The organism is Helicobacter sp. NHP19-012 (assembly GCF_019703325.1).
Taxonomy (GTDB): Bacteria; Campylobacterota; Campylobacteria; order Campylobacterales; family Helicobacteraceae; genus Helicobacter; species Helicobacter gastrofelis.
The window spans coordinates 1,140,936-1,369,661 of the sequence record NZ_AP024819.1 but is presented as its reverse complement, the minus strand read 5'-3'; the positions used below and the strand labels follow the sequence as shown (position 1 = coordinate 1,369,661).

Annotated in this window: 214 protein-coding genes, 7 tRNA genes, 2 rRNA genes and 15 pseudogenes (2 of these 238 running past the window's edge); 126 read left to right on the top strand and 112 right to left on the bottom strand. The window is 47.6% G+C overall.

Annotation, left to right across the window (positions count from 1 at the left end; all coding sequences use genetic code 11):
• The 8 genes and pseudogenes from K6J74_RS08775 to pyrC all read left to right on the top strand — a co-directional run.
• On the top strand, positions 1-1,737 hold the 3' portion of the coding sequence (locus K6J74_RS08775) for a YhdP family protein (protein WP_260321579.1). The gene continues 93 nt to the left of window position 1, outside the view; only the last 1,737 of its 1,830 coding nucleotides appear in the window; the start codon falls outside the window, past its left edge; its stop codon occupies positions 1,735-1,737.
• On the top strand, positions 1,737-2,774 hold the full coding sequence (locus K6J74_RS08770; RefSeq protein WP_260321578.1) for a YhdP family protein: 1,038 nt from the start codon (positions 1,737-1,739) through the stop codon (positions 2,772-2,774). The genes K6J74_RS08775 and K6J74_RS08770 overlap by 1 nt, the downstream gene beginning before the upstream one ends.
• Positions 2,728-2,955, top strand: coding sequence for a FeoA family protein (locus K6J74_RS06980; protein ID WP_221271678.1), 228 nt, complete (start codon positions 2,728-2,730; stop codon positions 2,953-2,955). Before K6J74_RS08770 ends, K6J74_RS06980 begins: the two co-directional genes overlap by 47 nt.
• On the top strand, positions 2,952-3,578 hold the full coding sequence (gene nth / locus K6J74_RS06975; protein ID WP_221271677.1) for an endonuclease III: 627 nt from the start codon (positions 2,952-2,954) through the stop codon (positions 3,576-3,578). The genes K6J74_RS06980 and nth overlap by 4 nt, the downstream gene beginning before the upstream one ends.
• 80 nt (positions 3,579-3,658) lie before the next feature.
• Complete coding sequence (fliN, locus tag K6J74_RS06970) at positions 3,659-4,087, top strand: flagellar motor switch protein FliN (protein ID WP_221271676.1); 429 nt, start codon at positions 3,659-3,661, stop codon at positions 4,085-4,087.
• Positions 4,088-4,089: 2 nt separating this feature from the next.
• Positions 4,090-4,836, top strand: coding sequence for a hypothetical protein (locus K6J74_RS06965; RefSeq protein ID WP_260321577.1), 747 nt, complete (start codon positions 4,090-4,092; stop codon positions 4,834-4,836).
• A 44-nt stretch (positions 4,837-4,880) separates the two neighbouring features.
• Positions 4,881-5,830 (top strand): annotated as a pseudogene (locus K6J74_RS06960) (energy transducer TonB).
• An 8-nt stretch (positions 5,831-5,838) separates the two neighbouring features.
• Positions 5,839-6,846 (top strand): dihydroorotase, encoded by a 1,008-nt coding sequence (gene pyrC / locus K6J74_RS06955; protein ID WP_221271674.1) that lies wholly within the window; start codon positions 5,839-5,841, stop codon positions 6,844-6,846.
• 110 nt (positions 6,847-6,956) lie between these two features.
• Here the strand turns inward: pyrC and K6J74_RS06950 are convergent, their stop codons facing one another.
• From K6J74_RS06950 to K6J74_RS06900, 12 genes are all read right to left on the bottom strand, one after another.
• Positions 6,957-7,796: a hypothetical protein gene (locus K6J74_RS06950; protein ID WP_221271671.1), complete on the bottom strand. Its 840-nt coding sequence runs from the start codon at positions 7,794-7,796 to the stop codon at positions 6,957-6,959.
• A complete protein-coding gene (locus K6J74_RS08765) occupies positions 7,796-8,308 on the bottom strand; it encodes a rod shape-determining protein MreC (protein ID WP_260321576.1) in 513 nt (170 codons plus the stop codon). Before K6J74_RS08765 ends, K6J74_RS06950 begins: the two co-directional genes overlap by 1 nt.
• Positions 8,194-8,658, bottom strand: a complete 465-nt coding sequence (locus K6J74_RS08760; RefSeq protein WP_260321575.1) for a hypothetical protein — start codon at positions 8,656-8,658, stop codon at positions 8,194-8,196. Before K6J74_RS08760 ends, K6J74_RS08765 begins: the two co-directional genes overlap by 115 nt.
• 3 nt (positions 8,659-8,661) lie before the next feature.
• The gene (locus tag K6J74_RS06940; protein ID WP_221271670.1) at positions 8,662-9,699 is read right to left on the bottom strand and encodes a rod shape-determining protein; all 1,038 of its coding nucleotides are present in this window, start codon (positions 9,697-9,699) and stop codon (positions 8,662-8,664) included.
• A gap of 16 nt (positions 9,700-9,715) precedes the next feature.
• On the bottom strand, positions 9,716-11,014 hold the full coding sequence (gene clpX / locus K6J74_RS06935) for an ATP-dependent protease ATP-binding subunit ClpX (protein WP_221271668.1): 1,299 nt from the start codon (positions 11,012-11,014) through the stop codon (positions 9,716-9,718).
• Positions 11,011-11,814, bottom strand: a complete 804-nt coding sequence (gene lpxA, locus K6J74_RS06930; protein WP_221271666.1) for an acyl-ACP--UDP-N-acetylglucosamine O-acyltransferase — start codon at positions 11,812-11,814, stop codon at positions 11,011-11,013. The genes clpX and lpxA overlap by 4 nt, the downstream gene beginning before the upstream one ends.
• Entirely contained in the window at positions 11,811-12,293 is a 483-nt protein-coding gene (gene fabZ, locus K6J74_RS06925) for a 3-hydroxyacyl-ACP dehydratase FabZ (protein WP_221271664.1), read from the bottom strand. The genes lpxA and fabZ overlap by 4 nt, the downstream gene beginning before the upstream one ends.
• An 82-nt stretch (positions 12,294-12,375) precedes the next feature.
• Positions 12,376-12,921 carry a YbhB/YbcL family Raf kinase inhibitor-like protein gene (locus K6J74_RS06920; RefSeq protein WP_221271662.1) on the bottom strand — a complete coding sequence of 182 codons (546 nt, stop codon included), beginning with the start codon at positions 12,919-12,921 and terminating at the stop codon, positions 12,376-12,378.
• 34 nt (positions 12,922-12,955) lie between these two features.
• Entirely contained in the window at positions 12,956-13,909 is a 954-nt protein-coding gene (locus K6J74_RS06915) for an NAD(P)-binding domain-containing protein (RefSeq protein WP_221271660.1), read from the bottom strand.
• The gene (gene ccoS, locus K6J74_RS06910; RefSeq protein WP_221271658.1) at positions 13,902-14,114 is read right to left on the bottom strand and encodes a cbb3-type cytochrome oxidase assembly protein CcoS; all 213 of its coding nucleotides are present in this window, start codon (positions 14,112-14,114) and stop codon (positions 13,902-13,904) included. Before ccoS ends, K6J74_RS06915 begins: the two co-directional genes overlap by 8 nt.
• Positions 14,114-16,705 (bottom strand): alanine--tRNA ligase, encoded by a 2,592-nt coding sequence (alaS, locus tag K6J74_RS06905; protein ID WP_221271656.1) that lies wholly within the window; start codon positions 16,703-16,705, stop codon positions 14,114-14,116. Before alaS ends, ccoS begins: the two co-directional genes overlap by 1 nt.
• Positions 16,706-16,750: 45 nt before the next feature.
• Positions 16,751-17,302, bottom strand: coding sequence for a YceI family protein (locus tag K6J74_RS06900; protein ID WP_221271654.1), 552 nt, complete (start codon positions 17,300-17,302; stop codon positions 16,751-16,753).
• Between the two features lie 107 nt (positions 17,303-17,409).
• Here K6J74_RS06900 and K6J74_RS06895 point away from each other — a divergent pair.
• The 14 genes and pseudogenes from K6J74_RS06895 to K6J74_RS06830 all read left to right on the top strand — a co-directional run bounded on the left by K6J74_RS06895 (position 17,410) and on the right by K6J74_RS06830 (position 30,920).
• Positions 17,410-17,485: transfer RNA gene (locus tag K6J74_RS06895), tRNA-Thr, on the top strand.
• A 3-nt stretch (positions 17,486-17,488) separates the two neighbouring features.
• A tRNA-Tyr gene (locus tag K6J74_RS06890) sits at positions 17,489-17,574 on the top strand.
• Positions 17,575-17,576: 2 nt separating this feature from the next.
• A tRNA-Gly gene (locus tag K6J74_RS06885) sits at positions 17,577-17,653 on the top strand.
• A gap of 14 nt (positions 17,654-17,667) precedes the next feature.
• Positions 17,668-17,742 (top strand) — tRNA-Thr (locus K6J74_RS06880).
• Positions 17,743-17,789: 47 nt separating this feature from the next.
• Positions 17,790-18,988, top strand: a pseudogene (gene tuf / locus K6J74_RS06875) (elongation factor Tu).
• Between the two features lie 8 nt (positions 18,989-18,996).
• Positions 18,997-19,158 carry a 50S ribosomal protein L33 gene (rpmG, locus tag K6J74_RS06870; RefSeq protein WP_015107255.1) on the top strand — a complete coding sequence of 54 codons (162 nt, stop codon included), beginning with the start codon at positions 18,997-18,999 and terminating at the stop codon, positions 19,156-19,158.
• A 19-nt stretch (positions 19,159-19,177) separates the two neighbouring features.
• Positions 19,178-19,253, top strand: a tRNA-Trp gene (locus K6J74_RS06865).
• Positions 19,254-19,276: 23 nt separating this feature from the next.
• Positions 19,277-19,456 carry a preprotein translocase subunit SecE gene (gene secE / locus K6J74_RS06860; RefSeq protein ID WP_104742010.1) on the top strand — a complete coding sequence of 60 codons (180 nt, stop codon included), beginning with the start codon at positions 19,277-19,279 and terminating at the stop codon, positions 19,454-19,456.
• Positions 19,457-19,471: 15 nt separating this feature from the next.
• Positions 19,472-19,999 carry a transcription termination/antitermination protein NusG gene (gene nusG / locus K6J74_RS06855; protein ID WP_221272623.1) on the top strand — a complete coding sequence of 176 codons (528 nt, stop codon included), beginning with the start codon at positions 19,472-19,474 and terminating at the stop codon, positions 19,997-19,999.
• Between the two features lie 9 nt (positions 20,000-20,008).
• Positions 20,009-20,434, top strand: a complete 426-nt coding sequence (gene rplK / locus K6J74_RS06850; RefSeq protein ID WP_104742012.1) for a 50S ribosomal protein L11 — start codon at positions 20,009-20,011, stop codon at positions 20,432-20,434.
• Between the two features lie 2 nt (positions 20,435-20,436).
• On the top strand, positions 20,437-21,138 hold the full coding sequence (gene rplA, locus K6J74_RS06845) for a 50S ribosomal protein L1 (RefSeq protein ID WP_104742013.1): 702 nt from the start codon (positions 20,437-20,439) through the stop codon (positions 21,136-21,138).
• A gap of 80 nt (positions 21,139-21,218) precedes the next feature.
• Entirely contained in the window at positions 21,219-21,701 is a 483-nt protein-coding gene (rplJ, locus tag K6J74_RS06840) for a 50S ribosomal protein L10 (protein WP_221271652.1), read from the top strand.
• A gap of 9 nt (positions 21,702-21,710) precedes the next feature.
• A pseudogene (rplL, locus tag K6J74_RS06835) lies at positions 21,711-22,084 on the top strand (50S ribosomal protein L7/L12).
• 135 nt (positions 22,085-22,219) lie between these two features.
• A pseudogene (locus tag K6J74_RS06830) lies at positions 22,220-30,920 on the top strand (DNA-directed RNA polymerase subunit beta/beta').
• A gap of 292 nt (positions 30,921-31,212) precedes the next feature.
• Here K6J74_RS06830 and lepA read toward each other — a convergent pair.
• Complete coding sequence (gene lepA, locus K6J74_RS06825) at positions 31,213-33,006, bottom strand: translation elongation factor 4 (protein WP_221271642.1); 1,794 nt, start codon at positions 33,004-33,006, stop codon at positions 31,213-31,215.
• Between the two features lie 75 nt (positions 33,007-33,081).
• On the opposite strand from lepA, the gene K6J74_RS06820 reads away from it, so the two are divergent.
• The 7 genes from K6J74_RS06820 to K6J74_RS06790 all read left to right on the top strand — a co-directional run bounded on the left by K6J74_RS06820 (position 33,082) and on the right by K6J74_RS06790 (position 37,031).
• Positions 33,082-33,405 (top strand): hypothetical protein, encoded by a 324-nt coding sequence (locus tag K6J74_RS06820; RefSeq protein ID WP_053830031.1) that lies wholly within the window; start codon positions 33,082-33,084, stop codon positions 33,403-33,405.
• Positions 33,405-34,001 (top strand): 16S rRNA (guanine(966)-N(2))-methyltransferase RsmD, encoded by a 597-nt coding sequence (rsmD, locus tag K6J74_RS06815; RefSeq protein ID WP_221271638.1) that lies wholly within the window; start codon positions 33,405-33,407, stop codon positions 33,999-34,001. Before K6J74_RS06820 ends, rsmD begins: the two co-directional genes overlap by 1 nt.
• Positions 34,002-34,004: 3 nt before the next feature.
• Positions 34,005-34,559, top strand: coding sequence for a flagellar basal body-associated protein FliL (gene fliL / locus K6J74_RS06810; protein ID WP_221271636.1), 555 nt, complete (start codon positions 34,005-34,007; stop codon positions 34,557-34,559).
• Positions 34,556-34,909, top strand: coding sequence for a holo-ACP synthase (gene acpS / locus K6J74_RS06805; protein WP_221271633.1), 354 nt, complete (start codon positions 34,556-34,558; stop codon positions 34,907-34,909). The genes fliL and acpS overlap by 4 nt, the downstream gene beginning before the upstream one ends.
• A gap of 165 nt (positions 34,910-35,074) precedes the next feature.
• Positions 35,075-35,299, top strand: a complete 225-nt coding sequence (locus K6J74_RS06800; RefSeq protein ID WP_221271632.1) for a hypothetical protein — start codon at positions 35,075-35,077, stop codon at positions 35,297-35,299.
• 18 nt (positions 35,300-35,317) lie between these two features.
• Positions 35,318-36,322 carry a DNA adenine methylase gene (locus K6J74_RS06795; protein ID WP_221271630.1) on the top strand — a complete coding sequence of 335 codons (1,005 nt, stop codon included), beginning with the start codon at positions 35,318-35,320 and terminating at the stop codon, positions 36,320-36,322.
• 1 nt (position 36,323) lies between these two features.
• Entirely contained in the window at positions 36,324-37,031 is a 708-nt protein-coding gene (locus K6J74_RS06790; RefSeq protein ID WP_221271628.1) for a TlyA family RNA methyltransferase, read from the top strand.
• Here K6J74_RS06790 and K6J74_RS06785 read toward each other — a convergent pair.
• The 13 genes from K6J74_RS06785 to rplU are packed head-to-tail and all read right to left on the bottom strand — an operon-like array spanning position 37,017 to position 52,127.
• Positions 37,017-38,408 (bottom strand): NAD(P)H-hydrate dehydratase, encoded by a 1,392-nt coding sequence (locus K6J74_RS06785; protein WP_221271627.1) that lies wholly within the window; start codon positions 38,406-38,408, stop codon positions 37,017-37,019. The genes K6J74_RS06790 and K6J74_RS06785 overlap by 15 nt on opposite strands.
• The gene (locus K6J74_RS08755) at positions 38,392-40,422 is read right to left on the bottom strand and encodes a DNA translocase FtsK (protein WP_260321574.1); all 2,031 of its coding nucleotides are present in this window, start codon (positions 40,420-40,422) and stop codon (positions 38,392-38,394) included. The genes K6J74_RS06785 and K6J74_RS08755 overlap by 17 nt, the downstream gene beginning before the upstream one ends.
• Positions 40,388-42,679: a PD-(D/E)XK nuclease family protein gene (locus K6J74_RS06775; protein WP_221271625.1), complete on the bottom strand. Its 2,292-nt coding sequence runs from the start codon at positions 42,677-42,679 to the stop codon at positions 40,388-40,390. The genes K6J74_RS08755 and K6J74_RS06775 overlap by 35 nt, the downstream gene beginning before the upstream one ends.
• A complete protein-coding gene (gene tkt, locus K6J74_RS06770; RefSeq protein WP_221271623.1) occupies positions 42,676-44,589 on the bottom strand; it encodes a transketolase in 1,914 nt (637 codons plus the stop codon). Before tkt ends, K6J74_RS06775 begins: the two co-directional genes overlap by 4 nt.
• A gap of 45 nt (positions 44,590-44,634) precedes the next feature.
• A complete protein-coding gene (locus K6J74_RS06765) occupies positions 44,635-45,507 on the bottom strand; it encodes a bifunctional riboflavin kinase/FAD synthetase (protein WP_221271621.1) in 873 nt (290 codons plus the stop codon).
• Between the two features lie 3 nt (positions 45,508-45,510).
• Complete coding sequence (obgE, locus tag K6J74_RS06760; protein ID WP_221271619.1) at positions 45,511-46,476, bottom strand: GTPase ObgE; 966 nt, start codon at positions 46,474-46,476, stop codon at positions 45,511-45,513.
• A gap of 16 nt (positions 46,477-46,492) precedes the next feature.
• Positions 46,493-47,263, bottom strand: a complete 771-nt coding sequence (locus K6J74_RS06755; protein ID WP_221271618.1) for an ATP-binding cassette domain-containing protein — start codon at positions 47,261-47,263, stop codon at positions 46,493-46,495.
• On the bottom strand, positions 47,257-48,114 hold the full coding sequence (locus K6J74_RS06750) for an ABC transporter ATP-binding protein (RefSeq protein ID WP_260321573.1): 858 nt from the start codon (positions 48,112-48,114) through the stop codon (positions 47,257-47,259). The genes K6J74_RS06755 and K6J74_RS06750 overlap by 7 nt, the downstream gene beginning before the upstream one ends.
• A gap of 1 nt (position 48,115) precedes the next feature.
• Complete coding sequence (locus tag K6J74_RS06745; RefSeq protein ID WP_221271617.1) at positions 48,116-48,970, bottom strand: ABC transporter permease; 855 nt, start codon at positions 48,968-48,970, stop codon at positions 48,116-48,118.
• Positions 48,970-49,974: an ABC transporter permease gene (locus tag K6J74_RS06740; RefSeq protein WP_221271614.1), complete on the bottom strand. Its 1,005-nt coding sequence runs from the start codon at positions 49,972-49,974 to the stop codon at positions 48,970-48,972. The genes K6J74_RS06745 and K6J74_RS06740 overlap by 1 nt, the downstream gene beginning before the upstream one ends.
• Positions 49,975-49,976: 2 nt before the next feature.
• On the bottom strand, positions 49,977-51,539 hold the full coding sequence (locus K6J74_RS06735; RefSeq protein ID WP_221271612.1) for an ABC transporter substrate-binding protein: 1,563 nt from the start codon (positions 51,537-51,539) through the stop codon (positions 49,977-49,979).
• Between the two features lies 1 nt (position 51,540).
• On the bottom strand, positions 51,541-51,801 hold the full coding sequence (gene rpmA, locus K6J74_RS06730; RefSeq protein WP_221271611.1) for a 50S ribosomal protein L27: 261 nt from the start codon (positions 51,799-51,801) through the stop codon (positions 51,541-51,543).
• Between the two features lie 11 nt (positions 51,802-51,812).
• The gene (gene rplU / locus K6J74_RS06725; RefSeq protein ID WP_053827728.1) at positions 51,813-52,127 is read right to left on the bottom strand and encodes a 50S ribosomal protein L21; all 315 of its coding nucleotides are present in this window, start codon (positions 52,125-52,127) and stop codon (positions 51,813-51,815) included.
• Positions 52,128-52,252: 125 nt separating this feature from the next.
• Here rplU and flgL point away from each other — a divergent pair, with 125 nt between their 5' ends.
• Entirely contained in the window at positions 52,253-54,787 is a 2,535-nt protein-coding gene (gene flgL, locus K6J74_RS06720) for a flagellar hook-associated protein FlgL (protein ID WP_221271609.1), read from the top strand.
• 11 nt (positions 54,788-54,798) lie between these two features.
• On the opposite strand, the gene K6J74_RS06715 is transcribed toward flgL, so the two are convergent.
• From K6J74_RS06715 to K6J74_RS06670, 10 genes are all read right to left on the bottom strand, one after another.
• Complete coding sequence (locus K6J74_RS06715) at positions 54,799-56,904, bottom strand: LTA synthase family protein (protein ID WP_221271607.1); 2,106 nt, start codon at positions 56,902-56,904, stop codon at positions 54,799-54,801.
• Positions 56,904-57,659 carry an HpaA family protein gene (locus K6J74_RS06710; RefSeq protein WP_221271606.1) on the bottom strand — a complete coding sequence of 252 codons (756 nt, stop codon included), beginning with the start codon at positions 57,657-57,659 and terminating at the stop codon, positions 56,904-56,906. The genes K6J74_RS06715 and K6J74_RS06710 overlap by 1 nt, the downstream gene beginning before the upstream one ends.
• 68 nt (positions 57,660-57,727) lie before the next feature.
• Positions 57,728-58,198, bottom strand: coding sequence for a cyclic pyranopterin monophosphate synthase MoaC (gene moaC, locus K6J74_RS06705; protein WP_221271605.1), 471 nt, complete (start codon positions 58,196-58,198; stop codon positions 57,728-57,730).
• Positions 58,191-58,718: a molybdopterin adenylyltransferase gene (gene mog, locus K6J74_RS06700; protein WP_221271604.1), complete on the bottom strand. Its 528-nt coding sequence runs from the start codon at positions 58,716-58,718 to the stop codon at positions 58,191-58,193. Before mog ends, moaC begins: the two co-directional genes overlap by 8 nt.
• On the bottom strand, positions 58,715-59,152 hold the full coding sequence (locus K6J74_RS06695; RefSeq protein WP_221271603.1) for a molybdenum cofactor biosynthesis protein MoaE: 438 nt from the start codon (positions 59,150-59,152) through the stop codon (positions 58,715-58,717). Before K6J74_RS06695 ends, mog begins: the two co-directional genes overlap by 4 nt.
• 2 nt (positions 59,153-59,154) lie before the next feature.
• Positions 59,155-59,376 carry a MoaD/ThiS family protein gene (locus K6J74_RS06690; RefSeq protein ID WP_221271602.1) on the bottom strand — a complete coding sequence of 74 codons (222 nt, stop codon included), beginning with the start codon at positions 59,374-59,376 and terminating at the stop codon, positions 59,155-59,157.
• A gap of 10 nt (positions 59,377-59,386) precedes the next feature.
• On the bottom strand, positions 59,387-60,580 hold the full coding sequence (locus K6J74_RS06685) for a molybdopterin molybdotransferase MoeA (RefSeq protein WP_221271601.1): 1,194 nt from the start codon (positions 60,578-60,580) through the stop codon (positions 59,387-59,389).
• Positions 60,580-61,155 (bottom strand): GTP cyclohydrolase II, encoded by a 576-nt coding sequence (gene ribA / locus K6J74_RS06680; protein WP_221271600.1) that lies wholly within the window; start codon positions 61,153-61,155, stop codon positions 60,580-60,582. Before ribA ends, K6J74_RS06685 begins: the two co-directional genes overlap by 1 nt.
• Before the next feature lie 27 nt (positions 61,156-61,182).
• Positions 61,183-61,791, bottom strand: coding sequence for a DUF3943 domain-containing protein (locus tag K6J74_RS06675; protein ID WP_221271599.1), 609 nt, complete (start codon positions 61,789-61,791; stop codon positions 61,183-61,185).
• Positions 61,792-62,763: 972 nt separating this feature from the next.
• Positions 62,764-63,153 (bottom strand): hypothetical protein, encoded by a 390-nt coding sequence (locus tag K6J74_RS06670; RefSeq protein WP_221271598.1) that lies wholly within the window; start codon positions 63,151-63,153, stop codon positions 62,764-62,766.
• A gap of 49 nt (positions 63,154-63,202) precedes the next feature.
• On the opposite strand from K6J74_RS06670, the gene K6J74_RS06665 reads away from it, so the two are divergent.
• The 4 genes and pseudogenes from K6J74_RS06665 to K6J74_RS06650 all read left to right on the top strand — a co-directional run bounded on the left by K6J74_RS06665 (position 63,203) and on the right by K6J74_RS06650 (position 67,960).
• Entirely contained in the window at positions 63,203-63,451 is a 249-nt protein-coding gene (locus K6J74_RS06665; RefSeq protein ID WP_221271597.1) for an RNA-binding S4 domain-containing protein, read from the top strand.
• A gap of 2 nt (positions 63,452-63,453) precedes the next feature.
• Positions 63,454-66,199, top strand: a pseudogene (ileS, locus tag K6J74_RS06660) (isoleucine--tRNA ligase).
• Positions 66,192-66,632 (top strand): preQ(1) synthase, encoded by a 441-nt coding sequence (queF, locus tag K6J74_RS06655; protein ID WP_221271594.1) that lies wholly within the window; start codon positions 66,192-66,194, stop codon positions 66,630-66,632. The pseudogene ileS and the gene queF overlap by 8 nt, the downstream one beginning before the upstream one ends.
• An 89-nt stretch (positions 66,633-66,721) precedes the next feature.
• The gene (locus K6J74_RS06650) at positions 66,722-67,960 is read left to right on the top strand and encodes a DUF2130 domain-containing protein (protein ID WP_221271593.1); all 1,239 of its coding nucleotides are present in this window, start codon (positions 66,722-66,724) and stop codon (positions 67,958-67,960) included.
• A gap of 5 nt (positions 67,961-67,965) precedes the next feature.
• Here K6J74_RS06650 and K6J74_RS06645 read toward each other — a convergent pair whose 3' ends face one another.
• The 3 genes from K6J74_RS06645 to K6J74_RS06635 form a co-directional block, all read right to left on the bottom strand.
• Positions 67,966-68,454, bottom strand: coding sequence for a hypothetical protein (locus K6J74_RS06645; protein ID WP_221271591.1), 489 nt, complete (start codon positions 68,452-68,454; stop codon positions 67,966-67,968).
• A gap of 107 nt (positions 68,455-68,561) precedes the next feature.
• Positions 68,562-68,984, bottom strand: coding sequence for a hypothetical protein (locus K6J74_RS06640; RefSeq protein WP_221271590.1), 423 nt, complete (start codon positions 68,982-68,984; stop codon positions 68,562-68,564).
• A 55-nt stretch (positions 68,985-69,039) separates the two neighbouring features.
• Positions 69,040-70,032: an A/G-specific adenine glycosylase gene (locus tag K6J74_RS06635; RefSeq protein WP_221271588.1), complete on the bottom strand. Its 993-nt coding sequence runs from the start codon at positions 70,030-70,032 to the stop codon at positions 69,040-69,042.
• 127 nt (positions 70,033-70,159) lie between these two features.
• On the opposite strand from K6J74_RS06635, the gene ybeY reads away from it, so the two are divergent.
• Positions 70,160-70,525 carry an rRNA maturation RNase YbeY gene (ybeY, locus tag K6J74_RS06630; RefSeq protein WP_260321729.1) on the top strand — a complete coding sequence of 122 codons (366 nt, stop codon included), beginning with the start codon at positions 70,160-70,162 and terminating at the stop codon, positions 70,523-70,525.
• A gap of 122 nt (positions 70,526-70,647) precedes the next feature.
• Here ybeY and tilS read toward each other — a convergent pair whose 3' ends face one another.
• Positions 70,648-71,493: a tRNA lysidine(34) synthetase TilS gene (tilS, locus tag K6J74_RS06625; protein WP_260321572.1), complete on the bottom strand. Its 846-nt coding sequence runs from the start codon at positions 71,491-71,493 to the stop codon at positions 70,648-70,650.
• 105 nt (positions 71,494-71,598) lie between these two features.
• On the opposite strand from tilS, the gene K6J74_RS06620 reads away from it, so the two are divergent.
• Both K6J74_RS06620 and K6J74_RS06615 read left to right on the top strand, forming a co-directional pair.
• Positions 71,599-72,912, top strand: a complete 1,314-nt coding sequence (locus K6J74_RS06620) for an NCS2 family permease (protein WP_221271584.1) — start codon at positions 71,599-71,601, stop codon at positions 72,910-72,912.
• A 973-nt stretch (positions 72,913-73,885) separates the two neighbouring features.
• Positions 73,886-74,248: a tetratricopeptide repeat protein gene (locus tag K6J74_RS06615; protein ID WP_221271582.1), complete on the top strand. Its 363-nt coding sequence runs from the start codon at positions 73,886-73,888 to the stop codon at positions 74,246-74,248.
• A 542-nt stretch (positions 74,249-74,790) separates the two neighbouring features.
• Here the strand turns inward: K6J74_RS06615 and K6J74_RS06610 are convergent.
• Positions 74,791-76,056 (bottom strand): RNA-guided endonuclease InsQ/TnpB family protein, encoded by a 1,266-nt coding sequence (locus tag K6J74_RS06610; protein WP_221271580.1) that lies wholly within the window; start codon positions 76,054-76,056, stop codon positions 74,791-74,793.
• 69 nt (positions 76,057-76,125) lie between these two features.
• On the opposite strand from K6J74_RS06610, the pseudogene tnpA reads away from it, so the two are divergent.
• The 3 genes and pseudogenes from tnpA (at position 76,126) to K6J74_RS06595 (ending at position 78,134) form a co-directional block, all read left to right on the top strand.
• Positions 76,126-76,553: pseudogene (tnpA, locus tag K6J74_RS06605) on the top strand (IS200/IS605 family transposase).
• Between the two features lie 124 nt (positions 76,554-76,677).
• Positions 76,678-77,181, top strand: a complete 504-nt coding sequence (locus K6J74_RS06600) for a tetratricopeptide repeat protein (RefSeq protein ID WP_221271575.1) — start codon at positions 76,678-76,680, stop codon at positions 77,179-77,181.
• A 182-nt stretch (positions 77,182-77,363) separates the two neighbouring features.
• Positions 77,364-78,134 carry an HpaA family protein gene (locus tag K6J74_RS06595; RefSeq protein WP_221271573.1) on the top strand — a complete coding sequence of 257 codons (771 nt, stop codon included), beginning with the start codon at positions 77,364-77,366 and terminating at the stop codon, positions 78,132-78,134.
• A 238-nt stretch (positions 78,135-78,372) separates the two neighbouring features.
• Here K6J74_RS06595 and K6J74_RS06590 read toward each other — a convergent pair whose 3' ends face one another.
• Together K6J74_RS06590 and K6J74_RS06585 are read right to left on the bottom strand one after the other, a co-directional pair.
• On the bottom strand, positions 78,373-79,023 hold the full coding sequence (locus K6J74_RS06590) for a replication initiation protein (protein ID WP_347709905.1): 651 nt from the start codon (positions 79,021-79,023) through the stop codon (positions 78,373-78,375).
• A complete protein-coding gene (locus K6J74_RS06585) occupies positions 79,001-79,357 on the bottom strand; it encodes a replication initiation protein A (protein WP_221271569.1) in 357 nt (118 codons plus the stop codon). The genes K6J74_RS06590 and K6J74_RS06585 overlap by 23 nt, the downstream gene beginning before the upstream one ends.
• A 1,332-nt stretch (positions 79,358-80,689) precedes the next feature.
• Between K6J74_RS06585 and K6J74_RS06580 the strand changes: the two genes are divergently transcribed.
• Positions 80,690-80,875 (top strand): hypothetical protein, encoded by a 186-nt coding sequence (locus tag K6J74_RS06580; RefSeq protein ID WP_221271568.1) that lies wholly within the window; start codon positions 80,690-80,692, stop codon positions 80,873-80,875.
• A 250-nt stretch (positions 80,876-81,125) separates the two neighbouring features.
• Positions 81,126-81,251 carry a hypothetical protein gene (locus K6J74_RS08745; protein ID WP_260321571.1) on the top strand — a complete coding sequence of 42 codons (126 nt, stop codon included), beginning with the start codon at positions 81,126-81,128 and terminating at the stop codon, positions 81,249-81,251.
• 69 nt (positions 81,252-81,320) lie between these two features.
• On the opposite strand, the gene K6J74_RS06575 is transcribed toward K6J74_RS08745, so the two are convergent.
• The gene (locus tag K6J74_RS06575) at positions 81,321-82,385 is read right to left on the bottom strand and encodes a hypothetical protein (protein ID WP_221271566.1); all 1,065 of its coding nucleotides are present in this window, start codon (positions 82,383-82,385) and stop codon (positions 81,321-81,323) included.
• 475 nt (positions 82,386-82,860) lie between these two features.
• Positions 82,861-83,712 (bottom strand): annotated as a pseudogene (locus K6J74_RS06570) (SIR2 family protein); the annotation flags it as partial.
• Positions 83,713-84,480: 768 nt separating this feature from the next.
• On the opposite strand from K6J74_RS06570, the gene K6J74_RS06565 reads away from it, so the two are divergent.
• A complete protein-coding gene (locus K6J74_RS06565; RefSeq protein WP_221271563.1) occupies positions 84,481-86,328 on the top strand; it encodes a hypothetical protein in 1,848 nt (615 codons plus the stop codon).
• 271 nt (positions 86,329-86,599) lie between these two features.
• On the opposite strand, the pseudogene K6J74_RS06560 reads toward K6J74_RS06565, so the two are convergent.
• The 3 genes and pseudogenes from K6J74_RS06560 to K6J74_RS06550 all read right to left on the bottom strand — a co-directional run bounded on the left by K6J74_RS06560 (position 86,600) and on the right by K6J74_RS06550 (position 88,938).
• Positions 86,600-87,072, bottom strand: a pseudogene (locus K6J74_RS06560) (5-methylcytosine restriction system specificity protein McrC).
• Positions 87,073-87,713: 641 nt separating this feature from the next.
• The gene (locus K6J74_RS06555; RefSeq protein ID WP_221271562.1) at positions 87,714-88,136 is read right to left on the bottom strand and encodes a hypothetical protein; all 423 of its coding nucleotides are present in this window, start codon (positions 88,134-88,136) and stop codon (positions 87,714-87,716) included.
• Positions 88,129-88,938 (bottom strand): 3'-5' exonuclease, encoded by an 810-nt coding sequence (locus K6J74_RS06550; protein ID WP_221271560.1) that lies wholly within the window; start codon positions 88,936-88,938, stop codon positions 88,129-88,131. Before K6J74_RS06550 ends, K6J74_RS06555 begins: the two co-directional genes overlap by 8 nt.
• A 124-nt stretch (positions 88,939-89,062) precedes the next feature.
• Between K6J74_RS06550 and hisS the strand changes: the two genes are divergently transcribed.
• Entirely contained in the window at positions 89,063-90,370 is a 1,308-nt protein-coding gene (gene hisS / locus K6J74_RS06545) for a histidine--tRNA ligase (RefSeq protein WP_221271557.1), read from the top strand.
• Positions 90,370-91,362: an aspartate-semialdehyde dehydrogenase gene (asd, locus tag K6J74_RS06540; protein ID WP_221272620.1), complete on the top strand. Its 993-nt coding sequence runs from the start codon at positions 90,370-90,372 to the stop codon at positions 91,360-91,362. Before hisS ends, asd begins: the two co-directional genes overlap by 1 nt.
• Here asd and K6J74_RS06535 read toward each other — a convergent pair.
• The 5 genes from K6J74_RS06535 to rpsT form a co-directional block, all read right to left on the bottom strand.
• Entirely contained in the window at positions 91,349-91,852 is a 504-nt protein-coding gene (locus K6J74_RS06535; RefSeq protein WP_221271555.1) for a DUF2147 domain-containing protein, read from the bottom strand. The genes asd and K6J74_RS06535 overlap by 14 nt on opposite strands.
• Positions 91,853-91,859: 7 nt before the next feature.
• Entirely contained in the window at positions 91,860-92,354 is a 495-nt protein-coding gene (locus tag K6J74_RS06530; RefSeq protein WP_221271553.1) for a YhcH/YjgK/YiaL family protein, read from the bottom strand.
• A gap of 61 nt (positions 92,355-92,415) precedes the next feature.
• Positions 92,416-93,324, bottom strand: a complete 909-nt coding sequence (locus tag K6J74_RS06525; protein ID WP_221271551.1) for an ACP S-malonyltransferase — start codon at positions 93,322-93,324, stop codon at positions 92,416-92,418.
• 1 nt (position 93,325) lies between these two features.
• The gene (gene prfA / locus K6J74_RS06520) at positions 93,326-94,393 is read right to left on the bottom strand and encodes a peptide chain release factor 1 (RefSeq protein ID WP_221271549.1); all 1,068 of its coding nucleotides are present in this window, start codon (positions 94,391-94,393) and stop codon (positions 93,326-93,328) included.
• Between the two features lie 3 nt (positions 94,394-94,396).
• The gene (gene rpsT / locus K6J74_RS06515; protein ID WP_221271547.1) at positions 94,397-94,672 is read right to left on the bottom strand and encodes a 30S ribosomal protein S20; all 276 of its coding nucleotides are present in this window, start codon (positions 94,670-94,672) and stop codon (positions 94,397-94,399) included.
• A 79-nt stretch (positions 94,673-94,751) separates the two neighbouring features.
• On the opposite strand from rpsT, the gene glmM reads away from it, so the two are divergent.
• The 3 genes from glmM (at position 94,752) to K6J74_RS06500 (ending at position 96,642) form a co-directional block, all read left to right on the top strand.
• On the top strand, positions 94,752-96,086 hold the full coding sequence (gene glmM / locus K6J74_RS06510; RefSeq protein WP_221272619.1) for a phosphoglucosamine mutase: 1,335 nt from the start codon (positions 94,752-94,754) through the stop codon (positions 96,084-96,086).
• Positions 96,083-96,535 carry a signal peptidase II gene (gene lspA / locus K6J74_RS06505; RefSeq protein WP_221271545.1) on the top strand — a complete coding sequence of 151 codons (453 nt, stop codon included), beginning with the start codon at positions 96,083-96,085 and terminating at the stop codon, positions 96,533-96,535. The genes glmM and lspA overlap by 4 nt, the downstream gene beginning before the upstream one ends.
• 31 nt (positions 96,536-96,566) lie before the next feature.
• Positions 96,567-96,642 (top strand) — tRNA-Val (locus K6J74_RS06500).
• A gap of 44 nt (positions 96,643-96,686) precedes the next feature.
• On the opposite strand, the gene K6J74_RS06495 is transcribed toward K6J74_RS06500, so the two are convergent.
• The 9 genes from K6J74_RS06495 to K6J74_RS06470 all read right to left on the bottom strand — a co-directional run bounded on the left by K6J74_RS06495 (position 96,687) and on the right by K6J74_RS06470 (position 102,926).
• A complete protein-coding gene (locus K6J74_RS06495; protein ID WP_221271543.1) occupies positions 96,687-97,721 on the bottom strand; it encodes a glycosyltransferase family 9 protein in 1,035 nt (344 codons plus the stop codon).
• A 37-nt stretch (positions 97,722-97,758) separates the two neighbouring features.
• Entirely contained in the window at positions 97,759-98,139 is a 381-nt protein-coding gene (locus K6J74_RS08740; protein WP_260321569.1) for a Smr/MutS family protein, read from the bottom strand.
• A complete protein-coding gene (locus K6J74_RS08735) occupies positions 98,090-99,514 on the bottom strand; it encodes a MutS-related protein (RefSeq protein WP_260321568.1) in 1,425 nt (474 codons plus the stop codon). Before K6J74_RS08735 ends, K6J74_RS08740 begins: the two co-directional genes overlap by 50 nt.
• On the bottom strand, positions 99,496-99,669 hold the full coding sequence (locus K6J74_RS08730) for a hypothetical protein (protein ID WP_260321567.1): 174 nt from the start codon (positions 99,667-99,669) through the stop codon (positions 99,496-99,498). The genes K6J74_RS08735 and K6J74_RS08730 overlap by 19 nt, the downstream gene beginning before the upstream one ends.
• 131 nt (positions 99,670-99,800) lie before the next feature.
• Entirely contained in the window at positions 99,801-99,962 is a 162-nt protein-coding gene (locus K6J74_RS08725; RefSeq protein ID WP_260321566.1) for a hypothetical protein, read from the bottom strand.
• A complete protein-coding gene (locus K6J74_RS06485) occupies positions 99,959-100,300 on the bottom strand; it encodes a hypothetical protein (RefSeq protein ID WP_221271541.1) in 342 nt (113 codons plus the stop codon). Before K6J74_RS06485 ends, K6J74_RS08725 begins: the two co-directional genes overlap by 4 nt.
• On the bottom strand, positions 100,297-101,631 hold the full coding sequence (murC, locus tag K6J74_RS06480; protein ID WP_221271539.1) for a UDP-N-acetylmuramate--L-alanine ligase: 1,335 nt from the start codon (positions 101,629-101,631) through the stop codon (positions 100,297-100,299). The genes K6J74_RS06485 and murC overlap by 4 nt, the downstream gene beginning before the upstream one ends.
• Positions 101,625-102,746 (bottom strand): succinyldiaminopimelate transaminase, encoded by a 1,122-nt coding sequence (locus K6J74_RS06475; protein ID WP_221271537.1) that lies wholly within the window; start codon positions 102,744-102,746, stop codon positions 101,625-101,627. The genes murC and K6J74_RS06475 overlap by 7 nt, the downstream gene beginning before the upstream one ends.
• A gap of 36 nt (positions 102,747-102,782) precedes the next feature.
• The gene (locus K6J74_RS06470; RefSeq protein ID WP_221271536.1) at positions 102,783-102,926 is read right to left on the bottom strand and encodes a hypothetical protein; all 144 of its coding nucleotides are present in this window, start codon (positions 102,924-102,926) and stop codon (positions 102,783-102,785) included.
• Between K6J74_RS06470 and K6J74_RS06465 the strand changes: the two genes are divergently transcribed.
• Positions 102,909-103,361 (top strand): hypothetical protein, encoded by a 453-nt coding sequence (locus K6J74_RS06465; RefSeq protein ID WP_260321565.1) that lies wholly within the window; start codon positions 102,909-102,911, stop codon positions 103,359-103,361. The two genes, K6J74_RS06470 and K6J74_RS06465, sit on opposite strands and share 18 nt — an antisense overlap.
• A complete protein-coding gene (locus tag K6J74_RS06460) occupies positions 103,339-104,592 on the top strand; it encodes an excinuclease ABC subunit UvrC (RefSeq protein WP_221271534.1) in 1,254 nt (417 codons plus the stop codon). Before K6J74_RS06465 ends, K6J74_RS06460 begins: the two co-directional genes overlap by 23 nt.
• A gap of 3 nt (positions 104,593-104,595) precedes the next feature.
• On the opposite strand, the gene rbp is transcribed toward K6J74_RS06460, so the two are convergent.
• The 3 genes from rbp to secA form a co-directional block, all read right to left on the bottom strand.
• Complete coding sequence (gene rbp, locus K6J74_RS06455; protein WP_053825701.1) at positions 104,596-104,841, bottom strand: RNA-binding regulator; 246 nt, start codon at positions 104,839-104,841, stop codon at positions 104,596-104,598.
• 86 nt (positions 104,842-104,927) lie between these two features.
• Positions 104,928-106,160, bottom strand: a complete 1,233-nt coding sequence (locus tag K6J74_RS06450; RefSeq protein ID WP_221271532.1) for an ABC transporter permease — start codon at positions 106,158-106,160, stop codon at positions 104,928-104,930.
• A complete protein-coding gene (gene secA, locus K6J74_RS06445; protein ID WP_221272617.1) occupies positions 106,153-108,741 on the bottom strand; it encodes a preprotein translocase subunit SecA in 2,589 nt (862 codons plus the stop codon). The genes K6J74_RS06450 and secA overlap by 8 nt, the downstream gene beginning before the upstream one ends.
• Before the next feature lie 93 nt (positions 108,742-108,834).
• On the opposite strand from secA, the gene lolA reads away from it, so the two are divergent.
• Positions 108,835-109,353, top strand: a complete 519-nt coding sequence (gene lolA / locus K6J74_RS06440) for a LolA-like outer membrane lipoprotein chaperone (RefSeq protein WP_221271530.1) — start codon at positions 108,835-108,837, stop codon at positions 109,351-109,353.
• 14 nt (positions 109,354-109,367) lie between these two features.
• Positions 109,368-110,474 carry a UDP-4-amino-4,6-dideoxy-N-acetyl-beta-L-altrosamine transaminase gene (pseC, locus tag K6J74_RS06435; protein ID WP_221272616.1) on the top strand — a complete coding sequence of 369 codons (1,107 nt, stop codon included), beginning with the start codon at positions 109,368-109,370 and terminating at the stop codon, positions 110,472-110,474.
• Positions 110,475-110,492: 18 nt separating this feature from the next.
• Here the strand turns inward: pseC and K6J74_RS06430 are convergent, their stop codons facing one another.
• The gene (locus tag K6J74_RS06430) at positions 110,493-110,699 is read right to left on the bottom strand and encodes a hypothetical protein (RefSeq protein ID WP_221271528.1); all 207 of its coding nucleotides are present in this window, start codon (positions 110,697-110,699) and stop codon (positions 110,493-110,495) included.
• A gap of 11 nt (positions 110,700-110,710) precedes the next feature.
• Between K6J74_RS06430 and K6J74_RS06425 the strand changes: the two genes are divergently transcribed.
• Positions 110,711-111,214: a hypothetical protein gene (locus tag K6J74_RS06425; RefSeq protein WP_221271525.1), complete on the top strand. Its 504-nt coding sequence runs from the start codon at positions 110,711-110,713 to the stop codon at positions 111,212-111,214.
• A 5-nt stretch (positions 111,215-111,219) separates the two neighbouring features.
• Here the strand turns inward: K6J74_RS06425 and K6J74_RS06420 are convergent, their stop codons facing one another.
• From K6J74_RS06420 to gltS, 5 genes are read right to left on the bottom strand one after another with little or no spacing between them, the layout of a single operon-like run.
• Complete coding sequence (locus K6J74_RS06420) at positions 111,220-113,328, bottom strand: heavy metal translocating P-type ATPase (RefSeq protein WP_260321564.1); 2,109 nt, start codon at positions 113,326-113,328, stop codon at positions 111,220-111,222.
• Positions 113,276-113,596 (bottom strand): heavy metal translocating P-type ATPase metal-binding domain-containing protein, encoded by a 321-nt coding sequence (locus K6J74_RS08720; protein WP_260321563.1) that lies wholly within the window; start codon positions 113,594-113,596, stop codon positions 113,276-113,278. The genes K6J74_RS06420 and K6J74_RS08720 overlap by 53 nt, the downstream gene beginning before the upstream one ends.
• A complete protein-coding gene (locus K6J74_RS06415; RefSeq protein ID WP_221271523.1) occupies positions 113,589-114,296 on the bottom strand; it encodes a tRNA1(Val) (adenine(37)-N6)-methyltransferase in 708 nt (235 codons plus the stop codon). The genes K6J74_RS08720 and K6J74_RS06415 overlap by 8 nt, the downstream gene beginning before the upstream one ends.
• Positions 114,293-115,297, bottom strand: coding sequence for a bifunctional diaminohydroxyphosphoribosylaminopyrimidine deaminase/5-amino-6-(5-phosphoribosylamino)uracil reductase RibD (gene ribD / locus K6J74_RS06410; protein WP_260321562.1), 1,005 nt, complete (start codon positions 115,295-115,297; stop codon positions 114,293-114,295). The genes K6J74_RS06415 and ribD overlap by 4 nt, the downstream gene beginning before the upstream one ends.
• Before the next feature lie 18 nt (positions 115,298-115,315).
• Positions 115,316-116,560, bottom strand: a complete 1,245-nt coding sequence (gene gltS, locus K6J74_RS06405; RefSeq protein ID WP_221271520.1) for a sodium/glutamate symporter — start codon at positions 116,558-116,560, stop codon at positions 115,316-115,318.
• An 87-nt stretch (positions 116,561-116,647) separates the two neighbouring features.
• Between gltS and K6J74_RS06400 the strand changes: the two genes are divergently transcribed.
• The 7 genes and pseudogenes from K6J74_RS06400 (at position 116,648) to yedE (ending at position 123,684) form a co-directional block, all read left to right on the top strand.
• Complete coding sequence (locus K6J74_RS06400) at positions 116,648-117,859, top strand: saccharopine dehydrogenase family protein (protein ID WP_221271519.1); 1,212 nt, start codon at positions 116,648-116,650, stop codon at positions 117,857-117,859.
• 53 nt (positions 117,860-117,912) lie between these two features.
• Positions 117,913-118,593: pseudogene (locus K6J74_RS09040) on the top strand (DNA methyltransferase).
• 52 nt (positions 118,594-118,645) lie between these two features.
• Positions 118,646-118,768, top strand: coding sequence for a hypothetical protein (locus K6J74_RS08705; RefSeq protein WP_260321559.1), 123 nt, complete (start codon positions 118,646-118,648; stop codon positions 118,766-118,768).
• Between the two features lie 3 nt (positions 118,769-118,771).
• Positions 118,772-119,218, top strand: a complete 447-nt coding sequence (locus tag K6J74_RS06390) for an ATP-binding protein (RefSeq protein WP_221271518.1) — start codon at positions 118,772-118,774, stop codon at positions 119,216-119,218.
• The gene (locus K6J74_RS06385) at positions 119,196-120,725 is read left to right on the top strand and encodes a hypothetical protein (RefSeq protein ID WP_221271517.1); all 1,530 of its coding nucleotides are present in this window, start codon (positions 119,196-119,198) and stop codon (positions 120,723-120,725) included. The genes K6J74_RS06390 and K6J74_RS06385 overlap by 23 nt, the downstream gene beginning before the upstream one ends.
• On the top strand, positions 120,713-122,362 hold the full coding sequence (locus tag K6J74_RS06380) for a LeoA/HP0731 family dynamin-like GTPase (protein WP_221271516.1): 1,650 nt from the start codon (positions 120,713-120,715) through the stop codon (positions 122,360-122,362). Before K6J74_RS06385 ends, K6J74_RS06380 begins: the two co-directional genes overlap by 13 nt.
• Positions 122,363-122,523: 161 nt before the next feature.
• The gene (yedE, locus tag K6J74_RS06375; RefSeq protein ID WP_221271515.1) at positions 122,524-123,684 is read left to right on the top strand and encodes a selenium metabolism membrane protein YedE/FdhT; all 1,161 of its coding nucleotides are present in this window, start codon (positions 122,524-122,526) and stop codon (positions 123,682-123,684) included.
• On the opposite strand, the gene K6J74_RS06370 is transcribed toward yedE, so the two are convergent.
• Positions 123,614-124,396 carry a hypothetical protein gene (locus K6J74_RS06370; RefSeq protein WP_221271514.1) on the bottom strand — a complete coding sequence of 261 codons (783 nt, stop codon included), beginning with the start codon at positions 124,394-124,396 and terminating at the stop codon, positions 123,614-123,616. The two genes, yedE and K6J74_RS06370, sit on opposite strands and share 71 nt — an antisense overlap.
• Positions 124,397-124,665: 269 nt before the next feature.
• Here K6J74_RS06370 and gltX (K6J74_RS06365) point away from each other — a divergent pair, with 269 nt between their 5' ends.
• From gltX (K6J74_RS06365) to murA, 6 genes and pseudogenes are all read left to right on the top strand, one after another.
• Positions 124,666-126,003, top strand: a complete 1,338-nt coding sequence (gene gltX / locus K6J74_RS06365; RefSeq protein WP_221271513.1) for a glutamate--tRNA ligase — start codon at positions 124,666-124,668, stop codon at positions 126,001-126,003.
• Positions 125,993-126,286, top strand: coding sequence for a YggT family protein (locus tag K6J74_RS06360; protein ID WP_221271512.1), 294 nt, complete (start codon positions 125,993-125,995; stop codon positions 126,284-126,286). Before gltX (K6J74_RS06365) ends, K6J74_RS06360 begins: the two co-directional genes overlap by 11 nt.
• A gap of 2 nt (positions 126,287-126,288) precedes the next feature.
• Entirely contained in the window at positions 126,289-127,935 is a 1,647-nt protein-coding gene (locus K6J74_RS06355; RefSeq protein ID WP_221271511.1) for a lytic transglycosylase domain-containing protein, read from the top strand.
• Complete coding sequence (galU, locus tag K6J74_RS06350; protein WP_221271510.1) at positions 127,932-128,753, top strand: UTP--glucose-1-phosphate uridylyltransferase GalU; 822 nt, start codon at positions 127,932-127,934, stop codon at positions 128,751-128,753. Before K6J74_RS06355 ends, galU begins: the two co-directional genes overlap by 4 nt.
• A 2-nt stretch (positions 128,754-128,755) precedes the next feature.
• Positions 128,756-129,154, top strand: coding sequence for a hypothetical protein (locus K6J74_RS06345; RefSeq protein ID WP_221271509.1), 399 nt, complete (start codon positions 128,756-128,758; stop codon positions 129,152-129,154).
• Position 129,155: 1 nt separating this feature from the next.
• Positions 129,156-130,453, top strand: a pseudogene (murA, locus tag K6J74_RS06340) (UDP-N-acetylglucosamine 1-carboxyvinyltransferase).
• Positions 130,454-130,576: 123 nt separating this feature from the next.
• On the opposite strand, the gene rny reads toward murA, so the two are convergent.
• Together rny and K6J74_RS06330 are read right to left on the bottom strand one after the other, a co-directional pair.
• A complete protein-coding gene (gene rny, locus K6J74_RS06335) occupies positions 130,577-132,142 on the bottom strand; it encodes a ribonuclease Y (protein WP_260321558.1) in 1,566 nt (521 codons plus the stop codon).
• Entirely contained in the window at positions 132,063-132,596 is a 534-nt protein-coding gene (locus tag K6J74_RS06330; protein WP_488592935.1) for a 5-formyltetrahydrofolate cyclo-ligase, read from the bottom strand. The genes rny and K6J74_RS06330 overlap by 80 nt, the downstream gene beginning before the upstream one ends.
• Positions 132,597-132,879: 283 nt before the next feature.
• On the opposite strand from K6J74_RS06330, the gene greA reads away from it, so the two are divergent.
• Genes greA through gmhA form a run of 10 tightly spaced genes read left to right on the top strand, consistent with a single transcriptional unit; the run spans position 132,880 to position 140,399 of the window.
• Positions 132,880-133,371, top strand: coding sequence for a transcription elongation factor GreA (gene greA / locus K6J74_RS06325; protein ID WP_221271508.1), 492 nt, complete (start codon positions 132,880-132,882; stop codon positions 133,369-133,371).
• Positions 133,358-133,789 (top strand): dUTP diphosphatase, encoded by a 432-nt coding sequence (gene dut, locus K6J74_RS06320; protein WP_221271507.1) that lies wholly within the window; start codon positions 133,358-133,360, stop codon positions 133,787-133,789. Before greA ends, dut begins: the two co-directional genes overlap by 14 nt.
• Positions 133,789-134,400 (top strand): hypothetical protein, encoded by a 612-nt coding sequence (locus K6J74_RS06315; RefSeq protein WP_221271504.1) that lies wholly within the window; start codon positions 133,789-133,791, stop codon positions 134,398-134,400. The genes dut and K6J74_RS06315 overlap by 1 nt, the downstream gene beginning before the upstream one ends.
• The gene (locus K6J74_RS06310) at positions 134,400-135,605 is read left to right on the top strand and encodes a PQQ-like beta-propeller repeat protein (RefSeq protein WP_221271502.1); all 1,206 of its coding nucleotides are present in this window, start codon (positions 134,400-134,402) and stop codon (positions 135,603-135,605) included. The genes K6J74_RS06315 and K6J74_RS06310 overlap by 1 nt, the downstream gene beginning before the upstream one ends.
• Entirely contained in the window at positions 135,602-136,228 is a 627-nt protein-coding gene (locus K6J74_RS06305) for a type III pantothenate kinase (protein WP_221271500.1), read from the top strand. Before K6J74_RS06310 ends, K6J74_RS06305 begins: the two co-directional genes overlap by 4 nt.
• On the top strand, positions 136,228-136,914 hold the full coding sequence (locus tag K6J74_RS06300; RefSeq protein WP_221271498.1) for a sulfite exporter TauE/SafE family protein: 687 nt from the start codon (positions 136,228-136,230) through the stop codon (positions 136,912-136,914). The genes K6J74_RS06305 and K6J74_RS06300 overlap by 1 nt, the downstream gene beginning before the upstream one ends.
• The gene (locus K6J74_RS06295; protein ID WP_221271496.1) at positions 136,911-137,450 is read left to right on the top strand and encodes a D-glycero-alpha-D-manno-heptose-1,7-bisphosphate 7-phosphatase; all 540 of its coding nucleotides are present in this window, start codon (positions 136,911-136,913) and stop codon (positions 137,448-137,450) included. Before K6J74_RS06300 ends, K6J74_RS06295 begins: the two co-directional genes overlap by 4 nt.
• A complete protein-coding gene (gene rfaD / locus K6J74_RS06290; protein ID WP_221272613.1) occupies positions 137,426-138,397 on the top strand; it encodes an ADP-glyceromanno-heptose 6-epimerase in 972 nt (323 codons plus the stop codon). The genes K6J74_RS06295 and rfaD overlap by 25 nt, the downstream gene beginning before the upstream one ends.
• Entirely contained in the window at positions 138,391-139,818 is a 1,428-nt protein-coding gene (gene rfaE1 / locus K6J74_RS06285; protein WP_221271495.1) for a D-glycero-beta-D-manno-heptose-7-phosphate kinase, read from the top strand. Before rfaD ends, rfaE1 begins: the two co-directional genes overlap by 7 nt.
• A gap of 8 nt (positions 139,819-139,826) precedes the next feature.
• On the top strand, positions 139,827-140,399 hold the full coding sequence (gmhA, locus tag K6J74_RS06280; RefSeq protein ID WP_221271493.1) for a D-sedoheptulose 7-phosphate isomerase: 573 nt from the start codon (positions 139,827-139,829) through the stop codon (positions 140,397-140,399).
• 1 nt (position 140,400) lies between these two features.
• On the opposite strand, the gene K6J74_RS06275 is transcribed toward gmhA, so the two are convergent.
• The 3 genes from K6J74_RS06275 to K6J74_RS08700 form a co-directional block, all read right to left on the bottom strand.
• The gene (locus K6J74_RS06275) at positions 140,401-140,622 is read right to left on the bottom strand and encodes a hypothetical protein (RefSeq protein WP_221271491.1); all 222 of its coding nucleotides are present in this window, start codon (positions 140,620-140,622) and stop codon (positions 140,401-140,403) included.
• A gap of 5 nt (positions 140,623-140,627) precedes the next feature.
• Positions 140,628-141,308, bottom strand: a complete 681-nt coding sequence (locus K6J74_RS06270; protein WP_221271489.1) for a F0F1 ATP synthase subunit A — start codon at positions 141,306-141,308, stop codon at positions 140,628-140,630.
• A 249-nt stretch (positions 141,309-141,557) separates the two neighbouring features.
• The gene (locus K6J74_RS08700; RefSeq protein WP_260321557.1) at positions 141,558-143,627 is read right to left on the bottom strand and encodes an outer membrane protein; all 2,070 of its coding nucleotides are present in this window, start codon (positions 143,625-143,627) and stop codon (positions 141,558-141,560) included.
• Between the two features lie 404 nt (positions 143,628-144,031).
• On the opposite strand from K6J74_RS08700, the gene K6J74_RS06260 reads away from it, so the two are divergent.
• Entirely contained in the window at positions 144,032-144,292 is a 261-nt protein-coding gene (locus K6J74_RS06260; RefSeq protein WP_221271487.1) for a hypothetical protein, read from the top strand.
• On the opposite strand, the gene glmU is transcribed toward K6J74_RS06260, so the two are convergent.
• Entirely contained in the window at positions 144,279-145,589 is a 1,311-nt protein-coding gene (gene glmU / locus K6J74_RS06255) for a bifunctional UDP-N-acetylglucosamine diphosphorylase/glucosamine-1-phosphate N-acetyltransferase GlmU (RefSeq protein ID WP_221271485.1), read from the bottom strand. The two genes, K6J74_RS06260 and glmU, sit on opposite strands and share 14 nt — an antisense overlap.
• A 75-nt stretch (positions 145,590-145,664) precedes the next feature.
• Here glmU and fliP point away from each other — a divergent pair, with 75 nt between their 5' ends.
• Entirely contained in the window at positions 145,665-146,417 is a 753-nt protein-coding gene (fliP, locus tag K6J74_RS06250) for a flagellar type III secretion system pore protein FliP (RefSeq protein ID WP_221271482.1), read from the top strand.
• Here the strand turns inward: fliP and K6J74_RS06245 are convergent.
• The 3 genes from K6J74_RS06245 to K6J74_RS06235 are packed head-to-tail and all read right to left on the bottom strand — an operon-like array spanning position 146,401 to position 148,329.
• Positions 146,401-146,853 carry a DUF4149 domain-containing protein gene (locus K6J74_RS06245; RefSeq protein ID WP_221271480.1) on the bottom strand — a complete coding sequence of 151 codons (453 nt, stop codon included), beginning with the start codon at positions 146,851-146,853 and terminating at the stop codon, positions 146,401-146,403. The two genes, fliP and K6J74_RS06245, sit on opposite strands and share 17 nt — an antisense overlap.
• Positions 146,853-147,503 (bottom strand): outer membrane protein, encoded by a 651-nt coding sequence (locus tag K6J74_RS06240; protein WP_082333525.1) that lies wholly within the window; start codon positions 147,501-147,503, stop codon positions 146,853-146,855. The genes K6J74_RS06245 and K6J74_RS06240 overlap by 1 nt, the downstream gene beginning before the upstream one ends.
• 10 nt (positions 147,504-147,513) lie before the next feature.
• The gene (locus K6J74_RS06235) at positions 147,514-148,329 is read right to left on the bottom strand and encodes a flagellar hook-basal body protein (RefSeq protein WP_221271478.1); all 816 of its coding nucleotides are present in this window, start codon (positions 148,327-148,329) and stop codon (positions 147,514-147,516) included.
• Positions 148,330-148,391: 62 nt separating this feature from the next.
• Here K6J74_RS06235 and K6J74_RS06230 point away from each other — a divergent pair, with 62 nt between their 5' ends.
• Together K6J74_RS06230 and K6J74_RS06225 are read left to right on the top strand one after the other, a co-directional pair.
• A complete protein-coding gene (locus K6J74_RS06230) occupies positions 148,392-148,967 on the top strand; it encodes a DedA family protein (protein WP_221271476.1) in 576 nt (191 codons plus the stop codon).
• Between the two features lie 57 nt (positions 148,968-149,024).
• Positions 149,025-149,195: a hypothetical protein gene (locus tag K6J74_RS06225; RefSeq protein WP_221271474.1), complete on the top strand. Its 171-nt coding sequence runs from the start codon at positions 149,025-149,027 to the stop codon at positions 149,193-149,195.
• A 28-nt stretch (positions 149,196-149,223) separates the two neighbouring features.
• On the opposite strand, the gene K6J74_RS06220 is transcribed toward K6J74_RS06225, so the two are convergent.
• From K6J74_RS06220 to prfB, 6 genes are all read right to left on the bottom strand, one after another.
• Positions 149,224-149,703: a hypothetical protein gene (locus tag K6J74_RS06220; RefSeq protein ID WP_221271471.1), complete on the bottom strand. Its 480-nt coding sequence runs from the start codon at positions 149,701-149,703 to the stop codon at positions 149,224-149,226.
• Between the two features lie 109 nt (positions 149,704-149,812).
• On the bottom strand, positions 149,813-151,591 hold the full coding sequence (locus tag K6J74_RS06215; RefSeq protein ID WP_221271469.1) for a hypothetical protein: 1,779 nt from the start codon (positions 151,589-151,591) through the stop codon (positions 149,813-149,815).
• Positions 151,592-151,748: 157 nt separating this feature from the next.
• A complete protein-coding gene (locus K6J74_RS06210) occupies positions 151,749-152,429 on the bottom strand; it encodes a hypothetical protein (RefSeq protein WP_221272611.1) in 681 nt (226 codons plus the stop codon).
• Between the two features lie 88 nt (positions 152,430-152,517).
• Positions 152,518-153,798 carry a peptidase U32 family protein gene (locus tag K6J74_RS06205; RefSeq protein ID WP_221272610.1) on the bottom strand — a complete coding sequence of 427 codons (1,281 nt, stop codon included), beginning with the start codon at positions 153,796-153,798 and terminating at the stop codon, positions 152,518-152,520.
• Positions 153,795-154,520, bottom strand: a complete 726-nt coding sequence (gene cheZ / locus K6J74_RS06200) for a protein phosphatase CheZ (RefSeq protein ID WP_221271467.1) — start codon at positions 154,518-154,520, stop codon at positions 153,795-153,797. The genes K6J74_RS06205 and cheZ overlap by 4 nt, the downstream gene beginning before the upstream one ends.
• Positions 154,521-154,574: 54 nt before the next feature.
• A protein-coding gene (gene prfB / locus K6J74_RS06195; protein ID WP_221271465.1) for a peptide chain release factor 2 occupies positions 154,575-155,668 on the bottom strand; the annotation gives its coding sequence in 2 pieces (ribosomal slippage) (positions 154,575-155,263 and positions 155,263-155,668; 1,095 coding nt in all).
• A gap of 81 nt (positions 155,669-155,749) precedes the next feature.
• On the opposite strand from prfB, the gene gdhA reads away from it, so the two are divergent.
• On the top strand, positions 155,750-157,096 hold the full coding sequence (gene gdhA / locus K6J74_RS06190) for an NADP-specific glutamate dehydrogenase (RefSeq protein ID WP_221271463.1): 1,347 nt from the start codon (positions 155,750-155,752) through the stop codon (positions 157,094-157,096).
• A gap of 43 nt (positions 157,097-157,139) precedes the next feature.
• On the opposite strand, the gene K6J74_RS06185 is transcribed toward gdhA, so the two are convergent.
• Positions 157,140-157,216 (bottom strand) — tRNA-Arg (locus tag K6J74_RS06185).
• Positions 157,217-157,316: 100 nt separating this feature from the next.
• Between K6J74_RS06185 and rpsU the strand changes: the two genes are divergently transcribed.
• The 11 genes from rpsU (at position 157,317) to K6J74_RS06135 (ending at position 164,337) form a co-directional block, all read left to right on the top strand.
• A complete protein-coding gene (gene rpsU / locus K6J74_RS06180; protein WP_053825483.1) occupies positions 157,317-157,529 on the top strand; it encodes a 30S ribosomal protein S21 in 213 nt (70 codons plus the stop codon).
• A gap of 9 nt (positions 157,530-157,538) precedes the next feature.
• Complete coding sequence (gene fabG / locus K6J74_RS06175) at positions 157,539-158,297, top strand: 3-oxoacyl-ACP reductase FabG (protein WP_221271461.1); 759 nt, start codon at positions 157,539-157,541, stop codon at positions 158,295-158,297.
• Between the two features lie 200 nt (positions 158,298-158,497).
• On the top strand, positions 158,498-158,734 hold the full coding sequence (acpP, locus tag K6J74_RS06170) for an acyl carrier protein (RefSeq protein ID WP_221271458.1): 237 nt from the start codon (positions 158,498-158,500) through the stop codon (positions 158,732-158,734).
• Between the two features lie 59 nt (positions 158,735-158,793).
• A complete protein-coding gene (locus K6J74_RS06165) occupies positions 158,794-160,008 on the top strand; it encodes a beta-ketoacyl-ACP synthase II (protein WP_260321725.1) in 1,215 nt (404 codons plus the stop codon).
• A 13-nt stretch (positions 160,009-160,021) separates the two neighbouring features.
• Positions 160,022-160,945: an acetyl-CoA carboxylase carboxyl transferase subunit alpha gene (accA, locus tag K6J74_RS06160; RefSeq protein WP_221271454.1), complete on the top strand. Its 924-nt coding sequence runs from the start codon at positions 160,022-160,024 to the stop codon at positions 160,943-160,945.
• A gap of 20 nt (positions 160,946-160,965) precedes the next feature.
• Entirely contained in the window at positions 160,966-161,181 is a 216-nt protein-coding gene (locus tag K6J74_RS06155; protein ID WP_221271451.1) for a hypothetical protein, read from the top strand.
• A complete protein-coding gene (locus K6J74_RS06150; protein WP_221271450.1) occupies positions 161,175-161,807 on the top strand; it encodes a sulfatase-like hydrolase/transferase in 633 nt (210 codons plus the stop codon). Before K6J74_RS06155 ends, K6J74_RS06150 begins: the two co-directional genes overlap by 7 nt.
• A complete protein-coding gene (locus K6J74_RS08695) occupies positions 161,785-162,330 on the top strand; it encodes a sulfatase-like hydrolase/transferase (RefSeq protein WP_347709917.1) in 546 nt (181 codons plus the stop codon). Before K6J74_RS06150 ends, K6J74_RS08695 begins: the two co-directional genes overlap by 23 nt.
• Before the next feature lie 47 nt (positions 162,331-162,377).
• Positions 162,378-162,689, top strand: coding sequence for an alkaline phosphatase family protein (locus tag K6J74_RS08690; protein ID WP_260321556.1), 312 nt, complete (start codon positions 162,378-162,380; stop codon positions 162,687-162,689).
• A 194-nt stretch (positions 162,690-162,883) separates the two neighbouring features.
• Entirely contained in the window at positions 162,884-163,825 is a 942-nt protein-coding gene (locus tag K6J74_RS06140) for an exo-alpha-sialidase (protein ID WP_221271448.1), read from the top strand.
• On the top strand, positions 163,825-164,337 hold the full coding sequence (locus K6J74_RS06135) for a hypothetical protein (protein ID WP_221271446.1): 513 nt from the start codon (positions 163,825-163,827) through the stop codon (positions 164,335-164,337). The genes K6J74_RS06140 and K6J74_RS06135 overlap by 1 nt, the downstream gene beginning before the upstream one ends.
• Here K6J74_RS06135 and K6J74_RS06130 read toward each other — a convergent pair.
• The gene (locus K6J74_RS06130) at positions 164,303-165,439 is read right to left on the bottom strand and encodes an NAD(P)-dependent oxidoreductase (protein WP_221271444.1); all 1,137 of its coding nucleotides are present in this window, start codon (positions 165,437-165,439) and stop codon (positions 164,303-164,305) included. The genes K6J74_RS06135 and K6J74_RS06130 overlap by 35 nt on opposite strands.
• Positions 165,433-166,371: an arginase gene (gene rocF, locus K6J74_RS06125; protein ID WP_221271442.1), complete on the bottom strand. Its 939-nt coding sequence runs from the start codon at positions 166,369-166,371 to the stop codon at positions 165,433-165,435. The genes K6J74_RS06130 and rocF overlap by 7 nt, the downstream gene beginning before the upstream one ends.
• Positions 166,372-166,552: 181 nt before the next feature.
• Here rocF and pxpA point away from each other — a divergent pair, with 181 nt between their 5' ends.
• The 5 genes from pxpA to K6J74_RS06100 are packed head-to-tail and all read left to right on the top strand — an operon-like array spanning position 166,553 to position 170,798.
• Complete coding sequence (gene pxpA, locus K6J74_RS06120) at positions 166,553-167,326, top strand: 5-oxoprolinase subunit PxpA (RefSeq protein ID WP_221271440.1); 774 nt, start codon at positions 166,553-166,555, stop codon at positions 167,324-167,326.
• Positions 167,327-167,336: 10 nt separating this feature from the next.
• Entirely contained in the window at positions 167,337-167,570 is a 234-nt protein-coding gene (locus tag K6J74_RS06115) for an acetyl-CoA carboxylase (protein ID WP_221271439.1), read from the top strand.
• Positions 167,571-168,941 carry an acetyl-CoA carboxylase biotin carboxylase subunit gene (locus K6J74_RS06110; RefSeq protein WP_221271437.1) on the top strand — a complete coding sequence of 457 codons (1,371 nt, stop codon included), beginning with the start codon at positions 167,571-167,573 and terminating at the stop codon, positions 168,939-168,941.
• Positions 168,931-169,827 (top strand): 5-oxoprolinase subunit B family protein, encoded by an 897-nt coding sequence (locus K6J74_RS06105; RefSeq protein WP_221271434.1) that lies wholly within the window; start codon positions 168,931-168,933, stop codon positions 169,825-169,827. The genes K6J74_RS06110 and K6J74_RS06105 overlap by 11 nt, the downstream gene beginning before the upstream one ends.
• Positions 169,824-170,798, top strand: a complete 975-nt coding sequence (locus tag K6J74_RS06100) for a 5-oxoprolinase subunit C family protein (RefSeq protein WP_221271432.1) — start codon at positions 169,824-169,826, stop codon at positions 170,796-170,798. Before K6J74_RS06105 ends, K6J74_RS06100 begins: the two co-directional genes overlap by 4 nt.
• On the opposite strand, the gene K6J74_RS06095 is transcribed toward K6J74_RS06100, so the two are convergent.
• From K6J74_RS06095 to K6J74_RS06085, 3 genes are read right to left on the bottom strand one after another with little or no spacing between them, the layout of a single operon-like run.
• Positions 170,790-172,301 (bottom strand): mechanosensitive ion channel domain-containing protein, encoded by a 1,512-nt coding sequence (locus K6J74_RS06095; RefSeq protein WP_221271429.1) that lies wholly within the window; start codon positions 172,299-172,301, stop codon positions 170,790-170,792. The two genes, K6J74_RS06100 and K6J74_RS06095, sit on opposite strands and share 9 nt — an antisense overlap.
• On the bottom strand, positions 172,288-173,313 hold the full coding sequence (gene aroB / locus K6J74_RS06090; RefSeq protein ID WP_221271427.1) for a 3-dehydroquinate synthase: 1,026 nt from the start codon (positions 173,311-173,313) through the stop codon (positions 172,288-172,290). The genes K6J74_RS06095 and aroB overlap by 14 nt, the downstream gene beginning before the upstream one ends.
• 3 nt (positions 173,314-173,316) lie before the next feature.
• Positions 173,317-174,729 carry a COG3400 family protein gene (locus tag K6J74_RS06085; RefSeq protein WP_221271425.1) on the bottom strand — a complete coding sequence of 471 codons (1,413 nt, stop codon included), beginning with the start codon at positions 174,727-174,729 and terminating at the stop codon, positions 173,317-173,319.
• 53 nt (positions 174,730-174,782) lie between these two features.
• Here K6J74_RS06085 and tgt point away from each other — a divergent pair, with 53 nt between their 5' ends.
• Positions 174,783-175,886 (top strand): tRNA guanosine(34) transglycosylase Tgt, encoded by a 1,104-nt coding sequence (gene tgt / locus K6J74_RS06080; RefSeq protein WP_221271423.1) that lies wholly within the window; start codon positions 174,783-174,785, stop codon positions 175,884-175,886.
• Here the strand turns inward: tgt and ftsZ are convergent.
• The 3 genes from ftsZ to K6J74_RS06065 are packed head-to-tail and all read right to left on the bottom strand — an operon-like array spanning position 175,883 to position 179,836.
• Entirely contained in the window at positions 175,883-177,016 is a 1,134-nt protein-coding gene (ftsZ, locus tag K6J74_RS06075) for a cell division protein FtsZ (RefSeq protein WP_221272609.1), read from the bottom strand. The two genes, tgt and ftsZ, sit on opposite strands and share 4 nt — an antisense overlap.
• 16 nt (positions 177,017-177,032) lie before the next feature.
• The gene (gene ftsA, locus K6J74_RS06070) at positions 177,033-178,403 is read right to left on the bottom strand and encodes a cell division protein FtsA (RefSeq protein ID WP_221271421.1); all 1,371 of its coding nucleotides are present in this window, start codon (positions 178,401-178,403) and stop codon (positions 177,033-177,035) included.
• Positions 178,400-179,836 carry a peptidylprolyl isomerase gene (locus tag K6J74_RS06065; RefSeq protein WP_260321555.1) on the bottom strand — a complete coding sequence of 479 codons (1,437 nt, stop codon included), beginning with the start codon at positions 179,834-179,836 and terminating at the stop codon, positions 178,400-178,402. Before K6J74_RS06065 ends, ftsA begins: the two co-directional genes overlap by 4 nt.
• A gap of 129 nt (positions 179,837-179,965) precedes the next feature.
• Between K6J74_RS06065 and K6J74_RS06060 the strand changes: the two genes are divergently transcribed.
• The 8 genes and pseudogenes from K6J74_RS06060 (at position 179,966) to K6J74_RS06025 (ending at position 188,712) form a co-directional block, all read left to right on the top strand.
• A complete protein-coding gene (locus tag K6J74_RS06060) occupies positions 179,966-181,255 on the top strand; it encodes an adenosylmethionine--8-amino-7-oxononanoate transaminase (protein ID WP_221271417.1) in 1,290 nt (429 codons plus the stop codon).
• A gap of 54 nt (positions 181,256-181,309) precedes the next feature.
• Positions 181,310-182,033 (top strand): annotated as a pseudogene (gene pyrH / locus K6J74_RS06055) (UMP kinase).
• 16 nt (positions 182,034-182,049) lie between these two features.
• Positions 182,050-182,265 (top strand): DNA-directed RNA polymerase subunit omega, encoded by a 216-nt coding sequence (locus K6J74_RS06050; RefSeq protein ID WP_221271414.1) that lies wholly within the window; start codon positions 182,050-182,052, stop codon positions 182,263-182,265.
• Positions 182,252-184,573: a RelA/SpoT family protein gene (locus tag K6J74_RS06045; protein WP_221271412.1), complete on the top strand. Its 2,322-nt coding sequence runs from the start codon at positions 182,252-182,254 to the stop codon at positions 184,571-184,573. Before K6J74_RS06050 ends, K6J74_RS06045 begins: the two co-directional genes overlap by 14 nt.
• Before the next feature lie 9 nt (positions 184,574-184,582).
• Positions 184,583-185,785 carry a tyrosine--tRNA ligase gene (gene tyrS / locus K6J74_RS06040; protein WP_221271411.1) on the top strand — a complete coding sequence of 401 codons (1,203 nt, stop codon included), beginning with the start codon at positions 184,583-184,585 and terminating at the stop codon, positions 185,783-185,785.
• 10 nt (positions 185,786-185,795) lie between these two features.
• The gene (locus tag K6J74_RS06035; protein WP_221271409.1) at positions 185,796-186,887 is read left to right on the top strand and encodes a nitronate monooxygenase; all 1,092 of its coding nucleotides are present in this window, start codon (positions 185,796-185,798) and stop codon (positions 186,885-186,887) included.
• A 2-nt stretch (positions 186,888-186,889) separates the two neighbouring features.
• Positions 186,890-187,963: an N-acetylmuramoyl-L-alanine amidase family protein gene (locus tag K6J74_RS06030; protein ID WP_221271406.1), complete on the top strand. Its 1,074-nt coding sequence runs from the start codon at positions 186,890-186,892 to the stop codon at positions 187,961-187,963.
• Positions 187,963-188,712 (top strand): hypothetical protein, encoded by a 750-nt coding sequence (locus tag K6J74_RS06025; RefSeq protein WP_221271405.1) that lies wholly within the window; start codon positions 187,963-187,965, stop codon positions 188,710-188,712. The genes K6J74_RS06030 and K6J74_RS06025 overlap by 1 nt, the downstream gene beginning before the upstream one ends.
• Here K6J74_RS06025 and K6J74_RS06020 read toward each other — a convergent pair.
• On the bottom strand, positions 188,699-189,394 hold the full coding sequence (locus K6J74_RS06020) for an MqnA/MqnD/SBP family protein (protein WP_221271403.1): 696 nt from the start codon (positions 189,392-189,394) through the stop codon (positions 188,699-188,701). The two genes, K6J74_RS06025 and K6J74_RS06020, sit on opposite strands and share 14 nt — an antisense overlap.
• A 114-nt stretch (positions 189,395-189,508) precedes the next feature.
• Here K6J74_RS06020 and acnB point away from each other — a divergent pair, with 114 nt between their 5' ends.
• The 6 genes and pseudogenes from acnB (at position 189,509) to K6J74_RS05990 (ending at position 196,030) form a co-directional block, all read left to right on the top strand.
• Entirely contained in the window at positions 189,509-192,064 is a 2,556-nt protein-coding gene (gene acnB, locus K6J74_RS06015) for a bifunctional aconitate hydratase 2/2-methylisocitrate dehydratase (RefSeq protein WP_221271401.1), read from the top strand.
• Between the two features lie 76 nt (positions 192,065-192,140).
• Positions 192,141-192,800: an amino acid ABC transporter permease gene (locus K6J74_RS06010; protein WP_221271399.1), complete on the top strand. Its 660-nt coding sequence runs from the start codon at positions 192,141-192,143 to the stop codon at positions 192,798-192,800.
• Positions 192,794-193,469: pseudogene (locus K6J74_RS06005) on the top strand (amino acid ABC transporter permease). The gene K6J74_RS06010 and the pseudogene K6J74_RS06005 overlap by 7 nt, the downstream one beginning before the upstream one ends.
• Complete coding sequence (locus K6J74_RS06000; protein WP_221271398.1) at positions 193,470-194,210, top strand: amino acid ABC transporter ATP-binding protein; 741 nt, start codon at positions 193,470-193,472, stop codon at positions 194,208-194,210.
• Positions 194,211-194,303: 93 nt separating this feature from the next.
• The gene (locus tag K6J74_RS05995) at positions 194,304-195,089 is read left to right on the top strand and encodes a cysteine ABC transporter substrate-binding protein (RefSeq protein WP_221272608.1); all 786 of its coding nucleotides are present in this window, start codon (positions 194,304-194,306) and stop codon (positions 195,087-195,089) included.
• Positions 195,086-196,030, top strand: coding sequence for a D-2-hydroxyacid dehydrogenase (locus K6J74_RS05990; RefSeq protein ID WP_221271395.1), 945 nt, complete (start codon positions 195,086-195,088; stop codon positions 196,028-196,030). Before K6J74_RS05995 ends, K6J74_RS05990 begins: the two co-directional genes overlap by 4 nt.
• Here the strand turns inward: K6J74_RS05990 and K6J74_RS05985 are convergent.
• The 3 genes and pseudogenes from K6J74_RS05985 to K6J74_RS05975 all read right to left on the bottom strand — a co-directional run bounded on the left by K6J74_RS05985 (position 196,020) and on the right by K6J74_RS05975 (position 199,750).
• Positions 196,020-197,092 (bottom strand): annotated as a pseudogene (locus tag K6J74_RS05985) (phospholipase A). The gene K6J74_RS05990 and the pseudogene K6J74_RS05985 sit on opposite strands and share 11 nt — an antisense overlap.
• A complete protein-coding gene (locus tag K6J74_RS05980) occupies positions 197,085-198,419 on the bottom strand; it encodes a sodium-dependent transporter (RefSeq protein WP_221271393.1) in 1,335 nt (444 codons plus the stop codon). Before K6J74_RS05980 ends, K6J74_RS05985 begins: the two are co-directional and overlap by 8 nt.
• A 2-nt stretch (positions 198,420-198,421) precedes the next feature.
• A complete protein-coding gene (locus tag K6J74_RS05975; RefSeq protein WP_221271390.1) occupies positions 198,422-199,750 on the bottom strand; it encodes a sodium-dependent transporter in 1,329 nt (442 codons plus the stop codon).
• A 117-nt stretch (positions 199,751-199,867) separates the two neighbouring features.
• On the opposite strand from K6J74_RS05975, the gene K6J74_RS05970 reads away from it, so the two are divergent.
• Positions 199,868-200,242, top strand: coding sequence for a YbgC/FadM family acyl-CoA thioesterase (locus tag K6J74_RS05970; RefSeq protein ID WP_221271388.1), 375 nt, complete (start codon positions 199,868-199,870; stop codon positions 200,240-200,242).
• Positions 200,232-200,483 carry an HP0495 family protein gene (locus tag K6J74_RS05965; RefSeq protein ID WP_221271386.1) on the top strand — a complete coding sequence of 84 codons (252 nt, stop codon included), beginning with the start codon at positions 200,232-200,234 and terminating at the stop codon, positions 200,481-200,483. The genes K6J74_RS05970 and K6J74_RS05965 overlap by 11 nt, the downstream gene beginning before the upstream one ends.
• Here K6J74_RS05965 and K6J74_RS05960 read toward each other — a convergent pair.
• On the bottom strand, positions 200,449-202,155 hold the full coding sequence (locus K6J74_RS05960; protein WP_221271384.1) for a disulfide bond formation protein B: 1,707 nt from the start codon (positions 202,153-202,155) through the stop codon (positions 200,449-200,451). The genes K6J74_RS05965 and K6J74_RS05960 overlap by 35 nt on opposite strands.
• A 140-nt stretch (positions 202,156-202,295) precedes the next feature.
• Between K6J74_RS05960 and K6J74_RS05955 the strand changes: the two genes are divergently transcribed.
• The 5 genes from K6J74_RS05955 to rrf all read left to right on the top strand — a co-directional run bounded on the left by K6J74_RS05955 (position 202,296) and on the right by rrf (position 207,673).
• Positions 202,296-202,847, top strand: coding sequence for a DUF507 family protein (locus K6J74_RS05955; RefSeq protein WP_221271382.1), 552 nt, complete (start codon positions 202,296-202,298; stop codon positions 202,845-202,847).
• Positions 202,844-203,962 (top strand): glutamine-hydrolyzing carbamoyl-phosphate synthase small subunit, encoded by a 1,119-nt coding sequence (carA, locus tag K6J74_RS05950; protein ID WP_221271380.1) that lies wholly within the window; start codon positions 202,844-202,846, stop codon positions 203,960-203,962. The genes K6J74_RS05955 and carA overlap by 4 nt, the downstream gene beginning before the upstream one ends.
• On the top strand, positions 203,955-204,110 hold the full coding sequence (locus K6J74_RS05945; protein ID WP_221271377.1) for a hypothetical protein: 156 nt from the start codon (positions 203,955-203,957) through the stop codon (positions 204,108-204,110). Before carA ends, K6J74_RS05945 begins: the two co-directional genes overlap by 8 nt.
• A gap of 254 nt (positions 204,111-204,364) precedes the next feature.
• Positions 204,365-207,251, top strand: a 23S ribosomal RNA gene (locus tag K6J74_RS05940).
• A 306-nt stretch (positions 207,252-207,557) separates the two neighbouring features.
• Positions 207,558-207,673 (top strand): 5S ribosomal RNA (gene rrf / locus K6J74_RS05935).
• Between the two features lie 184 nt (positions 207,674-207,857).
• On the opposite strand, the gene trpB is transcribed toward rrf, so the two are convergent.
• From trpB to trpD, 3 genes are read right to left on the bottom strand one after another with little or no spacing between them, the layout of a single operon-like run.
• Entirely contained in the window at positions 207,858-209,027 is a 1,170-nt protein-coding gene (gene trpB / locus K6J74_RS05930; RefSeq protein ID WP_430886778.1) for a tryptophan synthase subunit beta, read from the bottom strand.
• 1 nt (position 209,028) lies between these two features.
• The gene (gene trpCF, locus K6J74_RS05925) at positions 209,029-210,384 is read right to left on the bottom strand and encodes a bifunctional indole-3-glycerol-phosphate synthase TrpC/phosphoribosylanthranilate isomerase TrpF (protein WP_221271376.1); all 1,356 of its coding nucleotides are present in this window, start codon (positions 210,382-210,384) and stop codon (positions 209,029-209,031) included.
• Positions 210,377-211,387: an anthranilate phosphoribosyltransferase gene (gene trpD / locus K6J74_RS05920; protein WP_221271374.1), complete on the bottom strand. Its 1,011-nt coding sequence runs from the start codon at positions 211,385-211,387 to the stop codon at positions 210,377-210,379. The genes trpCF and trpD overlap by 8 nt, the downstream gene beginning before the upstream one ends.
• A gap of 548 nt (positions 211,388-211,935) precedes the next feature.
• Here trpD and K6J74_RS09035 point away from each other — a divergent pair.
• Entirely contained in the window at positions 211,936-212,319 is a 384-nt protein-coding gene (locus K6J74_RS09035) for a thiamine phosphate synthase (RefSeq protein ID WP_260321554.1), read from the top strand.
• 363 nt (positions 212,320-212,682) lie between these two features.
• Positions 212,683-214,331 (top strand): annotated as a pseudogene (locus K6J74_RS05910) (L-lactate permease).
• Here K6J74_RS05910 and K6J74_RS05905 read toward each other — a convergent pair.
• A complete protein-coding gene (locus tag K6J74_RS05905; protein ID WP_221271371.1) occupies positions 214,324-215,376 on the bottom strand; it encodes an AI-2E family transporter in 1,053 nt (350 codons plus the stop codon). The pseudogene K6J74_RS05910 and the gene K6J74_RS05905 overlap by 8 nt on opposite strands.
• Before the next feature lie 42 nt (positions 215,377-215,418).
• Here K6J74_RS05905 and dapF point away from each other — a divergent pair, with 42 nt between their 5' ends.
• Positions 215,419-216,195: a diaminopimelate epimerase gene (dapF, locus tag K6J74_RS05900; protein ID WP_221271368.1), complete on the top strand. Its 777-nt coding sequence runs from the start codon at positions 215,419-215,421 to the stop codon at positions 216,193-216,195.
• A gap of 27 nt (positions 216,196-216,222) precedes the next feature.
• Positions 216,223-217,605 carry a glutamate--tRNA ligase gene (gene gltX, locus K6J74_RS05895; protein WP_221271367.1) on the top strand — a complete coding sequence of 461 codons (1,383 nt, stop codon included), beginning with the start codon at positions 216,223-216,225 and terminating at the stop codon, positions 217,603-217,605.
• Here gltX (K6J74_RS05895) and K6J74_RS05890 read toward each other — a convergent pair.
• Positions 217,602-218,924 (bottom strand): hypothetical protein, encoded by a 1,323-nt coding sequence (locus tag K6J74_RS05890; RefSeq protein ID WP_260321553.1) that lies wholly within the window; start codon positions 218,922-218,924, stop codon positions 217,602-217,604. The genes gltX (K6J74_RS05895) and K6J74_RS05890 overlap by 4 nt on opposite strands.
• Before the next feature lie 1,416 nt (positions 218,925-220,340).
• Positions 220,341-220,934: a phosphatase PAP2 family protein gene (locus tag K6J74_RS05885; RefSeq protein ID WP_221271365.1), complete on the bottom strand. Its 594-nt coding sequence runs from the start codon at positions 220,932-220,934 to the stop codon at positions 220,341-220,343.
• Positions 220,935-220,965: 31 nt separating this feature from the next.
• On the opposite strand from K6J74_RS05885, the pseudogene K6J74_RS05880 reads away from it, so the two are divergent.
• From K6J74_RS05880 to pdxA, 3 genes and pseudogenes are all read left to right on the top strand, one after another.
• A pseudogene (locus tag K6J74_RS05880) lies at positions 220,966-221,941 on the top strand (glycosyltransferase family 4 protein).
• Positions 221,932-222,708 (top strand): pyridoxine 5'-phosphate synthase, encoded by a 777-nt coding sequence (locus tag K6J74_RS05875; RefSeq protein WP_221271363.1) that lies wholly within the window; start codon positions 221,932-221,934, stop codon positions 222,706-222,708. The pseudogene K6J74_RS05880 and the gene K6J74_RS05875 overlap by 10 nt, the downstream one beginning before the upstream one ends.
• Positions 222,698-223,621, top strand: coding sequence for a 4-hydroxythreonine-4-phosphate dehydrogenase (gene pdxA, locus K6J74_RS05870; RefSeq protein ID WP_221271361.1), 924 nt, complete (start codon positions 222,698-222,700; stop codon positions 223,619-223,621). The genes K6J74_RS05875 and pdxA overlap by 11 nt, the downstream gene beginning before the upstream one ends.
• Before the next feature lie 2 nt (positions 223,622-223,623).
• Here the strand turns inward: pdxA and K6J74_RS05865 are convergent, their stop codons facing one another.
• The 5 genes in view from K6J74_RS05865 to K6J74_RS05840 are tightly spaced (at most 15 nt apart) and all read right to left on the bottom strand, a layout consistent with a single transcriptional unit that may run on beyond the window.
• A complete protein-coding gene (locus tag K6J74_RS05865) occupies positions 223,624-224,493 on the bottom strand; it encodes a formate dehydrogenase subunit gamma (protein ID WP_053830779.1) in 870 nt (289 codons plus the stop codon).
• 9 nt (positions 224,494-224,502) lie between these two features.
• On the bottom strand, positions 224,503-225,144 hold the full coding sequence (gene fdh3B / locus K6J74_RS05860) for a formate dehydrogenase FDH3 subunit beta (protein WP_053828273.1): 642 nt from the start codon (positions 225,142-225,144) through the stop codon (positions 224,503-224,505).
• Position 225,145: 1 nt separating this feature from the next.
• Positions 225,146-227,953, bottom strand: coding sequence for a formate dehydrogenase subunit alpha (locus tag K6J74_RS05855; RefSeq protein WP_430886777.1), 2,808 nt, complete (start codon positions 227,951-227,953; stop codon positions 225,146-225,148).
• A 15-nt stretch (positions 227,954-227,968) separates the two neighbouring features.
• Positions 227,969-228,211, bottom strand: coding sequence for a hypothetical protein (locus tag K6J74_RS05845; protein WP_221272635.1), 243 nt, complete (start codon positions 228,209-228,211; stop codon positions 227,969-227,971).
• A gap of 8 nt (positions 228,212-228,219) precedes the next feature.
• Positions 228,220-228,726: the 3' portion of a molecular chaperone TorD family protein gene (locus K6J74_RS05840; RefSeq protein WP_221271356.1), read on the bottom strand. The gene runs 96 nt beyond the window's last position; only the last 507 of its 603 coding nucleotides appear in the window; its start codon lies beyond the right edge, outside the window — the gene reads right to left on this strand; it ends in the stop codon at positions 228,220-228,222.

The window sequence follows — 228,726 nt, the reverse complement described above, 5'->3', positions numbered from 1 at the left end:
ATCAAGCACAAGCCAAATAAAAAACCCCCGACCATCGCCGCCATTGTGCGCTACATCCAATACAGCATGTGGGCTATGGATTACTTTGAAAACATCACCATCCAAGAAATAGACATCAAACCCAAAATCAAAGCCCATGTGTTCTTTGATGGACACCGCTACGAATTTGCCTTCCCCGACCTTGTGCGTGGGCAGTTTTACCTTAAAGAACAAGAGGGTCAAGGATTGCACCTAAACATTAATTATTTAGACTCTGACCCCTACCATATACATCTTATAGGGCAGGCGACCTACCTTAAACACACAGAACAATTAAACTTCAGTCTGCAAGTTTCCCCCATCCCCACCCCAAATATTAGACCATCCAAATTAAAAATTTTCGTGCAAGGTTTGACCGACTTTAAATCCGTAGCTCTTAGGCTAAACTCTAACAACATCAAACACTTAGACTTTTTAAAGCCCTACTTCAAGCCCGACAAGCACCAAGCTCTACAAAAATGGCTCTTTAGCAACATCTCCTTTGGTGGCTTTTTCATCAAGGACGCAAAACTCTCCTTAAACTTCAAGGACAAGCACATCTTAAAGAGCTTGCAAAAGAACCTGAGTGTGCAGGCCCTCGTGCAAAACGCCCATGTCATCTACAACTCCAAACTCCCCCCCATTTTGGCTAAAGAAGTGGGGCTAGAGTATAAGGACGGGCAGCTCACCATCACGCCTAAGCACATCAACTACCAACACATGCGCTTAGAGGGCTCGCAGGTGGTGATAAGCCACTTTGGACCTGCATCTAGGCTAGTGGCGAGCATTAAAAACGCCTCAAGCGCCGCCTTTTCTCCTATCAAAGAGATTTTAAAAGCCTACAACATCAACCTACCCCTAAGCCAATTCAAGCCCAATGTCGGGGCGGACATTTTGCTCACCATGCAGTTTGTCCCCCATGCCAAGCCCTTTTTATTCGTGCAAGGCAGCGTAGACATCGCCGCAGGGAGCTTTGCGCTCTATGGCGTGCCCTTAAGTAACCAAAGCGCACAGGTGTTCTTAGACATCAGCCCCACAAGCAAAATTATCTACATCAGCACTGCCCACACCCGCTATCAAAACATGGCCGACACCGACAACCGCATAACCATAGACTTCAGCCACAAGAGCCTCACAAGCCAAGCCATTGTCCATAAAATCCAAGTCAACACCAACCAAGCCATCAACAATAACCCCTTTGAAACAAGGCGCACCATTTTACCCAAAGCCACCTCCGCCGTGCGCCTAAGTTCTTTGCCAAGTTTAATCGCCAAGGGCGTGGATACCCTCGCTTTTAAAAACAAGTTGCACCAAATCATCCAAGCCCAAAACGCTGAGGTCTTTAGTCAAGACATCATCTACGCCACTGAGGACAACCTACCGACCCTGACCTTTGACTTGGACTTCTCCAAAGACAAGCAAACCATTTTTAAAATCAAGGAATTAGAGATCGAGGGGGCAATTTCTCGGGATTATAGCTTGCATTTAAAGAACATCGCCAAACTTGTCCCCATTTCGCCTTTGGCGCACTACTTTGCCATTAAAAGGGGCGCGCTCAAAATCACCACCAAGGACTTAAAGAGTTTTAAGTTCTTTGGAACAAACTTAGACATCGAGTTGCCGCTTTATCGTAACGATGGGCGGCGGTTTAACTCTTTTTCGCTTTTGGGGACTTTTGGGGATAGGGGTTTGGAGTTTTTACTCCAGATGGGGCGGTGATGGGGCGCATTCGGGGGGAGAAAATCATCTTTGTCAATGACATCAATTTCAATGTGGATACTTTTTTAAAAGCCAAAGTGCCCGCCATTAAAGAATTGCTAGCTCCAAGCGCAAATAAGCCCACCAAAGAGCAAATCAAGGATGAAACGATTTTTATCAAGGCAAAGCAACTCTACGAAAAAGAACATAAAATCCCTCCAAACCGCCTAATCATACAGGCTAAAAACGCTGTGGTTACTTTTAAGGGCTTCCCCTTTGCTCTAGAAAATATTTTGGTCAATATGCGCGATGGACGCTTAAAAGCGGATGCGAGCTACCACAACGCTATGGTTGCCTTTGACATGATGCACGGGCAGTTTAGGATCAAGGCAAATAACTTCAGCGGAGACTATCTTAACATGGTCTTACAGACCATCACCACACAAAATCTCATACAAGGCGGGCTGTATAGCCTCATTGGCGGGTATAAGAACAATGTCTTTAGCGGGGAGCTCAGGCTACAAAACACCACAATTAAAAACTTTAAGGTCCTACAAAATATGATCAATTTAATCAACACTATCCCCTCTTTAATCGTGTTTAGAAACCCCAGACTTGGAGCAAATGGGTATGAGATTTCTAAGGGTCGAGTGGTCTTTGGCATTAACCCGGGCTATTTAGGTCTAGAGCATATTCAACTCACGGGCACAACTTTAGATGTGGATGGAAATGGGATTGTGGAGCTCTCCAAGCGCAAAATTGACATGTCTTTAAACATCGCTACCATTAAAGGTTTTGCCAACATCATCAATAAAATCCCCATTTTAAGCTATTTGATCTTAGGTGGAGATGGTAAGATTTCCACACATGTGAGTTTAAGCGGAAGTTTAGATAACCCTAAAGCCAATGTAACTTTAGCAAAAGACATTTTACAAGCTCCCTTTAGGATTTTAAGGCGGATTTTCACGCCTATTGATATTATTGTCGATGAAATTAAAAAAGGAATGCGAAATGAGCCTACTCGAGTGCCAAAAAAACAAACGCTACACCATCCTTGACATCACCACCCCTGATTTGGAGCTAAAAGACCGTCTTTTATCCTTTGGAATTGCTGTAGGAGTGGAATTTGAGCTGTTGCAACACTCCCTTAAAAAAGCCACCTTTAGCATCGCCATTGAACGCGCCCAAGTCGCCCTACGCTCAGGCGAAGCCAAGCACATTTTAGTGCGCCCTCTATGAGTGCGAACACCATTAAGGCTAGGTTGCTCGCCCATTTTGCTAACCCCACCACTGAGCTAGAGTATCAAAACCCCTATGAACTCATCGTGGCGGTGTTGTTGTCGGCGCAATGCACGGATAAAAGGGTGAACGCCACCACCCCTGCCTTTTTTGCCAAATACCCGAGCATTGTAAGCCTAGCTAGAGCTGATATTGCAGAGGTGCAAGAGTGCATTAAAAGCATTTCTTACCCCAACAGCAAGGCAAAGCACCTCGTCAAAATGGCTAACCAAGTCTTAGAAAACTTTCACGGGCAAATCCCACAAACCCAAGCCGAGCTCAAAAGTCTAGCGGGCATTGGGCAAAAGAGTGCAAATGTTATCTTGTCTGTCGCCTTTGGGGCAAATCTCTTAGCCGTAGACACACATGTTTTTAGAGTGGCGCACCGCTTAGGGCTCTCCACCGCCAAGAGCGCAGAGCAGACAGAAGCTGATTTAAGTGCGCTTTTTGTGAACGACTTAAGCTCCCTACACCACGCCTTGATACTCTTTGGACGGCGCATTTGCAAGGCGATTAACCCTAAATGCTCCGCTTGTTTTCTGCAAGAATTTTGCGTGAGTCGGGCAAATTTCAAACCCCGCTAATCAAAATCTAGTATAATGGTATATTTTCTTTTGTAGGTTAAAGTTGGGCGTTGAAAGTGTTAAGATAAGGTGGGATTTTCATGGATAACCAGAACAATAATACTAACAAGGATGGGGGTGGGGTGAGTATCCAATCCAACCCTACCCTAGCCAATTTACCCTCTGTCAATCCCAAGCTCAAAAGGCAACCAACCCTAAACCCTAGGGAATTGGAACTCACGACCTATTTAGAAGAGCTCATCAACGACTACAAGGGTTTGTTAGACATGGAGGTCACTTTTATGGCAGAACTAGGCTCAACTTCTATCCCACTTGGGGAAGTTTTGCGCTTTGAAAGGGGGTCGGTCATCGATTTACAAAAGCCCGCTGGTGAGAGTGTGGATACCTTTGTCAATGGGCGGGTGATTGGCAAGGGCGAAGTCATGGTGTATGAAAAAAACCTAGCTATCCGCTTAAACGAAGTGTTAGACTCCAATGCCATTGTCTACTACATTGCAAAGGATATGTAAACTTGAGAGCCATCATATGCGTTTTTTTTGTTTTAGACATTTTATGGGGGACCTCGCTAAACCAACTCGCACATATACAGGTGACCCCCACTCCTGACCACAAGGGCGTGCTCTTAGAGTTGCTGTTTAGCCAACCACTCCAACAAGTGCCTAAAATCTCGTCCACGCAAACCATTACTTTACAAAATATCTCTCCCTTTGCGCCTAGATTTGAACGCTTCAGCTCTACTATATTGAACCAATTAGAAGTGCATAACCAAAACAACACCCTTTATATTGTGCCTAAGAGCAACACCCTTTTCAAAGTCAATGCCAAATTGTCTCAAGATAAACGCTTTTTACGCCTAGAGTTCGTGTCTTTATTTGCCGACTTAACCCCAGCCCCCATTGCTACACAAGCTACACAGCCCCAAGCCACCCCCACCAAGCCCCTACCTGTCCTCAATAAGCTCCCCGACTTTGAGTGGGAGTATTTGTGGAAAGTGGGCGTGGTGATTGTAGGCTTGTTGTTGGTTTTGTGGTTACTCAAGCGCAAAAGCACCCAAAGGTTCTTATTCCCCAAAGTGGGCTTAGAGCCTAGCATCACTTATGTCAAGCCCTTAGACTCCACACACAAACTCATCACCATAGAAGTGCGCAACCAGCTGTATTTGATTTTACTAAATTCGCACCAAAGCCTAGTTTTAGACAAAATCACCCTAGACTTCCCTAAAAGATCCGTCTTTGCACCAAAAAGAAGCCCTTGTTGAAGAAACCAAGAAACACCTACGGCAATCTAAACTCAAGAGTTCATATGTCTAGGGTTCGCGCACTTGATAAAGAGTTGGAGGATAGACGCTCTGACCGCAATTTCTATATTTCCTTAGTTTTGTCGTGCTTATTGCACCTTTTCATTTGGTGGCTACTGGAGTATGGACAAAAGTTTTTCCACAGACCTAAATTAGTCAAAATCAACCCGAGCAATCTCTTGGTCCTAAAGAGGGGACGCTCGCTTGATCCTACCAAGCACACACAGGGGGCACTAAGACCCTCAAGAGCTGCACCTAAAACCACACCAATGCCTCCCGTAGCCCAAACCCCCCACAACCCCCAAGCCCACCTAGCCCCCCCACTCCACGGGTCAAGCCTAAGCCTAAACCCAGACCTAAACGCACCACACACCGCATCCAAGAACGCCACGCCCACAGACACAAACGCACCCAAGTGGCAAATCGTGAAAGCAAGCACAAAGCCCTTTATCAAGAAGAGAGAGAGGAGAAAAAGCCGGTCAAGAAAAAGCAAGACGACACCTTTAACCCCAATAATCTCTCTTTCTTGCCCTCAGAAGAGACTCCGGCCACCCCCCCACCTAGACAGAGCGACCGCAGTTATGAGAATGATAAAGGTATGGATAGCCAAACTCGCAAGGATATTGATGAACTCTATGGTGAAGAGTTTGGGGACTTAGGCACGGCTGAAAAAAACTTCATCAAGAGTAACCTTAGTGAAATTGGGCGGATCACGCAAAAATACCTAGAATACCCTAGTGCAGCGGGGTATTTGGGGCAGGATGGCGTGGATGCAGTGGAGTTTTATTTACACCCCAATGGCGACATCACGGGTCTAAAAATCATAGAAGCGTCCGGCTATAAACTTTTAGACGACAACACCTTAAAGACCATCACCATCGCCTACAAAGACTACCCACGCCCCACCACCACGACCTTAATCCGTATCCGTGTGCGCTATTTTATCTACCGCTAAGACTCCATATGCAGACCTTCACTTTACATAATCCCTTAGACATGCACCTTCACCTAAGAGAAGGTGATTTATTAAAAGCCGTCTTGCCCTTTAGCGCAACACCCTTTAGTGCGGCGGTGGTGATGCCAAATTTAAGCACGCCCTTAAGCACTCCAGCCCTAGCCCTAGCCTACCAAGCACAAATCACCGCCCTAGCCCCCCACTTCAAGCCTTTAGTGGCTCTGTATTTAAATGAAGAGCTAAGTAAAGAGAGCCTACAATCTGCCAAAGAACAGGGGCTCTTTTTACTCAAACTCTACCCCAAGAACGCCACCACCAACTCCGCACAGGGGGTGAGCGATATTTTAAGCCCCAAAATGCTAGAGATTTTAGACATTGCGCAGGATTTGGGCTTTATTCTATGCGTGCATGCCGAGAGCGTGGGCTTTGTGCTTGAAAGGGAATTTGAGTTTCACCCCGTCATCCACACTTTAGCCAAAACCTTTAACAAACTCACCATAATCTTGGAACATATGAGTGATCGGCGTAGTGTTGCTTTGTTGGAGCAATACCCCAACTTATATGCCACCTTGACCTTGCACCATTTAACCCTAAACTTAGATGCTTTGGCAGGGGGTATGCTCTCCCCCCATTTATTCTGTAAACCCTTGCTTAAGACCCCTAAAGATCAAGTGACCTTGCTAGAGCTTGCCCTAAAAGCCCATAAAAAAGTGTGCTTTGGATCGGACAGCGCCCCGCATTTGCTCGCTACAAAACACACTTGCACTTGTGCGGCAGGGGTGTTTAGTGCGCCCTTACTTCTTAGCGGGCTTTGCACTTTATTTGAAAAACACAACGCTTTAGAGCATTTACAAGATTTTATCAGCACCAACGCCGTGCGTATCTATAGGCTAACGGATCTCCCCGCAAAAACAATCACCCTCCAAAGAACTCCGCCTAATTTGCCAAATGCACTTTTAGATGGACAGCTCATCATTCCCCATTTCATGCCCCTAGAGTGGAGTGTCCTAAAATAGAGATTTTTTAAAAGCAAGACCGTTTTCGATAACTGACTTTCCATGCTTTGAAAGACTCTGCCTTAATAGTGGCAACATTGACCGATTTGTTCTCTTTTAGCCTGAAGACCCTACTTGGCGTGTAAAAAATATTGGCAGCGGTAGAACTTCTCGCCTAGTTTGGGGTCTTCAAGCAGGGCGTGAAGTTTGTCGCCATTGAGGGGCTTGGCGTGGGTGAAGTGGCGCAACAAGTAGCGGTCCTTGGGGCTGGTGATGTCGGGCTTTAAGCGGGCGAAAAATGCGCTTTGTAAAATCTTTTGACGATCTATTTGTGTACTACAACCGATCATAATATCGTGTAAAGCGACTTTGGCTTGGTCGATCGGCTCTATTTGGCTGTAATGTTGGCTTAGCACCACAAAGTAGGCTTTTTGCATGCGTTGGCATTGCTTGGTTTCGCTCGCCTTGATGATTAAATGCGCCCCTAGCTCGTTAAACAGGGCGTTTTTGGCGCAATAATTCAGTAGGGTGTGGTAGGACTCTTGGGTCTTTTTGGGCTCTTTGGCGTAGGCTTCCTTAGTGCTTTTAAGCTCATCCATCACCTGCGTGCGTTGGATTTCAATCCCATTTGGCATGGGCGTGCCTTGGATGTCTTGCGAACTAAGCCCACTTGTTTCGCTGGTTTGGGGTTTTTTAGGCTCTTGGACTTTACCGCCCAATTGTTTTTCTAGATTAGTCTGCTCTTTTTGGGCTTGCTCCTTTGGAGTGTCTAGCATGACAGGGTCTAGGCGGGTATAGTACACGGGCGGGCCATCGTCATCGTCATCGTCAAAGAGGCTTTGGTGGGTCTGTTTGAGGTTGTCCTCATTGTCGCTAGAGAGCCCCGACATGGTGGGCATCATCATAAGGGGCATCATCCCCATACAGCCCATGAACACAAAAACCACAAGACCAAAAAATAAGGGGCGCATTAAGGCACTGCCACAACGATCGCCTCAAAGGGCATGTTTTGGGGGCGTTTGATGTTGAGCAGGGCTTTTTTGTAAAGATAGCGGTTTTCTATACTAGCAACTGTGCCAACATAGATGTTTGGGCTAAAGATATGGTCTAACCCACTAGTAAAAACGGGGTCGCCCACTTTCAGCGTGGCATAAGAAGGCAGAAAATCCACATAGGTTTTAAAGTTTTCGTTCCTCACAAAGCCATAGTAGACCTTTTGTCCGCTCTTTGCCACCACGCTGTAACTCATTTGTTTATCCCCATAGAGTAGACCCACGAAACGCCCGTCCTTTTGGATGATGGTGCCCAACACTTGGTTAAAGGCGACCATGCCTAGAATCTTGTCTTTAGGGTAGGGTTTGTGGATGTCTACAAGCACCCGATAGGGGTTGTCCATGCTGATAAAGCCATAAATGCGTGCGGGGGTGAAGGTGGGGGTGGGCAGAAGGTAGGCGGGGTTGGTGATCTTGGCACTTGGGGGCAAACTTGGGAGTTTGGCATTTTAAGGTTTAGGTTTTCAAGACTTGGCGTGTCTAGGTTGGACTTTTCTAGCTGTTGCAAGTCGTCTAGCTCTAGGGCTAAAGCCTCACTTCTAGCGCTTAAGTTTGCATAGGCAAGTTTTAAATTTTCATAGGCTTTGAGCTGTTTTCTGTTTTCCTCAAGCAAGCGGGCTTGGTTGAAGTGTTTTTGGTAGGCAAAAACTAAATTGTCTTTTGTGGTTAAAACAAAGATGCGGATTTTATCGCTAATAAAACTGCTCGAGCCTTTGATGTTGAGCCAGTAAAGCATCCCAAAAATTGCAATTAAAACTAAAAGGATGCGCCGACTAATCAAAAATTAAATATCCCCTAGAGAGCTGAGTAAATCTAAGTCTTCAATCGCCTTACTCGTGCCTCGTGCCACAGCAAGTAAAGGCTCTTCGCCTACAAACACGGGGAGTTTTACGATATTACTTAGGTATTTGTCCAAGCCTCGAATGAGCGCACCGCCACCTGTTAGCACCACGCCATTTTCCACTAAATCCCTTGCTAAATCTGGCTTGACTTCCTCTAGTACAGACTTCAAGGCATCGCTGATCTCTCTAATTTGCTCTTTAATGGCCTCCCTTACATCTTCGCTACTGAGTTCAATGGTGCTTAAAATCCCACTCACTTGATCCCGTCCGCTCACCTCCATAGTCAAGGGGGGGTTTAGCTCAATGGCTGAACCGATGGCGATTTTGACTTCCTCGCCCGTCCGCTCCCCGATTTGCAGGTTGTAGGTTTTGCGGACATAGTCTACAATGCTTGTATCTAATTTATTGCCCGCCACTCTAACGCTCTTGCTCACCACAAGCCCACCAAGACTAATCACGCCGATCTCGGTCGTGCCCCCCCCAATATCCACAATCAAGCTGCCCTGGGGGTCTTTCACGGGTAGCCCCGCACCGATCGCCGCCGCCATAGGCTCTTCAATCAAAAAAACCTCTCTAGCCCCCGCGCTCATCGCGCTCTCTTTGACTGCCTTGCGCTCCACGCTCGTTAAGCCATAGGGCACGCACACCATGATGCGCGGGCGGATCAAGGATTTGCGCTTATGCGCCTTTTCAATGAAGTAGCGGATCATCTTTTCTGCGATGTTAAAATCCGCGATCACGCCGTCTTTCATGGGGCGGATGGCCTGTACCCCTGTTGGGGTCTTACCGATCATTTCCTTTGCCTCTGCACCCACAGCTAAGATTTCCTCCATGCGGTCATATTTGTTGAGCTTGACCGCCACAATAGAAGGTTCGTTGATGATGATGCCTTGACCCTTCACACTCACCACGGTGTTAGCCGTGCCTAAGTCAATGGCAATATCGTGGGAGAACACACCGATTAATTTATCTAAGATCATACTCTTTCCTTTGGGTTCATGAGGGCATTAAAAGGGGTTTGTTTTTTTTGATAAACAAAGGTTTTTCTTGCTTTAGCACGCACTCTTTGGTGATGATGACTTGGTAATCCTTCAAGGCAGGCAAGTCAAACATGATGTCTAGGCTAAAGCTCTCAATGATCGCCCTTAAGCCCCTTGCGCCCACCTTACGCTTGATCGCTAAATCGGCGATCGCCTCGATCGCTTCGTCCTCAAAAGTGAGCTCCACGCCATCCATTTTAAATAGCTCTTGGTATTGCTTGGTTAAAGCATTTTTAGGCTTTTGCAAGATGTCGATCATCGCCTCTTTGGAAATGGATTTTAAGGTGGAGATCACAGGCAAACGCCCGATGAGTTCAGGGATCAAGCCATAAGAGATCAAGTCCTCGGGCTCGACTAAATGCAAAATATTTTCTAATTGTTCTTTGGTTTTTTTCTCATTGCCAAAGCCTAACACATTGCTGTGGATGCGCCGTTTGATGATGTCAATGATGCCATCAAACGCCCCGCCACAGATGAACAAAATGTTCGTAGTGTCGATCTGCACGAAGTTTTCATTGGGGTGTTTGCGCCCCCCTTTGGGGCTGATATTCACCACTGCCCCCTCAATGATTTTGAGCAGGGCTTGTTGCACGCCCTCGCCCGAAACATCTCTTGTAATGGAGCGGTTCTCAGACAAGCGGGCGATTTTATCGATCTCATCAATGAACACAATCCCCCTTTGTGCCCGCGCCACATCGCCATCGCTGGCTTGCAGCAAGCGGGTTAAAATGTTCTCTACATCCTCGCCCACATACCCTGCCTCGGTGAGGCTCGTGGCATCGCTGATGGCAATGGGAACATTTAAAAAACGCGCCAAAGTCTGCGCCATGAGGGTTTTACCGCTGCCCGTGGGACCCACTAATAAAATATTGGATTTAGAAATCTCCACTTCTTGGCTTAAGGCATCTCTAGTTTCTTGGTAGTTTAGGCGTTTGTAATGGTTATAAACCGCCACGCTTAAGACCCTCTTAGCCTCCTCTTGCCCCACGACATAATTGTCTAGAGCTTCTTTCAAGAGTTTGGGCGAAGCGATGGGGATTAGGGCTTTACTTGGGGTGCTCTCCTCTAGGATGGGCTTTCTCACCTCTAAAAGACCGCCGTGCAATTTAGCGTGGAGTTCTTGGTATATCACTTCCACGCAGTATTCGCAAATGTGTATGTCTTTGCCGGATTTTTTGGACGAAAACACCAAACGGCGGTGGTGGGGCAAAGTGTTTTCGGGTTTGCTGCAAAAACTACAATAACGGGTGTTCACATATCCTCCTGTTCTTTAAGAACCCATGCCTTGATGGCGATCCCTCTTTGGGTTTCTAAAACAAATTCACAAATTTCTCTAGCGTGGGGATTGTTGGGGTATTCCTCTAAAATCTTTTGGGCGTTCTCTCTAATGCTGGTGGTTTCTAAATCAAAGAGCTTTTTATACAGCCTGCTGATAAAATCGATCTCACTGCTTTGCAAGAGCTTACGCATGCGGTGGCGATTAAGCCCTCTAATGAACGCCCGGTTGCCCTCAGCATTGCAATAAGGGGGGACATCTCGCCCTAAAGCGCTCGCCCCAGCGACCATGCACCCCTTGGCGATCCGTGTGAATTGGTGGATCGCCGTGAGCCCTCCAATATTCACATAGTCGGCGATCTCAATGTGCCCGGCAAGGGTTACGCCATTGGCTAAAATGCAATGGTTTCCAATCTTGCAATCGTGGGCGACATGCACATACGCCATTAAAAGGTTGTCGTTGCCAATGATCGTTTGATACCCCCCGCCCTTGGTGCCCGGGTTGATCATGCAATGTTCGCGGATCAAATTGCGCTCCCCGATGATGAGATAGGACTCCTCGCCCTCGTATTTTAAATCTTGCGGAATCGTGCCTAGCACGGCGTAGGGGAAAATGGTGGTGTCTTTTTTAATGGTGGTGTGCCCTAGTAAGGTAACATTGTTGTAGAGTTTCACTCCCGCCTCTAAAACCACATTAGGTCCGATCACGCAAAAATGCCCGACCTCTACGCTTGGGTCGATCTTGGCCCCGGCTTCTATGATGGCAGTGGGGGCGATCATTTATCTTCCTTGCGATCCACGATCATGGCTTTAAGCTCGGCTTCTGCCACGACTTTATCGCCCACCTTAGCCACGCCCCCCACTTGCCAAATCATGCCCTTGTGTTTTTGTTCGCTCAAATGGTAGTGGAGCTGATCGCCGGGGATCACGGGGTTTCTAAACTTCACCCGATCGATGGTCATGAAATACACGATTTTAGTCGCCGCCACTTCTGGGTCTGCCCCAAACAAGCTCACAAAGGCGAGCAAGCCCCCGGCTTGTGCCATGCCCTCCACGATCAACACCCCGGGGTAAATGGGTTTACCCGGGAAGTGCCCCATAAAAACCTCTTCATTATAGGTGATGTTTTTATAGGCATGCACCTCTTTATAAGGCTCCAGGCGCAACACCCGATCCACCAATAAAAACGGATAACGGTGGGGTAAAATTGCGCTGATCATGTGTATGTCTAAATCTAAATGCAATCCTTCTTGCGACATTTCTAACCTCTAAACTAATGAAATCCCCCCATCGTAAAAAGTTGCTATTTTAACACGCCTAAGTTTAAAGCTGTATTAGCCCTTAGTGGCGCATTTTGGGGTATTTAAATTCCACCCGCCCCATGCCTAAAATGTGCCCACGCATGGCATCGTGCAATTCGCCCAAAAAGAAGGGTTTTTTTAGGTCTAAATGCGCCACATCTAGGGCATAGACTTGGATTAAATAGTGGTGGTCTCTATCGGGGGGCATGGGGCCTATGTAGGTGCTGTTTTCTAGGTTAGATTTTTCTTGCTCTGTGGGGCTTAAACCGGAGCGCAAAAACCCCTCGGTCATTGAATTGACCCCTTGGGCGATCTCTTTGTCTTCCAGCGCAGCGTTTTCTTTAAGCTCCGTGCCTTGGATATTCCCCACGACCCAATGGATAAAGGTTTTGCCACACACCCTTGCCGCATCGTGATCGATGAGCTCTAACGCATAACTCTTCGCCCCGCTCACCGCCTCCCACGAGATTTCAGGCGAGAGTTTGGGCAGCCCATTTGTCAAAAACTCTTTAGGCGCGTTGCCCCCAAATTTTAAATCTAAAAACCCTTGTGGGTCCGTATGGATGAAGACTTTAAAAAATTGCATGTTTGCTCCTTGCGTTAAGGTGAAAAATAAGGCACTAAGCCAAACGGCTTTTAAGCACTTGCGCCACATCAAATCCCCCATTTAAGCCAATGCCAATGCTCGCTCCCGACTTGTAGAGAATGTCCCCCACGACGAAAAGGTTTTCAATATTGCTCTCTTGTTCTTGGCTCACCACCGGTAAGTTATTCTCTAACTGGACTTGGCATTTTTTTAAAAACTCCAAAGGGGTCGCTCCACCTATGGCGTATAAAATCCTATCATACACTCCGCTCGTGTTGTCGGCAAAATTCACTTGAATGCGCCCCTCTAAGCCTTCTAAGCCCAAAATATCCACGCCTAATTTGCTTTTTAAATTCCTAGAAAACGCCTCTTCAAGGGCTTTTAAATTCTCCTCATTGACACGGCTAAAGGTGCTTTGGCGGTAGTTTAAGGTCGTGGTGTTTGTGGGGGCTAGGGCGATGGCGTATTCCACCGCCGAATTGCCCCCGCCCACAACCAAAACCTCCTCTTTTTCCTTGCAGTCGTTGATCGTATAGACCACTTGGCGCATGATCTCTACGGGGATTGGGTAGCTGGGGCGGTTAGGCTGTCCCATTTTGCCAATGGCGATCACCACCGCGCGGGCTTTAAAGACCTCATTAGCCGAGCTAGCGACCTCAAAGAGTTCACCCTTTTTTGCTACACTCTCAATATTGGTTTTATAGCGCACGGGGGTTTTATACTCAGCTAGGGCTTTCTCAAAGACCTCTAGGGCCCCCTCTTTATCCGTGTCGCTAAAGGGGATATGCCCCTTAATGTCCACGACCTGTTTACGGTAGTCCTTATCCACCCGTTTATGCGCCTTGTAGTATTTGCGCAACATCCCACAGCACGCCTCGTCCTTTTCACACAGCAAGACATTAGAAATCCCATTAATTTGGCACTCAATGGTAGCAGCGATCCCGCCAGGACCCGCCCCTACAACCAAAACATCATAAACTTCACCCACGCGCTTCCTTTCTCTTAGATTTTTGTGCTTCCTCCTCTTGTTTGGCGATGGCTAAATCCTGTGGGCTGTCATAGAGCAAGCACTCGAGCATTTTTTTCTCATCGTTAAATTGCTTGCCTTTCAAGCCCCATAAAAAAATCAGCAACCCCACAAGCCCTAGCATGAGCGACACAAAGAGCATTAAAAATAGAGTGTTTGTGTGCATTAGGGTTTTAAGACCTCCAACGCTTTTAAATGCAAGGCTTCTTGGATATCTTGCAAGTCTTGGGCGTTAAAATCCCCCCCACAAGACAGCACTAAGGACGCATGGTCTGCCCGTCCTCCGCCCTTGCTCGCATAGCCTAGACTTTGGCTATGTGCCTTTAGAGCCTCTAAAAGGGGGCGCACATCGTGCCCGCCCACAGATTTTAAGACCACCTCCACGCAATTTTTTTGCAAATTGTGGTATTGAAACAATGCTACCACGGGCTCTTGTCGGCTCTTGTATTTCTCTATGAAGGTCAAAAAATGGCTCAAGTGCTCTTTAAGCCCGCTTAGGGTGGCTAAATGAAAGACCTGCCCCTCAATAGGCGTCAAGGTGGGCTCTTTGGGTGGGGTGCTTTTGGGGGCTTGTTCTTTATGTTTTAGAGCTTTTAATAAGTCTTGGGTTTTTAACTGCGTGCGGGCTTGCTTTAAAATGCGCCTTTCACTGGCGATAAACGCATAATACGCTCTGCCACACACCGCCTCAATGCGCCGAACCCCCGCACTCACCCCCGAGCTTTTGACAATGGCAAAGCCCCCGATATTTGCGCTATTTGGCACATGCACGCCCCCACACGCCTCCAAACTCCCCGCAATGTCTACAAGGCGCACCTCGTCTAGGTATTTGTCCTCAAAGAGCATGACAGCCCCGCTCTCTCTTGCCTCATTAGCCCCCACGCTTTTAACGCAAGTGGTCGCTCCCTCGCTGATTTTGGCATTGACAAAGCTTTCGATTTGCTCTAACTCCTCATCGCTCAAGTTGCGGTAAAAGCTAAAGTCAAAGCGCAAGCGGTGGGGCTCAATGTAACTGCCCTTTTGCTGGATTTGGGCGTTTTTGTTCTCTTGTCTGGCACTTTCAGTTAAGATAGTCCGTAGGGCTAAATGCAATAAATGTGTGGCGCTGTGGTGCTTGGCAATCTCAGCCCGATCGCTCACCTTGGCCACCACCCCATCGCCCTCTTTTAAGCTTGCCCCCGGCTCTAACTCGATCAAACTCGCATTGACCCCCCCCACTTTTTGCGTGTCTAGGACTTTAGCTAAAAGCACATGGCTAGGGTCCAACAACACCCCTTTATCGCCGATGGGCCCACCGCCTTGGGGGTAAAAGGGGGTATCTTTAAGCACGATATAGGCGGTGTTGTCCTCTAGCGGATAAAGGGCGACAACTTGGGTTTGCAAGTTTTCTGTGGTGTAGCCGGCAAAGTGGTTGGGCTCTAAATGGCTCAAATCTAATGCCTTCAAGCCGTCCTTGGCGTTGCTTTGTCTAAAACTATGCGCCGAGCGTTGTTTTTGCTCTTGCATGCAGGCTTGGTATTCTTGCATATCCACTTGCAAGTTCAAGCCCCTTAGCATGTCGGCGGTTAAATCCAAAGGGAAACCATAGGTGTCATACAACTTAAACGCCACAGCCCCGCTAAAGGCACTGCCTTTGCACTCGGTGAGCGCTTTTTCGAATAAATGCATGCCCTTATCTAAAGTGGCTAAAAACAACTCTTCCTCTGCCTTGCACTCGGCTTTAATGCTCTCTTGGTGTTCTTTGAGTAGGGGGTAACCCAGCATCAAATCGCAAAAATGCCCCAAAATCTCATAGAAAAAGGGGCTTTCTAAATTCCTGCCCTTGGCTTGTTGCAACAAATAGCCATGCCTTAAAGCCCGCCTTAAAATGCGCCGCAAGACATAACCCCGCCCCGTGTTTTCAAAATACACCCCCATGCCTAGCAAAAACGCCACACTGCGGGCGTGATCGGCTAGCACCCTAAAGGATTCTTTGTGCTTGGCATACTCGAGCCCAAAGCTCTTTTCAATGCACGCCATTAGGGGTTTAAACAGCGAGCTATCAAAGTTGTTTTGCACCCCCTCTAAGAGGGCTTGCACCCTCTCTAAGCCCATGCCAGTGTCGATACAGGGCTTTTCAAGGGGGGTTAAAACACCCTCTTTAGAGCGATCGTATTGCATAAAAACTAAATTCCAAATTTCTAGAAAGCGATCCCCCTCGCCCCCGAAGTAATCCTCTTTGGAGTGAAAATACTTCTCCCCTTGGTCTATGTAAATTTCACTGCAATACCCACAAGGTCCGGTGTCTGCCATTTGCCAAAAATTATCCTTATCGCCCATCGTTTTAATACGATCATGGGGGATAAATTTTTGCCATAGTTTATAGGCTTCTTGGTCTTTTTCGTGCACACTAATGTAAATGCTCTCTTTGTCAAAGCCCAAGTGTTTATGCACGAACTCAAAGGCGTAAGCAATGGCTTCTTCTTTGAAGTAGTCAAAAAACGAGAAATTGCCCAACATCTCAAACAAGGTGTGGTGGCGGTTGGTGTAGCCGACATTTTCTAAGTCGTTGTGTTTGCCCCCCGCACGCATACACAGCTGGGCACTCGTGGCGCGGTTTGTGAAAGGCTTGGTCTTGCCTAAGAAAATGTCTTTAAACTGCACCATGCCCGCATTCGTGAAAAGCAAAGAGGAATCTTGGGGCACTAAACTTGAGCTGGGCACCCACAGATGCCCTAAACCCTCAAAATACCCTAAAAACGCCTTCTTAATCTCCATAGTTGCACTCCCTAAAAGGGGCAATTTTAGCCTAAAAAACTTAAATTAGTGGTGCAACTCCAAATGGATGGCAACTTGGATATTCTCACCCACAAGTTTAGGGGGGGTGTTTTGCCCGATTTTAAAGACTTTGCGCGAAACCACGCCCTGCAACTCTAGCCCATAGACATCCGCCCCGCTCTTGGGGTGTTTAATGGGTCCTGTGAGTTTACCCTCTAGAGTGATTTCTTTCTCTGTGTCTTTAAGTTTTAACATGGCTTCGATTTGCAAGCCCCCATCGCTTTTTTGGCTGATTTTTGTGGCTTTTAAATAGCCCTTGGGGTATTCGTGTGCATCAAAGAAGTTAGCCGAGAGTAAATCTTTGTCTCTTTTGGCGTTTTTGGTGTCGATGCTCTTGATCTCGATCTCGCCATCTAGGGCTTTTAACTGCCCCTTTTCAATGTCCGCAACCCCCTTAAATTGGGAGAAGTCTCCACTAACCTTAGACACCAATAAGTGTGTGGCAGTGAAACCCACGCTAGAGTGGGTGGCATCAATCTTATAAGGAGAGGCCGAGAGCAAGCCGGCTAGGATGAGGCTAAGTGAAAAAAAGCGCATAGTGTTCCTTTGTGTTAAAAATGGGGCTTACTATAACATTATTTGGCCTTAAGCGAGAGGGCTTGACAAGGGGGAGTTAAATTAGCTATAATAGCAGCTTATTTTGCGCTGGCTTAGCTCAATTGGTAGAGCAGCTGCCTTGTAAGCAGCAGGTTGGGGGTTCGATTCCCTTAGCCAGCTCCAGTAGGTGAGATACTCAAGTGGCCAACGAGGGCAGACTGTAAATCTGCTGGCTTTCGCCTTCCGTGGTTCGAATCCACGTCTCACCACCAGTGCGGGAATAGCTCAGTTGGCTAGAGCATCAGCCTTCCAAGCTGAGGGTCGCGGGTTCGAGCCCCGTTTCCCGCTCCAGTGTAGGGGAGAGTGCCCATATAGCTCAGGGGTAGAGCACTTCCTTGGTAAGGAAGAGGTCGGCGGTTCAATCCCGCTTATGGGCTCCAGTTTCCCCCTTAACACATGCTTTAAATTCTATAGAGGAGTTAAGACAATGGCAAAAGCTAAGTTTGAACGAAACAAACCCCATGTCAATGTGGGCACCATCGGGCATGTTGACCATGGTAAAACCACTTTGAGCGCGGCAATCTCTGCGGTGCTTTCTTTAAAAGGTCTAGCCGAATTAAAAGACTACGATAACATCGACAACGCCCCCGAGGAAAAAGAAAGGGGCATCACGATCGCCACTTCTCACATTGAGTATTCCACAGAAAACCGCCACTACGCGCATGTGGATTGCCCCGGACACGCCGACTATGTGAAAAACATGATCACCGGTGCGGCGCAGATGGATGGCGCGATTCTCGTGGTGTCTGCCGCTGATGGCCCCATGCCCCAAACCCGCGAGCATATTTTGCTCGCCCGCCAAGTGGGTGTGCCCTACATTGTGGTGTTCTTAAACAAACAAGACATGGTAGATGATCAAGAGCTCTTGGACTTGGTAGAAATGGAAGTGCGCGAACTTCTAAGCACTTATGAATTCCCCGGGGATGACACCCCCATTGTGGCTGGCTCTGCTTTAAAAGCTTTAGAAGAAGCCAAAGCAGGCAACATCGGCGAGTGGGGTCAAAAAGTGCTCAAACTCATGGAAGAAGTGGATAAGTACATCCCCACCCCTGAGCGCGACATAGAAAAGGCTTTCTTGATGCCTGTAGAAGATGTGTTCTCCATTGCCGGGCGGGGCACCGTGGTGACCGGTCGTATTGAGCGTGGCACTGTGAAACTCCAAGATGAAGTGGAAATTGTGGGCATTAAACCCACCCAAAAACCACTGTGACCGGTGTAGAAATGTTTAGAAAAGAGCTTGAAAAAGGCGAAGCCGGGGACAATGTGGGCGTGCTTTTGCGTGGCACTAAAAAAGAGGAAGTCTTTAGGGGCATGGTGCTTTGCAAACCCGGCTCCATCACCCCCCATAAAAAATTCGAGGGCGAGGTGTATGTACTCTCTAAAGAGGAAGGCGGCCGCCATACGCCTTTCTTCAACGGCTACCGCCCGCAGTTTTATGTCCGCACCACCGATGTGACCGGCTCCATCACTTTGCCCGAGGGCACAGAGATGATCATGCCAGGCGATAACACTAAAATCGTGGTAGAGCTCATCAGCTCTATTGCCCTAGAACTTGGGACAAAATTTGCGATCCGTGAAGGCGGTAAAACCGTGGGCGCGGGTGTGGTTACCAAAATCATCGAGTAGGACACATTGTGAAAGTTAAGGTAGGATTGAAGTGTGCAGATTGTGCTGAGATCAATTACAGCACAACCAAAAATGCCAAGACAAACACGGAAAAACTGGAGCTCAAAAAGTTCTGCCCTAGAGAGAATAAGCACACCATCCACAAGGAAGTGAAGCTTAAAAGCAGCTAGGCAATAGGAGGGGGGTTGTAGGTCAGTAGCTCCAATGGTAGAGCACCGGTCTCCAAAACCGATTGTTGGGGGTTCGAGTCCCTCCTGGCCTGCCAGGGGTGAAATTAAAGTAGGTGGCATGAATAAACTATTAGCGCAGTACAAGTTGACAAAAGAAGAGCTATCAAAGGTGATCTTTCCGCTCAAAGAGCAGATTAGAAACGCTTTGGTGTCCGTACTGATTGTTGTAACGATCATCACGCTGTTTTTGACTTTGATCGATTTTGTTTTGTCGTCTTTTGTTGCGAGCATCCTTTAAGGGGTTAGCGTGGGTATGGAGTGGTATGCGATCCAAACTTATTCAGGCAGCGAGCAGTCCGTGAAAAAAGCCATTGAAAACATGGTGCGTGAAAACAATATCAGCGATCGGGTGCAAGAGATCATCGTGCCTACTGAGGATGTGATCGAGCTGTCTAAAAAGAGCAAGAATAAAGTAACCGAGCGTAGCCTATACCCCGGCTATGTGTTCATTAAAGTGGATTTAGACACCGTGCTTTGGCATAAAATCCAATCTCTGCCCCGTGTGAGCCGTTTTATCGGCGAGAGCAAGAAACCTACGCCTTTAAGCGATGCGGACATCGGCAATATCCTAGAGAAAATGACGAACCGCGCCGCCCCCAAACCCAAGATTTACTACGAAAAAGGCGAAGTGGTGCGCATCATTGAAGGTCCCTTTGCAAACTTCACCGCCACGGTGGAGGAATACGATGTGGAGCACCGCAAGTTGAAACTCAATGTGTCCATCTTTGGGCGCAACACCTTGATCGAAATTTTATATTCTCAAGTGGAAAAAATCATTTAAGGAGAGTGCATGGCAAAGAAAGTTGTCGGGCAGATTAAATTACAAGTCCCCGCCGGTAAGGCAAACCCCAGCCCGCCCATTGGTCCTGCTTTAGGCCAAAGGGGCGTGAATATCATGGAGTTTTGTAAGGCGTTTAATGAGAAAACCAAGGACATGGGAAGCTTTAATATCCCCGTCATCATCACGGTTTATCAAGATAAAAGTTTCACTTTTATCACCAAAAAGCCTCCTGTTACAGACTTGATTAAAAAAGCCAGTGGGGTGGCTAAAGGTTCAGACAACCCCCTAAAAAATAAAGTGGGCAAGCTCACCATGAAGCAAGTGGAAGAAATCGCCCAAACTAAAATGGAAGATCTCAACACCACCACCCTCGAGGCGGCAAAAAAAATCGTCATGGGGAGTGCGCGCAGTATGGGGATTGAGGTAGAAGGATAACTATGGCAAAGCTGGCAAAACGGGTAGAAAAGTTAAACTCTCAGTTTGACAGAGAGAAAGTGTATAGCCTTGAAGAAGGCATTAGCGTAGCAAAGTCTTTAGCGTCTGCGAAATTTGATGAAACCGTGGAAGTGGCTTTGCGTTTGGGCGTGGATCCAAGGCACGCCGATCAAATGGTGCGTGGGGCGGTGGTTTTGCCCCATGGCACGGGTAAAAAAGTGCGTGTGGCGGTCTTTGCCAAAGATGTCAAATTAGATGAGGCGAAAGAAGCCGGGGCCGATGTGGTCGGGGGCGAGGATTTGGCTGAAGAAATTAAAAACGGCAACACGAATTTTGACATGGTGATCGCCACGCCAGACATGATGGCGATCGTGGGTAAAGTGGGGCGTATTTTAGGGCCTAAGGGGCTGATGCCTAATCCAAAAACCGGCACCGTAACAATGGATGTCAAAAAGGCGGTTGGCAACGCTAAAAGCGGACAGGTGAATTTCAGGGTGGATAAAAAGGGCAATTTGCACGCCCCCATTGGCAAGGCGAGTTTCAAACAAGAGCAACTCCAAGATAACATGCTAGAGCTTGTAAGAGCGATTAACCGCTTGAAACCCAGCACTTCTAAGGGCAAGTATATCCGCAACAGCGTGGTGTCCTTGACGATGTCGCCCGGGGTGCGTTTGAATTCTCAAGAACTCATGGATGTGAAATAGTTTATCTTTAACTGAAGAAACAAGGGCTTTAGGGCTTAATCGCTTTGCGCCTTGTGGAAGTTAGTTGGAAAGGAGGAAACATGCATAAAGAACAAAAACAAGAGCTGGTTTCTAAGCTCACCGATGCCTTTAGCCAAATGCAAGCCCTTGTGGTGTGCGATTACAAGGGTTTGCAAGTGCAGCATTTAGAAAAGTTGCGTAACGCCGCGAGAGTGCAGGGCATCAGCGTCCAAGTGATTAAAAACACCCTTGCGTCTTTGGCACTAAAAGGGGCGAATCTAGAGCCCTTAGAACTCAAAGAAACCAATGTCTTCATTTGGGGCGCGGATCAAATCGCGTTGTCTAAATTAGTCATGGGCTTTGCTAAGGAGCATAAAGAACGCTTCATTGTCAAAATGGGGCTGTTTGAAAAGCAAGCGGTGGATACAAAGCACATTGAAGCGGTGTCTAAGCTGCCCAGCAGAGAAGAGCTTATTGGCATGTTGCTGTCTGTTTGGACGGCACCGGCGCGCTACTTTGTGACGGGCTTAGACAATTTGAGAAAAGCAAAAGAACAAGAATAAAGGATTTACATGGCAATCACTAAAGAAGAAGTGTTAGAGTATATTGGGTCTTTGAGCGTGCTAGAGCTTAGTGAGCTTGTCAAAGACTTTGAGGAAAAATTTGGCGTGAGTGCCGCCCCCACTGTGGTGGCTGGGGCTGCTGGCGGTGCCCCTGCAGAAGCGGCGGAAGAGAAAACCGAATTTAGCGTGGTGCTTGCTGAGACTGGGGCGGAGAAAATCAAAGTCATTAAAGTCGTGCGCGAAATCACCGCTTAGGGCTTAAAGAGGCAAAAGAAGCCACCGAGAAAACTCCCCATGTGCTCAAAGAGGGCGTGAATAAAGAGGAAGCCGAAACCATTAAAAAGAAACTTGAAGAAGTCGGGGCGAAAGCTGAAATTAAGTAAAAAACTTTAAAAGGAGGGGATAAGGAGGGGTAAGCGTGTATTAAGGGGAACACCGCCAAATGGATTTAAATTGAACTTAATTTTTATGTGTGTGTCGTTTCCAGCCTCCAATCTCCATCAAAAAGGTTTATTGACATGAAAACTTTAAGAAATCGGTTGCGTGCAGATTTTACAAAAATGCCCCAAGACTTGCAGGTCCCTAATCTCTTGCTCCTACAAAAGGACAGCTATGAGGCGTTTTTATACGCCAAAGAGGGCAGAGAAAGTGGGATTGAGCGGGTGTTTAAATCGGTTTTTCCCATCCACGATAGCCAAAACCGCATCACCTTAGAATACGGGGGCTGTGAATACGGCGAGCCCAAATACACCGTGCGCGAGGCGATGGAGCGGGGCATCACTTATTCTGTCTATCTTAAAATCAAAATCCGCCTCATTCTTTGGGAGAAAGACCCTAAAACGGGCGAAAAACTAGGTGCGAAGGACATTAAAGAACAGAGCATTTTTATCCGCGAAATCCCTTTAATGACCGATCGCACTTCCTTTATTATTAATGGAGTTGAGCGGGTTGTGGTCAATCAACTGCACAGAAGCCCGGGGGTGATTTTTAAAGAGGAAAAATCCACCACCAGTGCGAATAAACTCATTTACACCGGGCAAATCATCCCCGATCGCGGCTCTTGGCTGTATTTTGAATACGATGTCAAAGACATCTTGCATGTGCGCATCAACAAACGCCGCAAGGTGTCTGCCACTATTCTTTTTAGAGCCCTAGGCTATAGCAAACAAGACATCATCCGTATTTTCTATCCCTTGCTCAAAGTGCGCTACAAACCCGAAGGAGAAGAGGGGCGTTACTTCATCCCCTTTGAAAGCATCGCCACAGATAGCCGCTTGGAGTTTGATTTAAAGGATGAAAAAGGGCAGGTGCTTTTAGCCGCCAGCCGCAAACTCACCGCTAAAAAAGCCAAGGAAATTAGAGAAAGTGGGGTTGAGTGGGTAGAATATCCCACTAAAATTTTACTGAGCCGTTACCTAGCCGAACCCATTTTAGACAAGAACAAAGAAACCCTTTTAGACGCTTTAACCCTCTTAGAACAACCCAAACTTGACAAACTCAAAGAAGCGGGCGTGAAAGAGTTTGTCATCGCCAATGACCTAGCCCTAGGCCATGACGCCTCCATCATTAGATCCTTTAGTGCTGACAACGAGTCGCTTAAAAGCGAATCGCAAAAACTTTTGAAACAAAGCGAAAAAGTGGAGGATGAAAACGCTTTGGCGGCGATTCGCATTTATAAAGTCATGCGCCCGGGCGATCCCGTTACAGCCGAAGTCGCCCAGCAGTATGTGCAACAACTCTTCTTTGATCCTGAGCGCTACGATTTGACAATGGTTGGGCGCATGAAAATGAACCACAAATTGCATTTAAAGGTGCCTAACTATGTTACGGTGCTCACCCACGAGGACATCATTGAGACCGTGAAATACCTCATTAAAATCAAAAACGGGCAAGGCCGCATTGACGATCGCGACCACTTAGGCAACCGCCGTATCCGCGCCGTGGGTGAGCTTTTAGCCAATGAGTTGCACGAGGGCTTGATGAAAATGCAAAAGACCATTAAAGACAAGCTCACCACCATGAACACCAACCTAGATGCGCTCATGCCCCACGACTTGGTGAATTCTAAAATGATCACCAGCACCATTTTAGAGTTTTTCATGAGCGGGCAACTCTCCCAATTCATGGACCAAACCAACCCCTTATCTGAAGTTACCCACAAACGCCGTTTATCCGCTTTGGGTGAGGGCGGTTTGGTGAAAGATCGCGTGGGCTTTGAGGCGCGCGATGTGCACCCCACGCACTACGGGCGCATTTGCCCCATTGAAACCCCAGAGGGGCAAAACATCGGGCTCATCAATACCCTATCCACTTTCACAAGGGTGAATGAACTAGGCTTCATTGAAGCCCCTTATAAAAAAGTGATAGAAGGGCAGGTGAGCGGGGATGTGGAGTATCTCACCGCCATTCAAGAGGAGGGGCATGTCATCGCGCCCGCCAGCACCGCACTAGACGCCAAAGGGCATATCCAAGAGGACTTGGTAGAAACGCGCGTGGGTGGGGAAATTGCGCTCAATGAAAAGAGTAAAGTAACCCTTATGGATTTAAGCTCTAGAATCTTAGTGGGTGTGGCCGCCTCTTTGATCCCCTTTTTAGAGCATGACGATGCCAACCGCGCGCTGATGGGGACGAACATGCAACGCCAAGCCGTGCCCCTGCTTAAAGCCGAAGCCCCCATTGTGGGCACGGGCATTGAAAGCGTGATTGCCAGGGATTCTTGGGGGAGCGTGAAGGCGGAGCGTAGGGGCGTTGTGGATGAAGTGGATTCAGAGAACATCTACATCGTGGAAAAAGACCCTGAGAAGGGACCGCACATCAGCTCTTATTTATTGCAAAAAAACCTACGCACCAACCAAAACACCTGCTTTAACCAAGTTCCCATCGTGAAAGTGGGCGATGTGGTGGAAGAGGGGCAAATCATCGCCGATGGACCAAGCATGGATCAAGGCGAACTAGCCCTAGGTAAAAATATCCGCGTGGCGTTCATGCCCTGGAACGGCTACAACTTTGAAGACGCGATCGTGGTGAGCGAAAAAATCACCAAAGACGATGTCTTCACCTCCGTGCACATCTATGAAAAAGAGATCGAGGCTAGGGAGCTTAAACACGGGATTGAGGAATTCACCGCCGATATCCCCGATGTCAAGGAGGAGGAAGTCGCTCACTTGGATAACGGGGGGATCGTTAAAATTGGGACTTATGTGAGCGCAGGGATGATCTTAGTCGGCAAGGTTTCGCCCAAGGGTGAAATGAAAAGCACACCAGAAGAGCGCTTGCTGCGTGCCATTTTTGGGGACAAAGCCGGGCATGTGGTGAATAAGTCGCTTTATTGCCCTCCTTCTTTAGAGGGCGTGGTGATCGGGGTGAAAATTTTCACCAAAAAAGGCTATGAAAAGGATGCACGCGCCACAAGTGCCTATGAAGAAGAAAAATGGGTGTTAGACGATCGCCACGACAAGCATTTTAAAATGCTGGATAAAGAAGAAGCCCTGCAAATCAGTGCGATCTTCTCCCAAGAGCCTTTAGAGGAAGAAGTTACCTTAAACGATGTTGCCTACCCCAAAGGGAGCAAAATCCCCAGAGAGGTCGTGGAAAGCACTAACCGCTTTGGCTTGATCTCTTTGTCTAAAAAGTTCAGCAAGGAAGTGCAAGAACGCTTCGAGCAAATCAAGCTCAACATTTTAGAGCAAAAGAAACTTCTAGGGCAAAGCCACGAGAAAAAACTCTCTATCCTAGAAAAAGACGACATTTTACCCAATGGGGTGATTAAGCAAGTCAAAATTTACATCGCCACGAAGCGCAAGCTCAAAGTGGGGGATAAAATGGCAGGGCGGCACGGGAATAAGGGCATTGTGTCTAATATCGTGCCCATTGCCGACATGCCCTACACTGCCGATGGCGAGCCCATCGACATTGTGCTAAACCCCTTAGGCGTGCCAAGCCGCATGAACATCGGGCAGATTTTAGAAGTGCATTTAGGACTTGTAGGTAAGGAATTAGGCAAACAAATCCAAGCCCTTTTGGCAGAGCACACTGCCGACATGCTGAAAAAACTGCGCGCTAAAATGCTAGAGATTGCCCATGTGGTGAATGTCCATAACCACGACTTGGCGAAAATGCTTGAAAAATGTAGCGATGAGCAACTTTTAGAATACGCCCGCGATTGGCAAAATGGTGTGAAATTTGCCATCCCCGTCTTTGAGGGCATCAGCCAAGAGCAATTCATGGAGCTTTTCAAGCTTGCCAAAATCGACCTAGATGGCAAAACCGAGCTGTTCGACGGGCGCACGGGCGAGAAAATGAAAGAGCGCGTCAATGTGGGCTACATGTATATGTTAAAACTCCACCACCTCGTGGATGAAAAGGTGCACGCCAGAAGCACGGGACCCTACTCTTTGGTAACCCACCAACCTGTGGGCGGGAAGGCACTTTTTGGGGGGCAACGCTTTGGGGAAATGGAGGTGTGGGCTTTGGAGGCTTATGGGGCGGCGCACACGCTTAAAGAAATGCTCACGGTGAAATCGGACGATATTAAAGGTAGGGAGAACGCTTATAGAGCGATCGCTAGAGGCGAGCATGTGGGCGAGAGCGAAATCCCCGAAACCTTTTATGTGCTCACCAAAGAGTTGCAATCTTTGGCTTTGGATGTGAATATCTTTAATGAGGAAGTGGATGAATTTGGCATGCCAAAACCCATTGTCATTAAAGAGGACGAGCGCCCCAAAGACTTTAGCTCGTTCCAGCTCACTTTAGCCAGCCCGGATAAAATCCGCGAGTGGAGCTATGGGGAGGTGAAAAAGCCAGAGACCATCAACTACCGCACGCTCAAACCCGAGAGGGACGGGCTCTTTTGTATGAAAATCTTTGGACCCACGAAAGATTACGAGTGCCTGTGTGGCAAGTATAAGAAACCCCGCTATAAAACGATTGGCACTTGCGAAAAATGCGGCGTGGCGATCACCAGCTCTAAAGTGCGTAGTTTTAGAATGGGGCACATTGAGCTAGCCACCCCTGTGGCGCACATTTGGTATGTCAATTCTTTGCCTAGCCGCATTGGCACGCTTTTAGGCATTAAAATGAAAGATTTAGAGCGCGTGCTCTACTACGAAGCCTACATTGTGAAAGACCCCGCCAGCGCGTGTTACGACATCGAGGGTACAAAACCCGTGTTGAAATACGACATTTTAAACGAGGAGCAATTCCAAAGCATCCAACGGCACAACTCCGATCCCGACTTCAACGCACAAATGGGCGGGGAGGTCATTAAAGAGCTCTTGGAGGAATTAGACCTTGTCGCCTTGCTTGAGGCGTTAAAAGAAGAGGTGAAAAACACCAATTCGGATGCTAAGAAAAAGAAACTGGTAAAACGCCTCAAAGTCGTGGAAAGCTTCATCAATTCAGGCAACCACCCCGAGTGGATGATGCTAACAGCCTTGCCCGTGTTGCCCCCAGATTTACGCCCCCTTGTGGCGTTAGATGGCGGTAAGTTTGCCGTGAGCGATGTGAATGAGCTTTACCGCCGCGTGATCAACCGCAACCAACGCTTGAAACGGCTTATGGAGCTGGGTGCGCCCGAAATTATTGTGCGTAATGAAAAGCGCATGTTACAAGAAGCCGTGGATGCCTTGTTTGACAATGGGCGCAACGCCAATGCCGTGAAAGGCGCAAACAAACGCCCCTTAAAATCCCTAAGCGAGATCATCAAGGGCAAACAAGGGCGTTTCCGCCAAAACTTGCTGGGTAAACGGGTGGATTTCTCGGGGCGTAGTGTGATTGTGGTGGGACCCAATCTCAACATGGATCAATGCGGGTTGCCTAAAAATATGGCATTGGAGCTCTTTAAGCCCCATTTGCTCTCTAAGTTAGAGGAAAAGGGTTTTGCGACTACATTCAAACAAGCCAAACGCATGATTGAGCAGAAAACCAACGAGGTTTGGGAGTGCTTAGAGGAAATTGTGGAGGGCTATCCGGTGCTCTTAAACCGCGCGCCCACACTGCATAAACAATCCATCCAAGCCTTCCACCCTAAACTCATCGATGGCAAGGCGATCCAACTGCACCCGCTGGTGTGCTCTGCCTTCAACGCCGACTTTGACGGCGACCAGATGGCTGTGCATGTGCCCCTAAGCCAAGAGGCGATCACCGAATGCAAGGTTTTAATGCTAAGTTCCATGAATATCTTGCTACCAGCTAGCGGTAAGGCTGTGGCTGTGCCTAGCCAGGACATGGTGCTTGGAATTTACTACTTATCCTTAGAAAAAAACGGGGTGCTGGGCGAGCATAAACTTTTCTCTAGCGTGGCGGAAGTTTTAATGGCAGTGGATGCCAAAGAATTGGATGTGCATGCCAAGGTGCGGGTATTACAAGAACGCCACATTTTGCAAACCACTGCCGGGCGGCTGGTGATTAAATCTATTCTACCTGACTTTGTGCCCACTCACTTGTGGAATAAGGTCCTTAAGAAAAAAGACATCGGGGCGTTGGTGGATTTTGTTTATAAAGAGAGCGGGATCGGGCAGACGGCTAAATTCTTAGACAATCTTAAAAACCTAGGCTTTAAATACGCCACCAAAGCGGGGATCTCTATTTCCATGGAGGACATCATCACTCCCGCTAATAAAGTGCATATGGTGGAGGTGGCTAAAGGGCGGGTCAAAGACATCCAAGCGCAATTTGAGGGCGGGCACTTGAGCGAGCAAGAACGCTACAATAAAATCATTGACATTTGGACCGAAGTCAATGACGCCATGAGCCAAGAGATGATGGCAGCCATTGCCAGCGATAAGCAGGGCTTTAACTCCATTTATATGATGGCTGATAGCGGGGCTAGGGGTTCAGCCGCGCAAATCCGCCAACTCTCTGCCATGCGTGGGCTGATGACTAAACCCGATGGCTCGATCATTGAAACGCCCATCATCTCTAACTTTAAAGAGGGCTTGAATGTGTTGGAGTATTTTAACTCCACACACGGGGCGCGTAAAGGGCTCGCAGACACCGCTTTAAAAACCGCCACCGCCGGTTACCTCACCCGCAAACTCATCGATGTTGCCCAAAATGTTAAGGTCGTGCAAGAGGATTGCGGCACACACGAGGGCATTGAGATCACCGACATCACGGTGGGCAGCGAACTCATCGAACCCTTAGAAGAGCGCATTTTTGGGCGGGTTTTAGTGGAGGACATCATCGATCCGCTCACAAACGAGGTTTTGTTAAATGCCGACACGATGGTGGATGAAGAGAAAGCAAAACGGGTTGTCGAAGCCGGGATTAAATCCGTAACCATCCGCACGCCAGTAACTTGTAAGGCGCAAAAGGGCGTGTGCGCCAAGTGCTATGGCTTGAATCTAGGCGAGGGCAAAATGGTTAAGCCGGGCGAGGCTGTGGGCGTGGTGGCGGCGCAATCCATTGGCGAGCCGGGCACGCAATTAACTTTGCGCACCTTCCATGTGGGCGGGACGGCTTCAAGGAGCCAAGAGGAGCGCGAGATCTTGGCAAGCAATGAGGGCTTTGTGCGCTTTTTCAATGTCAAAACCTACCAAAACAAAGAGGGCAAGAACATCATCGTGAATCGCCGTAACGCCGCGATCTTGGTGGTTGAACCCAAGATCAAAGCCCCCTTTGCCGGCACGCTTAAAATCGACAGCGCGCACGAAGAGGTGGTCTTAAGTGTGAGCGATGGCGACAAAGAAGCCAAGTTTGTGTTGCGTAAAAGCGATGTGGCTAAACCTAATGAACTTGCCGGCGTGAGCGGTAAAATTGAGGGCAAAATTTACCTGCCCTATAGCAATGGGCATGTTGTACATGAGGGGGGCAGCATCGCTGACATCATCAAAGACGGCTGGAATGTGCCAAATCGCATCCCCTACGCCAGCGAGATCGCCGTGCAAGACAACGACCCCATCACCCAAAACACCCTTGCCAAAGAAAAAGGCGTGGTGAAGTTTTATAACCTCGTGGGCGATCACTTAGAGCGCGCGCGGGGCATTAAAGCCGGCGATATCGTGGAGGAAAAGGGCTTATTTGCCGTGGTTGCCGATGAAAACGACCAGGAGGCGATCCGCCACTACATCGCGCGCAACTCTTTGGTGCAAGTGGACGACAACAGCCCCGTAAAAGCCGACACGCTTTTAGTCAAACCCAGCACTGAAAGTAAAAATGTCATCGCCAGCTGGGACCCCTACAACACCCCCCATCATCGCCGACATTGCCGGCGTGGTGCGCTTTGTGGACATTGTGGCGGGGGTGAGCGTGACTGAGACCGAGGATGAAAACACGGGCGTGCACTCTTTAGTGGTGAATGAATACATCCCTACGGGCTTTAAACCTAGCTTAATGATCGAAGCAGAGGGCCAAGAACCCCTTCACTACCCCCTAGAGCCTAAAACTTCGATCACCATTGCCGATGGTGCGCAAGTGGAGATTGCCGATGTGCTCGCCAAAATCCCCAAAGCTACCGCCAAATCTAAAGACATTACAGGCGGCTTGCCCCGCGTCTCCGACATCTTTGAGGCACGCAAAAGCAAACCTAAAGACTTAGCGATTTTAAGCGAAATTGACGGGCAGGTGAGCTTTGATAAACCCGTGCGTAATAAAGAACGGGTGTGTATCACCGCAATCGATGGGCGCAAAGCTGAGTATTTCATCGACAAGGGCAAGCAAATTTTGGTGCACCCGGGCGAGTTCGTGCATGCCGGCGAGGCGATCACCGATGGCGTGGTGAGCAGCCATGACATTTTGCGCATCAGTGGGGAAAAAGAATTGCATAAATACATCGTGAGCGAAGTGCAACAAGTCTACCGCCGTCAAGGGGTGAACATCGCCGACAAGCACATCGAGATCATCGTGTCGCAAATGTTGCGCCAAGTGCGGATTTTAGACAGTGGGAGCACAAAATTCATTGAGGGCGATTTGGTGAGCAAAAAGCACTTTAAAGAGGAAAACCAACGGGTGTTGCACTCTGGGGGCGAGCCGGCCATTGCTGAGCCCGTGCTCCTTGGCATCACCCGTGCGGCGATTGGTAGTGATAGCATCATCTCTGCGGCTAGCTTCCAAGAAACCACTAAGGTGCTCACAGAGGCGAGCATTGCCATGAAAAAAGACTTCTTAGAAGATTTAAAAGAAAATGTTGTCCTAGGGCGCATGATTCCTGTAGGCACCGGGCTTTACAAAGATAAAAAAGTGGGTGTAAAAGTAGATAATTCACCGCACCATTTGGGTTAAACGATGTGCTCACTCAAGGCTTGACTTGTGGTTCCGATGTGGGCTTTGGTGGAAAGAGTCTTGATATAGCGGTGAGTTTGGAAATGAGAGAGGGCACCCGTTAGACTTGGTTGGGTGCACAATCCTCACCCGATTTAAGGTATAAGTTGGGTTTTTTGAGCGGAATTTAGGGCTGTTGGTGCTGTAATGCAGCTGGGGTTATCTGGTTTAGCGCAACAAGGATCACAAGCGGCTTAACAGCTTGGGGTCTGTTGTGGGTGCTAGCTAGCTGCTGGTTTAGGCGTTGTGGCTACTAATCCACCTTGAGGATCGCTAAAAACGCCTCTTGGGGTAGGTGGACCTTGCCGATCGCCTTCATGCGTTTTTTCCCCTCTTTTTGCTTTTCTAAGAGTTTGCGTTTTCTAGTGATGTCGCCCCCATAACATTTCGCCGTAACATTTTTTCCCACCGATTTGACCGTCTCTCTGGCGATGATTTTATTGCCGATGCTCGCTTGGATCGCCACCTCAAAAAGTTGGCGTGGGATCAAGGTTTTCATGGTTTCGACCAAAGCCTTACCCTTTTCATAGGCTTTAGAGCGATCTACAATGATAGAGAGCGCATCCACAACTTCATTAGCCACCCGTATATCTAGCTTAACCAACTGCCCCTCTTTGTAGCCGATGGGCTCGTAGTCAAAGCTGGCATAGCCCTTCGTGCAGGATTTGAGTTTGTCGTAAAAGTCCATGACAATTTCATTGCTCGGCAAATCGTAGGTGAGCAAAACGCGGTTTTGGTTTAGATATTCCATTTTATCTTGCACCCCCCGTCTGTTGTTAAGTAAGCTTAGTAAATTGCCTAGATATTCGCTAGGGGAGATGATGCTCGCGCGCACATAGGGCTCGTCAATGTTCTCTATCGTGCTCTCAGGCGGCAGCTGGCTAGGGTTTTGCACGGCGATCACCTGCCCATCTGTCAAATGCACTTCATACACCACCGTGGGCGCGGTGGCAATGAGGTTTAAATTAAACTCCCTTTCTAAGCGTTCTTTAATGACCTCCATATGCAACAAGCCCAAAAAGCCCACCCGAAAACCAAAGCCCAAAGCCACGCTGCTTTCTGGCTCAAATTGCAAAGACGAGTCATTGAGTTGGAGTTTTAGCAGGGCTTCTCTTAGCTCTTCAAATTGGTCGCTTTCAATGGGGTAAAGCCCGGCAAAGACAAAGGGTTTAGCGGGTTTAAAGCCCTCTATGGGCGTGGGGGTAGGGGCTTTTGCGTCTGTGATAGTGTCGCCCACAGCGATGTCGGTAAGGTTTTTAGAGCCCAAAGAGATGATGCCGATTTCTCCGCATTCAATGGAGTTTGTGGGGATTTTGTGTAGGGGGTTTGGGTAGTAAAGCCCTAGCACTTGGTGGGTTTTTGCACTGCCCATGACTAAAACCTCTTGATTGATACACAAGCGCCCCTCTTTTAAACGCACCAACGCCAAAGCCCCCAAATAGTTGTCAAACCACGAGTCGTAAATCAGTGCCTTTGTGGGGGCTTGTTTGTCGCCTGTTGGGGGGGGGATTTTGGTGATGATCGCCTCTAAGAGTTCGTTGATGCCTATTTGTGCCTTTGCGCTTACGCAATTTGCCTCAGCGCAATCTAGCCCGATGGTGTCTTCAATGTCTTCTTTCACCGCCTCTACCTCAGCGTTAGGCAGGTCTATTTTATTTAAGACGGGCAAAATTTCTAGTTGGTTGTCTAGGGCGATATAAACATTGGCGATCGTTTGTGCTTGCACGCCCTGCGTGGCATCCACCACCAACAACGCCCCCTCGCACGCCGCCAAAGAGCGCGACACTTCATAGCTAAAATCCACATGCCCGGGGGTGTCTATGAGATTTAAAATATACTCTTGCCCTTGGTAGCGGTAGTTTAAGCGCACGGATTGCGCCTTAATGGTGATCCCCCTTTCTTTCTCAATATCCATTGTGTCTAGGACTTGGCTTGTCATTTCGCGCGTACTTAGTGCCTTACAGGCTTGGATCAAGCAGTCGGCGAGTGTGCTTTTGCCATGGTCGATGTGGGCGATGATGGAAAAATTACGGATATGCTCTTGCATAAACTCCCTTAAAAAGCGTTCTTAAACTTAGGATATGCAATAATACCCTATTGTGCTAAAAACGGAGTTCTTAAAGTGAAGATTTTTGTCAGTTGTCGCTCTTTATTGCTCGGGCAAGTTTTGGAAAGCTACCTGCAAGAGTTCTTAGCCACTGAAGAAAATTGCGACTTTATCCTAAGCGACCATCCCATTAAAAACCCCTACAAGGCAACTTGCCTCATCGGCTCGGACTCGAGCGCATACATTTTAACCCCCTTCACTAAGGCGGAGTTGCTCCAAAAATTACAAGAGTTTCACGCCAATAAAGCCCAAAGCGAAAGTTTAGAACACAAGGTGCAATCTTTATTGCAAGAATACACCTATAAACTCTTGGACTTGTTGCAGGATTATAAACGCTGATGTCCCTTAGTTTAAAGATTTTGGGTGGGGCGTGCAAGGGGCTAGCTTTACAAATGCCCGCCAAAGCCACCACCCGCCCCACCAAGGCGATCATTAAGGAGTCCTTTTTTAATGTGCTGCAAGGTTCGATTTTGCAAAGCACTTTCATAGAAGGCTTTGGGGGCAGTGGGTCTATGGGTTTGGAGGCGTTGAGCCGTGGGGCATTTGAAGCTTTGGTGTTTGAAAAAGACAAAGAAGCCTTTGGGGTGCTGCAAACAAACGCCCAAATTTTAAAAGCGCGCGTGCCAATGGTGCGCTTAAGGACGATCCACGCGGATGTGTTTAGTGCCCTAGTGGGGTATTTAGAGGGTTTAGAGCCAAGGGGTTTAGTGGTGCTGTATTTAGATCCGCCTTTTATGGAGGGCATTTATGAGAAATGCTGGGCGTTGGTGGCGCGTTTAAAGGGTTTGGAGCGGTTTTTGCAACATGGGCTTTTGTTGGTGTTCGAGCATTTGAGTGGGGCGCACATGCCTAGAAATACACCAAGCTTTAGTATAATCAAAGCTAGGAAATTTGGCAGAACAACTTTAAGTTATTATCTTTATACAAAGGAATAGAGCATGGCAGACGAAGCCAAAGAGCAACCCAAAAAGAGTAAGGCCCTTTTGTTTGTAATTATAGGCACAGTTGTGATAATGATCGCTTTGATCGGGGTGATCGCTATTTTATTGCTGAATAAGAATGGCAATAAAGACGGGGCTAAGGGAGGCGTGGTAGGCGATAAAATGCGCCAAATTAGGGAGAGCTCCAAATTAAACGAGAATGGGGGGCAATCGGATTTAATGGTGCACTCTTCAGATTATCTCTCTTTGGGGCCACTCTACCCCCTAGATGCGCCCTTTGTGGTGAACTTAATCACCCAAAGTGGCCGCCGCTATTTGAAGACAAGCATCACCTTGGAACTTAGCGATCCCAAATTACTCCAAGAGGTTAAAGTTAAAGAAACGGCGATTAAAGACACCATCATTGAAATCCTTTCGTCTAAGTCCATTGAAGAGATCAGCACCCTAAAGGGCAAAAATAAACTCAAGGAAGAGATCCGCAACAATGTCAATAGCTTTTTAATTGATGGCTATGTGAAAAATATTTTCTTTACCGACTTTGTGATCCAATGATAGGCTTAGACATTGTTGCTATTGAGCGTATAGAGCGCAATGTCCGTCGCTATAAAGAGCACTTTTTAAACCGCTTTTTAACTTCCCAAGAACAAAGACTTTTTGCTAAGCCAGCTAGCCTTGCTGGAGCTTGGGCGTGTAAAGAGGCTTGCTCTAAGGCTTTGGGCGTTGGCATAGGCGCAAGGTTAAGTTTCTTGGACATACAACTTTCTAAAAGCTCCTTAGGTGCACCCTTGCTCAACCTTAGCTCTGCTAAACAAGCCGAATTTAATGTCAAAAGCTTGCATGTCAGCATCACCCACGATGGTGGGTTTGCCGCCGCTGTGGTGTTCGTGCAACTTAATCCCTAGTTTATAGGCAAGCTATACAGACTTAGAAATCACTTAGCACATTGAATAGGTGCAAATTAAGAGTTCGGTTAGTCCATGTGGATGTAAGGACCACCCAATAACAAGGCACCACAAGGTTATCCCACACCTTAAGCTGTTTAAAATTTTGCACTACAATAGCCCCCCATGGCGCAAGAGAGAAAAGAAAAACTCGCAAAGGGGCTTGAGGTTTTGGCGATGGTTCTTATGTGCGTGGCGTGTGTGAGCGCGCTCATTTGGGGAGTTGTGGTGCTTTTTGAGCCCATTAAGATCGACACCATTTTGCATGTGAGCTACACTCTGCCCCCCTTCATTGTGGCGCAATGCTGTTTGCACTTTGCAAGGGTGTTAAAAACCCCGAAAAACCCCTAGTTATGCTATTCTCTTAGCATGAATTACATAGGTTCTAAGCAAAGGTTATTAGGGTTTTTATTCAAGAGTGTTAAACACAGCTTAAAATCTCAGGGCATGGATTTAAAGGATTGCGTTTTTACGGATTTGTTCTCAGGCACGGCAGCGGTGGGGCGGCTCTTTAAAAACCACGCCAAACAAGTCATCAGCAACGACAAAGAGTTTTTTAGCTTTGTGCTCGCCAAGCACTACATAGAAAACACTAAACCCCTCAAGCGGGCAAAAATGCTCATAAATGAGCTCAACCACTTGCCCCCCCTAGAGGGCAAAATCTATCAACACTACGCTTTAGGCGGTGGAGAGGGGCGGCAGTATTTTAGTGATCGCAATGCCTTAAAAATCGATGCCATGCGCTCCAAAATCCAAGAGTGGCATGCCACAGGGGCGACTAGCCAAGCCGAGTATTATTTTTTACTCACTTCACTTTTAGAGTCAGCGGACAAAGTCGCCAACACCGCCTGCGTCTATGGGGCGTTTTTAAAGAAGCTCAAAAAGAGCGCACAACAAGAGCTGATCCTAACTGCTGCCCCCCTGATCTTAAGCCCCAACCTACACCATGCCTACCACACAGACGCTAAAGAGCTGATCTCCCATTTGCAAACCGATATTTTATACCTAGACCCCCCCTACAACCAACGCGAATACGGGGCAAACTACCATATCTTAAACAGCATTGCCCTTTATGACGACTTCACCCCCAAGGGCAGGACGGGGCTTAGGACTTACAACAAGTCGGCTTGGTGTAAAAAGTCCTCGGCTTATCAAAGTTTAGAGCATGTGCTGCAACACAGCAGCGCGCGCTTTGTGTTCTTAAGCTACAACGATGAGGGCTTGCTTAGTTTAGAGGAAATCAAGTCTCTTTTTAGCCAATACGGCACATACCACCTCAAAAGCCAAAATTACAGCCGTTTTAAAGCCGACTCCAAACGCCCCCAAGCCAAAGCGCGCACTACCGAGTATTTGCACATGCTCATAAGAGACTAGTATGCGCTTGGATCAATTCCTAGTGCAACAAGGGGTCGCTACCAGTAGAGAGCATGCCAAGAGCTTGATTTTAAAGGGGCAATTTGGGCTAGGCTTAAAACCAAGTTTGCAAGTTACACAAGAATTAGCCCAAGAATTGCAAACTCTACCCCCACAGCCTAAACGCTTTGTGGGGCGGGCGGGTGCGAAGTTGTGGGGCTTTTTAGAGCAACACCCCCTAGAGTGCCAAGATAAAGTCGTTTTGGATGTGGGCTCAAGCACGGGGGGGTTTGCCCAAGTCTTGTTAGAAAAGGGGGCTAGGCGTGTAGTGTGCGTGGATGTGGGGCAGGGACAATTAGCCAAAGAGCTTAGGGCAAATCCTAGAATAGAATTGCACGAATCTTGCGACATTCGGGCATTTCAAGCAAGCTGTATTTACGACTTATTGGTGTGTGATGTGAGTTTTATCTCCTTGCGCCTGCTCTTAGCTACCCTTGCCCCCTTAAGCCCACAACTTCTCTTACTTTTTAAACCGCAGTTTGAAGTGGGTTTGGGGGTGAGGCGCAATAAAAAGGGCGTGGTGCTAGACAAAGAAGCTATTAGCCAAAGCCTAGAGGCGTTTTTAACTTTGGCACAAAATATGGGCTTAAAGGTGCTATGTATATGTGAGTCTGCCTTAAAAGGCAAGGAGGGCAACACAGAGTTTTTTATTCTCCTAGAGCGTGGCTAGGTTGTCTATGAGTTTTTGGGGGGTTAGGGCGTAACTTGTGGGCTTTAGACTACCGGCGATGGCGTGGGCGAGGCTCGCATTAATTGTAGCATCTAATGGGCTGTAGCCTTGTGCCAAAAGGGCAGCAACCATGCCACTTAGCACATCTCCGCTCCCTGCTTTGGCTAATGCGCTAGATCCTAAAGGGTTGATATACATTTGCCCGCTGTAGGCGATGATGGGGTTTGCGCCCTTTAAGAGCAGCACGACATGCGGGTAGGCTTGGCTAAATTCATGCGCCCATTTGAGTTTAAAGCGCAACAACTCGGGCAACTCCACCTCATAGCCGAGCATATTTAGCAGGCTTAAAAACTCTTTAGGGTGTGGGGTTAACACCATTTGGTAAGGCTTGTCTAACACCCCAAGCAGCCCCCTTTCGTAAAACACTCCGGCATCGAGCACACAAGGGGCAAGCTCAAGCATTTGCTCTAAGTTTTCAGGCAAACCCTCTAGCCCCATGCCCAGCGCAAAGGCGCTTATTTGTTTGGGGATTGTGGGAGCATACATGATTTCGTGGGGCTTTGTGTGTTGCAGCTCAGGCGCGCCTAGCACACTCACAAGCCCCGCGCCAAAGGCTAATGCGCTTTTTGCGCTCAAAAACCCCGCCCCGCAATGCGCCCCCACCACCACGCCCACATGCCCAAAGTAGCCCTTGTGGGTATTTTGCTTAAAACGCAGGGGCAAGACCAAATCGCTTTTTTCTAACAAGAAAAGGGGGCTCTCAGCTTCATACAAGCCCCGTCCCACGCCTAAATCCCCCACCACCACTTCGCCCACAAAGTCCTTTGCATAGTCGCTAAAGAGCCCACTTTTTAAAGCCCCCATTGCCACGCACACATCTGCCCTAAAGGCTATGTTTTCTATAAAGCCTTGAGAATCTAGCCCGCTAGGCACATCACAAGCAATTTTTAAGGCATCTAGGGCGTTTAGGGCGTGTATCAAGTCTTGCAATTCTTGGCTCAAAGCCCCCTTAAACCCTGAGCCAAATAAACAATCTATGACAATTTCAGGTGATTGGCACAACTCTAAGTGAGGCAAGACCTCTATATGGCTAGCTAGAGCGCGCTGGTATTGGATTTGGCACAGCGCGCTTTTAGGCTCTTTGACGCTTAAAATTTGCACCTCATAATCGCTTAAATGCCGCGCCAAAGCGTAGCCATCCCCCCCATTATCCCCCCCTCCACACACAATTAAGATTTTTTTTAAGCCCTTTGCCCTTTGCACCACTTCGTGGTACAGGCTAGTAGCGGCATTCTCCATGAGTAGGCTAGACTCCAGCCCATAGAGCGCACACGCCCGATTGTCTAATTCTTGGGTGTTTTCATACAGATTTTGCATGTCCTTGCCTTTCTATAAAATCCACAACTCTTTCTATTTCCTCCTCACCCACAAACGCCCCGTGTAGCCTTATGGGCGCGCTACTGCCCGGCGCGATCAAGAGCATATCCCCCCTGCCTAAGAGATTTTGTGCCCCTTCAGTGTCTAACACCACCCTTGCATCCACCTTAGAGGCGACTTTAAAGCTGATTTTGCAGGGCAGGTTTGCTTTAATGAGCCCCGTTAAAATATCCACGCTGGGGCGCTGTGTGGCAATGACTAGGTGCAGCCCGCTTGCCCGCCCCATTTGGGCGAGACGGATTATGGGAGTTTCTATGTCCTTGCCTCCTGCAAGCATTAAATCCGCGAGCTCATCGATCAACACCACAATGAAAGGCAGTTTTTGGGGGGATTTTTGGTTGTAACTATCTATGTTTTTGGCCCTTTTAGCACTCAGTAAGTCGTAGCGTTGCTCCATTTCGCGCACCAAATCATCTAGGGTGCTCTGCGCCTCGCTAGGGTCTGTAATGATAGAGGTTTTTAAATGGGGCAGGTGTGCGTATAGGCTAAATTCCACTCTTTTAGGGTCAATCATTATAAATTGCAAATCTTGGGGGCTGTGCTTGTAAAGCAGGGATAAAATCAAGGCGTGCATCGCCACGCTTTTGCCGCTACCCGTGCTGCCCGCTATGAGCAAGTGGGGCATGGCTTTTAAATCTAGGACATAGGGCGCGCCCGTAGTGCTTTTGCCAAGAGCTAGGCTTAAACCTGCACTTTGTAAAAAGGCTTGGCTCTCTAGGATTTCTCTTAGGGCAATGGGGGCTAGATTGTCATTGGCAATTTCAATCCCCATCACATCCTTACCCTTTATGGGGGCTTGTATGCGGATCGACTGCGCGCACAAAGCCATCGCCAAGTCGTCAGCAAGGCTTAAAACCTTACTCACCTTGACATGCCCGGCGGGGCGAAACTCAAAAGTCGTAACCATCGGGCCTATACAGGTATTGACGACTTTGCCCTCAATTTTAAACATTTTGAGCTTGTTTAAGAGGTTGTGGATTTTCTCTTGCAAGTTGTCGGTTTGGGCGGCTTGGGGTGCGGGCGAGGTTAAAAGATCTAGGCTAGGCAACGCATTTTGTTTAGGCTTTTGCAAGGCGTGGCGTTGTTCTAATAAATCCTTATGGGCGGACAAATCTAAATGAAAATTTGGAGCAGGTGGGGGGTTTTTAGGCTCTTGGCTCTCTTGGTTTTCTTGGGGCTCTTTTGGCACAAGACGCACGCCATGATCTAACTCTTCTTGGGCTTCTTGGGGGGCTGCTTGGCTCTCTGCTTGGGGGTCTTGGGATTTTTGCACAAGGCGCACGCCGTGATCGAATGCCTCTTGGGTTTCTTGGTAGTGACTCACCTTGATTTTAAAACTTTTAGGACGGGCACTCTCAAAGTCTTTAGGCTCAAAAGGTGTATGTGGGGCTTTAGGCGTGAAGAGCGTTTGATCCCTAAAATGCGCCTTTCTAGGGGGGCTTTTAAACCCTTGTAGGAGTTTTAACAGAGCTTCGCCCCCCTCTTTGCTCTTTTCAAGACCTAGGCGCACTAGGCTAGGCAACTTGTCTTTGCACTTGGCAAAACTCTTAGGAAAAAGCACACCAAAGGCATAAAGCAGAGCCGCTAGCACCACAAACCACGCCCCGAGCGCGCCAATGGGTTTAGCGATTAAACTAAGTAGGATTGCGCCCACAAGCCCTTGTTTAAAGAGCAGAGCTTGCCCCACCAGCAAGCCCAAAAACCCAATGAGGCTTGCCAAAATCGCCTCCAGTCCCTTTAAACTCTTCAAGCTTGCCCAGCGCCACACAAAGAACAAATACAGCGGGTCTAAGTAGGCAATTGGTCCAAGGTAATTTAAATGCCAAGAGGCGATCCCCACACCCAAAGCCCCCAAGTTTCCACTCTCTCCTAAGCAGGTGGCAAGAAAAAGCCCGATTAAAAAGGCGAAAAACCCGAGTTTAATAGCCCTTCCTTTCTTGATACTCCACCCCACAAATGTCCTGGTAGGCGCAATACTGGCAATTTTTCTTGCTAGGGTTTTTCACAAAGTCAAAGGGCTGTTTCAAGGTGTTTAAAATCTCTTTTAAGCGCTCTTGTTTGGCGTGCAACACCTCTTGGCTCTCGTATTTTAGCTCTCCGTCTTTTAGGCTGTAAAAGCCCGCTTGCAAGGGCGCACTCAGCTCTTGCTCGAGGGCTAGGGCGTATAGGCTTAATTGGAAATCTTGGCTCTCTGACACGCTCTCTAGGTTGTCGGTTTTTAAATCCTTAGAAGACTTGTATTTGTAATCAATGAGCGCATAAAAGCCATCGTCTAACGCATCTATGCGATCAATCTGCCCTCTCAAGCTAAAGCCTTCAAAAGAAAAAACAAAGGGCTTTTCACACGCCATTACCCGCCCCTTTTCCAGTCTTTCGCTCTCCTTGGCAAAAAATTTTTCCATTTTATCCACCGCCACTTCAAAGCTTAGTTTTTCTAAGGCGCTCATCTCTTGCCATTTTGGGGTAGTGGGGGCGAGCTCTAGTAAAATCCTAGCACTGATGGGGGTTTTGGGGCTGTGGGTGTAGTGCGCCCTTAAAAGGGCGTGCAAGAATGAGCCCATTTGTACGTTGTTATTCTCGGGGGCTTTGAGCCCTTGCAGGTATTTTAAATAAAAACGCCGAGGGCAGGTTAAAAAGTCGTTTAAATTCGTGGCACCGAAGGCAAAATCTTTAGGGATAGGGGCGATGCAGCTGTCTTCAATGTAGTCGTGCTTGTTTTCAGGGGGGAAGAGCGTAAAAGCATTTTCCATAATGCACCCCTCCAGCCCAAGTTCTAAGAGCATTTTAGAATAGGTGGTATCGTTGGCGCTGTGGTAGGCAATATCCACCTCTTGGCTGTTTTGCAGGATTTGATAGTAGTAGTGCTTTTGTAGGTTCTGTTTGTCTTTTAAGGTGGGCATGTTTAAATGCGTGCGGATTTTGCTATTTAGAAAAAGGTCGTAGTCGTTTAAGTTTGGCACGAATTGGTCGGTAAAATCCAAGATCACCACCTTATCAAACTCTAACCCCCGACACTCCAAAACATCCAACACCTTGACTTTGCCCCCCGTGGTGTCGTCCACCCGCTCTTCTTTGAGCGCACGGGTATAAAGCTCCAACCAATCCATAAAGCCATAATCCAACACCTCTTGCACCTTGGCGTGTGCGCTGTAAAACTCTTGGTGGAAGTCTTGTAAAGACTTCAGGGCATTTAATTGCTCTAAGAGAGCCAAACACTGCGTGTTTAAGTCCTCTAGGGGAGGGGTGCTCGCAGTGGGTTTTAAATTTTTGAGGGCTTCAAAGTAATCTTGATACACCCATTTGGCATTTTGCCCGTGAGCGAAGTTTAAATTGCGCTTAGTGTCCAGTAGGTGCAAATGAGCGGTTAGGCTTGAATCGGGGGTGATGATGGCTAACTTCGTGCTCTCAAGCCCTGCTTCTAGCCACTCTTGCACCTTAGCTAGGGCAAGCCCCACTTGCTCTAAGCGGGTGTTGCAGTGGTGGATGGTTATGTTTTTGGTGGGGGGTTTAGGGGTGCTTTGCAATATGGGGTTCTCGCCCTTTAGTAGGGCTTGTAGGTCAATTTTATAGTAAAAGTCCTCTTTTAGCTCCAAGTGCAGAAAGTCTAAAAACCTTCTGTTGTAACGATCTACGCTTAAATGCAAGAAAATAGGCACAATTGCGCCCATTGCAAAAAGCAGTTCTTGCTCATAGAGGTTTAAAGAACCGCCCAAATAAAACTCAATATGCGAGAATTTTTGTAAAACCTCGGGGAGAATCTCTGGCTTTAAACGCAAAATGGGATCGTAAAAGCCAAGCTCTTTTAGCTGTGTGGTGTAGTGGGTGTAAATGCGCTCTAGCACCTCCAAATGGTGGGTGTAGTCGCCATAAATATCGCGCTCTTGGATAGAAAAAATGTCCAAATCAAATTTGGCAAGCTCATTAAAAAAGTGCCCCACAAAGTTACTGCTCTCTAAGTAGCCTAAAAAGCTTGTTTCAAAGACTAATAAGGATTTGTCCTTTTCGGGCAGTTCTTTTAACACCTTTTCAATGGCATTGGCCAAGAGCAGCTGGCGCACACTTTTGGGGATTTTGACGAGGTTTGGGACATAGCTTGCTTGGGCGTAAAAGTCCTTCACGCTCAGGGTGGCGGGCAAAAAGCCCTCGGGTTGTTTGGCTAAAAACGCCTTACACGCTCTTTGGTGGCTAAAGACATACAAGGACTCTTTCATAGTAATGCCCTAGCCTTACTGGCGATATTCTCAGGGCTAAAACCAAAATGCTTAAACAAATCCGCCCCCTTGCCCGACTTGCCAAAACTCTCCATGCCTAGCACGCTATCAGCAAATTTAAACCACTCTAACCCCCTGCTTGCCTCCACGGCCAAAACCTCTCCCACTAAGAGCGTGTTTAAGTAGTCTTGCTCTTGTCGCAACAAGAGATCAAAGCAAGGCACGCTCACCACTTGCACCCCGATGTTCTCAGCCTCCAAAAGGGCGGCGGCTTTTAAACAAGGCAACACCTCGCTCCCACTGCTAAGTAGGCTTATCTGTGGTTCTCTTGCGCTTTTGTGTAGCACATACCCCCCCCTTTGCACCTGCTCTAGGTTCGCACTGCTTGCCACCTCTAAATCCTGCCTAGAGAGCATAAAGGCGGCACTTTTGTTCCTTTTTAAAGCCACTTGCCAACATAGCACATTTTCATGCGCGTCCATAGGGCGGTAGACCTCAAAGTTAGGAATCGCCCTTAAATGGCTCAACTGCTCTATGGGCTGGTGGGTCGCTCCGTCTTCACCCACGCCGATGCTGTCATGCGTGAAAATGTAATAGACTTGGTTTTGCATGAGCGCACTTAGGCGCAAAGCGGGAGCTAAATAGTCGCTAAAGACAAAGAAGGTCGCACAAAAGGGCACAAACAAGCCATAATTAGAAATCCCATTACAGATTGCCCCCATCGCATGCTCTCGTATGCCAAAGTGCAAATTGCGCCCACACTGCCCCTTTAAAAAATCCCCCTGCTCTTTTAAGCGGGTGTTGTTAGAGGGGGCTAAGTCAGCACTGCCCCCTACAAAACCCAAATACGCTTGGCTAATGGCGTTTAAAATCACCCCATTGCTCGCCCTTGTGGCGCATTTTTGCCCCAGCTCAAACACGGGGTAAGCCACCTTGCTAAAGTCCTTGGCTTGCAAATGGGCGATTTTTTCTTTTGTTTCAGCACTTAAGTCTTGCGCCCAAAGCTTTTCTTCCCCCTCTCCCCTTTGCAGACTAAAGTGTAGTTTCACCTCTTCGGGGATATAAAAAGGGGGGTGCGCCCACCCTAAAGCCTCTTTGGCTCGTTTTAACACCTCAGCCCCCAAGGGCGCGCCGTGTGTCTTTGCGCTGCCCTCTAGCTCTAACGCCCCCTTGCCTATGGTGGTGTGGGCGATGATTAAAGTCGGCTTGTCGCTTTGTTTAGCGGTGTTTAAGGTGTTGTCAATGTCTAAGAAGTTATGCCCTTGACACTCAAGCACCGCCCACCCTTGAGCCTCAAAGCGCAGGCGCACATTTTCGCTAAAAGCTAAGTTTGTGTCCCCCTCAATGGTGATGGCATTGCTATCATAAAGCACAATGAGATTATCAAGTCCCAAATGCCCCGCTAAGGACGCACTCTCATAACTCACCCCCTCTTGCAAGTCCCCGTCCCCACATAAGCAATAGACTTTATGGCTAAACGCCGCGCCTAGCGTGCCTTGGGCTAACTTGCTTGCCATGGCTAATCCCACGGCATTGGCAAAGCCCTGCCCTAGTGGACCTGTGGTAACCTCTATGCCCTCCGTGTGTTGATACTCGGGGTGTCCTGGGGTTTTAGAGTGCAATTGCCTAAATGCCTTTAAATCCTCTAAAGTCACATTAAAGCCCCATAAGTGCAGGAGCGCATAGACAAGTGCGCTCGCATGCCCTCCGCTAAAAACCAGGCGGTCGCGCTCCAGCCATTTAGGGTTTTTGGGGTTTAAGTGCAAATGGTGGCTTAAAACAACGGCGATGTCGGCTAGACCCATCGCCACGCCGGGGTGTCCGCTATTGGCTTCTTGCACCATGTCGGCGCATAAAAAGCGCAAAGTGGTTGCCATTTTCTCTAAAGTAGGGGTGTCTTTCAAGTCCATAAAATGCCTTTAGTGGAAAGTGGGGCTATTCTAACAAACTTGCTCTTACTCGGGCTTTAAGAGGGCTTTGGCTTGCTGTAAGTCCTTACTGATTTGTACCTTCAAATCGGGCAGATTGTCAAAAAAGACATTATCCCTGATTTTTTGGATAAAGGACACCTTTAGGGCTTTGGGGGGGGTGGGTAGGTGGGCGTTGATGAGGTGGGTTTCTAGGGCTAAGTGCCTATCTGTGCTCAGCCTCTCGCCTAAAAAGCTCACACCCGCATAAATTTGAGAGCTGCCCTCCAGCTGCACCTGCACGGCATACACCCCAAAGGCGGGCAGTAGGGCATTTGGGGGAATCGCCATGTTGAGTGTGGGGTAAAGTTGGTTGCTGCCTAAGTGTTGCCCTGAGATCACCGCCCCCTCTAGGCTAAAGGGGCGGGTGAGAAACTGCGCAGCGAGCGCAACCTCACCCCTCTTAAGGCAGGTGCGGATATGGCGGGCGTGCAAGACCATGCCCTTGATTTTAAAGGCGGGCATGATCTCTAGGCAAATTTGGGGGGGCAAGAGATTTTGCAAAGTTTGCGTGTCTCCCATTTTATTAAGCCCAAAGTGAAAATCATAGCCCACAACAATTTTTTGTAAATGCGGGCATTTAGCTAACAAGAGCGCAACAAACTCCCCGGGCAAGAGCGTACAAACCTGTTCTAAAGGCAAGAAATACACCCTCTTGGCATGGGCTTTAAGCAGGGCGATGCGCTCTTTTAAGGAAGTCAGCACCCCCTTAGTCCTCTGCCAATCCACAATCAGCACCGCCCCCTTGTCGTCTAGCAAGCTCAATAATTTTTGGTGCGCCAAATGCACGCCGTCAAACTTGCCTATGGCTAGGCTCGTGTTCTCTGTATCTTTAAAATCTTTAGCAAAAAAAAGAGGCATATACTAGCCCAAATGCAGGGCTTGGGTCAAAAGCTGCAATAACTGCCCCGTGTTTTCAGTCGTGGCGGCTGAAATGGGCAGCACAAACTTAGCCTTTGGGTCGCTAAATTCGGGAACTTGTCCTGTATCCATTTTGTTTAACGCCACGCCAAAATCTTTTTGCGCTAACTCACTAGAGAAGTGTGCCAATTCGTGGCGGAGTTGCGTGTATTGCTCTTGGACATCGTAAGTGGTGTCGAGCACAAACAATAAAAACTTCGTGCGCTCCAAGTGGCGCAAAAAGTCTAGCCCCAAGCCTTTGCCCTCGCTTGCCCCGGAAATGATCCCGGGAATATCCGCCATCACAAACTCTTTAAACTGCCCAGCCTGCACCACGCCCAAATTGGGGATTAGGGTTGTGAAAGCGTAGGGGGCGATTTTAGGGCGGGCGTTTGAGAGCACACTAATGAGCGTACTTTTACCGGCATTTGGAAAGCCCACGAGCCCCACATGGGCGATGAGCTTGAGCTCTAGGCGCAGGTTTAGGCTCTGCCCTGCCATACCCTTTTGGGCGTAGGTGGGGCGTTGTTTGGACGCGCTCTTAAAGCGCACATTGCCAAGCCCCCCCTTGCCCCCTTTAAGCAGGGTGATTTGTGCCCCACTCTCCACTAAATCGCAGAGCAACCCCCCCGTATCGGCGTTGAAAATTTGCGTCCCGGGGGGGATAGAAATCACCAAATCCTGCCCCCTCTTGCCGCTGCAATTTTTAGGCCCACCGGGCGCGCCATTTTGCGCCTTGTAGTGCTTCTTGCCCCTAAAGGCACTGAGTGTGTCGCTGTTGCTATCCACTTTAAAGACAATGTCGCCCCCATCGCCCCCATCGCCCCCATCCGGTCCGCCCTCCATGACAAACTTTTCGCGCCTAAAACTCACACAGCCCGGCCCCCCCTTGCCCGAAGCCGCCACAATCTCTACGCAATCTACAAACATTGAAATAGAACCCTTTTTAGTCTTTGAATCGTTGTAACATTTTGTCTAGGTGGGGGACGGCGTTTAAAAGCTTCTTAGTATAGGGGTGTTTGGGGCTACCTAGCACACTCTCTACGCTGCCCTCTTCCACAATCACACCCCCCTCCATCACCAAAATACGATCGCTGATGTGCTCCACCACGCCCAAATCGTGGCTAATAAAAAGATAGCTTAAGCCCAGCTGGGCTTGCAAGTCTAGAAGTAAGTTTAAAATCTGCGCTTGGATAGACACATCTAGGGCAGATACCGGTTCATCGCAAATAAGCACTTTAGGCTTTAGGATTAATGCCCTTGCAATGCCGACTCTCTGCCTTTGTCCTCCGGAGAATTGGTGCGGATACCTTGTCGCCCACTCCTCTTTTAACCCCGTTTGCGCCATGATTTCTAGCACCCGCTTGTGCCTTTGGCTCTTGCTTAAATTCGTGTTTAAGAGCAAGGGTTCGGCGATGATGTCTTGGATACGCCAACGGGGGTTAAGGCTAGAGTAGGGGTCTTGAAAGACCATTTGCACGCTTTGGCGGTAAGCGCGCCACTCTTTAGCCCCAAACTTGCTTAAAGGCTTGCCCTCAAAGAACACCTCTCCCTCGCTGGCCGGCTGCATCCCCACGCAAATTTTAGCCGCCGTGCTCTTGCCACACCCGCTCTCACCAACTAAGCTCAAAATCTCTTTAGGCTCTAGCGTGAAGTTGATCCCTTTTAGCACCTCCAGCGCACCATAGGATTTTTTGAGATTTTCTGCTCTTAACATCGTATCTCTTTGGGGAAATCTAGGTAATTGACATTTTCATCCACGCTAGCTAGGCGGACTTTTCTTTGCCCGGGCTTTGGGATCGCCTCTAATAATGCCCTCGTGTAGGGGTGGCGTGGGTCGTTAAATAGGTCTTTGGCGCTGGCTTTCTCCACCACCTCGCCCTTGTAAAGCACGACCACGACATCGGCAAGTTGTGCGACCACGCCCAAATCATGCGTGATGAACAGCATGGCCATTTGCTTGCTTTGTTGCAGGCCTTGCATTAAATCTAGGATTTGGGCTTGGATTGTAACATCTAGGGCTGTGGTGGGCTCATCGGCGATGAGTAGATCCGGCGCACACGCCATTGCCATTGCGATCACCACCCTTTGGCGTTGCCCTCCGCTCAAATTGAAGGGGTAGGCGTTGAATTTATCTGCCCCAAGCCCAACCTGCCCCAAAGCCTGCATGCTCTTCTCTTTAACTTGCGCCGCGCTTAGGATGGGCTGGTGGATTTTAAAGACCTCGGCGACTTGGTAGCCAATCGTGTAGCTGGGGTTTAAACTTGTCATAGGCTCTTGAAAGACCATGCCAATTTGGCTGCCCCTTAAGGCCTGCATTTGCTTGGGGCTAAATTCTAAAAGGTTTTGCCCCTTAAAGAGAATCTGTCCGCCCACGACCTTGCCCGGGGGTTTAACAAGCCCCATGATCGACCATGCGCTCATGCTCTTGCCGCTCCCACTCTCGCCCACTAAACACACACTTTGCCCGGGTGCGACTGAAAAGCTCACCCCATCCACGGCTTTAACAAGCCCGTTCTTGGTGGAAAAGTAGGTCTGTAAGTCGGTAACTTCTAAGAGATTTGCCACGCTAAGACCTTTTGGGATCGAGCGCATCCATGATCGCATCGCCCACAAGGTTAAAGCCCATCACGGTTAGAAAAATCATGCACCCCGGGAAGACTAAAGTCCAAGGTGAAGTGGTGATGAATTGCAAAGCGTCCATGAGCATCGCACCCCACTCGGGGCTGGGTGGCTGGGCGCCTAGCCCCAAAAAGCTTAAACCCGCCGCTTCCAACACCGCCCCGGCAAAGCCCATAGTGGCTTGCACCACAAGTGGGGCGGTGCAATTAGGCAAGATCACCACAAACATTAAACGCCCATGCGAAGAGCCGTTGAGTTTGGAGGCTTGGGTGTATTCTTTTTGCTTTTCTGCCAACACGCTAGCGCGCACAATGCGGGCAAACCCGGGCACGCCCACGATCCCAATCGCCAGCATGGCATTGGTGAGCGAGGGCCCCAAGATCGCCACCACGATGATGATGAGTAGAATAGAGGGCAGGGAGAGCATGAGGTCCATAAAACGCATGGTGAGCATGTCGATCAAGCCGCCAAAGTAGCCCGCCACAAGCCCAAAGATGACCCCAAAGAATACGGCAATGCCCACTGCGACTACGCCAATGGTTAAGGAAATGCGCGCCCCATAGAGCAGGCGCGAGAGAATGTCGCGCCCCAAATCGTCCGTGCCCAGCCAATGCGCCCCACTGCCCCCCTCTACAAAGAAAGGCACCACAAGCCGCATTTTAGCGTCTTGCAAAGTGGGATCATAGGGGGCGAGCATGGGAGCAAAGAGGGCGCAAAAGACCAACACCATGAGCAAAAACAGCCCGACTAAACCGGCTTTATTCTGTTTAAAATTCTCCCAAAAGGCCTTGAAACGCTCCATTAACTCAGCCTGATCTGCGGATTGATGAAGGCGTAGAGAATGTCCACAACTAAATTCGCCCCCACGAAGATCACTGCCACAATGAGGCTGGAGGATTGGATGATGGGAAAATCTCTTTGGTTCAAGGCATTGACCATCCAGCGCCCCACGCCCGGCCACGAAAAGGTGGTCTCTGTGAGGATACTGCCCGCCAAAAGCCCAGCAAGCATGAGCCCCACCACGGTGGTTACTGGGATCAAGGCGTTTCTTAGGGTGTGGATAAGGATCACGCGCCAAGGGGGGCAGCCCTTGGCTTGTGCAGTGCGCACATAGTCCTCTTGCAAAACTTCGAGCATGCTCGCGCGGGTCATGCGCGCGATGATGGCAGTGGGGATCGTGGCTAGAGCGATGCTAGGCAACACCAAGTGGCGCAGCGCGTCAAAGAAGGCGGGCAAATTGCCGGCGATCAAACTATCGATCAAATAAAATCCCGTGGGTCCGTCTAAGTAGTAGGCATCGTTGAGCCGTCCAAAGACGGGAAACCAGCCCAGTTTCACGCTGAAAAAATAGATCAGCATTAGCCCTAGCCAAAACACGGGCATGCTCACCCCGGCCAAAGCAAAGCCCATGCTAAGATTGTCAAAGAGGCTATAGCGTTTAATGGCGGCTAAAATGCCTGTGGCTAGCCCCACAATAAGGGCGATAAAAAGCGCGCTTAAAGAGAGCTCCAAAGTTGCCGGGAAGCGTTGTAAAAACGCCTCGAGCACACTCTCACCTGAGACTAAAGAAGTGCCCAAATCTCCGTGCAAAATGTGGTTTATGTAGCTCAAATACTGCTCTAAAAGGGGCTTGTTTAAGCCCATTTGCTCCCTCAAGGCTTCTAGGGCTTCCTTATTGGCATGTTCGCCTAAAATCACCAAAGCCGGATCGCCCGGGACTAAATGCACCATGGAAAAAACCAAGACACTCACCCCAAATAAAGTGGGGATCGTCCATAAAATCCGCTTGAGCAAAAAAAGCAACATTTTTATTTAGAGAAGTAGACATGCGCAAAGCGGTTGATCTGCACCCCACTCACTTGATAGCCTTGCACACTCTTAAGCCGCGCCACAATGCTATAAGGGTAGGCTAGGGGCACCCAGGGGGCGTCGTTGTGGAAGACCTCTTGGGCTTTTTGATAAAGAGTGGCGCGTTTGGCTTGGCTGGAGAGATATTTGGCTTTTGTAACCAGCCTAGAGTAGGCATCACTCTTATAAAAAGAGCCGTTGCGCGTGGGGATCTCTGCCGCCGCCTCTTTGCTCCATAGAATATATAAAAAGTTGTCCGGATCGGGCGTGTCTGCCTTCCAGCCACTGAACGCCATTTTATGCTCGCCCATCGCCACTTTTTTAAGGTAGGTCCCCCACTCAAAAAATTCGATCCTCACTTGAATGCCGATCTTTGCCAATTGCGCTTGTATAAACTCGGCGGCTTGTTTGTTGTATTTGGAGGCGGTAAAAAGCGTGGTTTCAAAGCCATTAGAGTAGCCCGCCTTGGCTAAAAGCTCTTTGGCGACTTTTAAATCGTAGCCATAGGGTTTTATATCCTTGTTATACCCCCACATGGAGGGGGGCATGGGGTTGATGGCCGGCGTGGCGTAGTTTTCATACACGATTTTGACATAATCTTGTGTGTTGATGGCGTGGTTGATGGCTAGGCGCACGAGGCGGTTGTCAAAGGGCTTTTTCTCTAAATTTAAACTCATCCAAGTTACAAACAAGCCGGGTTTTTCATCCACAGCGATCCCGGGCAAGCTTGCCAAGCGAGGGATTTCGTTGCGATTAGGCGCGCTAATGATAGACACCTCCCCTCTTTGCAAAGCTAGGGCACGCACAGAGGGGTTAGGGATCACCCTTAGCACCACGCGGTCTAAATGCGCCTTAGGACCCCAATAGTCGTTGTTTTTTAAAAGCACGATTTTATCGTCCCTAAACCAGGTCGCTAATTTAAAAGGCCCCGTGCCTATGGGCTTTCTAGTAAGCTCATCCTCTTTATTTAGGTCTTTTAAGTGGGCGGCGTAGTCGGCACAAAGCACGCTTAAAAAATCCATGCCCAAATCCGCCAAAAAAGGGGCTTCGGGGTGTTTTAAGGTGAAGCGCACCGTGTATTTATCTAAGGCTTCGATTTTTTTAATGATGGAGGACATGCCCATGCTCGCCCAGTAGCCATAGGATTTTGCCCCTTTGTAGTAGGGCACTTTCCCCGTCTGCCGCTCAAAGGAAAAGAGCACATCTTTAGCGGTGAGCTCAGACTTTTCATCCCAGTAGCGGGTGGTTTGGAAGTAAACCCCGTGGCGTAAGTGGAAGGTGTAGGTGAGGCCATCTTTAGAAATCTCCCAGCTGCTTGCTAGGGCGGGCTCAATCTCAGTCGAGCCGTATTTAAAGCGCACTAAAGTTTCATAGATATTAGAAGTGGCGGCATAACTCTCCCCATCCACGACCAGCGCCGGGTCCATCCCCGAGCCATCCGCCCCCCTGGCGTAAATCAAGGTCCCGCCCTCTTTAGCCCACAAGCACAGACAGCTGAGGCAAAAAAGGGTTAGACTTCTCATATCAAGCCAATTTAGGAAATACGGAAACTTGTTTGCGGTGTTTGTCTTTGTGGCTGAAGTGCACCACGCCATCGATCAAGGCAAAAAGGGTATGGTCTTTGCCCAACCCCACATTTTTGCCGGGGTGCACTTTAGTGCCTCTTTGGCGCACGATGATATTGCCCGCCCGCACAAACTCCGAGCCAAACTTTTTAACGCCTAGTCTGCGCCCCGCAGAGTCGCGGTTATTCTGGGTGCTGCCCTGTCCCTTCTTGTGTGCCATGCTTTAATCCTTTATGCTACGATTTTTGTGATTTTGACGCGGGTGAAGTCGCGGCGAAAGCCTCGTTTAGTTTTGCTGTCCTTGCGGCGGCGTTTTTTAAAGATCACGACCTTTTTGCCCCGCCCCTCGTTGATGACCTCCGCCTCGATCTGCGCCCCATTGATGAAGGGACTTCCATAGGACACTTGCCCTTCTTTAGAGATGGTAAGCACCTCGTGGATTTGAAAATGCGTTTTAGGCTCTAAGCCCAGCCTGTCTAGCAAGACAACATCGCCCTCTTGCACCTTGTATTGCTTGCCCCCATTTTTAAAGACCGCATAAAACATATCTCCGCCTAAAATTAGAAATTAAAATTAGGGTCTATTCTAGCACAAGAAACCTAAAATTTTTCCTTAACGAAGTGGTATATATATTGCATGTTTGTATGGTAGATAATTGAAAAGGAAGTCTTATGCGCATCACCGATGGCAACCGCTACAACCAAATCAACTACTATCAAAATGCGCTCCAAAATAAGCTCAACACCGCCAACAACCAAATTGCCTCGGGGCTTAAGGCCGAGTATGGCTACCAAAATAGCCAAGTCAATAACCAAAACTTGAAATACGGCTTTGAATCCAACACCCTCGATCAAGCCCACGATGTCGCCCAAAGCGCCTACACTTCCACGCTCAACACCGACAAAGCCCTAACCGAGCTCTCCAGCACGATGGAGCAATTTAAAACGAAACTTATCCAAGCTGCCAGCGATGCACACTCCACGACCTCCCGCCAAGCCATCGCCCTAGACTTGCAAAAACTCAAAGAGCACATGATCAATGTTGCCAACACCTCGGTGGGGGGGGAGTATATTTTTGGCGGGAGCAAGGTCGACCGCCCCCCCTTTGATCAAGCGGGCAATTACTACGGCAACAACGAAAATTTAAATGCCCTGATCGGCTCCAATAATTTAATCCCCTACAATGTCAGTGGGCAGAACCTCTTCTTGGGCAAGGATGTAGACCGCCAAAAGATCATCACCGCCAACATCAAAAAGCTCAACCAAAGCAAGTTGCACCCGGATATCATGGACGCCTACAACCGCACCCAAAACCCGCAGGAAGTCTACATCAACGCCCAAGACACGCTGCGCGATCTTATTGGCGACACCGACAACGACCCTAGAAATGACAAACCCGAGATTTTTTATTTGCAAGGGGTGCGCCCCGATGGCAGTGCCTTTAAGGCAAAATTTGCGCTAGACAAGGGCTACAATAATAAAGACGATGCCACAAGAGTGCAGGATTTGCTCGATCAAATCGGCAAGGCGTATGGCAACACTTCCACGAACCAAGTCGTGCAGGTGTCCTTAAACGCATGGGGGGAGATTGAGATCAGAGATTTAACCCCGGGGCGCGCCACTTTAGACTTTCATATGATCTCTAGTGATAAAAATGTAGACAATTTAAATGATTTGTTCGCAAGTGGGGCAAGGGTGAGCACCTATGTAAAAAGCGCGTTTGTGGCTAACCGCTCGCTAGAGAGTTTGCAAAGCACGCTTTACCCCTACGATCACCGTATGCACGACATCAAAAGTGCCTTCATCACCACAGACGACAACACCCCCGCCACCAGAAACACCCCCTTAAAGGACATTCTAGGTCCTAGTGTGGCAAGCCTTAAAATTGAGGGCACGCGCCCCAATACGCCCGATGGTCGCGTGGATGAAACCCCTCTAGAGCCCTTGATTTTAGCCATCACCCCCAACACCACCATGCAGGATTTAATGGATGGGATCAAAAGCCACTTTGGGGGCAAGCTGGATGTGGAGCTCTCTAACGATGGACATTTAAGAATCGTGGACAACAATGTCCGCAACAAGGCGCACGATAGCAACAAACCCCCTTTTGATGGCCCAAGTGGCTTTAGCCTTAAAATCACCAGCCTAGACGCAAAAGGTGCGCCAACTGAAGCCCTGCCCCTAGATTACGCCGACACCTACAAGCAAACCTACTTCAGCCGCCAAGGGGCGTATTTACACAGCAATGTGTCCCAAATCGTGCCTAAGAGCATGGATTATGCCACAGGAGCAAGCACCCTAGCCTCTGTGATGGGCGCAAAAATCACCCAACAAGACTACACCATGGTGCTTAAAGACGACAACGGCGTGGATATAACCGCCCAGCTGCACCTAAGCCCCGGGGGGGCATTTTTAGATCTGCCCAAAAAAGAGGGCGGGGTGTATCACATTCCCCTTTATAATAGAGATGATAAAACCCCCAGCTTGACTAAACCCAACGACTTCACCTACCGCCAGCTGATGGATGCGATGAGCCTAGCCTTTAATTTCAGTAACAGTGACCCCAAGGAATACGAGCAAGCCCAAAGCAACGCCCCCTCTAAGGCGAGCAAGGACGCGTTTTTATCCCTCTTAAAACAGGCGGATGCAAGGGTGGATGTTAGCCTGAATGATCGGGGGCAGGTGCAAATCCACGACAAAATACACTCCCAGACCCCCATGCAATTTATGTTTTACGACAACAAGGCGAGCGACTTTAGCCCCGAGAGCTTAAGACGCGACACGCCTGCCATCCGTCTTAATGCCAACAACGCCCCCACGATCGACACCCCCCACATCCACTTTTTCAAGCAATTAGACCAAGTGATCCAAGCGGTAAGCGAGGGGATCGACCGCCCTGATAGCTTGCAAGGCTATGGGCCAGAAATGCGTAACATTGGGATACAAAATGGGATCGCCCTAATCGATCACTTGAGCGATCACATTGAAAAGATCATCGCCTCCAACGGGGCACACAGCCGCAACTTCTCCCATGTCATGCGCCGCAACGAGGTGTTGAAAAACCAAGTCGAGTCGATCCGTGCCGACACCACCGGCACCGATGTTGCCCAAACTTATAACAAGTTCGCCCAACTGCGCAACAATTACGACGCGTCCTTAGCCTCAGCGAGTAAAATCAACCAAATGAGCCTCACAAATTACATGTAAGCCTCAAGCCCCTATTTTAAAATGGGGCCTTTAAAGAGATAGTGCCAGCTAAGGCCATTGGCAATTTGTTTTTTATCCTTAAGTTCCTTAGCTAGGGTGGTGTCTGCCTCTAAAAGCGGGGCTTTCACCCATGCGTGCTCTTTGACATACAAGAGCGCGCCGCTATCTGTATAGACAAAATCCAGCCCGCTTTTTTGGCTCTGTCCTGCCACCGCCTCAAAGCCTAGGGCAAAATCCTTAGATTGCCCCCACACAAAAGGTTTTCTAATGGCGCAATCTTTGCCACCACTGCTCGCGTTGCTAAAAAGGGGTTTGCCAAAGCTCGCGTATTTGTAGCCCTTGGGGGCGACCAGCTCCATAATCGTGGGGGCGATGTCGATGTGTGAGCCGATGCAAGTAGTAAGTTTGGGTGTGAGGCTGGGGGCATAGATGATTAGGGGCACGCTCTTAGTCCAGTAGTAGTTGTCCTTAGCATAGACAAAACTGCGGTCAAAGTGATCGCCCGTGATGACAAAGAGCGCATTGGGGAATTTGGCACTGGCTTTTTTAATGAAGTCCACTAGGATTTTGTCATACCAATACACATGCCCTAAGAAAATTGCATCTGGCATGTTTTTGTCCTTAGAGTGGGCGACAAAGTCTTTGATCTTCTCTATAGGCACGCCAAAGGCTTTTAAATTGACATTGCGAGTGGGGTGGTTACTTAGGGTCATCACCATGCTAAAGGTTTTCTTATCCGTGGGGGTGTTGTTTAAGATGTAATCAAAAAGCACATTGTCGTGCACGCCCCAGTCGCTTTCTAAGGGGCTGGGGTAAGCTTTGGGGTTGATCTTTAGTTGTTCTTTTGCAAAGTCTATTAAATAGGTGTTGAACACAAAATGATCAAAACCTTCTTTCTTGCTGAAACGATCGAGCCTATTCCAAATCCCGCTGCCCCCATAGTAAAAGGTGGTGTCAAAGCCTAGCCCCTTCATTTGGTTACCGATGGCAGTGGGTAGGCTTGGGATATTCACGCTCATATTGACAAAGTTCGTATCGTTGAGGTCAAAGAGCCCCGTGAGCTGCACATCGAGGCTTTTAACCGTGCGTCTGGCATTTTCTATGAATAGGGGGAAGATAAAGCCGTGTTGCTGGTCATTGAGGCTCTTTAGGGCACTGACTAAGTGGATCGCATCAAAGCGTGGATCGAAGTGCCAGCTAGAGAGCGATTCGGACACGATGTAAAAAACATGTTGGATCGTGGGGGGAGTAGGGTTTTGGCTAGTGTGGCTTAAGAGTTTTCTTAAATCTAGGGGGAGCTTGGTGGTGGGGGGCAGATTGAAGTAGTCGATACTGGCTTGCAATAAGCTTTTATTAGTGAAACTAGAAAAGTGGACATTTTGGCTACTTTTATAACCCTTAAAAACTAAATAAAGGTTTCTAAAAGCCCCTATGGTTACTTGGCGCAAAAAGGGGTCTTTGGCAGGTTTAGTGATGAGATCTAGCGACACTTCAGTTAAAGCCAAACGCGAGTTGATGCAATAAAGAGTCCACACAGAGAAACTAGCCACTAAAAGACCGCACACGGGCTTAAAGGGTAGGCTTTGAAACCCACTAGCAAGTTGCTCCACTTTATGCACAAATTTATGGTAGATAAAACCCACCAGTAGACTACATACAATCCACACAAACACTTTAGTGGGGATATGGTATTCGCTATGCAGTGCCATGCCCATTAAGATTTTGGGGGTTTGGTTAAACGCATCTAATAAATTCGTGTCGAACGCCACGCCATAAATCTCGTAGTAGGTGATGTTTGCCACTTGCAAGAACAAACAAAGGACCAGCACAAATAGGGCAAAAATGTGGGCGGCTTTGGCACGCACTAGGGCAAGGATTAAGAAAATCAAAGAAGCCGCCGCCGCAACTCTATTGTCGTATTTAAAGCCATCTTTGAGCACTTGAGCGATTTGATCGAAGGGTAGGGGGTGGCTAAGTGCGCCCTCGTAAAGCCCGCTATAAAGAATGAAACCTAGACGCAGTAGGCTTAAAAAGAAACTCAAAAAAAGGCTGAAAGCAAGGGCAATTAAAAGGGCTTGGATTGCCCGTTTAGCCCAATCTAAACGGGGAGATAACATCAGTATTTGCGTTGGGCTTTTAGATCAGCAATGTCTTTAGCGTAGGCTTGGATCTTCTCTTGGGTCATTTTGGCGTCAATTTTGGCGAGCACGGCACTAAAGATCGTGTTGAGTGCCTTTTTCACGGCATCGTTGGAGTCGTCTTTACCTTTATACAGCGAGCTTAAAAGCCCCCCGGTGTGCTCGGAGCGCGTGGATTTTATAAAAGGCTCCCTCACATCAATTTCGCTCAGATCAATCATGAACGAATCCACTGCCTCCCCACTCTCGGGCTCAATGAAGACCACTTTAATGTAGCCCATTGCCAAAAGTGCACCTTTGGTTACATCCATGCCTGTGGAGAAAATAAGCCCGGGGCTAGATTTCTTCTGCTCTGTGGTTTTGGGGTCGGGTCTTAACACCACCTCCCCGCTGATCTCTAGTCCTAAATAGTTATCGCGTTTTTGCGAAAAGGTCAAGTCATTTTTATCGCTCACATCTAAGATCGTGGCTTTGTAGCCTTGATTGTCTAGCAGAGCTTGGATTTTTAGAGTGAGCTGCCTTTTAAAGCGGGCTTCATACTCTTTAGCGATGTTGTCGCTGTATTGCAACAAGGGCTTTAAGATCATGATCTGTTTGTGCGTGGCGGGGGCTTTAGCGGTGCTACTCTTATAAGCCAAGCGCAGAGGGACATTATTTGTAACCGTAATATTTGGCCCACAGCCCACAAAAGCGACAGCCAACCCCACCCCGATAAGCCATGTTTTTAGTCGCATCTGTTCTCCTTGAATTAGCGTAGATTTTTTAGATAAAGCCCTTATTATAGCGCATTTATGCTAATAGCTTAAGAGCCCTTATAATCCCCACTTTTGCCCCCACTCTTAGATTCTAGGCGCACATCGCTAATCACCATGCCCTTATCCACCGCTTTAGCCATGTCATAAATCGTTAAAAGCCCCACACTCACGCCCATAAGTGCCTCCATTTCTACGCCCGTTTGCCCCGTGTAGGTTACAGATACAAATAGCTTAAAGGCACAAAGTTCTTCTAACTCCTGCACCTGCACCTGCACGCTAGAGAGGTTTAGAGGGTGGCATAGGGGGATTAAAGAGCTGGTTTGTTTAGCCCCCATGATCGCAGCGATGATGGCGGTTTGCAGCACGGGTCCCTTTTTGATGGTCTGCCCCACAATGGCGTTGTAAGCATCAGCGCTCATAGAAATCTGCCCGCTGGCAACCGCCTTGCGCTCTGTGTGCGCCTTGTCCCCTACATGCACCATTGTGGGGTGTTGGTTGCTGTCTAGGTGGCTAAGCATTTTTGGGGCGAAAGACCTTAATGTTCTCAGGGTTTGCCTCAATGTAGGGACCCCCGATCAAATCAATGCAGTAAGGAATGGCCGGAAACACCGCCTCTAAACACTCCCTAATGCTCTTGGGCTTGCCGGGCAAATTGACAATGAGGCTAGAACCGCAAATGCCCGCACTTTGGCGCGATAAAATCGCCGTGGGGACATATTTTAAGCTCGTGGCGCGCATCAGTTCCCCAAAACCGGGCAACATTTTAGAACACACCGCTTTAGTGGCTTCGGGTGTAACATCCCTTGGGGCGGGTCCTGTGCCCCCTGTGGTGGCAATCAATGCGCAAGTTTGGCTAAGCTCTTTTAAAGTCTGCTCTAATACAGTCTGCTCATCTGGCAAGAGGCGGTAGATAAACTCTAGGGGGTTTAAAATGTATTCACTTAAAACTTCTTTAATGGCTAGCCCGCTCAAATCCTCGTAAATACCCGTGCTGGCGCGATCGCTTGCCACCACCACGCCGATATTGATTGTTGTCATTGCAGTAATCCGCTCCCTTTCAATGGATGGCTTCGATCCTTGGCGTAAATCTTTTGCCCATTTCTTAAATCGTATTTGTAAATGGGGGCGTTGTGCTTGAAATCCTCAATAAAGGGGGCGTACAGCTCCAACGCCTTTTGGCGGTGTGCGCCCATTAGCCCTGTCATGTAAGAGCCTTGCCCCACCAAGACATCGCCCTTTGAGTGCGCCAAACACAAATACACCCCTTGCGCTTTCGCCCGCTCTTGCCATGTGCCAAACCACGCCTCAAATAAGGGCATGAACACCTCAAAACTCAAGCCCTCTAGCCCCTCTTCAGGGCGCACAAAGCCGCTAAAGACGCACAACGCCCCTAGATTTTGCTCCACACAGAGTTTAGACCAAGCTCCATAAAGGGCGTTTGTGTTAAGCGCACCCTCCACAACCTCCAACACGCCTAGCCCCCGCACACGGGCGGTAAAATGACGACCTCATCGCCCGCCTTTAAGGGGGTGTTGGCATCCTCCACGAGCACGCCATTAATGGCAACCGCGCTCATCGCAAGCCATGGCTTGATCTGCGCCTTTTCGTGCAAGATTGCCCGCAAGTCCTTTAAATTCGCAATGTCTAATTCTAGGCTCTCCTCTTTGATCGGCCCTAAAAAACGCACAGACACCATATCAAACTCCTTAAAAAATGTAGTGCAGCAAGAGCGGCACAGCACTGCCCTTTTTGTAAGTCCGCCCCCCCTCTTCAAGCACCAACAAGCCGCTGTGGCCATCGTGCAAATGCGCCCTAGGGCGTAGGCTCGCAAAGTAGCGCCCCCCTTTCAAACACACCGCACACGCCAAAAACTCCATGCGCTCCTCGTGCTTTTCAAAATCCTCCTCTAAAGTGGCTTCTTGGAAGGGTGGGGCGTAGGGGGTGTTGAAGAGTTTGGCAAAGACCGCCGCCCCAAAGAGATAAAAAGTGAGCGCAGCAGCGGGGGGGTTGCCCGGTAGCGCAAGCAAGGGCTTATGCGTGCCGTCTTTGGCGCAAATGCTGTAAGCCACGGGCTTACCCGGCTTGATCTTTGCCCCCTTAAAGGCGATCTCGCTCACATTGGCGATCGCGTGCTGGGTGAAGTCAAAATCCCCCTTGCTCATCCCCCCCGTGGTCACGACCATGTCGCAATCTCTAAAGGCGTGGCATATGGCTTGCTCGATGCTCTCTTGCTTGTCGGGCAAGAGCGGGTAGAGCACGCCCTCGCCCCCTAGACTCTCAGCCATCGCCTTTAGCATGTGGTTATTCACGCTACGCACCCCCTCAATGGGTGCGCCCACCTCCACAATCTCTGCCCCCCCGCTTAAAATCCCCACACGAGGCCTTTTATACACCTGCACGAAGACTTGGTTGTGCTCGGCGAGTGCACCTATGCCATAGGGTGTGATTTTATCCCCTTTGGCAAGCACCACCGCCCCCTTTTTATACTGCGAGCCTATGGGGCGAATCCAATCGTACTTGCCATTTTTATGTGTTAAAAATATCCGCTCGGCCTGTTCTTGCACCTCTTCCACAATCACAAGCGCATCCGCGCCTATGGGCATTTTCGCTCCCACAAAGGTTTTAAAGGTGCACCCGGGTTTTAACATGGGGGGTTCTTGCAGGCTAGCAGGGTTGATCCCCTGCACCAAGAGCCCCTGGGTTTGCAACAAGCCCAAATCCTCCAATCTAAAGGCGTAGCCATCCATGTTTGCGGTTGGGTGGACGGGGCTGTCTTTGGGGGCTAAAATGTCCTCAGCCAACACACGCCCTAGGGCGTCTGCAAACAAGACCTTTTCACTGCCAAGAGGGGTTAAAAAACTCGCCCCAATGACCTCTAGGGCTTCATTAAAGCTTAACATTAGAGCAAATGCCCCATTTTGAGCTTCTTAGTCTGTAGGTAAGCGTGGTTGTGGCAGTTGCTGGGCACTAAAATGCTGCAACGCTCGACCTCTACAAACGCCTCAAGGGCTTCTATTTTCTTGGGGTTGTTGGTGAGTAGGCGGATTTTACTAATGCCGTAGTGCGTGAAAATATGTTTTACGATCGTGTAGTCACGCTCATCATCTTTAAAGCCGATCGCCTCGTTCGCCTCGATGGTGTCATAACCTTGATCCTGCAAAGCGTAGGCGTTGATTTTGTTAAACAGCCCAATGCCCCGCCCCTCTTGGCGTAGGTAAATGAGCATCCCCCCCTCTTTGCTGATGCGCTCGAGTGCCATTTTCAACTCCCCCCCGCAGTCGCATTTTTGCGAGCTAAACACATCGCCGGTGAGGCACTCTGAGTGCACCCTCACTAAGGGCAGATCGCCCAAATCTTTAGTGAAAACCACCAAATGGTCTAACTCCAACGCCCCCCGTTGTTCTTTAAAGGATTGTAAGCAGAAGTCGCCAAAGGGGGTGGGCAACTTGGCTTGGTTAGAAACTTGAAATTGCATTAAAACCTCACTTCATGGGGGTTGAATTTAGCATTTTGGGGTGTCTTGTTGGTAAACGGCGTTTTTATTGCATATCCCACAAGCTCTAGCAAAGCCGAGTTTTTGGATGCTAAAGCCGATGAAATCTAAGAAAAAGAGCGCACAGCCCACGAAAAACTTAGGCAGTTTGTTGGACCTTTGTAGCCTCTGGCTGATGCGGTAGAACACCTCGCCTACGAGCGGGCCTAGGGTGGGGGTGCAGATCAAGTCTTGGATGCTGGGGATTTCGACAAACGCCTCTAGTCCATACTCCCAAAAAAAGGTCGACACCAACGCCGTGAACAACACCCCCGTAAAAAACTTATACCCCGCCACACGGGCTTGCATGAAATAAATCGCCCCAAAATAGGGGTGCAAGACCCAATTAAAAATGAAGAGATCGTTGTCAAACACAGGGCCTAAATGGACATTCTCAAGCCAACTCATCAGCCCGAATTTTTGCTTCGTCCAATGCGTTACGCTCTCTGGCATTAAATACAGCCCAATGATGCCTATCACGAAGGCGATCCCCAAGCACGCCACACTCAAACTTAAATAGCGCAGGCGGTGGTTAGGCACAAAGGCTAAACCTTTTTGAAAGAAATAACGGGATAACAAAAAACACCTCTTGACCTAAGTTTTAGCCTATAAAGTTTCGATTTTTGCACAAAGAAACTTAAAACAAGCCCAAAGCTTGACTTGGATCACATTATTAGGTTTTCTTAAAAGAGATATAAGGCCATCATCACTTTGCACGCTACAAACAACGAGTATTAGAAAATAAGATCTAATCTAACCTCAAGGGCTGCACAAAGCCTACAAGTGTCGTCCAAACTCTCCTTAATTGATACATCTCTTTGGAAAAAGAGTTAGAGCTACTACACCAAACCACCGCCCCTAACTAGATCCATGTAGTGGTTAGCAGGGGGAAAGATAAGTATCAGTGATGGCAACTACTGCAAACAACAGTGAGTAAAAGCTTGTAAGCTAATACTAGCGAAAATGGAATTGTAAGCAATATCGATGAGAAATCAACAAAAATAAATTTTAGATAGCTTGTTTGACAAGTATTATTGTAGAACTGTCGCTTGTTTTTTGATCCGTATCTTGGTTTAATCCCTCGAAGTTGCGATTTTTGAAAAAAAGATGCATAGGGAGCTAGAGGCTATTAAAACGCAAAGTGATAAGAAAATAGCTGAACGGCAAGCGGTCGATGAGGTTTTAGATCAGCGCATTTATAACAGGAGGGCAAGAGCCCAGAGAAGTTAGGGTAACAAAAGAAACACAAAGGCTCCAAGAGCTCAAACAAAACCTTGCTAAACCCCAACCAAAAACAAGACAATCTTACAGCTTTAAAAAAGCCTGATTAATGGGCAACATTGCCTCCATCAACTTCAAGCCCACAAAGAACCCTATCCAAGAGAAACACAGCGATCGCTGTGTTGCCCCTAGTCATGTGCTCAAGAGTGGGGTAACATCAAGCGCATCCGCACTGGTAGAATTTACCTTAATTTTAGCCGTTTGTGCCTCCAAATTTAGAGTATTTTGCGCCTTAACCTGTGCCGTGTCGCACTCCACCTTAATGCTCTTTTACGCCTTGAGCGTAGCGGTTTCACATGCAATGACCAAGTCTTTGAGGCTGAGAACCTTCAACACCTCATCGCAATAAGTGGTGGTTGTGCCATCCTTGTATTTGATGATCTGGGTGTCCTCTTTTTGGCTGTCCTCCACCTCTTGGGGCAAAATAGAAGTGCCCAGCACGAGCCCAAAGCGCCCCATTTTAAGATAAAGGGCGGTTTCGCCGATTGTGGGTGGGCTGTAGCTGGCTTTAAACTGATTATGCACCTGCGTATATGGGACAAAATCGCCAATCGTGTTATTGTAGCGGACCTTCACGCTGGATTTTTTGACCTCGACAATTAACAGGTGCTCTTTAAAGATTGCTTGTTTTACCATAAAACTTTCAAAAGTGTTACGCACTACAAAGTGCAAAAGCCCATTTTTAGCCACAGCTTGCTAGAATGAAAGAATGCGTATTGATAAATTTTTAAACGCCACCAACATCACCAAAAGGCGCGCCATTGCGCTGGACATGCTAAATGAGGGCGTGGTTGCCTTAAATGGGCTCAAAGTCAAGCCGAGCAAAGAGGTGAAGGTCGGGGACATCATCGCCATCACCTACTTAGAGCAAACCAAACGCTACGAGGTTTTGGCGATCCCCACGCTCAAAACCATCCCCAAAGCTCAAAGCCATCTATACATTAAAATTTTGGATTAACAATGGACTACAAAGACACCCTGATTTTACCCACCACCACTTTCCCCATGCGCGCAAACTTGGGCGCAAACGCCCCGAAAGTCTATGTCAAATGGCAAGAAGAGAGCGTGTATGCCCACATGCAAGCCAAGCGCAAGGGGCAAGAGAGCTTTAACCTGCACGATGGCCCGCCCTATGCCAATGGGCATTTACACATCGGGCATGCCTTGAATAAAATCCTCAAAGATGTCGTGGTCAAGCACCGCTATTTTGCGGGCTTTTGCGTGGATTACACCCCCGGTTGGGACTGCCATGGCCTGCCCATCGAACAGCAAGTGGAGAAAGAATTTAAAGATAAGGACAATGTCCTAGAGTTTCGCAAACGCTGCTACAGCCACGCTAAAAAATTCATAGACATCCAAAGAAATGAGTTTTTACAGCTGGGCGTGGTGGGCGATTATGAAAAACCCTATGAAACCCTAGACTACGCCTTTGAGGCGAGCATTTATGGCATGCTTTGCATTGTGGCGCAAAAGGGGCTACTTAAACAACGCTTTAAGCCCGTGTATTGGAGTTGGGCGTGCCAAAGCGCGCTGGCAGAGGCCGAGGTGGAGTATAAGGACAAGCAGTCTGATTCGATCTTTGTCGCCTTTAATTTAGCCCCCCAAAGTGCCGCCTTTTTAGCTAAAGAGGCGCATTTTAGCGTGGAGCAAACCCCTAAAGACCTTGCCTTGGTGATCTGGACGACCACGCCTTGGACCCTGCCTGCCAACGCCGCCATCGCCCTAAAGCCCAAGACCACCTACGCCATCACTTCAGCCGGGCACATTGCCGCCCTAGAGCTTGCGCCCAAACTCTTAGAAAAGGGGATTTTAAAGGGTGAGATTGTCGGTAGTTTTGAGAGCGATCTTTTAGAAAAACACGAAGCGATCAACCCCTTAAATGGGCGCGCTTCGCTTGTGGTGCTAGGTAACCACGTGAGCCTAGAAGAGGGCAGTGGAGCGGTGCACACGGCCCCCGGGCATGGCGAAGAGGACTATTTTTTAGGGCTGGATTATGGCTTAGAGGTGCTCATGCCCGTGGATGACTTCGGGCGTTATGATGAAGAAATCCTAGAAAAAAAAGCTTTTGCCACAGGAGTTTTTAGGCGCGCATGTGCTTAAAATCCAGCCCAAAATCCTAGAGCTCTTGGGTGAAAATCTCTTGCACCACAGCGTGATCACCCACTCCTACCCGCATTGCTGGCGCACCCATGAGCCGGTGTTATACCGCGCCACCACGCAGTGGTTTATCCTCATGGACGAGCCCTTTTTACAGCCCGACGGAAGCAAAAAAACCCTAAGACAGGTCGCCTTAGAGGCGATCGAGGCCGTGGAGTTCTACCCCAAACAGGGCAAAAACCGCCTCAAGGCGATGATCGAGCAGCGCCCCGATTGGTGTGTGAGTCGGCAGCGCAGTTGGGGCGTGCCGATGGCGTTTTTCGTGGATAAGGAGAGCCAAGAGCCCTTGTTTGAGCCTGCGATTTTAGAGCATATCAAAGGTATTTTTAGCCAAAAGGGGTGCAATGCGTGGTGGGAGGCTAAGACTGCCGACTTGCTGCCCCAAGACCTCAAGCACCTCGCCCCCAAGTTGGAGAAAAACCCACATATTTTGGATGTGTGGTTTGACAGTGGGAGCACCTTTAAGGCGGTGTGTGAGGAACGCCTGAAACTCTACCCCAGCGGCCTTGTGCTTGAGGGCAGCGACCAGCACCGTGGGTGGTTTCAAAGCTCCTTGCTTTTAAGTTGTATCGCCCACTCTAAAGCCCCCTTTAAAGCAGTGTTGACCCACGGCTTTACGGTGGATGAGAAGGGGCATAAAATGAGTAAATCTAAGGGCAATGTCATTTCCTTAGAGCATATCTTAAACACTTATGGCAGCGATATTTTGCGTTTGTGGGTGGTGCTGAACGACTATCAAAACGACCTAAGCGTGAGCGATGCCTTCTTCAAGCAAACCGCCGACAGCTACAAAAAAATCCGCAATACCTTGCGCTTCTTGCTCGCCAACATTGCGGATTTAGAGAGTTTAAGCCCCCTAAACCCCCTAGATGAATGGATTTTGGCCCAAAGCGCGCAAGTCTTTAATCAAGTGCAGGCGCATTTTCAAGGCTACGACTTTGTTAAGGGCTTGCAAAAACTCTTGGCGTTCATCGCTAATGAGCTGAGCGGTATTTACATGGACATTTGCAAGGACAGCTTGTATTGCGACGGCAAAAACAGCCCCAAAAGACGGGGGATACAAACCGCCATGTTGCACTTAGCCCACCAACTCAGTTTTACCTTAGCCCCCATTTTGACCTACACCATTGAGGAAGTCTTTAGCCACGCCAGCTCCCTATTTAAAGAGGTGGCATTAAGCGGAACAAGCGTCTTTGATTTAAAAGAGCCCACCCTACACCCCAATGAGGCTCTGCTTGAAGAGTTTAAAGCCCCCTTGCACCTACGCACCCTCTTTAGCGAAGCCCTAGATTGCCTCAAAAAAGACAAGCAGGTTAAAACCTCTTTAGAGCTAGAAATCCATCTCAAAGAGCCGGACGACTTCAAGCATTACGCCGAATGGCTGATGGTTTCTAGCGTGTGCGCCAAGCAAGACAACGCCCTACTAGACACCCCCGCCTTCACGCTTTACAAAGCCAAAGCGCATAAATGCCCCCGCTGTTGGCAATTTACCAGCCACAGCGCGCTAGAACCCTGCGCTCGTTGCGCTAAGGTGCTAGAACATGCCTAATTACGACCTACACCACTTGGGGGCTAAAACCCCCTACATTGACAAATACGACCCCACCCTATTAGAGGCCTTTGCCAACCCCCACCCAAGCCTAGACATTTTCACCCGCTTAGTGAGCGCGGAATTTACCAGCCTCTGTCCCATCACCGCCCAGCCCGACTTCGCCACCATTTACATTAACTACATTGCTAACTTAAAAATGGTGGAGAGTAAGTCCTTAAAACTCTACCTCTTCAGCTTCCGCAATGAGGGGATGTTTGGGGAGGATTGCGTGGGTAAAATCTTAAACGACCTAGTCGCCTTACTTCAGCCCAAATATTTAGAGGTGTTAGCCAAGTTCACCAAGAGGGGCAGCATTGCCCTAGAGCCCTTTGTCAACTATGCCGCCCCCGACTACGCGGATTTAAAAAGGCAGAGATTAGGAAGATATTAGGGATTATCAAATTCTTTAAACACGCAACCCCCCCAAACTTTAGCCCTTTTGTGTTAGGATAGCCCTTTACTTTTGGCTAAAGGACACCTATGCAAACCCTCATTTGCCCCCACTGCTCTAAACCCATTGACGCTAATGATGCGCTCTTAGCCCCCTTAAGGGAGCAGTTTAAAAAGGAGGTGGAAGACAAACGCCACGAATATAAGCAGGCATTTAAAAGACTTGAAGAGCAACAAGAAGCCTTTGATAAGAAGATGCAAGAGGGCATTAACCAAGCTTTGCAGGAGCAAAAAGCTCGACTAGAGGCTGAGGCAAGTGCCCAAATGGCACAAGAGAGGGCAAAAATGCGAGCGGACATTAAAGCCCAAATGCAAGCCGAACAGCAAAACGCCTTAAGGGCAATGGAGCAAGAGTTGCAAGAAAAATCTAAGCAACTGCAAGAATTGCACGCCCTGCAAGCCAAGAACGCTAGACTAGAGAGAGAAAAAGAGGAAATTAGAACAAAAATCGAGGCAGAAAGTGCCTTGAGTCTAACCGCCCAGCTAGAGGAGGAGAAGGCGAAACTACAGGCTTTCTTTGAGGTGCAATTCACGCAGTTAAAGGAGGAGAACCGCAAGCTCAAAGAGGGGATCAGCCAAGTGAATAAGCGGGCGGAACTCACCTCCCAGCAACTGCAAGGCGAGGCACAAGAATTAGCCATTGAGGCGTATTTGAAAGCCCAGTTCCCTAAAGACACCATTGCCGAAGTGCCAAAGGGGCAGAAGGGGGCGGATTGCTTGCAGAGGGTGCATAATGAGAGGGGGGTGTGCTGTGGGGTGGTGTGCTATGAGAGCAAGCGGACTAAGAATTTTAACCACGAGTGGATCGCCAAGCTCAAGGCGAATATGCTGGAGGTGGGGGCAGATGTGGGGGTGTTGGTGAGCGAGGCGATGCCTAAGGATTTGGAGCGTATGGGCTTGGTGGAGGGGGTGTGGGTGTGTAGCTTTCAGGAGTTTAAGGGGCTGAGTGTGGCTTTAAGGGAGATGGTGGTACGGGTGCATGGGGCGTATAAGAGCCAAGAGAATAAGGCGGATAAAATGCACTATCTTTATGACTATCTCACTAGCCAAGAGTTTAGCCAGCATGTGCAGGGCTTGGTGGAGAGCTTTGTCGCCTTGCAAAGGGATTTAGAGGATGAAAAGCGGGCGATGGAGAGGCTTTGGAGCAAAAGGGAGAAGCAGATTAAAAAAATCTTATCCCATGTCAATAAAAGCTACGGCTCTTTAGAGGGCATTGCTGGACTGGACATGCCAGCAATGCCGGCGTTGCAACTACCGGCTGAGGGGTAGGGGGGTTAAAGGTCGAGTTCTAGGTATTGCAAAGTTCGCTCACCTAGCCCAAAACTTTGCCCCGCAAAACTTTTACCTTTGATTTTCAATGTGCGTGTGATGAATAGCCAAAGTGGGATATGTTTAAGTGGTTGGTTATTTTCGTCCATAGGTTCTATTCCAAAAGAGAAGTCTATAGACGCAAAACAAACAATCTTGCCAAAATCGTGGACTTGTGTTTGTAGTGCATGAAAATCTAAAGTGATTTCGCAGATCTCGGTGTATCTGTCCATGCTTAGCATGTCGGCTAGTTCTTCGATAGTGCCGGCAATTTGTAACTTTTCTATCCATGCCTTTTCAAGCTCACTTGCCTTAAAGACAGGGCTTGCTAACAAATAAAATAGGAGTGCTCTAAAGGCTTGTCGGTCGCCATTTTTATTTTTTGTGAGTGCTCCTAAATGGTCTGCAATTTCGTTTTTGTCTTTTCCCAAAAAATCCGCATAACCTTTAAGCAACTCTTTTAGGGTCGCCTTGCCTGTTACTAAACCTTTAGCGTTGAGAAGTTTATATTTGAGTGCCTCATAATCCCACGACCTTTCTTCAAGTGTTTTATAGTGGCTGACTAATGTTTCGCTAGGCTGCGTTGGGGTTTGCGTGTGAGGGGGGTAACTAGGGCATTTTGCGTGATAGTGGGGATTAGGGCTTGTTCTTTAGGGGCAAGGGGGATTAAGGATTGGGCTTTAACTTCAGCTTTTGCCCTCTCTTGCTCTTGGGCGTGCTCCTCTAAAATGGCACTGATTGTTTCTAAATCCGCCTCAATGCCAAAGACCCCACAAAGGGCATTTAAAATTTCTGCGTCCTCTGTGGCATTAATGGCTTCTATGCCTTGTAGCTCGTTTTCATACCCTCTTGAGCGTAACCAACGGCTTAAAGTACCGCTTTTGTAGTGCTCCAAAATGTCTAAGAGATTAAAATGCTCTTTCAACTGCTCTAAACTCGTAACTTTAACTCCATCGCAACTTAGGGCAAACTTGGCTAATTTCATGGGCTCTCCTTAAAAAATAAGACCTATTATAGGATTTTTTGCTTTAGCTTGTGGCTTAAAGGTTTAGGATAGGCAAGGTGTGCATTATTTTAAGACTCAAAGAACTTTTGGGGGTGTGTTTGAAGTCTTGTAGGGGGATTTTGACTAGGTTGGTGGGGTCTAGGTCTGCTAGAGTGGCTTGGTAGATTTTAGCACTTAGGCGGTATTTGGTGTAGCTGTGGCGCACTTGGGCTAGTAGGGGCAAGTTAATATGTTCTTGTTCTTTAAGTAAGGGGAATTGGTGCAAGTGTGCGTATAGCCCCTTTTTGGCGCAAGTTAAATATAAAAACCCCTCTTGCACACACACACCGTAATGCTTGGTGATGGGGGTGCTTGGGGGCTTTTTTGCCACGCTAAAACGCGTTAAATTGTGTTTGCCCTTGCAGGCTTGTTGGAGGGGACATAATAAACAAGCGGGGTTAGCGGGGGTGCAAACAAGTGCGCCTAAGTCAATCAAGGCTTGGTTATGATCAAAGGGGTTTTCTTGGTTTAAAAACTCTAGGGCTTTAACTTGCAAGAGTTTGGCTAGATTTGGGCTTTTAGGGTCTATGCCAAAAAGGCGCAACAGCACCCGGGCAACATTGGCATCCACCACCCCCACCGCCTGTTTGTAACCAAAGCATAAAATCGCATTGGCGGTGTAATCGCCCACGCCCGGCAAGGCTCTTAGGGCGTTGTAGTCATTGGGTAGTTCGCCCCCGTGCAATTCACAGCAAATTTTGGCACTCTTGTGTAGATTCTTTGCTCTTGCGTAGTAGCCTAGCCCTTGCCACAATAATAAAACCTGCTCTAGCTTGGCTTGGGCTAAGTCTTTGAGAGTGGGCATGGCTTTTAAAAAAGGGGGGTAGAATTTGTCTAACACCACGCCTATTTGGGTTTGTTGGGACATGATTTCGCTGACATAGACTTCATAGGGGGCGTTTTCACCCTTTAGGTGGCGGATAGGCAGGTCTGTGCGCCCGCTGGTGGCGTACCACTTTAAAAGGGCGGTGTGGTGGGGTTTAAACATATTTTGCGCTCCAAAAGGTGCTATTATAGTGTTTTTCTCTTAAAGGGGTGCTATGGAGTTTCAAATCGATTTAATCGATGAAGTGCAAAGTGGGCTAGGGGATTTAAGGGCGCACTTAACCCCACTTATGGCGCATTTAGGCAAAAAGGGGGGGGTGGAATTGGTGTTAGTATCTGCTGAGCGCATACAAGAGTTGAATCATTTATATCGTGGGTTCAATAAGCCGACAGATGTTCTAAGCTTTCCCATTTCCATGCCCTTTAATGATTTTTTAGGCAGTGTGGTGGTGAATACCAAATTAGCTAAAGAAGAGGCGCAAAAGCGTGGGCATAGCCTCTTAGATGAGGTTACGCTATTGTTCTTGCACGGCTATTTGCACCTACTAGGCTACGACCACGAAAAGGACAGCGGAGAGCAAAGAGCCTTAGAGCAAGAGATCATCAACACCTTTAACCTACCCCCTAGTTTGATTGTGCGGACTGAAAGTCTTTAAGTGTTGCTAGAGTGTTTTCCCACTCTTGGCTAAAGAAAAGGGGACGCACCAAAGGGGGGATCTGTAATTTACGGCAAGCCTCTTTAAAAGGTTTTGGCAAGCTGGGCTTAGCCTCCAAAGCCCTAGCCATATAGACAAGCCCCCTCCACACCCCACCACAAACCCCCCACGACCCCGTTAAAGTTATTTTGTGCTAGCTCTAGGCGTTGTTTGGCACTTAAAACATAGCCTAGTTTTTTAAGCAGGCTATCTATGTAGTAGAGATTTTGCCCCCCCGCTTTAAACACAAACACGCCCTTAAGCTCAAGATAGTTTAGGGGCGGGTAAAGGCTTTGTTTTTCTAGCTCTAGGGCTTGAAAACTGCGCACCACCCCCCTAGCCCCCATCAAGTCTAAAAAAGGCGTGGCTAGGCTATGGCGGATTAGATTGCGTTTAAAGCGCAAATCGTTGTTTGTGCTGTCTTCAAAGTAGCGGTGCTTATGGGCGTGTAGATAGTCTAGTAGGGCAGCCTTTGGGGTGTAAATTAAGGGGCGCACTAGGGTGTAGTTTGTGCGTGGCTCTAGGGCACTAAAGCCTAGCAGGGTTTGCAAACTCGCCCCCTTGGCTAGTTGCATCAAAAACCACTCTAATTTGTCGTTCAAGTGGTGGGCTAAAATTAAATGCGTGTAGCCAAACTCCTTTATCAAACCCTCAAAGAAAAGGTAGCGTGCTTGGCGCCCCTTGGCTTCTAAATTGCCCCCTTGTAGGTGCACTTTTTTTACATGGACTTTTTTACCATGCCTTGCCCCTAACTCTTTGGCATAGGCGACCTCTAAACTTGCCTGCGCCCTTAACCCATGATTTAGAATCGCTAAATCAAAGGGCAGTCCCCGTTCCAAGAGTAAATAAAACAACGCCACGCTATCGCCCCCCCCCGAAAAGCCTAACAGTCCTAGCCCCTCTAAGCCCTCTAAGCCCTCTAACACCACTATTTAAGCCCTATTTTAGTTTGCTTCAATACAATGCCCCTTATTGTTGCTCCATTTACCCTAGATTAACTTTAACCCATTCTACAAATAAGGAGCAACCCGAGTATGTTAGCGTTTTTGTCCAAGTTTTTCCACTTCAAAGAGCGCAACACTTCGCTAGGCATCGAGACCCTAGCTGGCTTGACCACTTTCGTAACCATTTCTTACATTGCCATTGTCAATCCCGCCGTGTTGCAAAAAGCGGGCATGGATTTTGACGGCGTGTTTGTGGCGACCCTGCTAGCCACCATTGTTGGCACTTTGATCATGGGGGTTGTGGCAAATTATCCCATTGCCATCGCTCCGAGTGTGGGCATGCACGCCTATTTTGCCTTTGTGATCGTGCTTGGCATGGGCATTTCATGGCACACCGCCCTAGGCAGCGTCTTTTGGGCTTCTTTGATTTTCTTAGCCCTGTCCTTGACGGGCTTTAGAGAGGCTTTGATCAAGGCGATCCCCACCTCCCTAAAAGCGGGCATCACTTCAGGCATCGGGCTTTTCATCGCCTTCATTGGCATGCAAAACGCCCATCTAGTCGAGCCCTCCAGCGCGACCATCATCACGCTAGGCAACTTCTCTAAGCCCATCGCCTATATGTCCTTAATCGGGCTGTTTGTTACCATTGTTTTATTAGTGCATCGCGTCAAGGCGGCGATCTTCTTAGGCATTTTGATCACCGCCCTTTTAGCCCTGCTCTTAGGGCATTTAAAACTGCCTGAGCATTTGTTTGAATTGCCTAAGCATTGTGATAGCACCTTTTTTAAGCTAGACCTCTTGGGGGCGTTAAAACTCGACCTTGGGGCGGTGATCTTCACCTTTTTTTTAGTCATGCTCTTTGACACCACGGCAACCATGATCGGAGTGGCGCAACAAGCCAATTTAATGCAAGGCGATCGCTTCTTAAACGCCAAAAGTGCGCTTTCTGCAGACGCGATCGCCAGCGCAGTGGGGGCAATAGCCGGCACTTCACCCACCTCTACCTACATTGAATCGGGGGCGGGAGTGAGCGTGGGCGGGCGCACGGGCTTTACTTGCGTCATTGTTGCCTTGCTCTTTGCCTCTTTAATCTTTCTAGCCCCCCTAGCAAAAGCTCTAGCCAGCGTGCCCGCCATCACCTCCCCGGCCCTCATCATTGTGGGCTTTATGATGATGAGCCATTTGGGCGAAATCGATTGGAATGATTTAGAAGAGGCCCTGCCCGCCTTTTTCGTGTTCTTTTGGATCCCCATTTCTTTTAGCATCACTAATGGTGTGGGCATCGGGCTCATTGTCTATCCGCTCATTAAAATTGTTCTAGGCAAGTTCAAGCAAGTCCACCCCTTGCTCTACCTCTTCGGGGCGTTGTTTGTGGTGCAGTTTGTGATTGATATGCACGGGTGATTAGATAATGTTGCGTAGCCAGTTTTATGAGTAAACTCGCACACAAGGGGACCATTGCCTTAGAATAAATTGAGTGCAAAATATGGGGTAATCTAAGCTCCAAGTAAATGGAAACGAAACGACTAGGGGGATTTTCTAATCCCTATATTTTAGCGAGCGTTGGTGGCAAAGCCGTATCTCAAGGATGACAAGGCTAATCTACTCCACACTTCACTAAAATCAATCTTGAAAAAAGGATTAGAGAATTATGAGTAAAAACAAACAAGATCCAAAGCTCACAACTTGCAGTGTATTGATTAGAATACAAGAGAGTTAGACAATAAATCTCACACCAAAAGGCTTAAAACCATAGAATCCAAAGGTCAAGAACGCACCTAAATTATCAAAGTGAAACATGGTACAGATAATTTGTAATTTTTAATTGACAAGTTAAAAAAGATAACAGATAATTTTATTAGTCTAAAAGTCTAAAATGAATACCTAATCCATTTTAGAATATATATCCAAGGCTAAGCATAAAGTAGCCAAATTGCAAAACATTTGCAGATGCAGAGCCTTTTACTATCGAAGTGGGTATACCTCAACTATGTTTAACCTAGAAAATTCCATGCAAGACTTAAATCTCGACTTTGATCTTGCCAAAAAGTAATGGGGCGATCGAGTGGCGGTGGGTAGTGGGGCGTTTCGTGAGCATTCTTGACTTTTGTGGAGAAGTTGCTGGAGTATTTCCACTTTGAAACTTGGCGAGAAATGGCAATCGCTTTTGGGATTTAGATCGGTATTTTCTTCACAATCCGCACTATCAAAAAATAGTATATAAACATGAAAAATAATATGAAAACATAAAAAAAATGCTATAATGCACACTGATAAACCTTAGAAACTTTGGCTTTCTTAAAGTTTCTTGGCTTGTTTGATTCTTAGAAACTAGGGGTTTGACATATGCCTAAGAAGCATAAGTGCGTATTTTGAAATGGCTGTGATCACTTGCGCTTGTAGAGATTATAACAAGGCTAAAGATCTTTACTCTAAGGCGGGAGAGTTAGCCTACGCCCGAAAATGCTATCGATTGGGGATGTTGTATTTTAAGGGTGATAGCGTGGTGGAAGACAAGGATATGGCTTTTAGCTATTTCCTCAAAGCCATTAAACACGGAGAGGCGAGAGCCTATCACTCCTTGGGGCTTATCTACCAATACGGGTATGGAAGATCACAAGATGTAGCTAGAGCCGTGAAGTGCTTTCAAAAGGGAGCAATGATGGGAGATGCTCTTGCACAAGTTGCTTTGGAAAAAATCTTAAAAGGCCATGCACGCTATCTTATACGAGCAGCGTAGTGGCTCGTATTGTCTTGTTTGTCTTCGTGTTGCAGTTGGTTATTGCCATGGGGAGCTCTGCGCTTAGTGCCTAACTTGAAGGGAGATTGAGCACTAGGGGGTTTTCCGTATCTTGTCTGTAACCGCTTGTAGGTGTTGAAGAGTTCTTTGCTCCAATGGTCGCGTTGGTTGTCATCTTTATATTGTCTTAGATACCGCAGCCGATTGATTTTTTACGCTAATGCGTTGTATTTTTCTTTGCGTTTGCCACACTTAAAATAACCACCATAAAACTAAAACCAAAAGACATTAAAGCATGGTTTTTAAGAAAATGGTGGGTCTGGGAGAGTAGGTAGGGGATCTGAAACGAGAGTTTGCATGCGCACTGCAAGATAAAGCATTTTCAACTTTTATGGGTATTTTTGGACTAGGCTGGGTAAAGGTTCGTATACAAAATACATAATGCAATTACAGCGTAGTATGAACTATGACGCACTGCGCGTAAATTGTACACAAATTGGCTATAAATTAGCTGCTAAAGTAATAAGATTCTATATAGTGAATCACCCACCCGCTAAAGACGGGTGGGCTTCTTGCTTCAACGATCCATAACTAGCTATATCCAGTATGTAGCCATACTTGGTTACAACCCCATCAGCGGAATCTCCACAAGCGTAACTTCGGGTCATCCCTACCCTAGTTTTATCTACCTTGATAGCGTGTCGCTCATCTAGCATTCCCAAAGCATAGTTTCTAATGTTGATGCTAGCATTGAGGTCTCTGTGATGGTGTGTTTGACAACAAGGGCAGACAAAATTTCTAATATGGAGTGGCTTTTTACCGGTATTGCTCCCACAGGTCGAGCAGATTTGAGAGCTAGGGAAGTATTGGTCAATTTTGATAAGGGTTTTACCCTTCCAACCAGCCTTATATTCTAATAGACTAATAAGCCTAGACCAGCTGGCATTGGCAATGCTCTTAGCTAGTTTGTGGTTTTTGACCAAATTCCTAACTTTCAAGGTTTCTACTGCTAGCAAATCGTATTGATTGGTTATCTCATTACTGATTTTATGTAGGTAGTCCTCTCTGCTATTGCTGATAGAGGCGTGGATTTGTGCCACTTTCTTTGCTTGTTTTTTTCTATTACTAGAACCTTTGAGTTTTTTAGACAATCTCCTTTGCGCTTTAGTGAGTTTGGTTTGTAGATTCTGGAAAAACTTTTTATATGGGTAGAACACGCCATTACTGGCGATGACTAAAGACTCTAAACCCATATCTAAACCCACAGCTTTTCTGATAGTTGTGGGTTTAGGTTCAGGCTTATTGTCCTCATAACTGACAGAGAGATAGTATTTATCTGCTACACAAGAGATAAACCCCTGTTTGACGATAGAGTTTGTAGGCAAATGCCTATGAAACTTGGCTTTAATAGCTTCTTTGAATTTGGGTAGCTTGACTTGGTTGTTTCCTAAATCCATCTCTAAGTGTTGCGGGACACAGAAAGATTGCTTGGCATACTTCTTAGATTTGAATCTAGGATAATCTGCCAGCTTAGAGAAAAACCTATCAAAGGCTGTTGTCAGCTGTCTTAGTGCCATCTGCAAGCTTTGCGAATTGCATTCACTTAGATAAGCATAAGACTCTTGTTTTTTGAGAGTAGTAAGCACCTTTTGCATGCTGAAGTAATTTTCTTTAATGCCTAGTGCGTATTGCTTTTGGCGGTATGCTAAAAAGTAATTATAGATCACTCTAGCACAACCAAAATGCTTGTGTATCAAGGTTTTTTGTTCAACACTAGGGTAAATTCTAAACTTTATTGCTTTAAGCAATTTCTTACGCCTTAACTATTTTACATTATTATAACATAATTTTATAAAATATTTTTGAGGTGTAGAGCTATGAAAGAAAACCATTACAAACTCAAAGGCTATTTATCCACAAACAGGAGCAAACATAATCTAAAAGCCCATTTGATTTTAGTGTGTAAATACAGAAAAAAGTTGCTCGTAGGAGATGTGGCTATTTTTATAAAGTCTGTGGTTGAGGAGATAGAGGAAAGTTCAGATTTTATCATCATAGCAATGGAGACAGACAAAGACCATTTACACTTGATGATTCAGTATATCCCTAGAGTGTCTATCAGTTCCATCATCTTGCGCATCAAGCAGATTACCACTTATAGGGTTTGGAGAGAACCAAGATTTATCCCGTTCTTGCGCAAGCATTTTTGGAAAGAACAAAAGTTTTGGACAGATGGATTTTTGCCTGTTCCATAGGAGAAGCTAACCCAGAAACTATCAAAAGATACATAGAAAATCAAGGGTAGAGGGCATTCATCCCACCCGCTAAAGACGAGTGGGATTTCTGCCGGAGAGTTTTAAATCAAATGATTAACTCTCTTGGTTCTTTTTTGGCTACAATAGGTTAACTTTTCTTTCAAAGGAAAGAAAATGGGAGAATTTCTAAAAGTTTCAAGTCGGATGGTCTTGTTGGCTTTGTTGTGTTTGAGTGGGGTTTATGCAAATGAAAAAGCAGATCGGTATCTTAGGGTTGGTTTGGAAGCCCATAAGCATAAAAACTACTTGAGAGCTCTGCGGAATTTTCAAGAAGCAGCAAAATTAGGGGATGCTAAAGCTTCTTATAATTTGGGCTTAATGTATAAAAAAGGGGAGGGCGTTTCCAAAAAAAATTATCTTAGAGCTCTACAATACTTTCATAAAGCAGGAGATTTAGGAGACGCTAGGGGTTATTATAATCTAGCGGTAATGTATAAATATGGCACCGGAGTTGCACGGGACGCAAGGATGGCACGCTACTATTTTCAAAAAGCCTGCGATTTAGATCGTCAAGATGGTTGTCGGGATGTTGAGGGTAGTGAGCCTTATCAAGATCAGAAGATGGGTTCAGCGAAAAAATCTTCGGGGTGGTTTCAATCGATTTTCCAGGAAGATTAGCTTCAAAGAAATAGCTAAACACGGGATTAAGCGGAGTGGGAGATTTGCAAGTGTGGGGCATACATAAAGTAAATAGTTAATGTTAATGTGGGCGTGGTTTCGTATTCGTGGGGCGTTTTTAAACAAAATTTAATGAGGAAAATCCTAGAATCCAAAATTTTTAACTAAATTGAAGGAGTTACATGCAAAAAACAACGAAAGGCATTTTATCGGCGTTAGTGGGGGTATCCTTTGCGCTCTCAGGTTGTGCAACAGACACGGGCGCAAAACCCACGGCCAACCAAGCTAAAAAACATGCAGTCGCTAAGAAGAGCCCTGATTCTCTAAACTTTAACTACCCAATCAATATTGAACAAGAGGGTTCTAACAACCACACCATTGCGATCTTAGCTCCTAACATCCAAGCGGGTGAAAATGTTCAACCCTACATCGAGCAGTTCCAAGCTGCTTTGGTGAAACAAGTCCAAGAGATTCTTGAGAAAAAAGGTTACCACATCATACGCCTTGCATCCACACAAGATTTAACAGCTGAGCAAAAAATGAACATTTCTTCCATTTTAAAAATTAGAGGGTGGATGGGGATTTTAGAAGATGCGGACATGGATACAGAAAACCCCGAGAACACCAAGATGAACGGCGCAGTGGATCAAAGTGCAGGGGCTGTCATCTTTAAATTCTTTGAGCCCAAAACGGGGCGCACCACGCACAACTTTGCCATCAATGTGGGCGCACAGCGGGCCACCGTCTATTTTTATTCTCGGCAAACGACAAATTCAGGGGGATTTGCAGGCGCAAACTTAGAGGGTGTCAGTGAGCCAAACAAAAACCATAAAGATGCTGTCCATAAAATCCTCGGCAAAATGTATGGAGTCGTGGTGCGAAAGTTAGTGCATTGGGTTACAAACACCGATTTAGAGCGGTATAGAAAGGCGATCGATCAGATTAAGAAATAGTTTTTCTGTTTGCCATCAAGCCACTAAAGCAAACTTTGCAAGGTGGGTTGCCGGAGCGACTCGACCATTATCCCCAAAGAGTGCAATTAGCTCCACTTTGTGGGTGGCTTGCACAATGTGGTAGTTTCGCTGTATTTTGTCAATGTATTGGACTCCAACCTTAGTGTTTCCAAAGGTGAGGAGAGTAAAATAGAATAGGTCATATGTATTTTGGGAATTTTTGTTATTTGTCCCTTCTCTAATCTCCCCACGCAATGGTTCTTATATCACTTTTGGCTTGCTCTCTGTCCTTGCTGGTCTTGGTGATGGGCTCAAAGTAGAATTGGATATGGGTGATGCGATTGCCCATGCCCTTGGTTTTTATCTTTTCATAGCAAAGGTTCTCAAAATGGGGGAGCTTTTGGAGTTCTTGGGTGGCGGGCTTAAGCATGTCCCTCTCAATCACTTCAAGCAATTTAACATTTTCAGAAATCCCCATTAACTCCCTAAACTTTCTCCACTCCATTTTAGGGGGCACACCTATGCTTTTCCATTGCTTGAGTAGGCGGTAAAGGGTCTTAGCATATTTGCCACTGATATTTTGAAACTCTACGAGCTCAAAGCAGGTGAAGTTGCCATGGAGGTAGTTGAGTAAGTAGCCAAAGTAAGGCATATTCACTTGGATTTCCATGCTCTTGACTTGGGTTTTCTTAGTATCATAGTAGTTGATACAAAACTTTCTAAAGAGCATAATGTTCTCTTTAGCATAAGGGTAGAGTGCCCAAAAACTAGCGGTTTTAATGTTTTTCCAAAGTCTTTTGACAACACCACTAAGATCGCTGTGGCTAATCTTAACCGCATGGGTCATTGTTCTAATCTCATCAAGATCAAAAAAACACCAAGAGCTCATCTTGTCTATCTTTGAGCTTGTGAAAGATAGCAAAGAGTAAATTCGCTTCTAATGTGCCTAGTTTGCCTAGGGATACAGAATTGACATCGTTGTGAAAGGTTACATACTTCTCAGCGACGGCTGTGGGGATTGTGGGGGTATTTTGCGTGATGACTTCGGTTGTTATGGGTTGTTGTTGGGCTGTTGGTGGTCTTGTTGGGAGGTTTCTGTTGTGGTGGTGGGGGTTGCTGGTTGCTGCTCTAGGGTGTTTGTGGTAGTTGCTTGATCTTGATCTTGTGTGGAGCTTGGAAGTTGGGGGGGTTGTGAAGCTAAGACTAAGAGTTTTTGTAGACATTCAGCTTTTTCTTGCTCTAAAACGCCCTTAAGTACGGCATTAGTTTCGGTATTAATTAAGGCTTGTAACCCGTGTAGTTGTTGTATCAAAGCTTGTTTTTGTTGCTCTGGACTCACAATTTTATCCTCACCTTTCCCGCTCTGTTGTATATATTTTAAGCTTAAATGGTTATATTAGTGCGGATTTTGCCCCCTATTACTCTCCGCAAACCCCCTCCCACACGAAGCCCGCGCCCCCCCTAAAAGATTAAAAAAGCGAAGCTTTTTAAAATGGTTAAAAACCTGCGTGCGAGAAAAACTTAAAAATGGCGGAAATTGCAAAAAATGGTGTTTGGAGCTTACAAAAATGTGAAAAATTGGACATGCGTGGCATGAAGAAGATTTTGAAGTGAGGATTAGATTTTTGGTTTTGAGGCATTCGTGATTGTGGGGTAATCATGTCTTTGGAAAGAAAAGGTGAAAAAACGAATCGATCAGGATAATTATGTCTCTGGAGAACAAGACAAAGATAGGAAATAAAACAAAGATAGCGTTAAAATCGCTTTTAAGGGGTCGTAGAGCAAAAGTTTAGGGGTTGGTAGTATCAAAGCGGTTGTGAGACTTGTAGAAATAATTGCTTCACAAGCGTTTCTAAATCTCCAAATAATAACTAATCGATGTCATCATATAACCACTGAGGCGCAACATGAGGTGGATGTGCTTGCCTGGGTTGTATCCATAAGTTACTCCCAAGCTTTGGGTGTTGGCTCTAGGCGCAATGGGGTCTTTTTTTGTCTTTTAGGCGATTAAAAGGCTAAGGAATAGATTGTTTTCAAGCCCACCTAGCATGCCTAGATTGACTTTGTAGATGTTGTTGTACATGATAATCTACCCTCGATTGGCGATGCTTAAGTCTTTTGCTAAAGTAGGCACTGGAAACGAATTTACTTTTTACAACCTTTAATAAACTCAAAAGATAAACAAGATGAGCCTCTAGTGTTTAATGTAGATGATATTGGTACGATGGTAGGAGCTGAAACCAAGGTGAGTCTTGACAATCTCTCTAAGATTGTTGAAAAGCTTTGGAAAAACATTCGTGTGGCTAACTTTTGGATTCTTTCCCACGCACTAAAGAGAACATCATGTTCTTTAAAAGATTCCGTATCAACTACAACGACACTAAAAAGACCCGGGTTAAGAGCATGGAAATCCAAGTTAATATGCCTTACTTTGGTTACTTTCTCAACTTTTTGAATGCTAATTTCACTTCTTCGAGCTTTTAAAGTTTCAGAACATCTGTAGTAAATATACTAAGATCTTGTATCGTATTCCCAAGTAATGGAAAAGCATAGGCGTGCTTTCTAAGATGGAGTGGATGAAGTTTAGAGAGCTGATGGGGATATCCGAAAAAATTAAACTAGTCCGCGTGATCGAATATGAGATTCCTAAACCCGTCCAAGAGGGATATGAGTTTTTAATCAAACACTACAAAGATGGCCAAGTGTTTCAAGAGAAAAGTACCATCTTTCTTAACAAATAAGTTTATTAGAACAAATAGTCCAATCAGGTTATCAAAAAAATAAATGAGCAACCATAAACATTGCGACACACATTAGAGCTACAAGAATGCGATGGCTTGAAAACCTCGTGGATATACCCCCAAACCAAAAACGCTGTCAAAAGTGATTGTAGAGCTAAAAACTTGGATGAAACAAAATCCACACCTACCCAAAACGATTTGGTCGCAAATATTGAAGCAAAACTAGCCGAGTTAGCCAAAAAGGACTGCGATGCTTTCTGCACGCACTACATTAAGACACCTTGAATATGTGATCGACCATCTCACAGAAATACACGAAAAGCAAGCGCAACACCAAACCCAAGAAACTATGCTTGCTAGAGCCTATAAGGCTTGAAATTCGATCCTATGCAGAGCGCCCACTAGAAGTCACAATATCTTAAGACACATAAATTGCATGGAACTGCTATTTGTTTAGTTCTTCGGCTAGCTCCTCAAGCCATGCGCAATATTTTGAGCTCGCCTTAGTTTGCCTATATTTTTTCCTATTGTTTAGGATGTCCTGCAATTTTTCTTTGATTGCCTCTTTGACATCCTCATTGTTGGATTGGTAAAGGGCTTTGATGAGGGGGAGGAAAGGAGGGTTGTTTCTGATTTCTATTGCTTTAACTTTAAAGTTTTTTAGGTTGAGAGGTGGTTTTGGAGTAGGGCTAGATTCGCTAATTTTGTTAAACCTCCTAATTTCGCTAGTGTCAAATACACAGACATATTTGCGGTTTCGATGGATGGTATCTAAAAAGTCGATAATCAGATTTTTGTGTGTTGCATCGATCCTTTGTATCTTTCCTAGTATCATTGGAAAAATTGACTCCGCTGCCATACCACAATCATTCAATTTCGCCTTATTTTCAACAAAAAGATTAAGAAAAGATAGCACCAAATCTAAACATTTGTGCCAATTGAGCGTATCATTCTCAAATTGTCCGAATATAAATTCTTCAAGTTGACCATAATGAGTAGAACCCATCCAGCCTTCCTTGATTTTGTCATTAACTTCCTCTAATATCCTCTCAAGAGTGTTTTGTTCGAGCGCGCAATGTGATGCCAGTAAAAGGAAGTTGTTAAACCACTCGCTGTTTCTAGATGTAAAACTTCCACACCCTTTGAAACTATGACAAATATTTGTAAAAACTTCCTTCAAAAATTCCTGATCGATTTTAATCCGAAAAGCCGAATAATTAGCAAAGTGTATTCGAAAAATATCACATAGTTCCGTAGTGTAAAAATACCTAATGCTGTAACTAAAAATTTTTTCATTTACGGAGAATTCACCAAAACTTGTTGCACACCAACAACACTCAAGGGTTCTTATATAAATAGCTCTACGTTCTTCAGATCTTGGAATGGCCAGACAATTGCCAATTCTGTTCTGATCAAAATCTTGGAGTACGCGTAATGCCTTTTTTGAGCTGGAGTCTCTGTGATCGTGAGAAAAAGGGATTCGGGCTCGATTGTTTCCATGTAAAACCAATCATTTTCTCTATACGAACGTTTTTTTAAAATTCGCATTAGATAATGATATATCTCGATAAGTTGTTCATCAAAGCGACTTTGAAGATGAGTAATGAAGGTTATTTTGTTCATTTCATCTGATGGTAACCCTAAGAATTTTTCCTTCCACTCACAAAAGTCTTGTTCGCTGTACTTACTAGGATAGAATCTAATGTATCTGTTAGATTCGCTTAAAAACCATATTTTTAACTCTCTATTTTTAAGAGCTTTTTTGATATTTTTCTATATAGTGGGTGGATTTTCTCTATATCTTTGTCATCGGTGTGGTTTTCAAAAAGTAAGAAACATTTCAAAAGTTCGTTTTTGAATGATGCATTTTTGAATATCGTTAAATCATCGATCTTTTTACTTAATGCGCTAAAATCAAAATGTGTAAGGATATTATCTATTTCCCTTATCTCTTCACTGTCTAGAACGAATGCTGTATCATATCTCTTCTCTTTTTTGATTTCGTCAAAGAAATTTTTTAGTTCACTTTCATGCCCTGAATTTTCATTTTCTGCCTTTTTATCAAAGAACTCACTAAGATATAAAACATGAATATTTTTGTTTTCGTAGAACCTAAATTCAATCGGATCAAATGCAGCATTTGTCTTGATGAAATAAATCGTCTTTACACCATTTTGACCCCGATCTTGTTTTGCATTGTTCGAGTGAAAATTCACCCAAGAAATGATTTGTTTGACATTTGGATCACCTAGAGAGTAGCCAACCAAGATAACAACATCTGTGGAGAATACTCCCTTGATATAATTCTCAATGAGTGGAAAATTCTGGCTGTATTCTAAATAGTCTTTTTCGCGGAAGACAATATTTTCCCTATCTAAGCTTCCGTGCATCTTGATGAATTTTGGCCAACCCGTGGGAGTTCTAATTTCTGTATCGGTCTTTATGACATCAAAAAACATACCTTCTTCATCAATGGCCTGTTCGAACAGATTGTCCCAGTTTGTCGTGATAAGATTTTTAGGATTGAGTTTGACAATTTCTGAATGTAGAACATTTGGTTTGGCACGACTAGTGATTAGATTTTTTAATTTCTTGTAGTAATTGATATGTCCATTCTCATTAAAAAATTTTTCAGCAAGAACAAGAGGGTCTTCATTTTTTTCTACGCCATAAATCTCCTTTGCAAGGATATCTATCAATTTTTTCCATGACGGCAACCCAGAACCAGCACTGATTCCAGCACCAGCGAAAATGCTCAAGTAGTTTTCATCGTGCGCTTTTCTAATATTCTTTAGTGATTCTTTAATGAGTCTTTTGTATTGATCGTTGTCGCTCATAAAAACTAATATACTCCATTTTTTACATGAAATCCAATGACCACTTCAATCATGGGGTGTTTGGGCGGATTTTAATCAAAGGGGAAAGAATTATGTACAAGTAGGCACAAATAAGCATTTCGGTAACAAATTGATCCAAAGATCACTTTTGCATCCCCATAGAATAAGAAATTTTTACACCACATAGTCATTTGTTCTTTTACAATTGTGTGATTTCTATGATCAAGATCAACGTGTCAATGTGATGGATTTAGAACGCTTTAAGATTGCTACAATCGATTTTGTGGGTATGGAGTACCCCTAAACTTGCGCTCTATGACCCTTTAAAAGTGCTTTAACACTATTCACTTTATCATTTCTTTTTGTCCTACTCTCCAAGGACCAGATTGTCCTAATTAATCAGTTTCTTCACACTCCCCAAATACGTGATTACCCCACAATTGTAGATATTCTAAACCAAAACCCTAATTCTCACTTCAAAGCCCTCTTTTGGGGGTTTGGGGGCTGACCCACAAGAGTGCAAGTTTGGCTTGGCTTCATGTTAGACTCTTGTGCTTTGGGGTTTTGTTTAAATCCCTGTTTCTGGTTTATATAGTAATAAAAGCAATATATGTTTATTTTAGTAACATTTTTTAACTACTTTAGGTCCTTTAATTTAAATATTGACATTTTTGAAACATTTTTTAGTTAAAACTGCGAATTTTTTGTTACATTAAGTGCAATCGAGATGTAGACGGTTAGCTACACCTTGAGAAATGGAGGTCTTTCATGGAAAAACGCAAACTCTATCAAAGCTTGTCTGTGTGCTTGTGTGTATCCTTGAGTCCTTTGGCATGCGAGGATATTCGCAACGGGTTCTTCATTGGCGGTAGTTTTGGGGCTAAAAACGAGGTTCTTTCTACTTACCAGGATGTCCCCACATCCCCAAATACAATAAATAAATCGGTTGCTAGTAGTCTTTCTCCTAAGAATGCTAAATATGCTAAATATGCAGATTTATCAAGCATGGTCCAGCGCTCTGATGTTACATCCTTGCAAGCTGTGCTTAAAAAGGATTTGCAGAAATTAGTTCAAGCTTTAGACACTCTCAATACAGAAGTGGCTAAAGTGGGGGTTAGTGATAAAGTGCCCAGCACTCTATCTTCAATAAATGTTGCTGATAGTGTGGGCAAGTGCAATGAGTTGCAAGAAAGAATTGAGGCAGAAATCCAAGCCCTTCAGGTCGTGGTGAATGTTGCAGGGATGCCAGCAGATACAATAAAAGCTAATCAAGAGATCATCGAGCAGTATTCCAACACTCTAACATCGCTAAGAGGGTTTGAGAAAAAACTCGCAAGCGAGGTCAGTGATTACAACCAGCAGCTCGCTTTAAACAACGAGCAGTACAAACGGGCACAAAGTGTTTATCAGCAAGATAAACAAGCATACGACAATAATTTTGCGAACTATACAGCTAAGCGAAATAAGCTAGTTGACGATCTTAAGAGTGCTGCTGCACGCGATGCCAGTGTAGATGGTGTTGCTCAAGTCCATGATGACCTAAATAAGCTAATAAATGCGGATCCGCATTACAGAGAAGGCACACCTAGGACGGATTATCACATAGCCATGAATGAGGGAGGTTCTAGAGTTATCAAAGTGGATGGCTTGGGAGAGTCTGTCTACAACCATGGTTTTGAAAGAGCTTTCTTAGGTTTATTGGACAAATTGCATGTTAGCAGGGATCTGCATGATCTGAACTTGTTGGGGCTTGTTGCTTGTGAAACTTGGTTTGTAAGTCAGCTTGATGAGATAGGGAAGCTGAGAGACCCAAGCAGGATTGCATATTTAAAAGGGCAACTTTCTGAGGTATATAGGACTAATTTTAGTGTTGCTCGGCAAGTTTTCACTGGTAGTGCATACACAACCGTGATCCCCACCGCTGACTCTGTGTTCAAAGCCCCTACTGTTCCAAGCGGTAAATTTAGCTTTTCATACATAAACTACGCTACCGGTATCAAAGATGCTAACACAGTCGCCACCATTAAGGCTGTAACAAGCGTGCCTACCCAGCATACAACTTCAAGTGCCGTCCATGCTAATTTAGGCAGTTTCGTGGACACTATCAATGGGGCCTCTAAATTCTATTCCAATGTGGGTTATAACACGAGTTTGATCGCTGGGTACCAACATTTCTTTGGCCGCCGTCTAGGGTTTTCTATGCAGGCAAGCGCAGGATATGAGTGGATGCGAAGCCCTCTCTTCCAAAAAAACCTCGTCTTTAAGCGTATGCAAGGTGCGCAGGCGACTCTAGGAGGGGATTTCCTCTATGATTTCAAAGCCCCCGCAACCCAAAGTGGTCTTTATTGCGGTCTGTTCTTGGGGTTATTGGGAACAAATAACCACTATTTTTTAACTACAAGAACTCTCCAGACGCATTGGAAGTATTCGTTTAATCTCCATTGGAACGCAGGGCTCAGATTTCAGGTTGGAAACAATATCCTTAGATTAGGTGTGAGCAGTCCTTTGATTCATAGGACGATCGATTTACAAGCGGGGTCTACCCATTTTCTTGTCCATGAAACTTTCCATAACTTCAACCTCTATGCTTCCTACGCAGTGCTGTTTGGAAACTAGAAAGTCGTCTGTGCTCAGTTTTTCCGAGCAGGACACTAGGTTGTTTTTATCTATATTTAAGAAACTTTAAAATTTTTCAAAAGAAGCGTTTTAGTTGCTTTAATAGAGCTCCAAAATCGACAAAATCAAGGCGCAACATAGATTGACCTTGGAACAATATTTAAGGTGAAATAAATGTATTGCATTTTGGGGTCAGAAAACATATATGCTATAGCGGTAAAATAGAGCAAGGTTTCTAAGACCACTGCTGCAATTACCCGTTTCTTGTCTTTTAATTCAATTCAATAGATGCATATTTGCTCGCATAAGCCCACATTTGGTAACGATCTTCTCGTGAAATCTTTTCTTGTCCTTTGATGATTTTCCATTTGGTGTCTAAAATCAAAACTTTCTCTTGGTTTTGAAGTACAATGTCTGGGCGTAACTCAAAGTAATCCTTAAAATTTTTATCCCTTGCGAGATATTTTGCATTTTTCTTTTGCAAGCCCACATGGTAATCTTTTAAACTTCTTTTTAACCATTCCCCCACAAAGACTCAAAAAGCTCCTCCATAGGAAATAAGAGAGTGTAAGCTCGGCTTTTTCCACTATAAGGAGTTAAAAATTTTCGGCGTAAGAAAAGATCACACCATGCCAAGAGATTTTTATATTCTCTAAAACGGGTGGCATGCGCACTTTTAGCAAAATCCGTATTGATGTCTTTGCTAGCATTGATTTCATCAAAAACAAAGTAAATCTTATTCAAAGGGGTAAATGTGTGCTGCTGACATGGGAGAATTGGTTTTTTAAGCGAGGTTTTTTAAGGGTGGCTAGGCAGTTGTAAAACTTGGGGGTTAGGCAGAATATAGTTGGTTGGTGAACTAGACTGGTGCGTTTTCAACTTATAAAAAAACAGCCATACCACAATCAAACCTTTTGAATAACCAACACAAGAGATAATGGTCATGATTTGTTTTTAAACAAACGAACTAGGGGTCTTTCTAGAGTGTTTTTTTGCAAGATATAGTGTTTTTGACTTTTGGCCTACCTTTTTATGAAAGTTTACTAGATTGCCTAGAAAATCCGTTTGGTTTTGTATGTTTGTATGCTAATTTTTAGGAACACGAGTGTGGCACTGTATATGATAGTACATGCTACTATAATGGCGCACCTATGGATAACGCCTAATCTTTTTAGGTACAATGGTCTTAGGTTATGTTTATTAGCCACTCTTGTGCAATAATTCCGTTTTTCCAATCCTTACGCCTTGCTTGTGCCCATAGTTGCAAAACAATCACAGAAAAAGCGAAAACCATGGCGTTCTATTGATCTGATCTAATAAATTCTAACTCACAAAGTTAGACAAAAACACAAAACACGGAGGCACGCCCAAACTAAGGATAGAGATTAATAGGTGCAAACGGCAAAAATGATTAAAAACTCCAACCTCCCGTGTATTCTAACGAAACTTTTTGTATAAGTGCCTTTGTCGGTAACAATCTCCACTTCTAAAAACTGGGAGGGGTCACATTTTAGGCGATAGGCGATTTTTTGTGCATATTTTAAGGTGTGGTTAAAGAGCGGACCTTTCTCAAATTTTTCTTTGAGATTATTCCCGACCTTACGCACAATTGTGCAAGAATTACCCCGGTTGGGGATCACCTTTTTTATCAGTACATCCTGATCGTTGAGTGAGACGATTGTTAAAATCGTGCGATCTAACATCGTCCCAATCATCTTACCTCCTTGGGGTTTGTAGGTGATTTCAAATTGCAAACTAGAGGCACTGAGTGCGCTCACAAGACTTAAGGCGAGTAAAGTTTTAAACATGGTCTTCCTTTTGGATTTCTTGGGTTAGTTCGGCTTCAAGAGCCTCAGTAAAGATGGGGGTGTAGGGTTGTTGTGCGGGTAAATTATCTTTAAGAGAGTGCAAAAGGATTAAGTAATTCTCTTCTGTGATTTTACCCTGACTCACAAGGTACTTGAGATAGAGCCAATAGGTGTTGAGCACATCGCTTTGGCAATAGCTATTGATGCGCTCAAGCTGGGGAGACTCTTGGTAGAAAAGTTTATAGACTTGATCCCCACTCACATCAAATTTGCCGGGTAGCCCACACATGGCACAAACCCCATCTAAACTAAGCCCTTTGGCCGGACCAAAATGCGTAAAACTATCGAGTAGATCCGTGTGCCACTCTTCGCTGTAGCGGTAGCGGTAGTTCTCCCATTTGCTTTTTTCGTTGTAAAAGGCGTGGGCGTTTAGGTTGTAAGCTAAGGCCTTTAGCATTAAAAGGGGCAAGTCAAACATCCGCCCATTAAAAGTCACGAGCTGGGGCTGGTGCCTATTGAAAAACGCCAAAAAATCCGCCACAAGAGCCTTTTCATCACTGCTCCCCTTGCCAAAATTGCCAACACTCTTAAAAGATAAATCCGGCTTGGCAATCACGCAAGCAATGCTCACAATCTGGTGAAAAAACAAAGGGGGAAAGGTATTTTTATACTTATCTTCACACCACTTAAAAAAATTATCACAAGTTTGTAGAGAGTCATCGCTGACACATTCAGGGCAGTGCTTGGCAATGAGGGCGAGACTAGGCACCGTTTCAATGTCTAAAACATAAATGGGAGGCATAGCAACCTTTGTAACGGATTACAATGCCTATCCTAACTAATTTTTGCAAACAAATACCTATATTAAGCTGCCGTTATTATGGATTAATTGCTATAATAACCTCCTATTTGACATAAGGACAGCGATGATCACCCCCAAGACCTTGAGCGGTTTTAAGGACAGACTCCCCAAAGAGGCGATGGCAAAGCAAGCCGTGCTAGAAAAGCTCGCCCGTGTGTTTAAAAGCTTTGGGTTTGTGCCCATTGAAACCCCGCATTTAGAATACGCCCACATCCTCACCCAAGAAGAGGGCGACATCCAAAAAGAAATCTACCTTTTTAAAGACCATGGCAAAAGAGAAGTGGGACTAAGGTTTGATCAAACCATCCCCCTAGCCCGCTTTATCGCCCAGCACCACCACGCCCTAGGTTTGCCCTTTAAACGCTATGCGATCGGCAATGTCTTTAGGGGGGAGCGGGCACAAAAAGGGCGTTATCGCGAATTCACGCAATGCGATTTTGACTTTATCGGCAGCCATAGCCTACTGTGCGATAGCGAGGTGATCCAAGTCATCATTTCTAGCTTAAAAGCCCTAGACTTAGAGGAGTTTTGCGTGTGGATCAATCACCGCAAAATTCTAAACGGGCTGTGCGCCCACTTTGGCTTAAACTCTAGCGAAGAGGTGGTAACCTTCTTAAGGATTGTAGATAAACTCGGCAAGATTGGGCAGGAGGGCGTGCTTTTAGAACTCGGTGAGCATTTTAGCCAAGACTTTAAACCCCTTTTACAGATTTTAAACACCAAGCAAGAGGAGGAGTGCGCCGAGTTCTTTAAAAGCGTGGCGCATTTAAAAGAGCTGCACCCCTTAGTTAAAGAGGGGCTAGAGGAGCTAGAAAACTTGTTTAGCTTGCTCTTAAGTTTAGAGATCGACCCTGAGCATTTTAGGGTGGACTTTTCTATCGCTAGGGGGCTTGGTTATTACACGGGGATCATTTACGAAACCACGCTGAGCCAACTCACAAGTTTAGGCAGTGTCTGCTCGGGGGGGCGTTACGACAATTTAGCTAGGAGCTTTAGCACCCAAAATCTGCCCGGCGTGGGGGCATCTATCGGGCTAGATCGCTTGCTAGTCGCACTAGAGGAGTTGGAATTGGTGGAAAACAAGTCCACGAGCGCAAGGGTTTTAGTGGTGTGCATGCAAGCCGAGCACTTTGCCTATGCAAGCCAAATCGCTCAAAAGTTCCGCCAAAGCGAGATCAACACCGAGCTATACCCCGAGATCGAAAAATTAAAAAAGCCCTTCAGCTACGCCAACCATAAGGGGCATGAGTTCGTGGTGGTGCTCGGTGAAGAGGAAGTTAAAAAGGAGAGTTTAACCTTAAAAAACATGACAACGGGCGTGCAATTCAACCATTTGAGTTTTTTAAGGGCTCTTAGCATGGTGAGCGAATGATGAAAACCTATAACATTGCCCTAGTGGGCGCAAGCGGAGCGGTGGGTGCGGAGCTGATTAGTATTTTAGAAGAAATAAATTTTCCTATCGGGCGTTTTTTGCCCCTTGTGAGCGTGCGCAGTGCAGGGCAGAAAATCCATGCCTTCAGCCAAGAATACACCTTACAAGAAGCCACGCCTAAGAGTTTTGAGGGGGTGGATATCGCCTTTTTTAGCGCAGGCTCTAAGGTGAGCGAGCAGCTAGCCCCTATGGCGGCACAGGCGGGGGCGGTGGTGATCGACAACACAAGCTTTTTTCGCCTTGAACCTGAAGTGCCTTTAGTGGTGCCCGAAGTGAACCCCAACGATTTAGCCCATTGTTCGAAAAATATCATCTCTAACCCAAATTGCTCCACCATCCAAATGGTGCAAGTGCTAAACCCCCTGCATAGAGCCTTTGGGATCGAGCGCGTTGAGGTGAGCACTTACCAAGCCGCTAGCGGGGCGGGCAAAAGGGGCTTAGAAGAGTTGAAGGCGCAAATGGCTGGCAGCACCCACGCACAAGTCTTTCCCCACCCACTAGCCTTAAATGTGATCCCCCAAATTGACATTTTCATGCCAAATGGATACACCAAAGAAGAGTTAAAAATGGTGCGCGAAACGCATAAAATCATGCACGCTAGCTTTGCCATCAGTGCCACTTGTGTGCGGGTGCCCGTGTTAAGAAGCCACAGCGAGAGCATCAGCATCCGCTTTAAAAATCCCGTGAGCGCTAAAGAAGCGCAAGAAGTCTTGAAAAATGCACCTAATATTGTTTTAGTAGATAACCCCGAGCAAAAACTCTACCCCATGCCCATCACCGCCACAAGCACAGACCAAACCTTTGTAGGTAGGGTGCGCGCTGATCTCTTCGATCCGCACAGCTTGCACTTATGGTGTGTCGCCGATCAGTTGCGAGTGGGTGCAGCCACGAATGCCGTTAGAATCGCCCTAGAGTGGATCAAGACCCACTAGGAAGCTGTTTAAGAGTCTGCAAGACCCCTGAAAAGTCGGGCTTTTTGATGCCTCGCTCTTTTAAGTAGGTTTCATCCACCTTTTTCCAAATAAAAGTCTTGCCAAAGAACCCCCGCCGATCGAGGCTGGGCAAGAACTTTAAATCTCCGTTTTTCTTTTGGTGGATTTGCACATAGTAGGTGCGCCCATCGTAGAAGTTGTAGGCTCTACCATTTTTATAGGTGTTGTCGCACACACGGGTCAAGCCATATAAAAACACCACGCCCTTGTCGCTACGCTCCCTTAGCGCGGGGTCTTTGTTGTAAATGTCCTTTCTAGCGGGCGAGCCGTCCGTATTGGCGATCCCGTAGGCGTAGTAATGATCGCCGTATTTAAAAAACTCCACATAAGAGCTTTTCATGTATAAAAAGGCTTGGGTTTTGTAAATCCCATCCAAAGTTTCTGCCAACAAAGGCAAGCTTAAGCCAACAATAAAAAATAAATGCTTCATAAAAACTCTACAGCTTGAATTTAATGAGACTGGCAGGGACTTTCACCACAACCTTATAGATAAGACCGGGTTTTTTGGCTTCGGTGGTGTGGGCATCGTTGGGGAATAAGATTGCAAGCATCCCTGCGTGCAAGGGCACTTGGTAGCATAGGCTGTTGTGGGTGTAGGTTTCTTGGTCTTTCTCGGGGTTGTAGGGGGTAAGCACGCTTAAGTCCGTCTTGTCGGCAAGGTGTAAAATCTCACCGCCCATCACCACCAACGAGAAATCCACGCATTCTTTATGTGTTTCAAGCGTGCCTAGCTCGGGGCTGTAGACGATCTCAATCGCACACATCCCGCTCCCCAACTCTTTGACCATGGAACTTGCCTGCCTTTGTAATAGGGCTTGGCAAGAGGGGTGTTTGGGGTCGCAAATTTGTTTTAAGTAGGTATAAAGGTTCTCTAACTCTTGGGTTTTAGAAAACAAACTCGCTAAGGAGTCTAATTTACCGATCACCGCCATTGTCTCTCCGAAATCTCAATTAGTGTATAACTTTAGTAAAAAAGCCTAAACAAAGGGCAACTTAAACCGACAAAGCTTCTTTTAAGGTGGTGGTGTCGGTGATGCTGTAAGTGGGCTTGGAACTTAGGCGTTTATTCAAATTTTTTAACACGCTTGTACCAAACTCCACATAAAAAGAGTCTTCCTTTTCACACACGCTGACACAATCGCTGTAACGCACGGGCTGTGTGAGTTGCACGCCTAGACACTCCAAAGCCCCCGCCTTGTCCCTATAGACTTGGGTTGTGGCGTTAGACACCACGCCAAAGCTGTAGCTGTCTTTTAAATGTTGCTCTAGAAGGGCTTTAAAAGGGGCGACCATTGGCTCTAAAAGGGGGCAATGGCTCACGACATTCATGGGCAGTAAGACTAATTTTTTTGCCCCAAAGCTCTTGGACTCTAGGCTTTGTAAATACGCCTTCGCCCCAGCGAGCACAACCTGCCCCCCGTTAAAGTTGGCAGCATAAAGCACCTGCCCGCCCTCTCTAGCCTGCAAACAAAACGCCTCTAATAGGGCAATGTCCGCCCCCAAAACCGCTAACATGCCCATCTCTTGCCCTAATTTAACGCACACCTCCTCCATCAAACGCCCCCTTTCAAACACAAGCTTTAGGCCATGCTCTAAATCCAAAGCCCCACTTGCCCCATTGGCGCTAATCTCACCCAAAGAATGCCCTAGGGCTAGCTGTGGGCTTTTGCCTCCCTCTTGCTGATAGATCGCATAAGCCATCATAGACACTAAAAAAATGGCACTTTGGGTGTAGGCACTTTGGCTAAGTAGGGGGTTTTCACTCCAAAGCAGTTTTGCCATGTCCGTGTGGAGCTGATCGCTCGCCTTTTCACACATTTGTTTAGCAAGACTAAAGTTATGGCATAGGTCCTGCCCCATGCCGATATGCTGTGAGCCTTGCCCGCCAAAAAGTGCTACCATATTACTCTCCTTGTTGCTCTAAGCCCTGCGCCTGTGCGTGGGCGATCAAAGGCTCGATCACGGGGTCTAAATTGCCCGAGAGCATCAACTCCTCAAGGCTGTATAAAGTCAAGTTAATGCGGTGATCGCTTAGGCGGTTTTGTGGGTAGTTGTAGGTGCGAATCCGCTCGCTTCGATCCCCACTGCCCACCTGCATTTTACGGCTGGCGGAGTTGGCCTCTTGTTGCTCCTCAATCTGCTTTTCATACAAGCGGGCTTTTAAAATCTTTAACGCCTTGTCGCGGTTTTTGTGTTGCGACTTCTCATCTTGCATAGAAACGCTGATCCCGGTGGGCACATGCGTGATTCTCACGGCGGAGTCGGTCGTATTCACACACTGCCCGCCATGCCCACCCGCTCTAAAGACTTCAATGCGTAGGTCGCTTGGGTTGATATTCACCTCCACATCATCCACTTCGGGCATGATCGCCACAGTAACGGCAGAAGTGTGGATACGCCCTTGCGACTCGGTTTCAGGCACTCTTTGCACCCTATGCGTGCCTGCCTCAAATTTCAGCCTTGAATACACGCCCTGCCCCTTGATTAGGGCAATCATTTCTTTATACCCGCCCACGCTGTTTTCACTCGAGCTTACGATCTCCACCTTCCAGTGCTTCAAGTCGGCGTAACGGCAATAGGCTCTAAACAAATCGCCCACGAAAATCCCCGCCTCATCGCCCCCCGTGCCCGCTCTTAACTCTAAATAAATGTTTTTATTGTCGTTGGGGTCTTTGGGGATCAGCAAGATTTTTATGCGTTCCTCTAGGCTCTCTTTCTCCTCTTCTAGGGTTTTGAGTTCCTCTTTGGCAAGTTCGCCTAACTCTTTATCCTCTAGCAGGGCTTTGTTTTCTTGGATGCCCTCTAAAATCTGTAGGTAGGCTTTAGCGGCTTGGGCGAGCTCCTCAATGCCCGCCTGCTCTTTGCTTAAGGCGGTGAGTTGCTTAATGTCGCCTAAAATTTCGGGTTGAGTGAGAGAGTGGGCGAGTGCATCGTAGCGATCCACGATCGCCTGCAGTTTGTTAGACAGCACAGCTTAGGCGGTGGCTAGGACGATCTTTTTCACGCTGGCGTTTAGGCGGGACACTTTCCTAGAAGCGGTGTTTTTCTTTAGAACCCCTTTGCTGACAAACTTATGCAATTCTTTGTTTGCCACTTTCAAAGCGTCTTGGGCTTTAGGCACATCGTGGCTGGCAACGGCTTCTCTCACGGCTTTAATGATATTTTTAATGCGTGTTTTGTAAAAGCGGTTACGCTCGGTGCGTTTAATGGTTTGGCGAATCCTTTTTTCGGCGGATTTATGGTTAGCCACTACTTAATCCTTTTATCAAAAATAATATGGCAGGATTCTATCTAAAAAAGCATTAAAGACTGATTAAATGGGACAAGGCATGGTTTTTGGCACGGATGGGGTGCGGGGCAAGGCGGGCGTGGAGATCACGCCCATGTTTGTAATGCGTCTTGGCATCGCCGCTGGGCTTCACTTCAAAGAGCAGGCCACGAGCAATAAAATTTTAGTGGGCAAGGACACGCGCAGGAGTGGGTATATGATTGAAAACGCCCTTGTGAGCGCCCTAACTTCTGTGGGCTATGATGTGATGCAAATCGGGCCTATGCCCACACCAGCCATTGCGTTTTTAACCGAGAACATGCGCTGCGATGCGGGGGTGATGATCAGTGCGAGCCACAACCCTTTTGAAGACAATGGCATTAAGTTTTTTGACCGCTTCGGGGATAAACTCCAAAAACAGAGCGAAGAGCAGATTGAAAAAATCTTTAGCGATACAGAACGCTTAGAAAATAGCTGTCAGTGTGGCGTGGCGATCGGCAGTTCTAAACGCATTGACGATGTCATCGGGCGTTACATCGTGCATTTAAAAAACTCTTTCCCCAAACATTTAAGTTTGCAGGGCATGCGCATTGTCATAGACACGGCAAACGGGGCGGGCTATAAAGTCGCCCCTATTGTCTTTAGCGAGCTAGGCGCAGATGTGATTGTGATTAACGATGAGCCCAACGGGAGCAACATCAACGCCCAGTGCGGCGCACTCTACCCCTTGGAGCTCAGTCAAGAAGTCAAACGCTACCGCGCAGATTTAGGCATCGCTTTAGATGGGGACGCGGATCGGCTCGTGGTGGTGGATAATGCGGGCGAAGTGGTGCATGGCGATAAGCTGATCGGGGTTTTAGCCACCTACCAACAACAACAAGAAAAACTCGCCCACGATAAAATCGTGGTTACGACTATGAGTAATTTAGCCTTGCAAGCCTATTTAGAAAAACAAGGCATTTCTTTAGTCCGTTGTGGTGTGGGCGATAAACTCGTGCGTAAAAGCATGCAAGAGCATAAAATCAACTTCGGAGGGGAGCAAAGCGGACACATCATTTTTGGCGACTATGCCAAAACGGGCGATGGGATCATGAGTGCCTTGCAAGTGGCTGCGTGTGTGATTGAGAGCAAGAAGCCTAGCAATAAGGTGCTAAACCCCTTTGAGCTGCACCCGCAAATCCTAGAAAATGTGCGCATCAAGCACAAAAAACCCTTAGAGCAAATCCCCGGCTTTAACGAGCTCATCGGTAGCCTAGAGCAAGAGGGTTTGCGCCATTTGATCCGCTACTCGGGCACAGAGAATATTTTACGCATTTTGCTAGAAGGGGAGCAACAAGCCCATTTAGAGAAAAGGGCGCAAGAGTTGCAGGCGTTTTTTAAAGAGCATTTGACTTGAAGGGGGCTTTAAAATTTTGGCTAGTCTTTGGCTTAGCCATTATCGCCGACCAAATTGTCAAGCAATTTATCTTACACGGCGTACGCTATGAAGGCCCCGTGATCTCTATTGTGCTTGCCTATAATGAAGGCGTGGCGTTCTCCATGCTCCACTTCTTAGGGGCGTGGCTCAAATACCTACAAGTGGTCTTGCTTGTGGGACTTGGGGTGTTTTTGTGGCAACAAAAGGCGTTTTTTAAAGAAAACGCCCTGCCTTTTGGCTTGATTTTGGGGGCGGGGGCTTCTAATGTGCTCGATCGCTTCGTGCATGGACATGTGATCGATTATGTCTATTGGCATTATAAATTTGACTTTGCGATCTTCAACCTTGCCGATGTGCTGATAGATGTAGGCGTGGGGCTTTTGATTTTAAAGAGCTTTAAGGCAAAAGACAAACAAAGTAAGGTATAATGCTCGCTTTTATCAACCCCTACAAAGTTATGGTCGCGTAGCTCAGTTGGTAGAGCACTACCTTGACATGGTAGTGGTCGTTGGTTCGAGTCCAATCGTGGCCACCATTTTTAAATCTTGCTTGCACCAAGTTTCTCTTGTTTATTGAAGCCTAGTTCTTTAGTTGTTTTTGGATAAATGTAATGATTTGCTCTAGAATCTCAGGGATTTTGATTAAGGACGAGTCCATGTCTTGCGTGGCGTCTATGGCGTGAGGCATAAAAGCCAAATGTTTGGTAGGTGCATTGATGGGTTGCCACCGCAGAGCGGCTGTAGTGGAAGGGTAAAAGGCGCAAGTGGGGATGTCTAAGGCGGAGGCTAGGTGCAAAGGTCCCGTGGATGCTGAGATGAAAAACTGAGCGCACGCCAAAGAGCGGGCAAAGTCGAGCATGCCCTCGTTTTTGTCGTAGATAATGGTATTGGGGTGGTTGATTTTTTGGGCAAGTTCTTTGGTGTTTTGGCTCTCATTAGGTCCTGCACTTAAAATCACTTGTATCTTTAAACCCTCCAAAAGCCCCCTTATAAGTTTTACCCATTGGCTGCTAGAAAGATTGGGTGAGGAGCCTCCCGTGCCCGTGTGGACAAATACCCACGCCTTGCTAGGATCTAATTTTAATTCCTGCACCAATTTATCCGCTTGGACTTTGATTTCTGAGTCTGTGAAACCTAGATAGGGCGAGCCTTTGGGCTCGACAACAGGGATATTTTGCAAGGCAAGAAAATGTCTAGCTAAATCAAGATTGTAAGCAAACTCCTGTTTAATGGAGAGAGAACGGCGTTGGCGTAGGCGGTGGGTTTGGAAAAAGTATGGGATGAGCTTCGTGGCGGGGGCCAAACGAAAGGGGATCCCCGCTTTGTAAAATAAAAAAGCATTGTAGATAGTGGAGAAAAAGCTGATGACGGCGGGGAAGTGATGCGCCTTGATGTCCTCTAGGGTCTGTTTTTTGGCTTTTCTGCTGGCATAGCGACCTGCGTCCACCACCACGCCGTCTAAATAGGGGCAATGGCGGGCAAGCTCGGCTGTGTAGCTGGGCACAAGTGCAATGAGCTTGGTCTGTGGCATGGAAGCTTTAAGCATGGCAAAGGCAGGCCACGCCAGGACAAAATCGCCTAATTTATCATTGCGTACAACTAACAGCTTATCCATGTGAGTTCCTTTTTGATGATAGTTAATTTAATGAAATCTATATCTTCACAACCTGTGCCCCAGAGCCGCCTAAATTGTAGGGGGCATCGCTAAAGTCTAGGACTTTGGGGTGTTTTTTAAGCCACTCTCTTAAAGCGCTTCGTAAAATCCCCTTGCCCTTGCCATGCACGATCAACACCTCTTCAAAGCCCGCTAAAAGGGCGTTTGCTAAGAAGTCTTGGGCTTGCTCTAGGGCTTCTTGGGTGTCTAGCCCGCATAAATCTAAACGCATTTGCCCTTTGGCTTGGGGTTTTTGCTTGATTTGCACTTGGGGGCTTGGGGCTTTAGGCTTGGGTTTTAGCTTTAAAGCCTCTGCTTTGACTTTAATTTTAAGCCCATTTTCTAGGGCAACGCTGTAAAGCCCTGTGCTCACCGCCACAATCTCCCCGCTTAACTTGCCATAGGCTACAAAGTCGCCCACTTCTAGGCTCTTGTTTTCGTGAGGGGTGGGGGGCTTTGGGGCGTTGTAGACTCTTTTGGATGGCTTGGATTTGCTGGTGGGCGTGGCTGGTGTTGTGGCTTTGGCTAAACTCTCTAATCGCCTCTTGCATTTGCTTTAAGGCTTGGCTGTAGCTTTGCTCTAGGGCGTGTTGTTCTTGCTCTCTTTGCTTTTGTGCCTCTTGGATTTTTCTTAGCTTTTCTTGGTAGCCTCTTTCGTGGGCTTCTTTGGCTTCTTGTAATTCTTGTTGCTTGGCTTGCAATTCTTGCTCTAGCACGCAGGTGCGTTCGATCAAGGCGTTTAAGTTCTCTTGCTCGGTGCCATAAAGCTCTTTAGCCTCTGCGACAAGCTCAAGGGGCACGCCATAACGCAAGGCGGTTTCAAAGGCGTAACTTTTGCCAATGAGCCCAGCGGTGAAGGTGTAGGTGGGCATTTGGGCGTTGTGGTCGTAATTGGCGGCTAAGAGTTGCACGGCGGGGTTCTTGGCTAAAAGCAGGGCTAGGTGTTTGTGGTGGGTCGTTACCACGATTTTCGCCCCCTCTTTGATGAGCTTTTCTAAAAGGGCTTTGTAAAGGCAACTTGCCTCAGATGCGTCTGTGCCTAGCTCAATTTCGTCTATGCCCAGCAAAAGATTAGGGGTGTTTAGGGCGTGGGCAAAGTCGAGCATGCGCCCGGCAAAAGTAGAGATGTCATTTTGGCTGTTTTGTGGGTCGCTGATGATGGCTTGGATGTTTTCAATGTAGGGGATTTTAGAGTGGTGGGGGTTGATTTTAAAGGGCAGGAAGTGTTTAGCCAGCCACACGCTGGCAAGCAGGGATTTTAACAGCATGGTCTTGCCCCCCGTATTCACGCCTGTAACGAGTAACAAAGGGTGGTTAAAATCCACGCTCAAGGGTTTGGGCTCTTTTAAATTCGGGTGGGCGAAGTCTTTTAAGATGAATTGCCCGCTGACATTGGGCTTGATGAAGTTTAGCCCCAAACTTTTAGCAAAGCTAATGCGTGCTTGCAGGTGGTCTAAGTAGTCAAATTGCTTGTCAAAGAAACGCAAAAAGAGATATAGGGGGCGTAGTTTTGTGCTCCATAGGGTGCAGATTTGTTGCAAGCAGTTTTCTATCTCGGTGCGGGTTTCTTGGATTTTATGGCTTAAGGTTTTTGCCTCCAAAGGCTCGATGTAGAATTGTCCGCTGTGCGAGCGGGCAATCACTATGCCCTTAAACACGCTAGAAAAGCCGGGCTTAAGCAGCAGGGTTTCAATGCCTTGCACCAAATGCACTTGGCGATCGACTAAATAGGGCTCTAAAGACTTTTGCCCCAAAATTTGGCTAAAGATTTTTTGTTGGGATTTTTTAGGCGCTCTAAGCTCTCTTGCTGTGCGTCTAGCTCGGGGTAAAACCCACTTTTAAAGCCCACTTCCTCTTGCATTTGGGTTTCTAATTGCAACAACTCTTGGGGGATGTTTAGCTCTTGCAAATAGGCGTAAAGGGTGGGAGATTTGGGGGGACTTGCTTTTTAGGCGTAAAAAATAGCGGGTGATTTGGATAAAGGCAAACAACGCCTCCAAATGCAACACCCCACCTTTTTTAAGGATTTTAAAGGCTCGTTTAAGGGGGCAGGGGTGGGGGTGGGGCAAGCTCTAAGCTCTCTAACTCTTGCAAATGTGCCCATGTGTGCTCGGGGAAGTTAAAGGCAATGTCTTTAGGGCGGGCTAGAAAGCGTTTGAACTGCTCTAAAAAGGGGGCTAAATCTAGCTTAGTGGCGATCATGGGGTGTTTTTACAGCTTTGCAAATCCACAAGCACGCCTTGCATGGGGGTGTTTTGTTTGCCTAGAAAACTTAAAGTCCCACTCACTAGGCTAAAATCCTTTTGGCTCACCTTCACCCCATTGCAATCCAGCACCACGCCCCTTAAAAACTCCCTTTGCAGGGCAACTTGCTCTTTATTGATTAAATCTTGCTGGTAGGTGTAAATCCCTAGCCCTGTGGCAAGTGTGCCTAAAAATAGCACCACTAAGATTTTTTGCTTAAAGCCCCGCCCAAAAAAGTCTTTGAGCAAAAACCACAATAAAACAAGGACTAAACCTAAAACAATCCACCCGCTCATAAATCCCCCCTAAGTTGCATGGTGATGTCGCCCGCCCCAAAGCCGATGGCAAGCCCCTTGTTAAGGGTGCGGATTTTCACCCCTTGCACGAACAGCTCTAACCCCTCTTTGCTCCGCCAAAGGCGGTCTATAAAAGTGGGTTGCAAATGCCCGAACAAGGCTTGCATGTCTAGCTCTCTAGGGGTTTCGCCCGCCCGCCACACGGGCAAGATGTAAAGCTGGCTGACGATGGGGTGGTTAAAGCACTCTTGAAAGCCCTTTAAATTGTCAAACAAGCGGGAGTATTTATGCGGTTGCCAAAACACCACCGCGTCTTTGAGCCCCTTTAAGTCGGCGTAGGTTTGCAGAGCCTGCAGGGTGGCGGCGATTTCTGTGGGGTGGTGGGCGTAGTCGTCTATGAGTACAAAGTTGCCCTTTTGCAAGATGTCAAAGCGTTTTTTAATGCCCTTGAAGTCCAAAAGGTTTTTTCTTAACTCCTCTAGGGGCAGTTCGTTTAAGGCGGCTAAAATCGCTAGGCTGGCGTTGCTGGCGGTGTGTGTGCCTAGCCCCCACACTTCAAATTTGCCATAATCTTTTAGGGTGAAACGGGTGTAGGGCTCGTCCTCTTTTAAAAAGTATTCGATTTGGCTGATGTCCTTAGCGGGGTCTAGGCGGATGGCTTCTAGCTCTAAGCCCTTTAAAAAGGGGTCTTCTACATTGATGACACGCCTTTGTGCCATTTGTATAAAGTCTGTGTAAGCCTGATAAAACGCCTTTAAATCGTAGTCATACCCCTCTAAATGCTCCACCTCAGCGTTAGTAACCAACGCACAATAGGGGTTGGAGCTTAAAAAGCTTTGATCCGACTCGTCTGCTTCAAACACCAAACTAGGGCTTTGGCTCTCTCTCACATTTGAGCCAAAGGCTTTAGACGCTGCCCCGATGATTGCGCCAAAATGGGGCAATAAGGCGGCTAGCATGGCACTTGTCGTGCTCTTGCCATGTGCTCCGCACACACTAAACACCCTCTTATCGCCCAAAATATACTCTAGTGCTCGCTTGCGTGAGAGGATCACGCAATTTTTCTCCATCGCCGCCACGATTTCGACATTATCCACCTTGATGATGGCAGAGTGGATCACCACCTCTTGGTCGGTGAGTGCGCTCGGGTTGTGGGGGATAGTGATAGGGATACCCAAACTCTCTAGGTAGTCGGTGATGTAACTTTTGGCGATGTCCGAGCCGCTGATCACCGCCCCTTGTGCCTTTAAATACTTGGCTAACCCCGAAATGCCAATCCCCCCGATGCCGATGAAGTGGATTTTATAGGTGTGGATGGGGCGATCTAGCATAAATAGCTATCTAGGGCGTTTTTAAGGGCGTTTAGGGCGGGGGCTAGGCTCTCAGGGGCATACACCAAAGCCACCCGCACAAAGTCCTTTGTGTGTGGGCTATTGCCATAGCCTAGAAAGTCCCCGGGTAGGACTTTTATCCCCTCAGTGGTGTAAAGGTGCTTGGTAAATTCTTGCCCCTCGCGCACCTCCAGCCACACATAAAAGCTTGTGGGATAAATTGGCACGCCCAAAATCTCTTGGGCGAGGTTTAGGTTTTTGGCGTAAATATGGCGGATGTGCTCTTGGGATTTTAAGTCTAGCCAGCCTACGGCACTGGCGTGTTGCAATGGTAGGGGCAAGGCACAACCGCTGTAACTTCTAAAGACTTGGTAGGGCTTTAAAATAGTAGCGTCCCCGGCAATGTAGGCACTTCTAAGCCCCGGTGCGCTTAAAGTCTTAGAGAGGGAGTTGATGGCAAGGACATTTTTAAAATCTGTGTTGCCCACTTCCATGCACGCTTGCAAGATCGAAGGGGGGGGCGTTTGGGCGTAAATGTTGCTGTAACACTCGTCATTGACTAAGAGAAAATCCTCGTCAAGGGCTTTTAGCACCCACTCTTTCAACTCTTCTAAGTCTAAAGTCCGCCCTGTGGGGTTGTTGGGCGAGTTTAAGATGACTAAATCCGCCTCTTGCTCTAAAGTGGGCGTGAAGTTATTTTCTGGGCTTAAATCCATCAAGACCACCTGAGCGCGCGCCACCCGTGCACTAGCTAAATACACTTGATAAAAGGGATTGGCAAAAGCCATAATGGGAGCTTCTTTGTCGTGTAGGTAGAAAATAGGCAGGCTAAAGAGCACTTCTTTAGAGCCAAAGGTGGGGATGATTTGCTCTTTAGACAGCTCCACACCAAAGCGTTTTTTCACAAACGCCATTTGTGCCTCTTTTAAAAAATCCTCCCCACTGCTTTTAGGGTAAAAGCGTAATTCTTGCGTGTGGGCTTTTAAGGTTTCTTGCACACTAAGGGGGGTTTCAAACTGCGGTTCACCGATGGACAAATCTAAGGGGGCATTTGCCCCCCTCTTGCAGTCTTTCAATAGCTCTCGTAGGCGCTCAAAGGGGTAGGGCTCAAACATACAATTCTCCACTAAAAACGCCCATTATACCTAAATCTACTCCTCTTGGATGGTGTGCTTGGTCGTGGGGGCTTGGGGCTTTGTGGCGGGGGGTTTGTTGGTCTTGTAAAAAGGCGGGGCTTTAAAGCCACAGCCGGATAGCAAACATGCTAAAATACATACATGAAAGACGCGCAACATATCTTCTCCCAACTTTTGCAACGACCCGACTTCACCCTCCTAAAAGTGCGCCTGCAACTTGATAAATTAAAATTGTATTTACCCGATGGCATTCGGGTCGGTTTGCGCTCCATTGTAATGAAAAATTCTAAACTCTTGCTTGTCTTCAAGCACCCAAGCGCTTACAATTACTTCAACGGGCAAAAGGGCCACTTCGCCCCCACCCTCTTAAACGCTGCACAAAAGCTAGATATACCCATCAAGCCCACAGAAGTGCAGGGCTATTTGCCAAGGCGTATCCAACAAAGCTTTGAAACCACGCCCCCCAAACTCTACTACCACGAGCGCGCTAGGGGCGACTTTGAAAACCCCTTTAAAGACCCTGAGCTAAGAGCCATTTTAGAAAATATCCGCACTTGCATTAAAAAGCACCATGCAAGCACAGAGCCTAAGTAATCTCCCCACCACAAGCGGGGTGTATTTGTATTTTGATGCTAAAGATAATTTGCTCTATGTGGGCAAAGCCAAGAATTTACAAAAACGTGTTTTGAGTTACTTTAAGGTGCAAGGCGCACAGGTTACCCCCAATCCTAAAAATAGCGTCCGCATACAACGGATGGTGAGCCAAATCGCCTATTTGCAAGTGCAAACCACACATAGCGAAGAAGAAGCCCTGCTGTTAGAAAACAAACTCATTAAAACCAAACAACCCAAATACAATATCCTCTTAAAAGACTCCAAAACCTACCCCTACATTTGTATCGATTTACGCAAACCCTACCCCACCTTGGAGCGCACAAGAGAGCCCCTAGAGGGGCACAAGTGCTTTGGCCCCTTTAGCCTAGCCTCTTTAGAGCTCTTAGAGAGTGTGCAAAGTTTGATCCCCCTAGTGCAAAGCAAGAGCTGTTTAAAGGGCAAAAAGCCCTGCATTTTTCACCAAATGGGGCGTTGTTTAGCCCCTTGCAGTGGCAAAGTGAGCCCACAAGATTATGCCCCCCTTGTTAAAGAAGCCCTAGACCTACTAGAACATAAAGATAAATTATGTGCTCGGCTTAAAGAACGCATGCGTATCCTAGCCACGCAAGAGCGTTTTGAAGAGGCGGCGATTTTTAGGGATTATTTGCAAGTGGTGCAAACCTTGCTAAAACGCACAGAACAACCCGAAGTGCAAATGGGGCTTGCCTTGCAAGAGCTCTTGGAGCTTAGCAAACCGCCTAAACGCATTGAGGTGTTTGATGTGAGCCACCATGCCCAAAGTGCGTGCGTGGGGGGGATGGTCGTGTGGTCTAGGGGCAAGTGGCTTAAAAGCGCGTATCGGCGCTACAGCCTTGCAGGCACAGACGAATACGCCCAAATGCACGAAATGCTAGAAAGACGCATAAAACAAGGGGGCTTGCCCGATTTATGGCTCTTAGATGGCGGGCGCGCCCAAGCCCTGCTGGCTACACAGATTTTAGAAAGTTTGGGGGTTAGTGTGGCGGTCATCGCTTTGGCGAAAGAAAAGGCGCACAAGCGGGCTAAGCGGGGGGGAGGGGATGTGGCGGATGTCATCTATAGTGTTTCGCAGACTTGGAAGCTAAAGGCGCAGGATGTGCGGCTGCAATTTTTACAAAATTTGAGAGACGAAGCACACCGCTTTGCGCTCGCCTACCATAGGCTCAAAAAGCGCAAAGCCTTTTTGGGTTAGGGTTTATTTACGGGGGTTTGCCTCAGTAACCCGAATGGTGCGTCCCATAAAATCCGTGTTGTCTAACTTGGCGATGGCTTGCTGTGCGCCCTCGTCTTCCATTTCCACAAAGCCAAACCCTTTAGGTCTTTTGGTTTCGCGATCCTGGATCAACTTCACAGAGTTTACAGCACCAAATTGGCTAAAGAGTTCCTCAACCTCCTGATTTGTTGCGCTATAAACCAAATTCCCTACATAAATGTTCTTCAAGGCGTTTCTCCACTAGATTTAGTCCTGTTAAAATAAACGAGGAACGAGCTCATTCTAACACAAAGCAACTTAATAATGGTAAATGACTACTCATTACGCAAAATCGCCAATGCATCTACACCTGCCGCCTTGCGGGCTGGATAGTGCGATGATAGGGCGACAATCACAAGCGCACCAATGAGGGTGCTGAAAAAATCCACAGCCGACAAATCTAGGGGCAGTCTGTTAATGCCATAAACATCGGCGGGTAGGGAGATGATGGGAAAGGTGGCAAGCACCCACAGCACTAAAAAGGCTAGGAGCACGCCTAGCACAATCCCCCCCACGCCAATCACTGAGCCCAAAGCAAAAAAGCTCTTTTGGATTTCTTTAGTGGTTGCACCAAGACTAAGCAGTAAGGCGATCTCTTTACGGCGGTTCATCACCACCATTAACAGCGAGCTGATGATATTGAGGCTTGCCATGAGGATGATCAGCATCAACACAATGAAAAGGGCGCGCTTTTCTAAAGCCATGGCCGAAAAGAAGTTGCCATTTTGTTGCCACCAGCCCTCAATGTCCACGCCATTGTTAGGGATTTCTTTAAGGGTTTGTTTGATCTTCTCCATGTCTTGCATGGGGTGCTTAGAGTAAATGTGCACGCCATCATACACCCCCTCGGGCAAATCCCTAATCGCTTGCAAAGCTTGTATGTTCGTGTATAAATAACTGCCATCATAGGCTTTAAGCCCCGATTCAAAAAAGCCCTTCAAGCTAAAGCGTTTCATGGTTGGGGAGAGCACAAAACCCGTGGGCTCTAACTTGGTGAAAAATAAATCAATGCTGTGTGTGTTGCCTAAAAGTAGCGAGTCTTTAAAGCCCTTGCCTGCCACCAAATTAAAGGGGGTTTGCCTGAAAGCTTGTAAATTGACCCCATTTAAGCCTTTTTTTAAAATGTTGTTGATCTGCACCTCTTTTTGCATGTCCACGCCAAAGAGCATACCCCCACTTAACATGCCATTAAAGCGCGCCACGACTTGGCTTTGCAAATAGGGGCTAAAGCGTAAGTGCGGGAAGCGCTGCTCTAGGGCGTTTAAGGTCTTTTGCTCTATGCCATAGTAGCTTGTGGCGTAGAGCGTGAGCGGGTAGTTCATCACAAAGAGTTTCTTTTCAAACTCTGCATTCATACCATTCATGATCGCCATGGCCACGATGAGCACCATCACCCCCACCGCCACCCCCAAAAAGGCTAGAATCGCGGTGATGCTAATGAAAGGTTGGGTCTTGTCAAAGCGCAAATAGCGGCGCACCAAAAACGCCACTAACGAAGTGCTAGGCATCCGTGGGTTTGTTGTTAGTGGCAAAAATGCCTTTTTTAGGTCCGCTCTTGCCATGGCAATTTTTATATTTCTTGCCGCTGCCGCAAGGGCAAGGGCTGTTGCGGGCGATGGTCTTGGGCTTGGTCTCGTTCCAACTGTTTAGCCCCTCCTCAATGTCTTGGTTGTTGAAGTTCAGCTCTAGTTGGTCGCCCTCTAGACCACTTAAAAAGCGCTCGGTGTCCTCTGGGGTGTTGGCGACCAGCTCAAGTTTATAAAAGGTGCGGATCGCCTCTATTTTAATGGAGTCGATGAGTTCTAAAAAGAGGTTGTAACTCTCTTTTTTATACTCCACTAAGGGGTCTTTTTGGTTATAGCCTCGAAGCCCAATGCCCGTTTTTAAGTTGTCCATCGTGTAGAGATGTTCGCGCCACGCGTTGTCCAGTATCTGCAGATACACCACCCGCTCGATTTTATTCAAATCCTGCACATGCGCCATTTTGGAGGCATACTCTGCCTCTAGAGCCTCTAAAATGAAGTTTTCCACAGAGACAAAATCGCGCTCTTGCAGGGGGGTAAAGTCAATAGTGGTGTTGAAGTCCTCTTGCAAGGCTTGCTTGGCGTTTTCTAAATCCTCGTCTGAAAAGTCCTGTTCTTTAAAGGCTTGGTTGTTCTCTAAAATGCACGCCACAGCATATTGGCGGTTCTCGGCAATGCGTGCGCCGATGTCGTAGTTTTCATCCAAAAGCTCGTTGCGGAATTTATACACCGTCTTGCGCTGCTCGTTGGCGACATCGTCGTATTCTAGTAGGTGTTTGCGGCTCTCAAAATGCAGAGCCTCTACTTTCTTTTGGGCGTTCTCCACAGAGCGGGTTACTAATTTAGACTCGATGTATTCGCCATCTTGTAGACCGAGTTTCTCCATCACCCCCTTGATGCGATCGCTGCCAAAGATTCTAAGCAAGCCATCCTCAAGACTCAAATAAAATTGGCTCACCCCCGGATCGCCCTGCCTGCCAGAACGCCCCCTTAGCTGGTTGTCGATCCTACGGCTTTCATGCCGCTCGGTGCCGATGATGTAAAGCCCGCCCAAGTCTTTGATCTCTTGGCTGATCTTAATGTCCACGCCCCGCCCTGCCATGTTCGTGGCGATCGTTACCGCCCCCTTAAGCCCCGCATCTTTGATGATCTCGGCTTCTTTGGTGTGCTGTTTGGCGTTTAGCACCGTGTGGGGGATGCGCTCTTTTTGGAGTAGAGCGTGCAAAGCCTCGCTCTTTTGGATGCTCGCCGTGCCGACCAAAACGGGCTGACCTATTTTGTGCAACTCTTTAATCTTAGCCACCACCGCTTCAAACTTCTCCCGCTCGCTTTTATAGATGAGGTCGTTTAAATCCTTGCGCTGGATGGGTAAATTCGTAGGCACAGACACGACTTCTAAATTATAAATTTCTAAAAACTCGGTCGCCTCTGTCTGCGCTGTGCCTGTCATGCCTGAGAGTTTATCATACAATCTAAAGTAGTTTTGAAAAGTGATGTCGGCTAAAGTTTGGCTCTCCTCTTTGATACCAACCTTTTCTTTCGCCTCTAGGGCTTGGTGCAAGCCCTCGCTAAAACGTCTGCCCTCACTCAAACGCCCCGTAAATTCATCCACAATCACCACCTCCCCATTGGCGACTACATAATCCTTATCCCGTGCAAAGAGATAATGCGCTTTAAGGGCTTGATCGAGGTGGTGGGATAAAATCGCATTTTCCAAGCTGTAAAGATTGTCCACGCCAAAGAGCTCTTCTGCCTTTTTAATGCCCTCTTCGGTGATTAAAATCACGCGGTTTTTTTCATCAATCGTAAAATCCACCTCAACTTGCATGTTCTTAGCGACATTGTCCGCCCTTTCGTAATTCTCCATGCGTTTATTCACGGGGCCAGAGATGATTAAGGGCGTGCGGGCCTCATCGATCAAAATCGAATCCACCTCATCCACAATCGCAAAGGCGTGTTCTTTCTGCACCTTTTGCTCTAGGGAGTATTTCATGTTGTCTCTTAGATAGTCAAAGCCAAATTCGTTATTCGTGCCATAGACAATGTCATTTGCGTAAATCTCAAGCCGCTCTTCATCACCCACGCCCCCCGTAACCACCCCCACGCTGTAACCCAAAAAGTTATACAAGGGTTGCATTTGGGTCGCGTCCCTTTGGGCAAGGTAGTCATTCACCGTTACCACATGCACGCTGTGTCCGCCAAGAGCATTCAGGGCAACCGCTAAAGTCGCCACTAAAGTTTTGCCCTCGCCTGTTTTCATCTCGGCGATTTTACCCTCGTGCAAGACCATCCCCCCAATGAGCTGCACATCAAAGTGGCGCATGCCTAAAATCCGCCTAGAAGCCTCCCTAGTGATCGCAAAACTCAAGGGCAAAACCTCTTGTAAGTCCTTCTCTCCCTTTTGCACCGCCTCTTTCAAGCCAAAAAAGCGTTGTTGCAATGCGTCATCGCTTAAGGCCTGCACTTCAGCCTCTAGGGCGTTGATCTCTGCCACCCGTTTTTGGTAGCGTTTGATCTCTCGTTGGTTCTTTGTGCCTATAATTTTACCCAGCACGGTTTTTATCATTCCAAGCATCCCTCAAATCCCAAGGATAATGTCTTTTTGCATAAGTGCAAATTTTAACAAAATTTTGTAAAATTCCCCATAAAAAGAGAGTACATGCGCGCCTATCTGTTTGTCCTTTGTTTCCAGTTTTTAGTTTCTGCTCCCTTGCAGTTTGCTAGCCTAAGCGCCCACTTTAAGCAGGTGGTGCTGGGCACAACCCCCTCGCCCATCAATCCCACCTATGAGGGGCAAATTTTAGCCAAGATCCCCTTTTTTGCTAGGTGGAGCTACACCAAGCCCAGCCCTAAAGAGGTCTATATGCAGGACAAGCAAGTCATCATCTACGAGCCAAGATTACTACAAGCCACCTATACGAAATTAAACAAAGCCCTAAATTTCTTTGCCATCCTTAAAAAAGCCGAGCGGCAAAAAGACGGGCGTTACAAAGCCAAGATCAACCACACCATCTACTACCTGACCCTAAAAAACGGCTTGCCCTATAAACTCAACTACACCGATAAAATGCAAAGCCAAGTTCAGATCACTTTTAGCCAAGTGAAAACAAACATCCCCCTAGCCCCTAGCCTCTTTCAATTTACCCCCCCCGCCGGCATTGAAATCATCAAGCAATAGGAATTTTCTTGGCAATCAACCCCTACAGCACACAATGTATCGACACAGACGACTTAAAAGCGGTGCAACAAGCCTTGCAAGGGGCGCATTTGGCGCAGGGCCCTTTAGTGGAGAAGTTTGAAAGGGCGTTGGCGGATTACTTGGGCGTAAAGCATGTCGTGGTTTGCACGAACGCCACGAGTGCGCTTTTCATGCTCTATCAGGCATTAGACTTAGCCCACTCTAAAGCCATCACCACGCCCCTAAGTTTTGTGGCGACCACGAACATGCTCTTAGCGACCAAAGCCACACCCATTTTTTGCGACATCGGACAAGATGGCAACATTGACCCCGCACTTTTAGAAAATTGTTTGCAAGAGGGAGTGAAGGCTGTGGTGAGCGTGGATTACGGGGGGGCGAGCGTGGATATTCCTGCCATTAAAGCCTTTTGCGCTAGGCATGGCTTGCTTTTTATCAGTGATAGCTCACACGCCTTTGGGGGGGCGTATGCGGGCGTGAAAATCGGTGCGCTTGCCGATGCGAGCGTGTTTAGCTTCCACGCCATTAAATCCATCACCACCGCCGAGGGCGGGGCAGTTGCCACGAACGACCACGCTCTTTATCAGCGGCTCAAACTGCTCATCTCCCACGGAGTGGAAAAAGACGGCTGGGACACACAGGTGCAGACTTTGGGTTTTAACTTCCGCATGAATGAATTACAAGCTGCTTTGGGGCTAAGCCAGCTTAAAAAAGTGGATACCTTCATCGCTAAAAGAGAAGAAATTGCTTGCTTGTATGACAACTTGTTTAAAGACAACCCCTATTTTACTTGTTTGCACGCCAAATTAAGCCCCAAAGTTAAAAGTGCCAACCATTTATACCCCATTTTGCTAAAGCCCTTTTTGTGGGGGCGAAAAACCCAAATCTTAGACGCACTTTTACAAGCCCAAATGGGCGTGCAGGTGCACTACAAGCCCATACACACCTTTAAACTCTATGAAAATCTACTAGGCAAGCAGTCCCTACCTAAAGCCGAGAGTTTCTATAAAGCTGAAATCTCTTTACCCTGCCACCAAAAAATGAGTTTAGCTCTTGCTAAGCACACCGCCCAAACTTTATTGGAGATTTTGGGGGGGTTTTGAGCGTATTTTAAGAGTGATTTAAAAAATCATGTGCCACAATCCACAATCCACAATCCACAATCCACAATCCACAATCCACAATCCACAATCCACAATCCACAATCCACAATCCACAATCCACAATCCACAATCCACAATCCACAATCCACAATCCACAATCCACAATCCACAATCCACAATCTTGAGGACTGGCATTAGTGGGTGGATGCGGTAAAAATCTGTCAAAGGAGTTTTTCATGGCAAAAATCACAAGTCTAGAAGGGTATGCTAAACCCGGAAGTGTTTTATATTGTGATATACGCTTTTGGGTTGCACATTCGGGTATTTATATTGGGGATAATCTCATCGCAGAAGTAACCGACAAGGATGGCAAGGCTTACATCAGATATGCCCACCCCCGCCACTTTTTAACGCGCCTAGAGGATGAAAGAGATGGCAAGCTTAAAGAGGGCGGAAAAATTTATATTGCCTGTGGCAAAGATGGTAATTTGCTTGGCTTAGAAAAAGTAGCTCAAAGAGCTAGAACAGCTGTTGAAAGCGCAGGGAGTAGAGCAAGAGGCAAAGAATACGCGTGGTTTCCCATAGATGATTCTGAGTTGAATTGTCATAAATTCAGCGCAGGGTGCTTACTGGGCAATTTTAAAAATGATTGTGGGAGCTTTGAAAAACTTAAGGAAGCCATCCGCAAGACTTACGGCGAATTTAAATGGATTGATGTGGAGATCGGGGCTAACTCTTAATTTATTTACAAGCGCAATCTAAAGCTGTTAGCCACCACCAAGAGCGAGCTAAGCCCCATGCCAACAGCAGCAATTAGGGGTGTGATCGCGCCGCACAGGGCTAGGGGGATAAAAAGGGCGTTGTAAAGCGCGCTGATGGCGAGGTTTTGTTTGATGCGCTGGTGGGTGCTTTTGGCTACATTGAAGGCGATTTGCACCCCCTCTAGACTGTTGTTGAGCAAGATAATGTCGCTATAAAGCAGGCTCAAGTCATGCCCCTCGTGCATGCACATAGACACTTGGCTTGTAGCGAGGCTCGCCGTGTCGTTCAAGCCATCGCCCACCATCACCACGACCTCCTTTTGTGCTAGGGCACTTTGCACATGCGCTAATTTTTCTTGCGGGCTTAAAGGGGCAAAACAGGGCAAATCTAACTCTTTAGCAATCTTAAACACGCTAGGCGAGCCATCCCCGCTTAAAATAGCGATCTTTAACCTTATAGACTTTAAGCCTTGCACCACTTCTAGGGCTTGGGGCTTTAAACTTGCCTGCAAGCTAAAACTCGCCTTTAATTTGCGATCCACGCTGTAGACAAAGTCCGCCTTTAAATCCCCCACCGCCACGCCCTTACTTTCTAAATACGCCACCGACCCGCCATGCAAGATATGCCCCCCGCAACGCGCTTCAAGCCCGCCGTTTTCTTGTTTGAGGTTTTCTACGAGGGCGGGCTGTGCCTGCTCTTTAAAGAAAGCACATAAACTCTTGGCAATGGGATGAGGGTTGTGCCACAGCAAGCCCAAAAGTTGCCCCAAATCATAGGGGGCGTGTGTGCTGCGGCTTTGCACTTGCAATAAACTCTTAGTGAGCGTGCCCGTCTTGTCTAAAAATAAAGTGCTTGCCTTGGCTAGGCTTTCTAAACTGCTGTTTTTCTTAAACAAAACCCCCTTTTTAAAAGCGGCGTTGCTGCCTAGCACCAAGGCAATGGGCGCAGCCAAAGCAAAGGCGCAGGGGCAGGCGACCACGACTACGCTCATCGCCACAAAAAAGCCCTGCGCTATGCTTGCCATAAACGCCCAAAAGACAAAGCCCAGCCCTGCGAGTGCGAGCACCGCCGTGCTAAAATAGCGGGCGAGTTTGTCCGCCCTCTCTTGCAATTTGGGCTTTTCTAAAAAGCTTTTTTGCACGAGCTCCACCATTTGACTTAAAAACGAGGCTTTAAAGGGCGCGCCCACCCTGTAGGTGAAAGCCCCCGACAAATTGACACAACCCGAGAGCACGCTTTGCCCTTTTTCTAAAGTGGTCGGCAAACTCTCCCCATTAAAGGCTTGGGTGCTCACTTCTGCGTTTTCACTCTCTAGCACGCCATCAAGCGCCACACACTCCCCGGGCAAGACCTCCACCAGTGCACCCACCTCTATGTCCTGCGGGTCTTTGAGCACCCTTTTAATTTGCCCCTCCTCAAGCTCAACCACCGCCACCTGCAAGGGTAGGGCACTTTGCAGGCTGTCTAATAGAGCGTTGGCGCGGTGCTTGGCTTTAAGCTCTAAAAATTTAGAAAGATACACCAAGGTGATGAGCATGCTCACCGACTCAAAATAAGGGCGCGCCCCGCTAAAGGTGGCGTAAATGGAGTAAAGATACACGCCCAGTGCGCCCACGCTCACACTGAGATCCATGCCCACCACGCCGTGTTTTAAGCCATAAAACGCCCCTTTTAAAAACACCGCCCCCGTGATGAAAAGCGCAAGCGAGGCGAGCGCCCACGAGGCGATGTGCAGCTTAAACGCCATATGTATGTCCATGCCCGAAAAGTAGCCCGCATAGTCGGCGATGGCAATGAACATGATATTCATGCTGGCAAACACCCCCACTACAAGGGCGATGAAGGCTTTTTCTTGTTGCTTTTTGGCGTGGTTGTCTTGCACCCTAGGGTCATACACTTGCGCCTGATAGCCGATCGCCGCCACCGCATCTAAAATGGCGGCGATGTCGATTTCTGTTGGCTCAAAGCGCACAAACGCCCGCTGCGTGGTGTAATTGGTCTGCACGCCATAAATGCCTTTTTGTTTCAAAAGTACATGCTCAATGAGCCACACACAGGCGGCGCAATGGATGTTCTCCAGCAGCAGCGCCACTTCTAGTAGCCCATTTTCTAGGGGCGTGGTGAATTTGTCTAAAAAGGCTTTGGAGCTGTAATGCTCCTTGGCGTGGGCTTTGGGGGGCGATGGGGGCTAGGGGTTTTGCGCCTAATTTGTCGTAAAAGCTCTCTAGTTGCAGGTCGTGCAAAAGCGTATAAACCTGCTTGCAGCCCGCACAGCAAAAGACAAGGGGGGGGGTGTTTTCCTGCTCTAAGGTTAAAACTTCGTTTTGGCAGGGCAGTTTACAATGGGTGCAATTAGGCAAGGGAGGCCTTGATGCTGTGGGTTTTAAATTTTTCATAGATGTGTGCCACCTCGGGGGTGTTGTCTTGTTGGTTTTTGGAGTTGTGCGTGATTAAGGGCGGGTCTATCCTTAAATAGCTCTTGCTGTTTTTTCTCGCGGCACATAAAATTAAACTCGCCTTGTGGTTTTTAAAGGGATGGACGAAGCGTAGCAGGGCGGGCTTTAACTTGGCTTGTTGCAAGGCAGCAAGCAGGCTATCGGCGAGGCTGGCGTGGTAGCAGAGCACAAAGTAGCCCTGTGGTTTTAACAGCTGTGCGGCTTTGGCGCAAAAGTCTAACAAGGGCAAGTAGCTTTGGTTGGTGGCTTGGGCTTTTTGGCTATGCGGGCTTTTGAGGCTGTTTTTGGGGTAGTAGGGGGGATTGGAGAGCACCACGGCGTAAGAATTGGGCTCTAGGGGGCAATTTAAAAAGTCGCTGTGGTGCACTCTAGCGTGGGGGGCGTTTTGGCAATTGAGCCGTGCAAAAAATGCCATTTCATAATCGATCTCCACCAAATCTAGGGGGTTTTTAAACTCCCTAGCGCAAAGCAGCCCCACCACCCCGCAGCCCGCCCCGATGTCTAAGAGCTTATCGCCCCTTTTAATAAAAGGCGTGGCAAAGTGGGCTAAAAACAAGCTCGTGCTGTTGTAGGCGTAGCCCTTGAGGGGCTGGTAAAATCTCATGCCAACCACGCCAACATGTCCTGCCCTAAAATTTGGCTATGCAAGGGTTTAAAGTTTTGGGTGCAGTGGTGGGCTAGCCCTTGCGTCCCTTCTTGCAAACTAGCGTTGGTGTGGATTAAGAGCATATCGATGTAATTGCGCAAGCTCTCAAAGAGCCCCCACCCACCCTCAAGGACATTAAAGCCTTGTTGTAAGGGCAGTTGCTCCACCTCGTGGCACACCTGCACTTTGCGCCCTTTCACGCCAAAAAGGGGGATACTCAAATCAAGGGGGGTGGTGTCCCTTGTTAAAATGGCGACATGGCATAAGCCCTCATAGGGCGGGGTGGCAAGGCGGGCGTTTAAGGTGGGGCGATCGGTGCGGACACTCTTGCCTGAAATGATGAGGTGATTTGCGATGGTGCGCTGGTTATGGGTAAAAATTTGGCTCTCTTGCCCTGAGATTTTGCCCAAATAAGAGCCATCTAGCCTTGTGGCGATTTTAAAGAGATTAAACGCCCCCTTGTTCTCTAGGCACATAAAGGGGGTGAGTAGGTCATTGCAGGGCTTTTCAAGCACTCCGCTTAAAACTTCTATGCCCGTTTGTTTGAGACGCTTTAAACCCCCACTAGCCTTTGCGCTGGTCTCTAGTGCGCCCACCACCACCCTTTTAGGGCGCACTTGCTCTAAAAGTGCGGCGCAGGGGGGTGTTTTGCCAAAGTGGTTGCAAGGCTCTAGGGTCACAACGAGGGTGCAATCTTTAAAAAGCCCGCTGTGGTTTTGGGCAAGAAAGCGGTAGTTGGCTTCTTTGTCTAGGGGGTCTAGGTGGGCTGGGTAGGGCGTGGAGCTTAGGGCGTTGAAGGCTTGTCTTAGGGCTAAAACTTCAGCATGCGGGGTGTGGGCTTTGGTGTGGGCTTGTAGGGCAAGCACTTCATTAGTAGGGCTAAGCAGGGCGCACGCCACGCTGGGGTTGGGTAGGGCTAAAGTCTGGCTCTGCCATGCGCGCTCTATGCACGCACGCATCACAATCTCAAAGAGCATTTAGTAGTGGAAGGGCAGGGCTAGAAAGCCTTTAATGGTCAACGCGTTGATGATGTCTACGAAAAACGCCCCCACCAAGGGCACGACAATGAAGGCGACATGGCTTGGCCCGTAGTGGTTGGTGATGGTTTGCATGTTCACCATCGCCGTGGGGGTTGCGCCTAGCCCAAAGCCACAATGCCCCGCGCTTAGCACCGCCGCATCATAGCTTTTGCCACACATGCGAAAGGTGACAAACACGCTATAAAGGATCATCACCGCCACCTGCACGGTGAGGATAATGGCAATGGGTAAAGCTAAATTCACAAGCTCCATGAGATTGATGCTCATTAAAGCAAAGGCGAGAAAGAGGCTCAGGCTCACATTGCCGATCACACCGATTTCGCGATCAAAGACTTTATGGATGTTGCTGTAAGTGGAGATGTTTCTTAAAAGCACGCCCACAAACAAGCACCACACAAAGGTGGGTAGGGTGGGTAGGGTGAAACTACCCAAATGCACGGAAGTGGCGTGTTTGGCGATGAAAGTCCCCACAAGAAGCGCGATGCTCACCAACGCCAAACTCTCAATGAAGCTATTAGCCGTGATGAGGCGCTCTTGTTTAGGGGCTTCAAAGACGAGCATGGGCTCGTGTTCTTGTTGTTCTGTTGTTTGTTTGTTAGGCTCGAGTTTGTAGCGTTTGATCAAGTAGCACGCCACGGGCCCACCGATGATCCCCCCACTCACTAGCCCAAAGGTGGCGCACACGATGGAGACTTCCAAGCTTTGGGGGAAGTTGTAGGGGGCCTGCGAGAAGGTGGAGGACCACGCCGCACTAGTGCCATGCCCGCCGGTGAGCGAAATTGAGCCGCCAAGTAAGCCCATTAAAGGATTCACGCCAATCATGCTTGCCACACCCACGCCCACCAAGTCCTGCACGATCACAAAGATACCCACGGCGATCAAGAACACCACGAGCATTTTACCCCCCTTTTTTAGGGAGGCAAAGTCCGCACTCAAGCCTATGGTGATGAAAAAGGTCAGCATTAAAGGCTCTTTGAGGCTGGAATCGAGCACGAGTTTAAAGTTGTAGAAGTGATGGGCGAGCATGATCACAAAGGCAACGATCACCCCCCCCACCACAGGATCGGGGATGTCGTAGTCTTTAAGAAACTTCACATGGCGGATCACAAAGCGCCCTAAAAGCAAGACCCCCACCATACAAACCAAAGTCGCATAAACATTAAACTCGATCACCTTTGCCATCGCACTTCCTAATCTTGTTTAACCAAAGGGTAAAATATAACTTGTATAATAGCACATTCGTAACCCAATCTTTGACAAAGGGATAGAATGCTCACGGTCTTACAAATTGGAGCGGGGGGCGTGGGGCGCGTGGTGGCACACAAGCTCGTCCAAAACCGCCACTTATTTGAAAGGGTGGTGCTGGCTAGCCGCACCTTGTCTAAATGCCAAGCCATCGCTAATAGTGTGAAAGCCAAGGGGCTAGGCGAAATCATCTGCGAGCAAGTGGATGCTGACAGCGTGCAGGAAGTCGTGGCGTTGATTGAGAAATACAAACCTAAAGTGGTCTTAAACATCGCCCTACCTTACCAAGATCTCACCATCATGCAAGCATGTCTACAAACAAAAACAAACTACCTAGACACCGCCAACTATGAACACCCCGACCTTGCCAAGTTTGAGTATAAAGAGCAGTGGGCGTTTGACAAGGCCTATAAAGATGCGCAGATTTTTGCGCTTTTAGGCAGCGGCTTTGATCCGGGCGTAACCAATGTCTTTTGCGCCCACGCCCAAAAGCATCATTTTGATGAAATCTACAACATCGACATTTTAGACTGCAACGCCGGCACGCACCCCTACCCCTTTGCCACCAACTTCAATCCCGAGATCAATTTAAGGGAGGTGAGCGCAAGGGGCCGTTACTACGAAAACGGGGCGTGGATCGAAACCGCCCCCCTAGAGATCAAACAAACTTGGGCGTACCCTGAGATTGGCGAAAGGGCTTCTTACTTGCTCTACCACGAGGAATTGGAGTCCCTAGTTAAACACATTAAGGGACTAAAACGCATCCGCTTTTTTATGACCTTCTCGGACAACTACCTTAACCATATGCGTTGTTTGGGCAATGTGGGGATGTTGGGCATTGAACCCATAGAAGTGCCCTTAGTCGATGGCAAAGTGGGTAAAGTCGTGCCCATCCAAATTTTAAAACAGCTCTTGCCCGATCCAGCTAATCTTGCAGGTCAAACCACGGGCAAAACCAACATCGGGTGCTACATCCACGGCACAAAAAACAAGAAAGAAAAACGGCTTTATATTTATAATGTCTGTGACCACCAAAAATGTTATGAAGAAGTCGGCGCACAAGCCATCAGCTACACCACGGGCGTGCCCGCTGTGGTGGGGGCGATGATGATCTGTAAGGGCATTTGGGGGGGTGAAAACTCTAAGGGGGTGTTTAATTTAGAGCAGCTCGACCCCGATCCTTTCTTAGCAGAACTAGAAAAACAGGGCTTAAAAACTGAAGTGATCGAACGCTAGGTTCGCACGCCAACACCGTTTTACAAGGCGATTGCCTTGAGCTTTTAAAGACCTTGCCTAGCGCAAGTGTGGATTTATCTTTACCGATCCGCCTTATTTTCTGTCAACTTCAGGGGGAATTCTTAAGAGTGGGTGAGACTAAGTTTAGCGCAGTGAGCGCAGAATGGGACAAATTTAAAGACTTCGCCCCATTACGACAGCTTTAGCCAAGCGTGGCTTAGGGAGTGTCAGTGTGCGCTTAAAGGCAGTCTTTGTGTCAGCTGTTAACGGCAACTAAGCCGAGGGATTTGGTGCTTGATCCCTTCTTTGGCACGGGCACCACGGGGGCGGTGGCGAAACGTTTGGGGCGCAACTTCTTAGACATTGAAAAAGACTCAGACTACGCACAAGCCGCCCTAGCTAGGATAGCAAATACGCCCGTTACTATGGACGCTTTTAGTGCTCTAGAGTATGAAAAAAGACCCCCAAAGTGCCGATGAAAACCCTAGTTAATCGGGGTATTTGCAAGTGGGGCAAGTTTTAACACGCCTAGCAAAGCTAGGGCTTGCCAAGTCTTGGTAAGCGGACAAGTGCAAGATGGCAGCGGAGTGGTTTTATCCATCCACAAAATGAGCGCAAAAATTTTAAATAAACTCAACCACAATGGTTGGGACTATTTTTACGTTCACCAAAAGGGGCAGTTGATCCCCTTAAATGAGTTGCGTTATTCTTGGGCTAAATCCTGTGATTTATAAAAAAGTTAGACAAAATTAGATACAATGGGCGGAAATTTTTAAGGGGGTTTGCATGCCACTTTGGTTTTTAAACGGCCAACAACAGAAAGTTTTTGACTGTTGTTTGCTCTTTGGGTTATTGGGGTATGGGGCGTATCTTCTGATCAAAGAAGTGATAGAAGTGATCGAGGATTGATCGATGCATTCACACCCAAGCACTGCTAGTGCGAGAAAGGAATTAGCTAAAATCACCGAGATTTTTAGCCAATCAAAGAAACACCCAATCTTTGGGGCGTGGTTGGAAAGCGCGCGAGCAGATTTTGAAGGGCTGAAGTCCCAAAGTTTAAGACGGCTAGAAGACTTAGAAACAGAGCAAAAGCCGAAGATTACGATCGCCCTTTTTGGTGAAACCAATGCGGGCAAATCCACGCTCATTGAGGCGTTGCGCCTTTTTTTCAACGAGCCAGGCAAGGCATTAGAACAGCGTTTGTTTCAAGAAGCGCGGGGGGACACAACGCCTTTAGCCGATGGGGCGATCATTGATGCCCACATAGATTTTACCCAAGCGATCACCCCTTACACCTTCACCCTTGCTAATGGGGGGGGAGGTTACCCTATTAGACATGCCCGGAATCGAGGGCGATGAGGCGCAGGTTGAAAAATTTATTAAAGAGGCTTGCGCCAAAGCCCATGTCATTTTTTACATTTCTAAAAACCCCACGCCCCCCCAAGAGGGCACACTTCACAAGATCAAAAGCTACTTAAACGACCAAAGCCGGGTCTATTTTTTCCACAACAAGGGCGTAACAAACCCTAAGTTGTTACAAAAACCCCTAGTTGGCAGTGAAAAACACGCCCTAGAGGACGCAGACGCTAAAATGCGCGAGGTCTTAGGGCCACACTACCAAGGGCATAGGAGCGTGTGTGCCTATGTGGCGTTTTTGGCATTGGCAAAGTGTTTAGACCCCAAAGACCCCAAAGGCTTTCTCTTTGATCAAAAGGATTTTTTAGTGCACACAAGCACAGCCAGACTTTTAGAGTGGAGCCACTTTGACGACTTATGTCATTTGCTCCAAAAAATCGCCAAGCAACAGCAAGAGATCGTCTTTCAAGATCAATGTTACAAGGCCTTTTGTGCCCTGCAGCGTTGCACCAAGAGTGCCCACCAAGCCCTGCACACCATGCAAGAGTGCCACAAGGCGTTTAAAGAAAGCGTGGATTTAAAAATCCCCAAGCTTGATCTGTTGTGCCAAAAAACGCTTGTATCTTTAAAAAAAGAGTTGGATAATCTCATTGTGCGCTTTAAAAATGCCAGCGAAGATGCCATGTATAGACACATCCGCACTTCACTTTTAAGCGATGAGGGCTTTGAGGCAAAGACTAAGGAGGTTTTAAAAGAGCAAGCCCAAGTGTTTGCTGCAAAGGTGAAAGACACGCTAGAGGCGTGCGATCATCAATTCAAAGCGGACATAGAGGCTTTGGTGCGTGAAATCCGGCTCAAGGCGGGCGTGCTCAAGCGCCATGGCGCGGATTTTGACAAGCATGGCCATAACTTTAGCGACCACACTTTTGAGACGGACAGCGGATTTGATTGGTTCAATCTTGGAGGCGCAGGGGCGACCTTTGCGGGCTTGTTTTTGTTTGACTTGGCAAATATATGGAATCCTCTGGGGATAGCTGGTCTTGTGGTGACTGTGGCGGCTGGGGGGCTTTTGCTGTATAAGGGGGTTAGAAAAGCCCTTGATGATGATTATAAGAGAAGCGAGCAACGCAAGGCTTTTAATAAGACCTTAGATCATGCCCTTAAATGCCTAAAGTGTGCCGTGGGTCTTATGGGTCTTAAAGAGGTGCAGGAGGAAATCCAAAAGATTAAGGCTAAGCTCGAGGATCTGTATTTTTGGAATATCTTGGACAAACAAGAACTGGAGGGCAAACTAAAACTGGCTCAAGGATTGTTAAGCGTGCTAGAGAAGGGGGTGCTTCTTGAGGGGGTGCGCCAAGCACTAGAGAAGTGCCAACAGGCCATTGGCAAGCGTTTAGAGGAGATGTTGGAGCAAGGAGAAGGATTGTGTGCGGATTTAAATACAAGTGTGGCGCGCTTAAAAGCGTGTAGCCAACCATTTAAAGAAGGGAGTGAAGGGTGCAAGGATTAGACAAGAGCGGACAAATGGGGGCTCTCTTAGATGCGCTGGCGGAATTTATGCGCGAGGGGGAGGGGCTGGGGATGGTTGAAGAGAGGGGCTTTGAGGAAAAGATCACCCATGCCAAAGAGCAGGGTATATTACAGGTAGTGCTGGTGGGGGAGTTTTCTTGTGGCAAAACCTCCATTGCAGCGGCGTGGCTTGGGGATTTAGAGCAAGCTAAAAAAATGAAAATCGCCCATGAGGAATCTACGGATGAGGTGAAAACTTATCCAGTCAAGGGGGGCATTGTGTTGGTGGATACTCCCGGACTCTTTGGCTTTAAAGAAAAATACGGGGCAAATGGCGTGCAAAAATACAAGGACATCACTAAAAAGTATGTGAGCGAGGCGCATTTAGTGCTGTATGTGATGAACCCAAGTAACCCCATTAAAGAGAGTCAGCACGAAGAGTTGCGCTGGCTGTTTCAAGAGCTCGATCTCTTGCCTAGAAGCGTGTTTGTGCTCTCTAAATTTGATGAGGTGGTGAATCTCAAAAACGAAGAAGGCTACAAACGCACATTAGAGATCAAAAAAGAGACGGTGTGCAAGGAGTTACAAGGGATCATTAGTCTCGAGCAAGCCCAAAAGCTAGACATTGTGGCTGTGGCGGCTAACCCCTATGATGAGGGCATCGATCATTGGCTCAAACACCCTGAAGAGTTTGGGCAACTCTCACGTATAGGTCTTTTACAGCAAGCCACAGAGGCAAAAATTAAGGCCAATGGGGCGCAGCACTTGGCTTTAGAATCTGTAAAGAGCACCATGATTGCGCTCTTGCACCCCCCACTTAAAAAAGGCAGAGCAGCACTAGAGGCGGTGCGCCAAGAGATGGAGACTTTAGATGAGAAGCGCCGAGGCATGTCTTTAGAGTTTGAGCATCTCAAAGAAACCATAGACAACGCCGAGACATCTTTAGAGGCATTTTGCAAGCAACATTTTGAGCGTTTGCTAGAGGCCCTTAGCCAAACAGACCTTCACAACATCAAAGACTTTATAGAACGCTGGATAGGCGAGGAGGGTGAGGTGCTTAGGCACGTCTTAGAGGAAAGATTTAAGCTAGAGGAGGATGAGTTGCGCTTGGAGTTTGCAGAAATTGGCAACAAATGGAAAGAAGAGGGGATGGGCGGGGCTTATCATTTTCAGTATCAAAAATCCGATTTTGAGGAATTTTTAAGCACACTTAAAAATCTCTTTGGGAGCGCGGCGTTTGCGGGGTTATTGACAAGCCTTTCTAAAACTTTGATGGGGATTTTGGGAAAAGCGGGGAGTGTCATTAAGTGGGGGAGCGGCATTTTAGCCATTATAACTGCTTTTCTAGAGGTGGCTGATTTAGTGATGCAAGAGAAGGCAAAAAAAGAGTTGGAGAAATTTAAAAAAGACCTTAAGAAAAAATTAGAGGTACTGCAAAAAGAAGTGCTAGCCCTCATTAAAAAACACCATGCCCAAGTCCTTCAAGCTTGCCAAGCCTCACAAGACACCGATCTTACTAAGTTAGAACAAGAGATTCAAGACCGCCAAGCGCGCAAAGAAACCCTAGAAAACTGGCTGAACAAGGGCGTAGCCATAGAGGCGCAAATCGGCCCTAAGCCCACGCAAGCAAAAGGCTAAAATTTGAAGACATGGCGCATTGCACCAAAAGATTTTGGTATATGCACGAGAGTTTAAACCCCCTTTAAACCCCTTACGCATAAAATGAAGTTTCTTACACCCTTAGCCAGTTTGGCTAGCACGCTTACACTTTCAGCGTATTTTCAATTTAGGATTTTTTTGTGCGGGGTTTTTTTACACAGAAATGGGCGTTTGCGCCCTGTGTTTTGGCTCTGTCTGTGGCTTCTGTCTTTTACTTTGGCGTGGTCGGCACTTACTGGGCGGTTACGGGGGAATTTACAAGGTGGGGAGCAAGCCTTTTAAACTTGTTTGGCGTGGACACAAACAAGCTAGGATATTTTAAAATCATAGGTTTAAAGGGCAATATCTTTGAGCGCATAGATGGGGTGATGATTCTTGGCATGTTTTGTGGCATGCTCTGTGCGTCTAGCTTATCTGGGCGTGTGGGCTTCAATTTACCCACAAAAGCGCAAATGGGGCGCTCACTTTTAGGTGGGCTCTTGGCGGGGCTTGGGGCGCGCTTGGGGCTTGGGTGTAATTTGGCAAGCTTTTTAACGGGTATCCCCCAATTTAGCCTACATGCGTGGTTTTTTACAGCGGCGACTTTAGTTGGCATGGGGCTTGCCTTTAGGCACTTTAGCACAAGTTGCTCTAAAGGCGCAACCAAACAAGCCCCCGCTAGGTTAAATGCCCTTTTAGCATTTTGTGCTGTGGGGGGCTTTGGGGTATTGGCGTGGCACTTGCACCACAAACTCTTTTACGCCCTATGTTTCGGGGCGTTCTTTGGCTTTGTCATTTCTAAGGGGCAAATTTGTTTCACCGCCGCTTTTAGACACTTATTCGTGCAAAAGCAGAGCGCACAGGCAAAGGCTTTGGTGTGGGCGATGGCGGTGGGGAGTGTGGGGATTTTTGTGTGCTTGCATTTGGGCTTAAGCGCCAAAACCTTGTGGGCGAGCCCGGGCATTGCCGTGGGGGGGCTACTTTTTGGCGTGGGGATTGTGTTAGCTAGGGGGTGTGAGTGTGGCTGGATGTATCGCTCTATGCAGGGGGATTTGGGGGCTGTCATGGTTGGTGTGGGTAATGTTTTGGGGGCGGCTTTAGTGGCTCTTAGCTGGGATTTTTACGCCCCCCTTTGGGTCAGCTTTGCCAAGGTCAATTTATTGGAGTTTAGGGGGGGCTTGTTGCTACAAGTCCTCCTACTTGCGGGGCTGTGGGGGTTGTGTGGGGCGTGGGACGAAGCCCCACTAAAAACTAATCTTGTGGCTGTGCTTGCTGTGCTTGCGCTGACTCTGTTAAGCGATTTTGCGGGTGCTGGGGGCTAAAACCTTGCGCTTGCGGACCAAAGCCCCCCTGTGGGTTTTGGGGGTTAAAACCTTGCTGTGGGCTTTGTGGATCAAAGCCATTTTGTGGGCTCTGTCCTTGGGGGTTAAAGCCCCATTGTGGGGCTTGGGCGTGAAAGCCCATGGGCCCAAATCCCCAAAAGGGCATAAAGCCGAACATGAACATGCCATGGGGGGCAAAGGGCATGCCCTGCGCTCCAAAACCTTGAAAACCTTGTGCTTGAGGGTTAAAGCCTTGTTGGGGGGTTGCGCCTTGTGCACCAAAAGGGGCGTAGCCACTAAAGGGGTGTTGCGCTTGGGGATTAAAGCCACTTTGGGGACCAAAACCTTGCGGATTAAAGCCTCTTTGTGGATTGTGCGGATTAAAACCCTGTGTTTGCGGACCAAAACCCATAGGACCAAAGCCCCATTGGGGATTTTGGTGCATATTTTGGGCATCTACCCCTGCGTCTTCGCCTAAAAGGGCGATGAGCGCATCGCGGATGCCCTCAAAGTTTTCAAGCGTGTAGGGGAAGGCAAGGCTAAAGATTTCCTCTTGCCCCTCTTTGGTGTAGGCGATTTGCAGCCCCTCAAAATCAAGGTCTTTGACATAAATGTTTGCAGCTCCTGGCACTTGTGCATACTTCTCAAATAACTTCACCACATTGTGCAGTTGTTTGCTGTTCAATACATCTAAGGCGTGTTGCTTATCCATCTTAAGCTCCTTTACTAGATTTTTCAAAAACACTTGATTGTAATTCTCTAAAACTTAATTATTTAATTATAGATTAAATTATAGATAAGTTGATAGTCTAGTTAGTATATATAATTAGTATCAATAAAGTTTATAGTATCGTTATAAACTTTATTGCAGGTTGTTTTAGTTTTTTGTAGACTTTTGGGTTAAGACTTGCTTACAAATTTGGCTTTGTGGGTGCTTGATAATCTAGTCCGTTGTGCTATAATTTGGCAAAAAGGCTTTTTATGTTGCGTTTTGCCCCCTCGCCTACAGGAAGCATGCATATTGGGAATTTGCGTGTGGCTTTATTGAATTTCATTGTAGCCAAGCGCCTAAAGCTCCCCTTAATGTTACGCATTGAAGACACCGACACCCAGCGCAACATCGCAGGCAAAGATGTAGAGATTTTTAAGATTTTAGAGCAAATGGGGGTAACTTGGGATCAGCTCGTCTACCAAAGCGCAAATTTTGGCACGCATTTAGACTATGCTGCTAAACTCTTAGACAAGGGCGAAGCGTTTTATTGCCACTGCACCCCTGAGTTTTTAGAAAGTAAAAAACAAGAAGCCGTGCAAGCCAAAAGACCTTTCCGCTACGATGACTCTTGGGCGTTGTTGGAAAAAGAGAGCAACCCTAACCCCGTGGTGCGCTTAAGGGGGAGTGCCAAGGACATGGTTTTTAATGACTTGGTGAAGGGTAGTATCCATTTTAAAGTAAGCGAGCTAGACAGCTTTGTCATTGTGCGGGCAAACCAAGTCCCCACCTATAATTTTGCTTGTGCGGTGGATGACTTTAACTACAAAATCACCCACATTATCCGCGGAGAAGACCATGTCAGCAACACCCCCAAACAAATTTTAATCAAGCAAGCCCTAAGCCGGGTGCTAAACACCCCCGAAACGCCTACAATTTACGCCCACCTACCCATTATCTTAAACGAGGATGATGGTAAGAAAATGAGTAAAAGATATGAAGCCTCTAGTGTGCAATGGCTCTTAAAACAAGGCTTTTTACCCGTGAGTATCGCTAATTACCTTGCCAGCATGGGCTACAAAGCCCCTAAAGAGATTTTTAGCCTAAACGATGCCCTTGAGTGGTTTGAGTTAGAAAAGGTTAGCGCCTCCAGTGCACATTTTAGCTTATCTTACCTGCGCCATTTAAACCACGAGCACTTAAAAGCTTTAGACCTAGAGAGCCTTGCTAGGGTGTTAGATATAGAACCGGCTAAAGCCCCTCTAGCCAAGCTTTTCTTAGAAGAGTGCAGTACCTTAAACGAGTTGCACGAAAAGCTAAGTGCCATGTTTAGCCCAAAAGACATTAAAAAGGACTATGAAGGGCAGAACTTCTATGAGAAGTGCCACACACTCTACACCGCCTTAAAAAGTATGGAGGCTGTGGCAGACTTCAACGCCTTTAAGCACGAAGCCATGCAAAAAAGCCAACTTAAAGGCAAGGACTTTTTCAAACCTTTAAGGATTTTGCTCACGGGGCAAGCGCATGGCGTGGAGCTCGCTCTGCTCTACCCCCACCTCGTCCCCCTTTTGGAGCAAATTTTGGTGTTAAAGACAGAGCATGGTTGTTAGCACCCTCTTAAGTGTCACCGCCACTATCCTGCACAGCTTAATCAACATTTACATTTGGGTGGTCATCATCGCCTCCCTTTTAAGCTTTGTGCGCCCCGACCCAAGCAACGCCATCGTGCAGATCCTCTGTCGCCTCACAGAACCTACTCTCAACAAAGCCAAGCAACTTGCCCCCTTTCTGGTGTTTAATGGCATTGATTTATCCCCCCTAGCGGTGATTTTGGTGTTGAAATTCTTTGATTTGAGCGCCGTGCAGCTCATGTTTAATTACGCACAAGGTTAACTTTGTTGCGGCTACTCTTGCTTGTCCTTTGCTGTGTGTCTTTAAACGCCCAGCACATCAGCCTAGCCTACCTAAAGAGCAAACCCAAGGGCACGCCTAGAGATTTTTTCATTTGGCTTTATTTGCAAGAGCCTGGCACTACGGCTAAGCAAGCCAAAGCTGCCTATAATCTCATCGCCCACAAGACCCCAAAACTCATAGAATTGGCTAGGCAAAAGGGGGCGTTAAACTTAATCCCCCACCCTTGTCAAGGTTTGCCCCTAGAAGTTTTGAGTGATAAAGACAGCGCATGTATTGCCATTGCCCTAAGCTTTGAGCGCATTTTCACAGAGGCTAAGGATCCCAAGAGTGCGGCAATTTTGCGCTCTTTGCAACCCAAGCTCAAAAGTTACCCCAAACTTTACAACGCCTTGCAAATTGTGCTAAATCCCACAGACCAAAATGCGTTTATACAAGCTAGGGCAAGCGTGATCGCCACCATTTACAACGCCCTAAGCTATGAGCAAAAGCAAGGCCTCTTAGATCGCCCCTTTGACCCCGAAGTCTTAGCCAAGCTCGCCAGTGAGAACAACCCTGCCTTCAATGACATCTTAAGGCGGGTCATCTTAGACAGCCACTTTGGCGTGTTTCAAAAAGCCCTAAGCCACGCAAGCATCACCAACTCCGATTCCAAAACCTTTTTTCTTTTAGGCATCAATGCTCTTTTGCACCAAGAAGAAATCACCGCTTTTACTTACTTTGACCGTGCCCAAAAGCAGGCGGATAAAGCCTTCATGCACGACAAGGCGGTGTTTTGGAAGTATCTTTTAAGCCAAAATAACGCCTATTTAGACATTTTAAGCCAAAGCACAAACCCCAATCTTTTCAGCCTTTATGCCAATCTTGCCCGCAACACCATGCCTAAGTATCACATTGTAACCTCGCTAGGTTTGTTGAGCCACAAACCCCCAAAATTTGACATCAAAGACCCCTTTGCGTGGCAAATCCTTAAAGAGAAAATCCTATCCATCAACAACAAGCGTGCCTTTTTAAAAGCCCTAAAGTCCCTAAAAACCGAGCAAAGCATGGCGCATTTAGCGTATTTTTTGGAGCGCTATTACAACGATGAACGGCATTACTTTTTAACCCCTTATGCCAGAAAAGCCCACTTTAAAAGCCTAGAAGAAAAGGCGATGGCATATGCAATCGCTAGACAGGAGAGCCTATTGCTCCCCGCTTTGGTGTCGTCTTCTTATGCTTTAGGGCTTATGCAAATCATGCCCTTTAATGTCGCCCCCTTTGCTAAGGCGCTTGGCTTAAGCAGGGTGCAATTAACCGACATGTTTAATCCCCATTTGTCTTTAGCCTTTGGCAATTACTACTTAAACACCCTCAAGGAAGAGTTTAAAAACCCCCTGTTCGTGGCTTACTGCTACAATGGGGGACCAAAATTTTTTAGAAAGTTGCTCAAAGAACACCACTTTTTTACTAGAGGCAAGTTTGAGCCGTGGCTGAGCATGGAGCGTATCCCCTGTGAAGAAACCCGCCTTTATGGGCAAAAGGTTTTGGCAAACTACATCATCTACCAAAGCATTTTTAGACACCACTCCCACAAAATCCACTTTAACATGCAGGGCTTTTTAAACACGATTTTAAAGGATAGACCATGATCAATAAATGCCTTTTTCCTGCTGCGGGCTATGGCACGCGCTTTTTGCCCGCCACAAAGGCGATGCCTAAAGAAATGCTCCCCATTGTCAATAAACCGCTCATCCAATACGGCGTGGAAGAGGCGATGGAGGCGGGTTGCACGGGGATGGCGATTGTTACCGGGCGGGGCAAGCGCGCCATTGAGGACCATTTTGACATCAGCTACGAGCTAGAACACCAAATCAGCGGCACAAACAAAGAACAGCAATTAGAGGGGATTAGGGCTCTAATGCAAAATTGCAGTTTCTCTTACACCAGGCAACACGAGATGAAAGGGCTAGGGCATGCCATTTACACGGCACAGACACTCATAGGCAACGAGCCTTTCTGTGTTCTTTTAGCCGATGACCTTTGTATCAATCAGGGGGGCAAGGGGGTGCTAGCCCAAATGGTCGAGTTGTATCACAAATACCGCTGTTGCGTTGTGGCGATTGAGGAGGTGGCGATGGAGGAGGTGCATAAATACGGCGTGATTTTAGGCCAAGAGATGGCAAGTGGGGTGTATCAAGTGCAAGACATGGTGGAAAAGCCAAAGACTGAAGAAGCCCCGAGTAACTTAGCCGTGATCGGGCGTTATATTTTAACCCCCGATATTTTTGAAGTGCTCAAACACACCCCCCCGGGCAAGAACAACGAAATCCAAATCACCGATGCGCTCTTGCAACAAGCTCAAGAAAAATTGGTCCTAGCATATAAATTCGAGGGCAAACGCTATGATTGTGGGAGTGTGGAGGGCTTTATCCAAGCCACGAACGATTTTTACCAACTGCAACGCTAGCCATGTACGATCTGTGGTTTTATGGCATTTACTGGATGGCGGGTTTCCTCTTTGCCTTTCCCATGCTCTTGGTGGGCTTTGCCTACACCTATTTAAAGCCCCCGCCCCCCGCCCCCGACATCCCTAGTCTAAGAGAGATCATGTTAAACCTAGAAAAGGCTAAGGAGGTTGAAGAATACGACGCTCTGTTTAAAACCTTTGCCCACCATTATACAAGCTTGCCTAAAAATATCAAAGAGGGCGACTGGTTGAATGCCATTAAAAACTTTGCCGAGTCTGAGTTTTTAGACATCGATTCGACCGTGAAGTTTGGGCAAGACTTAGAAAACGCCAACCCCAAACTCAGCAAGGCGATTTCCAACACCGTGGGGCTTGCACTCAAACACAAGAAAAAGGATTGATGTGGACTACTTAGAGATCAAGGGGCAGCAGACTTTAAGCGGTCAGGTGGCAATCTCGGGGGCGAAAAACGCCGCCTTGCCCCTTTTGGCAAGCACACTCTTAGCTAAAGAGCAAGTGCGCCTACACAACCTGCCCCATGTCGCCGATGTGCGCGCCCTAGTGCAGCTTTTAGAGCATTTGGGTAGCAACGCCATATGGCACACACCAAACAGCCTTGAGATCAGCACAAGCCCCACACATTGCACGGCAGTGCGTTGCACCGCACCCTATGAGATTGTGCGTAAAATGCGCGCGTCTATCTTGGTTTTAGGCCCGCTCTTGGGGCGTTTTGGCAAGTGCCAAGTGAGTTTACCCGGGGGGTGTGCGATTGGGGCTAGGCCCGTAGATTTGCACTTAAGTGCGCTGGAGAAAATGGGTGCTGAGATCACCATTGACAAGGGCTACATTGTGGCTAAAGCCAAGGGGGCTTAAGAGGCTGCGATCTTATTTTTGACAAAATCACCGTTACGGGCACAGAAAATATTTTAATGGCTGCGAGCATGGCCAAAGGGCAAACAAGGATCATCAACGCCGCCAAAGAGCCCGAAGTGGTGCAGCTGTGCGCCTTCTTGCAAGCGGGGGGCGTGGAAATTAGCGGAGTGGGTAACGGTGAGCTCTTGGTGCAGGGCACAGACAGACAAGCTTTAGACTTTCAAGACATAGAGATCATCCCCGATCGCATTGAGTGCGGGACCTATTTATGCGCCGCAGCGATCACCAATTCGCCCCTAACGCTCACCCACGCCAACGCCCACCATTTAGAAGCCGTGCTGGCAAAACTAAGTGAAATCGGCTTTAATGTAGACATCACAGAAAACACCCCCACCACCCATACGCTTACAATCCACCCCGCCACGCACAAAAAAGCCTTTAGCCTCACCACCACGGAATACCCGGGCTTTCCCACCGATTTACAGGCGCAGTTTATGGCACTAGCGACACAATGTGAGGGCTCAAGCCTCATTGAAGAACGTTTATTTGAAAACCGCTTCATGCATGTGGGCGAGTTGCAGCGCATGGGGGCGCAAATCAGCCTTAAGGGGGCGATGGCGCAGATTCAAGGCGTGAGTGAGCTCATCGGGGCGGATGTGATGGCAACAGATTTACGCGCCTCTTCGGCGTTGGTGCTGGCTGCCCTCGTGGCTAAGGGCAAGAGCCGGGTGCACCGCATTTACCATTTAGATCGGGGTTACGAAGCCTTAGAGGACAAAATGAACACTCTAGGCGCGCACATGAAACGCCTACACGAAAAGCCCTAGGCGCGCACAGATTCAGGGAGTAAACTCATCTAGGCGGAGGTGATGGTGGCTTACGCACCTCTTTAGCGTTGGCGTGCGCCCTTGTGGCTTAAGGGCAAGAGCCACCTAAGTGCCTACACAGCCCTAGCGGGCGATGGCTTTGGCGCGGTTTTCGCGGATGACATGCACCACGACCTCGCCTGGGTATTGCAAATTGGCTTGGATTTCTTTAGCGATGTCGTGTGCTAGCAGGGGGACTTTGGCATCGCTCACTTGATCGGGGCAGACAATCACGCGCACCTCGCGCCCCGCATCCATGGCAAAGACCTTTTCCACTCCATTTTGCTGGCTGGCGATGCGCTCCAAATCGTGCATGCGCCCTAGGAAGTTTTCATTTTCCTTGCGGCGTGCCCCGGGTCTTGCGGCAGACAAGGCATCGGCAGCGCACACAGCGGCGCACTCTACACTCTTGATCTCTTGGCGGTCGTGGTGGGCGTAAATGGCGTTGATCACCACAGGGTGCTCGTGGTGGCGCACACACACCTCAGCCCCCAAATCCACATGATCACCCCCGTGCTCTTGGGTTAAGGCTTTGCCGATGTCGTGTAAAATCCCCGCCCTTCTAGCTAATTTAGAATCGCCACCCAACTGCTCGGCGATCATGCCCGCTAAGATCGCCACCTCTATGGAGTGGGTGAGGGCGTTTTGCCCGTAGCTAGTGCGGTATTTCATGCGCCCCAAGAGCCGTTTTAATTCCTCGTCCATAGAATCTAATTGTAGGTCTAAGATGACCTCTTCGGCCTCTTTTAAGATGTTTTCTTCCATGTTCGCCTCCACCCGTTGGTACACGGTTTCAATGCGCGAGGGTTGGATACGCCCATCTTGGATCAAGAGCTCGAGCGTTTGCATGGCGATTTGCCGCCGGTAGAGATTGAAACAGCTTAGAGTGATGGTCTTGGTTTCCTCGTCAATCATCAGCTCCACCCCACTGATGCGCTTGAAAGTGTCGATGTTCTTGCCATCCTTGCCGATGATCCGCCCGATGAACTCGACATTAGGCAGTGCCACCACGCTGGTTAAATTCTCCATGGCAAAGCTGCTTGCAAAACGGGAAGTCGCTTCGGCTAAAATGAAATGCGCCCGCTCTTTGGCTTCCTTTTTGGCTTGTTTTTCATAGCGGCGCACCAAAGCCGCTTTTTGCAAAATCAACTCCTCTTCTAGCAAGCGCAAAAGCAGGTCTTTGGCTTCCTCTTTGGTGTAACCCGAGCGCTCCGTGAGGGTTTGCATGGCTTGCTCTTTGAGCTCTTGGTATTCTTGGCAGAGTCTTTCTTGGGCGTGTTTGCCCCGTTCGAGCTCGCTTCTTAGTGCGTCTAGCTCGCTCTTATGCTGCTCTAGTTGTTTGTGCTTGTGATGCCAGTGCTGTTGTTGTTGTTTTTCCCTATTCTTAAGTTCGTCTAGCTTGTGTTGGTAGGCGGCTTCTTGGGTCTTTTGCCGCTCGTTGTACTCTTGTTGCAGCTGCAAGGCTAGGGTTTTGGATTCTTCTTCTTTGCTTTTGTAAAACACTTGGGCTTGGTAGATGAGCATGTCCGCTTGGGCTTTAGCTTGGACGATGAGACTTTGGCTAGCAGCACTATAATTTTTCTTGGTGAAGTAAAACACGCTGATGCCGGTGAATAAGCAGGGGATCAAAATGCTTAAGGCCTCTTCCATTTATTGTCCTTTGGTGTGTGAAATCGCTGTTTTGCTCTAGGCACATGTCCGCTGTGATGTCGTGCAACGCACCTAGGGCGTGGGGGGATTTTAAGAGTTGGCGGGCGATGAAAATCGTGAAGGGCTTTTTAGGCAGGGCGGCAAAGAGTCGATCGTAAGCCCCTAACCCAAAGCCCACCCGCCTAAAGCCACAATCCACCCCCAAAATGGGGACTATGGCTAGGTCTAGGGGTGCTTTAAAAAAGCTTGGTTCGGGTTGCTTGATGTGTTTAAGGGTGCTTAAAGGCAGGCGATAAGGCGCATAGGTGCAACAAGGCGGGTGCATTAAGGGGGCAAATAGGCGCATTTTACACCTTCTAGCCCATTTGATGAAGGGGCGTATATCCACCTCGTGGGCTAGGGGGCAATAGACCAACACCTTCAGCCCCGCTTTAGGGCGCACCCATTTTTGCAATAGGGCGGTTAATTTGCGGTCTTTAATGTCAAAGCCCCGCTTGGCGTATAAAATGCGCTTGCAAGCGGTGCGAAAATCGCCTTTTATGTCCTTGTCTAGCGTCTTGATGTTTTGCCTTTATAGAGTGCCAACAATCAATGGGTTAAACCCAAACAACAAACCTTAAATCCGTATTATTAGAATATTTAACTTAGGGCGCAATTAATAGGGGGGTAGATTTAGCAAATTTAGGGCGTTTTAACCATGTGTTTTATATAATTTTGGCTCTATTTTAGGAGTTGCAATGAAAGAGCCGATGAGTGCCTATGGTTATGAAAAGGTTTGTGCCGAATTGAAAAAGCTCAAAGAAGTGGAAAGGCCACAGATCGTAAAAGAAATCGATCGGGCAAGAGAGCATGGGGATTTAAAAGAGAACGCCGAATACCACGCCGCCAAAGAAAAGCAGGCGTTTATAGAAGCTAGAATTAACGATTTAAGTCGCATTTTAGCCAATGCGCAGGTGATCGACCCCGCCACCCTAAGCCACCAAAAGGTGAGCTTTGGCAGCACGGTAAAAATTTTAAACCTAGACAACGACAAGGAGTTTTGTTACACCATTGTGGGGAGCATGGAGAGCGACCCCGCAAGGGGGCTCATCTCCTTTGGCTCGCCCATTGCCAAAAGTTTAATGGGCAAAAGCAAGGGCGATGAGGTTACGGTGGTGTTGCCCTCGGGCGAAAACGAATTTGAGATTTTAGACATTTATTACAAAGATATTGATTATGCTAAAAGTTAAGTTGCAAAAACTCCACCCACACGCCAAACTCCCCACCTATCAAAGTGCGGGGGCGAGCGGGTTTGATTTATGCGCCCTAGAAAGCCTTGAGATCGCCCCTAAAAGCGTGGGCTTGGTAAAAACTGGGATCGCCCTTGAGCTGGAGAAGGGCTATGAAGTGCAGGTGCGCTCTAGATCAGGACTGGCACTAAAGCACCAAATTGTGGTGCTAAACTCCCCGGGCACGGTCGATAGCGATTATCGGGGGGAGTTGCAGGTGATTTTAATGAATTTAGGCGATGCGCCCTTTCATATACAAGCGGGCGATCGGATCGCGCAGGGGGTGCTCTGCCGCGTGTTTCAGGCGGATTTTGCCCTAGCCCCTGAGCTAGAAGCCACCCAAAGGGGCGCAAAGGGCTTTGGGAGCAGTGGGATTTAATGGAAATTAAAGAGAATTTAACACAAGTCAAAGAAGAGTTTAAAAGCGATGAAAAACTTTTAGAGAGTGCTTTTAGGCTTGAAAAGCTGTATAGCAAGTATAAATATGTGCTGTGGGCGTTGGTGGTCTTGGCGTTGGCGTGGTGGGGCTACGCAAAGTTTGAAGCCGTGCAAAAGGACAAAAGGACGCAAGAGATCACCGCCCTTTACAACGAAGTGTTGGCAAACCCTAACAACACCGCCCCATTAGAGAAATTGCAAGAGCAAGCCCCCCAGCTTGCCGAGCTCTACAACTACGCACAGGCTCTAAAAAATAAGGACACCAAGACCCTAGACACCCTAAGCCACGCCAAAAACCCCATTGTAAAGGCTCTAGCAAGCTACTACGCCGCCTCTTACAACCGTGACTTAAAAGCCCTAAAAGCTTTGGATCTACCCGCCTTGCAAGACTTCATCCATTTGCAACAAGCCTATTTACTGCACAACGACCCCAAAGCGGCTAAAGAGATGAAGGCATTGATCACCACTATTCCCCCCACTTCAGGCATTTACCCCATCGCCTCTTTACTCAAGCACTACCCCGCCACCGGCACGCAAAAGGGGCAAGAGTGATGAAGAAAGTGTGGATCGTAGGGTTAGCCTTATTGGTCTTTGTGGGCTTTGGTTGCGATGGACGCAAGAATTTTACACCGCCTAGGTCTAAGATCGTGCGGCAAATCACCTTTAGCCATGCCCTTAAAAACTCCATTATTTTCACCAACCGCTATGGAGCGATTTTATCCAATGGTGGGGTGCTAGACAGACAGGGCTTAACACAACTAAAGATTGAAAAGAAGGAAGACAAGGAAACTTCCTTTTTGAATGAGAGCCAAGATTACTACATTTTGGCGCACGATTGTTGGCGCGCCCACAAGCGCAACGGCCCCAAGGTCAAACACAAGAAACACACCACGCTCACAGACAAGCAAGCCCAAGAGGCGATCATCGACAACATTGAAGAAACCGATCAAAATGTTGAGTTGCACGACCATTGCCACCAATTAGAACTCATCAGCACCGCTTTAAGTGCCACCCCCTCCATCACGATCCCCCTAGACACCTACCCTTTAAGTGCGAGCATTAAGGGCAACCAATTGGCGGTGGTGATGGCGGACAACTCCGCCAACATCTACGACATCAAAACCAAAAAGTTGATCTTCAATGAAAAGGGCTCCTCTAGCCCGGCGATCAATTCTTTAGTCGCCGCACCCGTGTTCTTAGACACGGTGGTGGTCTTTCCCATGCTCGATGGGCGGTTGTTGGTTGTGGATGTGGTGCCTAAAGAGCCTAGAGTTGTGCGCAACATTGTGCTCAACAGCGAGAAGTTTTTCAACAATGTAATTTATTTAAAAGTCGATGAAGAAAACATGTTTGCGGCCACGGGCAAAAGGCTCGTGTCAGTGATCTCGGGGCAAGAGTTTAGCTTTGATGCAGACATTGTGGATGTGCTTTACAAACACCACCGCCTATATGTGCTGACCTTAGATGGACGGATTCTAGAGATGGACCAAACACTCAACGACCAAGGCATGGGTGTGGTGAAGTTGCCCTTTGCGATGTTAAACACAATTGTGGTTACCGATAAAAAACTTTACACTTTAGAGAAAAGAGGCTATCTCATAGAAGTGGATTTGGAACATTTTGATGACTACCGGGTTTATCCGCTTAAAAATGTGTCTAAAAACATGTCCGGGCACTTAGACAAAATGACCTTTTACACCGATGACAAAATTTATTACGACCGCTACTACCTTAATTTGAGTTACAACCACCCATGACCCTTTGCGATATTGGCAACACGCACTTACATTTTTACCAAGAGGGGAGAGTGTGGGCGTGCGTGCCCCAAAACTTAGAAAATTACAAAGAAGCCCTACAAGGCGGAGTTTTTTATATCAGTGTGAGTCCTAAAAACACAGAACACCTTTTAGAGTTTTGCCCGAGTGCCACAGATTTAGCCCCCAAAATGCAACTAATAAGCAAATATGAAGGGCTGGGGGTGGATCGCATAGCGGCGTGTTTGGGGCTTGGTGGCAAAAGCGGGGTTGTCATCGATGCGGGCAGTGCGATCACCATCGACATTATGGAAAACAACACGCACTTAGGGGGCGTGATTTTGCCCGGCTTTGAGAGTTATTGCCACGCTTATAAAAGCATTTCGCCCGCCCTAGACATGCCTTTGAATTTACGGGTCGATTTAGAAGGCTTGCCTAACGCCACCGCAGATGCGTTAGGCTATGGGGTCTTGCAAAGCGTTTTACTCACGCTCAAACACCTTATCGGGGAGCGCAAATCGTATTTCACGGGCGGAGATGGCAAGTTTTTAGGCAACTTCTTTAGCAATGGGATTTACGATGGGCTCTTGGTATTTAAGGGCATGCGCACCGCGCTAGAGGCTTAATGGAGCTGGTGTATCTCTTTTTAAACGCGTCTTTAATGGCACTTAGCCATTGTGTGGGCATGTGTGGGGGCGTGGTGCTCGCCTATTGTCAAAGTAAATTTACCCCCCAAACGCCCTTAAAAGCACAACTTATCGCCCATACGCTTTACAATTTGGGGCGCATTAGCATGTATGTCTTTGTGGGCTTTTTAGCCTTTTTGGGTTTTCACGGGCTTTTAGAAGTCTTGGCTAAAGCGTTTCACTTGCCCCGTATGCGCTTACAAGGGGGGGTTTTAGTGGGCTTAGGGGTGTTGATGGCTCTCTTTGCTTTGGGTTTTATTTTGCGCTTGAAAAACCCTTTAGCTTTAAGTGGGGGGTTGTTTGCTAGGGGGTTTAAAAGTTTGTTTAGCACCCCTAGTTTGCCGAGTTTCTACGCTTTGGGGCTGTTAAATGGTTTACTGCCTTGTGGCTTGATTTACTGGTTTGTGCTAAATGCTTTGGCACGCCCGAATCTCACAAGTGCCTTAGAAACTATGGTGGTTTTGGGTCTGGCGACTTTCATGCCCTTGTTTGTTTTTGGGGCGTTGTTTGGCAATTTCTTAAGCTCCAAATGGCGGGCGTGGTTTCAAAAAGCCGCCTTTGTACTGCTCTTAGGCTTTGCGGCGCACACCATTTATATGGGCGTGAAAATGTTAGGGCATGCATGAAGGCTTTGTTTTTGGATAGGGACGGCGTGGTGAATGTGGATAAGGACTATGTCTATCTAGCTAAAGATTTTGAGTTTATGCCCGGCATTTTCACACTTTTAAGGGGGGCTAAGGATTTAGGCTACTTGCTCTTGCTTGTAACAAATCAGTCGGGCATTGGGCGGGGGTTTTACAGCCTAAAGGACTTCCACGCCCTAAATGCCTACATGCAAGCACAACTGCAAGAAAAGCTAGGTTTTGGATTAGATAAAATCTACTTTTGCCCCCACGCCCCCAAAGAGAGTTGCACCTGTAGAAAACCCCAAATAGGCATGTTAAAGCAAGCCTTGCAAGATTTCCCCCTAGATTTAACCCAAAGTGTGCTGGTGGGTGATAAGCCAAGCGACATAGAATTTGGGTTAAGGGGGGGGATTGGCACAAATTTATTTTTTTCTCCACAAGAGCCACAAACCCAAGGGCGCATTGCCTGCCTAGAGCAGGTTTTAGACTTTTTAACCCCACAGAAAGGACCATTTTGTATATCCCAAACACCCTAGAGAATAAAACCATTGTGATCACCGGCGGGGCGGGCTTTATCGGTAGCCATTTAGCCATGTATTTTCAAACCCACCACCCTAAAGCCCGGGTGATTGTCATTGACAAATTTAGAGAGCAAACCCCCCCCACCACGAGCTTAGGGCATTTTAAAAACCTGTTAAACTTCGATGGCGAGATCATCACGGCGGACATAAACAAGGATTTAGGCATTTTAAAGAAACTAGACTTTGATTATTTGTTCCACCAAGCGGCGATCTCAGACACCACGAACACTAATCAAGAGTTGGTGATGCAAACCAACCACAGAGCTTTCATTAAGATTTTAAAAATTGCCCTGAAGAAAGACGCTCGGGTCATTTACGCTTCTTCAGCGGGGGTTTATGGCAACACCCCCGCCCCTAATAAGGTCGGCTTTGGGCAAAAGCCCGAAAATGTCTATGGCTTTTCTAAACTTTGCATGGATAAAAGTGCCCTAGACTTCGCCCACGAGAGTTTTATGCCGATTGTGGGCTTGCGTTACTTTAATGTCTATGGTCCCGGGGAGTTTTACAAGCACAAAACCGCTTCAATGGTCTTGCAGCTAGGCTTGCAAGCCTTGCAACATAAAGAAGTGAAACTCTTTGAATTTGGGGAGCAACAACGCGACTTTGTCTATATCGATGATGTGATCCAAGCCAATGTCAAGGCGATGGGGGCATCTGTGAGCGGAGTGTATAATGTGGGCTATGGCAAGAGTTACAGCTATAACGACATTGTCCGCTTGCTGCAAGAACATTTTGGCGAGTTCAAAGTAACCTACATTAAAAACCCCTACGACTTCTTTCAAGAGCACACTTGTGCCGACATTGCCCCCACGCATGCCGATTTGGACTACGCCCCTAGCTATGATTTAAAAAGGGGCGTGTCCGCTTATATCCCCACCATTAAAGAACTTGCCCAATGCTAGAAGCCTTTTTAACCCTGCCCAAAAACCCCCCCCATGTGCTTGTGGTGGGCGACATTATCATAGACCATTACATTTGGGGAGAGAGCGAAAGGCTCTCGCCTGAAGCCCCCGTGCAAGTCGTGGATGTCAAAGATGAGAGTCGGCGGCTTGGGGGGGCGGGCAATGTAGCGGATAATTTAATCGCCCTAGGGGCAAGCGTGGATTTATGCGGCGTGGTGGGGGCAGACGGGGGGCAGGCGTGGCTGTTTGAAACCCTGCAAGCTTTAAGCATAGGGACAAGCGGGATTTTAGTCGACCCCAAACGCCCCACAAGCCAAAAATCGCGGGTGATGATTTCTAAGCAACAAGTCTTAAGGGTGGATCGCGAACGCAAAGAGCCCATTGACAAGGACACTTGCGCCGTTCTGCTAGAAAAGGCAAGAGGCCTATTAGAAAAAGCCGATGTGCTGATCTTATCCGACTATTTAAAGGGCGTGCTTGACACGCATTTATGCCAAGAGTTGATTAAAAGAGCCAAAGCACAGGACAAAATAATCCTATGCGACCCCAAGGGCAAGGATTATTCCAAATACACAAACGCCGATTTAATCACCCCGAATAAAAAAGAAGCCCAAATGGCTACGGGGGTGGAGATTGTCGATGATATGAGCCTAAAACAAGCCCTAAGCCACTTTAAAGACAAACTGCAAATCGCCACGCCTTTAATCACCTTGAGCGAGCAGGGCATGGCGTTTTTGGATAAGGACTTGCATAAAATCCCCACCATTGCCAAAGAAGTTTATGATGTGAGCGGGGCGGGCGACACGGTGATCGCGGCGTTGGCGTTTTGTTTGGGGCTGGGTTATCCCATAGAGCAGGCGTGCCACTTTGCCAATGCAGCCGCGGCGGTGGTGGTGGCGAAAGTGGGCAGTGCACAGGCAAGCTATGCCGAAGTGTTGGACTTCTTGCAAAAGCACCACCACAAGGGGCAAAAGGTGCTCGACAGACCTACGCTGTGTGCCCTACTGCAAGCCATGCACCCCCCAAAAATCATTTTTACGAATGGGTGTTTTGATTTGCTGCACCGCGGGCATGTGGAGTATTTGCAAAAGGCGAAGGCTTTGGGGGGGCTTTTAGTCGTGGGCTTAAACAGCGACTCTTCGGTGCGTCGCTTAAAGGGCAACACCCGCCCCGTGTGCGACCAAGACGCAAGGGCGTTTGTGCTTGCGGGGCTAGAGTGCGTGGATTTTGTGGTGATCTTTGAAGAAGACACCCCCCTAGAGCTCATTAAAGCCCTAAAACCGCATATTTTAGTCAAGGGGGCGGATTATGCGGGTAAAGAGATTGTAGGCAGTAGTTTGGTGCAAGAAGTCGTGTTGATCGACCTTGTCAAGGGCTACTCCACCACAAGCACGCTAGAAAAAATCCAAAACCGACACTAAGGAGTTGCATGCACGCTTTGATCCAAACCGAGTTTTTAGAGCATATCCAAACCACGCAAGACACCCTAGCACATTTAGCCCAAAGTTTAGCCCAAAGCGGGGCGTTTTTGCTAGACACGCTTAAAAAAGGCAACAAGATTTTGATTTGTGGCAATGGGGGCAGTGCCGCCGATGCACAGCACTTTGCGGCAGAACTCACGGGGCGTTATAAACAAGAAAGGCGGGGGCTGCCCGCCCTTGCGCTTAGCACAGACACCTCCGCTCTAACTGCCATTGCTAACGACTATGGCTATGAGTGGGTATTTTCTAGGCAAGTGGAGGCTTTGGGGCAAAAGGGGGATTGTTTGGTCGGCATCTCCACGAGTGGCAACTCACAAAATGTGCTTTTAGCCTTAAAAAAGGCACAAGAGCTGGGCTTAAACACGCTCGGGCTTAGCGGACGGGGGGGCGGGGCAATGCGCTCTTTATGCACGCATAATTTAATTGTGCCAAGCAGTAACACCCCCCGCATTCAAGAAATGCATATCCTTTTAATCCATTTGCTTTGCGATTATATCGAGCGGGGATTTTGCAACAACTAATTTAAATGCGCTCTCTTTGGCTCTCTTTAATGAGGGCGGACATGGACTTTGCCATGAGGGCGAAAAAGACAAAGAGCCCAAAGACAAAGAGGGCGAAAAACCCCGCCACCACCAAGCCCAAATCGCTAAAGAGAAAGAAACACAGCCCCCCACACAAAAGGGCAATGCCGACAAACAGCCCGGCAAAGAAATCTAAGAACGATGTAATGGTGTCCTTTTTCATGGCCGCTAGTGGTTCTCATCCACTAAAACCGCCCCCGCCAAATAAACATAGGTCAAAATCATAAACACAAAGGCTTGTAAAATCCCCATGAAGAAGAGCACCATGAAGGGTGCAACGGGGATTGCCCAAGGCACGAGCAAGAGCATGATGAGTAAGAACATGTCATCGCCCTTGATATTGCCAAACAGACGGAAAGAAAGCGAGATGATGCGGGAGAAGTGGGAGATGATCTCCACGGGAAACATGATGGGCATGAGCCACTTAACGGGCCCTAAAAAGTGCTTGAAGTAGGCGGCAACCCCTTGGTTGCGGATGCCCTCAAAGTGGTAATAGATAAAGACAATGAGAGCTAAAACGAGCGTAAAACTCCAATTTGCCGTGGGGGCTTCAAAGCCGGGGATGATGCCTATCATGTTGCAATAAAAGACAAAGAGTGCGATCGTGCCGGTGAGGGGGAAGTATTTACGGGCGAGCTCCTCACCGATGACATCCTTAGCCACATGCAAAATGCCCTCCACCACCGCTTCATAGACATTTTGTAGCCCCATAGGCACGATTTGTAGCTTTTTCACCGCCATTTTGCTGATGATGAGCGTAAATAAAGCACAAAAGACGGCATAAAACCCGATGATGAAATCGTGGTTATGGCTGATCAATCCTGCAAAAGTAAAAACCCGATGCTCCATATCCTCTCCAAAAAAAGCCCATTATACTACAACTCCCCTAAAATGGCAAAACATTAAGGGTAAAAAAGGGGGTAGCAAGATGAACAACCTTGCCATAATTTTAAAAAGATTGTGGAGGTTTAGATTGGGCGGTTTAAAACCTGCCAAGGGGCATTTAAAATCTTTTAAGCTACACGCTTAAGAAACGCTGCGCTTAAGAAACGCTGCGCTTAAGAAACGCTGCGCTTAAGAAACGCTGCGCGTTTCTTCCTAAAAATTATAAACATAGTTCACATACACCGCCACATTGCGTTTATAGGTGGTTTCTAGGTGTGCGCCGTTTAAAGAACCTCTGAAATAATAATTAGCCGCAAGGGGGATTCTTAAACCAATTTCAAAGCCATGGTGCTTGGTAACATTGGTTCTAAAGCCAATGTTTAAGGGGATTTGGAAGTAAGAGGTGTGCATGGTGGCGTGTCCGCCTGCGGCATTAATGGCTTGCATGGCAGAGGAGAGGTTATGATAACCAGGGGCTACCCAACTGCTGCCCGCCAGCATAAAGCCCAAGAACACCCCCGTGGTGTATTTGCCATCCTTGCTCTCATAGAAGTTATACAAAGCGTCCACCCCAGCCCCATAGACAAAGTTATTCACGCTGGAGATGTTGCGGTCGTAGAACACGCCTCTTTGGTAACTAAAGCTGCCATAGTAGCGCAGACCCCATCTTCTCTTTTTGCCAAAGAATTGTTTATACCCCACCTGCACATCCACGCCGTACATATTTGCGTTAGAATTGATGGTTTGGTTAGGCAGCCCGATCCCGCCCGCTCTGTTTAAGAACACTTCAGGGCTTTCTTTAGCATAGGCGGCCATTTTATTTTTAGCGGTGTTTAAATAAATCAAGAGATTGTTTAAGCCTTGCACCGCTTGCTGGGTGTTTTGGGCTTGGTTGGGGCTTAGGTCTAACTTAGCGGGCAAAGCCACAAAGCTGGCAAAAGAGCTTAGGTTTTGCGCATTGACAGAGTTTGCCAAATTATCTAGCAACGCCACACGCATTTGGCTGGCTTGAGAAATCAGGCTGTCTAAATTTAATTGCATTAATTCTAAATTAATATCGCTGGCTTGCATGCCTTGGATGAAGTGAGCCACTTCTGTTTGGAAGCTTTGGGGAATCTCTGGATTATCTGCTAAATTATTCTCAAGCTCTTGGGTATAATTTGCTAGCCCTGCCACAATGTTTTGCACGGCTTGGGCTGCGCTCACATTGTCTAAGCTATTGATGATCGCACTGGTGGTTTGGGTGATGGTGTGCGCCTCTTGATCGATGTAGTGGAGGATGGCGCTTTGGACTGGTCCCGGGCCGTGCAACTCTTGGTCTATAATGGAGTTGATGAGGTTTTGCAAAGAGTTGCTGGCGGTTTGTGGGGTTTGGTTGTTCTGATGGGGGTTGGCGTTAGGACCGGTTTTATTAGAACTAGAGCTGTGCTCCTTGGAGTTTTTAGCGTGTGGGCTTGTTTTGCCAGAATTGGTGCTTGGGGTCTTTTGGTCCGGACTCGAGTCTGCAGTATTTTTACCCTTATTTTGGCTAGAAGAGCTCTTGTTTTTGTTGTTATTGTTGCCGCTAGAAGAACTCTTGCCATCATTGGAGCTAGAGCCTGAAGTGCTAGAACCCGTGCCGCTTGTTTGGCACTCCGCCCCTTGTCCGCAGGCATCGATTAAGGCGGTTTTTGTGGCGTTTAAGGCGTTGGTAACATTGCTTACCGCTGTTTTAAGCTTGTCGGCGTAGGTGATCACACCCGGGGGGGTCCCCGCCGCTATAGCGCTTTGTGTAAAGGTGTATTTTGCAATGCCAAGATCTTGATTTAAAGATGTAATATCTGCAACAGCATTTGAGAGTTGGGTTTGTATGCCCGATTTTGTGATCTCTTGCTCAGTGGCTTGCAACGCTGCAATCTCTGCACCTGTGTTTGCAAGAGCTAACTTTAAGTTATGTGTGGCGATGAGATTGGCTTCTGTGCCCTCTTTGGTGGTGGCAAGAATTGTTTCATCTTTTTGTACCTCTTTAAGGTCGCTCACAGCAAATGCCCCAATTTTTGTAAAAACATTTAGGGCATTGTCATAAGCGGAAACAATGGTCTGCAAATAACCAGCGGTTTGTTTAGCTTGGGTGTCAATGGTTTGTAGCCCTGCATAGGTGTTGCCCACATTGGTGGCAAGCGTGTTTAAAGAATTGACTAAATTGTTCACCTCTGTGGTGGCGTTGGTGCTTGTATTGCCTTGATTGCCATTTTGGCTTGGGTTGAGTGTGGGGATACCGGAGGTTTCGATATTGAATTGCAAATTTTGCGCTGCATTGTCTGCATTGCTAATTTTAATAGAGATTGTGTGTTTCTCTTGCTCTCTTTAGCTCTGTGTGTATGTTTTCTATCATCTATCAAAGCTCTTGTATAGCCACAAAATCCCATAAAGTGGGGTTTGTTGCTATATTTCTAGCGTGCCTGCCCTCATCAAAAGGTTGGCCTTATCCTTTAGTTGTTGAGGAGCTTTTTGCATATATGCTGGGCTCATGCAACACAAACTACAACGCCCTTTTTAGAAATATTTATGGCTGTTGTCGCAAAACAACTTGCGCAAAAACTTATAGGGTTTTATAGGTTTAGTTGCCCTTTTGCTATTTTTGTGGCGTGTGCTTTTGTGATTAAAAAGACTTGTTCTTTGGTGCGTGGTGTTGGAGGTGGTGAGTTTTGGGGGTGTTTGGGGCTGTGGCAAGTGGGGGGTTGTGGTTGTATGGAGTTGTATGCTGTGGGGGTTATGTGGTGGGGGTTGTGTTGTTTTATGGTTTTTATAGAGGTTTTAGTGGGGGGTTTGCCTTTATAGAGGTTAGCAGTTTGGCGGTGGTGATAGCTGTGGGGGGCTCGTGTTGTGGGGGCTTGGGTGGGATTGCCTTGCTGTGGTGGGGGCGGTGGGGGCTGCAAGGGTTTCAAGGCGCAACTAGGGCTTTTTGAAGAATTTAAAATACCCTTTGGAGATGGACACTTGAGGGGGGCGCACGAGGACTAAATCTCCCTCTTGCATGGGCTCTGTGATGGTGCTGCCCGCTGCGATCAGCACATTATCGGGGATGTTTAAGGGGGCGACTAGTTGGCTGTCGCTACCGATGAAGACATTGTGCCCGATTTTGGTGTGGTGCTTGCTCTTACCATTGTAGTTGCAGGTGATGACTCCCGCCCCGACATTCGTCCCGCTGGCAATGCTGCAATCGCCAAGGTAGCTCAAATGCCCCGCCTTCACCCCATTTAAATAAGCACTCTTGGTTTCCACGAAGTTGCCCACATGGCTATTAATAATCTTAGAGTTGGGGCGGATATGCGCGAGCGGCCCGATGGAGCTGTTTTCAATGTGGCTTGATTCGACCACGCTGTGCGCCTTAATGTGCGCCTCTTGCAAATAGCAAGCCCCCGCCAAATGCACCCCCTGCTCGAGCACGCAACCCTGCCCAAAGCGCACCCCCTTTTCTAAGTAAATCGTGTGGGGCATGTGCATGCACACCCCCGCTTGCATGGCCTGCTCTCGTAATTTGTCTAGCATTTTGTTTTCAGCGGCGGCTAGCTCGCTTTGTGAATTGACCCCTAAGAAGTCGTGAGCATTAACAAAAATCGGGGCAAAGCGCACGCCTTGTTGCACGCCTAAGCCCACAAGCTGGGTTAAATAGTATTCGGCTTGGGCGTTGTTCTTGTCCAGCTTGGGTAAGAACTCTTTTAAGAACTCTTGACTAAAGAGATACACCCCGGCGTTTAAGGTGTCTAGGGCTAGGACTTCTGCGCTTGCGTCCTTTTCCTCTACAATAGAGGTAACCTTACCGCCACTTAAGCACACCCGCCCATAGCCACTTTTATTTTCTAAGCTAAAGACCCCCAAAGCATTCGCCTCTTGGCTTGCCACAAAGGGCATAAGGGCTTCTTTAGATACAAGGGGCATGTCGGCGTTGAGCACTAAAAGGCGGTTGTGGGCGGTTTGCAAAGGGGCTTTACTCCCTTGCATGAGCGCCCCCCCTGTGCCGGGGTATTGTGTGGCATTTTGGAGGTGGATGGTTGGTCTGTTTTTAAAGTGTTTGTAAATCACCTGAGAAATCAATTCGTGTTCGTGATGCAAGATGACATGCACATCCTCACTCACACTAAAAGCACTTTCTAGCACATGTAAAAGCATTTCCTGCCCGCAAATTTTATGCAAGACTTTGGGTAACTTGGAGCGCATGCGCGTGCCCTTGCCCGCCGCTAAGATCACAACCGATACTGCCATTTTTTCCCTTTTTAGGCAATTTTAAAAACAAGCCTATTATACTTAAAGGTTTATCCCACACAAAAGGGCTTTTCCTTGCGTTTTCTTTTATTTTGGGCGGTGTTTGCCTCTTGTGTGTTGCTCGGCGCCACCCTTAAAGACCCCGTGATCCCCACAATCAATTTATCTCTCACAGCTCCCCACACGCCCACGCAATTAGTGACAACCCTAAATGTGGTGCTTGTCTTAACCCTCTTGGTGCTTGCGCCCTCTTTAATCTTAGTGATGACGAGCTTTATCCGCCTGATTGTGGTGTTCTCGTTTTTGCGCACCGCCCTAGGCACACAACAAACCCCCCCCACGCAGATTTTGGTGTCTTTGGCATTGATTTTGACCTTTTTTATCATGGAGCCCGCCGCTAAGAAGAGCTACAACACTGCCATTAAGCCCTACTTGGCTGAAAAGATTTCTTATACACAAGCCTTTGAGATCGGCATTGTGCCTTTTAAAGAGTTCATGTTGCAAAACACCCGTGAAAAGGACCTAGCCCTATTTTTTAGAATCCGCCATTTAGAAAACCCCAAAAACCCCAGCGCCGTCCCCCTAACCGTGCTTGTGCCCGCTTTTATGATCAGCGAGCTTAAAACCGGGTTTCAAATCGGCTTTTTGCTCTACTTGCCCTTTTTAGTCATCGACATGGTTGTGAGTTCCATTTTAATGGCAATGGGGATGATGATGCTGCCCCCTGTGATGATCTCTTTGCCCTTTAAAATTTTGGTGTTTATCTTGGTGGATGGGTTTAATCTCTTGGTTGAAAATCTAGTGGCAAGCTTTAAACACCTCTCTTAGGCCTTAAGAGTGCTCTCCAAATAAAGGACAAGCAGAGCAAAACAAGCAAGGCTTTAAAGAGTGTTTCGCTCTGGGCGTGCATGGCTAAAAACTCGGGGCTTGCGGTCGTTTTTTTGGCTTGGGCGTTTAAAATGTAGGGGGTGTAGTAGAAGCTAAACAAGCCAATCAGTGCCACCCCCACTAGATGGAAGAATAAAAGCCCCGATTTATGCACCGCCCAAAGCACCAAAGCGTCCAAGATAAGCACGCAAGCTAGGGCGTTTAAAAGATAATTGCCCTTGACAAAAATGCGCCCCATCAGCACCCCTGCGTGGTGTTGGTCTAAAATCCCGGGAGTTTTAAAAATCACGGGAGCGACACACGCTCCAGAGAAGAGCACCATACCCACACCCACACCCAAAGCCAGCAACACCAGCACGCGCCACAAGCGCAACATTAGAATAAGAAATAATAGGCGGCGGTGAATGCCCAATCACGTTTTAAGGACAGACTGAAGTCATTAAAAACACCACCGTCCACTCTACCCTGCACATGGGTAGCGAGCATGGGAATTTTTACACCCACTTCAAAGGCACTGTGTCTAGCGATCACCGCCCGAACGCCCACATTGACCATCCACTGAAAGCGCGTTGCCCCTCCCGGTCCATGCACCGCATACCAAGTGTTACCTCCCAGTGCCACGCCACCAAACACGCCTAGATTAGACTTTTCGCCATTAAAGAGGTTGATGAGTAAATCTGCTCCCACGCCATAGCCAGACAAATTAAAGGTGTTCTTGCCAAAGTTAGCGTTCCGATTCCACACCACCTTGCCAAAGTTAGTTAAACCCCAGTTGTAAAAGCCATAAAAGCGCAAGCCCACATAGCCCTTTTCCCCAAAGAGCAGATTATAGCCGACCCGTACGCCTACGCCCTGGGTGATGGCGGTGCGGTTCATACTACTGGGTTTTTTGCCACTGATACGGGCTTTAAAGGTCGAGCCGCCCACTTCATAAATGCCCCCGATGAAAAATGCGCTCTTTTCAGCGTGTAGCCCCCCCCCACAAGCCAATAAAGCAAGGGGTAGAAACTTTTTAGATAACTTCATCACGCGCTCCTTATACCCTTGCTGCTAGTTTGCTGATCGCCTCAGCGTGCATGTCGTCCATGTGGGTCCTTAACACTTTAGAGTACATATCCACCAAGCGGTTGGCTTCAATGAGGCGGGTCATCTCAATCACGGCATTGACATTGCTTTTTTCCAAAAAATGTTGCCGGACAACGGGGGCGTTTAGCTCAGTGCGCTCTTGCATTTTATCTTGCGGGTAGGTGTAGAGATTGTCCCCGATTTTTTTTAAGAGTTTTTGGCTTTGAAAAGCCACCACGGCTAAAGCCCCTCCCGGCACTTCCTCATTGCCCTGTCTAAAAAACATGTCCCCATTGGGCGCAACACTCACACTTGCCCCGGGCAGCATTTGTATCCCTGCGCCATTTTCAATCCCCCCGCGGCTTAAGACGTGGTAGCCCTCTTTAGTGCTTAAAAACCCTTGTGCATCAATGGTAAAACTGCCATCCCTAGTAAAGGCGATGCCCTGTGGGGTCTGCACCACAAAGTAGGCGTTAGGATCGCTCAAGGCAAAATCCAACTCGTTGTCTGTTTTTTGCATGGGTCCTAGGCTGTAATCGGTGTATCTTTCTACGATGATAGGCACGCGATCTAGGTTGCGGTTTAAATACTTGGCGGCTTGGCGGGTTTGATCGGGCAGGGGTAATTTATCGCGGTAATTTTGATAAAGGCGCAAAAAATCGCCCACGATCACATCGTCGCGCTTGAAACCGGCAGTGTTGAGATTGGCTAAATTATTAGAAATTTGGTCTAAGCGGTTAAACTCTGTAACCATGCCCCCTGTGGCTGCGTAATAACCATTAGTCATGAAAAACTCCTAGTTGGACTTTGTGCTATTATACCCTAGAAAGATTAAGCTTAAGGACTTTGGTGGATCTAGCGCATTTTCAAGCCTTGTTCGACTCGTGGGGGTATTTCTTTCTCTTTGTGTATTCTTTGGGGAGTGGGTATGTGGGGCTTGTGTTGGCGGCGATTTTGAGCGCAACCGGGCATATGGACATTACAAAAACCATGCTCGTGGCAGGGCTGGGTAATTTTGTCGGCAGTTGTTTATTGGTGTGGCTGGGGCGGACACAGAAAAAAGAAATGCGTAGCTACCTACACAAACACCGCCGTAAGCTCGCTTTAGTGCATATATGGATCCACAAATACGGGGCTTGGCTGATTTTCTTCAACAAATACATTTATGGGGTGAAAACTCTAGTCCCCCTAGCCATAGGGCTTAGCAAGTTTTCTTTTAAGCAGTTTGTGGGGCTTAACGCGCTCTCTTGTGCGCTGTGGGCGTTGAGCCTAGGCGAGCTCACTTTCCATGCCAGCGCGTGGGTGCGCCGCTCTTTAGATGAGGGCAACGCTTATCCCTATCTCTTGCCCGTGCTTTTCATCATAAGCCTAGTCGGGCTGTGGCTGTGGATTAGCAAAATCAGCCAAAAATCTAAAAAAGATTAGTGGGTGGTTGGTTTAAATGCGCTAAGTTTGGGGGGTTGTTTGATAAAGGAGTTTGCGATGGAGAAAAAAACTAGGCTTTTAGCATTGGCATTAGTGTTAGTTTTTAGTGTGGGCTGCGCCCATAAAACGGCTTGTGCCACAAAGCCTAAGCCCGTTGTTAAAGGGCTTGCCCAAGAAGCCTCCAGCGAGCAATGCCCCGACAATGGCGAACCTAAGCAGATTGAATAACGCTTGTCCCAAGCTGTGGGCTTCTTGCTTAAAAAATTGTGGTGAAGTTGAGAAAAAATTGGGGGTGTTTGTAGTTCTCCAAGATTTCGAGGTTTTCTCCATTGTCTAAGGGGATGCTTTGGGCTTTTTGGATGATAGGGATACGCACGCCCATGCTCCATTTGTAGCGATTGATACGCATTTGTAAGCCCGTTACAGCGTCCACATTAAAACCGGTGCGCATTTGGGCTTTGTCGTGTAGAAAATGCGCCCCGTAAATGTTGAAAGTCCCGAGTAAGCCCCCAAACATGCCGTATGCGCGGATTCTTGCCGATCCAAACCGCCTTTTGCTGATCTTGGTGTAAAAGTTGCTGAGTAAATTTGCCCCAAAACCCAGAGTGTAGCGGTTTAAATCGGTGAGGTCAGAGTTTCTAATGAAGCGTGCCATGTAAGCGTAGCGGTAAGCCAAGTAGCCGTAGTAGGCGATCCCCAAAAAGGGGCTGAAATACTTTTGATAGCCCCCACTCACATGCATTCCCAGTCTTAGAGAGCTAGATGATCTAAAATTAGAAGTGGAAAAGGAGATTAGGGGGATTGTGGGTTTTTTAAGTTGGGGCAGGGGGTGGCATTGGTGCTAATCAGCGGTGCGCTAGGGGAAGTGGGGGTGGGGACTTGGGGCTGGAAAGTGGGGTTAGGGACAGAAAAGGCTTGGGGGGCTTGTAATTTTTGTAGGCTTTGGTGGCATTGATGGCGTTTTGTATGGCGGTATTGACGGGGCCTAGGGCGGTGCTGATGGCTTGCTCAATACTTGTTGCAGTGCTTTTGCCAAAGCCAAAGTAACCCACAAGGATCGACCGAGCCCAGCTACTGTATCCGCACATTGTGTAGGGCTTGCCCGTATTGGTGTTGATTTGGGGGAAATTCGCTCCAGCAAATTGGGAGCTCCAGCAGTCTTTGACATTTTTGGAGGCATCAGGCACATCGGAAGTAGGGGACCCGTTGGGCACAATGCTCATGATCCACACGGGGTTATCTTGGAAAGTAGAAATCATGTTTTTGGCGGCTTGTTGGTAGCCCTGCACTAACTGCTTGGCATCGCTCAAGTTGCCTGTGTCCAAATACCCTTTAAGTTTGGTATAAACTTCCGAGTTGGCAAAATTGCCATTAAAGCTTACACTCCCCACATAGCCATTCATAAAATTAAAAAATTTGGTCATATCGTTTTGCATTGTTTGCAAGGAGGGGGTATTGCCACAATTATGCCATGACGCCCCGCCCACCCCATTGCCCGGGGCGCAATTTGAGTTCATGATAGCGGGAATCTTGGCTTGCATTTCTTGGACATTAAAAAGGGTGTTCCACATGTTGTAAAGGTTCAGCCCCAAAGCTTTGAATTGGGGGGGGAGTTTTGCTGCACCAATACCGACAAGGCTACAATTGCTCGCCTGAAAGCCCGTATAGGAGCTATTAGGATCAGAGTCTACAATTTGCTTTAACACGCAGTTCCAAGAATTATTGACAAAGTTATCATAAGTCGTCCCTTTGTAGGTGTAAGAGCCTTCAGAGGCGTTGTCTATCCCATAGAGTTTTCCATTGGCATAATTCACCCATGCATTGTGAAAAGCATTGCTAATAATTAGAGAAAGCCCCATCACATTGTTAAGGGCTTGGGTGATGTCTTGGGTTTTGGCTTGTAAAAGCATTTTCATTTCCTCAACCCCCTTTTGGGCGATTTCTTGGTTAGCGTTGTTAATCGCTTGGGCGTTTTCGCTCACGACCTTAATGCTTTTATCCAGCTGTGCACCTAGAGATTGGAGGGCTTGAATCGTCTGTGAGGGCGTGAAATCAGTGATTTTTGTGGGGAAATTCTTGGGGAAAGTGTAATCTAAATCCTTAGGGCTTAAGCCCGTGCAAGTGGGGCTGTTTGCCCCCATCACTTTAGCGCACTCAATACCCAATGCTTTAAAAGTTTGTTGGATTTGGGTGTTATAGGTATTGAAATTGTGGATCGCCTTTTGGAGGATGGCTTGATTTTGGGCAGTGTAGGAGCTCACTTTGGCTTCGTAGACTTTCAATTTGGCTTGGGCTTCTTGGATAATTTGTTGGTTTTGGCTCTCATAAGAGGAAATCATCCCATTTAAATAATCTTGGTAGGTCTGCAAGCTCGTATTGAGGTTAGACATCAAGTCTTTAGAGTTGGGGTTTTTAGCCAAATCATTGATTTGGGCGACCAGGTGGTTGAGCGCAGAAGAGGTCGGGTCAGTCCCCAAGAGCTGTTGGACGATGCCTTGCAGGGTGTTAATGGTCTGGTTGCGATTGCTCTTGAGCTGACTTAGGGCATTTTCAAAGGCACTTTGCTCGAGTTTGTATGTTTGCTCCTCTTTGGTGCTTGTAGCTAGGTTGCTCACGCTTTCCATCACATCTCCCCCTCCTGCGTCCATCCCAAAGGATAAAAAATTCCCATCTAAATAGGACGCAAGAGAGTGCGCCCCAAGGATAGAAAGGCACAAAATCATGCAGAAACAAAAAAGGGCACATCTTGTCAGCATCGGTTTGCATATCGCTCCAAGAATGTCAAAAGATCCGTATAAAATTCATGAAAAGCTCTGCACTTTGGTAATTATCCCCGATCTCTAAAGATCTAACGGGGGAGCTGCTTGGGACACGCACCAACCTTGTTTGGTTGGCAAGGGGGACATGAACACCAAAGGTTAATTTAAATTTATCAAAGCGCATGCTGACCCCAAAGACGGCATCGATGTTGGCGTTATTGCGCACATAGGAAGCACTCATGCCTGAAAAACGCACACTCCAAATATTTGCTATCGCTAACAAGCCCCCAAAAACCCCGTAGTTATAAACTTTGAGTCGCCGCCCCTTTCTTCTAAACTTGCTGTAAATATTGACTAAAAGATTCGCCCCTATGCCAAAGCTATAGCGGTTTGCGCTAGCTGCATTCTCAAAGGCATGGGCAAATTGATCCATATAGAGGTAGCGGTATCCAAAGTAACCATAATAAGACACCCCCACAAAGGGGTTAAAATATTTTTGATCCCCTCCTTGCAGTTGGAAACCAAATTGCGCCGAATGCGAGGATAAATTGCTGAAAGTACCTGTAGAACCCGCATTTTGGAGAACATAGCCCCGACCCACCCCCATGCCAACCGCGACAAAAGGTCCATTAAAGGCTGAAAAGGGGTGGGCGCACAAAGTCCCCAGCGAAAAAGAGAGGATGAGAGCTAAATGTCTTACCACAACCAAGAATGTGCGTGCCAAAAGATATTTATTTTTTTTTGTAGTCGTGCTGGTTCTTAGATAAAATAAAAAAACACTGCCTGACTTGTCAGTCTTTGTGGGGTAAAACATGTTGGGTGCGCAAAAAGGTGCGGGCGGGAAGTTTTGCTGGGAGTTTTACGGGGTTGGTGTTCCCGCTATGCACGCTCTCTAGTTCTTGCCCGTTTTCTAAAGCGATTTTATACAGACAAAGGTAGTGTTTGCCCTCAAAGCTATAGAGTTTACCTAGCTCATTGGCTACGGGCTCTAAATGCGCTCCATAGGGCAAGACCACTTCATAGGGTTCATTGGGGCGGGTGGTGAATTTACACAAAAAATGCAAGCCATCTTCTAGCACCTCCCCGCTCACTTGAAAATCCCCCTCGCTGATCGCGGTTTTAAAATTTTGGGTGTCTAGGCGTTGGTGGGGGCGTTTGATTAAATATCCCTCGCTAAAGCCCCGATTTTTGAGAGTGGCTAGCTCGGCTTGGTAGAGGGCGGGGCGGTGTTGGTTGCGATAGTAGTCGTCTATGGCAGTGCGGTAGGTTTTTGTGGTGATGGCAGCGTAGTAGCTAGACTTCGTGCGCCCCTCAATTTTGAAAGCATCGATCGCCTTAGTGTCTAAAATCGCGCCGATGTGGCTAGCTAGGTTTAAATCCTTGGCGTTTAAAATGTGCGTGCCGATACCCTCCTCCTCCTCAAGGCGCATTAAAACGCCCGTGTCGGGGTTTTTGATGTAATACTCGTAGTCAAAACGGCAATCGTTGGCACAACTACCTCGATTTGGCACACGCCCGTGTTGCAAAGCCGAGATCAAACACCGCCCAGAAAAGGCAAAGCACATGCTCCCATGCACAAAAATTTCAAGCTCCAAATCGGGGAGGTGTTTTTTAATCTCCACCGCGTCATTGAGGCTCATCTCCCGTGCCGCTACAATGCGCTTCACGCCCATTTCGTAGTAAGCCTCAGCGTCCAAAACATTCATCACATTGGCTTGGGTGGATAAATGGATGGGGATATGGGGGGTGAGTTTTTGCGCCAGCCTTAGCACCCCGGGGGTGGCGATGATGAGCGCATCGACCTTGCAATCGGCAAGTTTTAGCAGTTGCTCCTCTAAAAGTTTAATTTGGGCGTTAAAAGGAAAGCCATTTAAAGTGGCGTAAAATTTCTTGCCCTTTGCGTGGGTGTAGCGCACGCCCTCTTTAAAACTCTCCAAATCAAACGCCTTAGACGCGCGGTTTCTCAAAGAAAACTGCCCTAAACCTGCATAGACCGCATCCGCCCCATAGTCTAGGGCGATCTTAAGTTTGGTTAGGTTGCCTGCCGGGGCGAGTAATTCGACCAAAGCTATTTTTTACCAAAGGCGGCGATCAACGCCTCAATGTCGCTCTCACTCGCCGCGCTCTCGTTGTCATCGCCGATGATGTAAGAGGCGGAGCTGACCCGTTTAGAATCGGCGATACTGCCCTCAAATAGGGCGTTCATGTACTGCGTCAAAGCGCGCATGACATTGATAACCCGCTCGATTTTTTGGCGGTGGATGTCTTGAAATTGCATGATGTCCATGGCTTGCATGGAGCTGTCTGAACAACCTTCGGCTTTTTCTTGTATAGAATTGATGCCTTGTAAAATCTCATTTGTTTCATCTAGGGAAGTTTGGAAAGTTTGGATTAGAGGAAAGTTTTCAGCTAAAGTTTCAAAGATTTCTAAATGCTTTTGTAGGGGATCTTTCATTTTCTTTAAAACTTTTAAAATCCCATCTGCGCTCATGTTGATGTAGTCGAGCTGGTCGAAAACCTGAGTCGCCTTGACTTCAGAATCTCTTGTTACATCGTCTAGTTGGTGCACGACTTTGTGCTCTTCAGTGGGGGGTGGGGGGGGCCACTCTTCAGAGTCGATCTTGCCGTATTTCTCGGCGGTTTTTTTATCCACTTTCATGTAGTGGCTTCCCGCCTCCTGGTCTTTTTTGTCTTCATCGCCCTCTTCAATCTCGTCCGCCTTCTCCAATTCCTCAAGGGCGGCCACTTCCAAACCGCCCCCACTCATCAAGGCATCCAACTCTTCTTGGGTCATCTATCCTCCTTAGATAATGCGGCGATTATAATTTATTTTGCTTTGTAGAATGCTTTAAGGAATTTGCGCCTTACGCACTAGGACATCTTGCATGATTTGATCTAGATCCCCATCCAAAACCGCCTCCACTTGGCTATAGGCGATCCCGCTCCTTGCATCCTTGATTTGTTGGTAGGGCGCTAAAACATAGCTTCTAATTTGGTGTCCCCAACCGATTTCGCTCTTTTCTTTTTGGTTGCTTTGTTCTTGTTGCTTGCGTAACTCGAGCTCGTAAAGTTTGGATTTCAACATTTTTAATGCCATTGCCTTGTTTTTGTGTTGACTGCGATCGTTTTGGCATTGCACTACAATCCCCGTAGCGTGGTGGGTGATGCGCACAGCCGACTCGGTTTTGTTGACATGTTGTCCGCCCGCTCCGCTCGCGCGGTAGGTGTCCATCTCAAAGTCTTTCTCCTCAATGACAATATTGATCTCATCATCCACTTCGGGGCTCACCTGAACGCTCGCAAAGCTCGTATGCCTCTTGCCATTAGCATTAAAGGGGGACATGCGCACGAGGCGGTGTATGCCATTTTCATTTTTCATATAGCCATAGACATTGACTCCTTTAATGCTAAAAGCTACCCCCTTAATGCCCGCTTCCTCGCCCTCTTGATAGTCTAAAAGCTCCACCTTAAAGCCCCGTCTCTCCGCCCAGCGTAAATACATGCGATAGAGCATGCTCGCCCAGTCTTGGCTCTCTGTCCCCCAGCTCCCGGTTGGATGCTCACCAAAGCGTCTAGGGCATCGTTTGGATCGCTTAGCATGACTTCCACTTCCATATTTTGGATACAACTTGCTAATTTGGGGGCTTCGTCAAACAGCTGTCCTAAAGCGTGGGTGTCTTCTTGGGTTAGCTCAAAGAGTTCATAGGTTTCATCTAGAGCTTGTTTGGTCTTGTAGTAGGCGGATAATAGGCGTTCTACACGCATTTTTTCTTTGTTTTTGTGTGTGGCGGTGGTCTTATCCTGCCAAAAGTCGGGGTGGGCTTGCTCTTGGATCAATCTTTCTAATTGTGCCTGCAACTCTTGGGGCTTGATGATTTGGGCGATGTTATGGCATTTGCCCTGCAAGTCCTTAAGTAATTCGCTGTATTCGTAAGCATCCATTATGTTTCCATAGGTTAGTTGTGAGTGGGTATTATACAATGGGTATTTGACTTTGTAAAGTTACTTTTGAAGGGAGTTCTCATGTATGCGGATCGGATTTTAAAACATGTGGAGAGTGCCTACCCCCAACAAGTGGAGTTTAGACAAGCAGTCGCCGAAATGCTGCACGCTTTAAGCCCCCTACTCAGAAAAGAACCTAAGTATGAAAAATACGCCATTTTAGAACGCCTGGTGGAGCCAGATAGGCAGGTCTTTTTCAAGGTCGTATGGGCTGATGACAAAGGCAAGGTACAAGTCAATCGGGGGTGGCGGGTTCAGTTCAACAACGCCCTAGGTCCCTACAAGGGAGGGCTAAGGTTTCACCCCAGCGCAAATGCGAGTATCATTAAGTTTTTGGGTTTCGAGCAAATCTTTAAAAATGCGCTCACCACGCTAAACATTGGTGGGGCAAAGGGAGGGAGCGACTTTGATCCAAAGGGCAAGAGTGAGGCGGAGATCATGCGCTTTTGTCAGGCGTATATGGACGAATTGCACCGCTATATTGGGGCATTAAAAGATGTACCGGCCGGCGACATTGGCGTGGGGGCTAGGGAAATTGGCTATCTCTTTGGGCGGTATAAAAAGCTTGTGGATGGCTTTGAGGGTGCGCTCACGGGCAAAAATTTAGACTGGGGGGGCAGTCTAGTGCGTAAAGAGGCTACGGGTTATGGTGCCGTGTATTTTGCCCAAGAAATGTTAGGGGCGCGTAAAGAGGGGCTAGAGGGCAAGGTCTGTTCTGTTTCTGGTAGCGGCAATGTGGCGATTTACACCATTGAAAAGTTATGGCAAGTGGGGGCGATCCCCGTAACAGTCAGCGACTCTAAGGGCATGATCTACGATAAAGAGGGGATCAATTTAGATCTATTGAAAGAAATCAAAGAGGTGCGTAAGGGGCGCATTGAGGACTACGCCAAGAATAAAAAAAGTGCCATCTACACCCCCACGAAGGACTACAAAGCAGGCACAAATGGAGTGTGGGGTGTGCCTTGTTTTGCGGCGTTTCCAAGTGCTACGCAAAACGAGCTTAGTGAGCTGGATGCTAAAACCTTGCTACAAAATGGCTGTAAGTGCGTAGTTGAGGGGGCAAACATGCCATCAACTGCTGAGGCAGTGCAAGCCTTTCTAAAGGCAAAAATTTGCTACGGACCTAGCAAGGCAGCAAATGCGGGCGGCGTGGCTGTGAGCGGCTTAGAAATGGCGCAAAACGCAAGCCTACATACTTGGAGTTTTGAGGTGGTGGACCAAAAATTACACACCATCATGCAAGACATTTTCACCAACAGCTCCCAAACTGCCGCCGAGTTTAAAGACCCTACAAACTTAGTTTTAGGCGCAAACATTGCCGGTTTTAGGAAGGTCGCCCAAGCGATGATCGATCAAGGGTATTAAGAGGGTATTAAGGGTATAAAAAGGTTCAAAGGGAGTTACAAAGTGGTGTGCTCAGAGGGATTCAAACCCCCGGCCTACAGGACCGCAACCTGTTGCTCTATTCAGCTGAGCTATGAGCACCCAAAAAGCCCCATTATAGCAAAGTTTTCGTGATTTTAGGTTAAATTTACAAAAGTTTGTTAGTATACGCGGATATTTACACAAGAAAGTAGGTGATGGCATGCCCGGGATCAAGGTGCGCGAAACAGATAGTTTTGATGAGGCTTATCGGCGTTTTAAAAAGCAGACAGATCGCAATTTAGTGGTGACTGAATGCCGTGCAAGACGCTTTTTTGAGTCCAAAACCGAGAAACGCAAGAAACAAAAAATCAACGCGAAAAAGAAAATCCTTAAACGCTTGTATATGCTAAGACGCTACGAGTCTAAGCTCTAAGGATTTGCCGTGGAATTTAGCGGACAAAATGTCTTGATCACGGGGGCGGCTCGGGGGATCGGGCGTGCCATTGCGCTGTTGCTAGCAAATTACAGCCACAAAGAGGGGGGGCGTTTAAAGGTGTGGATCAACTACCGCTCTAACCCCGAAAGTGCCGACAGCTTGAAGGCTGAGATCGAGGGCATGGGCGGCAGGGTCGCTTTGGTGAAGTTTGATGTTACGGATGAAAAGGCTTTCATTGAGGGCATCCAAACGATTGTGGATGCCGACGGGGGCTTAAGCTATTTAGTCAACAACGCCGGCATTGTGTTAGACAAACTCGCTTTACGCATGAAAACCGAAGAGTTCATGCAAGTCTTAGATACGAATTTAAAATCCGTGTTTGTCGGGTGCCGAGAAGCCCTAAAGGTGATGGCAAAACAACGCTTTGGGAGTGTGGTGAATATCTCATCTGTGATCGCCGAAAGGGGCAATATAGGGCAGGTCAATTATGCCGCCAGCAAGGGAGGGATTTTATCCATGACGAAGTCCTTTGCTTACGAGGGGGCGATGCGCAATGTCCGCTTTAATTGCATCACCCCAGGCTTCATCGACACGGACATGACGCATTTAGAGGCGAGCGTGAAAGAGGCGTATTTAAAAAACATCCCCCTAGCCAGACTAGGCGTGCCTAAAGAGGTCGCCGGGGCTGTGGCGTTCTTACTCAGCGACCTGGCTAGCTACATCACGGGTGAGGTCTTGAAGGTCAATGGCGGCTTGTATATGTAGGGGCGCAAATTTCAGTTAAAGGAAGAGAGATGCACTTTTTTGTGATTGTTTTATTGTTGTTGATTGTCTATTTTCTATACCGGATCGCCGACATTTTGGAGCGTAAATAGGCTTTTGTTTTAGGGTTCTTAAAGCGTTTTGCGGTTAGAATGCTGGGATTGTTTTGAAAATTTTAATTTAAATTAAGTTAGGAGATTTTTATGGCTTTATTTGAAGATGTGCAGGCAGTGATCGTAGAGCAGTTAAATGTGAATGCATCGCAGGTTACAGAAGAGGCGGACTTTATCAAGGATTTAAACGCGGACTCGCTCGATGTGGTGGAGCTCATCATGGCCCTTGAAGAAAAATTTGGGATCGAAATCCCCGATGAGCAAGCTGAAAAGATCAAAACTGTGGGTGATGCGATCCGCTTCATTCAAGACAACAAACTCGCTTAATCTTTCATCCTTGTAGGCGAGGAGTTCTTTTGCGTAGGGTTGTGGTAACGGGCATGGGGATGGTCAATGCCCTAGGATTGAATAAGGAAGATGCTTTTAGTGCCATTGTCAAGGGCAAATGCGGGGTGAAAGAGATCACCAGCTTTGACACCACCGGCTTTCCCGTGCGGATCGCCGCCGAGATCACCAACTTTGACCCCGCCTCGGTGATGAATTTAAAAGATGTCAAAAAAGCCGGGCGTTTCATACAACTCGCCCTTTTGGCAGCCAAAGAGGCGGTTTTTGAGAGCCAAATTTTACAAGAGGGCAAATGCCCGCAAGAGTGGGCTGAACGCATGGGCATTAGCTCTGCCTCTGGTATCGGGGGGCTTGGTAACATTGAAGCCAACTCCATTTATTGCTTTGACAAGGGCCCACGCAAGGTGAACCCCTTCTTCATCACCTCGGCTTTGGTAAACATGATCGGGGGCTTTGTATCCATTGAGTACGGCTTTAAAGGTCCCAATCTCTCTAGCGTCACCGCTTGCGCTGCCGGCACGCACGCCATCATCGAGGCGTATAAAACGATCGTGCTCGAGGGGGCAGATCGCATGCTTGTGGTGGGGGCAGAATCTACGATTTGCCCTGTGGGCATCGGGGGCTTTGCCTCCATCCGCGCGCTCTCCAACCGCAACGATGAGCCTTTAAAAGCCTCCCGCCCCTTTGATAAAGAGCGCAATGGTTTTGTGATGGGCGAGGGTGCGGGGGCTTTGGTTTTAGAAGAGTATGAGAGTGCAAAAAGCCGAGGTGCGCCCATTTGTGTCGAGCTTGTGGGCTATGGCGAGAGTGGGGACGCCTGCCACATCACCGCCCCCGCTCCCGAGGGCGAGGGGGCTTACCGCGCCATGAAACAAGCCTTGCATATGGCAAGCAAAGTCGGGGCGAAAGTGGGCTATGTCAACGCCCATGGCACCAGCACGGGCTACAACGACCTTTACGAAACCATCGCTTTAAAAAATGTCTTTGGGGGCAAGGAAAATGTCCCCCCTGTTAGCTCCACCAAGGGGCAAATCGGGCATTGCTTGGGTGCGGCTGGAGCGATTGAAGCGGTGATCTCTATCATGGCAATGCAAGAGGGTATACTGCCCCCCACGATCAACCAAGAAACCCCCGATCCTCAATGCGATTTGGACTACATCCCCAACGAGGCAAGGCAAGCCAAGTTAGAGGCGGTGATGAGCAATTCCTTTGGGTTTGGGGGGACCAATGGCGTGGTGATCTTCAAAGCCTTGTAGTTTAGAGATTGTAGTGGCTGTCTATTTAGATTTTGAGAACCGCATTAAGGGGTTGCAAGAGGATATCGAGATGGCGACTATTCGGGGGGACTTGGACGCAAAGGAAATTTTACAAAGGCGTCTAGCTAAAGAAACCAACGCCGTTTACTCCAACCTCACCGACTACCAACGCCTGCAACTCGCCCGCCACCCCGACCGCCCCTATGCGATGGACTACATCGACCTGATTTTAACCGACAAATACGAGCTCTTTGGCGACCGACATTTTAAAGATGATAAAGCCATTGTGTGCTTTGTGGGCAAGATCGAGGGCGTGCCGGTGGTGGTGATCGCTGAGGAAAAGGGGCGGGGGACCAAAAATAAAATCATGCGCAATTTTGGCATGCCAAACCCTGAGGGTTACCGCAAGGCCCTAAAAAGCGCAAAGTTTGCCGAGAAATTCAACCTACCCATTTTAATGTTGGTGGACACTGCGGGGGCTTACCCGGGGCTTGGGGCAGAAGAGCGCGGGCAGAGCGAGGCAATCGCTAGGAACTTGCAAGAATTTGCCACCTTGAAAGTCCCCACCATCTCCATCATCATCGGAGAGGGGGGCAGTGGGGGGGCTTTAGCCATTGCAGTGGCAGACAGGCTTGCCATGATGGAGTACGCCGTCTTTAGCGTGATTTCGCCCGAGGGCTGTGCGGCGATTTTATGGAACGACCCAAGCAAGATCGAGGTGGCGGTCAAAGCCATGAAAATCACCCCCTTTGACCTAAAAAAAGCCAACTTGATCGACGACATCATTTTAGAGCCTGAGAGGGGTGCGCACCGCGACAAGCTACAGGCCAGCCAATCTATTAAAGACTACTTCTTGCAACAACTCCCCCTGATCCAGCAGAGCGATTTTTTAACCCTGCGCTATGAAAAACTCATGTCCTTTGGAGCGTTTGCTTAAAAAACCCTAGAAAAGACTTTATGGGTAAAGTTGTTTTAGACAATAAATTTTGGCTAATGGTCTTAGCCCCTATTGTGGGGGCATTTTTTGCACCCGAAGTGCATAGCATGCAAGAAAGTTTATGGCATGTGCTCAAAGTTGCCTTTTATAGCTTTTTGCTCTTTTATGTTTATTATTTTCTTTTAGGCTTTCTCAAATTCCCCCGCTTTGTGCGTGGGGCACAAAATTTATGCTAGGGTTTAGCCTCATTCTTGCCTTCATAGATTTATTCGCCTCTCATTATTGCCAAATGGCTTTCACACCCTCTTTGGTCGGCACCATTTTAAGCACGAATCCTAAGGAGAGTGCCGAGTTTTTTGAGAGCGTAGGCAAACCCCATTTAGATTTTGTGGGGCTGTATTGGGGGGTTTGCGTGGCGTTTTTATATTTTGTGCGCTTGCAAGTGGCTTTAACCCCACCCCAAAGCCTGAAAACCTTTGGGGTGCTCTTTGGACTCTTTTGGGCGCATAATATCGGGGCGTTTTATGTAAAGGGGTGGCATGGGAAGTTGATTAACCCTAACATTGCAATGCATACAATCCCCGTTGTAAAGGAAATCTACGCATTTGGTGCCACTTTGACAGAATATAAGCAAATAAAGACCATTTACACAAGCCTAAAACAGCCACTTGTTAAAGACTACCTAAGCGTAGATACTGATAGTGTGCCCAATGTGGTTTTAATTGTGGGAGAGAGTGTATCTAGGGATTTTATGGGGGTTTATGGCTACCCTGTGCAAAACACGCCCTTTTTAAGTGGGCTTATAAGAGAGAGAGAGAGAGAGAGAGAGAGAGAAGGCAATTTCGCTTACCCTACAGCGTAGCTTAACACAGCCTAATCTCTTCGTCTTTGATGATGTCATCTCTCCCTTTGCCAACACTTACGCCGTTTTTCAAGTCCTCTTAAATTACAGCGATAGAGAAAACGCCAAAATCCCTTGGTACCAACAAAAGAATTTAGGCAGTGTCTTTAAGGCAGCAGATTATTCCACATTTTGGTTAGACGCACAAGACGATTTAGAAAATAACCCTTCGTTTTCCCTTTGGTCCTACCCCTTTAACAAGCGTTATTGGAGCAATGGTCCGACAGATGTGCCCAACGCCAGCCTAGATGAGTGGCTCATTAAAGCGTTTAACGAGCGGGCTAAAAGCCAACTGACTTCTAAAAACTTTTTACTATTCCATCTCTTTGGAAGCCATTACACTTACGCCAGCCGCTTCCCTAAAGACTTTGCTAAATTTACCCCCAAAGACATCCCTTATCAAGGCTTGCATGTTAAAAATGAAAAAGATAAACAAGTTGTGGCGGACTATGTCGATTCCCTTTACTACACCGACCATAGCTAAATGAGATTTTTAAGTTGTTTCAGGGCAGGGACACAATCATTTTTTACTTGTCTGATCACGCCCAAGACATTTTTCAAAGTTCTAACACCTATGGGCATAGATGTTCTAAATATGGGGTAGAAATCCCTTTTATGGTGTATGTTACGGATACCTTTAAACAAAAACACCCCGACAAAGTCAAATTAATCGCTAAGGCAGTGCACCAACCCTTTATGAGCGATGACTTGATCCACACTCTTTTACCCATTGTCGGTATACACACAAAGGATAACTTAGAAAGTAAAGACCTCTTTAGCCCCAAGTTTGACACGCATAGAAAACGGGTGTATTGCGGGAGGCAAGAATACAAAACGCCTTAAGTTATTTTGTGCGAAACTACAGCCTTTATTTAAAGGTTTTATATGCAAGTTTTTGCCTTTGTTTTAGTGCTCTTTGGTGTGTTTTGGCTTTTAAGTCCTAAAAAGCCCGTTATACACTTCACACCCCCCACACTCACCACGACACACCCCCACTTCAGTCCCCCTCACTTCTGCCCTCCCCACCCACTCAAAGTATGCATTCAGCGAGTCTAATCGCCCTAGATCGCCACATTTTACTCGCCGCCTATTTTGGAGGGAGTAAAGAAGGGCAAAGTGATGTTTGCGTTTGGGGCAATCTTTACAACACACAAAACAAGCAATGGAGCAAGGCGTTTAAGCTTTTATCTGCTAGCGATCTTAGCCGACAAGCCCACGAGTTTGTGAAAATCCTAGGCAATCCCGTGCTTTACGCACATAAGGACAAGCTGTATTTATTTGTGGTGGGGGCGAGTTTGGGTGGGTGGGCGACTTCTAGAATCTATGTGTTGAACACACCTTTAAATAAGCCCAAAGCTTTACACTACGAGCAAACCTTGCACCTAAGCCCCTTTTTGAATATTAGCCACTTGGTGAGAAATCCCCCGACCCCGACCACAGACGGGGGCTTTATCCTCCCCATTTACCACGAATTAGCCCGAAAATCCCCCGTGCTCTTAAAGTTCGACAATAAAGCGCATTTACAATTCTTGCTAAAGCCAAACTCTTTAAAGCAACAATTACAACCGAGCCTAGTCCCCTATAAACATTGCGCTTTTGTGGCGTTTAGAAGTTACAAGACCACGCATTTTTACACCCAAACTTGTTTAGACTTTTGGCACTGGCAACCCCCACGCTTAAGCAATCTTAAAAATTTTGACAGCGCAAACGCCCTTTTTAACGCTAATGGGGAGTTGTATCTCATTTATAATCAAGCTTTGCCTAAAAACCCGAACGCACGAAGTGCCTTGCGTTTAGCCCGCTTCAATGCCACAAGTGGGACATTTATGCCTTTAAAGATTTTAGACACAAGCCAAAGAGGAGAAGTGAGTTACCCCGCTGTGTTGATCTTTAATAATCAAGTGCATGTCCTCTACACCAAAGAGCGCAAAGCCATCGCCCACTTGGTATTTAACCTTGCATATTTAAAGAGTTTATAGTGGACGCTGTATTGCTCGCCTTTTGTGTGGGGGTGTGGGTATTTGTAGGTTTTAACGCCCTTTGGGGGATTGTTGCCTTCATTCTTTTGAGCGTGCCTGTGTGTGGGCTAACCCTTAGTGGGGTGCTTGTGGGGCTGTTTGGGGGCACGAGCACACTTAGCTTGCTTTTAAGCGTGGGGGGTTTGCTGTCTAAATGCACACATACGCCCTTTTTATCTAGAAAAGCCTACGCCTTTTTAGCCCTTTTTGTTTTGTTTGTCTTTGTGGATACTTTGGGGCTGTTGCCCTTTAGTCTTGTCTATGGCGATTTAGCCATGTCTAGTCTGTGCATCTTCGCGCTTGTGGCGTTTGCTTTGGATAGAGTTTTGGGCTGGCTATTTTTAGGCGCACTTGCCATGCAGGTCCTCATTAAAGAACCTATCTTGTATGTAGGCATGGCAGATATTTATTTATTTTTAGGGGCTTGTGTGGGTTTATTTAAAGACCATTTAGCACGACGACTGCGCTCTTAAAAGGCAAGCCAAACGCCCTAGCGATCCCCTCTTGGGTAAGGTAGCCCTGATGGGCACTAAGAGCCCCTAAGGTGTTAGCGACCTCTCTAGTATTTGCCTCTAAAAAGCCCTTAAGTCCGTATTGTAGGAAGTGCCGCAAATAGGGCAAACTCGCTTGGCTGTAAGCAATGGAGCTAGTTTTAGCCACCACGCCGGGCATGTTGGGCACGCCATAGTGTAATAAGCCCTCTTGCGAATACACGGGCTGGGAGTGGCTAGTTTGGCGGATGGTTTCCACACAACCCCCCAAATCGCAAGCCACATCCACCACCACACCCCCTTTTTGCATTAGGGCTAAATGGCGTTTTAAAATGACTTTAGGCGTGCTTGTGGCAGTAATCAACACTGCCCCCACAAGCCCAACCGCCCCATTTAAAGCGTCTTTGATGTTCTCTTCATGCACAGCGAGGACTTCTAAATGATAAAGTTGTTTGTAGGGGTGCTCTTGTAATTTTAAGGGGTCTAGCTCCAAGATAACTACCCGTGCGCCTGCTAGACTTAAGGATTTTGCCGCCTCCAAACCCACCACGCCCCCACCCACAACCACGACCTTAGCCCTTGCCTGCCCTGCCAAACCGCCCAAAAGCACCCCAAGCCCAAAGACCCCGGGCAAATGCTCTAAGCCGAGTAAGTAATGCTGCACGAAATGGGCGGCGAGTTGCCCGGCAATGACACTCATAGGGGCGAGCACGGGGTAGTTGTTCTTGGGTCCGGCTAAGGTTTCTGTGCAAAGGGAGGTGATTTTTTTCTCGATAAACATTTGCGCTAGGGGTTTGTTGTAGGCCAAATCTAGGTAGCTAAAAAGAGTCGCTCCCTCTGTAAGCAAGGCGTATTCACCCTCTAAAGGTTCTTTGCACTTGACCACCACTTGTTGCGCCCATGCCTTTTTAGTCCCCACAATTTTAGCCCCCACCTGAGCGTAAGCTTCATCGTTGTAGCCACTCATCACCCCCGCCCCCTCTTCTACCATGACCTTAAAATGTGGGGTGAGCTGTGCCACATCGTGGGGGACGAGTCCCACCCTAAACTCACAATCCATGCTTTCTTTGACTAACCCTAACATTTTCCACCCACCACACACACAGCATCTTCTAGCAAGCCCCAAATAATTTCTTCATCGGGGTTCTTGCCCTCCCAAAGCTCTGGGTTATACTCGGTGATCTCTACCCCGGCTAAACGCTCTTTAAACGCCCTTAAAAGCCCATTAAACAACTCTTTTAACTCCTCTGGGCTTAGCCCATTGTTCTCCCTCACCCCCGTAGAGCTAAAAATCTTGCCGTCTAAGACATCGATGTCTAAACTCAAATACACCAAATCCACGCTCTCTAAATGCTTTAGACTTTGTGCCACCACGCTGGGTGTGTTTTCCTTAATTTCAGTCACGCTAAAAAGCGGGATTTGGTAATCTTTTATTGCTTTGCGCTCGCTCGCCTCCGTGCTCCGCACCCCAAAATACACTAAATGCTTGGGATTAAACTCTAACGCGCCCTTGGGTAAGTCTAAAACACATAGCCTCTCCCAATACTCGATTTCTTGGGAGTTTAGAGCATTTTGCCCTGTGTGGGTTTTATTTAAGATCATGCCAAGGGGCATGCCGTGCAAATTGCCCGAGCTGCTGTCATAAGCTGTGTGCATGTCAGCATGCGCATCTATGTATAAAATGCCTATTTTTTTGTTTGAATGCACGGCGCGCAAAGCTTGTACGATGCCAAACGCCCCTGAGTGTTCGGCACTCAAAATAATGGGAAACTCCCCCTTTTTAAAAACTGCACGCATGCTAGGTATGAGGTTATCCTTGCAAAAAAAGTAATAATCCTCAAAGTTCTTAGCAAATCTAAAAAAATCCTCCAAGAAACATTGCTTTTGGCGGATCAAGACCATATGCTCGCTAATTTCAGAGTGCTTTTCAAGCAGCCTCTCTTTAAGCCTAAGCACGCCCACACTACTGCCGTGTTTGCTCGCCCCAATTTCAGCGGTTAAAGACACTAAAATCATGAAAACCCCTTAATTTTCGCCCATGTTAGCCAGATTAGACAACAACGCGCCACAACTTAAAGCCTATGGGAAATGTGAGCTAGGGTTTGGGGGGTTTGGTAACGCTTGGGTGTGATTTTTGGGGCTTGGTTTTTAAGTGTTGTTGTTTCTGTGCCATACTTGGGTTTTTTAAAGGAGTGACATGAAGACAGAAGTTGATTTAAACAGCGACATGGGCGAGTGTTTTGGGCCTTGGGTGATCGGCGATGGCGTGGATGACAAAATCATGGAGCTTATCAGCAGTTGCAACATCGCGGCGGGCTTTCACGCCAGCGACCCGAATATCATGCGCCACTCTGTGGAGAACGCCCTAAAGCAAGGTGTGGCAATCGGGGTGCACCCAAGTTTTAGGGATTTGGTGGGCTTTGGGCGCAGACACATTGTGGCTAACCCCACAGAGCTTACCAACGATTGCCTTTACCAAATGGGGGCGTTGCAAGCCTTTTTACACCTACTAGGCGGGCATTTGCACCACTTCAAGCCCCATGGCAGTTTATACATACACGCTAGCAAGGATAGAGATTTTTCTTACGCACTCATCAGCACCTTGCATAAATATGACCCTAACTTACCCGTTTATTGCATGGAAAACACACAAACCCACGCCGTAGCACAAGAGTTAAAACACCCCTTTGTGCGGGAGTTCTACGGGGATCGTGATTATGGCGATGATGGGCAACTGGTGATGGTGCGCCGTGCCCGTGCCTACACCCCCGAAGAGGTCGCCCAAAAAGTCTTGCAAGCGTGCGAGCAGGGCAGTGTTAAAAGCGTGAGCGGTAAAACCATCGCTGTGGATTTTGACTCTGTCTGTATCCACAGCGACACCCCGGGGGCTTTGGCTCTCATCCACGCCACAAGAAAACTCTTAGAAGAGAAGGGCATTAAAATCCAAAAACCTAAAATCCATAAATCTTAAGGGAGAAACCATGCACGAAGTCATTAGCCCCATACCCGGGACCTTTTATCGAAAGCCCAACCCCGATGCCGCCCCCTTTGTGGAAGTGGGCTCACAAGTAGAGCCCGACACCACGCTCTGCCTTGTAGAGGTGATGAAAACCTTTAACGAGATCAAAGCTGGCGTGGCGGGCAAGATTATAGAAATTAAGGCTGAAAACGAGCAGTTTGTAAATCCGGGCGATGTGCTCTTTGTGGTGGGCTAAATGGCTTACACACCACGCAAGATATTTAAGGTGCTCGTGGCTAATCGGGGGGAGATTGCCGTAAGGATTATCCAAGCCGCCCACGAATTAGACATGCAGGCGGTGGCGATTTACACGGATGCGGATGCGGGCAATTTGGCATGCCAGCTTGCCGATGAGAGTTATAGAGTGGGGGAGAATTTAGCCTATAAGAGCTATTTAAACATTGAAAATGTCTTAAAAATTGCCAAAGAGGCAAAGGTCGATGCAATCCACCCGGGCTATGGGTTTTTGAGCGAAAATGCTGAATTTGCCAAGAGAGTTGAAGAAGCGGGCATTATTTTTGTGGGTCCCAGTAGTGAAACCATCGCCACAATGGGCGATAAAGCCAAAGCCCTAGAACAGGCGAAAAAAAGCCAAGTGCCGACCATGCCAAGCACCCCCGTTTTGCAAGATTTAAAACAAGCCCTAGAGCAAGCGCAACACATCGGCTACCCCCTACTCATTAAAGCTGTTGCGGGGGGTGGGGGCAAGGGGATTAGATTTGTAGAAAATGAAAAGGGTTTAAAAGAACAATTTAGCGTGGCGGTGGCAGAAGCCACAAGTGCCTTTGGCAACGGGGGGGTGTATTTGGAAAAGTATTTAGAAAATGCCAAACACATAGAGGTGCAGGTGCTAGGCGATGGCAATAAAGTCATACACCTTTATGATCGTGAATGCTCCATGCAAAGGCGCAGGCAGAAAGTGTTAGAAGAAGCCCCAAGCCCAAGTTTAGACAGCCAAACGAGGGAGGCTCTGTGTGCGTGCGCCTTGCGTATGGCTAAGGAGGTGGGTTACAAGGGGGCGGGGACTTTGGAGTTTTTATACGACTCTCAAAGTAAGGGCTTTTACTTCCTAGAGATGAATACAAGGATACAAGTGGAGCACGCCATTACAGAGCTAGTGACGGGCGTAGATTTAGTGCGCCAAATGCTAAGAATTGCTGATGGCGAACCTTTGGCTTACAAGCAAAGCGACATCTCTTTAAGGGGGCATTCCATAGAGGTGCGCATCAACGCCGAAGACCCCCAAAATAAATTTTTCCCAAGCCCCGGGCAGATCACTAAATTACAATGCCCCACCGGCTCGGGCATTCGGCTAGATAGCATGCTCTTTAGCGGGCGCACCATCCCCCCTTTTTACGACTCGCTTGTGGCTAAACTCATCGTCTATGACCAAACCCGCCCCCTTGCTTTGAGTAAGCTCAAAAGGGCGTTGGATGAATTTAAGATTGAGGGGGTGAAGACCACGATTGGGCTATTTAAAGAACTCATCAAACACGAGCGGGTGCAGGCGGGCGATTACAGCATACACTTTTTAGAGGACTACATAGGAGGCAAGCATGGCATTTAGATACAGCTTTGGGGGGGATACCTTTTTGTTTGTGGAGGTGAGCGAGGATGGCATGTCCTTAGAGGCGTTTTTCTTAGCCATGGCAATTTGCAAGAAGCTAAGAGAAATGCAAGTTAAAGGCATTACAGAGATTTGCCCGGCAAATGCGTCCTATATGATCGCCTTTGACCCGGATATTCTCCCACACGACAAAGCCCTAGAGATTCTAAAATCTTTGGAGCAAGAAGTCGTGGGGGCGCAAACCACGATCCAAACAAGGCTCATAGAAATACCTGTGCTTTACAACGACCCCTACACCCATACGTGTTTAATGGGCTTTCGCAATAATCACCAATGCAGAGAACCCGGCTCGACCCTAGACCCGAACATGACAGACATAGAATACGCCCGCCAAATGAACGGCTATGCCAGTGTAGAAGAGTTTATAGAGGCACATGCCAAAAGCCCTTGGTTTGTGAGCATGATCGGCTTTGTGGCGGGACTGCCTTGGCTTTATCAGCTCGTGGAACGGGCGAAACAAATACAAGTGCCTAAATACCCCATTGCGCGCATAGACACGCCGGCTTTAACGATCGGGCATGGGGGGTGCTTTGGGTGCATTTACGCCGTGCGTGGAGGGGGCGGGTATCAAATGATGGGCATCACCCCCGCCCCCGTTTGGGACCCAGCACAACGCTTGCCCTACTTTAAAGAAAGCATGGTGTTTTTAAATCCGGGGGACATCATCAAATTTACCCCCTGCAGCGAAAGCGAATACAACGCCTATGTCAAGCAAGTAGAAGAAGGGACTTTTACCCTTAAAATCCGCCAAACCCCCTTTTCTTTGCAGGAGTGGCAGGCTGACCCAGTGAGCTATAATCAAGAAATCTTAAAGGCTTTGGCATGAACACTTTTAAAGTCATCAGTCCGGGGATTGCAACTTTTGTAGAGGATTTGGGGCGGTATGGTTATTATCATTTAGGTATCCCCCCGGGGGGCGCACTCGATCAAGCCTCTTTTATGGTGGCTAACGCTTTAGTGGGGAATGATAAAAACGCCGCTGGGCTAGAAATGGCGTTAATGCCGGCAAAACTAGAGTTTGAAAAAGAGGCGGTTGTTGCTGTGTGTGGGGCGCACACCACGCCTAAAATCAATGGAGAGGAAATGCCAAGCCACACCGCCTTAAAAGTCCCGGCAGGGGGCGTGCTGGAGTTTAGCTATTTTAAAAAAGGGGCTAGGGCGTATTTGGCGATTGCGGGGGGCGTGGATGTCCCCCTTGTGATGGGCTCTCGTTCCACCTATCCTTTAGGGGGCATTGGAGGCTTTAAGGGGCGCAAATTAGAAGCGGGCGATATTTTACCCATAGGCACGCCCACGGGTAAGCCCAGCGCCAAGAGTCTAGATAAAAGCTATCATTTGGAGTTAAAAGAGATTGAAGAGCTTAGGGTGGTGTTGGGCTTGCAAGATTACAAGCTCACAGAAGAGAGCCTTAAAAATCTTTTCAACGATATTTTTGTAGTTTCTACGCAGGCAGATAGGCTGGGCTATCGCTTTAAAAACGGGCAGAAATTCACTTATAAAGACTTGCCCCAACCCTTTGGAGCGGGGGCTAATCCTAGCAATATCACGGACGCGTGTTATCCCGTAGGCTCAATGCAAGCCCCCGGGGGCAATGAACCCATCGTTTTACAAAGGGACGCGCCTAGTGGTGGGGGCTTTGCGATGTATTGCACCTTAATTAGTTGCGATTTGGATCGGCTCGGGCAATTTGCACCCAATCAAAAAGTGCGTTTTAAGGCGGTGGGTATGCAAGAAGCCTTGCAAGCTAGAAAGGCTTACCAAGAGCGCATTAAAGCAATGGTGGTAAGCTTAGTCTAACTCTTGCTTGCTTTGCACTTCTTTGAGGGCTTGGCTTAAGAAAATGTCGTTGGTCTTTAAAAAGGCTTGCACGATAGTGGTGGAGATTGTGGAGCGCAAGGGGAGGGTGTTGTAGGCATTTGTCAAGTAGGACACATACAAGCGCATCCCTTCTTTCTCGCTCATAAAAAAGACTTTAGGGGCGGTGTCTATGCTACGCAAAGCGTATTTAGAGCGCATTTTAGCTAGCTGTGTGGCGGTGGTTTGGCTTTGTTCTTTGGAAAACTCGGTGGCAATCTGGATAGCAATTTGTAGGGCTTTTTCGTGGTTGGAGTCAAAGGTTAAAAAGAACTCCACGCTATCCCAAAAGCTCTTAAGCCCCAAGTGGCTGTAATTGGTGAGCAGTCCGTTAAAAATGCAATGATTAGGGATGAAGACAATACGCCCAGCTTGCCCATTGTTTTTAAGGTAGGTGATAAGCGTTACATCTTCAAATAGTGTGATGTAAAGCATGGAAATGTCCAAGACATCGCCCACATAGGTGTTGCCATCTTTAGACACCCGGATGCGATCGCCCACATGCACACTCCCCTTTAAAATCATGGTGAGCCAACCGAGCACGCTCATAAATAAGTCGCGCATGGCAATGGCAAAGCCCGCTCCCACAAAGCCTAGCATCGTTACAAGGTAGGACACATTTTCTAAATAAGCAAAGAGAAAGATCAGCACAATCACATTGGCGTTGATGAAATTCACCGCCTTGTTGATCGTGTAGGCGCGCTCGTCGTTGTAAAGGTATTTATGGCTGAGGTGCTTTAACATCCATGCCAGCATCACGCTGGCGCACACAATCAGCAAGACATAAAAAAGCTTAAAGAGCTGGTCTTTAATTTGGGCTTTTATGCCCTGTGTGGTCTCCTCCATGTCCTTAATATAGGCATCTAGGCTCGCCTTTAAGAGATTTTGTGCGCTCTCAAATTCGATTTTTTTCACTTTTTCTTGGTAAAGGGGGGTTTCCCACTTTTTAGGCTTTAGGGCTTGCAACTCTTGCAAAAGCTTTAAGCGTGCGTTTATGGTGCTTGTAATCTGTTGTAAGGCTTTTTGGTGGGCTTGCAAGATCGCTAATTTGGCGTGTAGGGCTTTAATGTAAGAGAGCCCCGTCACAATGGCTAGAGGGTTGTTGATATTGGGGATATTGTTGATGGTGGGCTTTTCTATGAGCCCTTTAAAAGGGTTACTCTTGTAGGATTCAAGCAACTTTTCTTGGTGTTGCAAGGCTTGCAGGCTATGCTTTAGAGTGTTTGCCTCTAGGCTGTTGCTGTCTAGTTCTTTGAGGCTGCTTTGGATTTTGGCAATTTCTAAAGAAATTTTGCCATAGTCCTCAAAGTTTTTATACTTTTGTAGCCATATGCTATCCGTCTTTTCTAGCTTTTTATTGAGTGCGTTTAATTGGCTCTCTAACTCTTGGGAGCTAGTGGCAAAGAGCACACTAAAGAGCAAAAGCCATAGACTAAAGCCACGCATGTAAAGCCTCTTTTAAAGTGGATTTGTCTATGTCCTCACGCGCCACAAATGCGCCCAAACCCTTTGGCAAAATAAAGCAAATACATTGATTGTTCTTTTTATCCATTTGTAAATCCTTGTAAAAGCCCTCAAAATCCGTAATTTTATAGGGCAGATTTAAGCCGTAAGTTTTCAGCAAGGCTTTAATGCGCTCTTGTGTGGGGTTATCTAGTAGCCCTAAATAGCAAGCGAGGGCGTTTGCCATTTGTATACCGATTGCCACCGCCTCTCCGTGTAAATGCGTGCTGTAACGCCCCACTTTTTCAATGGCGTGCGCAAAGGTGTGCCCGTAATTTAGCCCCATGCGTAAGCCCTCCTCTCTCTCGTCTTTGGCGACAACTTCAGCCTTAATCGCCACGCTTTTATAAATCCCCTCGCTTAAATGTTTCTCTAAAGGGTGCTTTTCTAGCCACTCAAAGTAATCTTTATTAAAGCACACCGCCTTTTTAATCATCTCAGCAATGCCTGCTTTAAACTCTCTTTGGGGTAAGGTCTTTAAAAATTGTGGGTCGATGTGTACCGCCCTTGGGGGGTGAAACGCCCCGATTAGGTTTTTGCCATAAGCGTTGTTGATCCCCGTTTTGCCCCCAACGCTCGCATCCACTTGGGCTAAAAGCGTGGTTGGCACAATCTCAAACGCAATGCCCCTTTTATAAATCGCGCTGGCAAAGCCCACCATATCGCTCACTACACCCCCCCCTAGAGCCAGCATTAAATCCTTGCGGCTCAAATTTGCCTCAAAGGCACTTTCTAAAATGCTTTCTATGCCCTCCCATGTTTTATGCTCTTCTCCGCTAGGCATTTCGTGGGTAAAAATTTTAGAGGCTTGGAGCTTACTTAACAAGGTGTCTAAATGCAAGGGGGCGACTATGGAGTCGCTCACCACTAAAACCTTGCTAGCATGCGTGATGGGCTCTAACACCCCGATACGCACGGGGTAGCTAAAGTTCTTGGTTTGTATCTCTAGGCGCATTTTCTACTCCACTACCGGGATCAACATTTGGGGGTGCATGTCGTTTAAAAATGCCATACGCTCAGGGCTTGTAGAAAACAGCCCCCAAAATGGGTTTTTAATGATGCAAGATTCAAAGGGCAGGAATTGCAAAATTGGGCTTTCTAGGCTGTTTAAAAACAAAATGGGGTTTTTGCTTTGGGTGCGGATCACTTGGATTTTCCTATTGTAGATATGGGAGAGATAGCTGTAATTTTCAATGACTGCCATTTTGTGGCGTTTGTCGGGGTCGAAGTCATAAAGCAACATTTTTAAATCCATTTGGGCGCACACATCAAACATCACGGAGGAAATGTCCTCATTGCGTTCCATGCTATTGTTGAGCACGACCATGCTTTTTTTAATGCCCTTAAGTCCTTTGGCGTTCGTTTTAAAAATGGGGCTCACGCTCTCAAAAAGAGCTTTGCGGTTCACTTGGCGTTTAAAGATCTCTTTACCGATGATCACAAGTCCGATTTTCTTTCGGCTGTCTTGGCGCAGCTTCGTAGCAAAGTTTAAACCCCTAAAATCCACCACAACTTGGATATTTTTAGCTTCTTTGGTGCGGATTTGCTCGATGGCTGTGTGGTTTGTGGGGTTTAGCACATGGATATAGAGCATGGCACTTTTGAGCTGGCTATGCAAGGCTAGAGCTTGATCTATATCTCTTTGTAGGGCTTCTTTAGACTGCAGACACATATCCACATACAAGTAGAAATCCCGCCCAAAAGGCACGGGAAATTGCCCCACATTGCTTTTGACTTGCAAATAAACATTATTCAAGGTTTCGGGGTTACCCACGACCAAGAGTTGATCTCTGGGCTGTATCACCATAGAGGGGTGGCTTAAATGAAAGCTATTTTTGCGATAAACCCCTACAATGCGGTAATCCTTCTGGCGCAAAGAACCGATGTGGCGGTAGGCAAAGACACTCCCAAAAGGCACGCCGATCTCCATCACCTCGCCCTGTTCGAGCCCAAAGCCTTGCGGGACACTGGGCACATTAGGGATTTTGGCGATGCACTTGTTGGCGATGATTTGGGTCGGGTCCAACAAAATAAGTTGCTCGTCTTTCATCCCCTCCCATTTTTGCCCCAAACTCACCAACCGCACCTCTTTATTTTTTTGGCGGATGATCTCACACACCGCCTGTTGCTCTTTGACATTCTCCAGCAAGACAAAGGCATCGCTCACATGCGCATCGATGAGTGGGCTTAGGCGGTAGCTAGAAGTGGGATCGAAAATATGCACTTCAAAGGTGCTTGGCAAACTGGGGGGTAGACACTCGGGAGCTTTGGTGATGACTAAGTAAAAATTATTGCTAAAAAATTTAGACACAACCAACTCCATGAATTTTTGAGCGACCACGCCCTCCACAATCAAGGCAACTTTTTTCAACCCGCGTCCCTAGCATTTTTGGCTATTATAATCTAAAAATGTTAAGGTCAAAAATGGATTTTACCCTAAATGGCGTGGATAAAAAAGCACGGGCAGGGACTTTAAAATTAGCGCATGGCATAGTGCAAACCCCCATTTTCATGCCCGTAGGCACACAAGCCAGCGTAAAAAGCCTAGACGCCATAGACTTACAAACGCATTTAAACGCCCCCATTATTTTAGCTAACACCTACCACCTCTACCTAAGACCGGGGGCGGACTTGATCCACAATCTGGGCGGATTGCACGGCTTTAGCCAATTTCAGGGCAATTTTTTAACCGACAGTGGGGGCTTTCAAGCCTTTTCTCTGCAGCACAACGCCAAAGAGCACGCCGAGGGCATTGTGTTTAAATCCCATATTGATGGGAGTTTACACCTTTTTACCCCTGCTAAAGTCCTTGACGTCCAATACGCCCTAAACAGCGACATTTGCATGGTGCTTGATGATTTGGTGGGTTTGCCCGCCTCTTTTGATCGCCTAAAACACGCCGTAGAAAAAACCACAGAGTGGGCTAGGGTGAGCCTAGAACACCACCAAACCCACGCTAGTCCCACAAACCACATTTTTGCCATTGTGCAAGGCGGGACTGACCCACATTTACGCCGCCAAAGTGCGCTAGAGCTGGGGGAGCTGGACTTTGATGGCTATGCGATCGGGGGGCTGGCGGTGGGCGAGAGTGCAGATGAGATGTATAGGACCATTGCCCACACCACAGAGTTTCTATCTCCACACAAGCCCCGCTATTTAATGGGGGTGGGCACACCCCAAGACATACTAAACGCCATCGAGTTAGGCGTGGATATGTTTGACTGCGTGATGCCCACAAGGAACGCGCGCAATGGCACGCTTTTTACCAACCTTGGCAAACTTTCTATCAAAGCGCAAGCGCAAAAATCAAGCGACACCCCCCTAGACCCTAAATGTGGGTGTTACACCTGTAAACACTATTCTAAAGCCTACTTACACCACTTGTTTAAGGCTAGGGAGTTGCTCTATTTTCGCCTTGCAAGCCTGCATAATTTGCACTTTTACCTAGAGTTGGTTAGGGGAGCTAGGGAGGCGATTTTAAGGGGAGAGTATGCGGACTATAAAACCTGCATGTTAGCGTGTTATTAGTCTTTTTGGTGGCGCAGATAGGCGGGGATGTCTAGGTCTACATTTTGGTAGTCATCTCCGCTTGCTAGGCGCAAACCCCCTAGCGTGCTTTTAGACAGGTTGGGCGTGTTGCCCTCGGGTTTGGACTCGGGTTTGTGCTCCTCTTGCTTTTCAAAGCCCGTGGCGACAATCGTAACTTTAATTTGATCGGTGGGCATGTTGGGCGAAGTGCAAGTGCCAAAAATCACTTCAGCGTCATCGTCTGCCATGTCGTTCACGGTTCCCATCGCGGCGTGGACCTCAGCTAGGGGATAGTCTGGGTGGCACTCAAAATTCACCAAAACCCCCATCGCCCCATTGATGGAGATGTTGTCAAAGAGGGGTGAGGTGATCGCGTTTTCCACCGCCACCGTGGCGGCATTCACCCCCGTAGCCTCGCCAATGCCCATTAAAGCCAAACCCTTATGTCCCATCACGGTTTTTAAGTCGGCAAAATCCACATTGATGTCATTTTCGCCAAAGTTGATGATCATCCCCGAAATCCCATTGACCGCCTTAGCAAGGACATTATCCACTTCTTTAAAGCTGTTGCGCATGCCCATGCTCTTTTCAATGTAACCCATGAGCCGCTCGTTGGGGATCACCACAATCGAGTCGCTGACTGCCTTTAACTCTTTTAAACCCTCTTCAGCGACTTTGGCGCGCTTTTTGCCCTCAAAGCTAAAGGGTTTGGTAACCACAGACACAGTTAAAGCCCCCGCATCCTTAGCCACTTGGGCGATCACGGGGGCTGCTCCCGTACCTGTGCCCCCGCCAAGCCCTGCAGAGATGAAGACTAAATCCACGCCGCTGACCGCCTCCTTGATCGCCTCGATGCACTCTTGGGCGGCTTGTTTGCCAATCTCAGGGCGCATGCCAGCCCCCCTGCCCCCCGTGAGCTTCTCGCCTAAGCGGATCTTATTCTTGGCATTGGAGGATTTCAACGCCTGCCCGTCTGTGTTGGCGACGATCAAAGTGATGTCCTTAAAAGTGCCCGTGGCGATCAAGTGGGCGATCATATTCGATCCCCCACCCCCCACGCCGATCACGACAATCTTTGCCCCATTGGTTTCAAAAACCTCTTCTACACCTATGCCTTCTTCATGCACCATTGCCACAACTCATCCTTCAAAAGTACTGAGATAACCACCCAAAGAAACCGCCCTTTTTTTTGGGGGGATCAGGAGTTGGTATTATATCCTTTTTTCTCTCTTTTACGCCCCCACTCTCGCCCGTGTGCTTGAGATTGGTTAAATCGGTTTCAATGTAATTGCGCTCTTGGGTGTAGGTGAAACCGGCGGGCAGAGCCTGCTTATTTTCCTTGTAACGGATCGTTTTTTCTGAGTCTTTTTCGTAATTCGTGTGCTTGCCCGATCCATATAAAATCAGCCCAATCGCCACCGAGCTTGTCGGGTCTTTAAGTTCCTCAGACAAACCGCTAAGCTCCACCGGCTTGGCGATGCGCACGGGGATATTGCCAAAGATCACGGAGGCGACATTTCTAATCCCCTCTACATGCGTCATCCCACCGGTGAGCACAACGCCACGGCGGATACTGTCTTTTAAATTGCTCTTAATCAAACGGCGGTTGAGCACATCAAAGGTTTCCACCACCCGCGCGCGGATGATGTTGTGCACGAGCTGTAAAGAGAGGCGGTTTTTCTTGTTCTCTGCCCCGATGTCGGGCACTTCGATCTCTTGATCGCTCTCCTCTGCCATGAGATTGCCATATTGCCTTTTAATATACTCGGCTGTGCCTAGGGGCACTTCTAACACGCTGGCCAAGTCGTCCCGAATGTGCTCTGAGCCTACATTTAGGTAGTTGTTAAAGCACATAGACCCGCCTTCATAGACCATCATATTACAAGTGCCCCCACCCAAATCAATGCACGCCACGCCCAAAGCTTTATCATCTTCGTTTAAAACAGCGATCGAGGCGGCATAGGCACTTAAAACTACATTTTCAATTTTCACGCCCGCAATTTGGATCGTGCGCCTTAAATTCTCTAAACTGCTGCGCTGCACCGTTACAATGTGCGTAGACACTTCTAGCCTAGAGCCGCTCATGCCCATCGGATCTTCGATGTTGTCTTGGCTGTCTAGCTTGAATTGGTAGGGTAGGATGTGGATCACTTCATAGCCCGTGGGGATGTGTGCGCTGTGCAGGGCGGTGTCTAGCACGCGGTTGATTTCTTTAAGCGTGATCTCGTTGTTGGGGACATTGATGAGCCCCGCACTATTCACGCTCTGCGTACAAGCCCCCGAGATGGACACGATCGCCTTTTCCACAAAGGCAAGCCCCGCCATGCGCTTGGCGTCCTCGATCGCTTGCTTGACAATCTCGCCGGCTTGGCTGATGTTGCTGATATTGCCCTTTTTCACGCCCTCGGATTTATGCACACTCACACCGATCACCTGTGGCGTGCCCTCCTTGATCTCGGCGATGATGGCGCAAATCTTGCTAGAGCCAATGTCTACGCCCAAAACGATGGGATTCAAGGGCGGCTCCTGGCGTATAAAGTGATTTTATAGCGTTGCTTCAACATGGCAATTAAAGCCCCATCCAAAGCCTGGGCCTTGAGGTTTTGCGCCATTTGTTTTAAATAGGTGGTGTTTTTCACTGGGTGTTTAAAGTCTTGGGCATAGACTTTATAGAGCACTGCCCTAGGGCCCTCTAAGAGCGCAAAGCCCTCTTTGTAAGGGTGTTTGAAGATGTAATCCACAAGGGCTTTGGAGGGCTTTTCGCCCAGGTCGTGGATGTTGCCTTTAAAGTCTAAATTCAACAATCCGATGTCGCTACCCTTGAAGGTGGGCAGTTTTTGCAAGGCTTCTTTTTTAAGCTCCCTAATTTGTGCCTCTGTTTGCAGAATTTGGGCGATCTTCGCCCTAGCCTCAACAAAGCTTTCAAGCGCACTTGCGTTTTTCTCCACAAGTTTTAAGACCACCCACCCCTCTTTGTAGGGCAGGGGTTTTAACACCTCACCCACCCGCATGGACTCGATTTTTTTATTGATGTCCTCGCCGTAAGGCAGGGTGGTGAAGGTTTCGCTTTCGGCTTTAAGCTGCCCCTTTTTTAAGGCTAGGTAGTCTTTGAGGGCTTGCTCTTTGGCCTTGTCGCTGTTGTAGTCTTGGCGCACTTGTTTTTCCACCTTGCTAAACTCTTGGGGCTTGCCCTGCAAAGTATATTGCTCTTTGTGCTTATTGAAGTAGCTTTTTAAATCGCTCTCTTTGGGGTTGTCTTTGGCGGACACTTGCAGGCTGGCTAAAGTGTAGCTTGTGGGTTTTTTGTAGTCTTGTTTGTGGGCGTTGTAGTAGGTTTTGAGGCTCTCTTCTTTAAGCGGGATTTCTTTAGGCTCAAGCACCTCAATACGCACCCGATCTTGCAAACTTAAAGGGAGCATGAACGCCTCTTGCTCTAGGGGGGTTAAGGCTTGGGGGAATAGAGAGGCGATTTTTTTAAGTAGGAGGGTGTTTTTCACATTGTCTTCAAAGGTGCTGGGGCGGAAGTTGTTTTCTTGTAGGAGTTTTTTATACAGCCCTTCGTCAAAATGCCCGTCTCTTTGGAAGAGTTCACTTTTTTGAATCTCGGCGACAATCTCGCTATCGCTCACCCCCAGCCCCAAATCTAGGGCAAAGTTTTTTAGTAGGGCTTGGTTGATGAGCACATTCAAAGCGTTTTGCTCTAACCCTAGGGCTTTGATCTCTTTTTCGCTCAAGTCCTTGAAATTGGGGATGGATTGGCTGTAAATGTCTAAGAGTTGTTTATGTTCTCTAGCCAGCTCCTCTTGGCTAATGGAAATCCGCCCCACCTTTGCCACGCTCCCACCCGCCAAGGAGAAGTTATACTGCCCCCAGCCGATCATGCCCGCAGCCACAAAAGCGATGGTGCTGATCCAAATGGTCACCACCAAGTACTTTTTGTGCTTTTGCATCCACGAAATCATAGACCCTTACCCTTGTTACGCAATTTCACCATAAGCGGTAATTTTATAAGAATTTCACTAAAATATTTCTAAATTTTTTATCTTTTAGGCTAAAAATGCCGATTTAAAGGGTTTTGTATGCCAAGTAATGCTGAATGGCACGCTTTAGACTTTAAACACATTTGGCACCCGTGCAGCCAAATGCACGATCATGCTAGCTTGCCCCTACTGCCCATCAAGTCCGCTAAGGGGGTGTATCTTTACGACTTTGAGGGCAAGGGCTACATCGATGGGATCAGCTCTTGGTGGGTGAATTTGTTTGGGCATAACCACCCCTACATTAATGCCAAGCTCAAAGAGCAAGTCGAACAATTAGAACATGTGCTATTAGCGGGTTTAACCCACCCCCAGGCCATTAATTTGGCCGCTAGATTGTGCGCTCTAAGCGGATTTAACAAGTGCTTTTTTGCCGACAACGGCTCGGCGGGCGTGGAGGTGGCGCTGAAGATGAGTTATCATAGCCGCCTACTTGAAGGCAAACAAAAGCCCAAATTCCTATCCCTAGAAAATGGCTACCACGGCGAAACTTTGGGGGCGTTAAGCGTGGGGGGGGTGGGGCTGTATAAGGACACCTACAAGGGCATTTTTTGCGATCAACTGCAAACCCCCGTGCCCAAAGACGAGGCGGACATTCCAAGAGCCTTACACGCCCTAGAGCAGATTTTAGACAGGGAGTCTAACAATCTCAGCGCCTTCATTTTAGAGCCCTTGATCCAGTGCGCAGGCTGCATGCATTTTTACAGCGCAGACTTTGTAAGGCAGGCTACGCAAATGTGCCAAGAGCGGGGGGTGTTAGTGATCTTTGATGAAATCGCGGTGGGCTTTGGGCGTACGGGTTCGCTCTTTGCCTATCAGCAATGCGGCGTCAAGCCCGATTTTTTATGCCTATCTAAGGGGATCACGGGGGGGTATTTGCCCCTAGCGGTGGTGCTCACAAGCGATCAAATTTATAATAAATTCTATGCCCCCTATGAGCAGGATAAAAGCTTTTTACACTCGCACAGCTACACGGGCAACGCCTTGGCTTGCGCCTGCGCTAACGCCACTTTAGACTTGTTTGAACAAGGCGTGGTGGAGCAAAACAAGGCACTTAGCAATTTTATCTACACTTGCATGCAAGAGCAATTAGTAGGGCTAAAGGGCGTTAAAAACTTGCGCAAGTGTGGCATGGTCTTTGCCTTTGAACTAGAGGGCTATCAGGGCAGCCAACGCCTAAGCCTTGCGGTGTTTGAAAAGGGCTTAGAGTTGGGGCTACTTTTACGCCCTTTAAGCAACACCATTTACTTCATGCCCGCTTACACCATTAACCAACAAGAAGTCCTTGAAAGCGTGGGGGCGATGGCGGGCGTGGTGCGTGCCTTGACTTAAGGCTATTTGTTGTAAAATGCGGCCTTTTGGCATTCATAGAATTGAAGGGAGTTTATGCAAAGCAGGGAAGACTCTAAAAAGCGTGTGCTGGTGAAGTTTTCGGGGGAAGCGTTGGCGGGGGATACCAATTTTGGGATCGATATCCAAATTCTAAGCTACATCGCTAAAGAGATCAAAATGCTCGCCGACAACGACATCGAAGTTGGCATTGTGATCGGGGGGCAACATCATCCGGGGGGTGAGTGCGGCTAAGGGGGGCATTATTCGGCGCACAAGCGGAGATTACATGGGCATGCTTGCCACAGTCATCAACGCAGTTGCCATGCAAGAAGCCCTAGAGCATATGGGGCTGGATGTGCGGGTGCAAAGTGCGGTGGAAATCAAAGAAGTGTGTGAAACCTACATCCACCGCAAGGCCATTCGGCATTTAGAAAAAGGGCGGATTGTGATCTTTGCTGCGGGCACGGGCAACCCCTTTTTCACCACAGACACCGCCGCCACGCTTAGGGCGATTGAGATCGGGGCGGATTTGATCGTCAAAGCCACGAAGGTGGATGGGATTTACGACAAAGACCCGCATAAGTTTGAAGATGCCCAAAAAATCGATGTCATGGGCTATAATGAAGCCTTGATCGGCAATATTGAAGTGATGGACGACACCGCCATTTCTCTAGCCAAAGACAATAAGCTGCCCATTGTGGTCTGCAACATGTTTAAAAAAGACAATTTATTGCATGTGATTAAGGACCAGCAAGGCGTGTTTTCTATGGTGAAGTAACAAAAAAGGAGCACAGATGCGAACAGAAGAAATTGTGGCTAAGGCTTTGGATAAGGTTAATGGGGATCGCTACATTCTCTCTAATTTGATCTTTTCACGCGTCAAGCAGTTAGGCGCTGGGGTGCAACCCCTTGTGGCGATGGACACCAAAACCCACAAGCCCACCGATATTGCCATTTGCGAAATTGCTGAGGGGAAAATCGGTCTTGACTACATTGATGAGAGATTCTAAAGCGCCCCATTATGGCAGTTTAACCCAAATTTTAGAACTCGTTAAGGACATTGACAACCCTAAAGGGGCGGTCAGTGTTTTGCGAAACACCACCACCATCACCCCCAAAATCCAAGAAGCCCTAGATTTAGCCACCCATTACCACACAGGCCAAAAGCGTAAAGGGGGTGCGCCCTACATCACCCACCCCATTTGTGTGGCGAGCATTGTCGCTTTTTGTGGGGGGGATGAGGCGATGATCTGCGCCTCTCTCTTGCACGATGTCGTGGAGGACACGCCCTGCGAGCTAGCAGAAGTGCGGGAGAAATTTGGCGAGGATGTGGCAAACTTAGTGGATGCGCTCACCAAAATCACCGAAATCCGCAAGGAAGAACTCGCCTTTGACCCTGAGAACCCCCACTTGCTCTTGACAGCACTCACCTTTAGAAAAATTTTAGTCAGTGCCATTAAAGACCCCAGGGCTTTGGTGGTGAAAGTCAGCGATCGTTTACACAATATGCTGACCCTAGACGCTTTGCCCAGAAACAAGCAAATCCGCATTTCTAAAGAGACCATGGCCGTCTACGCCCCCATCGCTAGTCGTCTTGGCATGTCGTCCATTAAAAACGAGCTTGAGGATAAATGTTTCTACTATGTTTATCCCCACGAATACCAAAGCATCCAAGCCTACCTAGAGCAGAGCAAACAAGCCCTATCGCTTAAATTAAACCAATTTGCCAGCAAGTTAGAGAAAATGTTTTATGAGGCGGGCTTTAGCGAGGGGGATTTTCAAATCGCCACCCGTATTAAACGCCCCTACTCCATCTATCTAAAAATGCAAAGAAAGGGGGCGGTGAATAAGGATGAAATTTTAGACCTCATGGCAGTGCGTGTCCTTGTGAAAAAACCCCTAGAGTGCTATAAAATCTTAGGCATTGTGCATTTGCATTTCAAGCCCATCGTGTCGCGTTTTAAAGACCATATAGCCTTACCTAAGGAAAATGGCTACCAAACGATCCACACAACCATTTTTGACGAGTCAAACATTTATGAGGTGCAAATCCGCACCTTTGACATGCACCTTGGGGCGGAGTATGGCAACTCGGCGCACTGGAAGTATAAAGCCGGGGGCGTGGAGAGCGAACATTTGAAATGGCTACACAATCTCAAATACAAAAACGAGGAGCCCAAAGAAAACCCTAAGGAGTTTTACGAACTGGTGCAAAGCGATGTGTTGTATCGTGAGGACATCACAGTGTTTTCACCCAATGGAGACAGCTACACCTTGCCCGCTGAGTCTATCGTGCTGGACTTTGCCTACATGATCCATAGCGAACTGGGCGACAAAGCAGAGGAAGCCTTTGTCAACAATAAAAAGGCTAACTTAAACGAAAAACTAAAAAGTGGGGATGTGGTGAAGATCATTAAGGGCGATAAAAACATCCCCCGCTTTACATGGCTTAATCAACTCCGCACCACGAGGGCAAAAAACCATTTAAAACTCCAACGCAAAAACCAGCTTAAAGAGATTGACGCAAAAAGCATGGTAAATATCTTAAACACCATTTTTGAAACCCCTATTTTTGGGCTAGACATCGGGGCGAAACAATACCTCACCTTTGAGAAAAAGCTCGCCGAGCATGGTGTGGAAGGGAGTTTGAGTGAATCCATTAAGAGCATCGAGGGGATAAAAAAGCTGGTTGAGCAAATCCAAGAGAAAGTCCGGGAACACCCTCGCCCACACCACAAACAAGAGCAAAAACAATTTGGCTTTTTAATGAAAAACCTCATGCAATTCAAATTTGGGCGTATATTGGGTCTACCTGCTCCGTATATTGGGCTGAAAAAATGCGATTTGGACCATTTTATCGTCTACACCAACCCCCACACCCAAATCAAGCAAGTGATTTTCAACGATTGTTGCCACCCTAAGAAAGGCGATGAGATCGTGGCAGTCATGCCCAGTATTAAAGACCATAAGGTTGTGGTACACACGAAACTTTGTAAAAATGGTTGCGAGGACATCGATATAGGTTTACCGATGGTCTTCATTGCTTGGAGCAAGAAAGACAGAGAGATTTTTAAGATCATTATCTATATAGGCAGCACGAAAGACAGCCTTTTGCAAATCTTAAATTTTTTGATAAAAAACGATTGTAGCATTGTAAGGGTGCAGTATGCTAGCCATGGGCAATACTCCACAAATTGCGAAATTCTCTTTGAATACACGGGTAAAAAAGAAATCGGGGAGTTTAAGGACATACTCACCCACAAGTATAAAGACCGTTTAACAGAGTTTAGCAGCATTAAAGATGCCTATCAGGATTAAAGGATAGATATGAGTGTTCAAGAGGCGATGGCAGACATCACAAGAGGCATGGGCGAGTGCATCGGCTTGGAGTATTTGCAAAGCCTAGTGGCAAAATTCTACACCACAGGGGAGCGTTTCAGCGCGAAGGCGGGCTTTGACCCAACAGCTCCCGATTTGCACCTAGGGCATGCCGTGCTTTTAAATAAGCTCGCCACTTTACAAAAACACGGGGCAAAGGTGCAGTTTGTGATCGGAGATTTCACCGCCACGATTGGCGATCCCAGTGGCAAGAGCGAAACGAGAAAGACTCTAAGTTTTGAAGAAGTTTTAACCAACGCTAAGACCTACGAGCAACAGGTGTTTAAAATCTTAGACCCCGCCTTGACTGAGGTTTGTTTCAACTCCAAGTGGCTAAGCCCGCTGGGGGCGGAGGGCTTGTTGGTATTGACTTCTAAATTCTCAGTGGCTAGAATGCTTGAAAGAGATGACTTTGAAAAACGCCACAAGGAAAATAAGCCCATCAGTATGGTTGAGTTCATGTATCCGCTTTTGCAAGGTTACGACTCCGTGGCACTACAAAGTGATATTGAACTTGGGGGCAACGATCAAAAGTTTAATCTGCTCGTGGGGCGGTTTTTGCAAAGAGCTTATGGCTTGTCTAAGGAGCAGAGCGTGCTGACCATGCCCCTTTTGGAGGGCTTGGATGGTGTGGCTAAAATGAGTAAGAGTTTAGGCAATTACATCGGGGTGAGCGAAGAGGCTAAGAGCATGTATGCTAAACTTTTGAGCATCAGTGATGCCTTGATGTGGCGTTACTACGAACTTTTAAGCAGCAAAACGAGCGCAGAAATTGCAGAGCTTAAAATGGGGGTAGAAAAGGGGGCTTTGCACCCCAAGGCAGCGAAAGAGAACCTAGCCCTAGAGATCACCGCCCGCTTGCACTCTAAAGAGCAGGCACAAGGGGCTAAAGCCGCCTTTGATCTCATCTTTAGCCAAAAGCAAATCCCCGATGATTTGGCGCAAATGGAGTTTAGCGCAGGGGTTTGGATCGCCCAAGTGCTTAAAGAGGCGCGCTTGTGCCCTTCCACTTCGCAAGCTAGACGCGATATCAGGGCAGGAGGCGTAAAGATCGATCAAGAAGTGCTTTTAGACGAACAATTTCACTTTTCTGCCGGCACCTATGTCGTGCAAGTGGGTAAACGAAAATTTTTAAAAGCCATTATTCGCTAAAGTAGACCGCATGATTTCTACATTAAAACCGCTCAAAATCGGCAAACACACGATCCAATATCCCATTTTTCAAGGGGGCATGGGCGTGGGGATCAGTTGGGATGAATTGGCTGGTAACGCCGCCAAAGAGGGCGTTTTAGGCGTGATCTCGGCGGTGGGCACGGGCTATTACAAGAACATGCGCTATGTGGAGAAGATCGTGGCAAAAAAGCCCTTTGAAGCCTTGAACTTCTACTCCAAACAAGCCCTAAATGAAATCTTTAAAAATGCCCGTAAAATTTGTGGGGCTAAACCCTTGGGGGCGAATATCCTACACGCCATCAACGAATATGGGCGCGTGGTGCGGGACGCTTGTGAGGCGGGGGCAAATGTCATCATCACAGGGGCAGGCTTGCCCACAAACATGCCCGAGTTTACCAAGGACTTTCCTAGCGTGGCTCTAGTCCCCATCATCTCTTCAATCAAGGCTTTACAAATCATTTGCAAGCGCTGGAGTGCGCGTTATAAGAAAATCCCCGATGCCGTGGTTGTAGAGGGGCCTTTGAGCGGTGGGCATCAGGGTTTCAAATACGAGGATTGTTTCAAGGAAGAGTTCCAGCTAGAACATTTGGTCCCGGGTATTGTGGAGGCGGCCAAGGAGTGGGGGGACATCCCCATCATCGCCGCTGGGGGCATTTGGGATAGGAAGGACATAGACACCATGCTAAGTCTAGGGGCAAGCGGGGTGCAAATGGCGACCCGCTTTTTAGGCACGAAGGAGTGCGATGCCAAGGTCTACGCTGAGATTTTGCCCGCCTTGAAAAAAGAGGATATTTTGCTTATTAAATCCCCCGTGGGCTACCCCGCCCGCGCGATCAACACGGGAGTTTTAGAGCGCATCAAAGAGGGCAATGCCCCTAAGATCGCCTGCGTGAGCAATTGTGTGAGCCCTTGCAATAGAGGTGAAGAAGCCCGCAATGTAGGCTATTGTATCGCCGATGGACTCGGGCGGGCACATCAGGGCAACCGCGCGGAGGGGCTGTATTTCACGGGGGCCAATGGATACCGCATTGAAAAGATCATCAGCGTACACGAACTCGTGCAAGAGCTGACCCAAGGCTAAAGGTGCGCTTCCTTTTTCTCTGCCTTTTTGTCTGTACCCTGGGCGCACACACGCTTAAAATCATCAATGTCGTCCCCTTTGGGGTGAGTTCTTTTAGAATCACCTTTAACCAGCCCATCAACCGCCATGTGTTGCAAGAAACCCGCTTTGCGCATTTTAAGGCCCTATTGCGGGTGCAAGCCCAGCTTCAACCCCCACCTAGACGCTACCACTTCGCCAACAAGAGTGCTATTAAAATCGTCCACCACCATAAAACCACGCAAATTTGGATCACTTGGAATAAGAACACCGCCTACAGCTACAAAATCGCCCACAACCACTTGTATATTTTTATCCAAACCCACCCTTTGGTGCGCCAAAAGGTGCGGATTTTAGAATCCAACCCCAAAGAGTTGAAGCAGTTTAAGGTAGTGATCGACCCCGGGCATGGCGGGCATGACTGCGGGGCGTTGGGGGTCAACCATGTTTGCGAAAAGCGCATTGTGCTCGCCGTGGCTAAGGACTTACAACAAGAATTAGCCAAAAGGGGCTATAAAGTCTATATGACGCGTAAAAAGGATGTTTATATCAGCCTGAAAGCCCGCACCGAATTTGCCAACAACAATAACGCCGACTTGTTTATCTCCATACACGCCAATTCTATCCCCAAAAACGCCCCCACCAACCCCGAGGGCATTGAAACCTATTTTCTCTCCACTGCTAGAAGCGAGCGGGCGCGCAAGGTCGCCGAGCAGGAAAACCAAGATGATGTCAAAATCATGGACTATTTCTCCAAACTCTCTTTCTTAAACTCTCTTAACTCACAAAGGCTCATCATCTCAAATAAACTTGCCATTGATGTGCAGTTTGGGATGTTAAACAAATTGCGCAAACATTATAAAGGCGTGGTGGATGGGGGCGTGCGCGAGGGGCCCTTTTGGGTGCTTGCGGGGGCTTTAATGCCCTCGATCTTGATTGAGATTGGCTACAACTCCAACCCCAAAGAGTCCAAACGCATCCAAGACAAACGCTATGAGCAATGGCTCGCCCAAGGGATTGCCGATGGCGTGCAAAGTTTCATTAGTAAAAACTACTGATGCATAAGCCCACTCTCTGCCAAATGGTGCTCTCCTCGCTCTTTTTTGTGCTCTTTGTGATCACGGCCTTAACCCTGTTGTGCACAAGTTTTAACCACTCGTTTGCGCAATTCTTTAGCATTTTAAACAAGGGTTTTTACAAACCCCTGATTTGGGGGTTTTATTTAGGCGGGGCTGTGCTCTCTTTGGTGTATCTCTTGCACTCCTTGTGGCGCAAAGAACGCCATATCCCCCCCAAACTTGTTGCCCTAGCCAGCGGTGCGCTCTTTATTTACCTATACCTACACCCCCCAAGTTTAAGCCAGCTTGAAGGCTTTTTACTCTCTTTGTTCTTTTTCATCGCCTTTGGCATCTTGGGGCTGGGGCGCTTTTTGCTCAAGTGGCAGGACAGCCCCCTAACACAAACCCTGCTCTTTTTCGCCCCGTCTATCAATACTTGTTTATTTTTTATCTTTGCTTTGGGTTTACAAAGTTATCTTTTAGACTCTAGTTGGCTAGCCTATGGGGATTTTACGCTCTTTTGTTTGGGGCTGGTGTGGCTCTTGTGCCTGCTTGCCAAATACCCTAATCACTTTGGGCTTTACGAATACACGAATCTATGGGTTTTGGCAGTGGGGATTTTAATCTTTCTGTTGAGTGCGTCCACGCTCTTTCAAGTGGAGCGTTTCAACGAAGCTCGCCTAAGCTTTTATGTGCTGGGGTTTTTAAGCTGGCTTGCTGAATCGCTCTTTGCCCCTAAAAGCGTCTAGGTCTAGGGACTCTTTTCAAACGCACTTGGCGGTAAAAGCAGTGCAAAGAAAACTCTTCTTTGGGGCGTACTCTGTATAAAATGTGCTTTAAGTAGTACAGAATTTGCCCCCGATTTAGCCCGCTTTGCTTGGCTCTTTGCTCTAGGATATAATGGGGGATTTTAATGGGTCTTTGATAAAAGGCTTTTGCCATTTTTGTATAAAACTTGCCATGGGCTTGGTAGCAAAAACGCCCAAAGACAAAGGGTAAGCCCGTTTTTTGGTGCCACAGCGTGGCTAAATCCACAAAATCGCTCTTGGGCTGGGGCTGGTGGTAAAAACGCAGGGCTTTATCCCCGATGAGCACTTGCCCCTTAAGCCCCAAGACTTGGCACAGGGCGTTAGAAGTCGCCGATTGCGCGTCTAAACCTTCTTTTTCTTGCAACAGCACTAGTACGCTTAAAACCTTTTTATTGCCAATGATGGCACAGGAGGTAACCTGCTTTTTACGCCAAGAATCATACCCTGCCAAAGACGAGATAAAGCCTGCATCGATACGCCTAAAAAAGAAGTCGTGGTTGAGCTTGGCAGGGTAGGATTTTCTGTGGTTTAAGCATTGCTTGAAACTTGAGGGCGTGGGGTAGCCCTTGATGAAAATGTCAAAGGGGAGCAAATTCAAATAATCAATTTTTCCAAAACGCATGCCAAACCTTTTTACACAATCTTAAGCCCCCACAACCACAAATGGACATAGTGGAGTCAAAAATTCATAGAAGTTAGTTATTATATACTCAAGAACACTATCCAAAGGAGTTTCATGGACTTTTTACAAGAATACCAGGCCGCCCTGCAAGAGAGGGCAAAAGAGCATATCCCCCCCTTGCCTTTAAGTGCCAAGCAAGTGCAAAGCGTGGTGGAGATTTTAATGCACTCCACAAACAGCGATGCATGTGCTTTTGCGAAGGATTTATTGATCCACAGGGTGAGCCCCGGGGTCGATGAAGGCGCACAGGTCAAAGCCGAGTTTCTAGGGCAAGTGGCGTTGAAAAAATGTGCGTGTTCGTATTTTAGCCCCCTAGAGGCGGTGCGTTATTTAGGCACAATGCTAGGCGGTTACAATGTCGCCCCCCTGATTTTAGCCCTGCAAAGCACAGATACAGAAGTGGCTAAAGAAGCCTGCCAAGCCTTAAAATCTACGCTTCTTGTCTATAACTCTTTTGAAACCATCGCCAATTTAAGCAAGAGCAATACCCTAGCTAAAGAAGTGCTAGAGTCGTGGGCGAATGCTGAATGGTTTTTAAACAAGCCTGCTTTGCCTGAGAAATTAGAGCTATGCGTTCTTAAAATCGATGGCGAAACCAACACGGACGATTTAAGCCCAGCTAGCGATGCTTTCACCCGTAGCGACATACCCCTACACGCCAATGCGATGCTTAAAAACCGCATTGAAAACACCGCCCAAAGGCTAGAAAAAGCCAAATCTAAGGGCGTGCCGGTGGTGTATGTGGGCGATGTGGTCGGCACGGGCAGCTCGCGTAAGAGTGCGACCAACTCTTTGATGTGGCACTTTGGGCAGGACATTCCCTTTGTGCCGAATAAACGCACGGGGGGCGTGGTGATCGGGGGGGTCATTGCCCCGATTTTCTTTGCCACTTGTGAGGACAGCGGTGCATTGCCCTTAGTGGCTGATGTCAAGGATTTACACGAGGGCGACATTATCCAAGTCTATCCTTACAAGGGCGAAATCCATAAACAAGGGCAGGTGGTGAGCCGCTTTAATTTAGAGCCCGCCACCCTAGCCGATGAGTTTCGCGCTGGGGGGCGTATCGCCTTAATTATTGGGCGAGGCTTAACCAATAAAGCCCGTAAATTCTTAGGCTTAGGCACTTCGAGCGTCTTTGCCAGCCCAAAGCAACCCGCTGAGAGCAATAAAGGCTACACCCTAGCGCAAAAAATGGTCGGCAGGGCGTGCGGCGTGGCAGGGGTGCGCCCCGGGGCTTACTGCGAGCCTGTTACCACCACCGTAGGCAGCCAAGACACCACAGGAGCGATGACTAGAGATGAGGTTAAAGAGCTAGCCAGCCTTAGCTTTGAGGCGGATTTTGTGCTGCAATCCTTTTGCCACACTGCCGCTTACCCCAAGCCTGCCGATGTGAGCTTGCAAGCCACCTTGCCCCAGTTTTTCACCAGTAGGGGGGGCGTGGCTTTAAAACCTAAAGATGGCATTATCCACTCTTGGCTAAATCGCATGGGACTACCCGACACTTTAGGCACGGGCGGAGACAGCCACACGCGTTTTCCTATCGGCATTAGTTTTCCCGCCGGCAGTGGCTTAGTCGCCTTTGCGGCGGTAACCGGCACGATGCCCTTAAACATGCCCGAGTCGGTGTTGGTGCGTTTTAAGGGGCAAATGCAGCCGGGGATCACTCTAAGGGATTTGGTGAATGCCATTCCTTACTACGCCATTAAGCAGGGCTTGCTCACCGTGGAGAAAAAGGGCAAGAAAAATATTTTCAATGGGCGGATTTTAGAGATCGAGGGCTTGGGCGACATTAAAATCGAGCAAGCCTTTGAGTTCAGCGATGCGAGTGCTGAAAGGAGTGCCGCCGCTTGCACCGTGCGTTTAAATAAAGAGCCCATCATTGAGTATTTGAGCTCAAATACTCAGCTCATAGAGCAAATGGTAGAAAGTGGCTACGAGCATAAAGACACCTTAAAAAGACGGGCGGCCAAAATGCAAGAGTGGATTGACAACCCCATCTTGCTTGAGCCAGATGCGGACGCTGAATACGCCGCCGTGATTGAGATTGACTTAAACGAGATTAAAGAGCCCATTGTGGCGTGCCCCAATGACCCGGACGATGTGGCGACTTTAAGCGAGGTGCTAAACAACCCCAAACGCCCCCAAAAGATTGATGAGGTGTTTATCGGCAGTTGTATGACGAATATCGGGCATTTTAGAGCCTTTGGCGAGATTGTCAAGGGGGCGGGGGCAACCCCCATCCGCCTTTGGGTGGTGCCCCCCACGAAAATGGACGAGCAACAGCTCATAAAAGAGGGCTATTTTGCCATTTTTGGGGCAGCGGGGGCGCGCACCGAAGTGCCCGGCTGCAGCTTGTGTATGGGTAATCAGGCAAGGGTGCGAGATAACGCCGTGGTGTTCTCCACTTCCACACGCAATTTTGACAATCGCATGGGCAAGGGCGCACAGGTGTATTTAGGCAGTGCCGAGCTTGGGGCGGTGTGTGCTCTGCTTGGTAAAATCCCCACGCCCAAAGAGTATTTAGACCTAGTGGCAGACAAGCTCAGTGCCCGCAAGGAGGAGATTTACCGCTACATGAACTTCCACCTAATGGAGAAAATGGCGCTGTAGCCTTTAAGCCTAGCCTTAGCTTATTTCTCTAAGATAGGGGCTTTTAGCAGACTTTAAGTTTGCGAAAGGTTAGGCTTTGGATTTAGATTGGCAGTTTGTCCGCCACGCTCTGCCCCTGTTTGGGCGTGGTCTTGCTCTCACTTTAGAGATTTCCTTTTTTGGCGTTTTGGGGGCAACTCTTTTAGGCTTTTTGGTGGCTTTATGCTTGTTTTTTAAGCCCAAAGTCTTAAAAAGCCTTGCTAGGGGCTATAGCGAATTAGCTAGAAACACCCCCCTACTCATCCAGCTTTTCTTTTTGTATTACGGCTTGCACGAGGTGGGGCTGTCTTTAAGTGCCCTGTCTTGTGCGGTGCTTGGCGTGGTGTTTTTAGGGGGGGCGTATATGGCTGAGAGTTTTTTGCTGGGCTTGAAAGCTTTAAGCAAGGTGCAGTTTGAAAGTGCTTTAAGTTTGGGGCTCTCTAGGTGGCAGAGTTTGTATTATGTCTTATTGCCCCAAAGTTTGGCGATTTCTCTGCCTTCTTTGGGGGCGAATGTGATTTTCTTACTCAAAGAAACTTCTGTGGTAAGCGCGATTGCCCTAGCGGATTTAATGTTTGTGGCAAAGGACTTGATTGGCATTTACTACAAGACGAATGAGGCGTTGGTTTTATTGGTGCTTGCTTACTTGGTCGTGCTCTTGCCCTTAAGCCTACTTTTCACCCGTCTAGAAAAACACTACAAGGGCAGGGCATGCTAGAAGTCTTACAACTTTTTAACGCCGACAATCTAGGGCGTTTGGCGGAGGGGCTAGGCACGACTTTAGCCCTAGCCTTGATTTCTATTTTCTTTTCACTCGTGGGGGCTCTCTTTGGGCGTATTGATGGCATTTGGGGGCGGTGGGTTAAATTAGCGTGTCGGGTGTATTTGGAGGCGGTGCGGATTGTCCCTTTATTGGTGTGGCTGTTTATCGTGTATTTTGGGCTCGCTTCGCTCTTTAATTTGCACTTTGGGGCGTTTATGGCGGGGGTGGTCGTCTTTAGTCTGTGGGGGTGGCGGAGATGATGGACTTAACAAGGGGGCTTTAACTTCCATTGCCAAACACCAAAGCCAAAGTGCCACTGCTTTAGGGCTAAAACCCTTGCAAATCACTTTATATATTTTATTCCCCCAAGCCTTTTTAGCCTTGTTGCCTTCAAGCGTAAATCTCTTCACCCGCATGGTTAAAACCACAGCTTTAATCTCTCTCATCGGGGCGATCGATTTGCTCAAAGTCGGGCAACAAATCATAGAGGTCAATTTAATCCACATGCCCCATGCGAGCTTTTATGTCTATGGGCTGATTTTTATCCTTTACTTTGCACTGTGCTACCCCCTATCCTACCTCAGCCAACACTTAGAGAAAAAATACCAACACAATAGAGGCTAAATGGCAATCTTGCAAACCATCGGTTTAAAAAAACGCTACGGCGATCACGAAGTTTTAAAGGGCATTGATTTTAGCCTAGAGAAAGGGGAGGCGGTGGTGATTTTGGGCCCTAGTGGCTGTGGCAAAAGCTCGTTTTTAAGGTGCTTGAATGGGCTAGAGGAAATACAAGGCGGGCAAATCCTCTTTAATGGGGAACAAATCGCCCACAGCAAGGATTGGGGCAAGGTGCGTCAAAAAATCGGCATGGTCTTTCAAAATTACGAGCTCTTCCCCCATTTAAGCGTCTTGCAAAATATCCTACTAGCCCCCATGAAAGTGCAAAAACGCCCTAAAGAGGAGGTTACACAGCAAGCCCACACCCTGTTAAAACGCGTGGGGCTGGAGCATAAAATGCAGGCGTATTCAAGAGAGCTAAGCGGAGGGCAAAAGCAAAGGGTTGCCATTGTAAGGGCTCTTTGCATGCAACCTGAAGTGATGCTATTTGATGAAGTTACCGCCAGCCTTGACCCTGAAATGGTAAAAGAGGTGTTAGAAGTGATTTTAGAGCTAGCAGAGGAGGGCATGAGCATGGTGATTGTAACACATGAGATGAAGTTTGCTAGAAAAGTGGCGCATAGAGTGGTGTTTTTTGACGAGGGTTTGGTAGTAGAGCAAGCCCCGCCCACAGAGTTTTTTGAAAACCCTAAGTCTAATCGGGCGCGTAAATTCTTAGACATTTTTCACTTTTTGGGGGGCTGTTAATTTTTTGGTGCTATGCTGTGGGCTTTTAGGGGGATTTTATTTTAAGGAGATTTTGTGCGTTTATTGAAAGTTTTTAGCCTAGCCTTTGTGGCGATGCTTGCCTTTGTGGGGTGCTCGAACCACAAGGCAAAGGCAGAGGAGGGCACGCTTGCGAGCATTAAAGAAAAGGGCATTTTACGGGTGGGCGTGTTTAGCGACAAACCCCCCTTTGGGTATATGGATAGCAAGGGGCAGTTTCAAGGCTTTGATGTCTATATCGCAAGACGCATGGCTAAGGATTTATTAGGCGATGCTAAGAAAATCCAATTTATCCCCGTAGAGGCGGCCGCTCGGGTGGAGTTTTTAAAGGCGAATAAAGTCGATGTCATTATGGCGAACTTCACCAAAACCAAAGAAAGGGCTGAGGTGGTGGATTTTGCCAAGCCTTATATGAAAGTCGCTTTGGGCGTGGTGTCTAAGGACGGGGTGATTAAAAGCATTGAGGATTTAAAGGGTAAGCCCTTGATTGTTAATAAAGGCACAACGGCGGACTTTTTCTTTTCTAAGCATTACCCTAGCATATCCTTACTCAAATACGACCAAAACACCGAAACCTTTTTGGCTCTAAAGGACAACCGCGGACCAGCCCTAGCCCACGACAACACCCTTTTGTTTGCGTGGGTGAAAAAGAACCCCGAATTTAAGGTGGGTATCCCCAGTCTAGGCGACCAAGATGTGATCGCCCCAGCGGTGAAAAAGGGGCATAAAGAACTCTTAGAATGGCTGAATAACGAGATCGACAAACTCACAAAGGAGGGCTTTATGAAAGAAGCCTACGATGCGACTTTAAAACCCATTTATGGCAATGACATTAACCCCAGCATGGTGATTTTTGAATGAAACCGCTAGCTGTGGTGTTAGAAGCCCTGTCTTTAGGGCGTAAGAATAAGTTAGACGCTTTGGCTGAATTTGTAGAAATGGTGTCCTACCCGGGCACACCGCAGGATTTGGTGCTTGAAAGGTGCAAGGATGCCGAGATTGTGGTTTTAAACAAGGTGCAGATGAGCGGGGACATTTTAAAGCAACTGCCCAAGCTCAAATGTATTTGTATCACGGCTACGGGCATGAACATGATCGATTTAGAGGTGGCTAAAGAGCTAGGCATTGTGGTAAAAAATGTGGTGGGCTACTCTACGCACAGCGTTACCATGCACACCTTCGCCCTAGCCTTTAGCCTGCTCTCGAACATGGCTTATTACGACAGATATTGCAAAAGCGGGGAGTATTGCAAGAGCGAGATTTTCACCCACTTTAACAAGGACTTAATGTCTTTAGAGAACAAAGAATGGGGGATTGTGGGGCTAGGCACAATCGGCAAGAATGTCGCCCGCATTGCCACAGGCTTTGGGGCAAAGGTGAGCTACACTTCTACCAGCGGGCGCAACAACGATCCCACCTATCCGCAAAAATCCCTAGAGGACTTGCTTAAAACAAGCGATGTGATCTCTATCCACGCCCCCCTAAACGCCCAAACGCACAATCTCATAGACAGCAAAGAGTTAAAGCTACTTAAAGACAAGGCTATTTTAATCAATGTCGGGCGGGGGGGGATCGTCAATGAAGAGGCAGTGGCAAAAGAGCTAGAAACACGTGATTTTTACTTTGCTACCGATGTGCTAGAGCAAGAGCCTATGCGTCCTCATCACCCCTTTTTAAACCCCGCTATACAAGGTAAGCTACTACTCACCCCCCACATTGCGTGGGGCTATGGCGACACGATTAAAAAGCTCATTGTGGCGACAATCGAAAATGTCAAGGACTATTTAAAGACTAGGGGTTGAGGCGAATCCCCACGCCTAGGCGGTTGGAGAAGACATCGTATTCATAAAGCCCGTCTCCATAGCCGTTGAAATATTGGATGTAAAGCCCCACAAAGGAGTTGATGCGGTAGGTGTAACTTAGGCGGATCGCCCCATGCCAGCGTTTAAACTCCCAATAGCGTGTGAAAAGGTCGTAAATGCGCATTTCAAAATGGTGGCGGCCCCGGCGGTAATCCAGCCAAGCGTTGCCATAGCCCATGTAGTCAATGAGATTAGGGTTAGATTGGTTGTAGGGGATGTAGGGCCAATAGGCGACGTTGAGCTTGAGTCCGCCCTTTTGCCACACCAAGTGGAACACGGGGCGTTGCCCGGCGCTCACTGAGCGGCACCCTCCATCAAGTCCCCCGCTTGCATGATCACTTGCTTATCCTCTTCTGTAATATGAACGGGTGTTCCAGGAAAGGGTCCAAGGGCATTGCCGTCGCGATAGGGTTGGAAGCACTGCCTACCCCCGATGCCGTTAGAAATGTGTTGCCAGCCGATCCAAAACTCTGTAAAATTCCCTAATTTTTCTGTAAATAGGGGGATTTTGAGCGGATAAATGTAAATCAATTCGGGCATGTAATTGACCATACGCATGGGCGCACTTTGGGGGTTGTTGTAGATTTGAAACCAATTCGTTTGGGTGTAAGCGAGGTATAAAATGCCCCTAGTGTAGAGGAAGTTGCGGATCACGGGCATTTTAAAGCTGACTTGGAATTTAAACTCTATGGGCTGGTAGCGGTTGATGTCAGGGTGGTACCACTGGTAAATGGGCGTGAAGCTGTAATAAGCGGGCATGAAGTAGGTCCCGCGGTAATCGATGATTTGTAGATATTTTTTCGCCAAGTCTAAAAAGAGATTGTGTTTCTTAGGCTTTCTAGGGGCGATCTCCCAGCTGTTTTTGAGGCTGTAATACCAAGGCTTGTAAAAGTCTTGATAGGTGGTGGTGGTGATGCCCTTGTTTTTGATCTGTGTGGGGCTTAGGCGGTTATCGGCTTTGAGCGCACCAAAGAGGCTTAGTAGTAAGAGAGCCCTACGCATTTTTCTTAAATTGTAAAATTAAAATTAAGAGCACCGCCACAGGCGCCACAAAGCGCACCCCAAAGAACCAAAATGAAAAGCCCAAACGGCTCAAAAAGCGTTTACTAGACTTGTAAATGCGCTTTTTATCCATGAAATAGCCTAAAAAGATCAGAGAGAACAACCCCCCAAGGGGCATTAACACCGCTGAAGTGCTAAAATCCGCCCAATCAAAGACATTTCTACCCCAAAAGGTGAGGGCATGGCTGTAGTCCTTATGTGTAGATAAAATCACCAACAAGCCTAAAAGATAGGTAAGTCCCCCTACAAGGACACAAGCCTTAGTCCGGCTGTATTTAAAATGGCTTGTGAGGTAAAGCACGGTGGGCTCTAGAAGCGAAACTGTGGAGGTGATACCCGCAAAGATCAAGGCGAGAAAGAAAAACACCGCCACAACAGAGCCAGCCAAACCCATTTGGTGAAAAACTAGGGGTAGAGAGATAAAGACGAGCCCCACACCTTGAGAGGGTGTGCCATTAAATTTAAAAATAAAAGTGAAGATCATCAGTCCGGCGATTAAAGAAATGGCAATCCCGGGCAAAACCACCCATAAAGAACTGCCCAAAAGATTTTCATTAGACTTTGTAAAAGCGGCGTAAGTGGTGATGGTGCCCACCCCCAAACTCAAAGAAAAGAACATCTGCCCTAGAGCATCCATCAAGACCTTAAGGGTGATTTTAGAAGTTTTAAAGTCAAACATATAGTGCCACCCTTGAGAAAAACTAGACATATTCATGGCGTAAAAAAGTAAACCAATGAAGACAAGAAACAACAAGGGCATGAGCCACAGGCTAAGTTTTTCAATCCCCTCTTTAATCCCCCTAGACACAATCCACACGGTGAGCCACAGCCACACGCTAAAGCCCATGATTTGCCAAAATAAATCCACAGAACTTAAATGACTAAACAGGGTCTTAGAGGCTTCAAGCGTGGAGGGCAGCGCAAAGCTTACTTTCACCAAATAGAACAATACCCAACCCAAAACCACGGTGTAGAAAGACAAGATAATAGGACCACCTAGCAAAAAAAAGGCACTAAACCCCCAAAGCTTTTTATGCTTTGTGTTTAGGTGTTTGTAGCAAGAAACCACATCTTTGCGCCCTAAATTGCCAATGAGCATGTCCGCCAAGAGCATCGCCACGCCCAGTGTTAAAGTTAAAACCAAGTAAAGCAAAACAAACGCCCCTCCGCCATGCTCGCCCGCCATGTAGGGGAAACGCCAAATGTGCCCTAAGCCTATCGAGCTGCCTAGAGTGGCTAGGATAAAACCGAGTTTAGAAAAGCCCATCCTTACCCCTGCACGATTTTCACCACCCAAATCGCCAAAATGACTAGGGGGGCAATGAATTTTAATAAAAATAGCCAAAGGGTAAAGAGACCATCGCTCAAAAAGTGGGTGGTGATTTGGCGCAATTTATCCTTACCAATGATCCAACCCACAAAAAGCACAGACGCCAACCCACCTAGAGGCATTAAAACCGATGTAGTGAAAAAATCTGCTAAATCAAATAAGTCCCTATGGAAGATGCTTAAATAGGTCTTGTAGATTTTATTGAGAGAAAAGACAAGAATCACACCTAAAATGTAAGTGGCTAAAGTTACGAGCCAAGTCGCTTTAGGGCGGGAGTAGTTGTGATCGATGAGATACTGCACGGGGGGCTCTAAGAGGGCAATGGTGGAGGTGATCCCCGCAAAAGCCAGGGCGCATAAAAATAAAATAAAAACCACACTCCCTATCCAGCCCATTTTGTAAAAGACCACGGGCAAGGACACAAAGATGAGGCCTGGCCCTTCAGTAGGGCTATCGCCATACTCAAACACAAAAGTAAAAATCATCAAGCCCGCCACTAAGGAAATTACAATCCCGGGCACGACCACCCAAAACGCACTCTGCAAGAGGTTTTGCTTAGGATCAGTGGAAGAGGCGTAAGAGATGTTGATGCCAATGCCAATGCTCAAGGCAAAGAAAACCTGTCCTAAAGCGTTCATGAAAACCTTGTGGTTGATGTCGGCGAGGCGCACCCCAAACATGAAGTTCACCGCTTGTTTGAAAGAGGGTTGGGTGCTCGCATAAATCAATAAGCCAAAAAAAATGATGAATAATAGGGGCATGAGCACAAAGTTTAACTTTTCAATCCCGTCCTTGACTCCCCTTGAAACAATCCAAGCGGTTAAAAAAAGCGTTGCACTAAGCCCCCCAATTTGCTTACCCAAAGAGTTTTCTAAGCCCAATAAAATTTGCTTAGAAGCCTGTATATCAGCAGGCAGGTTAAAACTCACGCCTACAAGGTAGTAAAACACCCAGCCCAAGACAATCGCATAAAAAGACAAGATGAGCGGACCGGTAAAAAGCATCAGCCCCGCATATTTCCACTTCTTAGAGCCTGTGGGGTTTAGTTGCTCGAAAGCTGAAGCCACATCGGTTTGCGTGCTCTGTCCTATCACCATTTCGGCTACAAGCATGGTAAGCCCCACGCTGAGAGCAAGCACTAAAAATAAGAGTACAAAGCCACCCCCCCCACTTGTACCCGTCATGTAGGGGAAACGCCAAATGTGCCCTAAGCCGATTGAGCTGCCCAAAGCTGCTAGGATAAAGCCTAATTTTGAAAAGTTATTCATCGCTTCTCCAGTAGCTAATTTTTGAAAATAAAATTCAGTATGGTAGCATAACAAGGATTAAGGTTTACTATAGCTTTACAAATACATGGCTCTATGCAGGCTTTGAAAGGGGAGTTTATGCAATTTCGGGTTTACTATGAGGACACAGACAGCACGGGGTTAGTTTACCACGCCAATTATTTAAAATTTTGCGAGCGGGCGAGGAGTGAAGTGTTTTTTAGAGTGGGAGTAGTTCCGCAAAACACGCAAGGTGGCTTCGTGATTAAAAGCCTACAAGCCGAGTTCATCACCCCAGCTCTTTTGGGTGATTGTTTGCAAGTGAGCACCCAAATTTTAGAGCTCAAAAGAGTGAGTTTAAGCTTGCAACAAGAAATTTTACGGCAAGAGCAAAGACTCTTTCGCATGCGCATTAAACTTGCCTTCATTGACCTAGCCACAAAAAAACCCACCTCCATCCCCCAAAAATTTTTGGAGATTTTACATGGATTCTAAAACCGCCATCATCTACCCCTGTTTATGGGAATACCGCCTCATCACCGACAAACCCCAAGGGCTCTTGGACGAATTACCCGGTTTGCTCGCCCCCCTAAAATACCAAGTATGCACTAAAAACAAAAGCGCACAAGGCAAATACACGAGCCTGCAACTCTCTTTGGTTGTGAGTAGCAAACAAGAGCAACACGCCCTCTTTGAGAAACTCAGCAACCATGCGCTTGTAAAATGGGTGCTTTAAGAGTGGGTTTTTCAGCGGGGGGCAAGTCTAGCGATAAGTTAGAAATGCCTAAGGTATAAAAAATGTCATGTCTATTGCTATAACCGCTGACGATCAAGGCGTTGTTGACAAAAGTCAGCGCAGTCGGGTTTTTCACACTAGGGGGCAAGCCGTAAGCGTCTATGATTGTGGCGTTGTAGGGGTTGATGACTAAAAGGGCGTTGTAGGCTTTACTTAGGGCAAAGAGCCGTCCTTGATAAAAGGCTAACCCTGTGATGTAAAACTCTCCGAGTGTGCGCCCTTTTTTGAGGGGGTTGTTTTTCAACGGACGCACCACAGTTTCCGAACTTAAGCCCAAATCTTGATCGAGCATGCCCACTAAGATTAATTGCTTGTAGCGTTTGTTTGGCACGGTCAGCATGTAGGTATGGGTGCCATCGCTTCTAGCACTTAGGATATAGTAGGTGGAAGCGCGACTTGTGCGTAAGCGGTTGCGCCCAATCTCGTTGAAATGGTGTGCCCCTTCTAAGAAGTTGGCAAAGTTATTCTTGGCTCCGGGATTGTAGGCGACATCTACACTGCTTTTATTCGCCCCCATTAAACGGATGAGATTGCCCACCATATTCGCCCCCACGAAATGCTCCACTGTTACGGAGTAATGCTTATCTAGCACTAGGTGGGCCAAGATTCTTTGCAACTTTTTATCGACTACATATAACCCTTCTTTTTGCGTGGCAATTAGGAAGGCGTTCTTTAAAAGGGCGTTGTTGCCAGCAAAGGTTTCTGGCGAAAAAGTGTAGGGTTGGGGCTTTAAGGCGGGAGCACACCCATCGCTGTGTTTGCCAAAAATATCCGTTTCGATCGTCTGGAGTAAACTAGGCTTGGTGGGAGCTTTGGCGGTTTGGGGGGTTTCCTTGGCGGCTAAAAAGTTTAAATCGCTGATGGGGGCGTTTAATTTTAAGGGGCTGATTTGAGTTTGCAGGAGTGTTAGGTTTTTGTGGATCTCAAGGGGAGCTTTGCGGTAATCGCTCTCCCATTGATGAGAGCTGTCGGCTAAAATAGGTCCATCAACTACGCGCTTGCCTAGCCTTCGAGGAAAGCCCATATGCCCCCAATTGCTTGTGCTCCAAATATTTTCCGCCATGCGCCATGAAAAGCGGACCGGGTCGCCATGCCCTAGGTAAGGAAAAGGCCCTGTGGAGATAAGGGCTTGCAACATGTTTGAAGCCACCAAAAAGCTAAAAATCCCAAAAGCCCAAAGGTTAGAGCGGGTGAGTTGGCGAGGACCTTGCTCTTGGAAATTGGGGGCTTTTAGCAATAGCAAGCCTAGCACCAGCAAAGCTATCCAAAACACAAGCTCCGCCCAAAACTGCGTGTGTAGTCCAAAAATCTCTAAAGCAAAGCCCTGCCCCACATCTTCTAGGGCGTGGTTGCCTAAATGGTAAAAACTTTGATAAAGCCCGCCTGCTACGATTAACACCAAAATAGCAATGTATTTAGGCTTTAAGCCATAGCGCAAGATAAACAACCCACCTAAAGCGATATAGACCATGCTTTGGCGCTCGCCCCAACATTGGATGCAAGGCGAGTCGTGATAAACGAAGCCTAAAATGAGATTAGCGATTCCCACCGGCAACGCTATAATGGCGATGATGGCAAGGGAGAAGAGGAAATAAAAGCGTTGCGCCTGCATGCAAACCCTTAAGAAGATTGAAATGCGCATTCTAGCACATGAAAACTAATCGAGTTTTAAAGTTCCACTCTCTAGTCCTTTACCCAAATTATGTTAGAATAAGTCTTAACTAAATAAAACAATTAAGAATAGGGCAAGAGATGAGATTAAAGCCTAACCATGTCCGCTATATTGTGAGTAAAATTGCCCAAGACTTAGTTCAATCTCCGCTTTTGGAGCTCAAGGGCTCTTTAGAAGTGCTCACCAAAATCACACAAGCCGTATTGCAAGAGCATGTCAGCCAAGAAGCTGCCATCGATGATAGAGTGCGTGATTTACTTGAGGAAAACTTAGACCAGATAGAATTCATGCGCATGGATGAAAGACGACTCTTTTGGGACATTAAGAAGCAAGTTGCCCTTGAAAACGGGTTTGCTTTGGGTTGGGAGGATCGCTGTAATTTGCTCTCCCATGAGATTTTAGAAAAAATCTTAGATGAAGACCTGCTTATGTTTTCTGTATCTGAAAACAGAATCCGTAATGTGATTTTTAAGTCCATTGATACCTACGCCAAGCTCTATGAAAGCGTGGAAACAGAGGTGAGCGAAAAGATCAAGCACTATAAACGCAAACTTCCCGTTGGCAGCGATGAATACGAATTGGTCTTTGAACGCATGTATGAGGAAGAATTAAGGCGCAAGGGATTTCTATGAAAGCCACGCTCTACTTTGAAAATGGCTTGTTCTTAGAGGCCATGAGCTTTGGGGCTAGTGGGGCTGTGGCCGGCGAGGCGGTTTTTAACACCGCCATGAGCGGGTATGAAGAAGTCATCACCGATCCAAGTTACCTTGGACAATTTATTGTTTTTAGCACCCCTGAAGTGGGCGTGGTGGGGGCAAACGAGCAAGATCGCGAGTCGCCAAGTAGCTTTTGTGCGGGCATTTTAGTGCGCCACACCCCAAGTATTCACTCCAACTTTAGGGCGGGGCAGTCCTTAAGTGTGTTCTTGCAACAGCACGGGGTGTTGGGCGTGAGTGGCTTAGACACGAGGGCGTTGGTGGGCATGCTAAGAGATGAGGGGGCGATGGGCGTGGTGGTTTCCACCAATGGGCTAGATAAGCAGGAATTGCAAGAGATCTTGCGCTCTTCTACTAGCATTGCCGAGCAACATTTGATCCCCCCATTTAGCCGTAAAGAAGCCCACACGCAAGGCACTTTTGACTTTGCAAGCTTGAACTACCAAAGCCCCACACTCTCAAGTGCCGTTGGGGTTTTGGATTTGGGCGTGAAGAGCAATATTTTAAACAACCTCGCCCAAGTGGGGCTAAAGCCTGTATGTTTCGCCCCCGACACAAAGGCACAAACCTTGATTGAAGCCTATAAAAAGGGTGAAATTAAGGGCGTGTTGCTCTCTAATGGTCCGGGCGATCCTTTGCGTTTAAAAAGCGTGATCCACGAAATTAGCCAGCTCATTGAAGAACAAATCCCCATGCTGGGCATTTGTCTAGGGCATCAGCTCTTAAGCATCGCACATGGCTATCCCACTTATAAGCTCAAATTCGGGCATCACGGCAGCAACCACCCCGTGCTAAACCTACAAACCGGGCGCATTGAAGTGAGCGCACAAAACCACAACTACTGCGTGCCAGAGAGTATTGCCAAAGTCGCTACAATCACACATAAAAATCTTTTCGACCACACCATTGAGGGTGTGTGCTACAAAAACGCCCCCATTATTTCCGTCCAACACCATCCTGAGGCAAGTCCCGGTCCTCACGATGGGTTGTATATCTTTAAAGAATTTGAAAGGATGGTGCACTATGGATAATTGTAACAATGTCGGAGAACTCATTGACGAAGTAGAAAACGGGTTGTCTAAAGTTGAGGCGCAATTGGATGAAATTGCCCAAGAGTTGCAGCAACTCGGTAGCCACATAGATCGACTGGGTGATTTGCTAAGGGGCAAAAGTTCCTAAATTTTCTGCAAGTCTAACCGCTATAATTTAAGCCCCCCTTAAGCTTAAAACCGCTATTATCACGTTTTGCTTCTAAGAAAGCTTGCATGGAAAAGGTGAAAGCTTTTTTCTAAAAAAGGCAGACTTAAAGCGTGTTATTTGATTTATTATTGTCAATAGCCTATGTAAAGGTAAAAACTACAAAGCCAAAAGAATTATACTCAATAAGGCGGTGTGGCTCTTATGCAACGCTCTAGCGGATATGCTAGAGTGGCAAACAAGATATTAAGAGTAGATGGTGGATGCCTTGGCAAAGAGAGGCGATGAAGGACGCACTAGACTGCGATAAGCTACGGGGAGCTGTCAAGAAGCATTGATCCGTAGGTGTCCGAATGGGGCAACCCAACTTACAGCAATGTAGGTTACTCTATTTATAGAGAGCGAACCTAGCGAAGTGAAACATCTCAGTAGCTAGAGGAAAAGAAATCAACGAGATTCCCTCAGTAGTGGCGAGCGAAAGGGGATAAGGGCAAACCGGGTGCTTGCACTCGGGGTTGAGGACGGCAACATTCAAGGGGTTTTTCTAGCAAAGTTGTTTGGAAAGACAAGCCATAGAAGGTGATAGCCCTGTATGCGAAAGATAAACCCTAGATAGCCGGATCCAGAGTAGGCCAGGACACGTGAAATCCGGGCTGAAGCCGGGGGAGACCACTCTCCAACCCTAAATACTACTCTTTGACCGATAGCGCACAAGTACCGTGAGGGAAAGGTGAAAAGAACCGTGGGTAACGGAGTGAAATAGAACCTGAAACCATCTACTTACAATCATTCAAAGCCCTATGATTTATCAGGGTGATGGACTGCCTTTTGCATAATGATCCTGCGAGTTGTGGTGTCTGGCAAGGTTAAGTGAAAACGAGCCGTAGCGAAAGCGAGTCTGAATAGGGCGCTTTAGTCAGACGCTGCAGACCCGAAGCCAAGTGATCTATCCATGGCCAAGTTGAAACGAGTGTAACAGCTTGTGGAGGACTGAACCCGTGCCCATTGAAACGGGCTGGGATGAGCTGTGGATAGGGGTGAAAGGCCAAACAAACTTGGTGATAGCTGGTTCTCTTCGAAATATATTTAGGTATAGCCTCAAGTCATAGCAAAGGGGGGTAGAGCTCTGATTGGGCTAGGGCTGCTCGCCGCAGTACCAAACCCTGTCAAACTGCGAATACCCTTTGTTGTATCTTGGGAGTCAGGCGGTGGGTGATAAAATCAATCGTCAAGAGGGAAACAACCCAGACTACCAACTAAGGTCCCAAAGTTCTATTCTAAGTGGAAAAAGATGTGTGGCTACTCAAACAACCAGGAGGTTGGCTTAGAAGCAGCCATCCTTTAAAGAAAGCGTAACAGCTCACTGGTCTAGTGATCATGCGCTGAAAATATAACGGGGCTAAGATAGACACCGAAGTTGTAGATTGCTCTTAGGAGCAGTGGTAGAAGAGCGTTCTGTGCAGCGTTGAAGGCATACCGTAAGGAGTGCTGGAGCGCACAGAAGTGAGCATGCAGGAATGAGTAGCGATAAGATGCGTAAGAATCGTATCCGCCGTAAATCTAAGGTTTCCTACGCGATGTTCGTCATCGTAGGGTTAGTCGGGTCCTAAGCCAAGTCCGAAAGGGGTAGGCGATGGAAAATAGGTTAATATTCCCATACCAATTGCAATGCGCGATGGGAGGACGCATAAAGTTAGGTGAGCCAGCTGATGGATGTGCTGGTCGAAGGGTGTAGATTGGGAGAGTGGCAAATCCGCTCCTGTATTTCAAACCTGACAGGCTCTCTAAGGCCTTCGGGCCAAGGGGAGAATCACTGACACTATCGTGCCAAGAAAAGTCTCTAAGTTTAGTTGCAATTGTCCGTACCGCAAACCGACACAGGTAGATGAGATGAGTATTCTAAGGCGCGTGGATGAACTCTCTTTAAGGAACTCTGCAAACTAGCACCGTAAGTTCGCGATAAGGTGTGCCACAGCAATGTGGTCTCAGCAAAGAGTCCCTCCCGACTGTTTACCAAAAACACAGCACTTTGCCAACTCGTAAGAGGAAGTATAAGGTGTGACGCCTGCCCGGTGCTCGAAGGTTAAGAGGATGGGTTAGCCGCAAGGCGAAGCTTTGAATTGAAGCCCGAGTAAACGGCGGCCGTAACTATAACGGTCCTAAGGTAGCGAAATTCCTTGTCGGTTAAATACCGACCTGCATGAATGGCGTAACGAGATGGGAGCTGTCTCAAAGAGAGATCCAGTGAAATTGTAGTGGAGGTGAAAATTCCTCCTACCCGCAGCAAGACGGAAAGACCCCGTGGACCTTTACTATAGCTTAGCACTGCTAATGGGAATGCCATGCGCAGGATAGGTGGGAGGCTTTGAAGCAGACACTTTGGTGTCTGTGGAGCCATCCTTGAGATACCACCCTTGGCGTTTTTGTTAGCTAACTGGCCTAAGTCATCCTTAGGCAGGACAATGCTTGGTGGGTAGTTTGACTGGGGCGGTCGCCTCCTAAAAAGTAACGGAGGCTTACAAAGGTTAGCTCATGGCGGTTGGAAATCGCCAGCTGAGTGTAATGGCACAAGCTAGCTTAACTGCAAGAGAGACAACTCAAGCAGAGACGAAAGTCGGTCATAGTGATCCGGTGGTTCTCGTGTGGAAGAGCCATCGCTCAAAGGATAAAAGGTACCCCGGGGATAACAGGCTGATCTCCCCCAAGAGCTCACATCGACGGGGAGGTTTGGCACCTCGATGTCGGCTCATCGCATCCTGGGGCTGGAGCAGGTCCCAAGGGTATGGCTGTTCGCCATTTAAAGCGGTACGCGAGCTGGGTTCAGAACGTCGTGAGACAGTTCGGTCCCTATCTGCTGTGGGCGTAGGAAAGCTGAGGAGAGCTGTCCCTAGTACGAGAGGACCGGGATGGACATGCCACTGGTGCACCAGTTGTTCTGCCAAGAGCACCGCTGGGTAGCCACGCATGGTTGTGATAAGAGCTGAAAGCATCTAAGCTCGAAGCCAACTCCAAGATAAGCTTTCCCTGAAGCTCGCATGAAGACTACATGTTTGATAGGGTGGGTGTGTAAGTGCAGCAATGCACTCAGCTAACCACTACTAATAGAGCGTTTGGCTTGTTTGCTTGTATAAAAGCTTCACTGCCTTATTGAGTGTAATGAAGGCTTGTAGAAAGACCCACATAGACTATTGATTTAAAGCGTTGCTTTTTATCGCTTTGTTTGCTTTTTTGTCAATAAAAATGCTAGAATGGTGTTTTTATTTTAGGGATGGCTTAGCTCTAACCTGAGCCATCCCTGATTCTTCTAAGGCTTTAAACTTAGAATGGTCGAATCTAAGCCCTTAAGACAAGGGCTTAACCCGAGGTTCTCTTAAAACTTTAAGAGAACCGCAAGCCTTAAAAAGCTTTGCTGAAAAAGCTCTGCTTTTTTCCCGTGTCCCTAGAAGAGAGGAAATACCCAGCCCCATCCCGAACCTGGAAGTCAAGCTCTCTTACGCCGATGATACTGCCCTTTGCAAGGGTGGGAAAGTAGGGTGATGCGGGGGGTTTAAACTCCGTTTTTTTCAAACAACCTTAAAGTCGTTTTTGTGTTGTAGAGCGTTGCAACAACCCTAGTAGACGTTGTGATTCTCCTAAAAACAAATATAGTCCCCCTTTTGAGCAGTAAGGGTTCTTTTCTTTGGTTTAAGGTTACATATCCAGAAAAAAATTTAAGCCCTACCCTAAAAACTAACACACCCCCAACGCCCCCTGCACTGTGGCTAGGTCCTTATCCCCCCGACCGCTTAAGTTGACAAGAATTAAGCTCTCTGTCTTGCACTCTTTGGCAAGTTTATAGGCATAAGCTAGGGCGTGTGCGCTCTCTAGGGCGGGGATGATACCCTCGCTTTGGCTTAAACGCACAAACGCCTCTAAAGCCTCTTCATCACTCACCGCCACATACTGCGCCCGCCCGCTTGTTTTTAAATAGCTATGCTCTGGCCCCACACCGGGGTAATCTAGCCCAGCCGAAATGCTATGGCTCTCTTGGATCTGCCCCTGCTCATCTTGCAAAATATAAGTCTTGCACCCGTGCAAAATCCCCACACTCCCCTTGCATAAAGTCGCCCCATGTTTGTTGGTGTCTAGCCCAAGCCCTCCGGGTTCAACCCCAACCAAGCCCACAGCTGTATCTTCTAAAAAGCCGGCAAAAATGCCAATCGCATTAGAGCCCCCGCCCACGCAAGCGATGACAGAGTCGGGCAGTTTGCCCTCCTTTTCTAAAATCTGCGCTCTAGCCTCTATGCCGATCACGCTTTGGAAATGTTTAACCATCTGTGGGTAGGGGTGCGGGCCAGCAGCGGTGCCTAGAAGGTAGTGGGTGGTGGCATAAGAGCTTGCCCAATCTCTAAGGGCTTCATTGATCGCGTCCTTTAAACTTGCCGATCCGCTCTCCACAGATTGCACCTGTGCGCCAAGTAAGCGCATCCTAAAGACATTTTGCTTTTGCCGCTCGATGTCCTTAGCCCCCATATACACCACACACTCTAGCCCCAAGAGCGCGCAGGCAATGGCGGTTGCCACGCCGTGTTGTCCCGCCCCCGTTTCGGCAATCACACGCTTTTTACCTATTTTTTGCGCTAAGAGGGCTTGCCCTAAAGCCTGATTAGTCTTGTGCGCCCCCCCATGGATCAAGTCCTCTCGTTTTAAATACATTTTCACTTTAGGGTTGGGGCAAAAGTTCTTCACCAAAGTTAAAGGGCTTGGCCGACCTACAAAGTCCTTTAAAAGCTCACTTAATGCGGCTTGAAACCCGCTGTCTTTTAAACAAGCCTCAAACGCCTGCTCTAATTGTGTGAGGGCGGGGACCAACAGCTCGGGCACAAAGCCCCCCCCAAATTCTCCAAAATACCGCTGCATTTCAATACTCCCGTAACATTTTCGCCACTTGGGCGATTTTTTGCCCGCTCTTTTTGCCCGGCGCGCTCTCTAGTCCTGAGTTTAAATCAAGCCCTAGAGCCCCTATGGCCACTGCCTTTTCTAAATTGCTCGCATTAAGCCCACCGGCAAGCATAAAGGGGCGTTTAAAGCCCTCTAAAAGCTCCCAAGAAAACGCCACGCCATTGCCCCCCGCCCTCGCCCCCTTGCTATCAAACAACACTAAAGGAGTACTTGGGATTTGGGGCAATTTTTTAGCATGCGGGTCAATGCTTGCCACCGCCCACACGGGGCAATCTAGGGCATTTTGTAGTAGGCTTAAATCCTCTGCACTATAACGGCCGTGCAATTGCACCGCCTTAAGCCCTAGCTGGTAGACTCTTTTAATGATCGTCTTGGGCTTGGCTTGCACGAACACGCCCACAAAGTCCAACTTAGGCACTTTTTCAATGAGCTTTTTGGCCTTCTTGGGCGCAATGTAGCGTGGGCTTTGGGGGTCAAAAATGAGCCCGCCGTAAATGAAGCCATGTTTATACACCGCCCTAGCATCCTTTGCCCGCCTGAGCCCACAGACTTTATTTTCCCCTAAAATGAGCTTTTTACACGCTTTTTCTAGGTTTTTTTGTGCCATAAGATGGCTGCCCACCAAGAAGCCCTGCACCTTGTGGCATAGCTGTTTCACCACTGCGTGTGAGTTGATCCCCGACTCGCTAATGAGGATTTTATCCTCAGGGATCAAAGGGGCGAGCTCTAGGGTGGTGTTAATATCCACTTTGAGGGTTTTTAAATCTCGATTGTTGATACCCACAATGGGGGCATTTAAGGTAAGTGCACGTTGCAACTCTGCTTGATTACTCACTTCAGTTAAAACCGCCATGTTTAAAGACTTGGCGAGGGCGGCTAATTCTGTATAACTCTCATCATTAAGCACGCTAAGCATCAATAAAATCGCATCCGCACCCATAAGCCGCGCTAGGCGCACCTGGAAGGGGTCCAGGATAAAGTCTTTGCATAAAAGGGGCTTGGTGGAGTGCTGGGCCACGATACGCAGGTTCTCAAACGCCCCCTTAAAATACTTCTCATCAGTCAGCACCGAAATGCAAGTGGCGTACTTTTCATACACCTTAGCGATTTTTACCAAGTCAAAGGGGCTTCTAATCAAGCCCTTAGAGGGGGAGGCTTGTTTGCACTCTAAAATAAAACTCGTGCGCCGCTCTTGCAAAGCCTCCTTAAAATTTCTTTGGCTGGCTTTAAGCTCAGCGGGTAGGCTATAGCGTTCTTTCAGGGCCTGCACCTCTTTTCTCTTGTGCTCTAACATGGTTTTTAGCAAGTCATGCATGGCTTAATTGCACCATCCTTTGTAAGTGGGTGTAGGCTTGTTTACTCTCTAAACACTCTCTAGCAAGCTTGGCGCCCTCTTTAAAATCTTTAACCCATCCAGCCACAAACAACACCCCTGCGCTGTTGGCAATCACACTCGCTTTTTGCGCCTCGCTGCCCCCTCCTTGCAGTAAGTCTAAACAAATGTGCCCACTCTCTTGCACGCTTTGCACCTTCAACGCCTCTAGCGAGTGGCTTTTGAGTCCAAAGTCTTTAGGCTCTAGCGTGTATTGTTTGATTTGCCCCCCCCTTAGCTCGCAGACTAAAGTTTCCCCGTGCACGGCGATCTCATCACAGCCTGAGCCGTGCACCACTAACGCGCGCTCTAGGCCCAAATTTTGCAGGGTGCAAGCAAGGGGGTAACACAATTTGGGGGTGGCCACGCCTAAAAGCTGGGCTTTGGGGCGTAGGGGGTTTAAGAGCGGTCCTAGCAAATTAAAGAGGGTGCGGGTTTTCAGGGCTTTTCTTAAGGGGGTGACCTTGGCAAAGCTGGGGTAGAAAATGGGGGCAAAGAGGAAGGCGAAGTTAGCTAAATCCAGGCTTTGCGTAACCTGTTTGGGGCTTAGGTGGATGTTGAAACCCAAGTGCTCTAAAAATTCGGCACTCCCGCTCCCGCTTGAGCTGTAATTGCCCGCTTTAGCCATTTTCACGCCTAGCGTGGCGCACACAAAGGCACTGATCGTGCTGATATTAAAGCTTTTGCTGCCATCTCCACCCGTGCCACAATTATCCACAACCGCAAAGGGGATATTTAGGGCTTGGCTCTCTTGCAAACATGCCTGCACGCTGCTTGCGATCTCTTGCGGGCTTTCGCCCTTGCACTTTAGGGCGATGAGTAAAGCCCCTAACTCAATGTCGCTAAACTGCCCGCTTAAAACGCCTGTCCAAAATGCCCACACCTGATCCTCCCTTAAATCCTCTTTGGCGCAAAGCTGGCTTAGTAAATCTGTGTAAAGGGGCATGGCGGTCTTTACTTTGGCGTTTTCATAAAGGGGGATTATAGCACACGCAATCTAAAGCTTATAGGTGGTGGGGCTTTTGTGTGGCGGCGGTTAAACGATAACAAACAACACACACTTGAGCCGATGATTGTATTTGTGTGGATAACCACAAAGATTCCTCTAGTTATACATGCTTAGAAGAGTTGGCATGGCTACAAGCCAAAATTACATTTCCCATAGGAATTGACTAGGCTAATGGGTAACCCCGATGAATGCTAAGGCTTTGGGCTCTTATAGTAATAAAAATGTGGGTGGGTTTGGCATTTTGTGCTAGGATCGCCACTAATTTTAATCCTTTGGTGTTTATGTTTGAGTCTTATTTTATCATCCCAGAGTCTTTTGTAGACCTTAGCTTAAAAGAGTTCAAAGAGTGTTTGACTCAGGTTTTTAAAACCCACACCCCTAGCCGCGCATGTTTAAGGCAGACAAACTTGAGCTCACCCACTAACCCGGCAATTAATTTCTCCCTTTGCGCTTCCTTTGTGCACCTTTGTGCCGCTTTTAAGGTTGTGGCTTATGTTAATTTAAAAACCCCACAAGACAGCCTAGATTGCGCCCTCAAACACGGCTTTCACGGCGTGCATTTAAAGAGTAATGCTTTAGACTTTGCGCCTAAAATCCCTAAGAATTTACAGAGTTTTTACAGCGCACACAGCGTTGAACAAGTGCAAAAAGCCCTGGATTTAGGCATTGACTTTTGCACCCTAAGTCCCCTTTTTGCCACACCAAACAAGCCTCCCCCCTTAGGTTTGGATTATTTCAAGGCCCTAAGTTCCATACTCAAAGCCCGTATTTTTGCTTTGGGTGGGATCATCTCCACTAACGAAGTAGATCTTGTGAAAACTCTACAAATAAAAGGCTTTGCAAGCATCCGCTATTTTCTAAATCCCTAAAAACCATCAACTATTGACAAACAAAAAGAAGAAAGCAAGATTGAAACCAACACAAACACACTTTTTAAACTTGTGAAGAGCGACACAGACGCATGGGCACAGCTGCGGATTCTTTAAGTGTCAATTAGAATCTATTGGGCACTACACCACGGGTTTGGAGTGGGACTAAATCCCCCTAGCCTTAAACAGCCACCTCAAAGCCCAAAGGAGCTAGGAGCTTTTAGACCTTGGCCGCAAGTGCCATGTGTTGGTCTTTGTGAATTATGTTTACAACTTCTAGGGGGTTATCGGTGTAGTTGGTAGGTTAGCTCCCACTCCCACTAAGCTTATGCTATACTCAGGCTTTACTTCATAGGAGTTTGTATGTGGCATCAGGTCTACGCCCCCCTAGGGGGCAATATTTGGCTAAGCGCGCTTGTGGCGGTCTTACCCATTGTGTTCTTTTTTGCGTCCTTGATTGTGTTTAAGCTCAAAGGGCACACCGCAGCGTTTTTAAGCGTGGCGTTGTCTGTGCTGATCGCCCTTTTTGTCTACAAAATGCCCGCTGTGATGGTGGGGGCGAGCTTTATTTACGGCTTTCTCTATGGGCTTTGGCCCATTTCGTGGATCATCATTGCGGCGATTTTCTTGTATAAACTCAGCGTCAAGTCGGGCTATTTTGAGATTTTAAAAGAGAGCGTGCAGGCCATCACCCCCGATCACCGCATTTTGGTGATCTTGATCGGGTTTTGTTTTGGCTCATTCCTAGAGGGGGCGATCGGCTTTGGCGGGCCTGTGGCAATCACGGCAGCGATTTTAGTCGGTCTTGGACTAAACCCCCTGTATGCGGCGGGGCTGTGCCTCATTGCCAACACTGCGCCCGTGGCTTTTGGGGCAGTGGGCATCCCCATCACCGCCATGGCGGGGGCGGTGGGCGTGAGCGCGCTTTCTATCAGTGCTATGGCGGGCAAGATTTTATTTTTCATCAGTTTATTAGTACCCTTTTTCATTGTGTTTTTAATGGACGGATTTAGGGGAGTGAGAGAAACCTTTCCTGCTGTGTTCGTAGCCGCCTTTAGTTTTGCACTCGCACAGTATCTAAGCTCTAACCATCTAGGGCCAGAGTTGCCCGGGATTTTATCGGCGATCGTTTCGCTCATTGCAACCGCTGTATTTTTGCGCTTTTGGCAACCCAAGCACATTTTTAGAAGCGATGGCAAGGAAGTTTCCACCAGCCAACAACAACACCATATCTGTAAGGTCTTGGTGGCGTGGGCCCCCTTCATTATCTTGATCGCGACCATTGTGATTTGGACCCAGCCATGGTTTAAGACGCTCTTTGCTAAAGGGGGGGCGTTGGCGTTCTCTAGTTTTTATTTTGAGTTTAGCAGCATCAGCCAAAAGATTTTAAAGAGCGCACCCTTTGTAGTTGAGGGCAAGAGTGCAGCTAGCCCTGTGGTCTTTAAACTGCCCTTGATCAACACCGTGGGCACTTCTATTTTAGTGGCCGCACTCATTAGCATTTTTGTGCTCCGCGTGAAGGCACACGATGCGATAGAAGTCTTGGCGACACCTTAAAGGAAATGCGCTACCCCATTTTAACGATCGGGCTTGTTTTAAGCTTTGCCTTTGTGTCTAATTACAGCGGCATCTCAGCGACCATGGCACTTGCGCTCACCCACACGGGCAAAGCCTTTACTTTCTTCTCGCCCATCATTGGGTGGGTGGGTGTTTTCTTAACGGGCAGCGACACCAGCTCGAATTTGCTCTTTGGCTCCTTGCAACAGCTCACCGCCAATAACCTTAAAATCCCAGAAATCTTAACACTCACCGCCAACACCGTGGGGGGGACTTTAGGCAAAATGATTAGCCCACAGAGCATCGCCATCGCTTGCGCGGCGGTGGGGCTGGCGGGCAAAGAATCCGATCTGTTTAAATTCACGGTCAAATACTCGATCGCCTTTGTGATCTTGATCGGGATTGTGGTGAGCGTGATCGCCTACGCTTTCCCCCAAGTGGTGCCCACTACTTAGGCAAACTCACATGCTTTGGTTTAGAAGTGAAAACCTTTTCATATAGGCGCAAAAACACGATGAAAAAGGCGGTGATGGTGGGGCCCACGGCGATCCCCCAAAAGCCAAACTTGCTAATGCCCGCCAAGATTGAAAAGAAGATCAAAATCTCGTTGATCTTAAGCGAAATTTTCAGCACTTGGCGTTTAATGAAACCAATGAGCCATGGTTTGATCAGGCTGTCGATCGCCCCACCGATGAAGATCACCGAATAAAGGGCGATGATGATGGCTGTGCTTGTGTTGTGGCGATAAAGCTCATAAACCACCACGGGACCCCACACCAAAGCCCCCCCCACAATGGGGATTAAAGAAGACAGCCCATATAAAATCCCAAGCGAGAGCCAATCTAGCCCAAAGCCCGCCACCAACGCCCCAAAGGCCATGCCCTGCAAAACGACATTGATGATAGAGGTCAACAAGACCACGCGCAAAATCCCCGCCACTTCTCTAAAAATGCCCCGGCTTTGGATCTTCTCAAAGGGCAGAATCTCCAAAATATAATCGTAAAAGCGTTCCCCGTAAAAGAAACACAGAAACAAAAAGACCAAGACCATCGCCGTGTCGCTCGCAAATTTGAGGCTGTACTTGCCAATCCCGCTACTAAGGTGCAAGGCGTAGGACATTAAAGTATGCGCTGAAAAATTAGACAAGATTTTATGGGCGTAGGCACTTAAGACGGGGAAGTGCTCCAAATAGAGCAGGAGATCGCTTTTGGACTTGTTGAAGTAGAAGGCAAATTTTTCTAGATTTAAGTGGGTGATGAAATCCGTGCTCTTGTAAATGAGAAAATACATGGGCACCACTAAAAAGCTTAAGAGCACCACCACACACAAAAGGGAGCTGCAAATGTTGCTCATATAGTGGTCAAAAAACTCTTTGAGCCAAAAGATCGTGACACAGAGCAGCCCAGCGATGAGCAAATCCATTAAAAAATCTTCATAAAGATAGAGCATCCAATAAAAGGACACCGCAAACAAAAACCAAAAGAAATACACAGGACGCATGCAACTCGCTTTTTTACTTTATAATACCCAAAAAGGCAAAACATGCACCTAGAGAAATATTGCGCCAGCGGGAACGATTTTTTAATCACCCACCATTTAAAACCTGCTAACCGCCAAGCCCTAGCCAAAGAGCTTTGTAACCGCCATTATGGCTTTGGGGCGGATGGCTTGGTTATCTTGCTACCCCACCCCAAACACGCCTATACATGGGAGTTTTACAACGCTGATGGGAGTTTGGCGAACATGTGCGGGAATGCGAGTCGGTGCGTGGGGCTTTACGCCTACTTGCAAGGGCTCGCCCCTAAAAAGCATTGTTTTTTAAGCAAGGCGGGGGTGATTAGCCTAGAAGTGCTGGAAATCACAGAAACGGGCGGAGTGGTGCAAAGCAATTTAGGCACGCCCAAATGGCTAGAGAGCTTAAAGATTGAGGGGCAAGAGTGGGTGTTGATTGATAGCGGCGTGCCCCACTTAGTGCATTTTGTGGATAGCTTAAACGAGATACCTAAAACCAAAACCCCCACGATGCAAGCCCTACGCCAAGAATTTAACGCCAATGTCAACTACGCTTACCTAGAAAGCCTAGAAAAAATCCACCTAGCCACTTATGAGCGGGGCGTGGAGGACATCACGCTAGCTTGTGGCACGGGCATGGCAGCGGTGTTTTTTGTGGCACAACAAAAGGGAGCAAAACCTAAAGCGCAATGTATCCCCCTTAGTGGAGAGATTTTAACTTTGGGGTTAGAAAATAACGAAGTGTTGTTTAGCGGAGCGGTAAAGAGAGTGGGGGCAGTCATTGACTATTGCAATGCCCTTTGCTAGAATTTAGGTTTTTAAAAGGATTAAAAAATGGTGATTACACGCTTTGCACCCTCGCCTACGGGGCATTTACACATAGGCGGCTTGAGAACCGCCCTTTTCAATTACCTTTACGCCCGCTCTTGTGGGGGGAAGTTTTATTTACGCATTGAGGACACAGACCTTGATCGCAATGTGCAGGAAGCTACAGAGGCGATTTTAAAAGCCTTTGAGTGGGTGGGGCTAGAGGTGGATGGCGAAATTTGGTATCAGTCCCAAAGGCTAGACATTTACAAGGGCTACATACAGCAGCTACTTGATGAAGGCAAGGCGTATTATTGTTATATGTCTAAAGAGGAATTAGAAGCTTTAAGAGAAACGCAGAGGGCGCAGGGGCTCACCCCAAGATACGATCGCCGTTACCGCGACTTTAAAGGCACGCCCCCCAGTGGCATAGAGCCCGTGGTGCGTATCAAAGCCCCTTTAAGTGGGGAAGTGCACTTTAAAGATGGGGTTAAGGGGGAGGTGTGCGTGCAAGCCGAGGAGCTAGACGACTTTGTGATCGCACGCTCCAATGGTGTACCCACTTATAATTTTGTGGTTACCATTGATGACGCTTTAATGGGGATTAGCGATGTCATTAGAGGGGACGACCATTTAAGCAACACACCTAAACAAATCATTTTATACCAAGCCCTAGGCTTTAAAATCCCTAACTTCTACCATGTGCCTATGATTTTAAACGAACAAGGGCACAAACTCAGTAAAAGAGATGGGGCGATGGGGGTGATGGATTATAAGGCGTTGGGCTATCTTAGGGATGCACTTTTAAATTTCTTGGTGCGTTTGGGTTGGAGTCACAAAGACCAAGAGATTTTTAGCCTGCAAGAGATGAAGGCGTTTTTTAACCCCAAAGATTTAAACAGCGCACCCAGTTGCTTTAGCCCGCATAAGCTAGAGTGGTTAAACAGCCACTACCTTAAAGAAAGCCCCCTAGACACGCTCAAGGCCTTGTTGAAAGATTTTAGCTTGCCAAATGGCTTTCATGCCCTAAGCCCGGCGCAACAAGATATTTTGCTAGAAGCCCTAAAAAGTCGGGTGGTAACCCTCAAAGACATGGCGCACGAGGTGGCTAAAGTTTTAACCCCGCCCACACACTACGCCCTAGACAAGCTTAAAAACAAAGAGCAAGCCCTAGAGGTGTTAAATGCCCTTGTGGCTAGCCTAAAAGCGCAAGATTTTAGTAGCCCAGAAACTTTAGACGAAACCCTACACGCCTTTATGCAAAGTCAGGGGCTTAAAGCGGGGGTGGTGATGTTGCCTTTAAGGATCGCCCTGCTTGGAGAAGCGGGGGGGATCGGGGTGAAAGAGGCTTTATTTATTCTAGGCTATCAAGCGAGCCTAGAGAGATTAAAGGTGTTTTTAGCCCTTTAGATTTTGTGGCTGTGGCCACGGATGAAATCCACAAGTTGGCGGGTGTCGATCGCCACGGTCACGAATTGTTGGAAAGTGGTGTACCAATGACCGCCATGCCCATTGAGGCTATGCCCATTGCCCCCACCCATGAAGTTAAAGAAGGCATCCGCGCGCACGCTGAGGTACTTGTTTTTGTAAACATAGTAAAGCGCGATGCGCTCGAAGTTAGGCGCGTGGTACCATGGCAAGCCTGTGTAGAGCGCGCGCCCATAAGTCCCATAAAATTTCATTTGGGGCTTGTCGGAGAAGTAGTATTTGTCGTAAAAGCCAAAGCCCTTGTATTGTATGTCAAAGTCAAACTGCCCACCAAAGCTGTTATACCACTGGCTAGGTCCGCAACTATTGCCTTTGCGCACGCAGTAATGCTCTTGCTCGCTCATGGTGCCAAAGGCGACAGAGAGTTTGTCCAAGAAGGGGGCTAAGCGTTTAAGGTTGCTTTTGATGTAGCCATAGTAGTAAATGCGATCGAGCACGGTGGGGTTGGCATATTGCCCGGGCACACCGCCTAGAGGCTCGCCGCTGGCATAGGGGTAGCCCCCGGGCCATAGAGGAGTTTGTCCACGCATAGCCGGGTCAGAGTGCCCGTCAAAGGGGTAAGGATCGCCCATGCTATAAGAGCTGGTGTTGTGGAAGGCGACCACGCGCCCGCCAAAGCCCAAATACCCTTTTAAAAACGACCACTCACTCCCCCCAAAGTAGAGCATTTGGTTCATGTTGTAGTGGTTGGCGGCGTATTTCTTACCCCAAACATTGTTCCAGTTGCGCCCGCCATACCAGTCGACAATGAACTCCGCCCAGCCATTCCACCAGCGGTTAGGGTTATAGGTGGGTTTGTATTGGAACATCGCGCCTCTAACGGTGGGGTCTTTGAACCAAAAGAGTTTTTTAAAGGCGGCTAGGGGGTAGTTTGCCATGGTGTAGGTTCTGGGGATGATGCCAATGTAGGTCCTAAAATCCTTGCCCACCGCGCTGTAATACATCGTAACGCCCCAAGAGTAGGGGAAGTAACTAATGTGGGTGTGGAGGTTTTGGATAAACCACGCCCCAAACATGATAGACTGATGCTTGTCAAACTGAATCCCGATCTCGGGCATGATTCTATTTTTCATATTGAGCAAGCTATTCCAATAAGGGTTATTCTTGCCCGCCAAGTTATAAGTAAAGCTCATGAACTTTAAATCATAGGCGAAAGCGACCGCACTTGCTTGTGTCGGTAAGAAAGCAACTGCAGCTGCAGCACACAGACCAAGCTTTAACGCTTTTTTTATGGTTTTCATTGTAATCCTTGTAAAAAATGAAAGACGAATGACTTTTAACATAAAGTAAATAAGATAAACCTTAAAACCCCTTTATCACATTGATAATATAAATTTAGTAACCAACAAGTCTATCTTAAAAGCCCTAATTGTCCCTAATAAACTTTAAATCTACTCCTATCTAGGTCATTTTATAAGACATTTTTGCATCCTTTTTGCTCATTGAAACACAAGATATAACGGGTGATGTCCTCTGTAGATGTGATGTTAAAAGCACGCTTAACTTGGAGGCAACTTTGACGCCTTTTGGTTTTAACTAAAGGGGCTGTTATAGCGGATTTTGGAGGCTTCATTTGGGGTTTAATATGGGTTATGGTAGAGTGGGGCATTTCTTTATTTCTTGCTAATTTTTTAGCGAATTTTAGTTGCCCTATGCTAGAATGGGCGGACAATTCGAGGAGTGGACTTTCGCTCACTTACCTAAGAATTTTTTTATCTTGCTTGGATGTATACCTATGAAGTTGTCTAGGTTTTTTGTAGTGAGTCTAATGCTACAACCAAATATAGAAATGCGAGAGATTTACGAATATGCAAGGTCCCTAGGCAAGAAAGTTTTGATTGTAAGCGACATGTATCTCTCCCCAAGGATTTTTTATGTTAACTTTTGCAAGAAAAGAGTTTTACAGGGTTTGATGCACTCTATGTATCTAGTCATTCTAAAGTGAGTAAGGCAAGTGGGAATCTCTATAAGCAGGTTTTACAAGATTTACAAATCCAAGCCAGTCAAATTCTACATATAGGTGATAACGCACACTCTAATCACAATAAAGCTCAAGAGAGTGGACTACAAATATTTTTTATCCAATATGCCGGTTTCCTTGGTGTAGGCTTGCCCAGTATATCAAGGAATATGCCCTGCAAAATTCCATTACGGATATCCTTTTTATTGCACGAGACGGGTATCTTTTCAAAACTTATATTTGATAAATGGGTTGGCAAAGTCTTCCAACTACGCAACTGGTTAGATTGTTTTAACGAACTTGATTTTTCTATACTTCAAGAAATATTTTGCACAGATCTATAAAGCTCCACAATTGCGTTCTGCAAGGGACTTTAAGAACATGTGAAAAACTGTGTACTCTAGAAAGATTTACCCATGTATTCCAACTAGTACATCTGCGCTATACAACTTGTGGACCCTGCCTTTTGTTTATAATAATTTATTCTATGGTCCTTGCTTTTATATCAAGGATCGATTCTTCAGCTATATCTTTGAGGTCAGTTATGCTAGAAACTATTGCCTAAAAATTTTGTGCTACGGGAAACTTGTGATAACATAGAGGGCTTAGATTATCCAAACTCCCCCTAGACTTCCTAGTCTCCTATCGAATTTTGCAACACACTCCACAGCTAGGGGCTTATATCCTGCTTTAATCGCTAAAATCTATAATGGAAGTGCATCCCATAGCGGGTATAGCCCTTTTCGTTTACAGAAATTTCCGGATATAACTCCCAGTTACGGCGGTATTTGGAGGTGAAAAGGTAAGCAAAACCCCAGCCAATGAGCGAGCCCACCACTACTTGCAAAATGGAATGTTCGCGTGCCACCACCCGACTCGCATCGGTTAAGATCGCTAGGGCAATCACGGGCAGGGCGGGCTTCCAGCCATAGCGGTAGTAGACAAACCCCGCCGCGCTCCACGCCCCCCCGGCGTGCCCGCTTGGCATCCCCCGCCAGCTATCACAACAAGGGCGTTTGGCAAAGGGCACATACGCCCCCCTTTTGTGGGCATCCGAAAAGATATTTTTGACCTCATAGATCACGCCCTGGGTGACCAAAGAGCCGATGGCTAGCTCGCCCATTCCCCGGTAATCGCGCATGCCAAGACTCACCACACCTACAAATATGGGCATTAGACGCAAGACATCGCCAATGTCCTCTAAGATCACGGCATCGCGAGAGATCTCAGCGCGCCCCAAATTGCTAAACAATAAAAACACGGCAAACAAACGGGATAACTTTTTTAGCATAGGGTGCATTATAGCATTTTGTTAGGGTATAATGCCCTTTATGTTTGCCTACTTTTTACTAAGTTTTGCTTGTGCCTTGGGCGTGATCTTTTACGCCAAAAACACAGAGATTTTCACCGATAACGCCAACAAACCCCAGGGCTTCCACACACAAAAAACCCCAAGGGCGGGGGTTTGGGTGTGTTTTTGGTATTTATCTTTAGTGGGGGTTTTTAGGGGTGTGGGGGTTTTTAGGAGGGGTGCTGGTTTTTACCAGTGGCTTTTTAGAAGATTTAAACTTCTCTTTAAGCCCCAAATTGCGCCTCATTTTGCAAAGTCTGGGCGTGCTGCTTGTGGTGCTGCTTGCCCCCTTGGTGCTAAAAGACTTCTCCCCCCTATTTAGCCTGCCTTGGATCATAGCCCTGCCCCTTAGCGTGTTCATGCTCGTGGGTGTGGTAAATGCCATGAATATCATTGATGGCTTTCACGGGCTAGCGGGGGGCTTTAGTTGCTTGGCACTGGGTTTTATTTATTTAGCTGCCCCAAACCCCTTCATTTTGGCGTTGTTTTGGGCGGTGCTGGGCTTCTTGGTGCTCAATTTTCCCAAAGGGCGCATTTTCTTAGGCGATGAGGGAGCGTATCTTTTGGGCTTTATTTTGGGGGCAAGTCTCATGGACTTATCGATTAAAGGGGTAGTGAGTGCGTGGTTTGGGCTGGCTTTAATGGTGTATCCGGTAACCGAAGTGCTGTTTTCCATTGTGCGGCGCAAGTTGCAGAAACAAAAGGCGACCCTGCCTGATGCCCTGCACCTACACACCTTACTCTTTAAAACCCTGCAAAAGAAGCCCCGCTTTTTAAACCCCAATGCCCTAACGGGTCTTACCATCGTTTTAGCCAACGCCCCTTTTATGTGGATAAGCTACATTGCCCGCCACCACCCCTACGCCCTGCTGCTCCTCATCGCCCTATTTGTACTAGGGTATCTCAAGCTTTACTTTAAACTGAAAGAAGGACAAACATGCGTCTAGGTTTAAACATCGATCACATCGCTACACTCAGGGAGGCGCGAAAAATCCACGAACCCGACCCCCTAGAGGCGATCTTTATCGCCAAAAATGCGGGCGTGGATTTGATCACCTTGCATTTAAGAGAGGACCGCCGCCACATCCACGAGGACGATGTCACAAGCATCCTCAAACACGCTCCGCTGCCCGTCAACGCCGAGTGTGCCATCGACCCTGAAATCACCAAAATCCTATGCGCCCTAAAGCCCTTTAAAGTTACCCTAGTGCCTGAGAGGCGCGCAGAGATCACCACAGAGGGGGGACTAAACCTAAAACACCCCAAATTGCAAGACACAATTAAGGCGTATGCCGATTGCGGGATTGAAGTTGCCCTTTTTATTGATCCGAGCCTTGAAAATTTGCAAAGGGCTTTGGAATTAGGTGTGGGGGTTGTGGAGCTGCACACGGGCAAATTCAGCAACCTTTTCAACACCCTTTACACAAGCTTTAAACGCCATAAAAACCGCCTAGATTTGCCAGAGGACAACATTGCCTTAAAAAATATGCTTGAACTAAGCTTACAAGAGCTCGCCCAAAGTGCCCTAAAAGGGCAAGGAATGGGGCTAGAGGTGTGCGCCGGGCATGGCTTGAATTATGCGAGCGTGGGGCTCGTGGCAAAGTTAGAGGGTATTAGCGAACTTAACATCGGACATGCCATCATCGCGCGGGCAGTGATTATGGGGTTAGAAAAAGCCATTCAATCCATGCAAGAGGCGATTTGTGCGCCTTAAAATCGCCATCTCTATCGGGGACATCCAAGGCGTGGGGCTAGAGATCGCCCTAAAGGCACACGCACAAATTAGTCAAATTTGCCAGCCCCTTTATTGCGTCCATTTAGAACTTTTAACACAAGCCAACACCCTTTTAAACCACGCTTACACCAAAGCCCTAGAGAGCATGCAGTGTGCCGCCCCCAACGCTCTAACGCCTGCCATCAAGCCCGCCCAAATAGACAAGATAAGCGGATTTTACAGCCATGCGAGTTTTTTAAAGGCTTTGGACTTGGCAGACAATGGAGAGGTTAGCGGGGTTTGCACCTTGCCGATTCACAAGCACGCTTGGCAACTGGCCGGCATTAACACCCCCGGGCACACTGCTTTACTAAGAGAAAGATACCAACAAGAGGCGATCATGGTGCTTGGTTGCCCTAGTCTGTGGGTTGCGCTCTTTAGCGAACACATCCCTTTAAGTGTGGTGAGTGCTAGGGTGCGCCTAGAGCCTTTAAAAGAGTTTTTACACAGCTTAGCGTGGGTTTTAAATACGGATGAACAGATTGTGGTTTTGGGGATCGATCCGCATTGTGGGGACAATGGGGCGATCGGCATGCAGGATAGAGAGGTTAAAGAGGCGATTGAGCAAGTCAACACGCTTTTAAGAATGTCTAAATTCTTAGGACCTGTGCCGGCAGACAGCGCCTTTACGCCTCACTTTAGAGCCAAGCACCGCTATTTTGTGGCCCTCTACCACGATGTCGGCCTGGCCCCCCTAAAAGCCCTTTATTTTGAAGAAAGCATCAATGTATCTTTAAATTTACCCATCAAACGGGCATCGGTTGATCACGGCGTGGCGTTTGACATCGCTTACCAAAACAAAGCCAGCACCAAGAGCTATGAAAACGCCCTTAGATGGCTCTCACAGCCCTAAAATCAATACCCCTCTTTTAAATACAAGCTGTGCAGGATTTTCACCTCTTCAAGCTCCTTATCGCCATCGATCATGGACTGCAAAGAGCCTTTAATGGCAAACAAAGACATGTACAAATGCACGATGAAAAAGCCCACTAGCATGAGCCCAAAGAAGTTATGCACCAAGGCGCTTAAACGCAAGAGCGAGATTTGATAGAGTCCCAAAAAGTCGGCAATTTGGCTTAAATCATTGGTGTTGAAATAAAGAACTGCGCCACTGGCGATCATCACAAACCCGCCCAAAGTCGCCACCCAAAACCAAGTCTTTTGCCCCGCATTGAACTTATGCGCCGGCACGGGTTTATGTTCTTTGCTGAGATATCCGCCCATGATAAAGAGCCATTTAAAATCTGCGAGGCTCAAAATCATGGGTTTAAACCACATGAGTAGCATAGGGATCACGGCGATGATGAAGATCACACAGCCTATGCTGTGCGTGATCCGACAAAGGCGCACAAACGCGCCTCCCCCAAAGAACGCACCAAAGACCATGACAAGTCCCGTAGGCACAAGCAGAATAAAAGACACCCCCGCAATCCAATGGACGATCCGATTAAACAAGCTAAAAAAGGGGACTTTTTGACCGCTGTGCGCAAACTGCTTAGGTCCGATGACAAGGTAGTGTAAGAGAAAGGCTGAGGCGACCCCCACTACCATGGCTAAAAAGAGCCATAAAAAATAATGCCCTTGCCACAAGGTCCAAATCGCCCCTAACTTGCCCGTGTGGGTTTGTCCATAGGGCAAAATGCCTAAAATGCGCTCTTGATCTAGGGGTGTGGTTTGGGCGTTTAAACCCATCGCAAGCCCCACAAAAGCCACAAGTTTTTTCATAAGCCCCCCTTAAGGCGTGGCACCCTCTAGTTGGTGCGCTGCTTTGGTTTTGAAGTCTTGGGCGTTGGCGTATTTTGCCATGACCCTTTTTCTATAAATGTCAGCGATACTCAAGGCATCGCCCACCAAAAGGGCGTTAGTCGAGCAGGTCGCCGCACACATAGGCACTTGCCCGCTGGCGATACGATTAACCCCATAAAGCTCCATTTCTTTTTTAGAGTGGGTGGGGGCGGGTCCGCCGGCACACATGGTGCACTTATCCATCACCCCACGCACGCCAAATGCCCCATCTCTGGGAAACTGGGGCGCACCAAAGGGGCAAGCGTAAAGGCAATACCCACACCCAATGCAAGTTTCTTTGTTATGTAAAACAATGCCATCTTCTCTAATGTAGAAACAATCCACGGGGCACACCTGCGCGCAGGGTGCGTCTGTGCAGTGCTGGCAAGCAATGGAGATAGATTTTTCCTTGCCCTCCACACCTTCGTAAAGCGTGATTACCTTGCGCCGATTAAGACCCACTTCTAGTTCGTTGGAGTGCGAGCACGCCACAGAGCAAGCAAAACAGCTGATACAGCGGTTATCATCGCAATAAAATTTCATGCGATTGGCATTGGGGATTTGTTTGCTAGCTTCTAAGTTTTTTGCCATGTTAAGCCTTTTCAATGCGGCACAAGCCGGCATTAAATTCAGGGATTTGGGCTACCGGGTCAAAGCCGTAATTGGTGATTGTGTTTGAGCTCTCGCCGATAGTGTAGGGCTTGGTGCCCTCGGGGTAGCGATGGCTTAAATCCACGCCTTGCAAAATCCCCGCAAAACTATAAGGCATACAAATGCGATCGGGGGTGACAGCGTGGCTAAAGATCGCCTTGACTTTAATTTTAGTCCCCTCGGGAGAGTGAATCCACATCATCTCCCCGTCTTTGATCCCGTGGTTGAGTGCCAAATCCGGATGGATGTGGCAAAACATCTCGGGCGTGATGTGGGATAGATACTTGCTGGTGCGCTCTAGCATGCCCGCTCCGCTCAAATTCACCAAGCGCATAGAAGCGATCACAATGGGAAATTCTTTAGCCCACTCCTGCTTAGTTTGTTCGCTTGCAAAGCGCACATCGACTCTAAAATTATTCACTTGGTCTTTAATGGCGGGGTATTTTTTCACCAAATCGGGGCGTGGGGAGTGCAAAGGCTCTCTGTGTTTGGGGATTTGATCGATGAAGTTCCACACAATGGCGCGTGCGCGGGCATTGCCATAGACACACACGCCCTTTTCATCGCATTTCTTTTGGATGAGCCCACTCGTATCCACTTTCCAATTATCCCCCATGATGGCTTTTTCATGTGGGGTAAGTTTGATCCCCAGCACTTTTTCGATGTTTGCCTTCGTGATTTCGGGATAACCCCCCTTGATCGCCGAACCCTTAATGGTAACGCTTTTATCAGCGAGCAAGCTTTGCCCATCGTGTTCCTCGCCAAAGCGTGCCCTAAAGCCCATGCCCCCCTCTTTTGTGGGGGTGCTGATGTCATAGAGGATGGGCGTGCCCGGGTGCTGTGGTGTCCAAGAAGGCCAAGGCAGGCCGTAGTATTGCCCCTTCATCGGTCCATAGCCCTCTTGGCTGATGTAATCAAACATGTGCCAGTTTTCTTGTTGGGCTTTAAGCCGCTCTGGCGTCCAGCCCCCAAGCCCAATCACCTTAATTGAGCGCGCCATTTCACGGGTAGCGTCTTCTGGCCATTGGAAAGTTTTTCGCACCTGCACCAGCTCCCCGTTTTTATCAAAATCACAGAGCAAGGCTTTGGTGTATTCCTCATAAAAGCCAAATTTCTTTGCCATTTCAAACATCAGCTCGTGGTCTTGTTTGGCTTCATAAATGGGTTTAACCACTTGGCTGCGCCACTGCGCCGCGCGGTTGGTCGCCACCACGATCCCCTCGCATTCAAATTGGGTCGCTACGGGCAGGACATACACCCCATCGGGTCTATCTGTCAAAATCGCCGCCTCGTTTAAAAAGGGCTCGGCAATCACCATGAGGTCTAGTTTCTCAATCGCTTTAGCCATTTTGGTGTTGTGCGCTAGAGAGCTCACCCCATTACCCTGCACCCAAAGCCCCTTAATGGGCGCACTGGAGTGGGTCTTAGATTCTTGCAACACGCCCTCAAACCAGAGCGACAGACTAAAGCCCTTTTTAAACATCCACTCAGGGCTAAAGAAGCGTTTTTGTAAATAGGCATAATCCACGCCCCAGCATTTGGCGTAATACTTCCAGCTAGCCTCACCTAAGCCATAATAACCGGGCAAATTATCCGCGACACAGCACATATCCGTGGCCCCCTGTACATTGTCATGCCCACGCACAATATTACAGCCCCCACCCTTTTTACCCATATTGCCTAAAACTAATTGCAAAATGGAGAGCATGCGGGTGTTGCCACTGCCCACGCTGTGTTGGGTGATTCCCAAAGCCCACGCTAGAGTGGCCGGTTTAGCGGTGGCAAAAACCCTAGTCGTTTGGATCAAAAGGTCTTGGGGCACGCCGGTGATGTCCTCCACCACTTCGGGCGTGTATTTGAGCGCCTCTTTTTTGATCGCATCGATCCCATAGGCTTGGTTTTTAATGACCTCTTTATCCTCCCAGCCATGCTTAAAGATCAAATGCAACATGCCATACACAAAGGCAATATCCGTGCCTGAGCGAATCCGCACATAAATATCCGCCTTAGCCGCACTTTTTGTAAAGACCGGATCGACCACAATGAGTTTTGCGTTGTTGCGATCTTTTGCTTGCAAAAAGTGCTTAAAGCCGATCGGGTTGCTCACGGCGGTGTTTAGCCCGATCATCAAAATCGCCTTAGAATGCCCGACAATGTCCCCGAAGTGGTTTGTCATCGCACCATACCCCCATGTATTCGCCACACCGGCGACTGTGGTGCTGTGTCAAATGCGGGCTACATGGTCTATATTGTTTGTCCCATAAAAGGCGGCAAACTTGCGCCAGTAGTAGGCTTGCTGCGAATTCATTTTCGCACTGCCTAAAAACATCATGCTATCAGGCCCGTATTTTTCGCGCATTTTAAGCATTTTTTCGCTGATCTCGTTGATCGCTTGCTCGTAGCTGATGCGCTTCCACTGCCCGCCCTCGCGTTTGAGCGGGTATTTTAGGCGCATTTTGGACTTGACTAAGTCGATTTGATCCACGCCTTTGCAGCAGTGGCTGCCCGCGCTGATGGGGTGATCTTGGGCAACATCTTGGCGAATCCACACCCCGTCTTTGACCTCAGCGATGATCCCACATCCGGCCGAACAGATACTGCAGATGGTTTTAACCCGTTTGACCCCCTCATTAGGGTCGATCACACTCTCTTCTTTGCTGACTTTGGTGTTGGCAAAGGCCAGGCTTGCGCCTGCCCCCGCCCCGATTGCGCCCATTTTTAAGAACGAGCGCCGACTTAAATTACCCATGTTGTCTCCTTAAAACTACCATGCACTTTTATAAAAAATCTCCCAAGCGGGGGTTTTGTGGTAAAGAATTTCTTTTTTATTGCTCTTGCCCACCACCACGCCATTGCTATTAGCATCCGTGTCCGGAAAACGCCTTTCGGGCATCACCGCCAACAGACTTTGGCTAGAGATCGCCCCCACGCCCAAAATGCCTAACTTCTTTAAAACCTCGCGTCTTGTTCTAGTCTCGTTTTCTTCTCGATATCCGCTCTCGTTCATCAAACCTCCTAAGCCAAATTAAAAAACAATCGTTCGTGTTGGATAAATGCGCCAAGGATTATAGCACAATTTTTATAACACACGCTTTCTTGGTGTGTAGAAATAGCGTTAATGAAGGCATCGCTAAATAAATGGAAGAAGTCTTTAAAGAGCGTGGCGTGCAGCGCAAAGAAGTGTGGGTTAGCCAACATCTCCTTTAAAAAAGCGTTCATCATCAAGGTCAAAAATGCCAAATCGTCCTCAGCTATGGGGGCGCTCAGCGTGTGGCTTTCGATCTGCAGCTCCGATTTTTTTAAAAGCGCAATCGCCTCTAGGCGTTTCTTGCCATTGTCCTGCCCCTCTAAATAATAAGATGCACTCAAGGGCACAAACTGCTCACCGGGGGCAAACAACACGGAGTTTTGCTCGGCTTTAAACGATTCTAAACCCTGCCCCAAAAAGCTCTCAATTTCCTGCCACGCCTGCGCAGTTTGGGTGTTGAAAGGATAGTCTTTTAAATGCGCTACTAAATTCTG

Coding starts and splice junctions, on each gene's coding strand:
- K6J74_RS06235 (WP_221271478.1), bottom strand. CDS start 148,329: ATGACTAATGGTTATTACGCAGCCACAGGGGGCATGGTTACAGAGTTT.
- K6J74_RS06555 (WP_221271562.1), bottom strand. CDS start 88,136: ATGTTTAAAACTTTACTCGCCTTAAGTCTTGTGAGCGCACTCAGTGCC.
- K6J74_RS06715 (WP_221271607.1), bottom strand. CDS start 56,904: ATGTTATCTCCCCGTTTAGATTGGGCTAAACGGGCAATCCAAGCCCTT.
- K6J74_RS06600 (WP_221271575.1), top strand. CDS start 76,678: ATGGGAGAATTTCTAAAAGTTTCAAGTCGGATGGTCTTGTTGGCTTTG.
- K6J74_RS06450 (WP_221271532.1), bottom strand. CDS start 106,160: ATGCCTAGCACTTCGTTAGTGGCGTTTTTGGTGCGCCGCTATTTGCGC.
- K6J74_RS05975 (WP_221271390.1), bottom strand. CDS start 199,750: ATGAATAACTTTTCAAAATTAGGCTTTATCCTAGCAGCTTTGGGCAGC.
- K6J74_RS06425 (WP_221271525.1), top strand. CDS start 110,711: ATGGCAAAAATCACAAGTCTAGAAGGGTATGCTAAACCCGGAAGTGTT.
- greA (WP_221271508.1), top strand. CDS start 132,880: ATGAAAGAGCCGATGAGTGCCTATGGTTATGAAAAGGTTTGTGCCGAA.
- K6J74_RS06390 (WP_221271518.1), top strand. CDS start 118,772: ATGCATTCACACCCAAGCACTGCTAGTGCGAGAAAGGAATTAGCTAAA.
- K6J74_RS06485 (WP_221271541.1), bottom strand. CDS start 100,300: ATGAGCGGGTGGATTGTTTTAGGTTTAGTCCTTGTTTTATTGTGGTTT.
- K6J74_RS06640 (WP_221271590.1), bottom strand. CDS start 68,984: ATGAAATTAGCCAAGTTTGCCCTAAGTTGCGATGGAGTTAAAGTTACG.
- nth (WP_221271677.1), top strand. CDS start 2,952: ATGAGTGCGAACACCATTAAGGCTAGGTTGCTCGCCCATTTTGCTAAC.
- mog (WP_221271604.1), bottom strand. CDS start 58,718: ATGACAACAATCAATATCGGCGTGGTGGTGGCAAGCGATCGCGCCAGC.
- K6J74_RS06110 (WP_221271437.1), top strand. CDS start 167,571: ATGGCTTACACACCACGCAAGATATTTAAGGTGCTCGTGGCTAATCGG.
- ybeY (WP_260321729.1), top strand. CDS start 70,160: ATGGCGCATTTAGGCAAAAAGGGGGGGGTGGAATTGGTGTTAGTATCT.
- K6J74_RS06385 (WP_221271517.1), top strand. CDS start 119,196: ATGCCCGGAATCGAGGGCGATGAGGCGCAGGTTGAAAAATTTATTAAA.
- K6J74_RS06785 (WP_221271627.1), bottom strand. CDS start 38,408: ATGCAAAATCTGTATGAAAACACCCAAGAATTAGACAATCGGGCGTGT.
- K6J74_RS06295 (WP_221271496.1), top strand. CDS start 136,911: ATGAAGGCTTTGTTTTTGGATAGGGACGGCGTGGTGAATGTGGATAAG.
- fliN (WP_221271676.1), top strand. CDS start 3,659: ATGGATAACCAGAACAATAATACTAACAAGGATGGGGGTGGGGTGAGT.
- K6J74_RS06035 (WP_221271409.1), top strand. CDS start 185,796: ATGATTTCTACATTAAAACCGCTCAAAATCGGCAAACACACGATCCAA.
- K6J74_RS06240 (WP_082333525.1), bottom strand. CDS start 147,503: ATGAAGTTATCTAAAAAGTTTCTACCCCTTGCTTTATTGGCTTGTGGG.
- K6J74_RS05960 (WP_221271384.1), bottom strand. CDS start 202,155: ATGCAGGCGCAACGCTTTTATTTCCTCTTCTCCCTTGCCATCATCGCC.
- K6J74_RS05990 (WP_221271395.1), top strand. CDS start 195,086: ATGAAACCGCTAGCTGTGGTGTTAGAAGCCCTGTCTTTAGGGCGTAAG.
- tgt (WP_221271423.1), top strand. CDS start 174,783: ATGGATTTTACCCTAAATGGCGTGGATAAAAAAGCACGGGCAGGGACT.
- K6J74_RS06465 (WP_260321565.1), top strand. CDS start 102,909: ATGAAAGACGCGCAACATATCTTCTCCCAACTTTTGCAACGACCCGAC.
- dapF (WP_221271368.1), top strand. CDS start 215,419: ATGCACCTAGAGAAATATTGCGCCAGCGGGAACGATTTTTTAATCACC.
- K6J74_RS06710 (WP_221271606.1), bottom strand. CDS start 57,659: ATGCGACTAAAAACATGGCTTATCGGGGTGGGGTTGGCTGTCGCTTTT.
- secE (WP_104742010.1), top strand. CDS start 19,277: ATGAATAAACTATTAGCGCAGTACAAGTTGACAAAAGAAGAGCTATCA.
- secA (WP_221272617.1), bottom strand. CDS start 108,741: ATGATAAAAACCGTGCTGGGTAAAATTATAGGCACAAAGAACCAACGA.
- K6J74_RS06650 (WP_221271593.1), top strand. CDS start 66,722: ATGCAAACCCTCATTTGCCCCCACTGCTCTAAACCCATTGACGCTAAT.
- K6J74_RS06155 (WP_221271451.1), top strand. CDS start 160,966: ATGGGTAAAGTTGTTTTAGACAATAAATTTTGGCTAATGGTCTTAGCC.
- cheZ (WP_221271467.1), bottom strand. CDS start 154,520: ATGACCCAAGAAGAGTTGGATGCCTTGATGAGTGGGGGCGGTTTGGAA.
- trpD (WP_221271374.1), bottom strand. CDS start 211,387: ATGCCCCTTTACACAGATTTACTAAGCCAGCTTTGCGCCAAAGAGGAT.
- K6J74_RS05845 (WP_221272635.1), bottom strand. CDS start 228,211: ATGAACGAGAGCGGATATCGAGAAGAAAACGAGACTAGAACAAGACGC.
- K6J74_RS06470 (WP_221271536.1), bottom strand. CDS start 102,926: ATGTTGCGCGTCTTTCATGTATGTATTTTAGCATGTTTGCTATCCGGC.
- K6J74_RS05955 (WP_221271382.1), top strand. CDS start 202,296: ATGAGATTAAAGCCTAACCATGTCCGCTATATTGTGAGTAAAATTGCC.
- K6J74_RS06765 (WP_221271621.1), bottom strand. CDS start 45,507: ATGCCTCTTTTTTTTGCTAAAGATTTTAAAGATACAGAGAACACGAGC.
- K6J74_RS08725 (WP_260321566.1), bottom strand. CDS start 99,962: ATGATCGCCACTAAGCTAGATTTAGCCCCCTTTTTAGAGCAGTTCAAA.
- K6J74_RS06590 (WP_347709905.1), bottom strand. CDS start 79,023: ATGAGCTCTTGGTGTTTTTTTGATCTTGATGAGATTAGAACAATGACC.
- K6J74_RS08770 (WP_260321578.1), top strand. CDS start 1,737: ATGGGGCGCATTCGGGGGGAGAAAATCATCTTTGTCAATGACATCAAT.
- K6J74_RS06305 (WP_221271500.1), top strand. CDS start 135,602: ATGACCCTTTGCGATATTGGCAACACGCACTTACATTTTTACCAAGAG.
- K6J74_RS06525 (WP_221271551.1), bottom strand. CDS start 93,324: ATGGTAGCACTTTTTGGCGGGCAAGGCTCACAGCATATCGGCATGGGG.
- K6J74_RS05965 (WP_221271386.1), top strand. CDS start 200,232: ATGGATTCTAAAACCGCCATCATCTACCCCTGTTTATGGGAATACCGC.
- fdh3B (WP_053828273.1), bottom strand. CDS start 225,144: ATGGCAAAAAACTTAGAAGCTAGCAAACAAATCCCCAATGCCAATCGC.
- K6J74_RS06100 (WP_221271432.1), top strand. CDS start 169,824: ATGAACACTTTTAAAGTCATCAGTCCGGGGATTGCAACTTTTGTAGAG.
- rplJ (WP_221271652.1), top strand. CDS start 21,219: ATGCATAAAGAACAAAAACAAGAGCTGGTTTCTAAGCTCACCGATGCC.
- carA (WP_221271380.1), top strand. CDS start 202,844: ATGAAAGCCACGCTCTACTTTGAAAATGGCTTGTTCTTAGAGGCCATG.
- lepA (WP_221271642.1), bottom strand. CDS start 33,006: ATGCAAGAGCATATCCGTAATTTTTCCATCATCGCCCACATCGACCAT.
- asd (WP_221272620.1), top strand. CDS start 90,370: ATGAAAACCTATAACATTGCCCTAGTGGGCGCAAGCGGAGCGGTGGGT.
- K6J74_RS06140 (WP_221271448.1), top strand. CDS start 162,884: ATGCATTCAGCGAGTCTAATCGCCCTAGATCGCCACATTTTACTCGCC.
- nusG (WP_221272623.1), top strand. CDS start 19,472: ATGGAGTGGTATGCGATCCAAACTTATTCAGGCAGCGAGCAGTCCGTG.
- trpCF (WP_221271376.1), bottom strand. CDS start 210,384: ATGCATGACTTGCTAAAAACCATGTTAGAGCACAAGAGAAAAGAGGTG.
- glmM (WP_221272619.1), top strand. CDS start 94,752: ATGGTTTTTGGCACGGATGGGGTGCGGGGCAAGGCGGGCGTGGAGATC.
- K6J74_RS06245 (WP_221271480.1), bottom strand. CDS start 146,853: ATGTTGCGCTTGTGGCGCGTGCTGGTGTTGCTGGCTTTGGGTGTGGGT.
- dut (WP_221271507.1), top strand. CDS start 133,358: ATGCTAAAAGTTAAGTTGCAAAAACTCCACCCACACGCCAAACTCCCC.
- K6J74_RS06020 (WP_221271403.1), bottom strand. CDS start 189,394: ATGCGTTTTGGAAAAATTGATTATTTGAATTTGCTCCCCTTTGACATT.
- K6J74_RS06740 (WP_221271614.1), bottom strand. CDS start 49,974: ATGTTGCTTTTTTTGCTCAAGCGGATTTTATGGACGATCCCCACTTTA.
- K6J74_RS06115 (WP_221271439.1), top strand. CDS start 167,337: ATGCACGAAGTCATTAGCCCCATACCCGGGACCTTTTATCGAAAGCCC.
- K6J74_RS06060 (WP_221271417.1), top strand. CDS start 179,966: ATGCCAAGTAATGCTGAATGGCACGCTTTAGACTTTAAACACATTTGG.
- K6J74_RS06025 (WP_221271405.1), top strand. CDS start 187,963: ATGCATAAGCCCACTCTCTGCCAAATGGTGCTCTCCTCGCTCTTTTTT.
- K6J74_RS06790 (WP_221271628.1), top strand. CDS start 36,324: ATGCGCTTGGATCAATTCCTAGTGCAACAAGGGGTCGCTACCAGTAGA.
- K6J74_RS06530 (WP_221271553.1), bottom strand. CDS start 92,354: ATGGCGGTGATCGGTAAATTAGACTCCTTAGCGAGTTTGTTTTCTAAA.
- K6J74_RS06065 (WP_260321555.1), bottom strand. CDS start 179,836: ATGCAAAAGCACAAAAAGTACTTGGTGGTGACCATTTGGATCAGCACC.
- ccoS (WP_221271658.1), bottom strand. CDS start 14,114: ATGCACACAAACACTCTATTTTTAATGCTCTTTGTGTCGCTCATGCTA.
- rny (WP_260321558.1), bottom strand. CDS start 132,142: ATGGAAGAGGCCTTAAGCATTTTGATCCCCTGCTTATTCACCGGCATC.
- rpsU (WP_053825483.1), top strand. CDS start 157,317: ATGCCCGGGATCAAGGTGCGCGAAACAGATAGTTTTGATGAGGCTTAT.
- K6J74_RS06360 (WP_221271512.1), top strand. CDS start 125,993: ATGGTTGTTAGCACCCTCTTAAGTGTCACCGCCACTATCCTGCACAGC.
- rfaE1 (WP_221271495.1), top strand. CDS start 138,391: ATGCTAGAAGCCTTTTTAACCCTGCCCAAAAACCCCCCCCATGTGCTT.
- K6J74_RS06800 (WP_221271632.1), top strand. CDS start 35,075: ATGGCGCAAGAGAGAAAAGAAAAACTCGCAAAGGGGCTTGAGGTTTTG.
- K6J74_RS08705 (WP_260321559.1), top strand. CDS start 118,646: ATGCCACTTTGGTTTTTAAACGGCCAACAACAGAAAGTTTTTGACTGT.
- K6J74_RS06400 (WP_221271519.1), top strand. CDS start 116,648: ATGCTCACGGTCTTACAAATTGGAGCGGGGGGCGTGGGGCGCGTGGTG.
- rplU (WP_053827728.1), bottom strand. CDS start 52,127: ATGTTTTATGCGGTCTTTAAAAATGGGGGCAAGCAATACAAGGTGCAA.
- K6J74_RS06270 (WP_221271489.1), bottom strand. CDS start 141,308: ATGGAGCATCGGGTTTTTACTTTTGCAGGATTGATCAGCCATAACCAC.
- K6J74_RS06755 (WP_221271618.1), bottom strand. CDS start 47,263: ATGTTAAGAGCAGAAAATCTCAAAAAATCCTATGGTGCGCTGGAGGTG.
- K6J74_RS05945 (WP_221271377.1), top strand. CDS start 203,955: ATGGATAATTGTAACAATGTCGGAGAACTCATTGACGAAGTAGAAAAC.
- K6J74_RS06215 (WP_221271469.1), bottom strand. CDS start 151,591: ATGGAAAGCGTGAGCAACCTAGCTACAAGCACCAAAGAGGAGCAAACA.
- acnB (WP_221271401.1), top strand. CDS start 189,509: ATGGACTTTTTACAAGAATACCAGGCCGCCCTGCAAGAGAGGGCAAAA.
- flgL (WP_221271609.1), top strand. CDS start 52,253: ATGCGCATCACCGATGGCAACCGCTACAACCAAATCAACTACTATCAA.
- gmhA (WP_221271493.1), top strand. CDS start 139,827: ATGCACGCTTTGATCCAAACCGAGTTTTTAGAGCATATCCAAACCACG.
- K6J74_RS06310 (WP_221271502.1), top strand. CDS start 134,400: ATGAAGAAAGTGTGGATCGTAGGGTTAGCCTTATTGGTCTTTGTGGGC.
- K6J74_RS06150 (WP_221271450.1), top strand. CDS start 161,175: ATGCTAGGGTTTAGCCTCATTCTTGCCTTCATAGATTTATTCGCCTCT.
- gltX (WP_221271513.1), top strand. CDS start 124,666: ATGTTGCGTTTTGCCCCCTCGCCTACAGGAAGCATGCATATTGGGAAT.
- rplA (WP_104742013.1), top strand. CDS start 20,437: ATGGCAAAGCTGGCAAAACGGGTAGAAAAGTTAAACTCTCAGTTTGAC.
- K6J74_RS06900 (WP_221271654.1), bottom strand. CDS start 17,302: ATGCGCTTTTTTTCACTTAGCCTCATCCTAGCCGGCTTGCTCTCGGCC.
- rpmA (WP_221271611.1), bottom strand. CDS start 51,801: ATGGCACACAAGAAGGGACAGGGCAGCACCCAGAATAACCGCGACTCT.
- K6J74_RS06095 (WP_221271429.1), bottom strand. CDS start 172,301: ATGCGTGGCTTTAGTCTATGGCTTTTGCTCTTTAGTGTGCTCTTTGCC.
- K6J74_RS08745 (WP_260321571.1), top strand. CDS start 81,126: ATGCTTTCTGCACGCACTACATTAAGACACCTTGAATATGTGATCGAC.
- K6J74_RS06225 (WP_221271474.1), top strand. CDS start 149,025: ATGGAGAAAAAAACTAGGCTTTTAGCATTGGCATTAGTGTTAGTTTTT.
- K6J74_RS06920 (WP_221271662.1), bottom strand. CDS start 12,921: ATGCAATTTTTTAAAGTCTTCATCCATACGGACCCACAAGGGTTTTTA.
- K6J74_RS06460 (WP_221271534.1), top strand. CDS start 103,339: ATGCAAGCACAGAGCCTAAGTAATCTCCCCACCACAAGCGGGGTGTAT.
- ftsZ (WP_221272609.1), bottom strand. CDS start 177,016: ATGGTGCATGAAGAAGGCATAGGTGTAGAAGAGGTTTTTGAAACCAAT.
- murC (WP_221271539.1), bottom strand. CDS start 101,631: ATGCTAGATCGCCCCATCCACACCTATAAAATCCACTTCATCGGCATC.
- K6J74_RS06980 (WP_221271678.1), top strand. CDS start 2,728: ATGAGCCTACTCGAGTGCCAAAAAAACAAACGCTACACCATCCTTGAC.
- K6J74_RS06940 (WP_221271670.1), bottom strand. CDS start 9,699: ATGATCTTAGATAAATTAATCGGTGTGTTCTCCCACGATATTGCCATT.
- K6J74_RS06000 (WP_221271398.1), top strand. CDS start 193,470: ATGGCAATCTTGCAAACCATCGGTTTAAAAAAACGCTACGGCGATCAC.
- glmU (WP_221271485.1), bottom strand. CDS start 145,589: ATGGCAGTATCGGTTGTGATCTTAGCGGCGGGCAAGGGCACGCGCATG.
- K6J74_RS06685 (WP_221271601.1), bottom strand. CDS start 60,580: ATGTTAAGCTTTAATGAAGCCCTAGAGGTCATTGGGGCGAGTTTTTTA.
- pxpA (WP_221271440.1), top strand. CDS start 166,553: ATGAAGACAGAAGTTGATTTAAACAGCGACATGGGCGAGTGTTTTGGG.
- K6J74_RS06300 (WP_221271498.1), top strand. CDS start 136,228: ATGGAGCTGGTGTATCTCTTTTTAAACGCGTCTTTAATGGCACTTAGC.
- K6J74_RS06165 (WP_260321725.1), top strand. CDS start 158,794: ATGGTCAATGCCCTAGGATTGAATAAGGAAGATGCTTTTAGTGCCATT.
- K6J74_RS06415 (WP_221271523.1), bottom strand. CDS start 114,296: ATGAGATTTTACCAGCCCCTCAAGGGCTACGCCTACAACAGCACGAGC.
- tkt (WP_221271623.1), bottom strand. CDS start 44,589: ATGGACTTGAAAGACACCCCTACTTTAGAGAAAATGGCAACCACTTTG.
- gltS (WP_221271520.1), bottom strand. CDS start 116,560: ATGGCAAAGGTGATCGAGTTTAATGTTTATGCGACTTTGGTTTGTATG.
- K6J74_RS05995 (WP_221272608.1), top strand. CDS start 194,304: ATGCTTGCCTTTGTGGGGTGCTCGAACCACAAGGCAAAGGCAGAGGAG.
- K6J74_RS06735 (WP_221271612.1), bottom strand. CDS start 51,539: ATGAGAAGTCTAACCCTTTTTTGCCTCAGCTGTCTGTGCTTGTGGGCT.
- K6J74_RS05865 (WP_053830779.1), bottom strand. CDS start 224,493: ATGAAAAAACTTGTGGCTTTTGTGGGGCTTGCGATGGGTTTAAACGCC.
- K6J74_RS06050 (WP_221271414.1), top strand. CDS start 182,050: ATGCGAACAGAAGAAATTGTGGCTAAGGCTTTGGATAAGGTTAATGGG.
- K6J74_RS06745 (WP_221271617.1), bottom strand. CDS start 48,970: ATGGAGCGTTTCAAGGCCTTTTGGGAGAATTTTAAACAGAATAAAGCC.
- K6J74_RS05905 (WP_221271371.1), bottom strand. CDS start 215,376: ATGCGTCCTGTGTATTTCTTTTGGTTTTTGTTTGCGGTGTCCTTTTAT.
- K6J74_RS05885 (WP_221271365.1), bottom strand. CDS start 220,934: ATGCTAAAAAAGTTATCCCGTTTGTTTGCCGTGTTTTTATTGTTTAGC.
- obgE (WP_221271619.1), bottom strand. CDS start 46,476: ATGTTTGTAGATTGCGTAGAGATTGTGGCGGCTTCGGGCAAGGGGGGG.
- rsmD (WP_221271638.1), top strand. CDS start 33,405: ATGTCCCTTAGTTTAAAGATTTTGGGTGGGGCGTGCAAGGGGCTAGCT.
- K6J74_RS05890 (WP_260321553.1), bottom strand. CDS start 218,924: ATGAAAACCATAAAAAAAGCGTTAAAGCTTGGTCTGTGTGCTGCAGCT.
- K6J74_RS06950 (WP_221271671.1), bottom strand. CDS start 7,796: ATGCGCCCCTTATTTTTTGGTCTTGTGGTTTTTGTGTTCATGGGCTGT.
- K6J74_RS06495 (WP_221271543.1), bottom strand. CDS start 97,721: ATGGATAAGCTGTTAGTTGTACGCAATGATAAATTAGGCGATTTTGTC.
- K6J74_RS06370 (WP_221271514.1), bottom strand. CDS start 124,396: ATGGATAAGCAACACGCCTTAGATGTATTGAACAGCAAACAACTGCAC.
- ribA (WP_221271600.1), bottom strand. CDS start 61,155: ATGCAATTTCAAGTTTCTAACCAAGCCAAGTTGCCCACCCCCTTTGGC.
- K6J74_RS06615 (WP_221271582.1), top strand. CDS start 73,886: ATGGCTGTGATCACTTGCGCTTGTAGAGATTATAACAAGGCTAAAGAT.
- hisS (WP_221271557.1), top strand. CDS start 89,063: ATGATCACCCCCAAGACCTTGAGCGGTTTTAAGGACAGACTCCCCAAA.
- K6J74_RS06045 (WP_221271412.1), top strand. CDS start 182,252: ATGAGAGATTCTAAAGCGCCCCATTATGGCAGTTTAACCCAAATTTTA.
- gdhA (WP_221271463.1), top strand. CDS start 155,750: ATGTATGCGGATCGGATTTTAAAACATGTGGAGAGTGCCTACCCCCAA.
- K6J74_RS06105 (WP_221271434.1), top strand. CDS start 168,931: ATGGCATTTAGATACAGCTTTGGGGGGGATACCTTTTTGTTTGTGGAG.
- K6J74_RS06620 (WP_221271584.1), top strand. CDS start 71,599: ATGTTAGCGTTTTTGTCCAAGTTTTTCCACTTCAAAGAGCGCAACACT.
- K6J74_RS06690 (WP_221271602.1), bottom strand. CDS start 59,376: ATGGTGTCTGTGCGTTTTTTAGGGCCGATCAAAGAGGAGAGCCTAGAA.
- K6J74_RS05970 (WP_221271388.1), top strand. CDS start 199,868: ATGCAATTTCGGGTTTACTATGAGGACACAGACAGCACGGGGTTAGTT.
- acpS (WP_221271633.1), top strand. CDS start 34,556: ATGATAGGCTTAGACATTGTTGCTATTGAGCGTATAGAGCGCAATGTC.
- K6J74_RS05875 (WP_221271363.1), top strand. CDS start 221,932: ATGCGTCTAGGTTTAAACATCGATCACATCGCTACACTCAGGGAGGCG.
- K6J74_RS06345 (WP_221271509.1), top strand. CDS start 128,756: ATGTACGATCTGTGGTTTTATGGCATTTACTGGATGGCGGGTTTCCTC.
- trpB (WP_430886778.1), bottom strand. CDS start 209,027: ATGCAGCGGTATTTTGGAGAATTTGGGGGGGGCTTTGTGCCCGAGCTG.
- K6J74_RS06795 (WP_221271630.1), top strand. CDS start 35,318: ATGAATTACATAGGTTCTAAGCAAAGGTTATTAGGGTTTTTATTCAAG.
- queF (WP_221271594.1), top strand. CDS start 66,192: ATGCCTAATTACGACCTACACCACTTGGGGGCTAAAACCCCCTACATT.
- lolA (WP_221271530.1), top strand. CDS start 108,835: ATGCGCGCCTATCTGTTTGTCCTTTGTTTCCAGTTTTTAGTTTCTGCT.
- K6J74_RS06595 (WP_221271573.1), top strand. CDS start 77,364: ATGCAAAAAACAACGAAAGGCATTTTATCGGCGTTAGTGGGGGTATCC.
- lpxA (WP_221271666.1), bottom strand. CDS start 11,814: ATGATCGCCCCCACTGCCATCATAGAAGCCGGGGCCAAGATCGACCCA.
- K6J74_RS06635 (WP_221271588.1), bottom strand. CDS start 70,032: ATGTTTAAACCCCACCACACCGCCCTTTTAAAGTGGTACGCCACCAGC.
- rocF (WP_221271442.1), bottom strand. CDS start 166,371: ATGATTTTAGTGTCTTTAACCGCTGAAATTGGGGCGAGCAAACACGGC.
- rplK (WP_104742012.1), top strand. CDS start 20,009: ATGGCAAAGAAAGTTGTCGGGCAGATTAAATTACAAGTCCCCGCCGGT.
- ribD (WP_260321562.1), bottom strand. CDS start 115,297: ATGCGTGCGTGCATAGAGCGCGCATGGCAGAGCCAGACTTTAGCCCTA.
- K6J74_RS06565 (WP_221271563.1), top strand. CDS start 84,481: ATGGAAAAACGCAAACTCTATCAAAGCTTGTCTGTGTGCTTGTGTGTA.
- K6J74_RS06475 (WP_221271537.1), bottom strand. CDS start 102,746: ATGTTTGAGCCCTACCCCTTTGAGCGCCTACGAGAGCTATTGAAAGAC.
- pyrC (WP_221271674.1), top strand. CDS start 5,839: ATGCAGACCTTCACTTTACATAATCCCTTAGACATGCACCTTCACCTA.
- K6J74_RS06550 (WP_221271560.1), bottom strand. CDS start 88,938: ATGCCTCCCATTTATGTTTTAGACATTGAAACGGTGCCTAGTCTCGCC.
- fabZ (WP_221271664.1), bottom strand. CDS start 12,293: ATGTCGCAAGAAGGATTGCATTTAGATTTAGACATACACATGATCAGC.
- galU (WP_221271510.1), top strand. CDS start 127,932: ATGATCAATAAATGCCTTTTTCCTGCTGCGGGCTATGGCACGCGCTTT.
- K6J74_RS06665 (WP_221271597.1), top strand. CDS start 63,203: ATGCGTATTGATAAATTTTTAAACGCCACCAACATCACCAAAAGGCGC.
- aroB (WP_221271427.1), bottom strand. CDS start 173,313: ATGCGCCTAGAGATACAAACCAAGAACTTTAGCTACCCCGTGCGTATC.
- K6J74_RS06315 (WP_221271504.1), top strand. CDS start 133,789: ATGGAAATTAAAGAGAATTTAACACAAGTCAAAGAAGAGTTTAAAAGC.
- gltX (WP_221271367.1), top strand. CDS start 216,223: ATGGTGATTACACGCTTTGCACCCTCGCCTACGGGGCATTTACACATA.
- fliL (WP_221271636.1), top strand. CDS start 34,005: ATGGCAGACGAAGCCAAAGAGCAACCCAAAAAGAGTAAGGCCCTTTTG.
- acpP (WP_221271458.1), top strand. CDS start 158,498: ATGGCTTTATTTGAAGATGTGCAGGCAGTGATCGTAGAGCAGTTAAAT.
- K6J74_RS06535 (WP_221271555.1), bottom strand. CDS start 91,852: ATGAAGCATTTATTTTTTATTGTTGGCTTAAGCTTGCCTTTGTTGGCA.
- tyrS (WP_221271411.1), top strand. CDS start 184,583: ATGAGTGTTCAAGAGGCGATGGCAGACATCACAAGAGGCATGGGCGAG.
- K6J74_RS06775 (WP_221271625.1), bottom strand. CDS start 42,679: ATGAAAGAGTCCTTGTATGTCTTTAGCCACCAAAGAGCGTGTAAGGCG.
- K6J74_RS06585 (WP_221271569.1), bottom strand. CDS start 79,357: ATGTCTACAAAAACTCTTAGTCTTAGCTTCACAACCCCCCCAACTTCC.
- K6J74_RS05980 (WP_221271393.1), bottom strand. CDS start 198,419: ATGGGCTTTTCTAAACTCGGTTTTATCCTAGCCACTCTAGGCAGCTCG.
- moaC (WP_221271605.1), bottom strand. CDS start 58,198: ATGCTTAGCCACCTAGACAGCAACCAACACCCCACAATGGTGCATGTA.
- K6J74_RS06130 (WP_221271444.1), bottom strand. CDS start 165,439: ATGTTAGGGTTAGTCAAAGAAAGCATGGATTGTGAGTTTAGGGTGGGA.
- K6J74_RS06275 (WP_221271491.1), bottom strand. CDS start 140,622: ATGAAAAAGGACACCATTACATCGTTCTTAGATTTCTTTGCCGGGCTG.
- alaS (WP_221271656.1), bottom strand. CDS start 16,705: ATGGAGATTAAGAAGGCGTTTTTAGGGTATTTTGAGGGTTTAGGGCAT.